The sequence below is a fragment of the Streptomyces sp. NPDC051218 genome (assembly GCF_044455475.1).
GTDB lineage: Bacteria > Actinomycetota > Actinomycetes > Streptomycetales > Streptomycetaceae > Streptomyces.
Genome location: NZ_JBITEU010000002.1, coordinates 1 through 223,963 on the forward strand (window position 1 = coordinate 1; position 223,963 = coordinate 223,963).

The following is a 223,963-nucleotide window of genomic DNA, read 5'->3' on the forward strand; positions in this document are numbered from 1 at the left end:
AACGCCCGGTTACATTCCGAACCCGGAAGCTAAGCCTCACAGCGCCGATGGTACTGCAGGGGGGACCCTGTGGGAGAGTAGGACGCCGCCGAACTTCTTTTATAGCCGTGGTCCCTGGATTTATTGTCCAGGGACCACGGCTTTTTTGTTTTCCGGGTTCATTTTGTCCCTTGGTGTTCCGTCCCTCGGCCACCCCTCTGCACCGCCGGCTGACAACTGACGGTAAGGTCAGGGGGCATCATCGGCTCGTTTCCCACAGGAGGCCCCCGGGTGGAGGTCCAGGAGACTCGCGTCCAGACGGACCGGGTCCTCACCATCCCGAACATCCTCAGCATGGCGCGCCTCGTTGGCGTACCCCTCTTCCTGTGGTTGATCCTCAGGCCGGAGTTCGGCGGGCCCAAGAGTGATCACTGGGCGCTGCTGGTGCTGATGCTGAGCGGCATCAGTGACTATCTCGACGGCAAGCTGGCCCGCCGGTGGAATCAGATCAGCAACCTGGGGCGGCTGCTCGACCCGGCCGCTGACCGGCTCTACATTCTGTCGACACTGGTCGGGCTCACGTGGCGGGAGATTCTTCCGCTGTGGCTGACCGCGGTGCTGCTCCTGCGCGAGCTCGTCCTGCTGGTGATGGTCGGGATCCTCAGGCGGCACGGCTATCCGCCGCCCCAGGTGAACTTCCTGGGCAAGGCCGCCACCTTCAACCTGATGTACGCTTTTCCACTACTGCTCCTGAGCGACGGAAGTGGCTGGATCAGTACTCTCGCTGCTATTTTCGGATGGGCGTTCGCAGGATGGGGTACAAGTCTGTACTGGTGGGCAGGGATCCTCTACGTGGTCCAGGTTCGCCGACTTGTCCGTGCAGACGCCACGGCCGATTGAGCTTGCCGGTCCGGCAGCTGTAAGGCTTGCGGTCCCGTAAGTCGCATACACGGGCCTGTATTGGCGGGCTAAGTCGGCCAGATCGTCGCCTATCGAGGAGGACGCTTCCGACATGAAGGCCGTCGTAATGGCCGGAGGCGAAGGCACACGCCTTCGCCCTATGACCTCGAGCATGCCCAAGCCGCTCCTGCCTGTGGCCAACAGGCCCATCATGGAGCACGTGCTGCGGCTGCTGAAGAGGCATGGGCTCACCGAGACCGTAGTGACAGTCCAATTCCTGGCCTCTCTGGTCAAGAATTACTTCGGCGATGGTGAAGAGCTCGGGATGGAGCTCACCTATGCCAATGAGGAGAAGCCACTCGGCACTGCCGGGAGTGTGAAGAACGCCGAGGAAGCATTGAAGGACGATGCGTTCCTCGTGATCTCCGGTGATGCACTGACTGATTTCGATCTCACCGAGCTGATCAATTTTCATAAGGAGAAGGGCGCGCTGGTCACCGTCTGTCTGACGCGCGTCCCCAATCCGCTGGAATTCGGCATCACCATCGTGGACGAGGAAGGCAAGGTCGAGCGCTTCCTGGAGAAGCCGACCTGGGGGCAGGTCTTCTCGGACACGGTGAACACGGGTATCTATGTCATGGAGCCCGAGGTCTTCGACTACGTCGACGCCGATGTGTCGGTCGACTGGTCCGGCGACGTCTTCCCTCAGCTCATGAAGGAAGGCAAGCCCATCTACGGCTACATCGCCGAGGGCTACTGGGAGGACGTCGGCACGCACGAAAGCTACGTCAAGGCCCAGGCCGACGTGCTGGAACGCAAGGTCGACGTCGAGCTCGACGGCTTCGAGATCTCGCCGGGCGTGTGGGTTGCCGAAGGCGCCGAGGTGCACCCCGACGCCACACTGCGCGGGCCGCTCTACATCGGTGACTACGCCAAGGTCGAGGCGGGCGCCGAAATCCGCGAGCACACGGTGCTGGGATCGAACGTCGTGGTCAAGGCCGGGGCGTTCCTGCACAAGGCTGTCGTGCACGACAACGTCTACATCGGCCAGCACAGCAACCTGCGGGGCTGTGTTGTCGGGCGGAACACCGACATCATGCGGGCCTCCCGGATCGAGGACGGTGCCGTCATCGGCGACGAGTGCCTCGTCGGTGAGGAATCGATCATCCAGGGCAATGTCCGGGTCTACCCGTTCAAGACGATCGAGGCCGGCGCGTTCGTCAACACCTCCGTCATCTGGGAGTCCCGGGGCCAAGCCCATCTCTTCGGTGCGCGCGGCGTCTCCGGGATCCTGAACGTCGAGATCACGCCGGAGCTGGCGGTACGGCTCGCGGGGGCGTACGCGACGACCCTCAAGAAGGGCTCGACCGTCACCACGGCCCGTGATCACTCGCGAGGCGCGCGGGCGCTGAAGCGAGCGGTGATCTCGGCGCTGCAGGCCAGCGCCATCGACGTACGGGACCTGGAGAACGTACCGCTGCCAGTGGCGCGGCAGCAGACGGCTCGGGGCAGTGCCGGCGGGATCATGATCCGGACGACGCCAGGTGTGCCCGACTCCGTCGACATCATGTTCTTCGACGGGCGGGGAGCCGACCTTTCGCAGGGCAGTCAGCGGAAGCTGGACCGGATCTTCGCGCGCCAGGAGTACCGGCGGGCGTTCCCCGGGGAGATCGGAGACCTGCACTTTCCTTCCAGCGTCTTCGACTCCTACACCGGCTCGCTGCTGCGCAACATCGACACCACGGGTGTGGTCGAGTCGGATCTGAAGGTCGTCGTCGACGCCTCCAACGGAAGCGCCGGTCTTGTGCTGCCGAGCCTCCTGGGGCGGCTGGGCGTCGACGCGCTGACGATCAACCCTGGCCTCGACGAGTCGCGTCCCACCGAGACCCACGAAGAGCGCAGGGCGGGCCTCGTGCGGCTGGGCGAGATCGTGGCGTCGTCGCGTGCCGACTTCGGTGTGCGGTTCGACCCGGTGGGTGAGCGGCTTTCGCTCGTCGACGAGAAGGGGCGGATCATCGAGGACGACCGCGCGCTTCTTGTCATGCTCGACCTGGTCGCCGCGGAACGCCGCAGTGGTCGGGTCGCACTGCCGGTCACGACGACGCGCATCGGCGAGCAGGTGGCCGCGTACCACGGGACGCAGGTCGACTGGACGACGACGTCGCCCGACGATCTGACGCGCGTGGGGCGTGACGAGTCGACCATCTTCGGTGGAGATGGCCGGGCCGGGTTCATCATTCCCGAGTTCAGCAGCGTGTTCGACGGTACGGCCGCCTTTGTGCGGCTCATCGGTCTGGTGGCGCGTACGCAGCTCACGCTGAGCCAGATCGACGCGCGTATCCCGCGTGCCCATGTGCTGCGGCGGGACCTCGCGACGCCGTGGGCGGTCAAGGGGCTCGTGATGCGGACCGTGGTGGAGGCCGCGGGGGAGCGTTCGGTGGACACCACCGATGGTGTGCGGGTCGTGGAGTCCGACGGACGGTGGGTGCTGGTGCTGCCCGACCCCGCCGAGGCCGTCACTCATTTGTGGGCGGAAGGACCCGACGACGCTTCCGCCCAGGCGTTGCTCGACGAGTGGTCCGCGGTGGTGGACAGCGCCGGTCGCTGACCGGCGACATGGGCCGGACGGCACCCTTGAGAGGTGCCGTCCGGCACACCGGTGGGGCCATTCGGAGGTAAGGCCCGCGACGTGCGACGATGTGCGGCATGCCGCAGCAGCCCCCCGTTCGGAGCACACCCTCGCGCCCTCGGCGTCCGGACGCGTCCATGTCGCTGCTGACCACGGTCATGGACCACAGCCTGGACGAGGGCTACGCCGAGGCGGCGGCCCGCAAGAAGGCGAAGGGCGCAAGTGGAGTGCCGCGTCCGCTGCGGGCGAAGCTCGGTCTTGCCCTCGGACTTGTGCTCGCGGCCCTGGTGGTGACGGTGGGCGCCGCGCAGGCGCGGATAGCGGCTCCGGTCGTCGCCAAGGAGCGCACGGAGCTCATCGACCGGATCGAGTCGGCGACCTCGGACGCCGACGAGCTCGAAGAGGACGTCGAGACGCTCCGTGACGACGTGGGCGAACGGCAGCGTGAGGCGCTGAAGAAACACGGGGGCAGCCAGGCCGAGTTGGTGTCCCTGCTCTCCGGTGCCACCAAGGCCCATGGGCCCGGTGTGAAGCTGGTGGTGGACGACGCCAAGCAAGCCGATCAGGGCGGGGGAGGGCCGCGCGAGAGCGCGGGATTCTCCGACACCGGACGGGTGCGCGACCGCGACATGCAACGGGTCGTCAACGGCCTGTGGCAGTCCGGCGCCGAGGCCATCGCCATCAACGACCAGCGACTGACGGCACTGTCGGCGATCAGGGCCGCGGGTGACGCGATACTGGTCGACAACAAGCCGCTGGTGCCGCCGTATACGGTGCTTGCCGTGGGGGACGGACAGCGCTTGAGCACGAGATTCCAGAACAGTCGAGACGGTCAGTATCTGCATGCTCTGCAGGAGAACTTCGGCGTCAGGACCAGCATTTCCGTCCAGGATGATGTCCGACTGCCGGCAGCACCGAGTGTGACCGTACGTACAGCAGAGCCGAAGGCAGGAAAGGGCACATCGTGATCGCCGTACTGGGCCTCGTCGTGGGAGTCGTGGCCGGATTGTTGGTCCGGCCCGAGGTTCCGGCGGTGGTCGAGCCGTACCTTCCGATCGCCGTGGTGGCGGCACTCGACGCGGTGTTCGGAGGCCTGCGCGCGATGCTCGACGGCATCTTCGACGACAAGGTCTTCGTGGTGTCGTTCCTCTCGAACGTCGTCGTGGCCGCCCTGATCGTGTTCCTGGGCGACAAGTTGGGCGTGGGCGCCCAGCTCTCCACCGGTGTGGTGGTGGTCCTCGGCATCCGGATCTTCTCGAACGCCGCCGCCATCCGCCGACACATCTTCAGGGCGTGACGCGGATGGGTACGGAAGAGACGCGCGGAGGCGAGAACCGGAGCGGGGAACTGCCCGCGGAGGTCCGGAGCGTGCCCGCGGAACCAGCGGAACCCGGGGGGCCGGGGGAGAACGCGGCGCCCGAGCAGGCCGAGCGGCAGGACGAGCAGCAAGACGAGCAGGCGTCGCACAGCGGTCGTCAGCGGCTGCGGGAGGGGCTGTGGCCGCCTCGCGTCACGCGTCCTCAACTCATCGTGGCCCTGCTGCTGTTCGTGCTGGGGCTCGGTCTCGCCATCCAGGTGCGCTCCAACAACGACAGCAGCGCGCTCCGCGGCGCACGTCAGGAAGATCTCGTACGCATCCTCGATGAACTGGATGACCGTACACAGCGTCTGGAAGGTGAGAAGCAGCGTCTCGAGGACCAGCGCACCGGGTTGGAGAACAGCTCGGACCAGGCCGAGGAGGCTCGCAAGCAGACTGTCGAGAAGGAGCGTCAACTCGGCATTCTCGCGGGCACCGTGGCGGCGCAGGGTCCTGGAATCACGCTGACCATCGATGACAAGAAGGGGTCGGTCGAGGCGGACATGCTGCTCGACGCCATTCAGGAGCTGCGTGCCGCGGGGGCCGAGGCGATCCAGATCAATGATGTACGCGTGGTGGCCAGCACCTATCTGTCGGATACGGACAGTGGTGGTGTCCGGGTGGACGGCCGCACGGTCGGCAAGCCCTACCGGTTCAAGGTCATCGGCAAGCCGCAGGACCTCGAGCCGGCGCTGAACATCCCAGGTGGAGTGGTGCAGACTCTGGAGAAGGAGCAGGCCACCGTCACCGTGTCGCGAGCGGAGAAGATCGTGGTGGACGCCTTGCGAGCGGCGAAGCGGCCTGACTACGCTCGGTCGTCGTCCCAGTGAGGCGGGGGCGCATGGGGGCCGCCGGTCGAGGGCAAGAGGTTGCGGGGGGTCGGCGCACCGTAAGCGTGGTGCGTGGTGGAAACTGTTTGGCGGTTGCGGACGTTGTGAGGATGTCTGTGCTGCCGATGTACGCCGGTGTGTGCAATCAGGGTTCGTCCTGCCCCACGGGCGGGTCTGTTTCGGTCAAGGGGAATCGCCCGTGAAGTTGTTTGCGAAGTTGTTCGGCAAGAGCGCACGTGAGGACAGTGGCAATCCCGCCACCGCCCGGCACCGTGCCCCGCGCCATGGAGATGCCGAGGACCAGGGCGCCGAGCGCCCGATGTTCCGTGACCAGGTCGGTGGGCCAGGCGGTGACATTTCGGGCGCGCAGGGCGCGTCGTCTGTTGACCCTGCCGGTCCGGGCCGCATAGGTTTCGGAGAACCGTCAACCTCAAGTACGGGTGGAGGGTTTACCCCCGATCCGTACGCATCGAATGCCCCCGCGGGGCAGCCGCGGCAGGAGGATCCGTCCATGGCCCTGGTGTGTACGAGGTGCGGGAACCGCAACGCCGAGGCGAGCCGGTTCTGCTCCAACTGCGGCGCGCCGCTGCGGGCCGGGGCCGCGCCGGAGCGTCCGTCCGAGACGACCTCGACGATCTCCATCTCCGGCCTCGAGGCCTACGACGCGGAGGTGACGGGGCAGACCGCCTCGCCCGCCCTCTCGCCGGAGGCCCAGGCCGCCGTTGACGCACTGCCGCTCGGCTCCGCGCTCCTCGTGGTGCGCCGTGGGCCGAACTCGGGCAGCCGCTTCCTCCTGGACGGCGAGCTGACCACGGCGGGGCGCCACCCGCAGAGCGACATCTTCCTGGACGACGTGACCGTCTCGCGCCGCCACGTGGAGTTCCGTCGCCTCGGGGACGGGTCCTTCACCGTCGCCGATGTGGGCAGCCTCAACGGCACGTACGTCAATCGGGAGCGCATCGACTCGGTCGCGCTGTCGAACGGCGACGAGGTGCAGATCGGCAAGTACCGCCTGGTCTTCTACGCGAGCCAGCGGGGCATCGGTATCTGATCCGGCAGGGAAGGTCCATGCTTCAAACACCGAGGGGCGGTGCCGGCAACGGCACCGCCGCCGAGGACCGTCGGCTGATGAGCATCGGCGCGGTGCTGAACGCGCTGCGTGACGAGTTTCCCGAGGTCACGATCTCCAAGATCCGTTTCCTGGAGTCGGAAGGGCTCATCGAGCCGGAGCGCACTCCCTCGGGCTATCGGAAGTTCAGCCCGGAGGACGTCGAGCGGCTCGGTCACGTCCTGAGGATGCAGCGGGACCACTACCTGCCGCTCAAGGTGATCCGGGAGCACCTGGACGCCCTGGAGCGCGGCGAGGGGGTCTCCACGCCCACCCTGGGGCAGCCGCGCGAGCCCGGTGACGCCTGGGGCGCGAGCGACGCCGGGGAGCCCACTGCCGCCCGTGTGGGCCGTGCGGAGCTGCTCGCCGCCGCCGAGATCGACGCGGAGCAGCTCGCCGACTGGGAGACGTACGGGCTCATCGTGCCCCTGCCCGAGGGGGGTTACGACGCGGAGGCCGTGACGGTCGCCGCGCTCGTCGTGGAACTTGGGCGATTCGGTATCGAACCCAGGCATCTGCGCGCCATGAAGTCGGCGGCCGAACGGGAGGCCGGCCTGGTCGACCAGGTCGTCGCGCCGCTGCGCCGGCACCGTAATCCGCAGACCAGAGCCCATGCGGAAGCCCGTACGAAGGAACTGGCCGGGCTGACCGGAAAGCTGCATTCTGCACTGGTGCAGACGGCGCTCGGGGTCCGGTTGCCCTGACTCGGAGGGTGCCCGACTACCCAAACCGGCCGGGCACGTCCTAGGGTTGCTGTGTGAACGAGCTCGACGTCGTAGGTGTCCGGGTGGAAATGCCCTCCAACCAACCGATCGTGCTCCTGCGTGAAGTGGGAGGCGATCGTTACCTCCCCATCTGGATCGGACCAGGTGAGGCGACCGCGATCGCCTTCGCACAGCAGGGGATGGCGCCCGCGCGGCCGCTGACCCACGACCTGTTCAAGGACGTGCTGGAGGCGGTGGGTCAGGAGCTCACCGAGGTGCGCATCACGGACCTCCGAGAAGGGGTCTTCTACGCGGAGCTGGTCTTCGCCAGTGGAGTCGAGGTGAGCGCGCGGCCGTCCGACGCCATAGCGCTCGCGCTGCGCACCGGAACGCCGATCTACGGCAGCGACGGTGTACTCGACGACGCGGGCATCGCCATTCCGGACGAGCAGGAGGACGAGGTGGAGAAGTTCCGCGAGTTCCTCGACCAGATCTCGCCCGAGGACTTCGGTACCAACAGCCAGTAGGCCGTCGCTTCCCGAGGGGCCTGCCGACCATTCGGCTAGCCTTTCCCGGCGATGCGGAACGGCAAACCACTCTTAGGGTGATTATCACTCGGCGTGCCGAGTGTGGCGATCGTTGACGAGCCCCTGGCGACTGCCTACCGTCGTGAAGGCAGGTCAAGGACGGAGGTCGGCGTGAGAAGCAGCGGCGACGGTACGGCGATGGGTGGGCCGTATCCGATGCACAGCAGCACGGCCGGTCACTCTCCCGTGAGGCCGATGGTGGTGCAGGAGAGCGTTCAGGGGAGCGGGGACGCCACGTCCGGACAGTCCGAACAGGAACAGATCGGGTACCGCGGGCCGACCGCGTGCGCGGCAGCCGGCATCACGTATCGACAGCTCGACTACTGGGCCCGTACGGGGCTCGTCGAGCCCAGTGTGCGGGCCGCGGGCGGATCGGGGACCCAGCGGCTCTACAGCTTCCGGGACGTCGTCGTCCTGAAGATCGTGAAGCGCTTCCTCGACACCGGCGTCTCTTTGCAGAACATCCGGACCACCGTCCAGCATCTGCGTGACCGCGGTTTCCGTGACCTGGAGCGGATGACGCTCATGAGCGACGGCGCGACGGTCTACGAGTGCACGTCGCCCGATGAGGTCCACGACCTGCTCCAGGGCGGCCAGGGGGTCTTCGGGATCGCCGTGGGTGTCGTATGGCGGGATGTGGACGCGGCACTCTCGCAGCTGCACGGGGAGCGGATCGACACCGGGGAGACGCTGGTGCGGCAGAACCCCTCCGACGAGCTCGCCAGGCGGCGCAACAGAGCCGTCTGAGCGGGCCGGGCACCGGGAGGTGCGGGGTCGTTGCCGGGGCATTGTCAGTGGCGTAGGGCAGCATCAGAGGTGTGAGAACCGCGCCCACGATTCTGCATCTCGACATGGATGCCTTCTACGCGTCTGCCGAGCAGGCCGCGAAGCCGAGTCTGCGTGGGAAAGCCGTGGTCGTGGGTGGGCTCGGGCCGCGCGGTGTGGTGGCGACGGCGTCGTACGAAGCGCGGAAGTTCGGGGTGCACTCGGCGATGCCCATGGGGCAGGCGCGGCGCCTGGCGCCCAATGCCGCCTATCTGGTGCCACGCTTCGGGCTCTACCGCGAGATCAGCGACCAGGTGATGGCGCTGCTGCGGCAGCTCTCGCCCCTGGTGGAGCCGCTCAGCCTGGATGAGGCCTTCGTCGATCTCGATGCGGGCGGGGTGGCCGACGACCAGGCGTCCGCGCTGGCCGTGGGCGAGCGGCTGCGGGCGGACATCAAGGCGGTGACGGGGCTCGCGGGGTCGGTCGGGCTCGCCGCGTCCAAGATGCTGGCCAAGATCGCCTCGGAGGAGGCCAAGCCGGACGGATTGCGCCTGATAGTGCCGGGGACCGAGCGGGAGTTGCTCGGGCCGATGCCGGTCCGGACCCTGCCCGGTGTCGGCCCGGCCACCGGGGACCATCTGCGGCGGGGCGGGATCACGACCGTGGGGGAGATCGCGGAGGCCGGCGAGGACGAGCTCGTACGGCTCCTCGGGAAGTCGCACGGGAGCGCGCTGTACGCGATGGCGCTCGCGCGCGACGAGCGGCCCGTGGTGGCGGAGCGGGAATCCAAGTCGGTCAGCGTCGAGGACACGTACGACGTGGACATCCATGACCGGGTACGGGTCAGGGGCGAGGTCGCTCGGCTCGCCGACCGGTGTGTGGAGCGGCTGCGGGCCGCGGGGCACTCGGGGCGGACCATCGTCCTGAAGGTGCGGCGATTCGACTTCTCGACGCTGACGCGCTCCGAGACGCTGCGTGGGCCCACGGACGACCCCGGGGTGGTGCGGGAGGCCGCCGCGCGGCTCCTGGAGGCCGTGGACACCACCGGAGGCGTGAGGCTGCTCGGGGTGGGGGTCACGGGGCTCGCGGACTACACGCAGGAGGACCTGTTCGCGCAGGCGCAGGCGCAGGCCGAGGCCGAAGCCGTCCAGGCGCAGGAGACGCAGCGGGAGGCGGAGGAGGAGCGGGCCGGGGAGGCAGCGGCGGAGCCCATGGGGGAGACGGCGGCGGAGCCTGTTGTTCCGGTCGAGCGCCGGTGGGCCGCCGGGCTCGATGTGCGGCACGCCGAGTACGGGCACGGGTGGGTGCAGGGCAGTGGCCTGGGGCGGGTCACGGTGCGCTTCGAGACGCCGGAGTCGTCGGTGCCGGGGCGGGTGCGGACCTTCCGTACGGATGATCCGGCCTTGGAACCCGCGGAGCCCCTGCCCCTGGTGGCGTCTCCTGAGGAGCTGGAGCGGCGGTGATCCCGACCGGTCAGGAGTCTCCCTTGCCCGCGATCTTGCCGAAGTCCTGGTCCGGCGGCTGAGCTGTCTCGGGAGGCGTGATGTCCAGGCCGTAGTGGTGGTAGAGCTGCAGTTCCTGCTCGGGGGAGAGGTGGCGGCCGACGCCGAAGTCCGGGGCGTCCTTGATCAGGGAGCGCTCGAAGGGGATGCGCAGGGTGCCGTCGTCCCTGAGTTCGCTGGGCTCCAGGGGGACGAACGTGTCCCGGCTGAACAGACCCGTGCGTATCGCCGCCCACTCGGGGGCGCCGGTGGCGTCGTCGAGATAGACCTCGTCGATCGTGCCGATCTTGGCCCCGTTCCGGTCGAACGCCTTCCGGCCGATCAGATTGCGCGGATCGATATCGGTCTGCACGGGCCCTCCAACTGGTCGAGGCGTGTCGAAGTTGGGCGTAACTCATCCTCGTTCGTTCGTAATCACTACGAAAGAGCACTTCGGGGCAGGCGGCCACTCGAGGGATCGGCCGTGGCCCTCGCTGGTAGGCTGGCGCTTGGCTGCCGACCCCGTGCGGGAGAGCTCTCCGGTCGAGACACCGGAGGCGCCGAAGGAGCAACTCCTCCCCGGAATCTCTCAGGCCCCTGTACCGCACGGACGAGGTCACTCTGGAAAGTAGGGCGGGCGTCGGGCGGGCACGTTCGAATCCCTTCCTCACCGACGGTGAAAGCCGGTGCGACGCCTCTCACGGGGCACGGACCGGTGAAACTCTCAGGTTGAGATGACAGAGGGGGAGGCCGTCCGGGTACCCGTGCCGTGGTGCCCCTCGCAGGTCGCGTCAGACCAGGAGGCCTCCGCAATGACCGCCACTCCTCGCATCCCGCTCTCCCAGCTCGAACAGGGCATTCCCTTCGAGCAGCGGCACATCGGTCCCGACGTGGAAGCACGGGCCAAGATGCTCGCGCAGGTCGGATACGGCTCGCTCGACGAGCTGACCGCCGCCGCCGTGCCGGATGTGATCAAGAACGCCGAGGCGCTGAACCTGCCCGGGGCGCGTACCGAGGCCGAGGTCCTCGCCGAGCTCAAGTCCCTCGCGGACCGTAACCAAGTCCTTGATTCCATGATCGGGCTCGGTTACTACGGGACCTTCACGCCGCCCGTGATTCTGCGGAACGTCATGGAGAACCCGGCGTGGTACACCGCTTACACGCCGTACCAGCCGGAGATCTCCCAGGGCCGCCTGGAGGCGCTGCTCAACTTCCAGACCGTCGTCGCCGAGCTCACGGGGCTGCCGACCTCCGGCGCCTCGCTGCTCGACGAGGGGACCGCGGCCGCCGAGGCCATGGCCCTTTCGCGGCGCATGGGCAAGGTCAAGGACGGTGTCTTCCTGGTCGACGCGGACGCGCTGCCGCAGACCATCGCCGTCATCCAGACCCGCGCCGAGCCGACCGGTGTCGAGGTCGTCGTCGCCGATCTGAGTGAGGGCATCCCCGCCGAGGTCGCCGAGCGCGGTGTCGTCGGCGTGCTGATCCAGTACCCCGGTGCCTCCGGCGCCGTACGCGAGATAAAGCCCCTCATCGAGCAGGCGCACGAGCTCGGTGCCGTCGTCTCCGTCGCCGCCGACCTGCTGGCCCTGACGCTGCTCACCTCGCCCGGCGAGCTCGGCGCCGACATCGCCGTCGGCACCACTCAGCGCTTCGGTGTCCCGATGGGCTTCGGCGGTCCGCACGCCGGTTACATGGCGGTGCGCGAGAAGTTCGCGCGCAGCCTGCCCGGGCGGCTCGTCGGAGTCTCCGTGGACGCGGACGGCAACAAGGCCTACCGGCTCGCGCTGCAGACCCGTGAGCAGCACATCCGCCGCGAGAAGGCCACCAGCAACATCTGCACCGCTCAGGTGCTGCTCGCCGTGATGGCCGGAATGTACGCGGTCTACCACGGGCCCGAGGGCCTCAAGGCCATCGCGCGGCGAACGCACCGCTACGCGACCGTGCTCGCCGCGGGGCTCACCGCGGGCGGCGTCGAGGTCGTGCACGGCGCGTACTTCGACACCCTGACCGTGCGGGTGCCCGGCAAGGCCGAGCAGCTCGTCGCCGCGGCCCGCGAGGGTGGCGTCAACATCCACCAGATCGACGCCGACCACGTCTCGCTCGCCTGCGACGAGACCACCACGCGCAAGCAACTGACCGCGATCTGGACCGCGTTCGGGGTCGAGGCCGACATCGAGACGCTCGACGCCGAGACCGAGGACACGCTTCCCGCGGGCCTGCTGCGTGCGGACGAGTACCTCACGCACCCGGTCTTCCACCAGTACCGCTCCGAGACCTCGATGTTGCGCTACCTGCGCAAGCTGGCCGACCGTGACTACGCGCTCGACCGTGGCATGATCCCGCTGGGCTCCTGCACCATGAAGCTCAACGCGACCACGGAGATGGAGCCGGTCACCTGGCCCGAGTTCGGGCAGCTGCACCCCTTCGCGCCCGCCCAGCAGGCGCAGGGCTATCTGACGCTCATCCGTGAGCTGGAGGAGCGGCTCGCCGAGGTCACCGGCTACGACAAGGTCTCCCTGCAGCCCAACGCCGGTTCGCAGGGCGAGCTCGCCGGACTGCTCGCCGTGCGCGGCTACCACCGCGCCAACGGCGACGAGCAGCGCACCGTCTGCCTGATCCCGTCCTCCGCGCACGGCACCAACGCGGCGAGCGCCGTGATGGCCGGCATGAAGGTCGTCGTCGTGAAGACCGCCGACGACGGCGAGATCGACGTCGACGACCTGCGCGCCAAGATCGAGAAGCACCGCGACGAGCTGTCCGTGCTGATGATCACCTACCCGTCCACGCACGGTGTCTTCGAGGAGCACGTCGCCGACATCTGCGCCCAGGTGCACGAGGCGGGCGGCCAGGTCTACGTCGACGGGGCGAACCTCAACGCCTTGGTGGGCCTCGCCCAGCCCGGCAAGTTCGGCGGCGACGTCTCGCACCTGAACCTGCACAAGACGTTCTGCATCCCGCACGGCGGCGGTGGCCCCGGCGTCGGCCCGGTCGGTGTGCGTGAGCACCTCGCGCCGTACCTGCCCAACCACCCGCTGCAGCCCGCCGCGGGACCCGAGACGGGCGTCGGTCCGATCTCCGCCGCGCCGTGGGGCTCGGCCGGAATCCTGCCGATCTCCTGGGCGTACGTACGCCTCATGGGCGGCGAGGGCCTCAAGCGCGCCACGCAGGTCGCCGTGCTCTCCGCGAACTACATCGCCAAGCGCCTCGAGCCGCACTACCCGGTGCTCTACACCGGCCCCGGTGGCCTCGTGGCGCACGAGTGCATCATCGATCTGCGCCCGCTCAGCAAGGCGACCGGCGTCAGCGTCGACGACATCGCCAAGCGGCTCATCGACTACGGCTTCCACGCGCCGACCATGTCGTTCCCGGTCGCGGGGACGCTGATGATCGAGCCGACCGAGAGCGAGGACCTGGTCGAGATCGACCGGTTCTGCGAGGCGATGATCAGCATTCGCGCGGAGATCGAGAAGGTGGGCGGCGACTGGCCCGCCGACGACAACCCGCTGCGCAACGCCCCGCACACCGCCGCCGCGCTCGGCGGTGAGTGGGAGCACGCGTACAGCCGTGAGGAAGCCGTCTTCCCGGCGGGTGTGGTGGCCGCGGACAAGTACTGGCCGCCGGTGCGCCGCATCGACCAGGCGTACGGCGACCGGAACCTCGTCTGCTCCTGCCCGCCGCTGGATGCGTACGAGGACTGATATCGGGGCCCTGAACATGCGTGGGGGCCGGTCCGGAGTTGTGTCTCTCCGGGTCGGCCCCTTTGTTGTCCGTGCCGTGCTGCCGTCGGTCAGGCGGCAGTCATGATCTTGTCGGTCCCCAGCGGTCGATGCGGGGCGATGATCTGGCCGTCCGGCAGCAGTTCACCGGTGTCCTCGAAGAGAAGGACGCCGTTGCACAGCAGGCTCCAGCCCTGCTCCGGGTGGCTCGCCATGAGGAGCGCGGCTTCCCGGTCGGCGGAGTCGGCTGTCGGGCACGGTGGTTGGTGCTGGCACATGGAAGGGTTCTTTCGCTGCGGTGTGATGGCTGTGACGTCTGCCTTGCGGCTCGATGCGGTGTTCATGGCCGCCCCCCGTTTAGTCGGTCGGTCCCAGTGTTGCCCTACGGGCGTCAATCCGCAGGGATTTAGCGGCAGCGCTCCTTACTGCTTAATGACGTATCACCCGCCCGGACGGTTCAGCCCAACTGCACTGTCCCTTCGGGTGGTTCGGTGTGGTCATACCGGGCTAGTCCGTATGGGCGCAGGACGCGCCGGGCCCCGCGGCCAGGGCGGCGGCGGGGCACGGGAACGTACGGCGAGGTCAGGCGGGTGAGCCGAGCAGCGGTGCCGGGGTCATGCGATGCGTGAGGACCTTGAGGAGCTCCGCGGCGCGGTGCGGGCGGTGAGCGGCGATGCCCGGGGGCGCGGGTGCAAGGGGCACGAGGATGTCGGTGGGCGCGAGATGGCCGCTCGCGCCGTCCGCGGTGCAGTCACCGTGCAGCCAGAGTGTCAGCATGTAAAGCTCGGGTACGGACAACAGTCGTGGCTGGTACGGCATGGGCATCGCTTCGGCATGACGGAGGGCGCGCTCGGTGGACGCTATGTACGGACCTTCGAAGAAGTGCGAGAAGGTCCACCCGTCAGGGGTCAGCATCGTCTCCGCCGCGGCGACGGCTCGCTCACCGGAGCGGATCAAGAAGCGCCACCCCGTGAGCCGGGTGGGCGAGGCGTCCGTCGGGTTGATCCGGTCAAGTACGTGCACCGGCAAAGGGAGTTCGGGACTCGTGGGCCCCTGCACGGCGCGCAGGGACGGGGTGCGGGCTTCGCGTACGGCCGTGGGTGAACCGAGTGCCGCGAGGACGCTGCGCAGGGCGGGCGCGGGAGCCGGGGGGACTTGCAGCGGCATGATGAGTCGCCTCTCTCATTCGACAGGCACGGTGGAACGAGGACAGGTGCGGACGTCGCTGTCTGCTCCGAAGACAGAGGGGCGGGGGCAGGGGACCGCGAGCGCCAACTCTCTGCCTCGTTCGCGGAGTTTATACGACACGTGTTCAGGCAGTGTTTCGTCTAACCGCACCCGATATTGCCTGCAAGGCGTTATTCGGTCGCCATTTTGCGGGCTTTAACCCGATTCATGACGAGGCCCGGACGTGTGACCTCGGCTCTCTTCGCAGGAGCGGACGGCCGATTCCCATCGGTGTTTTTCACCAGGCTCCGAGGCGATGATTCCCGGGCGCATCTCATGCCTGGTGAATGTGCCGCGCGTACATGGCGTAGAGCGTACTGGGCCGGTGGCATGTGCGGGGCGTTATCGATCACATTGCAGGGCATCATCCACCGAGACACAGCGGCCGGATCATTGGCTGCCCATCCGAGGAGGGGACGCTTCGATGGGGGAGAAGGTCGTAGCAGGATCGTTCGATCTGGCCGACCGGAACCGGTACCGGGCCAAGCTCAAGGAGTGTCTGGCGGGGCTGCGGAGACTGTTGGACGAGGAGCGGTTCGACCGGCCCAAGAACCTCATGGGTGTGGAGATCGAGCTGAATCTCGCGGGGCCGGACGGCATGCCGAGAATGCTGAACGGGGAAGTTCTCGCACGGATCGCGAGCCGGGACTTCCAGACAGAACTCGGAATGTTCAATCTTGAAGTCAATATCGCACCGCACCGATTGGGCGGACGCGTTCTGGACCGACTCGCCGAGGAGCTGCGCACCGGCCTCGCCTATGCCCACCGGAAAGCGAACGAGGTGAACGCCGGCATCGTGATGATCGGCATTCTGCCGACACTCGCACACCACGACCTGGTCTCCGGAAACCTCTCCGACGTCGACCGCTACGCACTGCTCAACGACCAGATCGTGGCCGCGCGCGGCGAGGAGTTCGTCCTGGACATCCAGGGCGTGGAGCGGCTCACCTGCACGTCCGCGTCGATCGCGCCCGAAGCGGCGTGCACGTCCGTGCAGTTGCACCTCCAGGTCACGCCGGGCAGGTTCGCCGACGTGTGGAACGCCGCGCAGGCCGTCGCCGCGGCGCAGGTCGCCGTCGGCGCCAACGCGCCGTTCCTGTTCGGGCGTGAGCTGTGGCGCGAGTCGCGCCCACCGCTGTTCCTGCAGTCCACCGACACCCGGCCGCCCGAACTCAAGGCCCAGGGCGTACGGCCACGGACATGGTTCGGCGAGCGCTGGATCAGCGACGCGTACGAGCTCTTCGAGGAGAACCTGCGCTACTTCCCCGCGCTGCTCCCCCTCATGGACGACGAGGAACCGCTGGAGGTGCTCGACGCCGGACGTGTGCCGCAACTGGGCGAACTCGTCCTGCACAACGGCACCGTGTACCGCTGGAACCGCCCCGTGTACGGCATCGCGGGCGGCGTACCGCACCTGCGGGTGGAGAACCGCGTCCTGCCCGCGGGCCCCACCGTCACCGACGTCATCGCCAACGCCGCCTTCTACTACGGCGTCGTACGCGCCCTCGCCGAGGAGCCGCGGCCCGTGTGGACCCGGCTGCCCTTCGAGGCCGCGGCCGCCAACTTCGACACCGCGTGCCGCGACGGCATCGAGGCCCGTCTGCAGTGGCCGCGGCGCGGTCGCTCCGGCGGGATCGTGGAGGTGCCGGCGGTCGCTCTCGTACGCGACGAGCTGTTGCCGCTGGCCGCGGCCGGGCTCGACGCGTGGGGTGTCGAGTCCGCCGACCGCGACTTCTACCTCGGCGTCATCGAGGAGCGGTGCAGGCGCCGGGTGAACGGGGCGTCCTGGCAGGCGGCGACGTACCACCAGGCCCTGGAGACCGGCCTCGAGCGCGATGCCGCGCTCGCCGCGACGACACGGCGCTACGCCGAGCTGATGCACGCGGGGGACCCGGTGCACACCTGGCCGGTGGGGCTGCCCGAGCCCGCCGTCCTGAGCTGAGGTGACCTGAGCGGAGGCGTGCGGCGACCGGCTCAGCCGTGGCTGCCCGCCTCCATGATGGCCTTGAGGATGACCGCGTGGATCTGCGCCGGGTCGTCGACCTGGTGGCCGGAACCGCCGGTGGCCTCCGCGATCTGCACGACCTCCTCCTTGTCCGCGTTCGGTCCGACCGCGATGGCGATGAGCGGCACCGGCCGCTTGGGGTCGGAGAGGTTCTCCAGCTGCGAGACGAGGTTGCTGCGCGCGATGGAGCCGGGGTCCTGGTTCGCGCCGTCCGTCAGCACCACGAGCGCGTTGAACTTGCCGCTCGCGTAGGTCGACGTGGCTTCCTTGTACGCCGCGAGCGTGGTGTCGTACAGGCCGGTCGCGCCGCCCGGGATGGGGGTCAGGTCGCCGAAGGCCTCCGAGATCCTGTCGCGCTGGGTTCCCTCGCCTTTCCGGTCGCCGAGCCGCTCGGTCGGCACGAGCTTGCGGTAGTCGCGCTCGCCGTCGAGGAGGGTGGCGAACTCCCAGAGGCCGATCTCGTCCTCGTCGGTGAACCCCGCGAGCGCCTGGAGCAGCGAGGACTTGGTGACCTCCATCCGCGTCCGGCCCTGGCCGGGCACGAACTCGCCCATGGAGTCCGAGACGTCGACGACCGTGCTGAGCCGTGCGCTCTGCACGGTGATCGTCCACATGCCGAGCGTCTCCTGGACCTCCTTCTCGGAGGGCGGCTCGCTCGCCTCGTCGTCGTACGGCTGCGGGGTGCGGCCCCCGGCCGCCGTGACGAGTTTCTCCGAGGGGCCCTCGGTGCCGGTCCTGAAGCCGTGCTTCTCCAGGATCGCGCGGCCGCCCTCGTCGCTGAACAGGGTCATGAAGCGCAGGGCGGCCCGGCTCTGGTCCGTGGACAGCTCGTCCTCCTGGACCAGCGTGTACGGGTAGTCGAGGCGCGGCGAGCCGTCCTTCGGATAGAACATGTCCAGGCTGTTCTCCTCGCCCGCCGACGCGTTGTGCTCGAACGCGGCCTGCTCGGAGAGGATCAGCGCGTGGTTGCGCCGCGGGTTGCCCTGCTCGGTGCCGGAGGAGTCGCGGGCCAGGGTGTCCAGGAGCTGGCTGTCGCTGTCGGAGGTGCGTGCGGACAGCGCCTTGGCCATCCCGGCGGCCCGGGTGTCACCGTCCTTGCCGCCCGCCTTCTTCGCCGACGTGCTCAGCTTCGCGAGCGCGAGGAGGCCGGTCGCGCTGCGCGCGGGATCGGCGGCGCCGAGCCGCAGCTTGTCGCCCTTCATCGCCGCGCCGGTCAACTCCGGCCAGCTGTACGTCTTTCTGGGCCACCCCAGGGTCTTGGCGGCTGAGGGGATCATGGCCATGCCCACCGGGGAGGAGGCTATGTTCCCCGCGGGCGACACCTTGTTCTGCTTGCCGCCGAGTCCTGCGCGCTGCACCCACAGTTCGGAGTCCGGCACCCACACGTCGTAGCCGGGATCGCCTTCGCCCGTGCGCAGTTCGTCGGCGACCTTGTACGAATCGCGGGCCGAGACCCGTACGTCGATGCACGCCCCGTCGGACGTGACGTCCTTCTCGCGCGCGTCGTCGGCCGCCGCGCGCAGGGCGGGGGCGATGGCGGGGGCGGCGACGACGTCCAGGCTCACCGTGTCCTGGCAGGAACCGCCGAAGGCCAGCAGGTCGCTGCGGACCGCGACCGCCGTGCCCGCCGCGACCGTCAGGACGAGCGCCGTCGCGATGGCCACGCTGCGGCCGCGGGGCCGTGGCCGAGGGTCGGGTGCGTCCGTCCCGTACTCATCGGGCAAGCTGTGACGTCCCATGGCGGTGGTGCCCCTCCTTGAGCGATGAAGCAAGGAAAGAGGGGGCGGCATGACCGCAATCGGCGTCCGTCCCCCTCGGCCTGTCGCGCACGGTCTTCGTAACTTCTTTCGAGACCCTAGCGGGGCAGGGGTGGGGATGAGGCGGGATTACTCAACTGGAGGCGGAGTGCAAGCGGAGTCCGGGCCGTTGGCCGGTTCTTTTCGGGGCGAGGGGCCATCGCGACGGATCCTGCGGGACGAGACGCTGCTCGTCCTGGCGCTCTCGCTGGGCGCGAGCGGTGTGTCCGCGCTGATCAGCTTTGTCGGATCGGTCACCAAACCGGGTGGTCTCAAGGACCAGGCCGCGACCATGAACGCGTCGGCCGCTCCGGGGCGGCCGTGGCTTGATCTCGCGTGGCAATTGTTCGGAATCACGACCGCGTTGGTGCCGGTTGCGCTGGTCGCGCACTTCTTGATCCGCGAGGGCGCCGGGCTGCGCACGATCGGCTTCGACCGGAGCCGGCCCTGGCCGGACCTGGGGCGTGGGGCGGCGATCGCCGCGGTGATCGGCAGCACCGGGATCGCCTTCTATCTGGCGGCGCGCGGGCTGGGGTTCAACCTGACGGTGGTGCCGGAGGACCTGCCCGACGTGTGGTGGAAGTACCCGGTGCTCGTGCTGTCCGCGGTGCAGAACGCGGTACTCGAAGAAGTGATCGTCGTCGGCTATCTGCTGCGCAGGTGCGGGCAGTTGGGCTGGACGCCGATGGCCGCGCTGGTCGGCAGCTCGGTGCTGCGCGGCTCGTACCACCTCTATCAGGGCATCGGCGGGTTCATCGGGAACATGGCGATGGGGGTCGTCTTCGTGCTCCTGTACCGGCGGTGGGGACGGGTCGGGCCGCTGGTGGTGGCCCATTCGCTGCTGGATATCGGGGCGTTCGTCGGATACGCGCTGCTCGCGGGGAAGGTGGGGTGGCTTCCGACGCCTTAGGCGGGTGGGCGGTGCCGCCGCGGTGGTTCTGTGGGGACGTACGACCGCGTCGTACGTCCCCACAGTTGTACGTCTCCCAGCGGTGTCAGGCGTAGAGGTCGCCCTCGATGACCGTGACCGCACGGCCCGTCAGGAGGGTGCGGTCGCCGCGCACTTCGGTGCGGACGAGGCCGCTGCGGGCCGATGCCTGCAGGCCGGTGAGCTCCGTGCGCCCCAGACGCTGGGACCAGAAGGGGGCGAGAGCGGTGTGGGCGCTGCCGGTCACCGGGTCCTCGTCGATGCCGACGCGCGGGAAGAAGCACCGGGAGACGAAGTCGTGGCCACGGGTGGGGTCTTCGGCGCGTGCGGTGGCGATGATGCCGCGCTCGGAGTGCCGGATCAGGGCCTTGTGGTCCGGGGCCAGGGCGCGCACCGTCTTCTCGTCGGCGAGCTCGACCAGCAGGTCTCCGAGGTTCGCCCCCGCGTCGAACACCGCGAGCGGCTCGGCGCCGAGTGCTTCGGCCACCCCGTCGGGGATCTCGACCGGGGTGAGCGGGGCGGTCGGGAAGTCCATGGTGATGGTGCCGTCGGCGTGCGCGATGGTCGTCAGGACGCCGCTGCGGGTGGCGAACCGTACGGGGCCTTCGGCTGAGCCGGTGACTTGCAGGACGTGGGCGGTGGCGAGCGTGGCGTGGCCGCAGAGGTCCACCTCGGTGGCGGGCGTGAACCACCGCAGCGCCCAGTCGGCTTCGCCGCCCGCGGGGAGGGGGTGGGCGAAGGCGGTCTCGGCGTGGTTGACCTCCGTGGCCACGTTCTGGAGCCAGCTGTCATCGGGGAAGGTGTCGAGGAGGAGGACGCCCGCGGGGTTGCCCGCGAAGGGGCGGTCGGTGAAGGCGTCGACGATGCGGATGCGGTGAGGAGTCGGCATGTCGTCGACGTTAGCGGGCCAATCCCGGGGCGGGACAAGGCCAATTGGGGGTTGGTGGCCTGATTGGCCTCGTGGATTCCGCCTCGCGCTACGACGCGGGGCCGGCGCGTGCTGATGGTGACGGGGGGGGGGCTCGGCTCTGCCGCGGGCGTGGGTTCTGGTGTGAGGGACGTCGGCGTGGGGTGGCGGGCGCCCGTTCGTGCGGCTGGCGGGGTGCGGGTAGATCGGTGCTCGTCGATGAGGGAGCCCGGCGGGGCCGTCGGCCACGTCACCCTGCACGTGACCTGACAGCTTCGGACGGCCTGGGCGTGACGGATGGCTAAAGACTGGCGTCGCGGGCTCGCGCGGCGGCTGCCGCCAGCAGGGGCCAGCCGTAGTCGCCCCCGGTACCCCACGTCCCCGGAACCCATGGGGACCCGCCCGGCTGCGGATGAAGGGTGAGGATCTGGGCTCCGAGTAAGCCCCGCCGACTGGTCGCAGGCATCGATGGAAGGGAGAAGGGCTTGCCAGGCGAGCGGTCCCGATATATCGTTGAGGCATCGCGACTGATCAACGACTACACGGTTGATCCTGACATACGAGGAGTGATTGCGATGCGTTCCCACGGTTATGAACACGAGCACGGACGTGGAAAGTACGGCCCCGGTCACGAGGGGCGAGGCGGTTTCGAGGGGCGGCGCGCGGCGTTCGGTCCCTTTGGGCCCGGCTTCGGAGGCCCCGGTGGGCCCGGCGGCCCCTGGGGTGGCCGAGGTGGCAGGGGCGGTCCGCGAGGCAGGGCGAGGCGCGGTGACGTACGCGCGTCGATCCTTGCCCTTCTGAAGGACCGGCCGATGCACGGCTACGAGATGATCCAGGAGATCGCCGAGCGCAGCGGCGGGGCATGGAAGCCCAGCCCCGGTTCGGTCTACCCGACCCTCCAGCTCCTGGAGGACGAGGGCCTGATCAGCAGCGCGAGCGAGGGCGGCAAGAAGCTCTTCTCGCTCACCGACGCCGGCCGCACCGCGGCCGACGAAGGTCCCGACGCGCCTTGGGAAGAGGCCGGGCGCGGGGTCGACTGGGAGGCCCTGAGTGAGATCCGGCAGGCCGGTTTCGGCCTGATGGAGGCGTTCGGCCAGGTCTGGAAGACCGGCAGCAAGGACCAGCGCGACAAGGCCCTCACGGTCATCAACGACGCCCGTAAGAAGCTGTATCTGATCCTCGCCGATGAGGACTGAGGCCGTGGGGGCAGATGACCCCCGCTGCTCTTGAGGCGCCCCACACTTCATGTGTGGGGCGCCTCTTCGCGTGCGGGGGAGCCCGGGGGGAGGGAGTCCGTCGGAGGGGGGCCGGCCGGAGGGGGCCGGGCGGTGCTCAGGTCACCAGGCCCGCCAGCTTCCGCAGTGACTCGTTCAGCGCGGCCGTCGCCGAGTCCTTCAGCTTGCCCGCCATCAGGGAGACCGCCGCGCCCGTGAACTCCCCCTCTATGCGTACGTTCGTCGCGTCCCCCTCGGGGGAGAGGGTGTAGCGGGTGCCGACCGTGACGCCCATCGGGCCCTTGCCCCTGATCGCGAGGGTGCGCTCGCTCTCCAGCTCCTCGACCGTCCAGTTGACCTCGGCGGGGAAGCCCATCAGCTTCATGTTCTCCGCGAACGTGCCGCCCGTCTCCAGCGTCGTGGGGGCTCCGTTGGGGAAACTCGTGTGCGTGGCGTTCCACTCGCCGTACGAGGAGAAGTCGGTGAGTTGGGCCCAGACCTTTTCGGCGGGCGCCTCGATCCGTGCTTCCGCGCTGACTTCGGCCATGCGACGACCCCTTCTTCTCGTGCGCTGCGGCGGGGCGCAGCTGCGGTGTCGCGGAACGTAGCCGCAGGGCCCGGAACATTCAATACTGATGAACCGTCAGATGTCGTGGTCGTTCCGGCGATGCCGTCCGGAAGCGGGTCGGGTACTGTTGCCCTCCCCGCGACCGACGCGGGACGACGGACCCAGGAGGTGAGCCCCATTACCGCTGTAGCAGGTCGGGTGCTCCCCCTTCACGACCGCGCGGTTCACCCGGCATAGGTGACCGAAGGGAGCCCCACAGGCGTCCCGAAAGGTTTCTCTTCCCATGTCGGCTTCACCTTCGTCACAAGCCACCCCCGCGTCGCCCGCGTCACCGCTCATAACACCCCTCGCCCTCGCTCCTGCCGCCATCGTCGCCAGGCTGCGTGCCGCCGGTTGTGTCTTCGCCGAGGACGAGGCGGAGTTGCTCCTCGACACCGCGCGTGACCCCGCCGAACTCGCCGCGATGGTGGAGCGGCGCGTCATCGGCCGGCCCCTCGAACACGTCCTCGGCTGGGCGGAGTTCCGCGGTCTGCGGATCGCCGTGGACGTGGGCGTCTTCGTGCCCCGGCGGCGCACCGAGTTCCTCGTGCGGGAGGCCGCCGCCCTCGCCCGGCCGGGCGCCGTCGTCGTCGACCTGTGCTGCGGCTCGGGCGCGCTCGGGGCCGCACTCGGGGCGTCCGTCGACCGAATCGAACTGCACGCCGCCGACATCGACCCCGCCGCCGTGCGGTGCGCGCGGCGCAACGTCGCCGGTGTGCGGGGCCGCGTGTACGAGGGTGATCTCTACGAGCCGCTGCCGGACGCACTCAGGGGGCGCGTCGACATACTGCTGGCGAACGTCCCCTACGTACCCACCGAGGAGGTCGGGCTGCTGCCGACGGAAGCCCGTGTCCACGAGGCGCGCGTGGCCCTCGACGGCGGAGCGGACGGCCTCGACGTCCTGCGGCGGGTGACCGCGGACGCCGCGCGCTGGCTGGCTCCCGGCGGCCGGCTGCTGTTCGAGACCAGTGAGCGGCAGGTGCCGTACGCGCTGAAAGCGGTCGCGGACGGTGGTCTCGTCCCGCGGTCGGTGAGCGACGAGGAGCTGTACGCGACGGTCGTCACCGGAACGCGCCCCGCGTAGGCGGGCCGGCGGCGGTCCACGCAGCGCATCAGCCCACCCTGCGTATCACCGCCGCGTCGAAGAGGTCGCACGCCCTGGGGAGCGGGCTTTCGTCGTGGCAGTGCCAGGCTTCCCAGAAGAGATCGGCGGGCAGCGCGTTCTCGGGTGCGTACACCCGGTACACGTACTGCCTTCCGTCGATCGCGGGCAGCGCGACCGTCCAGCACCCGCACTCCATGCCTGAAAGACGAGTGGCCGGTGCGCCGCGGTTGCGTGCCCGGCGCGAATCAAGGCGGCGCGCGCCCCTCGGGGAAGAACAGCCTGATCTCATCCGTAAGGAGGAGAAGCCGCTCATGCGTACCCAACCTGTGTCGGACGCAAAGATGCTTCCCGCCGCCGATGACGCGGCCTTCGGGGGCTGATGGGGTGGAAGATGTGCAAAGCCGTACCCCGCGGGGCGCCGAGCCCGGCCCGACCCGAGCAGAGACCGACTCCCGACTGAGCGCAGCGCTGACGTCGGTGGTGGCCGGCGCGCGCCGGCGTGCCGTGCGGGACGGGGACCGGCAGATCGACACCGCGCATCTGCTGCACTCCCTCCTTGAGACCGACCCCGGTGTGCGGGCCGCGTTCGACGACGGTGCGCAAGTGGTGCGGCTGCTCGGCTATCTCATCCAGCGCAGCATCGGGTACGGCCTGCAGTGGCAGGGGACGGTCGAGGACTCCGGAGCGGTGCCGATGGTGGGGGCGCGGCAGTCCGCGGTCGTGACGGCGAAGGAGACGGGCTGGTCGCCGTCCGCGAGCGCCGCCATGGAGGCGGCCATCGAGCGGGCCGGCCGCCGTGGTGAACCGCGAGCCCTGGGCGTCGACCTGCTCGCGGCGCTCGTCGCCGACCCTGACTGCCGCGCGGTCGAGGTCCTGGGGCGGGCCGGGGCCGACGCGCACATCATCCTCCGGCGGATCGAGGACGACCCGTGCGCCGGGGCGTCCGCCGGTGCGTTCGTCGATCCGTACGCGGGCCCGTACGCCGATCCCTACGCCGATCCTTCCACCGGCCCCTGCGCGGACCCGTACGCCGGGACGTCCGCTGATTGAGACAGGGTCTATCGGGGGTGACGCTCATGACACGTCCTGTCATGATGTGCCGGTGCAAGCGTCTCAGGGGAATCAGGCAGGCTCGCGGCAGAGCCACGGAAGAGGCGTCGGCCTGGGGCTCGCCCTGGGGTCGGCGGTCGCCTTCGGCGGCTCGGGCGTCGCGGCCAAGCCGCTGATCGAGGCGGGCCTCGACCCGCTCCACGTGGTGTGGCTGCGGGTGGCGGGCGCCGCCCTGGTGATGCTGCCGGTCGCCTGGCGCCACCGCGCCCTGCTGCGGAGCAGGCCCGCACTCCTGCTCGGCTTCGGCCTGCTCGCCGTGGCCGGTGTCCAGGCCTGCTACTTCGCGGCGATCTCCCGCATCCCTGTCGGCGTCGCGCTCCTCGTCGAGTATCTGGCGCCCGCGCTCGTACTCGGCTGGGTGCGCTTCGTGCAGCGGCGGCCCGTGACGCGCGCGGCGGCGGTCGGCGTGGTGCTCGCGGTCGGCGGCCTCGCCTGCGTCGTCGAGGTGTGGGCCGGGCTGAGCTTCGACGCGGTGGGCCTGCTGCTCGCGCTGGGCGCCGCGTGCTGCCAGGTCGGCTACTTCGTCCTGTCCGACCAGGGCAGCGACGCGGGCGACGCGGCCCCCGATCCGCTCGGCGTCATCGCGTACGGACTGCTGATCGGCGCCGCCGTGCTGACCGTCGTGGCGCGGCCCTGGGGCATGGACTGGTCGGTGCTCGCCGACAGCGCGTCCATGGACGGCACGGCCGTGCCCGCGTGGGTGCTCATCGGCTGGATCGTGCTCATCGCGACCGTCGTGGCGTACGTCACCGGGGTGCTGTCGGTGCGCCGGCTCTCGCCGCAGGTGGCGGGTGTCGTGGCCTGTCTGGAAGCGGTCATCGCCACCGTGCTCGCCTGGGTCCTGCTGGGTGAACACCTGTCGGCGCCGCAGATCATCGGGGGCGCCGTGGTGCTCGCGGGGGCGTTCATCGCGCAGTCGTCCACGCCCGCCAAGCCCCGGCAGGGGCCGACCGCGGGCGGGGTGCGGGGGCCGGAAGGGCAGTTGTCGTCAACCGGCACTGCCGTCTAGGGTGTTGATCATGCATTCACGCGCGCTCGTTCTTCCGCCCCCGGCCGCCTAGGCGCGGGCACCTCCTGGAACACACCCGGCCGGTGGCCGGGTGGAACGACGCTGCCCGCAGACGAAGCCAGGGATCTTCCTTTCTTTCTGCGGAGAAATCACGTGTCGAACGTGTCAAGTGCACCCAGTGTGTCCGATGCATCCGATGTGTCCACTGCGTCCCCTGCGTCCCCTGCGTCCCCTCTGCCAACGGCCGTCTCGGGACTGTCCGTTGGGCGAGGCCTCCTCTATCTGATCGTCGCCGGTACGGCATGGGGCACCGCGGGAGCTGCCGCCGCACTGGTCTTCGCGGCCGGCGACATGGGGCCGGTCAGCCTCTCCTTCTGGCGCTGCGCGGGCGGCTTCGTGCTGCTGTTCGCCCTCCGTCTGGTGCGCTCGCGCCGCCGGTCGGCCGCTGCCGCCGTCGGCGCGCCGCTGCGGCGCGGGCTGCCGCGCATCGTGGCGACCGGCGTCTCCCTCGCCGTGTTCCAGACCGCCTACTTCGCGGCCGTCGAGTCGACCGGGCTCGCGGTCGGCACGGTGGTCACGATGGGGGCGGGGCCCGTACTCATCGCGCTCGGGGCGCGGTTCACCATGGGGGAGCGGCTCGGAGGCGCCGGTGTCGTGGCGGTGGCCGGGGCCCTTGCCGGGCTCGTGGTGCTCGTCCTCGGCGGTGGGGACGCGAGCGTGCGTCCGGCGGGCGTCGGATGGGGACTGCTCTCGGCCGCCGCGTACGCCGCGATGACGCTGCTCACGCGGTGGTGGGGGCGGGGCGGCGCCGCCGACTCGTCCGATACGACGGTCTGGTCGTTCGCCGTGGTGTCCGTGTGCCTGCTGCCGCTCGCGGCGGTGGAGGGGCTCGTGCCGCACACCGCGGAGCCGGCGCGGATGGGCCTGTACTTGCTGTACATCGTCGTGATCCCGACGGCGGTCGCCTACGCCCTGTACTTCGCGGGCGCCGCCGTCATCCGGTCCGCGACCGTCTCCGTGATCACGCTCCTCGAACCGCTGAGCGCGGCGGTCATCGCGGTCGTGCTGCTGGGTGAGGAGCTCACCGTGTCGACGGTACTCGGCACCCTGCTGATGCTGGCCGCGGTGACGGGCCTCGCGGTCGCGGAGACGATCGGTGCGGGTTCTCGCGGCGCGCGGTTGGAGTGAGCGGCGGGGCTGACGGGCCCCGTTGTCTCGAACCGCGGGCCGGTGAGGGATGATCGCGCCCGCGCGGCGGAGCCGCATGCCTCTCAGCCCCGCGCCCCTTGCGGGGCGCATGCGCGAGGCCGTTCACCGAGAGCTGCCCGAAGTGGTGGATCTACCTCACAGCTCGATCAGGTAGTCGGGCACGTCGACGCCGGGGGCGAGATCGGCCGCGGGGACGAGCGGGTCGTGGCCCTTGCGGAGCGGGACGACGCCGGCCCAGTGGGGGAGGTCGAGGTCCTCGGGGTCGTCGTTCGGGCCGCCGGTGCGCACCTTCGCGGAGACCGCGGAGAGGTCGAGGCTGAGTACGGCGGTCGCCGCGAGCTCCTTCGCGTTCGCGGGGCGGGAGTCGGCGGAGCGGCCCGGCACGACGTGGTCGACGAGCGAGTCGAGGGCGGCGCGCTTCTCCTCGGGGTCCGTGACCTGGTGGGCGGTGCCGTGGATCACCACCGAGCGGTAATTGATCGAGTGGTGGAAGGCCGACCTGGCGAGGACCAGGCCGTCGACGTGGGTGACGGTCAGGCAGACCGCCAGGCCCGGGTCCTCCTCCTGCCGGCGGCCGTCCGACGCCATCCGCAGCGGCCTGGAGCCCGTCGAACCGTGCACGTACAGGCGCTCGCCCACGCGGCCGTACAGCGTCGGCAGGACGACGGGGGCGCCGTCACGCACGAAGCCGAGGTGGCAGACGTAGGCCTCGTCGAGTATCGCGTGCACCAGCTCCTGGTCGTACGCGGCACGGTCCCGCCCGCGGGTGGGGACGGTGAGGTCGGTCGGCGCGTACGAGGCGGTGTCGGTGGCGGTCTCGATGCCGGCCTCGATGCCGGACTCGGATGCGACGCTCATTGCTTACTCCATTGCACTAGTGCATAATCTTGTTTGTGCTAGGAGAGTATCGGATCGAAGGTAAACGCGCAGCTGAGATCGCTGCCAGCGTGGAGCGCGCGGTGGGTGGCGGGGACCTGGAGCCGGGTCAACTCCTGCCACCGTTGCGAGAGTTGGCGGAGCGGCTCGGGGTGAATCCCAATACGGTGGCCGCGGCCTACCGCACGCTGCGCGAACGCGGCGTCATCGAGACGGCGGGACGGCGCGGCAGTCGCGTACGCCCCAAGCCGGCGACGACGGTGCGTGAGCTGATCCGTGTGGATGTGCCGGACGGTGTGCGTGATGTGTCCAATGGCAATCCGGATACGGCGTTGCTGCCTTCGCTGGCAGGGGCGTTCGCGGCGGCCGCAGCCGAGGGTGACCGGCGGCCCGTTCTGTACGGGCAGGAGGCCGTGGACCCCGAAATGACCCGCCACGCGCGCGTGGCCCTCGACGAGGACGGGGTGCCGGACGGTCCTGTCGCCGTCACCTCGGGGTCCCTCGACGCGATCGAGCGTGTGCTGGCGGCCCACCTCAAGCCCGGCGACGCGGTGGCGGTCGAGGATCCCGGCTGGGGCAGCCTGCTCGATCTGATGCCGGTGCTCGGACTGCGTACGGTCCCGGTGGGCGTCGATGACGACGGGCCGTTGCCCGCCGACGTGGAGGAGGCGCTGCGCGGCGGCGCGCGTGCGCTCATCGTCACCGACCGCGCCCAGAACCCGACGGGCGCCGCGATCAGTGCTCCACGCGCGCGTGCGCTGCGAAAAGTCCTCTCCGCGCACAAGGACGTACTGCTCGTCGAGGACGACCACGGCCACGCCATCGTCGATCTGGCGCTGCACCCGCTGGCGGGCGTGACCAGCAACTGGGCCTTCATCCGCTCGACGGCCAAGGCGTACGGCCCTGACCTGCGGCTCGCCCTGCTCACCGGGGACGCGGTCACCGTCGATCGCGTCCAGGGGCGGCAGCGACTGGGCCCCGGGTGGGTCAGTCACATCGTGCAGCGCGCGGTCGTGCGTCTGTGGGCGGAGGGGGCGGTGGACACGGGCGAGGTGGCCGCCTCGTACGCCAGGCGGCGTGACGGCCTGATCACCGCGCTCGCCGAGCGTGGCGTCGCGGCGCACGGGCGCAGCGGCATGAACGTGTGGGTCCCCGTGCCGGAGGAGACCGGGGCGGTCGCCAGACTGCTGCACGCGGGGTGGGCCGTCGCCCCGGGGGCGCGCTTTCGCATGAGCGCGAGGCCCGGGGTGCGGATCACGGTGTCGACGCTGGGGGATCAGGACATCGAGACGGTGGCGGACGCCATCGCGTCCGCCACCGGGCGTGCGCCTGCGCGGCGTTACGAGTGAGTGGGCTCGGCCGTCGGGGCGGCGGGGGCGGCGGGGGCGGCGGGACCGGCTGTCGTGCGGTGGGGCTCCGCCGGTGTGCGGGTGGGGCCGGGCGAGGTGCGTGGGCGGGACTGGGTGAGGGCTGCGCCTGCCAGGACGATGACCGCGCCGACCGGTGTCGACCAGCTCAGGGACTCGCCCAGCACGGCGACGCCCGCCGCGGTGGCGATGACCGGGACGAAGTACGTGACCATCTGGGCCGTCGTCGGACCGACCTCGGAGACCAGGCCGTACTGGATCAGGAAGGCGAGCCCGGTGCCGACGGCACCCAGTGCCACGATGGCGAGGAGCGGCATGACGGGGAAGTGCGTGGGCAGCGACGTGAACAGCGGCGTCACGACGGCGAGTTCGACGGTCGCGACCAGCAGTTGGGCGCCGGTCAGTGAGAGGTTCGAGTGGCCGGTCCTCGCCAGGGTGCGGCGCACGTAGATCCAGCCGAGCGGATAGCTCAGCGAGGCGAGCAGCGCCAGCGACGTGCCGCGGAAGTCGATGCCGCTGAAGCCCTGCCAGGCGCCGAGCACCGTGAGCACGCCGATGAACCCGAGGCCGAGCCCCGCGACCCTGCGCCGCGTCGGCCGGTCCTCGGAGAGCGCGACCATGGAGAGCGCCATGCCCCACAGGGGCGAGGTCGCGTTGCAGATGCCGGCGAGCGTGGACGGGATCGTCAGCTCCGCGTACGCGAAGAGCGAGAACGGCAGGGCGTTGAGCAGCAGCGCGGAGACCGTGAGGTGCGCCCATGTCCGTGCCCCGCGCGGCAGCCGCTCGCGCTTCATCACCAGGACGACCGCGACGACAGCTGTGCCGAACAGCAGGCGCCCCAGGGTGACTTGGAACGGAGCGTACCCCTCGGTGCCGACCTTGATCAGGAGGAAGCTGAAGCCCCAGATCAGCGAGAGGACGCCGAAGCGGAGGCGCCAGCCGAGGGCGCGACGCTTCGGCCGAGCGGATTCAACCGTGGCGGGGGAGGGAGTGGCAGGGGAGGCGGAGGGAGGGGAGGTGGTGACGTGCATGTAGGTCACATTGAGGCCTCCGACCTCGTAGAACAAGCGAAATTAGCTGCCCAGTACCGCGTAGCATCGCTTACATGTTGAACCTCGAGCGACTGCGCACTCTGGACGCCCTGGCCAGGCACGGCTCGGTCAGCGGCGCCGCGGCCGGGCTGCACGTCACCACGTCGGCCGTCTCCCAGCAGATGACCAAACTGGAGCGCGAGGTGGGCCAGCAGCTCCTGGCCAAGAACGGCCGCGGGGTGCGCCTCACCGACGCGGGGAGACTGCTCGCCGAGCACGCCGCCCGCATCCTCTCCCAGGTGGAGCTCGCGCAGTCAGACCTGGAGGAGCAGCGGGGCAAGGCTGTCGGAGAGCTCCGGATCTCCGCGTTCCCCACGGCGATGCGCGGACTGCTGCCCGCCACGCTCACCGCGCTGCGTGCCGGACACCCTGGTCTGCGCGTCCGCTCCCAGGAGATGGAGCCGCAGCCCGCGGTCGCCGCCCTGGTGCGCGGCGACATCGACATGGCGGTCGTCCTCGACTGGTACAACAAGCCGCTGCCGGTGCCCGGAGGCCTGGTCAAGGCGTCCCTCCTGGATGACCCCGCGGACATCGCCCTGCCCGCGGCGCACCCCCTCGCCGACCGCTCCGAGGTGGATCTGGAGGAGTTCGCGGACGACGAGTGGATCGCCTGGGCGGAGGGGGAGTTCTGCCACGAGTGGCTGATGTTCACCCTGCGCGCCAAGGGCATCGAGCCGCGGATCGCACACCGCGCGGAGGAGCACCACACCCAGCTCGCGATGGTGGCCGCGGGTCTCGGCGTGTGCGTGGCCCCCCAGTTGGGGCGCGATCCCATGCCGGCCGGGGTCAGGACGGTCCCGGTGCGCCACCGGGTGCGACGTCATGTGTACGTGGTGTGGCGCGCGGACGCCGACCGCCGCCCTTCGATCAGGGCGGCGGTGGAGGCGCTCCAGGTGGCGGGGGCGGGGCTGCGCTAGCGAAGCGGTGCCGGGTCGGTGGGGTCAGGGGCGGGTCGGCAGAGCCGCGAGCTTCCGGAAGTCCCAGGACGCGATCGCATCGGGGGTGAGCCGGATCCACGCGTGCTTCCCGTCGTACGGCATGGTGTCCATCCCGAAGTACTTCTGGGTGAAAAGGCGCTCAGGGGCGTCGAGTTCGGGGCAGGGCTCTCCCATCCGCGGTGACTCGGCGACGAAGACCGCCGTCCCGGAGAGCTCCACGCCCCGCAACTCCCCGTACTCCACACCCGAGTCGACCACCACGGCGATCCGCTGATCGCCGCGAAGGTCGGACCAGCGCTTGCTGCGGGTGATCGAGAAGAGCCACAAGGACGTGCCGTCCCAGGCGAACCACAGCGCGCTGACGTGCGGCGCGCCGTCGGCGGACACGGTCGCGACCCGGCAGGTGCGCTCCGTGCCGAGGTACGCGTCGAGCTCGTCCGGCGTCATCATGATCCTGCGGCCCCGGCGCTGTGTGGCGGCCATCGGTCCTCCTGCGGCATGGGAAAAGGCGGGCGCGCGACTGGAACTGACCAGCTGGCCCATCGGCCTGACTGACCGTCAGAAAGCTGCGCCCGGAAAGCATGCGGCCTCTTCCACCATGACGCAATGGCGGCTAACCTCCGCGCATCCCGGGCGCCGGTGGCCCCGGCCGAGCCAAGAGACCCGGACAGGGGGAGCGATGCCGTCGTACGAACAGCTCACGGAACTCCTCGACCCCGCCACCACCGCCCTGCTGACCGTCGAATGCCAGCAGGGCGTGGTGGGGACGGAGAGCGCGCTGCCCGAACTCGCCGACGAGGCACGCTCGTCGGGCTGCCTCGCGAACGTCGCGCGGCTCGTCTCCGCCGCCCACCAGGCCGGGGTCCAGGTCCTGCACGCCGTCGCCGAACGGCGGCCCGACGGGCGCGGCGCCAACCGCAACGCCCGCCTCTTCCGGGCCGCGGGGCGGCTGCCCGTGCAGCAGCTCTCCGGGACCCGGGCCGTGCGCATCGCGCCGCCCATCGAAGTGGCCGACGAGGACCTCGTCGTACGGCGGCTGCACGGGCTCTCGCCCCTCGCGGGCACGGACGTCGACCCGCTGCTGCGCAACCTGGGCTGCCGCACCCTCCTGGTGACCGGTGTGTCGGCGAACGTGGCGATACCGAATGCCGTCTTCGACGCCGTGAACCTGGGCTACAACGCTGTCGTGCCCTCGGACGCCATCGCGGGAGTCCCCTCCGACTACGCACCCGCGATGATCCGCAACACCCTCGCACTGGTGGCCACCGTCGCCACCACCGACGAGGTCCTCGGCGCCTGGAAACGACCTAGGCCAGCGTGATCGAGTCGCCGTCCACGGTGATCTCCGCGGCGGGTAGCGGTTTCGGCGCGGGGGACGCCTTCACGCTCCCGTCGGCGATGGAGAACTTGCTGCCGTGGCAAGGGCAGTTGATGGTGCCGCCCTCGACGCTCGTCACCGGACATTGTTTATGGGTGCAGCGGTTCGAGAAGGCCTTGAACTCGCCCTCCGTCGGCTGGGTCACCACCACCCCCTCCTTCTTGAAGATCTTGCCGCCGCCCACCGGGATCTCCGACGTCTTGGCGAGCGCGGCCCCGGCGGCGGCGCCACCGGCGGCCTCGTCGCCCTCCTCGGGTTTCTGCTCCGCGGCCGATTCCGAGCCGTAACCGTCGTCGCTCTCACCGCACGCGGCGAGGGCGGCGGCCAGGCTGACGACGCCCGCCGCGGTGACGACCGAACGGCGGGACGGGGTGGGCAACTGTTCCTTCGAAAGGGTCATGTCCGGTGGTACGAGGCCACGCGCCGCTGTGTTCAAGCCCGCAAGCACTTCTTGCGCGAGCCGAGTTCGGAGCGGCATTAACCTGGGGCGATGCTCACCGAAGTCACCGCGGTCCGCTACGCCACGCCCCTGCGGGAGGGCGGATCGCTCCCCGGCCTCGTCGAGGCCGTCGACGGCCGGGGGACGTATGCGCCGTACGTCATGAAGTTCACCGGGGCCGGTCAGGGCCGCAAGACGCTCGTCGCCGAGGTGATCTGCGGGCAGCTGGCGCGCGGCCTCGGGCTGCGGGTGCCGGGCCTCGCGCAGATCTGGCTCGACCCGGTGCTCGGCCTTGGCGAGCCCGATCAGCAGGTGCAGCAGCTGCTCAAGTCGAGCGGCGGAGTGAACCTCGGGATGGAGTACCTCTCCGGCGCGCTCGGCTTCGACCCGCTCGCGTACGACGTCGGTCCGGCCGCGGCGGGCCGCGTCGTGTGGTTCGACGCGCTCATCAACAACGTGGACCGCTCCTGGCGCAACCCGAACATGCTCATGACCGGCGGTGACCTGTGGCTCATCGACCACGGCGCGAGCATGATCTGGCACCACAACTGGCGCACCGCCGAGACCGCGGCCGCCAAGCCGTACGACGCCTCCGACCACGCCCTCGCCCCCTTCGGGCCCGACATCGCCACGGCCGCCGCGGAGCTCGCCCCGCTCGTCACCCAGGAGCTGCTCGCGGCCGCCGCGGCCGACGTGCCCGACGCGTGGCTGGTCGACGAGCCGGGCTTCGACGACCCCGACGCCGTGCGCCGCGCCTATGTGACGGCACTGCTGGCGCGCGCCGAGACCATCCACGAACGGATCCAGCTGCCGCAGAGCCCGACCGGGCAGCAGCGGAAGGGTGCCACCAAGTGACCGAGCAGCCGACGCCGACCGCGCGGGACGTCTTCGAATACGCCCTGGTGCGCGTCGTGCCGCGCGTGGAGCGCGGCGAGCAGTTCAACGCGGGCGTGGTGGTCTACTGCCGGGCCAAGTCCTTCGTGGCCGCCCGCACGCATCTCGACGAGGGCAAGCTGCGGGCTTTGGACCCGCAAGCCGACCTCGGGGGCATCAGGGCCGCGCTCGGCGCCGTCGAGCGGATCTGCGTGGGCGGCGAAGGCGCTGGTCAGGCCGAGCGGGACGATGCCGGACGGCGTTTTCGGTGGCTGATCGCGCCGCGCTCGACCGTCGTACAGCCGGGGCCGGTGCATACGGGCCTCACCGCGGATCCTGCCGCGGAGGTGGACCGACTCCTCGACCTCCTGGTGAGGTAAAGAATCACAGGCCCCGGTGTGCCGTTGACACCGGGTGCCAGGGCTTCTAGCGTCTCGTTCAGCTGAAGGTACTAAGCGGTCGCTCACCATCGGGGCGTACCGTAGAGCCGCATCCCAAGGGCGAGGAGAACCAGCATGTCCACCACTGAGCAGCGCGTCGCGGTCGTGACCGGAGCAGCGCGAGGCATCGGCGCGGCGACCGCCGTGCGTCTGGCCGCCGAGGGCCGCGCCGTCGCGGTGATCGACCTCGACGAGGCCGCCTGCAAGGACACCGTCACGCAGATCACCGCTGCCGGTGGCAAGGCGATCGCCGTCGGCTGCGACGTGTCCGACGAGGCTCAGGTCGAGGCGGCCATCGCCCGGATCGCCGACGAGCTCGGCGCGCCCACGATCCTCGTGAACAACGCCGGTGTGCTCCGCGACAACCTCCTGTTCAAGATGAGCGCGGACGACTGGGACATGGTCATGAACGTCCACCTGCGCGGTGCGTTCCTGATGTCCCGCGCGATCCAGAAGCACATGGTGGACGCCAAGTTCGGCCGGATCGTGAACCTCTCCTCGTCCTCGGCGCTCGGCAACCGCGGCCAGGTGAACTACGCCGCGGCCAAGGCGGGACTCCAGGGCTTCACCAAGACCCTGGCCAAGGAGCTCGGCAAGTTCGGCGTCACCGCCAACTCCGTGGCCCCGGGCTTCATCGTGACCGAGATGACCAAGGCCACCGCCGACCGTGTCGGCATGGGCTTCGAGGACTTCCAGGCCGCGGCGGCCACGCAGATCCCGGTGCAGCGCGTCGGCCGCCCCGAGGACATCGCCAACGCCATCGCCTTCTTCACGGGCGACGCCGCGGGCTTCGTCTCGGGCCAGGTCATGTACGTGGCCGGCGGCCCGCTCAACTAGTTCTGTTCCGGTAGTTCTGTTCCGGAGGGATGCGGAGATGACAGTGCAGGACAGTGGAAAGGCCGCGCTCATCACGGGCGCGAGCCGCGGCATCGGCTACGGCATCGCGGAGGCGCTCGTCGCCCGAGGTGACCGCGTGTGCATCACCGGACGCAACGAGGACGCGCTGAAGGAGGCCGTCGAGAAGCTCGGCGCCGACCGCGTCATCGGCGTCGCGGGCAAGGCCCACGACGAGGCCCACCAGGCGGTCGCCGTCGAGCGCGCCATGGAGGCCTTCGGACGGGTCGACTTCTTGATCAACAACGCCGGTACGAACCCGGTGTTCGGGCCGATGGCGGAGCTCGACCTCAACGTGGCGCGCAAGGTCTTCGAGACCAACGTGATCTCGGCGCTCGGCTTCGCCCAGCAGACCTGGAAGGCCTGGCAGAGCGAGAACGGCGGCGCGATCGTGAACATCGCCTCCGTCGCGGGCGTCGCCCCCTCCCCGTTCATCGGCGCGTACGGCATGAGCAAGGCCGCCATGGTCAACCTCACCCTGCAGCTCGCGCACGAGTTCGCGCCCAAGGTGCGGGTGAACTCCATCGCGCCCGCCGTGGTCAAGACCAAGTTCGCCCAGGCGCTGTACGAGGGCCGTGAGGAGGAGGCCGCCGCCGCGTATCCCCTGGGGCGGCTCGGCGTGCCCGAGGACATCGGAGGCGCCGCCGCGTTCCTCACGTCGAGCCAGTCCGACTGGATCACGGGACAGACACTCGTGGTCGATGGCGGCATCTTCCTCAATGCGGGCGTCAGCTGACGAAGACCCGGTAATCGCCAGGTACGCCCTTCAAAAGGGACGTACACGCGCATCAAGTGCCCCGTCGGCGCCGCGAGTTGGCCCGGCGGGGCATTGCGATATTGTCTCCCGACCCATGGCATGGCCGATCGAGGAGCGTGCGCGTGTTCAGTGAAGTTCGCCTGGTGGCGGCGGCGGGTCTGCGTGGCCTGGCCGGTATGCCCCGCCGGGGCCTGCGGCCGGCCGCTGCGCTGGTGACGATATCCCTCCTCTCGGGATGCGGAATCTTCTCTTCCGACGAGTCCGACGAGGAACGGAAGATCACCGTCGGCACGATGAGTGCCCCGAGCACCCTCGATCCGGCCGCCGCCTGGGACAGCTCCTGGGAGCTGTACCGCAACGTCTTCCAGACGCTTCTGAGCTTCCCCAGCGGGGCGGCCGAGCCGGAGCCGGACGCGGCCGATTCCTGCAAGTTCACGGATGCCACGAACCAGGTCTTCACCTGCGAGCTCCGGGAGGACCTCAAGTTCGCCAACGGCCACGCGCTGGACGCGAAGGCGGTCAAGTACACCTTCGACCGCATGCGGCGCATCGACGTGGAGGGCGGTCCCGCCGGTCTGCTCGGGTCGCTCGACAAGGTGGAGACGAAGGGCGAGCGCACGGTCACGTTCCGGCTCAAGAAGCCGGACGCCACCTTCCCGTTCGTGCTCTCCACCCCCGCCATGTCGATAGTCGACCCCAGCGAGTACCCGGCGGACAAGCTCCGCGAGGGCACCTCGATCGCGGGCTCGGGCCCGTACGACCTGGAGTCGTACAAGGCCGGTGAGCGGGCGGAACTGGTCAAGAATCCCCATTACGAGGGTGCGGCCGACCGCCAGAACGACGCCGTCACGATCCGCTACTTCAAGAAGTCGGCCACGATGGTCGAAGCCCTGAAGAACAAGCAGATCGACGTCACCTTCCGCGGCCTCGCGGCCGAGGACATCGTCGAGATGCAGGCCAACAAGCACGCGCGCGAGGGAATCCAGCTCGTGGAGGGCTCGGGCACCGAGATCCGGTACCTGGTCTTCAACCCCGATGACCCCTGGGCCAGGAAGAAGCCGGTCCGCCAGGCCTTCGCCCAGGTCATCGACCGCCCGGCCATCGCCCACAAGATCTACCAGGACACCGTCGAGCCGCTGTACTCGATGGTCCCCCAGGGGCTCACCGGGCACGGCACGGGCTTCTTCGACGACTACGGGGACCCCAGCAACTCCAAGGCCGCGAACATCCTGAAGAGCGCCGGCATCAACGAGCCCGTGCCGCTCACCCTCTGGTACACGACCGACCGCTACGGTTCGGCGACCGAGGGAGAGTTCAAGGAGATCAAGCGGCAGCTCGAAGCCTCGGGCCTCTTCAAGATCACGATCAAGGGCCGCCCCTGGACCGAGTTCGACGCGGGCACCAAGAAGCGCGAGTACCCGGTCTTCGGCCGTGGCTGGTTCCCCGACTTCCCCGACGCGGAGAACTTCATCGCGCCGTTCGTCGGCACGAAGAACGTGCTCAACACGCCTTACCCGTCACGGGAGATCACCGACGAGGTGCTGCCGCGCTCGCGCCGTGAGGCCGATCGCGGCGCGGTGGCCGACGATTTCGAGCGGGCCCAGAAGCTTCTCGTCGACGACGCGCGGCTGCTGCCGCTGTGGCAGGGCAAGCAGTTCATCATGGCGAGCGAGGAGATCGCGGGCGGCGAACGGGCCCTGGACCCCTCGGCGATCATGATGATGTGGGAGTTGCAGCGCAAGACCAGCTGGTAGCGGGAGGGCGCGGGCAGCGGGCGCCGGGTCGATTGTCAGTGGCCGCCGGTAGGTTCTGTGGTGAGAAGTGACCGCACACCGGAGGTTGTTGACGTGACCGACATCGCCATGCTGCCCGCGTCCTGGCGCGGAGTCCTCGGCGAGGAGCTGCAGAAGCCCTACTTCAAGGAGCTCACCGAGTTCGTCGAGGAAGAGCGCGAGAAGGGCCCCGTCTACCCTCCACGTGACGAAGTCTTCGCCGCGCTCGACGCCACGCCGTACGACCGGGTCAAGGTCCTCGTCCTCGGTCAGGACCCATATCACGGCGAGGGACAGGGGCACGGCCTCTGCTTCTCCGTGCGCCCCGGCGTGAAGACCCCGCCCTCGCTGCGGAACATCTACAAGGAGATGCGGGAAGAGCTCGGCCACCCCGTGCCCGACAACGGCTATCTGATGCCGTGGGCCCAGCAGGGCGTCCTGCTCCTGAACGCGGTGCTCACGGTCCGTGCCGGAGAGGCCAACTCCCACAAGGGCAAGGGCTGGGAGAAGTTCACCGACGCGGTCATCCGCGCGGTGGCCGCCCGCCCCGACCCCGCCGTCTTCGTCCTGTGGGGCAATTACGCCCAGAAGAAGCTCCCGCTCATCGACGAGGAGCGGCACGTGGTCGTGAAGGGCGCGCACCCTTCGCCGCTGTCCGCGAAGAAGTTCTTCGGCTCGCACCCCTTCACCCAGATCGACGCGGCGGTGGCGGCGCAGGGGCATGCGCCGATCGACTGGCGCATTCCTGACCTGGGCTGAGGTCGGCTGATCGACACTGGACCGCGCCTGACCGTGATTGTCAGTGGGGGCGGATAGCGTCGAGAGCGGTGTGCACGATGGGCGTACGAGCGTGGAGGACCCGGTGGCGGAGCAGCAGGAGCAGGCGGCGGAAGACGCCATGATGACCCGGATCGGGCAGGCGGTCATGCTGCACCACGGGGGCGACCGCGAGGAGGCGCAGGGCCGCTTCCTCGGTCTCTGGTCGGAGATCGGCGAGGAGGGCGACCCGCTGCACCGCTGCACGCTCGCGCACTACATGGCGGACACGCAGGAGGACCCCTCGGACGAACTGGCCTGGGATCTGCGGGCGTTGTCAGCCGCGGACGAGCTCACGGACGAGCGCCTGCACGAACACCGGGGCTCGATCGCGGTCCGCGGCTTCTATCCGTCCCTGCACCTGAACCTCGCCGCGGACTACGCCAAGCTGGGGCGCCCCGAGGCGGCACGCAATCACATCCGGCGGGCGCGGGGGGCGGTCGGGGCGCTGGGGGACGACGGGTACGGGGACGGGGTCCGAGCGGCCATCGGGAGGCTGGAGCTGCAGCTGGGGGAGGGCAGCGAGGTGGAGTGAGGCTGGGGCTGGGGCCGGGCGGAGGCAGGGGCGTGCTCAGTGGGGGTCAATGACCGTAGGCGCCCTGGCAGATGACTGCTTCGGGGCTGCCGGGCTGCCAGCCGCCGTACTGCTTGCCGAGGGCGCAGAGGTCCGCGTTCGTGGGCACCGCGGAGGGCCGAGCGGGTGGTGCGGCGGCCTCGGGCCGGTGGCCCTGGCGGCGCGGGGGCGGGTCCGAGCGCTGCGGGGGGAGCACCGTGGGGCGCTGCGGCGCAGGGACGGTCGGTGCGGTGCCGGTGGCGCGGGGGGCCGGGTCGCGGGGCGGTCCCACGAGCTCCAGTGCCTCGCGGGCGGGGGCTTCCACGATCCGGGGGCGGGAGTCGCCGTCGGCGCGGGGCGCCGGGGGTGGGGCGCTCGCGGCGGACGGCCCTGGCGCGGGCTGCCGCTCGACGCTCACACAGCCGGAGAGGGCGGTGACCGCCACGGAGGCCAGGAGTGTGGCGGCGGTGGCCGTGGTTCGGTGCATTCGCGCAACTCTGCGGGGTGAGGGGTGCTTTCGGCGAGGGAACGGGGGGAAGTTGGCCCGCATGGGTGAGGGTGCCTCTGGCCGGCGGGGGAGCGGAGGGGATTGGGGGGCGGGGGGTTTGGTCTTGTCTGCGGGTTGCCTGTGCTTGGGGCCGCCGCTTCGCGGCGGATCTTCGCCCGCCCACCCGCCCGTTTGCCCGGCAGTATGCTGCTGGGCGGGACTCGTGTTGCGGTAGAGGGGAAAACAGGACAGTGGTGAAGGTCGGCTGTATCGGACTTGGTGACATCGCGCAGAAGGCGTATCTGCCCGTGCTCACCACCCTGCCGGGCGTCGAGCTGCACCTGCAGACGCGCACGCCCGCGACCCTCGCCCGCGTCGCCGGCGTCCACCACATCCCGGACGAGCGCTGCCACACCGACCTGGACGCGCTGCTCGCCCAGGGCCTCGACGCCGCGTTCGTGCACGCCTCGACCGCCGCCCACCCGGAGATCGTGACGCGGCTGCTCGAAGCGGGCGTGGCCACCTACGTGGACAAGCCCCTCGCGTACGAACTCGCCGACTCCGAGCGGCTCGTGCGCCTGGCCGAGGAGCGTTCCGTCAGCCTCGCCGTCGGCTTCAACCGCCGCTTCGCGCCCGGCTACGCGCAGTGCGTCGAGCACCCTCGCGAGCTGATCCTGATGCAGAAGAACCGCGTCGGCCTGCCCGAGGACGTGCGCACGCTCGTCCTCGACGACTTCATCCACGTCGTGGACACGCTGCGCTTCCTCGCGCCGGGGCCGATCGACCACGTCGGCGTGCGCGCCCGCATCCAGGACGGGCTCATGGAGCACGTCGTGCTGCAGCTGGCGGGGGACGGGTTCACCGCGCTCGGCGTGATGAACCGGCTGAGCGGTTCCACCGAGGAGATCCTCGAGGTGTCGGGCCAGGACACCAAGCGGCAGGTGCTCAACCTCGCCGAGGTCATCGACCACAAGGGCCAGCCCAGCGTGCGGCGGCGCGGCGACTGGGTGTCGGTGGCCCGGCAGCGCGGCATCGAGCAGGTGGTGCTCTCGTTCCTCGACGCCGTGCGCGCGGGCAAGGTGCTCAGCGCCCGGGATGCGCTGGCGACCCATGAGCTGTGCGAGCGTGTGGTTCGTGCGGCTCAGGAGCAGGCTGCCTGAGCCGTCCCCTCGCCGACCCCCGCAGGGAACGGGCGCCCTCGGCCGCGCATAGCAGTGCCAGCACACCGAGTGCGGCGTGCACGGGCCAGTCGCCGAGCCTGACGTACGGCGTGACGCCCTGGGCCAGCGGTATGTCGTACGTCGCCGTGGTGCTCGCCGAGGTACCGAGCGGCGCTCCGACCCGCTCGCCCCGCGGCCCGTATACCGCGGAGACGCCGGTGAGCGTGGCGTGCACCATGGGGCGGCCGGTCTCCGCGGCCCGCACCGCCGCGAGCGAGGCGTGCTGCTCGGGCGCCCAGCTGGACTGGAACGTCGAGGTGGACGACTGCGCGAGCAGCAACTGGGCGCCCTCGCGCGTCAGATGTCGGCTCATGTCGGGGAACGCCGATTCGAAGCACACCAGCGGCCCGACCTTCAGGCCGTCCCCCACCTTCATCACCACCGGACGCTCGCCGCGCCTTCGGTCCTCGCCCGCCGCCTTGCCCACGGACGTCGCCCAGCCGAGGAGCGAGCGTGCGGGGACGTACTCGCCGAAGGGGACGAGCCGCATCTTGTCGTAGCGGTCGCCGGTCGGGCCCTCGGGGCCCACGAGGACGGAGCTCTTGAAGATGCCCGTCTTGTCGGAGCGGCGGGCATCCACGTTCACCAGGATGTCGGCGCCGACCTCCCGGGACAGCGTGGCTATTCGCCGGGCGACGTCCGGTCGCTCCGCGAGGTCGTAGCCGACGCTGCTCTCGCCCCAGACGACGAGGTCCAGGTCCCGGCCCGCCAGGCCGCGGGTCAGCTCCTCCTCACGCGCGAACCGCTTGTCGGCGCCGCCGACCCCGTCCATGACCCCCGGCTGTACGACGGCCACGCGCATCCGGCCCGCGGGCTCGGGCGGCGGCGCCCAGGCCCAGGCGGATGTGGTCGCCGCGGCCACCGCCACGAGCCCGGCGGTGGCGGGAACCGCTCTGGCGGCGGCCGTGCGGGAAGGGCGTGACGTGCCGGAAGGGCGTGACGTAGGGGAGGGGCGTGATGTACGAGGCGGGCGTGACGTAAGAGACGTACGGGCCGAGTGCGGGGCACGTGCCGCGACGAGCGCCGCGACGGCGGTGTTCAGGATGACGATCAGGGCGCTGACCAGCCACACTCCGCCCACTGACATCAGGCGCAGGGCGGGCTCGACCTGCCACTGGCTGGAGCCGAGCAGACCCCACGGCCCGCCGAGGCCCTCCCAGGACCTGACCAGCTCGACCATCAGCCAGCCGGACGGCAGAACGACCAGCGCGGCCGCGGTCCGCCCCGGAGTGAGCACCCCGCCCAGGAGGCGCCGCACCAGCCAGCCCCACGGCGCCCACAACAGGCCGAGCAGCGCGGCGATGACGAGGGTGAACACATGGAGGCTCGGCAGCAGCCAGTGATGTACCGCCACCATGAACCCGAGGCCGCCGAGCCAGCCGTCGAGCGCCGCCCTGCGCCCCGTGTCGGCCGAGCGTGCCAGCAGGATCCAGGGCACGAGCGCGACGTAGGCGAACCACCACAGCGCCGGGGCGGGAAAGGCGAGGGCGGGCAGCGCTCCGGCGAGGACGGCGAGAGCGCCGCGCCATCGGGGCGAGGGCGGCGCGAGCAGCCCCGCTGCCGACGCGGCCGAAAGGCGCGGCCACCGCCGGCTCGGGTCGCGCCCCCGGTCGCGCCCGCTGCGGCCGTCGCTGAGTGGATCCATGCAGCGCCTCCCTCTGTCCCCGACGCCGGTCGTGCCTCCAGTGTGCGCGCCGCCGACGATCTAGGACAGTGCGCCCGCCGTGCGTCTTCTCAGCCTGGGGTACGGGCCGTGGGGCGCTCCTGTATCCGGCGCCACTTCTCGTGCACGGTCACCTGACGCAGTCGCCAGCCCTCGTGCGTGCGCAGTGCCGTGAAGGCGTAGCGGCCGCCGCAGATGAAGTCCGGGGCGGACGATCCCGCGCCGCCCGCCTCCCCGTCGACGCCTGCGCCGGCACCCTCGCCCTCCTGCGAGGCGAAGCGCATCGGGTTCACGAAGTCGGCCTGGACCTGCGCGATGTCGCCGATGTCCTGCTCGAGTGTCCCGAACCGGAGCCGCCTGTTGACGATCAGATGCTGGCGCATCGGGAAGAGCTCCATCGTCCCGGCCAGCCATCCGGCCACCTCGTCGGCGCTCGCGTCGATACCGCCCGCCGAGCTGTAGTCGGCGCGTCCGTCCGGGGTGAAGAGCTGCCGGTACGCGTCCCAGTCACCGTCGTCGACGGTCACTGCGTACTCGGTGATGAGGGAATCGATGGCCAACCGGTCCATCACGGTGGCGAGTTCCACGCGCTGCGTCATCGGGTCAGTGTTGGGTACGGAGGGTTCCCAGCCAAGGGGCGTGCAGGAACGTGCCGGAAAGGATGCGGGAACGCGGCGCGTACGGTGCGGTCGGTGGAGGCCGGTTCCATGTCAACAGCCATAAGATTCAAGGCAGTTGGCCGCCTGTTGGGGCGCGGGCGCGGACACTCGGAGCTGGGAGGCCCGGTGAAGAACGAGCAGCGCATCGCGGCGTACAAACAGCAGGGCAACCGCAGGGAACTGACGGGCCGCCAGAAGCGCCGCATCGCGCGGAAGGCGCGTCAGGGCAAGGGCTGAGTATCTGGCCGCCGTCGCGGACGCTCAGGACGGGGGGCGGCTCCCCCGTGGAGCCCCCGGCAGGACACGCGCACACCGACACGGTGGAAACCTGCGCCCGCATGACGCAGTCCACGGCCTGGGCCGCCTATGCCGCCTCGACGACCTCCGCGCGCACGGCGGCGGCCCATTCCGTCACCAACTGTTCGTACTCACGGCGCTGTTCGGCCGAGAGGCGTCCTCCGGCGCGCATCCACAGACTGCGGATCCGCTCGTTCAATTCCGCGGCAGACCGCACGGAACCACGGGGCTGAGGGGTTAAGGGCATGCGTAAAGACTAGGGGATGGCTACGACAATCGAAACTCTCAGCTACCGAACAGATCCTCCAAGTGAGCAGATGCACAAACGGCCGGGCCCGTCACGCGCCGTCACCCGTACGGCGCAGCACCGGGCGGTCCCGGGTCGTGGCTCCTGATATCCAGGGGAAAAGGGACGCGCCGGAAGCCGCGCGCCGTGGGGGATTCATCGCCCTGACGCCGTAGTGGCGGCCGGGGCCCACCGAGTGGAGGACCACTCATGTCCCAGTACATAAGTCTCTCCGTGGACTTCACGCAGGGTCTCAACGACGCCTGGTCGAAGGTCGCGCAGTTCGTGCCGAAGCTGATCGGCTTCCTGGTCGTCCTGGCCATCGGCTGGTTCGTGTCCAAGATGATCGCGCGAGTCCTCGACCGGGTGCTGCGCAAGCTCGGCTCCGAGAGGCTCGCCGAACGTGCGGGCGCCTCGCGGATGTTCGCGAACTCCAAGCACGACACGACGGGGATCGTCTGCAAGGTCGTCTACTTCGCCCTGCTCCTGATCACCCTGCAGATCGCCTTCGGCGTCTTCGGGAGCAACCCGGTCTCCAACATGCTCGACGGCATCGTCGCCTGGATCCCGCGCGCCGTCGTCGCGATCGTCCTGATGGTCGTCGCCATGGCGGTGGCCAACGTCGTGCGCGACATCGTCACCAGCGCCCTGTCCTCGATGTCGTACGGGAAGACCGTCGGCACGATCGTCTGGGCCTGCATCGTCGCCCTCGGCGTGATCGCGGCCCTCGGTCAGGCGGGCATCGCCACGACGGTCACCCAGCCCGTTCTGTACGCGGCGCTCGCCGCCGGTGCGGGAATCCTGATCGTCGGTGTGGGCGGTGGCCTCATCGGCCCGATGCGGCAGCGCTGGGAGCGCTGGCTGAACACCGCGGAGCAGGAGACGGCCAAGGCCCGCGGCAGCGTCAGTGCCTACCAGGCCGGCCGGCAGGACGCGATGACCAACCAGCCGGTCGGGGAGCGCGAGCGCAGTGACATGCGCGGGGACACGCGTGGTGACATGCGCGGTGACACGGGCAGCCACCTGCGAGGTGACACGCGCGACGACATGTAACCGGGTCCAGATCAGGCTGGTCAGACCAGACCAGACCAGACCAGACCAGACCAGACCAGACCAGACCAGACCAGACCCAGCCAGACGAGACCGGATCAGATCAGGCCCCGGAGGACTCCGGCACCAGGTCGTGCCGCCTCACCAGCCAGGAGATGGCGGTGAGGCGGCACACTGCGTAGTCGTGGCCGACCGGCTCCCGCCATCCGTTCTCGGACAGCGCGTCGAGGAACCCCAGGGCGTAGTCCGAGAGGAGCTCCGCGTCCGGCGTCGGCGGCACGAGCCCGGCCCCGCCCATCTCGAGACGGTCCCGCAGCTCTGCTACGTGCTGGTCCACGGCGGCCGTGAAACCGGGTTCGAAGGCGAACTCGGCGAAGCGCGGGGCGTACGAGGCGCTGATGCGGGCGAGGGGCGACATCCCTTCACCGTAGGACGGCCAAACCCTCCTGAAGAGGGTCTTTCGGCATGCCATTGGTCACAGCTCTCACGGCCGGAGTGGACCCCCTCAGCCGCGTCGGCCCGGCCCCGCCTTGGCCGTCCCCCATACCCCGGACGGGCGAATCCGTTCCTGCATCCGGGCCATGATCGTTTTATCTGCCTCCGGAACTGGTGAGGCCTCACAGCCGCACGATCCGTTTCCTCACCAGGAGGTACCCCCATGCGTATGCGCTCGATCCTCGCCGCGACCGCCCTCACCGCTACAGCCGTCCTCGGGGGAGCCGGCGCCGCCGTGGCGGACCCGGGCCCGGACGCCGCCGCCCACGTCGCGAACTCCCCCGGCGTTCTCAGCGGCAACGCCGTCCAGGTCCCCATCGACCTCGGCCTCAACCTCTGCGGCAACACCGTCGACGTCATCGGGCTGCTCAACCCGGCCACCGGCAACAAGTGCAAGACCAACTGACCCGCTCGCACCAAGGCCCCGCCGCTCACGTCAGCGGCGGGGCTTTTCGATCTCCCCCCGGATGACCACGGGAGCAGCAGGGCGGCCCGCTCGGCGGCCGCGAGGCCCCTCCACACGCTCCTGTCGACCCAGCCCCACGACGGGTAGATCCTGAAGGTATGAACGGCATACGCACATCCGCGGTCGCCCGCCTGTCGGTCGCCGCGATGACTGCATGCCTCCTGGGCGCTGGAAGCAGCATGGCTACGGCAGCACCTTCGGCGTTGCCCGCGGCTGAAAAGGCGGGCGCCTGGGGAGACGCGAAGAAGTGGGACGGCGGCCTCACGGTCACCGTTTCCAAGCCGAGTAAGTTCACGCCCGGCGAGTTCTCGATCGGCCACGAGTCCAGCAATCAGGCCGTGAAATGGCGAATCAAGGTGCACAACGGAACAGATGAGGCGTTCCAGGGGGCACTGATGAGCGTGTATGTGAAGTCCGGCAGCGACGGTGTTGTCTGCGAGCAGGTCTTCGACGGGAAGCTTGGTGCGGGAATCACGGGCAGTGTGTCGCCCGGGTCTTCGGGTGCAGCCGACTTTGCGTTCGATGTCCCGCGGAGCCAGCTGAACAAGGTTGACCTGGAGGTGCGACCCGATTTCGACAAGGACGGGAAGCACTGGGCAGGTGAGGTGAAGTAGACCAGCCCGCTGCTCCAGGACGCCGGGCCGGCCCTCAGTGACACCGCGCGACTACCTGCCCGCCAGGTGACATCCGCCGACGTGGACGACGCCGCGGCGGTTGGTCCCGCCCAGACCCTGACCGATCAGACGGTGGCGAGCCGCACGTCAGGCATGCCCGAAAACACCAGGCTCGCCCGCTGCCGACCCCGGTATGTCACAAAACCATGACTACCCGTTCACACCATCTCCACATGCCGCAGGATGCCCCTCACGCACAACATCCCAGGGGGGACCATGCGCACACGCACCACCATCACCGCTCTCGCTGCCGCAGGCTTATTCGCACTCACCGGCTGCGCCGCCGAGGACAGCGGGCCCGACGCCGCGTCGCCGGACACGACGCAGGCCGAGAAGGCCAAGACCGACGACGCCCCCGCCGCGGACACAGACGCGGACCCGGGTGAGGACGTCGGCGCGGACGCGGAGACGGCAACGCTTCCGGACATGGCCGGAAAGGGACTCCAGGCCGCCCAAGACGAGGCGCAGGCCGCGGGGTTCTACTCCCTCACGTCCTCCGACGCCACCGGCGCCGACCGCATGCAGATGTTCGACCGGAGCTGGAAGGTCTGCTCACAGTCCCCCGCTGCCGGTGAGCACCCGACGGACACGACCGTCGACTTCTCCACGGTGAAGCTCAGCGAGGAGTGCTGAGCAACTGAGCGGCCCGGTCTCTCCCGTGAGAGGCCGGGCCTTGGTGCTCATTCAACGAAAGATCTCCCTCTGGCGGGGAAACCGCTGACGCGGAACCCCTCTCAACCCGCCGACTCTCAGCCCGCCGACTCGCCCGCGTGCGGGCTCAGCGCGCCCATGCCGACCAGTACGAACAGCACGATGCCGAGCACGATTCGGTAGTACACGAACGGCATGAAGCTCTTGGTCGTGATGAACTTCATGAACCATGCGATGACCGCGTATCCGACGAGGAAGGCGATGATCGTCGCGAAGATCGTCGGGCCCCAGGAGACGTGCCCGCCCTCGCCCGCGTCCTTGAGCTCGAACGCGCCGGAGGCGAGTACGGCCGGGATGGCGAGCAGGAACGAGTAGCGGGCCGCGGCCTCGCGGGTGTAGCCCATGAGCAGGCCGCCGCTGATGGTGGCGCCGGAGCGGGAGACGCCCGGGATCAGGGCCATCGCCTGGCAGATGCCGAAGATCAGGCCGTCCCTGACGCCCAGTTCCTTGAGGTCCTTGCGCTCCTTGACGGCGCGGTGCTTGGCGCCGGTCTCGTCGCGGGCCGCGAGGCGGTCGGCGATGCCGAGGACGATGCCCATCACGATCAGCGTCGTGGCGATGAGCCGCAGATCGCGGAACGGGCCCTCGATCTGGTCCTTGAACGTGACGCCGAGCACGCCGATCGGGATCGAGCCGACGATGACGAGCCAGCCCATCTGCGCGTCATGGTCCGAGCGCGGCACCTTGCCGAAGAGGGAGCCGAACCACGCGGAGATGATCCGCGCGATGTCCTTGCGGAAGTAGATCAGCACGGCTGCTTCGGTGCCGATCTGGGTGATCGCGGTGAACGCGGCCCCCGGATCGTGCCAACCCGCGAACGCCGCGGTCAGCCGCAGATGCGCGCTGGACGAGATCGGGAGGAACTCGGTCAGTCCCTGGACGAGCCCGAGGATGAAGGATTCAAGCCAAGACATGGAAACTGCGCCGTCCAAGTACGGATCATGGGCTGCGGGTGCGGTCATGTGATGGGGGATACGGGAAGGATGAGAGCGAGGGGTGATCACTCCCTTGCCGTGGGGCAGCGTAGCGTCACTTGGTTACGAGACCGCCGGAGGGACGCCGTCCAGGGGGAGGGGGCGCGGTACCGCCCCCCCCGGTCGGGCCATGTTCCGGAAACCGGCGAGTGTCGCGGCAGTTGGGTGCGGCGGCCGTTTGATCTACCGGTCGCGCAGGTGGTGGCGCTTGAACCACGCCACCACAGCTCCCGCGAGACCCGTCACCGCGATGAAGCCCATGGCGATGAGGAAAACGGGGGACGTCGGCGTCGACGCGCGGGCGCCCGCGATGACGTACGCCGCGGTGTTCGGGATCGACCCCAGGCCGGTGGCGAGCAGGAACGGCAGCCACCCCATACGGGACACCGCCGCGCAGTAGTTGGCCGCGGCGAACGGCACACCGGGGAAGAGGCGCGCCGCCAGCATCGAGCGGAAGCCATGTCTGCTCAGCTGCCCGTCGGCCGCCTTGAGCCAGCGCCCACGGAGCAGTGGGCGCAGAGCGTCCTGCCCCAGCATCCTGCCGAGTCCGAAGGCGATCCCGGACCCGAGGACCGTGCCGGCGAGCGCCGCGGCGAGGCCCGCCTGGGACCCGAACAGGGCGCCCGCCGCCAGATTCAGCAGCGGACGTGGCACGAAGGCTGTGGTGCACAGGCCGTACGCCACGGCGAAGACCAGCACGGCGGCGGCGCCGCCGAGTTGCGCCGGCCAGCCGTCGGACAGAATTCGCTGCGGCTCGAAGAGCAGCACGCACGTCCCGGCGGCGGCGAGCAGCACCACCAGCAGAGACAGCCGCGACCATGGCGAGAGCAACACCCTGGTGCAGCGCTCGGCGATGACCTGCGGGCGGGCAGCGGCAGAGTCGAACATCCGGGGAGACTAACCGACAAATGTGTGTGATCGCCGTATGGTGCGTCTCACGGGCGTCACAGAATTACAGTTCCGGGGTGCCTCCTACGAGCGTGAAAGTCCCGCACAGCGACTTGGCCGACACCGTCATGGAGCGGCTCACCGCGACATACGCGGCGGCGGCCGATCCGACGCGGGCGGCGCAGACCCAGGCGTACTTGAAGAACGTCGCTCCCTTCCTGGGCGTTCCCGCGCCCCTGCGCCGCCAACTGTCCCGCACGGTCGTCGCCGGGCTTCCCCGTCCCGACGAGGCGGACTGCACGGCGATCGCGCTGCGCTGCTGGCAGCTGCCGGAGCGCGAGTACGCCTACTTCGCCGTGGACTTGCTGCGCCGCCACGTGAAGCGCCTCCCCTCGGGCTTCCTGCCGGTCGCCCGCCACCTGGTGACGACGGTGTCCTGGTGGGACACGGTCGACGCGCTCGCCGCGCACGTCGTGGGCGGTCTGGTCGCCGCCGACCCCGAGCTCAGGGCCGAGATGGACGTCTGGATCGAGGACGCGGACCTGTGGGTGGCCCGCACCGCCCTCCTCCACCAGCTGCGTCACAAGGACACCACCGACACCGAACGTCTCTTCGGCTACTGCCTGCGGCAGTCCGGGCACCCTGACTTCTTCATCCGCAAGGCCATCGGCTGGAGCCTGCGCGAATACGCAAAGACCGATCCGGAGGCCGTACGCGACTTCGTCGAGCGGGAGCGCGGACGGCTCGCGCCGCTCTCGGTGCGTGAGGCGCTGAAGAACCTCTGACCGCGGCGGGCCCAAGAAGAAGACTTCATGTGCGGGCCTGGCAAGCGGACTTCATGCTTCCACCCCGCGAAAAGCATTCGACGTACCCCTGCCCGTCGGCAATGATCTGCGACATGTTCCGGTATGCCTTCCTCGCAGCTTCGACCGCGGTCGCGGTCGCTGCGAAGGCTGCCGTCGTCCTCTGCGCCGCACTTCCTGTCGACGGCGCCGCACTTCCTGCCGACGGCGCCCGACGCTGACCCTCCCCGGACACTCCGGCGGACCCCATAGGGGGAGGGTCGGTTCGGCCACCGGGGTCTTCAGCTTCGAGTTCCGGAGAAGGAACCGCCATGTCCAAGACGGCTTACGTCCGCACCAAACCGCACCTCAACATCGGCACGATGGGCCACGTCGACCACGGCAAGACGACCCTGACCGCCGCCATCACCAAGGTCCTCAGCGAGCGCGGCACCGGCACGTTCGTGCCCTTCGACCGCATCGACCGTGCCCCCGAGGAGGCGCAGCGCGGCATCACGATCAACATCGCGCACGTCGAGTACGAGACCGACACCCGGCACTACGCGCACGTGGACATGCCGGGCCACGCCGACTACGTCAAGAACATGGTCACCGGAGCCGCGCAGCTGGACGGGGCGATCCTCGTCGTCTCCGCGCTCGACGGGATCATGCCGCAGACCGCCGAGCACGTCCTGCTCGCCCGCCAGGTGGGCGTCGACCACATCGTCGTCGCGCTCAACAAGGCGGACGCCGGTGACGAGGAGCTCACCGACCTCGTCGAACTGGAGGTGCGCGAGCTGCTCTCCGCGCACGGGTACGGGGGTGACTCCGTCCCGGTCGTACGCGTGTCGGGGCTTAAGGCGCTGGAGGGCGACCCGCGGTGGGCCGCCGCCATCGAGGCGCTGCTCGACGCGGTGGACACCTATGTGCCCATGCCCGAGCGGTATGTCGACGCTCCCTTTCTGCTGCCGGTGGAGAACGTGCTCACCATCACCGGGCGCGGAACCGTCGTCACCGGAGCCGTCGAGCGCGGCACGGTGCGGATCGGTGACCGGGTAGAGGTACTCGGCGCCGCGACGGAGACCGTCGTCACCGGGCTCGAGACCTTCGGCAAGCCCATGGCGTCCGCGCAGGCGGGTGACAACGTGGCGCTGCTCCTGCGCGGCGTGCCACGCGACGCCGTGCGCCGCGGACATGTCGTCGCGGAGCCGGGGAGCGTCAGTCCGAGCCGCCGCTTCACCGCGCAGGTGTACGTCCTGTCGACCAAGGAGGGAGGACGGTCGACGCCGATCGCGACCGGCTACCGGCCGCAGTTCTACCTCCGCACCGCGGACGTGGTCGGCGACGTCGACCTCGGCGAAGCCGCCGTCGCGCGGCCCGGCGACACCGTCACCATGACGGTCGAGCTCGGTCGCGACATGCCCCTGGAGACGGGCCTCGGCTTCGCGATCCGTGAGGGCGGGCGCACCGTCGGGGCGGGCACGGTGACCGAGGTCGGCTGACGTCCGATGCCCGCCTCCCTCGGGGGATCCACCCCCGGGGGAGGCGGGCACAATGGAGCGGTGACTGAGGACGAAAGCGCGGACGAACCCGCGGTTGGACGCGCGGGTGAACGTGCGGTCGTGCGCGCGGGTGAACGTGCGGACGAACCCGCCGATGAGCCCGCGGACGAACGGGCGGACGAGGCCATACCCGTCATCAAGGACGTGGACCACGGCACCGCCAAGCTGATGCCGGACGTGGACCGGCCCCGCGCCTGGCTGCTCACGGTCGACGGGGCGCCTCAGTCGTACGTCGATCTGGACGCGCCCACGTACCTCGAATTCGAGTACGCGCAGCGCCTCGCGCACGTCCTGGACACGGCCGACGACCAGGACCACTCGGAGTCCCCGGGCCGCCCCCTGGACGTGATCCACCTCGGCGGCGGCGCGCTCACCCTGCCCCGCTACGTCGCCGCGACCCGGCCGGGCTCGCGGCAGGACGTGGTGGAGGCGGACCGGGGCCTGCTCGAACTGGTCGCCGAACGGCTGCCGTTGCCGCCGGAGTCCGGGATCACGGTGCACGGCGCCGACGCGCGGCAGTGGCTTGAGGAGGCGGCCCAGGACAGCACCGACGTACTCATCGCCGATGTGTTCGGCGGCTCGCGGACCCCGGCCCATCTCACGTCAGTGGGGTACGCGCGCGCCGCGGATGGCGTACTGCGCGCGGGCGGCCTCTACGCGGCGAACCTCGCCGACGGGGCGCCCTTCGCCTTCCTCCGCTCCCAGCTGGCCACCTTCGCCGAGGTCTTCGAGGAGATCGCACTGATCGCCGAACCGGCCGTGCTGCGGGGCCGCCGCTTCGGCAACGCGGTGCTCGTCGCCTCCCATGAGCCCATCGCGGTGGGGTCCTTGTCCCGACGGACGGCGGCCGACGTCTTCCCGGCGCGCGTCCAGTACGGTCCTGCGCTGCGCCGCTTCATCGGCGACGCGAGACCGGTGCACGACGAGGAGGCGGTCGCCTCACCCGAGCCGCCTGGCGGGGCATTCAGCATCGGCTGAGGGCGTGCCCGGGGCGGGGGCGGGGTGGGCCCGGCGGGCTTACCCGAGGCGTCGGATGGGGGCTTCGGCGTCGGTAGAGGCGGCGGTGGGGTCCACCGTCGGGGCGGTGAGGGGCGTCGGCGCCTTGGTGATCTCCGTGGACGACGTGCGGCGCGTCAGATTGCGTACGTCCGGTACGAACAGCACCAGTGCCGTCACCACGACCACCAGCGCCGCGCAGCCCCACAGCGATGTCGAGCGCCCGAAGGCCAGTTCCGCAGGGCCCGCGAGCGCTGTGGCGAGCGGGACCATAGCGATCGAGCCGAACCAGTCGTACGCGGCGACGCGGGACAGCTTCTCCTCGGGGATCTCCTGGTGCATCGCCGTCATCCAGGAGACGCCGAACACCTCGATCGCGACGCCGCTCACGAACATCACCGCCGCCAGCCCCCACACCGGCAACGGCACCGCGAGCGCCGCCGACGGCGCGGCCAGCGGGAAGACGCAGAGGGTGCCCGCGAGCAGCAGGCGCCGCGGTTTCCAGCGCATCATCAGGAACGCGCCGCCGACCGTACCCGCGCCGAACGCGCCGAGCGCGAGACCCCAGGGCCCCGCCCCACCGAGTTCGTCCCGGGCGACCAGTGGCCCGAAGACCGCCTCGGCCGCGCCGACCACCGCCACCACCACGGAGAACTGCGCCACGATCGCCCACAGCCACGGCCGGCCGATGAACTCCCGCCAGCCGTCCCGGAGATCGGAGAGCAGGCCGCCGCCGGGTTCGCGCGCGGGGATGTGGCTCACGTCGAGGAACGACCGCAGTGCTCCCGCCACCGCGAACGCCGCCGCGTCCACCGCGAGCACCCAGCCGGGCCCGATCGCGGCGACCATCAGGCCGCCGAGCGCCGCGCCGCCGAGTCCCGCGCCCTGCATCGCCATGCGGTACAGCGCGAAGGCGCGGCTCACCTGCTCGCCACTGACGGTCGACATCAGCATGCCTTCGGCGGCCGGCCCGAAGAACGCCTGGCCGGTGCCGCCGAGCGCAGTGAGCAGCATCATCGACCACAGCGGGGGAGTGCCGGAGATGACGAGCACCGCGAAGGCCGCCTGCGATAGGCAGTTGAGGGCGTTGGCGGCGACCATCACATGGTGGCGCGGAAGGCGGTCGGCGACGGCGCCGCCGATCAGCAGGAACAGCACGAGCGGCAGCGTGCGGGCCGCCGCCACCAGCCCGACGTCCCCGCCGTCACCGCCCGAGTCGAGCACCGCGAACGCCGCCGCGATCAGGGCACCGTGGCTGCCCAGGTTGGTCACGATCGCGGCGGCGGTCAGCAGGGTGTAGTTGCGGCCGGCCCAGGAGGGGCGGCGCACGGCGGCGGGATTGGTCACCAGGGGACTATCGCCGCCGGAGCAGCGACTTGCCAAACCGATTCCGCACGGGGCAGTGCCCCTGTGGGCGGCTCAGCGGCTCAGGACTCCTCGCCGTCGCCGTCGCCGTTCAGACGTACCGTGCTCAGGATCTTCTTCACCGTCGCGTCGGGGATCTCGTCCTTCACGCCCTTGGCGCCGTACATCGACCAGGCGACGTACTCACCCTCGGAGTTCTTGAAGGCGAACGTCGTGGCCTTGCCGTCCGAGTCGCATTTGTCGGTCTTGGGGACGCCGGACGTCGTGGAGGTCGCGACGCTTCCCTTGATGCCCGACGCGGTGGTGAACGACTCCACCTTGCCGACCTTGATCTTCTTCTTGTCGGCCTTCTTCTGGCCCGTGTAACCGCCGAAGACCCACCACGCGGAGTCGTTGCGCGCGACGTCCTCGGTGTTCTTGGCGCCGTTCTGGCCCTTCGTGCCGACCGTGCCGAGGGACGTGTCGTCCTTCGTGCCGTCCTTGTCGTCGTCGTACGAGCACCACTTCGGCTTGAAGATCGCGGGCGCGGACATGCCGATGAGCGCGCTGCCGTCGCCCTTCTCGCGGTCCTCGAAGCCGATGAAGGTGCCGGGGGTCTCCACCTCCCAGTCGGCCGGGACGTCGAAGGCGGTGCCCCACTTGGGGTTCACGACGACCTGCCAGCCCTTGATCGTCGGCTTCGGGCCGTTGCCCGTGCCGCGCTCGCTGCCGCCCTCGTCGGTCGGGCTCGGCGTCGGGGACGCGGACTTGGCGGGAGTCTTCTTCTCCGGCTTCCCGTCCGCCTCGTCGTCCTTGTCGCCGCCAAGGACGAGGAAGCCCGTGACACCGGCGGCCACCAGGACGGCGAGCGCCGCGACGATCGCGGTGATCTTCGTCTTGTTTCCGTCCCCGCCCTGACCGCCCTGCTGAGGCGGCATGGGCGGCGGCGTCGGCGCGGCCCACTGCGGCTGCTCGGGCTGCGAGAAGGCGCCCGAGTGCGGTTGCTGCTGCTGGTATCCCGGCTGCTGATACGGGTTCGGCTGCTGGTACCCCGGCTGCTGGTACGGATTGGGATTCTGGTCCTGCGGGTTCTGCTCGCCCCCGGGCGGCTGCTGTCCTGGCCACATGGGCAGTAACCATAGAGGGGCTTGTGGCCTGATGTCATTGCTGCCCTCGTGGGGGCGTCGGCACATCGGGTCACAAGCCACACCGGCGTACTAAACGACTCAGGAACCCGACGCGTCCCCGTTCAGACGCACCGTGCTGAGGATCTTCATGATGGTCGCGTCCGGGACCTCGTCCTTGACGCCCTTGGCGCTGTAGAGGCTCCAGGCGACGTACTCATCCTCGGCGTTCTTGAAGCCGAACGTGATCGCCTTGCCGTCCGAGTCGCACTTGGAACGCTGTGGCGCGTTCTTGGACCGGGCCCACGCGATGCTGCCCTTGATGCCCGACGTGGTGGTGTAGGGCTTCGCCTTCTCGTCGATGTGGAGGCTCTTCTTGTCCGGCTGCGTGTATGGGCCGTAGACCCACCAGCCGACCTGATTCACGGCGACTTCGTCCGTGTCCTTCGCGCCGTTCGCACCCTTGGTACCTGTAGCCGAGAGCGCCTTGTCCTCGTCCCGGCCGTCCTTGTCGTCGTCGGAGGAGCACCACTGCGACTTGTAGTACGCGGGCGCCGACATGGTGACGAGCGGGTCGCCCGTCTTGACGTCCTCGAACGCGACCGAGGAGTCCGGGGACCTGACCTCCCAGCCAGGCGGTACGTCAAATGCAGTGCCCCACTTGGGGTTCACCACGACCTTCCAGCCCTTGACGGTGGGCTTGGGGCCGTTGTCGGTGCCGCGATCGTCGCCGCCTTCCTCCGCCGGGGAGTCTGCCGGACCGGGCTTCCCGGCGGAGGACTTCTGGGGGGCGGCGGAGTCCTTGTCGTCGTCCTTGCCGTCCCCCAGGACGAGGAATCCGGTGACGCCCGCGGCCACTACGACCGCGGCGGCCGCCACGAAGGCGACCACCTTGGTTCTGCCGCCATTGCCGTTCCCTTGCTGCTGGGGAGCCCCCGGCGCCGTCGGCGCGTTACCCCACTGCCCCTGCTGCTGGTGCACGTTGGGCTGTTGGTACCCCGGTTGCTGGTACGGGTTGGGCGCTTGGTACCCCGGCTGCTGGTACGGGTTCTGGTCCTGCGGGTTCTGCTCGCCCCCGGGCGGCTGCTGTCCTGGCCACATGGGGGGCAACGTTAGGGCATCTGCTTTGTCAGGCCCTGCGCAGGTTCCCGGTGTAGACGAATTTACCCTTGATTACCGGAACGTCCGCGTCGATCACGCAGCTCTTATAGCAGACCCAGTGATTTCCCGATGAATTATTGCAACGCCACTTGCTTTTAATGGTCGTCCCCTTGGAGAGGTGACCGGTGACCCTTGTGCCCGACGACGGTCCGCGGTGGACGGCCGTCCTTTTCTTGGTCTTATAGGTGTGGACATACTTGCCACACCCGATAAGGCCTGTGGCTTCGTACGCAGAGGAGCTCGATGCCGGGGCGGCTGACGCGGGACCCGCGAAGGAGAGACTGACCGCGAAGAGTGCTGCGGCAATCGCCCAGGACGGCGATTTCCTATTCAAGATGAGCCCTTCTCTGAGGATATTGTTAAACAGTGAACATGCCTTCGAATGTGACCAGTTGAGGGCATGACTCGCGATAATTTAGTCGGCTGGGTCGAGTGCTGTCAATCAGGATTCAAGAGGGCGAATTGGGTCAAATGGCAAAGGAGTAGTGAGTTCTATTTTCTTCGCGGGTGGGCCGTCGCGGCGCCGCGGTAGTGGCCAAGAACGCTACCCGTGGGTAACATCGCGTCCATGAGCGCTGACCAGATGTCGATAGGCGAGATGCTTGCCGCCACCGTGCCGATGGCCCGGACCCTGAACCTCGAGTTCCGTGAGACCACGCCCGAGAAGGCCGTGGTCGCCCTGCCGGATCAGGCGGACTTCCACAACCACGTCGGCGGGCCGCACGCCGGAGCCATGTTCACGCTGGGGGAGTCGGCGAGCGGCGCGATCGTGCTCGCCGCGTTCGGCGAGCAGCTCTCGCGGGCCGTGCCCCTCGCCGTCCGCGCCGACATCGCGTACAGGAAGCTCGCCATGGGGCCGGTGACCGCCACCGCAACCCTCGGCCGCCCGGCCGCCGAGGTCGTCGCCGAGCTGGACGCGGGCCAGCGTCCCGAGTTCCCGGTGACCATCGCGATCCAGCGCGAGGACGGCGCCGTGACCGGTGAGATGACGGTCGTCTGGACGCTGCGCCCCAATAACTGAGTCGCGTACGGGCGTTCGCTTGCGTACGTTCATTGAACACAGCGGCGTCACGTCGGCCGGACCACGGGGGTTCCGACCGGCGCGGCGCCGTTCTGCGTGATCCCGTCCGGCCGTTCCGGCCGGCTTTCCGTTCAACTCATTGACACGAGTCAGTAGTGGTCATAGTTTCCGGCCGCCAGGGTTGACGTCTTCCAGGGAGTCACCGCATGAGACGCACGGGCCGCACAGGACGCGCAGAACGCGCAGAACGCGCAGAACGCGCAGAACGCGTAGGACGCAAGCGAACCACCCTCGTCGCCGTCGCCGTCGCCGTCGCCGCCGCCGCGGCCCTGCTCACCCCGCACCTCGCGCAGGCCGCCCCGCAGGACGTTTCCCCGAAGGGCGGCGGCACGCTCGTCCGTACGGACGGGGGCTGGCTGCGCGGTGAATCCACCGCCGAGGGGCGGCAGTTCCTCGGTATCCCGTACGCCCAGCAGCCCGTCGGTGACCTCCGTTGGAAGGAGCCACGTCCCGCCAAGTCCTGGCAGGGCGTGCGCGATGCGACCTCCTTCGGTAACCGCTGCGTACAGACCGCGAGTTGGGACCCCGGTTACGAGAACCCCAGCCACACGGAGGACTGCCTCGACCTCAACGTCTACGCACCCAAGGATGTCCCCGCACCCAAGGGGCAGCACAAGCCGCGGCCCGTCCTGGTCTGGCTGCACGGTGGCGGGCTCACCGCGGGCGCGGGCGAGGACATCGTGCCCGACACCTTCGCCCGCCGCACCGGCACGGTCGTCGTGACCGTCAACTACCGCCTCGGCGCCATGGGTTTCCTCGCCGGCAAAGACCTTGACGGTGAGGCATCCGACCGCGCCCCGGGCGACTACGTCTCGGGAAACTACGGCATGCTCGACCAGCAGGCCGCGCTGCGCTGGGTGCGCGCCAACATCGGCTCGTTCGGCGGCGACCGGCAGCGCGTCACCATCGCGGGCGAGTCCGCGGGCGGCCGCTCCGTCTGCACCCAGCTCGCATCGCCCACCGCCAAGGGCCTCTACCGCGCGGGCATCGTGCAGAGCGGCGCCTACGGGGACTGCGCCGCCCGGAAGCACGACGAGGCGCTCGCGCAGGGCGCGGCGTTCGCGAAGAAGGCCGGCTGCCCCGACCCGGCGACCGCCATCGCCTGTCTGCGCAAGAAGCCCGCAGAGGCGATCCTCGCGGCGCAGGGCGGCTTCGACTGGGCGCCGGTGGTGGGCGGCGACTTCCTGCCGGTCCAGCCCGAGGAGGCGTACGAGAACGGCAGCGCATCCCGGGTGCCCGTCCTGAACGGCGCGAACAGCGACGAGGGGACACTTTTCGCCTACGGGCAGTTCGACGGGCAGGGCAAGCCGCTGACCGAGGAGCAGTACCCGGGCGCGCTCACCCGGATGTACGGCGCCGAGCTGGGTGCCAAGGTCCTGAAGCGCTATCCCGCGGCCCGGTACGCCTCACCGACGCACGCGTACGCCGCCGCCCAGGGCGACCAGATGTTCGCCTGCTCGGCACTGCGCATGGACAGGTCGCTCGCCGTCCGCGGCCCCGTCTACGCCTACGAGTTCGCCGACCGCACCTCGCCGCCCTTCGCCTCGATCCGGGACGCGGGCAAGACGTTCGACTTCGGGGCGACCCACGTCAACGAAGTGCAATATCTTTTCAAGCACTTCGGGCTCGCTTCGCCCCTCGACGCGGAACAGCGGGCCCTGGCCCGGCAGATGGTCCAGTACTGGGGCTCCTTCATCCGTGGTGGTGCACCGCGCGCCGACGGTCAGCCCACCGCGCCCGACCAGCGGTCACGGCCGGGTCAGGTGCTCTCGCTGCGGACCGCGTCCGCCGGTGGCAACGCGGTGAGCGGCGCCGGGGCCCGCGAGCACCGGTGCGACCTCTGGGACCGCGAAGGCTCCCGCCCGGCCGACGCCGGCTGAGCGGGTAGGCTGCCCGGCGTGCGCGATCTTGGGGGGAACGCGCACGCCGGGCACACGCACACCAGCACAGGAGGAACCGGCCTTGCACGTCCAGGAATGGCTGGAGACCGTACCGGCCGTCAGTATCTACGCGCTGGTGGGCGTGGTCATCGGACTGGAGAGCCTGGGCATCCCGCTGCCGGGTGAGATCGTCCTCGTCTCCGCCGCGCTGCTCTCCTCGCAGCACGGCGAGCTCAACCCCGTCATCCTGGGGATCTGCGCCACCGCGGGCGCCATCATCGGCGACTCCATCGGGTACGCGATCGGACGCAAGGGCGGCCGACCGCTCCTTGCCTGGCTCGAACGCAAATTCCCCAAGCACTTCAGCGCCGCGAACGTCGGCAGCGCCGAGCAGTCGTTCCAGAAGTGGGGCATGTGGGCGGTCTTCTTCGGCCGCTTCGTCGCCCTGCTGAGGATCTTCGCGGGGCCCCTCGCGGGCGTCCTGCGCATGCCGTACTGGAAGTTCCTCATCGCCAACGTCCTCGGCGGCATCGTCTGGGCGGGCGGCACCACCGCCGTCATCTACTACATCGGTGTCGTCGCGGAGGACTGGCTCAAGCGGTTCTCGTACTTCGGCCTCGCCATCGCCGTGCTGATCGGCGTCGGTTCCATGCTGCTCGTCAAGCGCCGCGCGAAGAAGTCGGCGGCGGCGCGCTCCGAGGCAGCGGCCGAAAACGATGCGCAGAAGGCGGCGGCCGAGCCCGTCCCCGTCCCGGCCGCCGACTGACGTCGTCCGCCGACTGACGTCACTTGGCGTGGGCGTCCCGGTGGGCCTTGGCCAGCTCCACGTACATCGTGCCGTTGAGGGTGATGCCCGCGCGCTCCTCGTCCGTGAGCGCGCGCCGCACCTTGGCGGGCACGCCCGCGACGAGTGAGCCGGGCGGGACGACCATCCCCTGCGGTACGAGGGCCTGCGCCGCGACCAGCGAACCGGCGCCGATCACCGCGCCGTTGAGGACCGTCGCGCCCATGCCGATCAGGCAGTCGTCCTCGACGGTGCAGCCGTGCAGGACGGCGTTGTGGCCGACCGAGACCCGCTCGCCGATGGACATCGGGAAGCCCGGGTCGACGTGCAGGCTGCAGTTGTCCTGGATGTTGCTGTCGGCGCCGACGACGATCGGCCCGCAGTCCGCGCGGAGCACCGCCCCGTACCAGGCGCTCGCGCCCGCGTTCAGCGTCACCTCGCCGATGAGCACGGAGGTGGGCGCGGTGAAGGCGTCCTGATCGATCTTCGGGTCCTTGCCGCCGATCCCGGTGATGAGTGCCTCGTGGCTCATCGGATTTCTCCATTCGTACGTGTCTCGCGCCTGGCGGAACCGTACGGGACGGGGGCGGGTCCACTGCCCTGTGGGGTGAAGATCACAGGGGTACGGGCTCACCGGGGCGCCCGGGGCTGAGTAACGTGAGCGCGTGCCGAAGAACAGGAACACGTTCTCATCCGGGGTCGCCGACTGGCGGCGCCGCGCGACCCAGCGCGCCGTCCACGCGGGCTGGGCCTGGGTGCAGCGGACGGGGGCCGTCACCGCGCAGCGGCCGGGGCGGCTGCGGTTCGGCGCGATCGGACAGGGCACGAAGCTGTCCTTCCCGCAGGGGACCGTCTTCGGCGAGCCGTGGATCCGCATCGGCGACCACTGCATCATCGGCGAGCAGGTCACCCTCACCGCAGGGATGATGCCCGACCTGGACCTCGGGCCCGACCCGATCCTGCGCATCGGCAACGGCGTCGTGCTCGGCCGCGGCAGCCACGTCATCGCCGACACCACCGTGACGATCGGCGACGACTGCTACTTCGGGCCCACGGTGTACGTGACGTCCACGAACCACTCGTACGACGATCCGCAGGTGCCCATCGGCAAGCAGTGGCCGCGCATGGAGCCCGTCGAGATCGGGCCCGGCTGCTGGATCGGCACGAACGCGGTGATCCTGCCGGGGGCGAGGCTGGGGCGCAATGTCGTGGTCGCCGCGGGTGCGGTGGTCAGGGGCTTGGTGCCCGACCACTCCGTGGTGGCTGGAGCGCCTGCCCGCGTGGTGCGCCGCTGGGACCCCGAGGCCGGGTGGCAGCCGCCCTTGCGGACGCCTGCGCCTGTGCCTATTCCTGACGGGGTCACGCCGGAACAGCTGCTTGCTCTGGGGGAGTTGGAGGGGTAGTTCGCTGTCTTCCTCGGCTGCGGGTGCGTTGTGGTTGCTCGCGCAGTTCCCCGCGCCCCTGACGGGCCCGTCTCAGCTCGCCAGCAACACCGTGCCCACCAACGCCAGCCCCGCCCCCGCCGCCTGCACCCCCCGCAGTCGTTCCTTCAGGACCGCCCGTGCCGCTACCGCGGTGATCACCGGGTAGGTCGAGGAGAGCACCGCGGCCAGAGTGATCGGGCCGTTCTGGGCGGCTATCGAGTACGTGCCGTTGGCCGCTACGTCGGCCAGGCCGACGAAGGCCAGAGCCGGAAGTGCCGCCCAGATCAGGCCCATGCCCGTGCCCTCGGGGAGTGCGGCGCCGCCCCGCTTCACGGAGACGAACAGTGCGGCCCCGCCCGCGGTCACGTTCGTCACGCGCTGTACGAACAGGGCGAGGAACAGGCCGGTGAGGTTGCTCGACGCCTCGGAGATGAGGGCGAGGACCGCGCCGAAGCCGAAGGCCGCGAGCAGGGTGAGCAGGACCGCCTGCCGTTGCACGGGGGCGCCACGCAGTTCGGGGCCGCCCGCGAGCACGATGCCCACGATGGCGACGGTCAGCCCGGCGAACTGCGGTACCCCCGGCCGCTCGCCCAGGAAGAGACCCACCGCCACCGGCACGACGACGCCCACGGAGGCGAGCGGCGAGACGACGCTCATCGGGCCGATGGCCAGGGCCTTGTAGAAGGCGAGCATCGCCACCGGGCCGAGCAGGCCCGCCGCCACCGCGAACCACAGCTGCGGTCCCCACTCCGTCCAGCCGCCCGTGGCGACCACGATCACACCGAGGACGATCACGGCGATGGTCTGCGAGGCGACGACGACCGTGAGCGCCGGGATGCGTCGCGTCAGCAGTCCGCCGCCGAAGTCGGCCAACCCGTACAGCAGGCTGGTGGCCAGAGCGAACAGTGCTGTCATCGAAGAACCTCGCAGTACAGTGTGGTGAACCTTTAGGTGCACCACACCGTAGTTCAATATCCTGAACTCTGTCATCCAAAATAATGGACGGAATGTGTCGGATCTCGATCAGCTCACCCAGTCCCTCGCCCGCAACCTCAAGCGCTGGCGCTCGGAACGGGGCTTCACGCTCGACGCGCTCGCGGCCCGCGCGGGCGTCAGCCGCGGCATGATCATCCAGATCGAGCAGGCCAGGACCAATCCCAGCGTCGGCATAACGGTCAAGCTCGCCGACGCCCTCGGCATCAGCATCACCACGCTCCTCGACTACGAACAGGGCTCCCACGTCCGGCTCGTGCCGCCGGAACAGGCGGTGCGGATGTGGTCCACGGAGGCGGGCAGCAGTACGACGCTGCTCGTCGGGACCGAGGAGCGCGGGCCCTTCGAGCTGTGGGCGTGGAAGCTGATGCCCGGCGAGGGCAGTGACTCGGACGCGCACCCGCCGGGCACCATGGAGCTGCTGCACGTGGCCGCGGGTGAACTGACGCTCCTTGTGGACGGCGTGGAGCATCTCGTGCCCGCCGGGTCGGCCGTGTCGTTCGAAGCGAACGTGGCGCACGGTTATCACAACAAGGGTGCCGAGCCGGTCGAGATGACCATGTCGGTGTCGGTGCCCCCGGCGCACGCCTCGTCGTACTGACTCCTGCCGGTTCTTGGCCGACCGGCTCCTGGCAGACCGACTCCTGCCGGAGACTGTTAGCGTGCGGCCATGCGTGCACCCATGGGAGATTTCGACGTCGTCCGCCCCGCGCCCGAGGCCATCGACCTCCTGGTCGCGCCCGTCGCCGAAGCCGTGCGCGGATGGCACGGGACCGTGCCCGCCGAGCAGGTACTCCACGTCGACACCGACCCGCGGTGGGCCGACACCGCCACCTTCGTGGAGCACTACGGCCAGGACATCCTGGAGCAGTCGGCGAACTGTGTCGTCGTCGCGGGCAAGCGCGGCGGCGAGGCCTCGCTCGCCGCATGCCTGGTCCTGTCCACCACCCGCGTCGACGTGAACGGCGCCGTGCGCCGCCAACTCGGCGCCCGCAAGGCCTCGTTCGCCCCGATGGACACGGCGACCGGTGCGACCGGCATGGAGTACGGCGGCATCACCCCGATCGGCTTGCCCGCCGACTGGCCGCTGCTCGTGGACGCCGCCGTCGTCGACCTGCCGTACGTCCTGATCGGCAGCGGCAGCCGCCGGGGCAAGCTCATCGTGCCCGGCAAGGCGTTCGCCGAGCTGCCCAACGCGGTCGTACTCGAAGGGCTCGGCGTCGTCGCCTGACGCGGGCGGGCCTCACGCGCCGTTCACCGGCAGACGCCCTCCGCGCGCAGCCGGGCGATGTCGTCCGCGCCGCGCCCCAGCTCCCCGAGGATCCGCTCGGTGTGCTCGCCCGCCGCCGGCACCGCATCCATGCGCGGCGGGACACCGCTCAGATTCGCGGGCGGCACCAGCGCCTGAACGGGGGCCGGGCTGCCCGGAATCGCGACCTCCCGCCACCGGTCGCGCTCGGTGAGAGCCGGATGGTCGAGGAACTCCGCGACCGAATTGACGCCCGCATTCGCGATGTTGGCGCGGTCGAGCAGCTCCATCGCCTCGTCGCTGCCGAGTTCGGCGAAGCGCGTGGAGATGATCGCGTCGAGTTCGTCGCGGTGCGCGACGCGGTCGGAGCCGGTGGCGAACCGCGGATCGTCGGTCAACTCGGGCCGCCCGACGACCTGCTCGCACAGGGCCGCCCACTCGCGCTCGTTCTGCACGGACAGCAGGACGTCCTTGCCGTCGGACGCGGTGAACGGGCCGTAGGGCGCGACCGTGGCGTGCCGGGCACCGACGCGGGGAGGCTGTGTGCCGCCGTACCGCGTGTAGTAGGCGGGCTGGCTCATCCACTCGGCGAGCGCGTCGAAGAGCGAGACCTCGACGGCCGGTGCGCGTCCGGTGGTCGCCCGGGTGAAGAGCGCGGAGAGGATGCCGCTGTAGGCGTACATGCCGCCCGCGATGTCCGCGACCGAGATCCCCGCCCGCACCGCCTCGTCGGGCGTGCCGGTCAGTGAGAGCAGCCCGGTCTGGCACTGCACGAGCAGGTCGTACGCCTTCCGGCCCGCCCAGGAGCCGCTCGTGCCGTACCCGCTGACGGTGCAGGGGATCAACGAGGAGTAGCGGGCCTGGAGTTCCTCGGCGCCGAGGCCGAGTCGGTCGGCGGCGCCGGGGGCGAGATTCTGCACGAACACGTCGGCGCCTGCGAGGAGTTCGTGCAGGATGGCCCTGCCCTCATCGGACTTGAGGTCCAGGGTGAGGGACTCCTTGGAGCGGTTGAGCCAGACGAAGTAGCTGGCCTGGCCGTGCACCGTGGTGTCGTAGCGGCGGGCGAAGTCGCCGCCGCCCGGACGCTCGACCTTGATCACGCGGGCGCCCAGGTCGGCCAGCTGCCGGGTGGCGAAGGGAGCGGCGACGGCCTGCTCCAGGCTGACGACGGTGATGCCCGCCAGGGGGAGGTGGCCGGCCGGTCGGTGGTGCGTCGTCGCCATGACTGCCCTTCGTTCACGGATGCTGCCTGAGTCTGTACGGTCACACAGGGACCGCGATGTACGGTCACACAGGAACCACGCTTCGCGTTCGATCCCTGGGGAACGACCCAGGGCGGTCCCCGTTCACCTGATGCTCATGAGTGTCCTGGCCATCGGCCGCGCGGTCATCGTGCGCAGTTCAGCCGGGGCCCGCACCGTGCTGTGAGTGCTGCTTCTCAGCGTGCAGACGATCCTTCAATCCCTGGCCTCGGTACACTCCCCGAACGGAGCCGGATCTGTCATGCCCTCGACATCCGCTACCCCCGCTACCCCCGCTACCCCCGCCACATCGGCTACCCCCGCTGACCCGTTGACGTCCTCCGCTCCACCCGTCCCCAGCGCGTACGTCACCTCCATCGCCGACTCCGAGGAGCAGATCCGGGCCGCCCAGCGGCTGCGGTACCGCGTCTTCGGCGAGGAGATGGGGGCCACGCTGCACACCTCCCTGCCCGGACATGACGTCGACGCCTACGACGACCTCGTGGACCACCTGATCGTCACCGACACCGCCACGGGCGAGGTCGTCGGGACCTACCGTCTGCTGCCGCCGGGGCGGGCCGAGAGGTCCTACTCCGACAGCGAGTTCGACCTGCGCGCCCTCGATGGGCTGCGGTCCTCCACCGTCGAGGCGGGCCGCTCCTGCGTGCACCCCGATCACCGCTCCGGAGCGGTGATCAACCTGATGTGGTCGGCACTCGCCCGCTACGTCCTGCTCTCCGGCCACCGCTATCTGGCGGGCTGCGCGTCGGTGCCGCTGGCCGACGGCGGCAAGGCGGCCTCCAGCGCCTGGCTGCTCGGCACGTCCAAGCACGCGTCGCCGCCCGAGCTCAGGGTGCATCCCCGGTGCCCCTGGGTGCCCACCGCGCCGACGGTGGAGCGGCCGGCCTACTCCGATGTGCCGCCGCTGCTGAGGGGGTACCTCCGCCTCGGTGCGTGGATGTGCGGGGCGCCCGCGCACGACCCCGAGTTCGATGTTGCCGACTTCTTCGTCCTCCTCGACATGGACCGGCTCGGCGATCGATACCGCCGCTACTTCCTGGGGGATACGCCATGAGCCCCGCGGCGGCCCCGGCGGAGCTGTGCACCCCGGCCTGCGTCACACGCTCGGAGCCGGAGGTGCCGCCGGCCGAACTGGCCCGGCGGTACGCCGCGTTGGCGTACGAGATCGGCGTCGGTGTCGCCCAGGGGGAGCGGCTCGCCCGGCCCCGCGTGCTACGGGCGCGGGCCCGGGGCATCATGGGCGCGCTTGGCATACGCCTTGAAGTGGAGACGGAGGGGCCGGTGCCGGAGCCGGTGCCGGAGCGGCTGTCCGTGGCCGGCTCCCATCCCGGCACCCTGATCGTCGCCAACCACATCTCCTGGCTCGACGTAGTCAGCCTGCTCGCCGTCGAGCCGGTGACCGTCCTCGCCAAGCGGGAGGTGGGCCAGTGGCCGGTCATCGGGGCGCTCGCCCGGCGGGCCGGGTCGCAGTTCATCGACCGCGACGGGCTGCGCCAACTTCCCCACGCCGTCGCCGATCTGGCGTCGACCCTGCGATCGGGCCGCTCCGTCCTCGTCTTCCCGCAGGCCACGACCTGGTGTTCCGTGGCCGGTGGCCGCTTCCGGCGGGCGACGTTCCAGGCGGCGGCCGACGCGGGCGCTCCCGTGCGGCCGGTCACCATCCGCTACTACCGGCACGGCGCGCGCAGCACCACCGCGGCCTTCCTGGGAGAGGAGACTTTCGGTGCCTCGCTGCACCGCGTGGCCCGCGCCCGTGGCCTGACCGTGCGGGTCACCGCACATGCTCCGCTGCGCGGAACCGACCGTCGAGAGCTGGCCGCCGAGGCTCAAGCGGCGATCGGGGCCAGTGAGTTGCCCGCTCATGTCTGAGCCGCGGAGCGGTGGTCCTCCAAGGAGCCGGCTCAGGTACGGCCGAGCGCCCTTGCCGGGGTGACTTCGCGGACATGGGCCACGCCGTCGAACCACTCCGCGAGGGAGTTGCCGGACAGATGGTGGTCCGCGTCCTCGCGGGCGTCGTAGAAGGGACCGACGATGCGCGTCTTGGCGGGGGCACCGAGCCAGGCGTCGACGGAAGCGGGGTGCTCTGCGCGCAAGTTCAGGAAGTACGCGGGCAGTTCGGCGGCGTCGAGTGCCGCCTCCGCGAAATCGGCGGGTGGTACGGGATAGTCCGTGCCGTGGTGGAAGGTCAGCCCGATGGAGGCGTAGCCGGTGCCGAAGTGTTCGCGCAGGTGGCCGCCCGCGTTGCGGTGTGTCTGGGGAGCGGGCGAGGACACCGTACGGGGGGCACCGACGGCCGTGTGGGCGAGGCCGCCCCAGTAGACGGTCTTCTGCCGGGTGTGCTCGTGCCACCGGATGATGTCGTCGGCGATGGCCCGCTCGTTCTCCGCGAGTCCGGCGCCGTACGGCGGTGACTGCGAGTGCAGCGCGGCCAGTTGGACGGGGTCGTGCGGGTTGCGTTCGTTGTGGGCGCGCATCCAGCGCAGTACGGCGAGGATCTCCCCGGTCCGCAGGAAGGAGCGTGCCTCGGAGAGCAGTGCTTCCGGGGCGCCCGCACCGGTGAGGACGTACGCGTCGAGACCGAGCCGCGCCGGATCGTCCCCTTCGAGTACGAGCGAACGGAACCCCCGCTCCTCGACCAGGAGTCGCAGCATCCGGTGCTGGACGACGGACAGTTCATGGGTGGCGCGGGACCCCACGCCGAGCGCGACGATCTCGGCGTCCGCCGCGGCGTCGGCCAGCGGTCGCAGATCGTCCAACCCAGCTTGTGGATCACTGGCGTTGATGGGGGTGGCGTGCTGGAGCAGCCAGTCGGCTGCCGCTTCTGTGGCTGCTTCTGATGTCCGGTTCATGGGAACAGACTCGTACCTGAAGTTTGGTTGAGGTCAAGCGCGCCCGCGTCAGTCGCGTGTCACGGGAACTCGGGCCCCTCCCCGGCCGACTCCTGAACAGACGCGGGCGCGACGGTCCCGCGCTGTCGCGTTCACGAGTGTCAGGAGAGCGGCGATGAGCGATCGCCCCCAACTGCCCCTGCTCTGCGGTTTCCTCGTGCTGCTCGCGGTGATCTTCGCGGTGTCGTACGGCGTGGGGGCGGCCGTCGGACCGGACGAACCGGGGGTGCAGCGGACCGAGACCGAGACCGAGACCGATCACGGGACCGAGCACGGGGCCGAGCACTCCGGCGGCGGCCGATGAGCGGGCCCGCACTTCGGGAGCAGTCCCCGTAGGCATGCGTGTTCGTGGACCCGGTCCGGCGCGGGCGGCGGAGCGCGAAGCACCGGGGCGGGCGTGACGACGGTCGCCCGGCGGGCGGGCGGGCCCGGTCCGTACCGACACCGGGAACTGACGCTCGTGGCCGAGCGGGCCATGGGTGACGTCGGCCGGGCCGACGTACTGCTGGTGCCCGGCGGCGGCGGTCCCCTCCAGCTGCCACCTGGTCCCCCTTAGGAGTCGGGGCGTTGGGCCGGCCAGTTCCCCGGGGTTGGTGTGCGGTGGCTCACATGCCCGGCGCGGGTGAACGGGCCGGGGTCATCTTGCGTACCCGTCTGTGAACGGAGTGGCGCGAATGCAAGGATGGCCCCGCCATGACTGCTGGGTGGTGTTCTCGCGCGGTACGGGCTGCGGTGTTCGCGGCCGCCTGTGTGCTGCTCGCTGCCCTGGGGCACGTCATGATGTCGGGGACTTCGGTGCCCTGGTGGACGCTGGGCGCCGGAGCCGTCGGAGTCGGCGGTACGGCGTGGCTGCTTGCCGGGCGCGAGCGGGGGCTGCCCCTGGTCGTCTCCCTCGCGGTGGCGGCCCAGGCCGCGCTGCACTCGGGGTTCTCCCTGGCCCAGGCCGCCGCGCAGCCCTCTGACGGGGTGCCGCTCGTGCGGCGGTGGGTGCAGCACATGCTGTGTGCCGCGCCGATGCCCGACGCGGGCGCGACGTCCGCGACGTCCATGCCCGCTGTGCCCGCCATGCTCGCGTCCCCGACGGGCTCCCCCATGGAGCACATGGACCACATGGGCGGCGGCCACCACATGAGCGGCATGTCGCCGACCGGCATGCTCGCCGCCCACCTTCTCGCCGCCCTCCTCTGCGGCCTCTGGCTCGCGCACGGGGAACGCGCGGCCTTCCGTGTCGGCCGTGCCTTCGCCGGCTGGCTCGTCGCTCCGCTGCGAGTGCCTCTCGCGCTGCCGACGCCCGCGCACCGGCCTCGCGTCCGGCCCCAGCGTCACCGTTCGGCGGGCCGGCCGCGGCAGTTCCTTCTCGTGCACGCCATCACTTCTCGGGGTCCGCCCGCCGGGACCGCTGTCGCCTGACAGCTGGTTCCCCGACGCCGTTCCGCGCGCGCCACGTCGCGCGGCCGGACGGCTCGGGCATCGGTCGTACGCACTCTCGCGCGGCCGTACCCCCCTCACCGGACCCGCCGGACGCACGTATGCCCCGTACACCCCACGTACGCGTACGCCGCGTACGCACGGCGGGCCCGGGTCCCGGATTCCCGAGAAGGACACCAGGTGATCATTCCTGCCCTGCCCAGCTCACCCGACGAGTCGATAACGGCCTGGGCGCTCGCCGCCCGCGCCGGAGACCCCGAAGCGGTCGAGCACTTCGTACGCGCCCTGCACCGGGACGTCCGCCGGTACGTGACGTACCTCGGCGGCGACCCGCAGGCCGCCGACGACCTGACGCAGGACACGTTCCTGCGGGCCCTCGGCAGCCTGCACCGTTTCGAAGGGCGCTCGTCCGCCCGTACGTGGCTGCTCTCCATCGCCCGGCGCGCGGTGATCGACAGCCTGCGGCACGCCGCAGCCCGCCCCCGCCTCTGCGACACGGACGACTGGCAGTCCGCCGCGGAGCGGGCCCAGCCGAGGGGCCTGCCCGGCTTCGACGACGGCGTGGTCCTCGCCGACCTGCTCGCGACGCTGCCCGACGAGCGGCGTGAGGCCTTCGTGCTCACCCAGCTCCTCGGACTGCCGTACGCGGAGGCCGCGCTGCTCACCGGCTGCCCGGTGGGCACGGTCCGCTCGCGCGTGGCGCGGGCCCGTATCGCATTGATGGAGCGACTGCGAGAAGCCGAACGCCCGGCGCTCGCGGGCGCCGCGGCCTGACACGCCCCGCGGCCGCCCCACCGAGACACGGGGCGGCCGTGCGGCCCGCTCATGCGGCCGACTCCGCGCCCGCCAACAGCTCGGCGGGCACCGCAGCGTGCCCGCAAGTTCGGCGACGGTTCCGTCATCGACGCCTGGGACGCCTGGGGCTCAACTACCGCCCGGCGTACGTGATCCGTGAACTCCGGCATCTTCTACCCGATCACCGCCATGCCGGACTGGCTGCAGTGGGTGGCGCAGGCGTTTCCCGTCTACTGGCTCGGCCTCGGCATGCGCTCGGCCCTGCTGCCGGGCAGCGCGGCCGGCATCGAGATCGCCGACTCCTGGCGGCACTGGGAGACCGCCGGAGTGCTGGGAGCCTGGGCGGTGCTCGGCCTCCTGGTGGCCCCGATCGTGCTGCGCCGGGTGGCGCGCAGGGAGTCGGGCTCCGGCGTGGCCCGGCGCCGGGAGCGGGCGCTGCGGCGGGTGGGCTGACCCGCTGACCCTCCGCTGTTCCCGCACCCCCGGCGGAGCGCTACAGCATGGGGAGTTCGATCGCCGGGCAGCGGTCCATCACCATCTCCAGGTCGGCGGCCCGGACCCGCTCGTACGCCGCCTCGTCGATGACGCCCAGCTGGAACCAGACCGCCTGCGCCCCGATCGCGACGGCCTCATCGGCGGCCTGCCCCGCGAGGGCGCTGTTGAGGAAGACGTCGACGACGTCGATCTTGAAGGGCACGGCGGAGAGGGACGGATAGCCCTTCTCGCCGTGCACCGTCTCGGCCTTCGGGTGGATCGGGACGACGCGCTTCCCGTACCGCTGCAGGACGCCGGCGACCCCGTACGCCGCTCGTTCCTGGTTCGTGGACAGGCCCACGACCGCCCAGGTGTCTCCGAGCTCCGTGAGGATCTTGCGCACTGTTGCCGGATCGCCGTACACGTCCCGCTCCTTCTGCCGCCGTTGGTCGGATGACTGCGCGATGACGCGTACGCCTGGCGCGTACGCCTGGCGCGTACGCCTGGCGCGTACGCCGGACGCGTGCGTCAGACGTTCACGCCGAAGTCCGACGCGATGCCGCGCAGCCCACTGGCATAACCCTGGCCGACCGCGCGGAATTTCCACTCCGTGCCGTGGCGGTAGAGCTCGCCGAAGACCATGGCGGTCTCGGTCGACGCGTCCTCGGAGAGGTCGTAGCGGGCGATCTCCACGTTGTCGGCCTGGTTGACCACACGGATGAAGGCGTTGCGGACCTGGCCGAAGCTCTGGCCGCGGTTCTCGGCGTCGTGGATGGAGACGGGGAAGACGATCTTCGTGATCTCGGCGGGCACCTGCGCGAGGTTCACCTTCACGGCCTCGTCGTCGCCCTCACCCTCGCCCGTGAGGTTGTCGCCGGTGTGCTCGACCGAACCGTCGGGGCTCTTGAGCTGGTTGTAGAAGATGAAGTGCTGGTCGGAGACGACCTTCCCCGAGTCGTCGCAGAGCAGTGCGCTGGCGTCCAGGTCGTAGTCCGTGCCGGTGGTCGTGCGGACGTCCCAGCCCAGGCCGACCAGGACGGCGGTGAGGCCCGGGGCCTCCTTGCTGAGCGAGACGTTGCCGCCCTTGGCCAGGGAAACTCCCACGATGTCCTCCTGAAGTCCTGAGGTGAAGTGCGTACCGGCCGTGGTCAGGGCCGGACCGTAAAATCTACAGCACTGTAGAAGCAGCCGGGGCGCCGCGTCCCGATGCCCGTCCCGATGCGGCGTCCCAATGCCACATCCCGATACAGCGTCCCGTTACGATGTGGCGCTTTCCGAGTGGTCGTCAAGAGAGCCGTCGAGACGGCCGCTGAGGCAACCGTCGAGCCGGCGCCCTTGGGGTGGGCCCTGGCCGGGGGCTACTCCTCGCGGAACTCCGCGAGTTGGGCCACAAGGCCGCGGACCAGCGCGTCGAGCCCCGAGGTGAAAGCGTCCTCGGCGCGCCCCGCCTTGTCGCCGCCGACGGCACCCTCAAGGGCGGCTGCCAGGACGGGCACCCGTGGCGCGTGCCCCGCCGGGTCGATCATCAGCGGCGGCGCCACGAGGTCGAGCGCCGAGCCGAGGAGGAAGGACTCGACGCTGGTCACCGCCGCGACCAGCCGCTCCCGCGGCCAGCCGCCGCGGGCCAGCGCCGCCACGACCGCCTCGTACATGCTGAGGGTGGCCGGTGAGCTGATGGTCGTGGTGGCCAGCAGGTCGATGGAGTGCGGATGCCTGGCGAAGGCGTCGCGGTACGAACGAGCCCACGCGGCAAGGGCGTCGGGCCACGGCAGCGTGTCGAAGGCGGAGACGTCCATCTCCTCGACGATCAGACGCCGTACGCCCTCGATGACCTCGGCGCGGCCGTCCAGATGGTTGTAGAGCGACGCGGTCTTCACCCCGAGCCGCGCGGCAAGGCGGGGCAGGCTGAACGCGGCGGCCCCCTCGGCGTCGATCAGCGCGAGGGCCTCTCGCGCTATCAGATCCGCGCTGAGCAGCGGTATGCGCGGTCTCCCTCTGCCCATGGCCTGGCAACTCCCGTCTCCGGATGGGGTCTTCACAGCCACCCGGGTGCAGAGTACGGTCCTGCCCAGCCCGGACTAAAGGCTTTAGCTTGCTTGGAGTGCCCGCGTGACCGCACCCACCCCCCGCGCCGCCAAGGGCCTGAGCGGCGGCGCCGTCGGCACCGGAGACCTCGTCTTCTTCGTCGTGGCCGCCGCCGCGCCACTGACCGTGATGGCCGCGGTGGCCCCGCTCGCGATCGGCATGGCGGGCCGGGCGGCGCCCCTCGGCTACCTGATCTCGGGGCTGCTGCTCATCGTCTTCGCGGCGGGATTCACCGCGATGAGCCGCTTCGTCCGCAACGCGGGGGCCTTCTACGCCTACATCGGCCGCGGGCTCGGCCGCCCGGCGGGAGCCGGGGCCGCGTACGTCGCCCTCTTCTCGTACAACGCCATCGAGGCCGGACTCCTCGTGGCCTTCGGCTGGTTCACCGAATCCGGGTTCGAGGATCTGACCGGGGTCCGCGTGGCCTGGTGGGCCTGGGCCATCGCCGGGCTCGTCGCGATCGGTGTGCTCGGCTATCTGAAGGTCACGCTCAGCGCGAAGGTGCTGGGTGTGGCGCTGGTCCTCGAAGTCCTCGTACTCCTGGTCTTCGAGGTGGGGCTCTTCGCGCACGGGGGCGGGCCGCAGGGCCTCGACCTCGGCACGCTCTCGCCGCGACACCTGGGCGAGGAGGGCGTGGGCGGCATGTTCGTGCTCGCCGTCGGAGCCTTCGTCGGGTTCGAGGCGACGGCCATCTACGCGGAGGAGGCGCGGGAGCCGGAGCGCACCGTGCCGCGCGCCACCTACATCGCCGTCGCGTTCCTCGCGCTCTTCTACACCTTCACGGTGTGGATGATCATCAACGCGTACGGTTCCGGCCGCGCCCAGGCCGTCGCCCAGGGGGAGGGCGGCGCCGACATGGTCTTCACCGCGACCGAGCGGTTCGCCGGCGCCTGGGCCGCCGACTCCCTGCACGTCCTGATCATCACCAGCGCCTTCGCCGCGACCCTCGCCTTCCACAACGGCGCCGCCCGCTACTTCTACGCCCTGGGCCGCGAGGGGCTGTTGCCGCGCCGCCTGGGCACCGTGTCCCCGAAGACGCGGGCACCCGCCACGGCGGTCGTGGCACAGTCCGCCATCGCGCTGGCCGTGGTCGCCGTGACCCTCGTCAGCGGCGCCGATCCCTACACCGTCACCTTCCTGTGGAGCAACGGCTCCGGCATCCTCGGCGTGATGCTGATGCAGGCGCTCGCCGCGCTCGCGGTGTACGGCTTCTTCCGGCGCGACCGCAGGGGCATGCCCGCCTGGCGGGTGGTCGCGGCCCCGCTGACGGCCTGCGCGGGCCTCGCGGTACTGATCGTCCTGGTGTGCGCCAACCTCGATCTCCTGACGGGAGCTTCGGGCGGCGTCAACGCCGCGCTCATCGCGCCGCTGCCCGTGCTGTTCGTGGCGGGAGCGGCGCTGGCCCTGCGGATCCGGCGGCGAGAACCGAGGGCGTACGAACGGCTGACGACAGTGGACGCGGAGAGCGTATGACGCAGGAGCGGGACAACATGGCGGACCAGACCTCGACGCGGGTCTTCCTGGGGCGGGTGCGCACCGGAAGCGACGCGCACCCGGACACCACGGCACTCGCCGTGCGCGGCGGACGTGTCATCGCGCTCGGGGACGAGGCCCGCGAGCTCGCCGAAGTGGCGTGCGAGGTCGTCGAGTTGGGGGACGGTCTGCTCCTGTCCGCCTTCGGTGACGGCCACGCCCACCCCCTCTTCGGAGGTCTGGAGAGCTTCGGCCCGCAGATCAAGGACCTCACCTCGGTCGACGCGATCGTCGCGGAGGTCGGCCGGTGGGCCGATGCGCACCCGGACACGGAGTGGATCGTCGGCGCGTCCTACGACCCCGCGCTCGCGCCCGACGGCGAGTTCGACGCCCGGTGGCTGGACGCGGCCAACGCCGAACGGCCCGTCGTACTGCGGGCGTACGACTACCACACGGTGTGGTGCAACTCGGAGGCGCTGCGCCGGGCCGGCGTGCGGGACTCGACGCCGGACCCGCGCCTCGGCTGGATCGTCCGGCGCCCCGACGGCACGCCCATGGGCACCCTGCGCGAGTGGCACGCCTGCGACCTGGTGCTCGACCAGGTGCCCGCACGCGAGGAAGCCGAACTGGTCGAAGCGGTGCGCCGCGCGAGCCTGGCGTACGCGCGAGCGGGCATCACCTGGGTGCAGGACGCCTGGGTCGAGCCGGAGATGGTCGATGCCTATCTCGCGGCGGCCCGGCACGACGCGCTGAGTGTCCGCGTCGACCTGGCCCAGCGCGCCGATCCCGACCGCTGGCGCGAGCAGCGCAAGCAGTTCGACGCGGCACGGGCACGCGTGGCCGCCGAGGGAGGACCGCTGCTGTCCGCGCGCACGGTGAAGTACTTCAGCGACGGTGTGATCGAGGGCGGTACGGCCGCCCTGCTGGACCCCTACCTGGACGCGCCGCACAGCTGCGGGATGCCCGTGTGGGAGCCGGGCGCGCTCGCCGAAGTGGTGTGCGCCTTCGACGCCGACGGCTTCCGGACGCACATCCACGCCATCGGTGACGCGGGCGTACGGGCGGCGCTCGACGCCGTGGAGGCCGCGGCCGGCGCCAACCCGGCCTGGGACCGGCGGCCCGTGATCACCCATGTCCAGCTCGTCGACCCGGCCGACCTGCCGCGCTTCGCCGCACTCGGCGTCATCGCCAACTTCGAGCCCCTGTGGGCGCAGCCCGACCCGCTCCAGACCGATCTGTCGATGCCGCGGATCGGGGCCGGACGCTCCGACCGGCAGTACCCGATGGGGGAGTTGGCGCGCGACGGGGCGCGCATCTCCTTCGGCAGCGACTGGCCCGTCAGCTCGTACGAGCCACTGGAGAGCATCCAAGTCGCCGTCACCAGGCGCACGTTCGACGGCTCGCCCAAGGACGCATGGACCCCGCACCAACGCCTCACCGTGGAGCAGGCGCTCGCCGCCGCCACCAGCGGTGTCGCCCACCAGTCGGGCGCGGACGACCGCCTCGCTCTCGTGCCCGGCGCGCCCGCGGACCTGGTCATGCTCTCCGCCGATCCACGCGCCGTGGACCCGATGGCCATCCGCCACGTACGGGTGCTCGGCACGTGGCTGGGCGGGGTTCCTACCTACCGGGCGGGACAGGAGTGAGGGGCAGGACGATGGCGGTGACCGCGATGCCGTCACGTATCAGCCAGTTGCCCCGGAAGCCCGTCACCTCGCGCCCCGCCACCGTCGGCCCGGGGACGAGGAGCTGTGCGGTGAAGCCGCCGTCCGGGCCAAGGTTCACCCGCGCCTCCTCGAAGCCGAGCCAGCGGCCCGTGAGCGGGAACCACGTCTTGTAGACGGACTCCTTGGCGCTGAAGAGCAGCCGGTCCCACGGAACGTCCGGGCGCCGGATGCCGAGCTCGGCGAGGGCCGCGCGTTCCGTCTCGTCCGAGACCAGCTTCAGGACATCGGGGTCGGAGAGCGGAGCCGCCGGCTCCGCGTCGACGCCGACCGAGACGACCGCCGATGCGCGGGCCACGACGGCGGCGCGGTATCCGGCGCAGTGCGTCATGCTGCCGACGATGCCTTCGGGCCAGTGCGGCGCGCCCTTGGGCCCCGGCAGGATCGGCACGGGCGGCACGCCGAGTTCGGCCAGCGCGGTGCGGGCGCACTGCCGGACCGTGGCGAACTCGCGGCGCCGCTTGTCCACGGCCTTCGCCACGGCCGCCGCCTCCTCGGGGAAGAGGTAGGGATCGGCCGGGTCCTCGCGGGTCTCCACCACGGTGACGGGCGCCGCGGCGAGCAGCGGCCCCAATGCGGCGCTGGGACGGGGGACTTGGCGTACGCGATTCGAGGGTGACGTCACAACGGATCACCGTACCGGGGCCGTGTCCCGGGCGGGGGCCTACCCTGGCGGGATGCACGACGAGTACCGCACAGTGGCCCGCGAGGCCGTGCACGAGACCGAGATCAACCGCTCGCGCTTCCTGTGCGCCCTCGCGCCCGCCGCCACGGAGGAGGAGGCGCAGGACTTCGTCGCGCGCATCCGCAAGGAACACCCGTCCGCTTCGCACAACTGCTTCGCGTACGTCATCGGGGCCGACGCCGGGGTGCAGAAGGCGAGCGACGACGGTGAGCCCGGCGGCACCGCCGGTGTGCCGATGCTCCAGATGCTGCTGCGCCGCGACATGCGGTACGTCGTCGCCGTCGTGACCCGCTACTACGGCGGGGTCAAGCTCGGCGCGGGCGGTCTGATCAGGGCCTACGGAGGAGCGGTCGGCGAGGCGCTCGACGCGGTCGGGACGCTGACCCGCAGGCGCTTCAGGCTCGCCACCGTCACGGTCGACCACCAGCGCGCGGGCAAGGTCCAGAACGATCTGCGCTCGGCGGGGCGCGAGGTGCGTGACGTGCGGTACGGGGACGCGGTGACCATCGAGATCGGCCTTCCGGATGCCGACGTCGAGGCCTTCACCGCCTGGCTGGCGGACGCGACCGCGGGCAGCGCGGTGTTCGAGCTCGGGGGAGAGGCGTACGGGGACGCCTGACGCCTGGCGGGCACGGGGATGCCGGGCGGGTACGGAGGCGTGTGAAGCCGGGCGGGCGGCCGAGCCCAGGCGTGGATGCGTCTGAATGGGTAGAATTCGGGCATGGGAGAGCGGCCTGCGGCGCCGACTGCGCCCGAACTCGTCATAGAGACCGACACCGGCTCCACGGTGATGAGTCCGAGCCGGGACTATCACGTCGGGCGCGATCCGTTGAGCGACATCGTCATCGACGATGCCCGGGTCTCCTGGCACCACGCCGTCCTGCACGCCGACCTCGACCACTGGACGATCGAGGACGAGCACAGCACCAACGGCACGTACGCCGACGGGCAGCGCGTCCAGGAGTGGGATGTCGGACCGGGCAGTGTCCTGCGCTTCGGAAACGTAGCGGACGGCCCCCGCGCGGTACTCGTCGGCCATGAGCCGCCCCCGCCCGCGGCGCCGGCCGCTCCCGAGCGCCCCTCCGCCGTCCGCACCCCTTCGGCCACCGGCACCTTCCGGCAGCCGACGACCGTGCGCCCGCTGCCCGCCCGTACCGTCCGCATCGGACGCGCCGCCGACAACGACCTGGTCATCGACGATCTGGTCGTCTCGCGCCGCCACGCGGAGCTGCGGGTGCTCGCGGACGGCACGTACGAGATCGTCGACCTCGGCAGCCACAACGGCACCTACCTCAACGGCCAGCCGGTCGGCCGCGCCCCGGTCGCGCCCGGGGACATCGTCGGCGTCGGCCACCGCGCGTACTGCCTCGTCGGCGACGAACTCCAGGAGTACGTCGACACCGGCGAGGTCTCGCTCGACGTCCAGGAGCTGACGGTCGCCGTCGACCGGGGCCGCAAGACGCTCCTTGACAAGATCACCTTCCCCGTCGGGGAGAAGTGCCTGCTCGCCGTCGTGGGCCCCAGCGGCGCGGGCAAATCCACGCTTCTCAACGCCCTCACCGGCCTGCGTCCCGCCGACGACGGCACGGTCCTCTACGACGGCCGCGACCTCTACCGCGACTACGCCGAGCTGCGTCAGCGCATCGGGCTCGTGCCGCAGGACGACATCCTGCACGCGCAGCTCACCGTGCGCCGCGCCCTCGGTTACGCCGCCGAACTGCGCTTCCCCCAGGACACCGAGAAGGCGGAACGCCGGGCCAGGGTCGACGAGGTCATTCGCGAACTCGGCCTAGAACAGCGCGTGGACCAGCCCATCCACAGCCTATCCGGCGGCCAGCGCAAGCGCGTGAGCGTCGCCCTCGAACTTCTCACCAAGCCGTCCCTGCTCTTCCTCGACGAGCCGACGTCCGGGCTCGACCCCGGTATGGACCGATCCGTGATGCACATGCTGCGCGGTCTGGCCGACGACGGCCGCACGGTCATCGTCGTCACGCACAGCGTGCTCAGCCTCGACGGCTGCGACCGGCTCCTCGTGCTCGCCGCGGGCGGCAGGATCGCCTACTACGGGCCTCCGCAGGACGCGCTCCCGTTCTTCGGGTTCGAGGAGTGGCCCGAGGCGTTCGAGGCCTTCGAGGGGGACCACGACCGGGACTGGGCCGGGGAGTACCGGCGCTCGCCCTTCCATCAGCAGTACATCGTCAACTCCTCGGCGCAGCCGGCGCTGCCGCAGGGCGCCACGGGCCAGCCCGTCGCGTTCGCTGCTCCGCCCAAGGCACAGAGCTGGGGGTCCCAACTGCGGACGCTGGTGCGGCGGTACGCGGCCGCGCTCGTCGCCGACCGCACGTTCCTGGCCATCATGATCGCGCTGCCGTTCGTGATGGGCGCGATGGCGCGTGCGCTGTCCGGGAGCAAGCTGACGCAGGAGACGGCGATGAACGCGCTGCTGATCCTGTGCGTGGGCGGAGTCCTGACCGGCGCGGCCAACGCCGTGCGGGAACTGGTCAAGGAACGGGTCATCTACCGCCGCGAACGGGCCGTCGGGCTCTCCAGATCGGCGTATCTGATGTCCAAGGTCGTCGTACTGGGAACGATCACCATCCTGCAGGCCGTCGTGCTGACCCTGGTGGCGCTCCTTGGCGTGGACCTGAACGCCCCGGGCGGCAAGGGAGTGCTGCTGCCGCCGCTGGTCGAGATCACGGTGGCGGTGGCGATGCTGGCGTTCACGGCGATGATGCTGGGGCTCCTCGTGTCCGCTCTGGTGCGCAAGGAGGAAGTGACGATGCCGCTGCTCGTGCTGCTGGCCATCGTCCAGGTGGTGTTCTGCGGGGCGCTCCTGAAACTCAACGGGGTGCCAGGGGTGGAGCAGCTGGCGTGGCTCGTGCCCTCCCGGTGGGCGCTGGGCGCGATGGCGGGCACGATCGGCCTCGGCAGGATCGTGCCGGGGGAGCTGACCGCCGATCCGCTGTTCCGTCACTCCGCGGGGATCTGGCTGCTCAACATGGGGATGTTGCTGGCCCTCTCCATCGTCTTCGGATACGTGGTCGCGAGGCTGCTGAGACGGCATGAACCGGCGGTGATGCGGAAGTAGTGGCGGGCGGAGGGCATGGAGGACCAGGAGCAGAAGGCAGCGGATCTGAAGCAGAAGATCGGGAGAGACGAGATGACCACTGCGGCGGACTTCCGCCCCACGCATGTCGTCCCCCGGGACGGGCTGCCCGCCTGGGAGGCGCCGGACGTGAACCGCCCGACGGCGCCGCTGGACGCGCTGCTGCCGGTGCAACTGGTCGACCGGCTCGGCGACTGGGCCCGCGTCGTCTGCGCGAACGACTGGTCGGCCTGGGTCGACGGCCGCCTCCTGATCGCCGTACCCGCCGACCCACCGGCCGCAGGGCACCCTTTGACCCGCACGGCGGACCCGGCCCCGCTCCTGGCGAGAACCGAGGAGGCACTGAGCAGCTACCGCCGGGCGACCGAGGAACTGGCGTCCGGCGCTCTCGACGGCGAGACCTTCCGCAGCCGGACGCGCGGACAGCGGGTCGGCGTGGTCGTGGACGGCGAGTCGATGTGGCTGTACGACGCCGACCACGAGCGCTGGGTCCACTGCGACGGAACCCGCCTGAGCGCGTACGCGGCGGGGGAGGGCCCGAGCGCCGAGGGCGGGACCGCGCCCCCGGGCCCGCCGCAGGCGACGGGCGCCCCCTCCTCCGCCCCCGCGAGCAGCGGGCCGGCCGCGGGCGCGGGGGGCCCGGAGCCGACGCAGGTGGTGGGCGGTGCCACCCCTGCGAGCAGCGGACCGGCCGACGGGACGGGGCCCGCGGAGCCGACGCAGGTGGTGGAAGCTGCCCAGGTCGGGGGCGGCGGCAGCGTTACGGGTCCGCCCGAGCCGAAGGTGGGCGAGGCTGCCCAGGTCCAGGCTGGGGGCGGTGTGGGACCCGCCCGCCGGGTGAGGGGCGTGAGTGGCGGCGGCGATATGGATTCTGGGGGCGCGTCGAGTCCGGCCGCGCCGACGCAGGTGGTGGAAGCTGCCCAGGTCGGGGGCGGCGGCAGCGTTACGGGTCCGCCCGAGCCGAAGGTGGGCGAGGCTGCGCAGGCCCAGGCTGGGGGCGGTGAGGGACCCGCCCGCCGGGTGAGGGGCGTGAGTGGCGGCAGCGATACGGGTTCCGGGGGCGCGTCGAGTCCGGCCGCGCCGACGCGGGTGGTCGGGGCGGGCGGTGGCGGGGCGGGTTCGGGGGGTGCTGTGAGTGGTCCTGAGCCGACGCGGGTGGTGGGAGCTGCCCAGGTGCAGGCAGGCGGTGGTGACGAGCCTGCCCGCTGGGTGCAGGACGCGAGCAGCGGCCATCCGGATTCTGGTCACGTGGCGAGTCCAGCCGAGCCGACGCAGGTGGTCGAGGCAGCCCAGGCCCAGGTTGAGGGCGGTGAGGAGTCCACTCGGCGGGTGCGGGAGATGGGCGGCGGTGGCGGGGCGGATTCGGGGGGTGCTGTGAGGGGTCCCGAGCCGACGCAGGTGGTGGAAGCTGACCAAGTTGCGGGGGATGAGGAGCTCGCGCGTTGGGTGGGGGGCGTGAGTGGCGGCAGCGGTGCGGGTTCTCGGGGCGCGGCGAGTGGGCCTGAGGCGACACAGGTTGTCGAAGTTGGGGGCGGGGTCGGCGCGGGGCGGGGGGAAGCCCCCGACCGCGAAGACTCCCCCGCCCCCGCTTCGTACGCCGAAGAAGCCACCCGGCGTATCCCGCCCGTCACGGGTGATCGCGGGGCCGGCGCTTCGGGGCGGGGGTCGTGATGGGGGTGGCGGGGTCCAGTCATGCGGGGCGGCCCTCCGAGCTGGTGGGGGCGCAGATCGCGGGGTATCGCGTCGAGAGCGAGATCGGGCGTGGCGGCATGGCGGTCGTCTACCGCGCCAAGGACCTGCGGCTCGACCGGACCGTCGCCCTGAAGCTGCTCGCCCCCGAGCTCGCACGCAACGACACCTTCCGGCAGCGCTTCACGCACGAGTCACGCGTCGCCGCCGCGATCGAGCACCCGCACATCGTGCCGGTCTTCGAGGCGGGCGAGACGGACGGCGTGCTCTACATCGCCATGCGGTACGTCCCCGGGCTCGACCTGCGTCACCTGCTCGACGAATCGGGCCCGCTCCCCGTGGGCGCCGCCCTCCGCATCGCCGCCCAGGTCGCCTCCGCGCTCGACGCCGCCCACGACCACGGCCTGGTCCACCGCGACGTCAAACCCGGCAACATCCTCGTGGCCAAGGGCACCGACAGCGACCACCCGGAGCACGTCTACCTCACGGACTTCGGTCTGACGAAGAAATCGCTGTCGCTGACCGGCTTCACGACGGTGGGCCAGTTCGTCGGGACCCTCGACTACGTGGCGCCCGAGCAGATCTCGGGCCGCCCCGTGGACGGCCGGTGCGACGTCTACAGCCTCGCCTGCGTCGTCCACGAGACCATGGCGGGCGGGCCGCCCTTCCAGCGCGACGACGACATGGCGCTGCTCTGGGCCCACCAGTACGACCAGCCGCCCCCGCTGACGGAGAAACGCCCCGAGGCTCCCGCCGCCCTCGACGGAGTGCTCGCGAAGGCGCTGGCCAAGCGCCCCGAGGAACGGTACGGCTCCTGCCTCGAATTCGTGGCCGCACTGCGCGCAGCGGCCACGGGAAGCGCGGAGGGGCACACCCCCACGCGGGTGGACCTGCAGGTAGCGGGCGCTCCCGCGGACCCGGGGGCGCCTCCGGAGCCGCCGGCCTGGGCGCGGCCGGTCTTCCGGCGGCTAGGAGGGGGCCAGGAGGGAGCAGGAGGGGGCTAGGACGGTGAGGAACTGTCCTGCCGCACCTCACCGCGCCGGTGGACCGGACGCGCGAGCAAGCCGCCGATGAAGCCGGCCACCAGACCCCAGGCCACGGCGAGGATCAGCGCCATCCCCAGGTGCGGATGCAGCTTCACCAGGCCGGACAGGCCGCCGCCCAGGTCCCCGATGCCCAGGAGCGAAAGGCCGTAATGGGCGGAGAGGCGAGCGAGCAGACAGACGGCGAGCACGGTGAGGGTCAGCGCCACCGCCATGTGTACGGCGTGCTGCCAGGCCCGCATCCGGGCCGGTGAGCGAGCCGCCATCAGGAACGCGGCCCCCAGGACCAGGACCGCCGCCACGACGAGCAGCCACCACACCCGGCCGTCGTAGTCGGAGAGCGTCCGCAGGCTGAGCGTGGAGTCCTCCGGGGTGCGCAGTACGTCGTCGAGGACCTTCGGCATGGGCAGGCCGAACGGCCCGTCCACGCGTCCCTCCCAGGACGCGCCGAGCCCGATGGTGAAGGCGAGCCAGACGAGGTTGGGCAGCCCGAGCAGCAGCACCGCGAGCGTCTGGGCCGCATGCCCCTTGGTCACCGCCACGACCACGCCGATGACGAACCCCAGCGCGACGTACGCGAGCAGCAGAACCACCATGGCGTGGGCCGCCGGACGCACCGACTCCTGGAAGCGCACCAGGCGGCCCGGCAGCGGGGCCCCGCGCGAGACCAGCAGCGCCACGGCGATGACACCCGCCAGCCACAGCAGCCCGAAGAGGATGGTCAGGGGCACGTCGGTCTCGAAACCGACCTTGGGCGTCGCCCCCAGGACGTCACCGATGTCGGACGCGGTCCCTTCCCCGAGCGAGATCGTGAACCGATGGCGGGCCAGCAGACCGAGGCCGATGAGCAGCAGCACCCACAGCGCAGCGAACCGCCCTGCCCAGCCGGCCAGTTCCCTGGTGTCGGCGACGGCCCGGTGCCGCAGCGGCCTGAGGAATCCGGCGGCGACCACCAGAGCTCCGGCGAGGGTGACCGAGAGGGGGAGCACGGAGAGCCCCGCGTTCGTTTCGGCGATCGCCCCGGCGTCGCCGGAGAGCCCCACGGAGCCGCCGACCGCCATCACCACGACGGCCGCGACGACGCTGGGGAACGCGCCGCCCGGCAGGTCCGCGGCCCCGGCGGCCCACAGGCCGAGCGCGGCGACGACGGCCATGGCCACCAGTGCGGCGAGCACGGCGAGCAAGGCGTGGATCCAGCCGTGGGGCGCCCGACCGGGCGGTTTCTGGTCGCTCACGTTGTCACGCTAAGCAGCGCGGCGGCGCTCCGCCCCTCGGGAGGGCCGACCGCGTCGGCTCGGGGCTCCCGGGGAGCTCGCGCACTCGTGGGAAGCCTGCGCGCTCCCGGGAAGGTTGTGCGTCCCCGGGAAGACGGCGCGCTCCCGGGAAGCGGGACACGCGAGAGGGCCACACAATGGGCGCGTAACGGAAGAAACCGTACGCAGTGGTCACCTACGCAGTGGTCACCCAGGCAGGGAAGAAGTGCTCGTGAGCGCCGAACCGCCGTCGTCAGGACGCCCCACAGGACCCCCGTCCGGCCCCCTCTCGGGCCCTTCGCAGCCCGGCGCGACCCAGGCCGGTTCGACGCCACCGCCCGGCGGGGACCGCGCTTCGGGTCCGCCGAGTGGGCCACCCGGTCCACCCGGCCCGCCCGACCGCCCCGGTCCGCCCGGCGGGGCGAGCCCTGAACCGGGCCCCGGCAAGGGTCCCGAGCCGGACCGCCCCTGGTGGAAGTCGGCGCCGCGCGTGGCGGCCATCTCCCTGGTGATCGTGGCCGCCGTGGCGCTGACGGTCGTCCTCACCCGGCCCGACGGCACCTCGAAATCCGGCGGCGAGGTCGCCCTCCAGCCCGCGGGCAAGCAGGGCCCCGACCCCTTCACCGAGTCGACGGCCCGGGACGACGCCACGCCCGCATCACCGAGCGCCCTGCCGAGCTCATCGGCGTCGGCCAACGTGACACGCGGCGTCGACGGCGCGGCCCCCGGCCTCTACGGCGGGACACGCAAGGTGGGCAGCTGCGACGTGGAGAAGCAGGTCGCCGCCCTCAAGAGGGACCCGGCGAAGAACAAGGCCTTCGCATCCGTACTCGGCATCGACGCCTCCGCGGTCCCTTCGTACCTGCGCGCACTCACCCCCGTACAGCTGCGCCTGGACACCCGCGTCACCAACCACGGCTACCGCGACGGCGCGGCCACCGCTTACCAAGCCGTCCTTCAGGCCGGCACCGCCGTGCTCGTCGACGACCGCGGCGTGCCGCGCGTGCGCTGCGCCTGCGGCAATCCGCTGCTGCCGCCCGTGGCGCAGAAGAGCACCCCGAAGCCGACGGGCGACGCGTGGCCCGGCTACAAGTCCTCGAACGTCGTGGTCGTCGCACCGGCCACCGAGGTCGTGAACACCTTCGTCATGTACGACCCGAAGAGCGGCGACTGGTTCGAACGTGACAAGGGCGACACAGGCGCGGGCGACACGAGGACGCCGCCGCCCGCGAACCTGCCGTCCCCGTCCCCGTCCACGTCCATCTCGCCGTCGGATTCGCCGTCATCGGCGTCCCCCTCGTCCCCGTCCCCCGCTGACTCTCCCTCCTCGGGCGAGCCCTCATCACCGCCCGAGTCGTCCGCGCCGCAGGCGCCTTCCACGGAGCCCGAGCAGGAGCAGTCGCCCGCACCGGAGTCCCCTCAGCCGCCGTCCGCCCCGGTGACAGATTGAGGTTCGTGATCGAGCAGGGGCCGACAGGCGCTAGCGTGGTGGGTGCTGTCGGCGAGGCCCGTGCTGGGGCGGTGCGGGATCCGGGGCACTGGAGGGGAGAGCGAGCATGCGGGCCGGAGCGGCGTCTTGAGAATTCTGCACACGTCCGACTGGCATCTGGGCCGGGCGTTCCACCGCGTGAACATGCTCGGAGCCCAGGCCGACTTCGTCGGCCACCTCGTCGCCACCGCGCGTGAGCGCGAGGTGGACGCCGTCGTCGTGTCCGGGGACGTGTATGACAGGGCGGTGCCGCCGCTCGCCGCCGTGGAGCTCTTCGACGACGCGCTGCACCGGCTCGCGGACCTCGGCGTCCCGACGGTGATGATCTCCGGCAACCACGACTCGGCGCGCCGCCTCGGTGTCGGAGCCGGACTCATCGGCCGCGCGGGCATCCACCTGCGCACCGCGCCCGCCGCCTGCGCCGACCCGGTGGTCCTGGCCGACGGCCACGGGGACGTGGCGTTCTACGGCCTGCCCTATCTCGAACCGGCCCTGGTCAAGGGCGAGTTCGGCGTGGAGCGGGCGGGACACGAGGCGGTGCTCGGCGCCGCCATGGACCGGGTGCGCGCCGACCTGGCCGACCGGACGCCGGGCACCCGCTCCGTCGTCCTCGCCCACGCCTTCGTCACCGGTGGCGAGGCCAGCGACAGCGAGCGGGACATCACCGTCGGCGGGGTGGCCGCCGTGCCCTCGGGCGTCTTCGACGGCGTCGACTATGTGGCGCTCGGCCATCTGCACGGCAGCCAGGCCATCAGCGAGCGTGTGCGCTACTCGGGCTCCCCGCTGCCGTACTCGTTCTCCGAGTCCACGCACCGCAAGAGCATGTGGCTCGTCGACATCGGCGCCGCCGGGGAGATCGGGGCCGAGCGGATCGACTGCCCGGTGCCGCGGCCGCTCGCCCGCATCCGCGGCGACATCGAGACGCTGCTCGCCGACCCGGAGCTCGCACGGCACGAGGAGGCCTGGGTCGAGGCGACGCTCACCGACCCGGTGCGCCCCGACGACCCCATGGCCCGCCTCTGCGAGCGCTTCCCGCACACCCTCAGCCTCGTCTTCGACCCGGAGCGCACCCCCGAGGACCCGGACGTCTCGTACGCCCAGCGTCTGAAGGGCCGCAGTGACCAGCAGATCGCGGAGGACTTCGTGACCCATGTGCGGGGCGCGGGTCCCGATGTGCGCGAACAGGCGGTGCTGCGTGCGGCGTTCGACACCGTCCGCGCCGACGACACGGTGCGCGAGGTGGCCCGATGAGGCTGCACCGGCTGAGGATCACCGCGTTCGGCCCCTTCGGAACCACCCAGGACATCGACTTCGACGACCTCTCCGCCGCCGGGCTCTTTCTGCTGCACGGACCGACCGGCGCGGGCAAGACGTCCGTCCTGGACGCCGTCTGCTACGGCCTGTACGGCTCGGTGCCGGGGCCCCGGCAGGGCAGCGGCCAGGGAGTGACGCTGCGCAGCGATCACGCGGGGCCCGGCGTGCGGACCGAGGTGTGCCTCGAACTCACCGTCGCCGAACGCCGGTTGGAGGTCACCCGGCAGCCGCCGTGGGAGCGCCCGAAGAAGCGCGGCACCGGCACGACGACGGAGAAGGCGCAGAGCTGGCTGCGGGAGTACGACGCCGCTGCCGACGGCGGCGCCGAGTGGAAGGACCTCAGCCGCTCCCACCAGGAGATCGGCGAGGAGATCACGCAGCTGCTCGGTATGAGCAAGGAGCAGTTCTGCCAGGTGGTGCTGTTGCCCCAGGGTGACTTCGCGCGCTTCCTGCGGGCCGACGCGGAGGCCCGCGGCAAGCTGCTCGGGCGGCTCTTCGACACGCGCAGGTTCGCCGCGGTCGAGCAGCGGCTCGCCGAGCAGCGGCGCGACGCCGAGGGCGCGGTGCGGGAGGGTGACGGGGAGCTCCTCGCCGACGCGCACCGGATGCAGCAGGCCGCCGGGAGCGACCTGGAGGACTTGGAGGACCTGGAGGATGCGGGGTCGCCGCTGCCCGGCCTGTCGCCCGGCGATCCGGGGCTCGCCGGGGCCGTCCTTGCCTGGGCCGCCGTCGCCAGGACCAACGCCCGCGAACGGCGCACGATCGCAGGGTGCGCCCTCACGGCGGCCGAGTCCGCGCAGGCCGCCGCCGGGCGCCGACTGGACGACGTACGCGAACTCGACCGGCTGCAGAGGCGGTTCGCGCAGGCGCAGGAGCGGGCCGGCGTCCTTCAGGGGCGCGCCGATGAGCACCGGCGGTTGCAGACGCGGATGGAGCGCGCCCGCAAGGCCGAGACGGTGGCCCCCGCCCTGGGACTGCGCCGGGCCACCGAGGAGGAGCACCGCCGCGCGACCGCCGAGGAGACACGTGCGCGTGGGCGGCTCCCCGCCTCGTTCGCCGACTCCGGCGCCTCGGGGCTCGCCGCCGCCGCGCGCAAGGCCGCGGAGGAACTCGGCGGCCTCGAATCCGCCCGGCGCGCCGAGCGCCGCCTCGCCGAACTCGTCACGGAGCGCGCCTCCTTGGAGCGCGAGGAGCGGGCCGATGACGAGCTGCTTCGCGACGCGGCGGGCTGGCTCGACGGCTGGGACGCGACGCGCACCGCACTCCAGGAGCGCATCGAGTCCGCCCAGGACGCGGCCACCCGCGCCGAGCAGCTGGCAGGCCAACTGGAGCCCACGCAGCGTAGGTTGGACGCGGCCCGGCGCCGCGACCGCCTGACCCAGGAGGCTGCCGCCGCGTACGAACGTGCCCTCGCGGCCCGTGAGCGTGCCACCGAAGTACACGAACGCTGGCTCACCCTGAAGGAGCAGCGCCTCACCGGGATCGCGGCGGAACTGGCCGCGGGCCTGTCCGACGGTGCACCCTGCGCGGTCTGCGGAGCCACCGAACACCCCGCGCCCGCGCCGAAGTCGGCGGGCCACGTCGACCGCGCCACGGAGGAGTCGGCGCTCACCGATTACCGGCGGGCGGAGGAGCTGCGCGCGCAGGAGGAACGGCATCTCGGCGAGGTACGGGAATCGCTGGCGGCGGCCGGCGCGGCGGCGCTGGGGTCGTCCGGCGATTCCTCGGGCGCCGAGGAGCCGGACGCCGCCCCCCAAGGACCATCGGTCGAGCAACTAACCTCCCTGGTCGATGAGTTGCGAGGTGCACACGCCGAGGCGCGCAGTCGGGCATCCGGGTTGCACGCTGCCCGGGAAGCCCTCGCTCAGGCCGATCGTGAACACGACCGCAGGGTCGCCGTGCAGCAGGAGGCCGCCGTCCGGGCAGCGTCCCGCACCACCTTGCGGGACGGCCTCGACCGCGAACAGGCGGTCCTGGACGTCGAGTTGACGCGTGCGCGAGGAGCAAGCGAGAGCGTCGCGGCCCGAGCATCCCAACTGGAGCGGCAGGCCGCGCTCCTGACCGAGGCGTCGGAAGCCGCACGCGTCGCCGACGACACCGCCCAGCGGCTCAAGGACGCCGACGCGCGACTCGCCGACGCTGCCTTCCGCGCCGGGTTCGACACGCCGGGGGCAGCCGCCGACGCCCTGCTCGACGACGCGCGCCACCGCGAGCTCCAGCACCGTATCGACGCATGGCGGAACGAAGAGGCGGCGGTGCGTTCCCTCCTGGCCGAGCCCGACGCCGCGGTCGCGGCCCAGCAGCCGCAGGCCGACCTCCCGGCCGCCCAGGAAGCCGCCGAGCGGGCCGACCGACGGGTCCGCGCGAGCGCGTCCGCGCTCGACGCGGCCACGCGGCGGTGCGCCGAACTCGACCGGCTCTCCGCACGGTCGGCCGCCGGCGCCCGGCGCCTCGCGCCGCTGCGCGCCGAGTACGACCGCGTGGCGCGCCTCGCGGGTCTCGCCGCCGGCACGTCGGCGGACAACGAACGCAAGATGCGCCTGGAGTCCTACGTCCTCGCGGCCCGGCTCGAACAGGTCGCGGCCGCGGCGACCGCACGGCTGCGGCGCATGTCGTCCGGCCGCTACACCCTCGTCCACTCCGACGACCGTACGGGGCGCGGCCGTTCGGGCCTCGGCCTGCACGTGGTCGACGCGTGGACGGGCCGCGAGCGTGACACGTCCACGCTCTCGGGCGGCGAGACCTTCTTCGCCTCGCTAGCCCTGGCACTCGGCCTCGCGGACGTCGTCACCGACGAGGCGGGGGGCGTAAGGCTCGACACGCTCTTCATCGACGAGGGCTTCGGCAGCCTCGACGACCAGACCCTCGACGAGGTCCTGGACGTCCTGGACTCCCTCCGCGAACGGGACCGCAGCGTCGGCATCGTGAGCCACGTCGCTGACCTGCGCCGCCGCGTGCACGCGCAGCTGGAGGTCGAGAAGGGCCGCGCGGGGTCGGTGGTGCGGCAGCGGGGCAGGGCGTAAGGGGGCTGCCGGTGCGAGCGGGTCAGCGGCCCAGGGGGCGCCTTGGTAGAGGTGAGGAGTAGACGATGCTGGTGGTCACCGACCCGAGTGCGCCGATCTTTCCGGCGACCTCCTCCAAGTGGCCCATGGAGCGCGCCGCCACCTTGATCACGAAGCAGTCGTCGCCGGTGACGTGGTGTGCCTCCAGGATCTCGGGGGTCACTTCGACCAGGTCGTGGAACGGCTTGTAGTTGCCGTTCGGGTAGCGCAGGCGCACGAACGCCAGGATGGGCAGGCCGAGACGCTCCGGGTCGACCACGGCCGCGTACCCCTGGATCACGCCCGCCTCCTCCAGGCGGCGGACCCGTTCGGTGACTGCGCTCGGGGACATGGCGACGGCGCGTGCCAGCTCGGCGTAGCTGGCGCGGCCCTCACGCTGGAGGACGTCGAGGATGCGCCAGTCGGTGGCGTCCGTGGAATAACCGGTCATACCTGAGAGGTAACAGGGGAATCCCCGGCCGATCAAGAGGTACGCCGGTGATCGGCTCTTCTGGGGCGGCGGGCTCGCCCGTAGATTTTTAGCCATGCATACGACGACGAACACAGCGCACACCGACGCGGCCACCGCCGTCGGCGCCCCCAACTCCGTCCTGCGGGTGGCCCCGGCCTCCCCGGCTGCTGCCGCCGCCTACTTCGGCGCGAGCCTCGCCTTCCACGCCGACGTGTCCGACGTGGCGTCGGCACTGGCCGCCGGCGGCGACCCCGGCTTCGTCGTGGTCGACTCCCGGTCGACCGCGTCCTGGGGCCAGGGGCACATTCCCGGCGCCGTCCACCTCCCCACCGCCCTCATTCCCGAGCAGGCGGCGCAGCTGCTCGACAAGTCCGTCCCGGTCGTCACGTACTGCTGGGGCCCCGGCTGCAACGGCGCCACCCGCGCGGCTCTCGCCCTCGCCCAACTCGGCTTCCAGGTCAAGGAGATGCTGGGCGGCTTCGAGTACTGGGCCCGTGAGGGCTTCGAGTTCGAGACCTGGGAGGGCAACGAGCGCCGCGCCCCCGACACCCTCACCGCCCCGGCCGACGCGGCGGACTGCGGCTGCTGAGAGGGGGAGAGGCGGGGCGCGGCGCGCGTCAACTCGGGTGTGTGCGCGTGCCTGGAGGGCCGGCGACTAGAGGGCTGACAGCTCGGCCACCAAGTCGTCGAGGCCCAGCGAACCCTGCGACAGCGCCGCCATGTGCCACGCCTTCGCGTCGAAGGCGTCGCCGAGCCGCCGTCGTGCGTTCTCGCGGCCGAGGAGCCACGCCCGCTCGCCCAGCTTGTAGCCGATGGCCTGGCCGGGGATGGAGAGGTAGCGGGTCATCTCGCTCGCCACGTAATCCGTGGGACGGCTGCAGTGCGCGTCGTAGAACTCCTGCGCCAGAGCGGGAGTCCAGCGCTCGCCCGGGTGGAAGGGCGAGTCCGCCGGGATCTCCAGCTCCAGATGCATGCCGATGTCGACGATCACGCGCAGCGCCCGCATCATCTGGGCGTCCAGATAACCGAGCCTGCGCTCGGCGTCCTTGAGGAAGCCGAGCTCGTCCATGAGCCGCTCCGCGTACAGCGCCCAGCCCTCCGCGTTGGCGCTGACGATGCCGATGGTCGCCTGGTAGCGGGAGAGGCTCTCCGCGACGTGCGCCCACTGCGCGAGCTGGAGGTGATGTCCCGGCACGCCCTCGTGGTACCAGGTGGAGACCAGGTCGTAGACGGGGAAGCGGGTGTCGCCCATCGTCGGCAGCCACGTCCGCCCCGGGCGCGAGAAGTCCTCCGACGGGCCCGTGTAGTACGGGGCCGCCGCGCCGCCCGGCGGAGCGATGCGGGACTCCACCTTCCGTACCCGCTCGGCGAGTTCGAAGTGTGTGCCGTCCAGTGCCTCGATCGCCTCGTCCATCAGCTCCTGGAGCCAGACCCGCACCTCCTCGACGCCCTCGATGTGCGTGCCGTGCTCGTCGAGGTGGGCGAGCGCCACCCACGGCGTGGCCGCGCCGGGCAGGATCTTCTCGGCCTCGGTGCGCATCTCGCCCAGCAGCCGGTGGAATTCGGACCAGCCGTACGCGTAGGCCTCGTCGAGGTCCAGGTCGGTGCCGTTGAAGTACCGGGACCAGCGGGCGTAGCGCTCGCGGCCCACCGTGTCGGGGGCGCCCTCGATCGCGGGCGCGTACACGTCCCGCATCCAGTCGCGCAGCGCCACGACGGAGGCGGTGGCGGCGCGGGCCGCCGCATCGAGCTCGGCCCGGAGCGACTCCGGTCCCTCCGCGGCGAACTCCTCGAACCAGCCGCGGCCTCCGTCACCGCCGGGACCCGCCCACTCGCCGAGCTGACCGATGAACACGGCGGTGGGGCGCGGCGCCGCGAACAGCTTGCGCTCAAGGCCGAGTTCGAGCGAAGCGCGATACCCCTCGTACGCGGCCGGCACGGCACGCAGCCGCTCGGCGATCGCCGCCCAGTCCTCGTCCGACTCCATCGGAGTCACGGTGAAGATCTCGCGCACCGCGTGTGGAATCGTATGCAGGTTGCCGACCGCGCGCAGCCCCTCATCGGCCTCGTGCACGGCGAGTTCGGCCGTGAGCCGCTCACGCAGCAGCCGGGCGCACCGGCGTTCGGCGTCGCTGTCGGCGCCTGGCGCGGACTCCGCTTCGTCGAGCCGGGCGAGCGTCGTGCGGGCAAGTTCCGCGACCGCGTCCTGGCCCGCCGGTGAGGTGTCCGGGAGCTTGCTGTGGCTCGCCTTGACACCGAGGTACGTGCCGTTGATGGGATCGAGGGCGATGAGCTCGTCGACGTAGGCGTCGGCGACCTGGCGCGGCAGCGGGCTCCCGCTCCCGTTCTCGCTCGTGTGCGGGATCTTCGTGTCTGACATGCGGCCATCCTCGTACGCGGGACGCGCCCGCGTCATCACGATTGGCCGGAGCTCGCCCCTTGCTCATCGGCTCCCGGGCCCGGCGGAAGGAGCGGGCCGCACTCCCACTGCTGGAAGATCAACCGCGTCTCCACGCGTGCCACTTCGCGCCGCGCCGTGAACTCGTCGAGGACGAGCCGCTGGAGATCCGCCGTGTCGGCCACCGCCACATGCACCAGATAGTCGTCGGGCCCCGCGAGATGAAACACCGACCGGGACTCCGGCAACGCCCTGATCCGCTCGACGAACGGCCCCACCAGCTCCCGCCGGTGCGGCCTGACCTGCACGGACAGCAACGCCTCAAGGCCGCGCCCGAGCTTCGCAGGATCGAGGCGCAGCTGGTGTCCGAGGATCACACCGGAGCGGCGCAGCCGGGAGATACGGTCGAGGCAGGTCGACGGCGCGACACCCACCTGGGCCGCGAGATCGCGGTAGGTGATCCGGGCATCGTTCTGCAACAGCCGCAGGATGCGGAGATCCACCGGGTCGAGTACGACAGAATCAGCCACTTGCCGAACGTAACACGGGGTTCAACTACCGGGCACCGGTCTTTGTTCAGGCTGTCCGGCATGGACACGAACACGGAACCCCGCACCGGATCCGGCCACCCCGCCCGGACCCCGGCGGCGCCCGCACACCGCGCCCTCGCCACCGAGGCCGTGCACGCCGGACGCGACGACCTCGCCGGACTCGGTCTGCACGCCGCACCGATCGACCTGTCCACCACCTACCCCTCGTACGACACCCGGGGCGAGGCGGCGCGCATCGACGCCTTCGCCGCCGACGGAGCCCTGGACGACGGGCCGCCGGTCTACGCCCGCCTCGCGAACCCGACCGTCGCCCGCTTCGAGACGGCTCTGGCCCGGCTCGAAGGAACGGAGAGCGCCGTCGCGTTCGCGAGCGGCATGGCGGCGCTGACGGCGGTCCTGCTCGTACGAGGAGCGGCGGGACTGCGTCATGTCGTCGCGGTCCGCCCGCTGTACGGATGCAGTGACCACCTCCTCACGGCGGGGCTCCTCGGCTCCGAGGTGACCTGGGTCGACCCCGCGGGGATCGCCGACGCCATCCGCCCCGACACGGGCCTGGTCCTCGTCGAGTCGCCCGCCAACCCGACCCTCGCCGAACTCGATCTGCGCGCGGTGGCCCACGCCTGCGGGACGGTACCGCTGCTCGCCGACAACACCTTCGCGACGCCCGTCCTGCAACGCCCTGTCGAGAGCGGCGCGCGGCTCGTGCTGCACAGCGCCACCAAGTACCTGGGCGGCCACGGCGACGTCCTGGGCGGAGTGGTCGCGTGCGACGAGGAGTTCGCGCGGCAGCTGCGGCAGGTCAGGTTCGCCACCGGCGGGGTGCTGCATCCGCTCGCCGGCTATCTGCTGCTGCGGGGCCTTTCCACGCTGCCGGTGCGGGTACGTGCCGCCTCCGCGAACGCGGCGGAGCTCGCGCGGCGCCTGGCCGCCGACCCGCGGGTGAGCCGCGTGCACTATCCGCGGCTGGGTGGCGCCATGGTCGCCTTCGAGGTCGTCGGCGACCCGCACGAGGTGACCGCCGGGGTGCGATTGATCACCCCGGCGGTCAGCCTCGGCAGCGTCGACACGCTCATCCAGCATCCGGCGTCCATCAGCCACCGCGTCGTCGACCCGGCGGACCGGCGGTCGGCGGGCGTGAGCGACAAGCTGCTGCGCCTCTCGGCCGGTCTCGAGGACGTCGAGGACCTGTGGCAGGACCTCGACCACGCCCTCGGGTCCCTGCCGTCGGGCACCCGCGCGGCGGCCGTGGAGCCCCGGGTCAGTGCCGCTGCGCCCGCCCCCGCGGCCGGTCGTACGGCAGTCGCGAACTCACCGGCGTAGCGTCCAGGCGTGCGGTGATGACCAGCGTGCCCTCCTCGATCTGGTAGTCGAGAGGAAGCCCGAGGCCGCGCATCGCGGCGACCATGCCCGTGTTGGACGCCTGCGTCACCGCGTACACGCTCTCGCAGCCCGCCTCGACCGCCATCGACACGAGGCGGCCGAGCAGCTCGGTGCCGATGCCCCGGCGCTGCCAGTCGTCCTCGACGAGCAGCGCGACCTCGGTCTCGTCGCCGTCCCAGAGCAGGTGGCCGATGCCGACGATGCGCCCGGACGCCGTACGCACCGCCAGGGTGCGGCCGAACCGCGGGCTCAGCAGGTGGTTGAGATAGCGGTCGGCGTCCCGCACGGGCCCGTGGTAGCGCATGCCGAGGGTGCGCTGCGAGCAGCGGTCGTGCATGGCCCTGGCCGCGTCGACATCGGCGGTGTCGGCCCGGCGGACGGTGATGGAGTTGCCCTCGGCGAGGGTGAGGACGTCCTGGCTGCGGGGGATGCGCGGGCCGAGCCGGTTGTCGAGCTCGACCAGGGCACGGGCGCGGGCGAACTCGGTGGGCGTGAACGGCAGATACGGCCGCTCCACGGTGATCACTTCGCCGTCGGGGGCCCGCAGCCGGAGCACCGTGCCTTCGCCTTCGAGCCCGCCCTCGACGGGAGCGCCGTCGGCCGCCTTGTCCGCCCGCGGCCCCGACGCGGCACCCTGTGTCTTCGCGGGCAGCGACCGGATGGTGCAGCGGCCCAGCAACTGGCGCAGCGCGAGCGGGAGTTCCGCGGCGTCCAGGGCGGTGCGGGTGGCAAGGCCCAGGATGCGGGTGGGGGCGTCCACCAGGTCGTGGGCGTCCGCCCGCTCGATCCAGGTGCCCGAGCCGCCCGCGTGCGCGACGTCCCGGGTGATGTCGGCCGCGGGCAGGTCGGCGGGGGCGCGCAGCAGGAACTCGTCGACGGTGCCTTCGGCCAGCGGGTGCGCCTGGAGGCTCAGGATGTCGACCTTGCCGCGGGCCAGGACCGTGCACAGGGCGGCGAGCGAGCCCGGCTCGTCCCGCACCGTGGTGCGCATCCGCCACAGCGTCGTCGCCTCCGCGGTCTGCTGCCCGGCGTTCTGCTGCCCGGCGGTGCGCGGCCCGGCGGTCTGCGGCCGGGCGCCGGTATCGTCCGGCGTCGGGGGCGCGTGGTTGTGGCGGCGTGCCCACCATGTGTGGAACCCGACCGTGGCGAGCAGCGCCACGGCCGAGATCACCAGCAGGGCGGGGGCGTCGGGCCCGTGCCCGAGCATGTTCGTCACATCAGACATGTCAGCACTCATACAGTCACTGTGGAGGAAGGGTGTTGCGTGATCACGAACGTTTTGTGACTGATGAGTTAAGACACCTTCTGCCCGTTTAGTTCATCTTTGGTCTTTCATGGCGTCCGGACGTGACATCCCGCTGCCTGTTCGGGGGCGCAATCACTGCTGCCCCACCCGGCCCGGCGTCAGAGCCTTGGCGAACAGCACCGTGCCGTCCTCCTGGCGCAGCCGCACGGTCAGTTCTCCGCTGCCGCCGTCGATGTCGACCTCGCCGAAGTACTGCGGGGTCTCGGCGGGCGAGGTGTTGGCGCGGTTCGGGGCCTTGACGAAGCGCTGCTCGGCGCCGAACGTCCCGTCGAGTTTGAGGGCCTGGAACCCGCCGGCGGCCAGCGGCCCCGACACGAACTCCCAGAACGGCGCGAAGTCCTTGAACGCCGCACGCGAGGGGTCGTAGTGCTGCGCGGACGTGTAGTGCACGTCGGCCGTCAGCCACAGCGTTCCGGTGATCTTGCGGTGCTTGATGTGCCGCAGCAGCTCGGCGATCTGCAGCTCGCGGCCGAGCGGCGCGCCGGGGTCACCTTGCGCCACCGCCTCGAAGTTCGCCGAGCCGTCCGGCACGACGAGGCCCAGCGGCATGTCGGACGCGATGACCTTCCAGGTGGCTCGCGAGCGCGACAACTCCCGCTTCAGCCACTGCAGTTGCCGGGCGCCCAGGATGCCAATGGTGTCGTCGGGCTGCCTGCCGGGCGAGTTGGCGTTGCGGTAGGAGCGCATGTCCAGGACGAACACGTCGAGGAGCGGGCCGTGCCGCAGCACGCGGTACACCCGGCCGTCCTCGTCGCCCGGCGGGAACGTGGAGATGGGGTAGTACTCGCTGAACGCCCGCAGGGAACGCTCGGCGAGGACGTCCACGTTCTTCTCGGTGTAGCGGGGATCGGTCAGGATCTGGCCCGGGTACCAGTTGTTGCGCACCTCGTGGTCGTCCCACTGGACGATCGAGGGCACCTGCGCGTTGAAGCGCCGCACGTTCTCGTCGAGCAGGTTGTAGCGGAAGGCACCGCGGAACTCCGCGAGCGACTCGGCGACCTTCGACTTCTCCTCCGTGGTCACGTTCCGCCACACGCTGCCGTCGGGCAGCGTGACGCTCGGCAGGATGGGCCCGTCGGCGTAGATGTTGTCGCCGCTGCACAGGAAGAAGTCCGGGTCCCTGCGGCGCATCTCGTCGAAGACGCGCCAGCCGCCGCGGTCCGGGTTGATGCCCCACCCCTGGCCCGCGATGTCCCCCGACCACAGGAAGCGCACCCCCTCCTTGCGTCCCTTCGGAGTCGTACGGAACGTTCCGGTGACGGGCTCTCCCGTACGTCTGGGGTCGTCGGGGTCGGCCAGGACCATGCGGTAGTGGATCTGCTCGCCCGCGGGAAGCCCGTGCAGCCGCGTCGTCCCGGTGAAGTCGGTGTCCGGGCCCAGCACCGGACCGTTCCACCGGGTGGGGTTACGGAAGGACTCCGTCGCGGATGTCTCCACGATCATGCGGGCCGGACGGTCGGAACGCACCCACACCAGGCCCGCGTGCGCCGTCACGTCACCGGCCTGCACACCCCACTCGGCCCGCGGACGTCCTGACCGGGCGAACGCCGGAGCGGCCCCGGCGAGGGACGGCACGGCCAGCGCCGCCGGCACGGCGAGCGAGCCGCGCAGCACACTGCGGCGGCGCGGGGACGGGCTCGGCTGAGGGTGTGACATGAATGCGCCTCCAGTGACAGGTCCGACCAGTGTGCAGGGCCACAACTAGCGGTGCGCGGCGGCGCACACGCAAACCACAAGTGAACAACTGCCCATGGGGCAAGGGAACCGGTGTGCGAAAAACCGTGTCGGCCGCCACGTCGCCCACATCCCCGGTCGCAGGTCGCAGGTCGCAGGTCTCGGGTCGCAGCAGACCGGGCCGGACGCCCGATGCCGGAAGATCGTTCGCTGTCTACGCTCTGCGGCAGGGGTGCGCGGCCGAGCGCGCCCGTCCGAAGGGGGAGCCCATGCCGGTCAACGGCCGGAGTCACATCCGTATAGCCCGCCCGTCCCGCGACCTCGCGGCGGCCGAGCGGTTCTGGGTGACGGGCCTCGGCCTGGACGTCGTATGGCGTGCGGAGGGTGGCGGCGCTCCCGGGGAGCACGATCTGCTCATGGCCGGATGGCCGGACGGCTCCTGGCATCTCGAACTCGTCCACGAGGCCGACAAGCCGGTCGAGCCCCGCCCCACGGAGGAAGATCTCCTCGTCATATACCTCGACGAGCCCGTCCCCGACGACCTGGTGGCCCGCCTGGAGGCGCACGGCGGCACGCGCGTGAAGTCGCCCAATCCGTACTGGAACGAGTGGGGCGTCACTGTCGAGGACCCGGACGGCTACCGCCTGGTGCTCTGCACGCGCGCGTGGGCCAACTCCTGAGGCCTACCGCCTGAAACGGTGAGCGGGACCGTCACGCGACGCGTGCAGGCCCCGCCCACCGCTGACTGCTCAGCCCGGAGCCGGTCCCGCGCTCCCGGCGTCCATCGACAGGCCACCCGAGGACTGGAAGTCCTCCCGCGGCTCATCGCCGGGGCGGGCCACTTCCCCTGCGTCGGCGCGCCGGACGAGTTCGGCGAGATGGCCCGGGGCCTCGCCCCCGTCCGTGGGGGACCCTTCCGGGCGCGTCGGCTCCGACCCGGCAGCGGCGGGTCCGGCATCGACGGCCCGGGTCCCGTCCCGCGCCACGGAGAACTGCTGCGCCGCCCCGGCCCCCGGAGCCGCTCCCGCGTCCTCCGCGATCGTGATGTGCACCTTCATGGCTGTTCCCCCGCCTAGTTGAGAACCGCGTACCGGCCTTCGAAGTTCATCTGGGTGCTGCCGATGTTCTTCACCGTCAGCCAGTACGTGACCGCCGTCGCCGAGGCCCGCTCGACCTCGGTCTCCCACTCGATCTGCGGGCTGCCCGTCTGCGGTGTCGTCGGCATGAAATACCAGACGACGTGCCAGTCCTGCGGCCAGCCGAAGGTGAACCACCGCCCGGTCTGCCCGGGGTTGAGTGTTCCGGTGAACTGTGTGCCTACTCGCATCGTTGTTTTCCTCTCACCATCCGAGAACCGCGAACCGGGCCTCGAAGTCGACCTGGTCGGCCACGAGGTTCGTCACGTCGATCCAGTACGTCGCGTAGGTGTCGTTGGCCCGCTCGACCCGGACCCGCCAGCGGATCTGCGGGGCGCCGGGGCGCGGACTCGTCGGGACGACCGTCCACACCACATGCCAGTGGGCGGGCCAGTTGAAGGTGAACCAGCGCCCGGTGCGGTTCCCGGCGAGGGAACCCCGGAACTGGACGCCGACCCAGCTGCTCGTCTGGAGAGCCGCCGGGATGAGCTGGCGCAGGTCGGGCCGCCTGCCGATGCGCTGGGTCGCCGGTCGGCCCGGCGCGTCCTGCTGCGGCGAACCGGTGGCGCGCAGCAGCTGCCGGGCCCGCGAGGGCGACAGCGGGATACGGCGGTTCGCGCGCAGGACACCCTGCGTGCTCGCCAGCGCGCCCACCACGATCGGCGAGGCACTGGACGTACCGCTGAACTGGTCCGTGTACCAGAAGTCCTGGTTCGCGCCCGCCTGAAGGTCGCCGTACCCGGTGGTGGTCACCTCGCGCCCCCAGCCCTGGGCGTCCACGCAGGCCCCGTAGTTGGAGAAGTCGAGCCGGGAGCGGTCCGGGCCGTGCTGGCGGCCGTGAGTGCCCGGCGGCGGCGCACCGGCACCGACGATCACGGCCCCGGCGTCGAGCGCGGTGCGCCGGAAGGGGTTGCGCCACCAGGCGGGGAAGCCTGCCCTCGGCGTGTCGTAGTCGGCGTGGTCCAGGTCCTCGGCGCCGTTGCCCGCGGCCTCGACGACGGTGATGCCCTTGTTGACGGCGTAGCGGATGGCCAGATAGTCGTCGGGCCACCACTCGACGGCGATGTATCCGACCTGGCCCACGCCGGTCGCGTGCGGCCCCGCGCGGTGGATCTCCAGCAGGATGATGTCGCCGGGGCCGAGGCGGTCGGCCGCGTTCCTGATCGCCGTGGCCGTGGGGATGGAGAACGCGGACGCGCTGGTGACCGCGTCCGGCGCGATCCCGGTGATCCCGAACGCGTTGACGTCGCCGCCGATCTCGCCGAGCACCGCGGTGCCGTGATCGGTGTCCGTGCTCCCGGTGCCCGAGACGATGCCGCCCTGGTTGAGCCGTAGGTCCTCGTGGGTGAACCGCCAGCCCCACTCGCAGTCGATCACCCGCACACCGGCGCCGCGCCCGCCCGGCAGGGTCCACGCGTAGCGGGCGTCGACGCCGCCCGGCGCCGCGTCGAGATAACCCTGGCGTGCGGTGAAGTCCGGGGTCACGGGCGGTGCGTCGGCGCCCGTCGGCTGCATGTCGTTGAGCGGCGGCTGCTCGGCCTCCTCGCTCTCCTCCTTCGGTACGACCCTGGGTACGGCGAGCGCGGCGGCGGGTTTGACGTAGGCGCCCTCGACGGCGTCCGACGCGCGCAGCCGCTCGGCCAGCGCGTCCAACTGGTCGGCCGGGGCCTCGACATGGAAGAAGAGCGCCATCCGGTCGAGGATCTCCAGCGTGGCGTCGTCGTCTCCGCCGCCGGGGCCGTCCGCCGTGGCCCCCGCCTGAGTCCTCGCCTGGGCGCGCAGCCTCTCCTGGCCGGCGCCGAACAACGGCTTGATGGTGACGTCCTCCTGGGCCGCCACGGCGTCGAGTCCGCTCACGGAGATGTCCGCCGCGGCGGTGGCGCCGGTCGGGGTGATGCGTACGCCGGCGTCGGCGCGCGTGACGCACACCAGCTCGGCGCGTCCGAAGAGTGGCTCGATTCCTGGAGCCGGGCGGCTGTTCCCCCGGCTGTTCCCCGCACCTGATCGCTGTGGCACAGCTGACTCCTTCACCACGTTACGGAAGGTCCGCCGGTGGTTTCACATAGGCGGCCTCGACTGCCGGGTGGCCGCGCAGGGCCGTGGCGACGGCCTCCGCGTCCACGCCGACGGGGACGGCGACCCGGTGCCATCCGACGAGGGCCGGGTCGTCGGCGCCGGGGTGCAACGCCTCGGCACTGACGCCGAACCGCCGCTCCAGAAGGCTCCGGACGTCCGGGAGTTCCGCGATGCCCGCCGTCGCGGGGCGCGGTGGGGTGCGGAGCTGGATGATGACTTCGGCCTCGGCCACAGGTCTGCCCCCCGGACACCTCCGGCACCGCGTGCGTCCCGCTCGCGGTCACCGGGCCCGGCCGACCCTAATGAGCTGCTGTCACCGGAGCGTCGCAGCGGCGTCACCCCGCCCGCGGTCCCCCTCCGCGAGGAGTCGCACGCCCTCGGTGATGCGGTCGGGAGTGAGGTGGGCGTAGCCGAGCACGAGCCGCACCCCTGAGCCCGCCGCGGAGCCGTAGTCGCTCAGCGGACGCACCCCGACCCCGGCGGCCGACGCCCGCCGCAGGAAGTCCCCCTGCGATCCCGGGCGTTCGGGCAGCCGGGCGATGACGTGCAGTCCGGCCGCGATGCCGGTCACCTCCGCACCGGGAAAGTACGTGCCGAGCGCCGCGACGAGTGCGTCCCTGCGCTCGCGGTAGGCACGCTGACAGCGGCGCAGCTGACGGTCGTAGTCCCCGCGCTCGACGAAGCGCGCGAGCAGCGCCTGGTCGAGCACCGGATTGCCCAGGTCCATCATGCGTTTGCGGGCGACGACCTCGTCGGCCAGCGACCCCGGCACGAGCAGCCAGCCGAGGCGAAGCCCCGGAGCGAGCGACTTGCTGACCGAGCCCGTGTACGCGACGTGCTCGGGGTCGAGCCCCTGGAGCGCGCCCACCGGGGCCCGGTCGTAGCGGAAGTCCCCGTCGTAATCGTCCTCGATGATCAGCCCGTCCACGGACCGTGCCCAGTCGAGGAGTTCGGTGCGCCGGCGTGCCGAGTAGCCGATGCCCAGGGGGAACTGGTGGGAGGGCGTGGTGACGACCGCGCGCAGACCCCGCTGACTCAGCGCGCCGGTGACGACGCCCTCGTCGTCGAGGGGCACCGGCACCGTCGCGACGTCCGCCGAGGCGAACAGCTCGTCGTGCTGCGGGCTTCCAGGGTCCTCGACCCCGATGGCGCGCACCCCTCGGGCGTGGAGCGCGAAGCCGACCAGCGCCATGGCCTGCGCCACCCCGGAGCAGACGACGATCGTCTCCGGGTCCGCGACCACACCCCGGCGGCGTACGAGCAGTTCGGCGAGGGCCGTACGCAGCCGGGGCAGGCCGCGCGGGTCCGGGTACCCGAGCATGTGGTGGGGGAGTTCGGCGAGGACGCCGCGGTGCGCGGCCGCCCACGCGGCGCGCGGGAACAGGGACAGGTCGGGGGTCCCCGCGATGAAGTCCACGCGCGCGTGGACGGCACGCGGCGCCAGGTCGCGTGCGCCCGGTGCGGCCTTCCGCGCCGCACCGCCGACCCAGGTGCCCGCGCCGCGATCGCTGCGCAGATAGCCCTCGGCCGTCAACTGCTCGTACGTCTCGGTCACGAGCCCCCGGGAGACGCCCAGATCGGCGGCGAGCTCACGGCTCGACGGCAGCCGTGTCCCCGCGGCGAGCCGACCGGACCTGACCGCCTCGCGCAGCGCCGACTGAAGGCTGCGTCCCCGGCTGCGGGCGGGGGCGGACGCGGTCGGCAGCAACAGCTCCCAGGCCGCGGACTCTTGACCCGAAACGGATGTCACAGGGACGCGCCTCCTGACGGCGACGGACTACCGGGGCCGGGCACCCGGGAGAGACGGACTTGCCGGGGCCGCCCGGAAAGTGGTCCCCGAACAGGCCGCCCAAGTGGACCTTAAACCGGTCCGCGTCCGTTCCTAACGTCAGGGACATGAACGCGAACCTCACGCGCGGGTCCCTCCTCGCCGCCCTCGCCTGCCTCCTCGTCGGCGGCTCCTTCACCGCCAACAGCCTCCTCGGCGACTACCCGTACGCGGGCGGCCAGTTCCTGCGCTACGGCCTGGCCTGCCTGCTGCTCCTGCCGCTGCTCGGGCGGGGTGGCACCGCGCCGCTGCGCCGCCTGACGCGTCGCCAGTGGGGGCGGCTCGCCGTGCTCGCCGCCGTCGGCATGGTCGGCTTCAACGTGGCGATCCTCGCCGCCGAACGCACGGCGGAACCTGCCGTACCGGGTGTCTTCGTGGGCTGCGCTCCGGTCGTCGTGGCGGTCATCGTGCCTCTTCTTGCGGGGCGGAAGCCGCAACGGGCGGTCTTGTACGGGGCGTTGATCGTGGCGGCGGGAGCGTTCACCGTGCAGGGGTGGGGCCGTACGGACGCGGTCGGCATCCTCTTCTCCGTGGGCGCGCTCGCGGGCGAGGTCGGCTTCGCGGTCCTCGCCGTTCCCGTGCTGCGGCCGCTCGGCCCCAAGCTGCTCTCTGCGACGGTGTGCGGGATCGCCGCCGCCGAGTCGGCCCTCATCGGTGTCGTGGTGGACGGTGGCGACTGGCTGCGGATGCCCGGCACCACCGAGGCAACGGCCCTGCTGTGGCAGTCGGGGGTCGTCACCGTCATCGGGTTCGTCTGCTGGTACTCGGGCATCCAGCGCATCGGCGCCGAGCGCGCCACCCTCTTCTCCGGGCTCATTCCCGTCGCCGCGGCCTTCACCGCACCGCTGGTCGGCACCGGTGCCTACGGTGTCCCGCAGGCTGTGGGGAGCGCGCTCGTCGGCGCCGGGGTGGTCCTCGGCTCCGGCGTGCTACGCGGCCGGCACGCGGCGGCAGGTGTCGAGGACGACGCGCGAGACGAGCGCCGGATCGTCGTTCATCGGGACGTGGCCACAGCCGGGAAGGCGCACCAGACGCGCTGCGGGGACGGCGTGCTTCGCGCGAACGCCCTGGCGGCGCAGCAGGATCCGGTCGCGCGAGCCCCACGCGACGGTGACGGCGACTCCGGGCACGTCGTCGCTGAAGAGCACGTCACGCCCTGCGGCGAGGGTCTGCTCGAACCCGGTGGCCCCACGCAGCGCGAGCGTCTCGGCGACGACGGCCTCGGCTGAACGGCGCCCGGGGTGGGCGTAGATGGTGCTGGTGAGCGCCGCACGCCCGGCCGCGGTCCGCGAGAGCCGTTCGATCAGCGGCAACGGAAGGATCCGCGCCCCGTGCCGCATGGCGAGCAGGGTGTTGAACGCGTACCGCCGCTCCCCGGGCGTCCAGAAACCCGCGGGGGACAGCGCGGTGACCGAGCGCACGAGCTTCTCCCGGCCGAGCTCCAGGGCGAGCAGACCGCCCAGCGAGTTGCCCGCCACGTGCGGACGCTCGATCTCCAGCGCCTCGCACAGCGCGCCGAGCACGGACACCACCGTCGAGATGTCGTACGGCAGCCCGTCGGGCAGGGCGGCGGACTCCCCGAAGCCCGGCAGGTCCACGGCTATCACGTCGTACTCGGCGGCCAATATGCCGAACACCGGGTCCCACGCCTGGCGGTGGTGCCCGATGCCGTGCAGCAGGAGCAGCGGCTCGCCCTCGCCCGCGCGTTCGTAGGCGACGGACAGCGTCCGCGGGCCACCGGGCGATTCGACGCTGAAGGACACTTCTGCGGCCATTCTGCTGCTCCAGACCCCGTCGCGCGGCGACGGTCCTCGGACACCTTAGACACCTTGTCAGCAACAATTACCGCTCAGTAGCCTCGAGTTCAAGGGGGTGGGCGGGGCGGCTGTCCGGCCGGTGTGGGGCGCGACGCACCGAATTCGCCTGGACACCGGCTGGTCCGTCGGCTGGGATGGAGAGGTGGCGACCGACACCGTGACCGACGTCTTCGAAGAGCACCGGCCCGTCCTGATGGGCGTGGCCTACCGCATGCTCGGCCGGGTGGCCGACGCGGAGGACGTCGTGCAGGAGTCCTGGCTGCGCTGGTCGGCGGCCGACCAGTCGCAGGTGCGCGAACCGCGCGCCTACTTGGTGCGTGTCACCACGCGGCTCGCGATCGACCGGCTGCGCCACGTGCAGTCACGCCGCGAGTCCTACGTCGGTCCATGGCTGCCCGAACCCCTGGTCACGGACTACGGGCCGACCGTCCCCGACACCGCCGAGCAAGCCGTGCTCGCCGACTCCGTCTCCATCGCCGTCATGGTCGTCCTGGAGTCACTCTCGCCCCTGGAGCGCGCGGTGTTCGTGCTGCGGGAGGCCTTCGGGTTCCCGTTCTCGGAGATCGCCCTCACGCTGGACCGCGGCGAGCCCGCCGTGCGGCAGCTCGCGTCGCGGGCCCGCAAGCACGTCGACGAGGGCAGGCCGCGCTATGCGGTGGATCCGGACGAGCGCAGGGACCTGACCGAGCGGTTCCTCGCCGCGGCGACCGGCGGCGACCTGGACGGCCTGGTGTCCCTGCTCGCTCCGGGCGTACGCCTCGTCGGCGACAGCGGCGGCAAGGCGAAGGGCCCGCTGCGCGCCATCGAGACGGCCGACAAGGTGGGCCGGTTCCTCGGCGGCGCGGTCCGCAAGGGCGTGCCGCAGGGGGCGGAGCTGGAGGCCCGGTTCCTGGAGGTCAACGGCGCCGGTTCCGTGCTGGTCCTGGTCGACGGCAAACCCGACTCCCTCTTCCAACTGGACGTCTCCGACGGCCGGATCACCAACCTCTACATCATCCGCAACCCGGACAAGCTGGTCGGTCTCGTCTCCTAGGCCGCAGCTGACGGATCCCCGTCACCCCCGTCCTTACAGGGCGGGGGATTTTGTCTTGTTCGCTACGTGCGCGTGACCCGACGCCAACATCGCGTGAATGCTCTGTGGCATCGTCCCTGTGCACGCTGTAACGGATCCAGGATTGGTCTTGACCAAGGGTGGGTGCCGCTCTATCGTCGCAGAGATAGTGCAGGAACCTTTAATAAACAAGGGCGCTAAAAAGCCGCCGGCACACGGCGATTGCGGAGGACAGGGTGGGGACCACGCAGCTGGAAACGGCGCCGGAGCCGAAGTACTGGCACCTCAAGACCGTGCTCAGCCAGGCACTCGACTCCGAGTTCGCCGTCGGCGAGATCCTGCCCAACGAACGTGATCTCGCGGCCCGCTTCGGCGTCGCCCGCGCCACGCTCCGGCAGGCACTGGAGCAGCTCGAACTGGAAGGCAGGCTGCAGCGCCGCCGCGGCGTCGGCACGACCGTCGCCCCGCCGCGGATGGGTGTGGCCGTCGGATCCGCACAAGGCACCTGGCCGGGCGAGGTCGGCGACGCCTGGCAGCCCGCCGACTGCGCACCGGCGGTCCCGCCCGCCGAAGTGGCCCGCATGCTGGCCGCCGACCCCGACGACCAGGTGCACGTCGTGCGGCGCACACGCGTCTCGCACGGCCAGCCCGTGGCCGCCGAACTCCTTTACGTGCCGATGTCATCCGTCACGGAGCTCTCCGCCGTCGACGCCCCCTCCGGACCGGCACGCGCGCGTGCCGTACTGCGCGAGCTGCACCGGCTCGGCCTCGAAGGACAGGACCGCGCCGTGGAGCTCGGCTCGGCCCGCGCGGACGACGCCAAGGCGCTCGACCGGCTGCCCGGAGCCCCGGTCCTCGTCGTGACGACCCGCTTCTTCACCGAGGGACGCACCGCGGCGGTCTCCGTGGCCACGTACCGCGCGGACACCTGCCGCCTCACGTTCGGCGACGCGGGCGGCGTCGAGATCCACCACGGCCCCGAGCGCCAGGCTTCCTGACCCTCGCGTCGGCGCGGCGCCTCAGCGCCGCGCCGTGACTGTCCCCTCCACCGCGAACAGCTGCTCCTCGACGTGGTCGAGGGCGAGGCGCAGCGCGCCCGTGGCGACGGCGGCCTCGCCGAGCATGGAGAGGGCCACCCGCGGCGGCCGCAGGCAGTAGCGGGCCAACTCGCGGCGCAGCGGCTCCAGCACACCATCCAGACCCGCCGCCCAGCCGCCCACGACGACCAGTTCGGGGTCAAGGGCGAGCACCAGCGCCGCCACGTCGTGCACCAGGCGCTGTATGAACCGCTCCACAGCCTGCCGCGCCCGCTCGTCACCCTCACGCGCGTGGGCGAACACTTCCGCCACCGCCTGCTCGTCGAGCGGGTGCAGCGGCTCGTCCGTGGTCGAAAGGAGCGTCTCCGGTGTCACGTCGCGGCCCAGGAGATGCAGGGCGCCGATCTCCCCTGCGGCGCCGCCGTAGCCGCGGTGCAGCCGTCCGCCGATCAGCGCCCCCGCACCCGGGCTGAGCCCCGCGAGGACGAACACCACGTCGTCGGACTCGGCCGCCGCGCCCTTCCAGTGTTCGGCCACGGCCGCCGTGTTCGCGTCGTTCTCCACCAGGACCGGGCACTTGAAGGACCGGCGAAGGCGCTCGCCCAGCGGGAGTCCGGTCCACTCCGGCAGCGCGGTGCCCAGGCGCACCGTACCGTCCGCCTCCACGATGCCGGGGCTGCCGACGCCGACCGCGCGCAGTGAACTGCGGGCGACCCCGCATCGGCGCAGCAGATCGGCGACCGCCGTGCGCAGCCGCTCGATGCGTTCGTCCGCCGACGCCGTCTCGTCCACGTCCTTGGCGGCGGTTCCCAGCACCCGGCCGTCCAGATCCGAGAGGACGGCGGCCACCCGGTGCGGGCCGATCTCCAGGCCGAGCAGATGCCCCGCCTCCGCCCGGAAGCGGAACCTCCGGGCAGGCCGTCCCTGGCGTCTGGCCGCGCCTTCCTCGGCGGCGGTCTCCACCACGAGCCCGGCCTCGATGAGCCCCTCGACCACGCCCTCGACGGTCGGCCTCGAAAGCCCCGTCACCCGGGTGACCTCGGTGAGTGTCGCGAAGTCCGCCGCACGCAGCGCGTGCAGCACCACCGCGGAGTTGATCCGCCGCAGCAGAGAGGGATCCCCGCCGGTCAGCCGCCCCAACGTCCGTCCTCCCAGCTCGTGCGCATGATGGGCGGATCGTACTCGCCGGGGCCGACCGCTGCGAGTGCCGGGCCCACCTGTGGCACGGAGTGCCGATCAGCCGTCGCCCTCACCCCGGTGCCACGAAACCGGATTCGTACGCGGTGATGACCGCCTGCGTCCGGTCGCGGGCCCCCAGCTTCGACAGGACGGAACTCACATGCGACTTGACGGTCTCGGCGCCGACGATCAGCTCCTTCGCGATCTCCGCGTTCGACAGGCCGCGCGTCATGAGGCGCAGGACGTCCGCCTCGCGCTCGGTGAGCGCCGCCCGGTCGAGGGCCGCCCTGGCCGCCGTGTTGCCCGGCCGTCGGCCGTACGCGCCCGCGAGCTGCCGCACCGCCACCGGGAACAGCAGCGAATCGCCCTCCGCGACCAGACGGACGGCGTTCACGATCTCCGCGGGACGGGCGCGCTTGAGCAGGAAACCATCGGCACCCGCGCGCAGCGCCTCGTACACGTACTCGTCGTTCTCGAAGGTCGTCACGACCAGGATCTTCGGCGGGTCCTGCACGGTGCGCAGGACCGCGCGCGTGGCCTCGATGCCGTCGAGGAGCGGCATGCGGACGTCCATGGCGACCACGTCGGGCCGCAGTTGGCGCACGAGCGGAATCACCGCCGCGCCGTCGGCCGCCTCGCCGACGACCTCGATGTCGGGTTGCGCCTCGAGGACGGCGCGGAGGCCCGCGCGTACGAGGGGTTCGTCGTCGACGAGCAGGACGGTGACCGGCATCCGGTCAGCGTAGGTCACCCCAGGGGCAGCTCGACGTGCACCTGCCACTCGCCCCCACGAGGACCCGTGACGGCCCGGCCGCCGAGCAGCGTGGCCCGCTCCCGGATGCCGCGCAGCCCGCTGCCACCACGCCCGGTGACGTCCCCTGCCCGGGGCAGGGCGTTGCGTACGTCGATCTCCAGGGCCGCGTCGTCGACCGTGAGCCGCACCTGTACCGGAACGGGGCCGGAGTGGCGCAGCACGTTCGTCAGGGCCTCCTGGAGCATGCGGTAGGCCTCGCGGGACACCGGTCCCGGCAGCTGGTCCAAGGGACCTGTCACTTCGGTGGCGACCTCGGCCCCCGAAGCGCGCGCGGAGTCGAGGAGTTGGCCGGCGTCGGCGAGCGTGGGGCGGCGGCTCGCGGGCCGCCCGTCCTCCCGCAGCACGCGCAGGACACGCTCCAGGTCCTCCAGAGCCGCACGGCCGGTCTCCTCGATCGCGCCGAGCGCCCGGTCGGTGAACTCAGGGTCGGCCGCGGCCCGCGCCGCGCCCGCCTGGACGACCGCGACGGTCAGCGCGTGCCCGATGGAATCGTGCAGTTCGTGCGCGATGCGGTTGCGTTCGAGAAGCTGCTCGGTGCGCTCCTCCAGGGCGGCGAGCCGCTCCTTGGGGGAGGGCCCGAGCAGACGCCGGGCGGCCGAGGCCATCAGCCGGCCCGCGACCACGGCCAGGGCGAGGAGCAGCAGCACGGGGAGCGGCGCGAGCAGCGCGTTGGTCCAGTTCGGCGCGGGAACGGGCAGGAGCACACCGGGGTCTTCGCCGGGTTCCGACGCCGATCCCAGCAGCGCCAGCATGGTCCCCAGCAACTGCACCGTGCAGAACGTCGCCGCGGCCCCGGCCTCGAGGCGCAGCACGAGCCACACCGCCGTCCTGCCCCGGTCGCGCCAGGACGCGGAAGGAGCCACGGAGACACCGGGATCCTCGTCATCACCCGGCACGCGCGCGTGCTGCCCCGGAAACAGCATCAGCCGGGCCTGCAGCCCCTCCGCCCGGCGCATCGACGGCAGCAGGGCGGCCGCCGCCACCAGCGGGATCGGCTGGACCGCGATCAGCACCCAATCGGCGAAGGAGGGGTCACTGAGCCCGGGATAGATGAACGCGATGATCAACGAGATGGCCGCGCCCATGAGCAGATGCAGCCAGCGCGTGTAGGTCACCGCGCGGATGAGCGGCCGGAGGAAGCGGGGCATCACGCCATCGTGCCAGCGGGGCCGGGCCGAGCGGCTCCCCCGTGAGGGGGAGATCAAGCCCCCGGGCGGGGGAAGCCCTGGCGTACCGCCGGCCGCGAGGCTGAGCCCATGACCAGCATCGACGTCCAAGACCTCACCAAGGAGTACGGCACCACCCGCGCGGTGGACGGGCTGACGTTCAGCGTCCGGCCGGGCAGGGTCACCGGGTTCCTCGGCCCCAACGGAGCGGGCAAGTCCACCACGATGCGGCTCGTCCTCGGCCTCGACCGGCCCACTTCGGGCACGGCGACGGTGGGCGGCCGCCCCTATGCGGCCCTCGACGAACCCCTGCGCCACGTGGGGGCCCTGCTCGACGCCCAGGCCGCACACGGCTCGCGCAGCGCACGCAACCACCTCCTCGCGCTCGCCGCGAGCAACCGCATCCCCGCCCGCCGCGTGGCGGAGGTACTCGAAGAGGCGGGCCTCAACTCCGTGGCGGGGCGCCGGATCAAGACGTTCTCCCTCGGCATGCGTCAGCGCCTGGGCATCGCGGCGGCGCTGCTCGGCGACCCGCGCGTCATCATGCTGGACGAACCGTCCAACGGTCTCGACCCCGAAGGCATCATCTGGATCCGCGAACTCCTTCGCCGCCTCGCCCGCGAGGGCCGGACGGTCCTCGTGTCCAGCCACCTCATGAACGAGACCGCCACGTTCGCCGACCACCTCGTGGTCCTCGGCCGGGGCAAGCTGCTCGCCGACACCTCGATGCCGGACTTCATCGCGGCGCACAGCAGCCCCAGGGTGCGGCTGCGTACCCCGGAGAGCGACCGGCTCCGGGGCCTCCTGGAGGGCAAGGGGTACGCGATGACGGAAGGGGACGACGGCCGCTGGACGGTGGACGGTGCGCAGGCCGACGAGATCGGGTCCATCGCCGCGGGCCATGGCATCCCCCTCCTCGAACTCTCCGACGAGCGGGCCTCCTTGGAGCAGGCCTACCTCGCCCTCACGGCCGACGACACCGAGTTCGCCGCCGCCCCCTCGACGACCCGCCAGGAGGCCTGACCATGTCGACGTCCGCCGTGCTCCGCTCGGAGTGGATCAAGATCAAGTCGGTGCGTGCCAGTCTCGGTTCGCTCATCGCCGTGTTCGTGGCGACCGTCGCCATCACCGTGCTCGCGTTCGCCGCGGTGGGCACGGCGGAGGCGGACAACGCCGACTACGAGCCGCTGTTCGGCGCCTTCTACGCACTCAACTTCGGCCAGATCGCCGCCATCAGCTTCGGTACGACGGCGATGTCGTCCGAGTACCTGAACGGCGCGCTGCGGATCTCGCTCACCGCGGTGCCGCGCAGAGGGCTCTTCTACGGGGCCAAGGTCGCCGTCGTGGGCGCGCTGGCCCTCGGGGTGGGCATCCTCACCAGCTTCGTCGGTTTCCTGACCGGTCAGGCGTTCCTGGGGGAGTACGCCATCGGACTCGGCCATGACGGCGCCCTTCGGGCGTGCGTGGGCGGAGGCGTCTACCTCGCGCTCATGGCGCTGCTCGCCGCGGGCCTGACCATGGTGCTGCGCAGCGGCGTCGCCGTACTGAGCATCCTCATCCCGTTCACTCTGATCGTCTCCTTCGTGGTCGGGGACGTGGCGAGCGGCGTCGCGGGCTTCCTGCCGGACCGGGCGGGACAGCAGGTGCTCCACGAGAACCCGACCGGAACTCTCGGGCCCTGGGCCGGTCTTGCCGTCACCGCGGCGTGGGCGGCCGCCGCGCTGCTCGCGGGCTGGTGGGCGGTGCGGCGGCGCGACGCGTGACGGGTCGTGCGGCAGGTGCCGTGCGGCCCGTGTCCGGATGGTGACGCCCGGGGCCTGACGGCGGGCCAGTTGTCAGTGGCGGCCGCTTTACTGGGTGTCATGAGTACCGCAGAGCATCTCGCCGCGATCGACCTGCTGCGCTCACGGGAGTTCCCCGCGGAGCGCGGCAGGTCGTCGTGCGGCGTCGGCGGTCCGGGTTATCACATCGCCGAGTTACTGACGAGTGGCGACTTCTGGGAGGACGACGGCACGCGGTGGGAGGCGACCTCCGATCAGTACGACGCCGAGCGCGACGGCCTGACGGTCCTGCTCGCCGAGCGCTGGGGAGCGCCCCAGAGGTTCAGCCTGGCGAGCCTCTTCGAGCGGACGCAGGGCGGTGTCCACGCCTTCGAGGACGCGGCCGACGCGGCCGAGGAGATACCGGAGCCGTGGGGTTCGCTGAGCTGCTCGGTGCCGGACCTTCACCTGTGGCGGGTCGACGAGCGGTGGATAGCGCTCGGCGTATCCCAGTGGGACAAGGAGCTGCCGTTCCAGCTCCTCGCCGTGATCACGGAGATCGATCCGCCGTAGCGGGTGCGTCCAGGACCCGGATCAGGGTCACCGCGAGCCAGTCCCGGCCGCCAGACCGAGCTCGTCGCCGTCGCGCGGCGCGAAGTGGCGGGCCACGTCCGCGTCGGTCACCTGGGCGAGTTCGGCCGGGGACCAGTGCGGATCACGGTCCTTGTCGACGACCTGGGCGCGGATTCCCTCGACCAGGTCCGGCGCGGTGATCGCTGCGGCCGACACGCGGTACTCCTGGTCGAGCACCTGCTCCAGGGAGGTGAGGGCGCGGGCCCGGCGCAGGGCGGCGAGGGTGACCTTGAGGGAGGTCGGCGACTTGGAGAGGATGGTCTCGGCGGTCTCCTTGGCCGCGTGGTCACCGGAGGTGTAGAGCCGGTCGACGATCTCCTCCACGGAGTCGGCGGTGCAGCAGGAGTCGATCCACTCTCGCTGGCCGGCGAGTTCGCCCTCGGGCGCGGCGGTGGCGTACTCCGCGACCACCTGGCTCACCTCGGCGTCGGCGAGGGCAGCCGTGAACTCCGCCAGCCGCTCCGACGGCACGTAGTGGTCGGCGAGACCGCACAGGATCGCGTCGCCCGCGCCCACCGCCGACCCGGTCAGCGCGAGGTGGGTACCGAGTTCGCCGGGCGCCCGCGACAGCAGGTAGGTACCGCCGACGTCCGGCACGAAGCCGATCCCTGTCTCCGGCATGGCGATCCGGGAGCGCTCGGTGACGATCCGCACGCTGCCGTGCGCCGAGACGCCGACTCCGCCGCCCATCACGATGCCGTCCATGACGGCCACGTACGGCTTCGGGAAGCGGGCGATACGGGCGTTGAGCCGGTACTCGTCACGCCAGAAGGCCACGGACGCGGCGCCGCCGCCCGCACGGACGTCGTCATGGATGGACCGGATGTCGCCGCCGGCACACAGCCCGCGGGTGCCTGCGCCGGTGAGGACGACGGTCGCGATGGCGTCGTCCCGCTCCCACGCGGTGAGGGCGTCGTCCAGCAGCCGGACCATGGCGTGGTTGAGGGCATTGATGGAGCGGGGGCGGTTGAGGACGAGATGCCCCGCACGGCCGTGCACGCGCAGGAGAACGGGAGCTTCGTCGGAGGCAGCGGTGGGCATGGGGCGGGTGGCTCCTTCGACGGGTGATGCGGGCGTTCGGGTGCGCGCCGGGCGGGGCGCGCACAGATCGAATCTACGGTGTGACGTCGCCGGACGGCGTCGGGGGCCACGGTCAGGGCGTGCGCGTGTGCGTGTGCGTGGACGAGGCCAAGGGCGTGGGGCAGTCGACGAAGGCGCCAAGCAGCCCCCTACTTCCGTAAGGGGCTTCGGCGATCAGTCCGAACCGCTCCCGCGCCCCTGGAACGCCTCCAGAATCCGCTCGGCCGCCAACGTGGCTGTCAACGTGCCCTCCCGTACGCGCTGTTCGAGCTCAGGGGCCAGATCCCGTACGGCGCCGTTACCCCGCAGCCGGTCGAGCAGCTCGTCCCGCACCATCGTCCACGTCCAGTCGACCTGCTGGTCGCGCCGCTTGGCGGCGAGGCGGCCCGTGGAGTCGAGGAGCGTGCGGTGCTGTTCCAGGCGGTCCCACACCTCGTCGAGGCCGCTGGACTCGCGTGCGCTGCAACTGAGCACCGGGGGAGTCCACGCCGCGTCCGCCGGATGCATGAGCCGCAGCGCGCCCGCCAGTTCACGCGCCGCCGAGCGCGCGTCACGTTCGTGCGGGCCGTCCGCCTTGTTGATCGCGAGGACGTCCGCCAGTTCCAAAACGCCCTTCTTGATGCCCTGCAACTGGTCGCCGGTGCGCGCGAGCGACAGGAGCAGGAACGAGTCGACCATGTTCGCCACCGCCGTCTCCGACTGGCCCACGCCCACCGTCTCCACCAGCACGACGTCGTACCCCGCCGCCTCCATCACCACGATCGACTCGCGCGTGGCCTTCGCGACCCCGCCGAGCGTCCCCGCGGTGGGCGATGGACGCACGAACGCCGCCGGGTCCACCGCGAGGCGTTCCATCCGCGTCTTGTCGCCGAGGATGGAGCCCCCCGTCCGGGTCGACGACGGGTCGACGGCGAGGACCGCGACCCGGTGCCCGAGCCCGGTCAGCATCGTGCCGAGCGCGTCGATGAACGTCGACTTGCCCACGCCGGGCACGCCGCTGATGCCGATCCGCCGCGCCCGCCCACTGTGCGGAAGCAGCTGAGTGAGCAACTCCTGCGCCAGCGCGCGGTGTTGGGGCCGGGTCGACTCGACGAGCGTGATGGCGCGCGCGATCTGCGCCCGCTTCCCGTCGAGGACACCCTTGACGTACGCGTCGATGTCGATCCGCGGCGCCGCCATGCTCACAGCTCGTGGCCGAGGTCGGCCGCCAGCCGCTTCACCAGGTCGTACGCGGCGTCCGGGATCACCGTGCCGGGCGGGAAGACGGCAGCGGCGCCCATCTCCAGGAGCGTCGGCACGTCCTGCGGCGGGATCACACCACCCACGACGATCATGATGTCCTCGCGGCCCTCGGCGGCCAGCTCCGCACGCAGCGCCGGTACGAGCGTGAGGTGCCCGGCGGCGAGCGACGAGACGCCGACGATGTGCACGTCCGCCTCCACGGCCTGGCGTGCGACCTCCGCCGGGGTCTGGAAGAGCGGGCCGACGTCGACGTCGAAGCCGAGGTCGGCGAAGGCGGTGGCGATGACCTTCTGGCCGCGGTCGTGGCCGTCCTGGCCCATCTTGGCGACCAGGATGCGCGGCCGGCGCCCCTCGGCCTCCTCGAAGGACGAGACGAGCGTGCGGGTGCGTTCCACGGACGGGGACGAGCCTGCTTCGGTGCGGTACACACCGGAGATCGTACGGATCTGCCCGGCGTGCCGCCCGTACGAGGTCTCCAGGGCGTCCGAGATCTCGCCGACGGTCGCCTTCGCGCGGGCCGCGTCGACCGCGAGCGCGAGGAGGTTGCCCTCCAGGCCCGGACCGGGGTCCCGCTCGGCCGCCGTCGTCAGCGCCCGCAGCGCCTCCTGGCAGGCCGTCTCGTCACGCTCCGCGCGCAGCCGCTCCAGCTTGGCGATCTGCTGACTGCGTACGGAGGAGTTGTCGACCTTGAGGACGTCGATCTGCTCGTCGGTCTCGACGCGGTACTTGTTGACGCCGATGACCGGCTGGCGCCCCGAGTCGATCCGCGCCTGGGTGCGGGCAGCGGCCTCCTCGACGCGCAGCTTCGGAATGCCCGCGTCGATGGCCTGCGCCATGCCGCCGGCCGCCTCGACCTCCTCGATGTGCTGCCAGGCGCGCCGCGCGAGGTCGTGCGTCAGCTTCTCGACGTACGCGCTGCCGCCCCAGGGGTCGATCGTCCGTGTCGTGCCCGACTCCTGCTGGATGAGCAGCTGGGTGTTGCGGGCGATGCGCGCGGAGAAGTCGGTGGGCAGGGCGAGCGCCTCGTCCAGGGCGTTCGTGTGCAGCGACTGGGTGTGGCCCTGGGTCGCCGCCATCGCCTCGACGCACGTACGCGTGACGTTGTTGAACACGTCCTGCGCGGTCAGTGACCAGCCCGAGGTCTGCGAATGAGTGCGCAGGGAGAGGGACTTGGGGTTCTTCGGGTCGAACTGCTTGACCAGCTTCGCCCACAGGAGGCGCGCCGCGCGGAGCTTGGCGACCTCCATGAAGAAGTTCATGCCGATCGCCCAGAAGAAGGAGAGCCGCGGCGCGAACGCGTCGACGTCCAGGCCCGCTTCCTGACCCGCCCGCAGATACTCCACGCCGTCCGCGAGGGTGTACGCGAGCTCCAAGTCGGCCGTCGCGCCCGCCTCTTGGATGTGATAGCCCGAGATGGAGATGGAGTTGTAGCGCGGCATCTTCTGCGAGGTGTACGCGAAGATGTCGGAGATGATCCGCATCGATGGCTTGGGCGGATAGATGTAGGTGTTGCGGACCATGAACTCTTTGAGGATGTCGTTCTGGATGGTCCCGGCCAGCTTCTCCGGCGGTACGCCCTGCTCCTCGGCGGCCACGATGTAGAGCGCGAGTACGGGGAGCACGGCGCCGTTCATCGTCATCGACACCGTCATCTTGTCCAGCGGGATGCCGTCGAAGAGCTGCCGCATGTCGTAGATCGAGTCGATCGCCACGCCCGCCATGCCGACGTCACCGGTGACGCGCGGGTGGTCGCTGTCGTATCCGCGGTGCGTGGGCAGGTCGAAGGCGACCGAGAGGCCCTTCTGCCCGGCCGCGAGGTTGCGGCGGTAGAAGGCGTTGGACTCCTCGGCGGTGGAGAAGCCCGCGTACTGCCGGATCGTCCAGGGCTGGTTGACGTACATCGTCGGGTAGGGGCCGCGCAGGTACGGCGCCACACCCGGATACGTCTCCAGGAAGTCGAGACCTTCGAGGTCGGCGCCCGTGTAGAGCGGCTTGACCGCGATGCCTTCGGGTGTCTCCCACAGGAGGTCGTCGTCGGCCTTGCCGGTGGACTCCTTGACGGCGCTGCGCCACTGGTCCTTGGAGACGGCGGAGGACTCGGAGGCGGCCTCGGACGTCAGGCCGACGCCGGAGAAGTCGGGGATCGCCATTACGCCACTCCCATGTGGTCGAGGGTGGAGGAGAGCACGGACACGGCGTCGCAGCCCGCGAAGACATACGCGTCGACGCCGGGGCGCTCGGCGGGCCGTCCCGCGAGGAACACCCGCTGGGCGCCTGCCGACTTGAGCGCGTCGGCGACCGCGTCGGCCTGCTCCTCGTAGAGCGCGTCGCTGGAACAGAGGCACGCCACCGTGGCGTCGCTGGCCTTGAACGCATCGGCGGCCGTCGTCGCGTCCACCGTCACCGGGTCGTGCACGGCCTCGATGCCGCCCGCCTGGAAGAGGTTCGACGCGAAGGAGGCCCGTGCGGTGTGCGCGGCGGCGGGGCCGAGCGCGGCGATGAACACTCGGGGGCGGGCCCCCGTCGATGCGAGGTGCGCGTCCGAGCGGGCGCGCAGGACCTCGTAGGCCTCGTCGCGGCGCACGCGCGGCAGCCCGCCGGACGCCTCGGCGGGCGGGGCCTCGCGCTCGACCGGACGCTCCGTCAGATTCGGGAACTCGCTGACACCGGTGATCGGTTCACGCCGCTTGGCCAGCTTCTCGCTCCGCTTGGCCCAGGTGGCGGCGAGGCGTTCGCCGATCAGGCCGGAGCGCAGGGCCGCGGCCTGGCCGCCCGCGCGCTCGATCTCCTGGAAGAACTCCCAGCCCGCGTGGGCCAGTTCGTCGGTGAGACGCTCCACGTACCAGGAGCCGCCCGCCGGGTCGATCACGCGGGCGAGGTGCGACTCCTCCAGGAGGATCGTCGAGGTGTTGCGGGCGATGCGGCGCGCGAACGCGTCCGGCAGGCCGAGCGAGTGGTCGAAGGGCAGCACGGTCACCGAGTCGGCGCCGCCGACACCCGCGCCGAGGCAGGCCACCGTCGTGCGCAGCATGTTCACCCACGGGTCGCGGCGCGTCATCATCACCGGCGACGTCACGGCGTGCTGACGCTGCGCGCCCGCGTCCGGGGCGCCGCAGACCTCGGCCACGCGGGCCCAGAGCCGCCGGGCCGCCCGCAGCTTCGCGATGGTCAGGAACTGGTCGGCGGTGGCCGCGTACCGGAACTCCAGCTGGGCGCAGGCCGCTTCGACCGTGAGCCCCGCATCGGTCAGCTCGCGCAGATAGGCGACCGCCGTGGCGAGGGACGCGCCGAGCTCCTGCCCGGCCGAGCCGCCCGCCTCGTGGTACGGCAGGGCGTCGACGGTCAGCGCGCGGAGGTTCGGGTACTCCTGCCCGCACAGCCGGGCCAGTTCGATCGCGGCAGCCGGGTCGAGCCGTTCACCGGTGCGGGCCTCATGGCCGAGGGGATCCGCGCCGAGCGTGCCGCGCGCGGAGTCCTTCGGGATGCCCCGCTCCTCGTACAGGCGGAACAACTCGCGAGCCGCGGGCTCGAATTCGGCGCCCGCGTCCATGGCCACCGGCGCCAGGTCGAGGAAGACGCCCTCCAGGGCGCGCTCGATGCCGGAGACCGGGAGAGCGCCGGGGCCGATGCCGAGCCACAGCGAGGTGACGCCGTTCTCCAGGTCCGCGAGCACGGTCTCGTTCGAGCCCGCGGGGTCCGTGGCCGCATGCCGCTGCCGTACGTCCCAGCCGGCCGCGGCACTGCCCGCGGCGGTGCCGCCCCTGACAAAGGGGGCGAAACCCGGGTAACCGGCGTGAGGCGCGGCTTCGCGGGCGGTGTACAGGGGGCGGGTGCTGAGCCCGTCCTCGAGTGCGGTGGACAGCGCTTCCTCGGCGGCCGGCCCCGATACATCCTTACCCGATTTGCGCAGCACGCCTTCCACCAGGCGCTGCCACTGCTCATGGGTCGCATCAGGGAACTCGGCGGCCAGGGAAAGCCCGTCGTCAGGCAGGACCGTCATGGGCATGATGCTAGGGCGGAACCCCTGGCACTCGGTGCCGTACAGGGCTGTGACCTTGGCCTCTTACGAACTCTCTTGATCTCATACGAGCGGGCGGCTACGGCGGCGCGGGACCCGGCCCCTTCACCGTCCGCTCGGAGTCATTCCAGGCCAGAGGCCCTGAAGACCCCCTCGGCCGTCTCGCGGTCGATGCGTGCCGAGAGCCGACGCAACGCGGTCGCCCCGCACAGGAGCGAGCCGTCGGCGGCAGATGCGCGAGCGCCCGAGGACACGAGCCGCCAGAGCGCCGGGTTGACGACCAGTACCTCGGGGTCGAGGACCACCTCGCCGCCGGACGCGTCCCGCAGGACGAGCCGCGGCGCGATGCCGTCGCGACGACGCACCGCCACGAGGCGGTCGAGGCGCACCGAGCGGACGCGGAACAGACCGCGCGAGACCAGGGTCCTGCTGTGCGCCGCCACACGCGGCGGGGTCAGCACGGCGAACAGCAGCACGCCGAGCCCCAGCCAGAGCAGCGCGCGCCGGACGCCGAGCCCGCCGGTCGCCGCGTCGAGGGCGAGCAGCAGCCCGAACAACAGCGTGGCGCAGGCTGCCGCCGAGCGGGCGTCCCCGGCCCAGGTGAGGTCGTGCGTCCACCGGTCGTGCTCCGTGGGCAGGGGCGTCGTATGGATGCCGGGTGTGCGCCGTTGGATGCCGGATGTGCGCCGTGCGGGGCGCGTCGTACGTCGGGCCATGAGGTGACGCTAGGGGCGCCCCCAGGCCGGACACGCCGCCGCGCCCGACTCTTGACGCACCGCTGACGTGCCGGATGACGTGGCGCCGCGCTCGCGTCAAACCCTCGTCAACGCAAGCCGCCTACCCGTCAACGTCCCATCATGGCGGGGAGGTTGGTCCCTGCTGCCGGGCATAGCGTCGGTGCAGGCCCCCGGGTTCCCGCCCGGCCCCGGGGGCCACCGTCACCGACAGGATCCTCAAGGAGGAACCCCATGGCAGAGCCCCAGTGCGGCGAGGACCCCGAGCCGTCCGAACCCGGCCCGGCCGGACCGCTCTTCGTCCCCGTCCGGCCGGGACCCGCGGGCTGCGTCGCCCGCATGTTCCGCACACCCGTGGGCGGCCGCACCGCGGTCGCCTTCACCACGCCCCAGCGGCTCAGCACCGCTCTCGGTGACCGCCAGGCCTGGATCAGGCTCTCGGAGCCCGCGCTGCGGGCGCTCACCGAACCGCTCGGCGTCAGCGAGGTCACCATCGACCCGCGACTAGCCGCCCACCCCGTCGGCGCCCCTGAGCGGCGTACTCCCGCCTGGCGCGAGTGGGACCCCCAGGCGGTCGGCGCGCTGCGCGTGACGGGGGCCGCGGCCCTGGTCGGGGCCCTGACCACCTGGATCGGCTGAGGGCGCGGACGCGGAAGAGAACGCGGACGCGGAAGAGAACGCCGCCGCGGAACAGAACACGGACGAGGACCAGGCGAAGAGAGAACTGCCATGACCACCCTGCACGAACCCATGACCCCGGACGCCACCGCCGACGACGACCTGTCCGTCTGGCCCGCGTCCACCGCGCGGCTGCCCCACGGCGACCTGGCCGTCGGCGGTGTGCCGCTCACCGACATCGCCGAGCGCTTCGGCACCCCGGCGTACCTCATCGACGAAGCCGACGTACGCACACGCTGCCGGACCTACCTGCACGCCTTCCCCGATGCCGAAGTGCACTACGCCGCCAAGGCGTTCCTGTGCCGCGCGATGGCCCACTGGGTGGCGGAGGAAGGGCTCGGGCTCGACGTCTGTTCCGCCGGCGAGCTGGAGCTCGCCGTCACCACGGGCTTCCCCGCCGAGCGCATCGTGCTGCACGGCAACGCCAAGAGCCCACACGACCTGGATGCCGCCCTGCGGCTCGGCGTGGGGCGCATCGTCATCGACAGTGCCTCCGAGATCGCGCGGCTCGCCGCCGCCGTGCCGCCGGGAAGCCGTCAGAGAGTGATGATCCGGGTGGTGCCCGGTATCGCGGCGGGCGGCCACGCAAAGATCCGCACCGGGACGGACGACCAGAAGTTCGGCCTGTCGATCACCGACGGTTCCGCGCAGCACGCCATCGCCCGCATCCTCGGCCAGCCCGGACTCGAACTGACCGGCCTGCACTGCCACTTGGGCTCGCAGATCACCACCGACAAGCCATTCCTCGCGGCCGTACGACGCCTGGTCGGCCTGATGGCCCGCATCAAGGGGCAGCACGGTGTCGCCCTCCCCGAGCTGGACCTCGGCGGCGGCCACGGCATCGCCTACCGCCCCGGCGAGGCGGCCCTCGACATCACCACCCTCGCCCGCAAGGTACGCGCCGAACTGATCGAGAGCTGCGCGGCGGCCGGGCTCACCGTCCCCAAGCTGCTCATCGAACCCGGACGCGCCATCGCGGGCCCCGCCGGAGTGGTCCTCTACCGCGTGCTCGCCGTCAAGCGGACCGGCGGCCACACCTTCGTCGCCGTCGACGGCGGAATGAGCGACAACCCGCGGCCCGCGCTGTACGGCGTGCGGTACGCGCCGCGCCTGATCGGCCGCCGCTCCACGGTTGCCTCCGCGCCGGTGACGGTCGTCGGCCGGCACTGCGAGGCGGGCGACGTGCTCGCGTCCGGCATCGAACTGCCGGGAGACGTACGGCCGGGAGACATCCTGGGCGTGCCGGTGGCCGGGGCGTACCACCTGTCGATGGCGTCCGGCTACAACCTCGTCGGGCGCCCGCCCGTGGTGGCGGTCGCCGATGGAAACGCGCGGCTTCTGGTGCGGCGCGAGTCCCTCCAGGACTTCCGCAGCAGGGATGTCGGCCTATGAGCGGCACGGATTGACGGGCCGTCACGACCCGAGATAGCGCAGGACGGCGAGCACGCGGCGGCTGTAGCCGGTCGTACCGGTCAGTTCCAGCTTGTCGAAGATCGCGTTGATGTACTTCTCGACGGCACTCTGCGAGACGTGCAGCTGTCCGGCGATCGCCGCGTTCGTGTGCCCCTGCGCCATCTTGCCGAGCACCTCGCGCTCCCGCGGCGTCAGACGCTGGAGCGGGTCGGTGTGGCTGCTGAGGGTCAGCAACTGCCGTACGACCTCCGGGTCGAAGGCGGTCTGACCCGAAGCCACACGCTCCAAGGCATCCAGGAACTCGTCGACTTGGACGACCCGGTCCTTGAGCAGATACCCGACGCCTTCGGTGGCGGTGGTCAACAGCTCGGTGGCATAACGGCGTTCGACGTACTGCGACAGCACGAGGACGCTCGTCCCGGGCCACTCCTTGCGAATCTCCAGCGCGGCCCGCAGCCCCTCGTCGGTGTGCGTGGGCGGCATGCGTACGTCGATCACGGCGGCGTCCGGCGGATCATCGGCCACGGCGGCGAGCAGAGCCTGCGCGTCACCGACCGAGGCCGTGACGGTATGCCCCTCGTCCGCGAGGAGCCGGGCCAGGCCCTCCCGCAGCAGCGTCGAGTCGTCGGCGAGCATTACGCGCATGGCAGCTCCGCGGTGATGAGGGTGGGCCCTCCGGCGGGGCTGTCCACGGTGAGGGTGCCGTCCAGGGCGGCCACGCGCCGGGCGAGCCCGAGCAGACCGCTGCCGGACGGGTCGGCGCCGCCCCGCCCGTCGTCCTCGACGCGCAGCCGCAGCACGGCACTTGTCTGCTCGGCACGGACGGTGACAAGGGTGGCGTGCGAGTGCTTGACGGCGTTCGTGACGGCTTCGGCGGCGACGAAATAGGCCACGGCCTGCGCGATCGGCGGCGGGGCCTGGTGCAGGGCGCAGTCGAGACGTACGGGAATGGCCGCGCGCTCGGCGACCGTCTCCAGGGCGGCGGCGAGCCCGCCCTCGTCGAGCGCGGCGGGGTAGACCCGCCAGGCGACGTCCCGCAGTTCGACGAGGGCCTGCTGGGTCTCCTCGTGCGCCTGGGCGAGGAGCCGCGCCGACTTCTCGGGATCGGAGGCGCGGCGGGCCCTGCCGAGCAGCATGCCGAGGGCGACGATGCGCTGCTGGACACCGTCGTGCAGATCGCGTTCGATGCGGCGCCGTTCGTCGTGCACGGCCTCCACCACCCCGGCGCGGCTGGCGACGAGTTCGCCGATCCTGCGCTCCATGAGCTGACCGTCGTTCGGGCCGAGGAAGCGCCGCGCGTGCCGCTCGTCCGCGAGCGCGACGCCGTACGTCCCCTGCACGCAGAGGTAGAGCAGGAAGAGACCGCCGATCGAGGAGAGCACTAGGGTGCCGGGGGAGCTGATGTCGGCGACGAACCAGCCCCACACAGCAAGCGAGGCATAGCCCGCGCCGAGCAGCGCGCAGGCGAGCACGACACCGCCGAGCAGCCCGACGGCCCAGCGCGAGGCGATGTAGTTCACGGCGGGCAGACCGGTCGGAGGCGTGGCGAGCTCGGTGCCGAAGAAGGCGGCCATGCGCCGCCGCTCCATCTCGGCGAGCCTGCGGGCCCCGCCCACGATCCGCGCCTCGGCGCCCCGCCCCGTGCGCCGCCCGAGCGTGGCGAGCAGCCACACCCCGGCCAGCAGGGCGAAGACCAGCTCGACGAGCCCGGTGAGGGCACCGGCGAGTACGCCGACCGTCACCCTGAGCCAGCGCTTGATGTGCGTACGCATGATCGGTCACGCTAGCCGAGCGGCTGCCGCGCCGGGACTGCGGAAAACCACAATGCTTCCCTGCGGTCCACCGCACACGAGGTTTGTGGCCCCCCTCATATCGCCGGGCGCCCCACTTACCTAGCGTCGAAGGCATGATCCTCACTGCCGCCCACCATGCGTCCGCCGCCGGGAACGAAGCGCCCACCGGCGGCATCGCGGGCTGGGCCACCGACATGATGGACTCGCTCGGCGCCCCCGGCGCCGGATTGGCCATCGCCCTGGAGAACCTCTTCCCGCCGCTGCCCAGCGAGGTGATCCTGCCCCTGGCAGGCTTCGCCGCGAGCCAGGGAAAATTCGGAGTCGTCGAGGCCCTGCTCTGGACCACTGCGGGCTCCGTGATCGGAGCCCTCGCGCTCTACGCGATCGGCGCGCTGCTCGGCAGGGAGCGAACCGTGGCCATCGCGGCCCGTCTCCCGCTCGTGAAGGCGTCCGACATCCAGCGCACGGAGGAGTGGTTCGCACGGCACGGCACGAAGGCGGTCTTCTTCGGGCGGATGATCCCGATCTTCCGCAGCATGATCTCGGTCCCCGCGGGCGTCGAACGGATGCGCCTGCCCGTCTTCCTCGCCCTGACGACCGCGGGCAGCCTCATCTGGAACGCCGCGTTCATCCTGATCGGCCATGCGCTCGGCGCGCGCTGGCACCAGGTCACGGACCTGGTCGGCCTGTACTCCAAGGGCGTCATCGCCGTGGTCGTGCTCGCGGTGCTCGCCTTTGTCGCACTGCGGATCCGCAGGGCACGCAAGGGCGAGCACCGGTCCGCACGCTGACCGGGCCGGACGCTCAGACGCTCAGAGAATGGCGCCCGGGGTGTAGGCGGCGGCCTGCGGGTGCTCCTTGAGCAGCACCTCGATCTGCGCGACGACGGCAGAGACCTGGTCGCTCGCCGCACCGGTGAACGACAGCTTGTCGGCCATGAGGGCGTCCAGCTCGGCGCGGTCCAGCGGAATCCGGGAGTCGGCGGCGAGCTTGTCGAGCAGCTCGTTCCGCTCGGCACCCTGCTCCCGCATCGCGAGCGCCGAGGCGACGGCGTTCTCCTTGATGGCCTCGTGGGCCTCCTCGCGGCCGACGCCGGCCCGCACCGAGGCCATCAGGACCTTGGTGGTGGCGAGGAAGGGGAGGTAGCGGTCCAGCTCACGCGCGACGACGGCGGGGAAGGCGCCGAACTCGTCGAGCACGGTCAGGAAGGTCTCAAGGAGCCCGTCCAGCGCGAAGAACGCGTCCGGCAGGGCGACACGGCGGACGACCGAGCAGGAGACGTCGCCCTCGTTCCACTGGTCGCCCGCCAGCTCGCCGGTCATCGACGCGTAGCCGCGCAGGATGACGGTGAGGCCGTTCACGCGCTCGCAGGAGCGGGTGTTCATCTTGTGCGGCATCGCGGACGAGCCGACCTGGCCCGGCTTGAAGCCCTCGGTGACGAGCTCGTGCCCGGCCATCAGACGGATGGTCTTGGCCAGCGACGAGGGGCCGGATGCGAGCTGCACCAGGGCGGTGACGACCTCGTAGTCCAGGGAGCGGGGGTAGACCTGGCCGACCGAGGTGAACGCGCGGTCGAAGCCGAGGTGGCCTGCGATCCGCTGCTCGAGCTCGGTCAGCTTGTCGGCGTCGCCGCCGAGCAGGTCGAGCATGTCCTGAGCCGTGCCGACGGGGCCCTTGATGCCGCGCAGGGGGTAGCGGCGCAGCAGGTCGTCCACGCGGCGGTACGCGACGAGCAGCTCGTCGGCGGTCGTCGCGAAGCGCTTGCCCAGGGTCGTCGCCTGCGCGGCCACGTTGTGCGAGCGGCCCGCCATGACCAGCTCGGCGTACTCGCCCGACAGCTTCCCGAGGCGCGCGAGCACCGCGACGGTGCGGTCGCGCACGAGCTCCAGGGAGAGGCGGACCTGCAACTGCTCCACGTTCTCGGTCAGGTCGCGCGAGGTCATGCCCTTGTGGACCTGCTCGTGCCCGGCGAGCGCGTTGAACTCCTCGATGCGGGCCTTCACGTCATGGCGCGTGACCTTCTCGCGCTCGGCGATCGAGGCGAGGTCGACGTCGTCGATGACCCGCTCGTAGTCGGCGAGGGCGGCGTCCGGCACCTCGATCCCCAGGTCCTTCTGCGCCCGCAGGACGGCGAGCCAGAGCTGACGCTCCAGCTTGACCTTCTGCTCGGGCGACCAGAGGGTGGCGAGCTCGGCGGAGGCATAACGCCCGGCGAGGACGTTCGGGATACGGGGCTTTGCAGGCGCGACAGTCACGTGTACGGAGTTTACCTGCCGCCCGACCTGCTCTTTGACCGTCCCTACAGTCCGGAAAGGGCAGGTCATTGGAGCATCGTCCAGGCCTGGCGCGGGGCGACCATGAGCCCCCTGCCGCCACGGGGCCTACGCGGTCCAGGGCCTGGTGTGCGGGGTCACGCAGCGACAGGAGGTCGGGTACAGGCTGCTCCGGCCCATACACGGGGTCGACGGGCGCCCCGCCCGGACACTGCGCGGCCACCAGGGCGGCTGCGGCCACGGCCGTCTCGGCGAGGTCTCCGCAGAAATCCGCCGCGGTCGTCGTCGAACGGCCCGGCATCCCAAGTGCCCATGGTCACTCCCGCTTTCGTCGGGTGCCGGGCATCGTCCTGTCCAGCTCCCCGCATCGTGCCATCGAGCACTGACAACGGCCGGTGCCCGGCTGTGCCGCAACTCCCGTTGATCCACCTACGTCTAGGCTTCACCACATGGAGCAGCGCGAGATCATCCAAAGAGTCGTCGGCATCCTGACCGAGGCGATCGAGATGCGCCGACAGGTACGGGAGAACCCGGACGGCGAGGTCGAACCCAGCGGCGCGGTGGGCGCCATGCTGGAGGAGATGCTGCCGCGCATCGAGATCCCCGCCGACGCCACCGCCATAGAGGTCGCCGAGGTGGTGGGCCGGGAACTGAGCCCGGTCATCGAGCAGATCACGTCGGCCTTCGCCTTCTCCTTCGCGCAGTTGGCGGAGGCGCACGACGAAGGCCGCACCGATGTGACGTCGGCGGACGTACTGCAGTCCATCGCTTTGCACTTTGAGGACGAGGTGGAGGAGTAGGCCGCACGACCCGACGGCGCGGGCGGGCCACCCCAGGGCGGCCCACCCGCGCCGCTCTGCGCTGTGATGCCTGATTCGCGGGGGCGGTGCGCACGACGGACCTGGTCGCCGGACCACTGACACTCGTCACCCGCTGGAGCACGACCCGGGCCCCGACGCCGTCGACGGCCCCCCCGAGCGACTACAAGCCTTCGACCAAGCCATGGAAGCCCCACCCAGGGCCTGGCCCGCTTCGCCGACACGGCGAGGGAGAGCACGTAGCCCGAGCCGCGACCACCCGCCGCGCGAGCGACGTGCTTACTCCCGCCGGTCCTCCCAAGGCTGTAGGTCCGGGCGTTTGGCCGGGAGGCCGTCGCCTGAGGAGCGGCCCGTGAGGCGGCGGGCTACCCACGGGGCCAGGTGTTGTCTGGCGAAGCGGATGTCCGCCACGCGGCGCGCGGCCCAGGTCGGCGGGGCCGTGGCCGGTAGCGGGGTCTGCCAGTCGTCCTCGGGGGCGTAGCCGAGGGACTGCCACACCGCTTCGGCGACCCTGCGGTGGCCCTCGGCCGTCAGATGCAGCCGGTCCACGTCCCACATGCGCTGGTCGCCGAGCGCGGCGGATCCGTACAGATCCACGACCATGGCCCCGTGCCGCGCAGCCAACTCGTCGATGTGGACGAAGAGTTCCTCCATGCGCGGGCGAAACCGCTGGAACACGGGACCGCTCCGGCCGGGGCTGCGCATCAGGACGAGCTGCTTGCAGGCGGGGGCGAGGCGCTCGACCGCCTCATCCAGGAGCGCGTGCACACGGACCATGTCGCACTTGGGCCGCAGCGTGTCGTTGAGGCCACCCACCAGGGTGATCACATCGGGCTGCATGGCCGCCGCGACGTCCACCTGCTCGGCCACGATCTGAGCGATGAGCTTCCCGCGCACCGCCAGGTTCGCGTACCGGAAACCGGGGGAGGCGGCAGCCATCCGGGCGGCGAGCAGATCTGCCCAGCCGCGGTAGCTGCCCTCGGGCAGCAGGTCCGACATGCCCTCGGTGAAGGAGTCGCCGACCGCGACGAGACTGGTGTAGTTGGCATTCATCTGCATGGCGGGAGCGATCCTACATGGAGCCTCGACCCTTTGCCGTGGCGGATGCGGCCACGGTGGCGGGCTGGCCGGTCTCCACCGCCGAGGTCGCCCTGTGGTGCGGGCCGCGTGACTTCCCCGTGGCCGCGCAGGTGGTGGCCGGATGCGTGACGAGGAGGAGGGCGAGGCGGAACTCGCCCAGGTCATCGTGGCGCCGGGCGCCCGGGGGCGGGGCATCGGGCGGCGGCTGGTGCGAGGCCCTGCGTTGCTATCGCGGGGCCGGATTCCTGCCGGTCGCCCCTGCTCTGGCCGCGGAGTGGAACGCCCCGCAACCAGTCAGTTACGTATGGCTCCGGCGCGCGGCCGAAAGGGCGTGAGCCAGGTGCCGCCGGTGTCGCCGGTCGGGTCGCTCTGTGAAACGGTGGAAAAGGAGTGAAATGCCGCCCGCGGCACACCAGCGAGAGGGGAAGCGCATGTCATCGAAGCGACGCCGCAAGAAGAAGGCACGCCGTAAGCACGCGGCCAACCACGGCAGCCGTCCCCAGTCCTGACCGCCGCTGACCGCCGCAGACCGGCGCCCGCGCAACCGGTTTCCGCGTGATCTCGTCAACAGCCTTGCCACCTGGGTCAACGGGTGAACAATGGTGCAATGTTGGAGTTGTTGCGAGAAGTCGGCGTAGAACTGCCTGGCGGCGCCGGGCTGTTGAAGTTCGGGATGACACCCGGCGAGGTCCTCGAACTGCTGCCGCCCGACCGGGTCACGTACCACCGCCAGTGCATGGGACTGACCCTGGACCAGTACGCGGAGCTCCGGCACGCGCACGACGCCTGGCTCGGCGGCCTCCTCTTCGAGCCCGAGTGGAGCTTCGACGCCGACCTCGACGGCGTCGTCCTTGGCTTCGGCGGCGGCGGGCCCGGCGTCACGGACCGGCTCGCCCGCGTGGAGATCCAGGCGCGGCCCCGGGCCGGCGGGGCGGAGCACCCGGAGGCGACCCCGGTGGCCTGGGACGACATAGACCTCTTCGGCTATCCCGCCGCGGAGATCGTCGCCGTACTGCCCGGGGCCATCGCATCACCCGGCGGCCCGCCTCCCGAGGAGGTCGCCGTGGACGAACTGGGCCTGCGCCTCTCGCGGGCCAAGCCGGCCGCGGAGCGCTGGGATCGGGTGACTCTTTTCGGGCCGGGTTCCGGCAGTTGGCGTTCTTGCTGCGCGGGCGGGCTCGTCTGTGCGGAGCAGGGGGACGGGCTCGTGGGGATCATGTACTGACGGGGCCCGTGACGACCGGGCGCCGACACATGATCGCGGCCGCGGCCTACCCGCTCTCCCGCCGCCCCCTCCAGTGCGGTGGGCGAACTGGGCCTGCGCCTCTCGCGGGCCAAACCGGCTGCAAAGCGCTGGGAGCGGGTGACTCTTCTCGGGCCGGGATCCGGCAGCTGGGGTGCTTGCTGCGCGGGGCCTCGTGGGGATCATGTACTGACGGCGCCCCTGACCGGGCGCCGACACGTGATCACGGCCGCGGCCTACCCGCTCCCGCCCCGCCCGCTCCCGCCCCCTCCAGCGCGGCCAGGATCCAACTCCTCGACTCCGCCGGGTCGATGACCGCGTCGATCTCCAGCGCGGCCGCGGCGTTCACCGCCTTGCCGTGCTCGTACAACTCCGCGACATGGGTATCGAACACCCGCTGCCTCTCCTCGGGATCGGCGATCGCGGCCAGCTCCTTGCGGTAGCCGAGGCGGACGGCGCCTTCGAGCCCCATCCCCCCGAACTCGCCGCTCGGCCACGCTGCCGTGGCCACGGGTGCGCGCGTGGAGCCGCCCATCATGGCCATCGCGCCGAGCCCGTACGCCTTGCGGAGCACCAGGCTCACCAAGGGGACACGGAGCTGGGCGCCGGTCACGAAGAGCCGCGAGAAGTACCGTACGGTCGCGGTCCGTTCGGCCTCCGGGCCGACCATGAAACCTGGAGTGTCGCAGAGCGAGACGACGGGAAGACCGAAGGCGTCGCACAGCCGCAGGAAGCGGTCCGCCTTGTCCGCCGCGTCGCGGTCGATCGCCCCGCCCAGATGTCCCGGGTTGTTGGCGAGCAGCCCCATCGGCCGGCCCTCCACGCGCACGAGAGCCGTGATGATGCCGACGCCGAAACCGCGCCGCAGTTCCAGGACCGAATCCGTGTCGGCGATCCCCTCGATCGCGGCCCGCACGTCATAGGAACGCCGCCGGTTCTCCGGCACGGTGTGCCGCAGCAGCCGCGGGTTCGCCGCCTCCCAACTGCGCGCGTCCTCGGGGTCGTACGAGAGGTAGGAGAGGTACTGACGAGCGACCCGCACCGCCTCCGCCTCGTCGGCCACCGCGATGTCCACCACGCCGTTCGGCACCTGGACGGAGAGCGGGCCGACCTCCTCGGGGCGGTACACGCCGAGGCCGCCGCCCTCGATCATCGCGGGGCCGCCCATCCCGATGCTCGCCTCCGGCGTCGCGATCACCACGTCGCAGCAGCCGAGCAGAGCCGCGTTGCCCGCGAAGCACCGCCCCGACGCCACACCCACCAGGGGGACTTGACCGCTCAGGCGTCCCATCTGATGGAACGTCGTCACGTCAAGACCGGCGACGGACGTCGTGTCCGTGTCCCCCGGGCGCCCGCCGCCACCCTCCGCGAACAGCACCACGGGCAGCCGCCGTTCCTCGGCCAGCTGGAGCATCCGGTCCGTCTTGCGGTGGTTCTGCAGGCCCTGGGTCCCGGCGAGGACGGTGTAGTCGTACGACATCGCCACGCACCGCACGCCGGCGATCCTGCCCGTGCCGGTGACCATGCCGTCGGCCGGCGTCGAGGCGATCAGGTCGTCCAGGGATCGGCGGCGCCGCTGGGCTGCGATCGCGAGCGCGCCGTACTCCGTGAACGTACCGTCGTCGCACAGGTCCTGGATGTTCTCGCGTGCCGTGCGGCGCCCGATGCGGTGGCGCTTGGCCACGGCTTCGGGGCGGTGCGAGTCCAGGCCGATCGCGTGCCGGGCAAGGGACTCCGCCAGATCGGGGCGGACGGCGTCCGGGTCCATGGCTTCCTCGGTGTGTGCCATGGACCTCTCGCCCACCGCCGACGCGGCCACCGAAACCAGGGGGTGGCCCTCCGCCGCCGTGTCGCCCTCGCGCGCGTGGAGGACGGTCACGGTTCCGGAGGCATCCGCCCGCACGACGTGCTCCATCTTCATCGCTTCGATGACGAGCAACTGCTGCCCCTCCACAACCTGTTCACCCAACGCCACGTCGACGGTGACGACCGCCCCGGTCATGGGGGCGGCGACGGTCGCATCGCCCGCGAGCGCAGGCACCGGGGACGCCTCGTCGGGCAGCAGCTCCGCGATGTGCTCGCCCACGAAGTCCGTGTGCGCGCCGCCCGCCGTGAAACCGGGGTGGGCCAGCAGCGCGCGGAGCAGCGGAATCCCGGTGCGTACGCCCTCGACGGCGAAGTCCGCGAGTGCGCGGGAGGCGCGTTCGCAGACCGCGGCGAAGTCTCCGTTCGGGGCGTGCGTGATGACCTTCGCGAGCAGCGAGTCGTAACGCGCCCCGATTTCCGCTCCGTTGCGCGCCGCTGTGTCCACGCGCACCCCCGGCCCCGTCGGCACGTCGAAGCGGGTGAGCGTGCCCGTGGAGGGCAGCGCGGTGCCGTCGGACGTCAGGGACTCGGCGTTGACGCGTGCCTGGAGCGCGTAGCCGCGCGGCATCGGCGGCGGGCCCGAGAGGCCGAGCGCCGCCAGTGAATCGCCTGCTGCCAGGCGCAGTTGGGCCGCCACGAGATCGACACCCGTCACCTCCTCGGTGACCGTGTGCTCGACCTGGAGGCGGGGGTTGGCCTCGATGAAGTGGAACTCCTCGTCGAGGAGCAGGAACTCGAAGGTGCCGAGGCCGGTGTAACCGCACTCGCGGGCCATCCGGAGGGCCGCGGACACGAGCTCCTCCCGCACGGCAGAGGAAAGGCCGGGCGCCGGAGCGATCTCGACGAGCTTCTGGTGGCGGCGCTGGGCACTGCAGTCGCGCTCCCAGAGGTGGGTCACCTCGCCCGTCGTGTCGCCCAGGATCTGGACCTCGATATGGCGGGCGCCGGACAGCAGTTCCTCCACATACAACTCCCCGCGCCCGAAGCCCTGCAGGGCCTCCGAGCGGCAGCGCTCCCACGCCTCGGCCAGGTCGGCCGGGCGCCGCACGGCCCGTATGCCGCGCCCGCCGCCACCGCCGATGGCCTTCACCATCACCGCGCCCGAAGGGCCCAGCCCCGCAAGGAACTCGGCGGCCCCGGCCAGAGTCGTCGGCCCCTGTGTGCCCGCCAGGACCGGCACGCCGAGCCGGACGGCGAGCGCACGCGCCCGCGCCTTGTCGCCGAACAGGCCGAGCACCTCGGGGGCCGGCCCCACGAACCGCAGCCCGGCCTTCGCGCACCGCCCCGCGAAGTCCGCGTCCTCGCTCAGGAACCCGTAACCGGGGTGCACCAGTTCGCAACCGGAGCGGCGGGCCGCTGCCAGCACCGCGTCCGCGTCCAGATACGCGGCCGGACCCGTGCCCCCCAACGGCTGTGCCTCGTCGGCCAGTTGTACGTGCCGTGCGGCGGCATCGTCATCGGCGTGGACGGCGACCGTGCGCAGACCGGCCTCCGCGGCGGCCCGCAGGACGCGGACGGCGATCTCCCCACGGTTCGCGACGAGCACGGCGGCAGAACCCATGAAGCCCTCCTGAAGTCCTCAAGTCCTCCTGAAGCCTGGCGCCGCCATGCTCATTGACATTGGCGTCAACGTCAATAAGCTCGCCGCGTGGCACGACATCAGCAGCCCTGGGCGACCCGCACCGCCCGCGACCGCAGCGACGCCCCGGCCCGCAGGCGGCTGCTCGACGCCGCCGAGGCCGTGTTCGCGCGCCGCGGGTACGGCGCGGCGACCATCGCCGACATCACGGCGGAGGCGGAGGTCTCCCGGGCGGGCTTCTACGTGTACTTCGCGTCCAAGGAGGAGATCTTCCGCGTCCTCGCGGTGCGCGTACGGGACGCGTTCCTCGCCGCGCAGGACGTGCCGGGCGTCGACCAGGACGACGCCCGTGAGGTCTGCCGGGCCTCGACCGCCGCCTTCATCGCCGCGTACGCCCAACACCTGCCATTGCTGCGGCTGTTGGAGCAGCAGGCGCAGACCGACGACGACGTCCGCGCCCTCTGGGAGGAGACCCAGGAGCGCCCGATCCACCGCTCCGCCCGCTACATCCGGCGGCTCGCGGCGGAGGGCAGGGCGCGGCCGGTCGCGGAGCCGCTCGCCGTGGCCCGTGCGGTCGGCGGCATGAGCATCCAGTTTGCCCGGCTCACGGCGTCCGCCCCGGAAGCGTCGGCCCCTCAGACATACGACGCTGCCGTGCGCGATGTGACCGCCATGTTCCTGCACCTGCTCGGAGTCGACAGCCCACGCCAGTAACTGTGCCCGGGAGCCGCCCCGTGCAATGCCGACGTACAAGGCGCCGGCAGTCGAAGACGGAGCCCAGGGAACGCGCCGCGACGCGGGCTCCCTCGATGTCTACGACCGCGTCAGCGCCGCCAGGTGGTCCCACGCCGCCTGCGCCGTGAACTCGGCCTGCCCGCCCCGCAGCAGCAGCCCCGCCGACCCGAACGCCGGTTCGTCCGCGTGGGCGGTGACGTAGGGGATCGCGATGCAGCGCATGCCCGCCGCGTGGGCGGCCACCGCGCCGGGAGCGGCGTCCTCCAGGACCACGCAGTCGGCCGGGTCCGCGCCGAGGAGCGCGGCGGCGGCCAGGAAGACGTCGGGCGCGGGCTTGCCGTGCTCGACCTCGTCGGCCGAGACGACCGTGGTCAGGTGCGCGTCGAGTCCGGTTCCGGTGAGGATCGCCTCGATGGCGGCGCGGGACGACCCGGAGGCCACGGCCATCGGCACCCCGGCGCCGTGCAGCCGCTCCACGAACTTCCGCATCTCCGGGAAGACGTGCGTGTCGGCGCGTGCCAGATCCAGATAGCGGCGGTCGAGCTCCGGGAGCAGTTCGCCCACCGGTACGTCGATGCCGTACCGGTCCTTCCAGGCGGCGAGGGTCTCCTGGGTGCTGATGCCCACGAACTGCTCGTTCTCGGCCCAGGTGTAGTCGATGCCGTGCTCGGCGAGCAGCCCGCGCTGTGCCGCGAAGTAGTTCGGCTCGCTGTCCACGAGGGTGCCGTCGAGATCGAGGATGACCGAGGTGTGGCCGAAGATGCTCATGCACTCCAGCATGCCAAAGCCGCAGATCATCGCCGCACGGCGCCGGTGGCGGACGGCTCACTTCTGCTCGGCGGACGCCCTGCCGATCGACTCGACGAGCGGCAGCAGGCGGTGCGGCACGCGCTCGCGCAGCGCCATCTCCGTGCGGGTGCGGACCACGCCCGGCATCTGGATCAGCTGCTGGACCACGTCTTCCAGGTGGCCGTTGTCCCGGGCGACCACTCGGGTCAGGAGATCACCGCCACCGGTGATCGAGAAGGCCTCGATGATCTCCGGCACGGCGGCGAGCGCGTCGCCCACCTCGTCCAGATGCCCCTGCGTGACCTCGATGTGCACGAACGCGAGCACCGGATGCCCGAGCGCCGCAGCCGAGAGGGAAGGCCCGGTCCCGGTGATCACCCCATCCCGCTCAAGCCGGTCGAGCCGCGCCTGCAGAGTGCCACGCGCGACACCGAGCACGCGCGCGTACTCACGCACACTGGTGCGGGGCTGCTCCAGGAGGAGCCGCAGAATGCGGGTGTCGAGTTCGTCGACGGCCATGGCGCGCAGTCTCCTGGGGCAAGGGTGTGTGAAGTCGGCGACTGTACCAATGGAGCGCCATCAGGCGCCCTACGCGGTCGTTCATGGACGGCGGGCCAGTCGTACGACCGCGTAGGAGATGCCGAGGATGATGTCGACCAGGGCCCACAGGAAGATGACGAGCCCGACACCGATGGCCGTTCCTGCGGTTTCGGCGTCGTTACAGGTCTGCGCGTCGAGGGTGCCGCAGTCGTCGGGGGCGCCGGAGCTGGAGCCGGCCCCGAAGATCACCCAGAGCAGGAACAGCAGCTGCACCGCGAGGAACGCCCACATGAACCACCGCGAGCGCTTTCGCCCGGGGGCGGGGGTGGGCATCGGTGCCTGGGCGGCCGTCCGCGGAGGAGGTGGGGGCGGGGCCGCGGGAGGTGGCGGAGCGGAAGCGTCCCACTGGGGGTTGCTCCACGGAGCGTGGGGTTTCTTCTGGTCCTTCATGGCGATGCTGCCTTTGGAGCTGTTCCATGCGTCTCTTACTCCATGGTCGCCCCGGTACGCCGCGTCTGCACACGGTGAACGCGTCTGCACGCGGTGAACGACGGGCCTACCGGCCGGTGTCGTCCCGCCGCCTGACCCCCCGCACCGCCTCCACCAGCGCCATGACCCCCCGCTCGGCCTTGGCGCGTGGGCAGCCCACGTTCAGGCGTAGGTGGTTGGGGGAGCCGTATGCCGTGCCGGGCATGATGGCGACCTTCTGGGTCTCGATCAGTTCGCGCTGCAGCGTCTCGTCGTCCACGTTCAGGGTGCGTACGTCGATCCAGGCGAGGTAGCCGGCCTGGGGCGGGGTCCAGTTGAGGGAGGGGAACGCCGTGTTCAGGTGGTCGGCGACCAGCTGGAGGTTGCCGCGGAGGTAGGTGCCCAGGGCGTCGAGCCAGGGGGCGCCCTCTCGGTAGGCGGCGATGTGTCCGACGAGTGACAGCACCGCGGGGGACGAGAGGCCGTCGGCCTCCTTGAGGTCGCGGAGATACGCGTCGCGCGTCTCCGGGTCGCCGATGATGCCGTAACTGCCCGTCAGCGCCGGGATGTTGAAGGACTTCGATGCCGAGGTCAGCACCGCCCAGCGGCCCTCGTGACCGCCGTGCAGGGACCACGGGCGGTGGACGTGCGGCGGGTGGGCGAGGTCCGAGTGGATCTCGTCGCTGATCACCGCGACCCCGTACCGCGCGCACAGAGCCGCCATGCGGTCCAGCTCGGTCCGCGTCCAGACGCGGCCGGTGGGGTTGTGGGGCGAGCACAGCAGCAGAACGGCCGTGTCCGGCAGGGCCAGCAGCCGTTCCAGCTCGGTCCAGTCGTCGAGCGGGCAGCGCATCAGCCGGCGTCCGTGCGCGGCGACGGTCTTGGGGAAGGCGTCGTACGCCGGAGTGTGGACGACGACACCGTCGCCGGGACGTGACCAGAGCCGCAGGAGCCTGCCGACCTGGTAGATCACGGAGGGGCCGTAGACGATCGACTCCGGGTCCACCTCCGTCGCGTGGCGCGTGCCGTACCAGTCGACGATCGCGGACAGGAAGTCGGCCTGGCGCCAGCGGGAGTAGCCGAGGACACCGTGGTCGAGTCGGCCGCGAAGGGCCGAGAGGACGGCGGGCGCGGTCTCGAAGTCCATGTCCGAGATGGTGAAGGGCAGCAGATCGGGGACGCCGAAGCGGTCCTCGACGTAGTCCCACTGCGTGCACCACGTGCCGTGCCGGTCGACGGGCACATCGAAGTCGAAGCCGAAGTCGAAGAGCTCGGGCATCGGTCAGCCCACCCGGACCAGCGACGCGATCGCGTCCTTCACCGACTGCACCTGCGGTCCGATGATGACCTGCACGTTGTGCGCGTCGAGCGTGATGACACCGACCGCGCCCAGCTTCTTCAGGCGGGCCTCGTCGACGCGTCCGGCGTCCTCGACCGTCATGCGCAGGCGGGTGATGCAGTTGTCGAGAGTCTGGATGTTCTCGGCGCCGCCGATCGCCTCCAGGATCGCCACGGCGTCGTACTTCCCGGCGATCAGCTCACGCGGGGCCCCGGCGTCGGCCGCAGCCTCATCAACTTCCTTCTTCTCCTCCTCCTCATCATCATCCGAGGGCACGTCCCGCCCCGGCGTCTTGAGGTCGAAGCGGGTGATGGCCCACCGGAAGAGGAAGTAGTACCCGGCGAACCACACCGCGGCGATGACCGGTATCAGGTACCACTTCGTGGTCGTGCCCTGCAGCACGCCGAAGACGAGCCAGTCGATGACGTTGCCGTCGGTGTTGCCGATGAACACCCCGAGGACGGCCGCGGTCAGGAACCCGAGACCGACGAGCACGGCGTGGACCAGGTACAGCCACGGCGCGATGAACAGGAACAGGAACTCCAGCGGTTCGGTGATGCCGCCGACCACGCACGCGACGACCCCCGAGATCAGCAGCGCCTTGATCTCCGGACGCATCTTCCTGTTCGCGCAGTGGTACATCGCGAGTGCCGCTCCCGGCAGCCCGCCGAGGTAGACCGCCATCTTGCCCTGGGACAGGAAGTGCGTGGCGTTGGTGACCGCGTCACCGGGCGGGTTCGCGCAGTTGAGCTGGGCGTAGAAGAGGTTCAGCGCACCGGAGACATGATCGCCGCAGACCGCGCCCGAGCCGCCGACATCCGTGAAGCGGAACATGGCGACGAGGATGTGGTGCAGCCCGATCGGGCGCAGGAGCACCTCTCCCATGCCGAAGAAGAACGGGCCGAAGACGCCCGCGTGCCCGATCGCGCGCCCCAGATCCGTGATCCAGCCGTTGAACGTCGGCCACACCAGCGGGATCAGCAGACCGAGCAGGCTGAGCGTGAGCGTCGAGATGATCGGCACGAACCGCAGACCGCCGAAGAAGGCGAGTGCGTCGGGCATCCGCTGGGCACGAAAGCGCTGGTGAAGGACGCTGACAACGATGCCAACAGCGACGGCGCCGAGCAGTCCCGTATCGATGGACTGGATGCCGATCACGTCGGCGATGCCGTAGTGGGCGATGGCCTTCTCGTCCTCGAGGTCCACGCCCTTGGCGGTGAGGTAGAAGTTCACCGCCAGGTTCATCGCGGCGTAGCCGACGAAGCCGGAGAACGCCGCGACACCCTTGTCCTCGCGGGCGAGGCCCAGCGGGATGGCTATCGCGAACATCACGGGGAGGAACTTGAAGGCGACGAGGCCGGTGCTCGCCATCCACGTGAAGACGAGATGGAAGCCCTCGCCCTGGAGGAAGGTCAGGTTCTCGGTGACGGCCTCGCTGGAGAGCGAGGAGCCGATGCCCAGCATGATGCCGCAGAACGCGAGCAGGGCCACCGGGAGCATGAACGTCTTGCCGAGGCCCTGGAGGAACTCCCAGAGCGCGGACTTGGTCTTCTGCATGTGTGGGGGTCTTTCGGGCCTGAGCGGAGACGTGCGATGACCGGCCCACGAACGCGGGCCAGGACGGTGGTGGCCGGTCACATGCTGCCCTCAGGGATCGCCTGCTGATCAGCGCGGAAGGTCCACCGATCCACGCCGAAGGTCGATCGATCCGCCCGGACGGATGAGATCACAGCAGATTGGGGGCTGTCCATGGCCGTTGCACAGGGTGTACGTGGCCATGATCCGCCCGTGTTCCTCGCGGCACCGCGGCACCGCGGCACCGCGGCACCGGAGCACCGCGGCACCGCAGCACCGCTCATCTCTCCGCCGAGGAGAGGCCACCGCCGCTGCTCCCCTGACCAGCGGCGGCCGTGCATCACCCCAGGGGTACGTCGAGCCGGGCCTTGCGGTGGCTGAACGTGGCGATGGAGTGCGGGCCGTGGTAATTGCCGACGCCGCTCTCGCCGACGCCGCCGAACGGCAGCTCGGGGACGCGGAGGTGCGCCATCGGAAGGCCGAAGCCGAGACCGCCCGACGACGTCTCCGCGGCGAGGCGCCGCCGGGTCGTCTCGCTCTCGGTGAAGCCGTAGAGGGCGAGCGGCTTGTCACGGTCGTTGATGAACGCGATGGCCTCGTCGAGCCCGTCCACATTCACGATCGGCAGCACGGGACCGAAGATCTCCTCCTGCATCACCGGCTCGTCGGGCTTCACGTCGGTGAGCACGGTCGGCGCGATGTAGACGTCCTCGCGGTCGCTCTGCCCGCCGAACGCCGTCGTCCCGGAACCGAGGAGAGCCGAGACCCGGTCGAAGTGCCGCTCGTTGACGATACGGCCATAGGCTTCCGACGACTTGGGGTCCGCGCCGAACACTCGCTCCACGGCCGTCCGCAGCTCACGGGCGAGCGCGGGCGCGGTCCGCGGGTCGGTCAGGACGTAGTCGGGGGCGACGCATGTCTGGCCCGCGTTGCGGAACTTGGACTCCGCCAGGCGGGTGGCGACGGCGGCCAGGTCGACATCCCGGTCCACGAACACCGGTGACTTGCCGCCGAGTTCGAGCGTGACCGGGGTGAGGTGCTCCGCGGCGGCCCGCATCACGATGCGGCCGACCGTTCCGTTGCCGGTGTAGAAGATGTGGTCGTACCGCTGGGCGAGCAGTGCGGTGGTCTCCGGCACGCCGCCCTCCACGACGGCGACCGCGTCCGTGTCCAGGTACTGGGGGATGAGCCGGGCCACCAGCTCCGAGGTGGCCGGGGTGACTTCACTGGGCTTCAGGACAGCGGTGTTGCCCGCCGCGAGCGCGCCCACCAGGGGAACGAGCAGGAGCTGTACGGGGTAGTTCCACGGGGCGATGATCAGGACGGTGCCCAGCGGTTCGTACTGCGTTCCGGCGGTCGATCCCTCCGGAAGCCCCGCGAGGGCGCCGGGCGCCAGCGGCTGCGGGCTCAGCCACTCCTTCAGATGAGCCAGCGTGTGGTCGATCTCCCGTACGGGGAAGTCGACTTCGGCGGTGTACGCCTCGGTGCGCGGCTTGTGCAGATCGGCGTGGAGGGCGTCCACGATGTCCTCGCGGTGCTCCGTGAACAGGGAGCGCAGCTGGGTGAGCTGCTCCTCGCGCCAGGCCAGGGGACGGGTGCGGCCGGTGGCGAAGGTGGAGCGGAGCTTGGCGACGAGGGCTGCGGGGTCGAGCACTTCGGGGTCGAGCACTTCCGGGTCGAGCACTTCGGGGTGGTGCATGAGGGGTCTCCTCGGGTGGTCTCAGGTGCGGCGGCGGTGATGGGGAGGGGTGATGGGGGGAGGGGGGGGAGCGGCGGTCAGTGGCGCGTCGGCGTGGTGACCGGCGATCCGAGGAGGCCGGTCAGGAGCGCGTCCGTGGCGGGGGCGAAGAGCTCGCGGCCGTCGGCCACGGACTCCAGACCTATGACCAGGGCGATGCAGATGTCGGCGGCCTCGGCGGGCTCCACCGCGGCCGGGGTGCCCGCTTCGGTGAACAGGTCGACGAGCAGGAGCCGCAGCGAGCCGGTGAAGCCGTGGCAGACGTCGCCGAAGACGCGGGCCTTCGCGTCGAGGAGTTCCGCGGAGTGCGGTGAGTCCCCGGCCAGGCGCAGGACCAGGTCGAGCTTGGCGGCGAGGACGCCCCGGACGCGCTCGGAGGTGGAGGTGTCGCCGGCCGCCGCCTCCCGGGCCCGCGCGAGCGCCTCGGCGTGCAGGCGCTCGGCGAGCTTGCGGAAGGCGTCGTCCTTGTTGCGGACGTACTGATAGACCGCTGACCGGGACACGCCCATCGTGGAGGCGATGTCGTCCATCGTGGTGCGCCGTACGCCGTACCGCGTGAGGGAGTCGTAGGTGGCGTCGAGGACCTCGTCGAGCCGGTCGGTGCCCATCGGGGTCAGGCCAGCTTCTTCAACAGCTCGTCGGCCAACGGAGCTGCTGACGCCGGATTCTGACCGGTGATCAGGTCGCGGTCGACGACCACCTTGGGGGCCCACGCCTCGCCCTCCTGGAAGTCGGCGCCCGCCGCGACGAGCCGGTCCTGGAGCAGCCACTTGGCCTTCTGCGCGAAGCCGGACTGCGTCTCCTCGGCATTGGTGAAGCCGGTCAGCTCGTACCCCGCGAACGTATTGGAGCCGTCCTCCTTGGTGGCGGCCAGCAGGGCGGCGGGGCCGTGGCAGACGACGCCGAGGGGCATGCCGATCTCCAGCGCGGCGCTCAGCAGCCTGCCGGACTCGGCGTTGACGGCGAGGTCCTCCATGGGGCCGTGACCGCCGGGGACGAAGACCGCGGCGTACTCCGCGAGGTCGACCTCCTCCAGCTTGACCGGCGAGAGGAATTCGGCGATCTCCGCGAGGGTGGTGGCCGTCTTCTCGGCGCCTTCCTCGCCGCCGTTGAACTCGGGCGCGAGGCTCGCCTGGTCGACGGTCGGCACGACGCCGCCGGGGGTCGCGACGACGATCTCGTGTCCGGCGGCCTTGAACGCCTCGTACGGCGCGACGGCCTCCTCGGCCCAGAAGCCGGTCGGGTGCTGGGTGCCGTCGGCCAGCGTCCAGTGGTCGGCGCCGGTCACGACGAACAGGATCTTGGACATGGTGTCTCTCCGAGGCTGGAATCTCTGACGTTCTGTGCTCAGAGCGTCAGTCGGTGCTGTCCTCGAACGTAGGTGGGGGAGCCCTACGAAATCCAATAGGCTGACCCATATGCGAGATAGGAATTCCGATGGATCGACGGGAATAGCCCCCGGAGCGCTCGACCTGAACCTGCTGCGCACGTTCCTCGCCGTGTACCGGTCGGGTTCCTTCACCGCCGCGGCCCGTCTCCTCGGCCTCTCGCAGCCCACCGTCACCACGCAGATCCGGGCCTTGGAGCGGCAGGTCGACCGGGAGCTGTTCGAGCGACTGCCACGCGGCGTGGCCCCCGCGCCGTACGCGGACGCGCTCGCCGCCCGTGTCGTCGACCCCCTCGACGCCCTGGCCGCGGTCACCGGCCACGGCGGCCCCCTCGACGGCGCCCCTGCGGAGCCCGTCCAGCTGGCGGGCCCCGCCGAGATGCTCTGCCACTGCGCGCTGCCCGCGCTCGCGCCGCTGGTCGAGCAGGGGGTCAGGCTGCGCGTGACGATGGGCCTGACCGACCGGCTCCTTGACGGCCTGCGGGCGGGGCGGCACGACCTGGTGATCGCCACGGCCCGCCCCCGCGGGCGCTCCCTGAGCTCCGTGCCGCTCGCGGACGAGGAGTTCGTCCTGGTCGCGGCCCCCTCGTGGGCCGAGCGGATCGGCGGGGCGGCGCGGATCGCCGCCGATGGCCCCGGGGTGCTGCTCGGCGTACCGCTGGTGTCGTACGCCGATGACCTGCCGATCGCCCGCCGCTACTGGCGGCACGTCTTCGGCAAGCGGCTGACCTGCGAGGCCTCCGTGACGGTCCCGGACCTGCGCGGCGTCCTCGCGGCGGTGACGGCAGGCGCGGGATTCTCCGTGCTGCCCCGCTACCTCTGCCGCGACGCCCTGGCCGCCGGCGCCCTGGTCCTCCTCCACGACCCGGAGGACGCCCCGATCAACACCGGCTTCCTGGTGCGGCGCCCGGGTTCCGCGGACAACCCCCACGTGGCGCTGGTGCACGACCACCTCGTTCGGTCGGCCCGCGCCTGGTAGCCGCCGGGCGCTAGGCGCCGGTGGCCTCCTCGGTGATCCGGTCCCACTGGGCGCCCATGGCCGCGGCGAGCGCCTGGGCGGCCGACAGGGGGCGCACCATCACCATGAACTCGTCGATCAACCCTTCCTCGTTGACGTGGAGGAAGTCGCAGCCGGTGATCTGCCGGTCGCCGACCCGTGCCTCGAAGACGAGCGCGGAGTCACGCCCTCCGGCGTCGTTGATCTCGCGTACGTACCGGAAGTCCTCGAAGACCCGCGTGACGCCGCGCAGGATCGCGGCGGTTGTCGCCTTGCCGGGGTAGGGGCGGAACACGACCGGGCTCGAGAAGACGACGTCCTCGGCCAGGAGCGCCTCGATGGCCGCGTGATCGTCCGCCTCGACGGCCTTGCGGAAAGCCTGCATGCCCAACCTCGCACTCGTCCGTGGATATAGATACTCAATTTGTTGAGTAGGTGCGACGGAGAGTAATCACATCGGTGTACGGTGTCCAGATGTCTCTCAAGTACGCGGTGCTCGCGGCGCTCCTGGAGGGCGAGTCGTCCGGATACGACCTGGCGAAGATCTTCGACGTGTCCGTGTCGAACTTCTGGTCCGCGACGCCCCAGCAGCTCTACCGCGAGCTGGAGCGACTGGCCGCCGACGGCCTGATCGACGCCCGCGTGGTGCAGCAGGAACGCAGGCCGAACAAGCGGATGTTCACGCTCACCGAAGCCGGCCGGCGGGATCTGCACGCGTTCGCCGCCGAGCCACCACGGCCCATCGCCATCCGGGACGAGCTCATGGTCAAGGTGCAGGCCATGGACGGCGCCGACCCGGCGGCCACCCGCACGTCGATCGAGGAGCGCATGGAGTGGGCGCGCGGCAAGCTCGCCCGGTACGAACGGCTGCGCGTCCACCTCCTCGGCGATCGCGACGAGGAGACGTACCTGCGCGAGGCCGAGCGCATCGGCCCCTATCTCACGCTGATGGCGGGCAGATCTCTGGAGGAGTCGAATCTGAGCTGGGGCGAGCGGGTCCTTGAGATCCTCGACCGACGATTCACCTACGCCGACAGGGGCGGGTCTTGAGGAGGAAGACGTGGAAGACGTGGAAGACCTGGACGACATGCTTGAGGCGCGGCCGGAGGGGCCACCGCGAGCGGTGCTCACCGACTTCGGCGGTGTGCTGACCACCAGCGTGCTCGACTCGTTCCGCGCCTACTCCACGCGGGTGGGCGACGATCCGACGCTCATCGAGCGGCTGTTCCGGGAGGACGCGGAGTCGTCGGCGCTCCTGGTGGAGCATGAGTGCGGACGCATGAGCGAGGCCGACTTCGAGCAGGGCATCGCGGGGCGCCTGCGGGAGAAGGGCGTGGAGGTGGAGCCCTCGGGACTCGTCGCCGCGATCGGGGCCGGGATGCGGCCGGACGGGACGATGCTCGCGGCCCTGAGCGAGCTGCGCGCCCGGGGCGTCCCGGTGGCGATCGTGTCGAACGCGCTGGGCGACGACTGCTACCAGGGGTACGACCTGGACGCGCTCGCGGACACCGTCGTCATCTCCAGCGAGATCGGCTCCCGCAAACCGGGCCGCCGTATCTACCGGACGGCCTGCGACCGGCTGGGCGTCGAGCCGTCCGCCTGCGTCATGATCGACGACCTGGAGCACAACCTGCGCGGGGCGGCACGACTCGGCATCCGGCCCCTGCACCACATACACAGCGACGAAACGATGCGGGCCCTGGGGGAGTTGTTCGCCATCGACTCACTCGCCGGACCTGCCGGACCTGCCGCACCTGCGGGACCAGCTTCGACGTGAGCCGGGAGCGCGCCGGCCTCACGGCAGTGAACCGGCGCTCGCTCTGAGGCCGTTGTCCGACGGCGGACCGTACGCCGGGCCCACCGCCGGCCCCTGCATGCCGGACCCGCATGCAGGGGGCCCGCGTCGTGCCCGGCCCGGCGTGAGTTGCCTGCCTCCTTATCCCGCCGCGTACACGTCCTCCACGTAACGCCCCTGTGCGGTCAGCTCGTTCAGCCACTGGTCGGAGTCTGCCGCCGTGGCTCCCGGGGTGCGTTCCCCGTGCAGGGTGCGCAGGGCGTCACGTACGCCCGGGGCCATGCGTGAGCCGTCGCCGCACACGTACACCCGGGCTCCGGCGCTCAGCAGTGCCCACACCTCGTCCGCCTCCGCCGCGATGCGGTGCTGGACGAAGGCCACCCCGCCCACGGGGGCGGCGCTGAAGGCGGGACGCAGCGAGACCGCTCCGGCGGACTCCGCGGCGCGCAGTTCCGCGGCGTGCAGGAAGTCCCCGTCCGGGGCGTCACATCCGAAGTAGCAGAGGGCGGAGGGGAGTTCGGCTCCCTTGGACTTCAGGGCCGTGCGGTCCGCGATCGTGCCGCGGAACGGTGCGAGGCCGGTGCCCGCGGCGACCATGATGACGGGCGCGGAGTCCGCGTGGTCGATGCGGAAGGCCTCGCGGCACGGCTGGACGCGGGCCAGGACGGTGTCGCCCGGCCGCACCCTGTGGAGATGGCCGGAGCCCGTCCCGCGGTACAGCTGCCCGCTGCCGGAGCGGGCCGGCGCCTCCAGGAGGGACACCATCAAGTCGGCGTGGCCGGGGTGCACCGCCGGTGACGAGGACACCGAGTAGTGGCGGGGCCGCAGGGGCGTGAGCACGTCGAGCAGCCGTGGCCACTCCAGAGCCCCGCGCAGAGCCGGGCAGGCCTCGATGAGTTCGAGCAGCGTGCGCCCGTCGGCCGCGCGAGCCTCGGCGTCGTCGACCAGCACGGAAAGGGCCGATCGCTCCGGCGGGCAGGGGTTGGCCGCCGCCAGTACGGCCAGCTGGCCCGCGGTGGGCAGCTCCTGCAACTCGACGTACTGGGAGAGCAGTTGGCGCACCGTCAGTGGCCGGTCCACGGCGAGGCCGTCACGGCGCGGGCGCGTCGCCCGGATGTCGAGAACGGCGTCCAGGTCCACGCCGAGCGCCGCCGCGGCCCGGTCGACGAGCGCGGGATCGTTGACGGGCAGCACGGTGAGGTGGTCGCCGGTGCGATAGGTCGTTCCGTCGGGCAGGGCCAGCCGTACGAAGCGCTTCGTACGGGGATGGCCGGGCGCGGTGAGGTCGTAGGCCTCGGTGACCGTCATCGGGACCAGGCCGTGCCGCGCGGCGAGCGCGTCCAGCGGGCCCCCGGTCACTTCGCGGACCTCGTACGCGTCCGAGGGAGCGGCGGTCTCCGCGACCTCCAGGGCCTCGGGATCGCCGTACCGCTCGAGAAGCGCCCTACGCAGCCGCGCCGTGAACTCCCGTACGGAGCCCCCGAGATCGCCCGAAGCGTCGGCCGCCGCACGCTCCAGGAGCCGGATGCCGCCCAGCTCCGCCAGCCGCTCGTCGAAGCGCGTCGGGACATGCTGATACGTGGCGGCCCAGTTGCGGTCGCCCACACCGAGGACCGCGTACGTGACGTTCTCCGCGATGCCCGAGGGGGCTTCGTCGAGCCAGGAGGCGAACGCCGTGGCATCGTCGGTGGGCCGGCCGTTGTAGGAGGCCGCGGTGATGACGACCGGACGGTCGGCGGGCAGCGCGCCCGCGTACTCGTCCAGCGGCGCGACCTCCGTCTCACAGCCCACCGCGGCTGCCTCGTCGGCGAGTTGGGCGGCGAAGTCCCGGCAGGTGCCGTAGTTGCTGCCGTGCAGGAAGAGCGCGCGGGTGCCGGGCATGACGCGCGAGGGCAGGGCGGTGGCGTCGGGCTCCGCATCGGCCCGGTCGACGCCCGTGCCCGGCAGCCCGGCGTGCACGCGGTCGGCGGCGGTGCGCGGCGTCAGCGTGAGCGTGAAGCCGTCGGGCTTCAGGGTGAGCGTCTCCTTGACGGTGAGCCGGTAGCCGGCGTGGTCGTGCAGCCGGTAGCGGTGGACCAGCATCCCGAGCAGCATCGTCGCCTCGTGCAGCGCGAACTGCCGCCCGATGCAAGCGCGTTCACCGGTCCCGAACGGCTTGAAGGCGTGCGGTGAGCGCGCCGCCTCCGCCTCCGCCGTGAAGCGCGCCGGGTTGAAGAGCTCCGGATTGTCGCCCCACACGGGCTGCCGGTGCAGCATCGGCGTCAGGACGGTGACACCCTGCCCCGCGCGCAGCGGGATGCGGCCGCCGAGGAGCGTGTCCTCGCGGGCGTGCCTGCCGAACGCGGCGGCCGTGGGCCACAGGCGCAGCGCCTCGTTGAGGACCTGACGGGTGTACGTCAGGCGCCCGACGTCGTCGAAGGACGGCTCGGGGTCGGCCGCGTCACCCCACAGGGCGTCGACCTCGCGCCGCACGAGGTCGAGGACGGCCGGATGCTTGGCCAGGTAGTACAGCGCGAACGACATCGCGCCGGATGTCGTCTCGTGCCCCGCGATCAGGAAGGTGATGACCTGGTTGCGGATGTTGGCGGTGTCCAGCTTCGTGCCGTCGCCCGGGTGCGCGGCGCTGAGCATGAGGCCGAGCAGGTCGTCGGCGGATTCCGCCCCCGGCGCGCCGCCCGCCCGCGCGGAGATGACCTCGTCGACCACCTGCGCCAGATAGTCGGCGTCCACCCGGAAGGCCGCGTCCGCAGCCGCGTGGTCACTGCCCGGCGTACGGCTCAGCCGCGTCATGCTCCACTCCAGGCAACGGACCATGGATTCGATGAAGGGATGCGGCTCGGCCCGCTCGAACGACCCGAAGTCGTATCCGAACCCGGCGAGCCCGATGGTGTCCAGGGTCATCCGGGTCATGTCGCCCGGCACGTCCACCGGACGCCCGTCGCGTGCGCCCCGGTCCCACGACTCGATGAGCCGACGGGCGACGCGCACCATCATGGGGTGGTACGTGCGCATCGAACCCAGCGCGAAGGCGGGCATGAGGATGTCGTGCGCGCGAGCCCAGTTGGGCTCGTCGTTGTACGCGGTGAACAGCCCGTCGGCGGTGAACTCGCGTACGTTCTCCAGGGCGGGACCGACGTGCTTGGCGAACCGGGACTCGTCGGCGAGCTCGGTGACCAGGTCGAGATCGCTCACGAACAGCGCGTCACGGCCGTGCAGCCGCCGCCGCACGACGGGCCCGTGGCGGCGGATCAGTTCCATGACCTGCTGCAACGGGGTGGGCCCCGGCCCGGTGGCGGAAATGTCGATCAGAGGTACGCCATCGAGGGCGGAACCGGCGTCGGGGGAGAGCGGTGCGGTGGTGGTGGGGGGCATGGCGTGACAACTGCCTTTCGCCGTACGGAAGTCACTGCTCACCAGCTTGATCGCCGATCCCCGCCGGTCCGCGCCGTACCACTACATGATTGTGTAGTGGAGAACGACGCTCCGCTCTTGACTGCCCCGGAAGGAGCCGCCCCGTGGACTCAGCGGACTCCGTGCTGTGGCGCAACCGCGCCATGCTCCTCTTCAACCGCATCCCGATGCCGGTCGCGGTCTGCGACGCGAGCGGGGCGATCATCCTCGCCAACCCGGCGATGGCGGCGGAATGGGGCGAGACATCCGGAACCCTGCGGGGCCGCAACGTCCTGGAGCTGTTCCGTCCCGACGAGAAGACGCAGGTCCTGCGGATCGCCGAGGCGGTGCGGCTGCGGCACCGCTCGCGCTACCCGGTCGCGGTGCACTGGGCGGCGGCCGACGGGGTGCGCCGTCACGGCGAGCTGACGGCGGAGCCGGTGAGCGACACGGTCGACGAGACCCCCGGCCTCCTGGTGCTGCTCCGTGTCCTGGGCGAGGAACGCGCCCCCGCCGCCGCTCCGGCGCCCGCCGAAACCGCCACCGCGGCGGAGGCCCGGATTCTGGCCCTGCTCGCAGGCGGCGCCACCACGGCTCAGGCCGCCCGCGACATGGGCCTCACCACGGACGGCGTCACCTACCACCTGCGCCGCCTGACCGAGCGCTGGGGCGCGGCGAACCGCACGGAACTGGTGGCGAGGGCGTACGCGTTGGGGGTTCTCGCCCCGGGGGTATGGCCTCCGGTCGCGTGAACCGGGCCCGCCGGGGGAGTGGCTGCTACTGGCGCCCGACGGGAGGGGGCAGGCTCATCAGGTCGGGCTTTCGCTCGACTCCGTCGCGCCGCGGCGGTACTCGGCGTTGATGCGCTGAGCCTCCTCCAGCTGGTCCTCGAGGATGACGATGCGGCAGGCCGCCTCGACCGGGGTCCCCTGGTCCACCAGTTCGCGGGCGCGAGCGGCGATCCGCAGTTGGTAGCGGGAGTAGCGCCGGTGTCCGCCTTCCGAGCGGAGCGGCGTGATCAGTCGGGCCTCGCCGATGGCCCGCAGGAAACCGGGAGTGGTACCGAGCATCTCGGCGGCCCGCCCCATGGTGTAGGCGGGATAGTCGTCGTCGTCCAGACGACCACTGAGTGGGGTATCTGCTGTCATGTCACCTCGTTATGCGAACGCGTCGAGGGGCCTTGGCGCCGTACGGCACCAAGGCCCCGAAGGAAATTCAACACCATCTGTCGGCCCTGATGCTGCGCCGACCTCTTGTTTTCGCCGTCCGGCCCTGCCTGATGGCGTCTGCTTCCCCCGATTTCCCTCTGGGTCCACAGCTGCAAGAGAAAGCCTAATCATGCGATCGCCCAATGTCTACTTTCGCGAGGGTAGATTTTATGCGCTGCTGCGGCGGGTGCATGCGGCGGGTGCATGCGGCGGGTGCATGCGAGCGGGCAACGCGAAGAGGGCCCCGCCGGCACGTGCCGGCGGGGCCCTCTTCGCAGTTCTGGTGTCGCGTGTCGTGTGCCGCGTCTCCCGCTACACGGGAGTGGCGGCGCCGAGCATGGCCGACGCCGTCTGGAGCGGGGTGAGCTCGCGCGGGGCGGCGTCCTCGGATGGGGTGCGGCAGGTGAAGCCGAGCAGCGTCATGGCCCGGGTGACTTCCCCGGCGCTGAAGTCACGACGGTCCTGCCGGGTGATCACCGCGCCCACCTGCTTGATGGGGTAGTGGCGGCGGCCGATGATGACGGAGTCGCCCGTGATGGGCTCGGGCTTGACGCCCTTCATCGTGTCCAGCACCCCGCTCTTGGTGAGGTCGAACGGGAAACGGGCGATGACGCAGCGCATGATGCCTCACAGGTGAGGAGATGGGACGGCTGACAGGGCGAGGCGCTCAACGCGAGAGGGCGAGAACGTCCCGTAGGCGGACCTGGTCCGTGTAGGCGGGGCCTTCGCGGACCGCGATGAGCCGGGCCCGTGTGATCAGGCCCGTGCACTGGTCGTCCTCGTCGCACAGGAACAGATGGCCGGCGTCCGCGCCGGCCATGACCGAAAGGGCCAGCTCTACGGTCATGTCGTCACGGACCTGCGGTCCGCCCGGTGTCTGAACCGGTGTCAAAGGTGCCTCCTGCGGGGGGGGATGGGTGAAACTGACGGTCGCGAAGGCTTCAGGCCGCCGAGGCCGACGGGCCCTGGGCGGGGCGGCGCGGAGCACGGTCGGTGCGCCGGTCCTGGGCGCTGCGGCTGCGGCGGCCCCGGGCCGAGGACGCACCGCCGCGCCGGGGGCGCTCCGCCGCCGGAATGGTGATGGTGACCGGGACGCCCGAAGGAGCCTGGGCGCCGGTGATACGGCTCAACTCCTCGTCACCGGAGCGCACTTGGGCCGTCTGCGGGGTGATGCCCGCGGCAGCCATCAGGCGGCTCATGTCGCGGCGCTGGTTGGGTGTGACCAGGGTGACGACACTGCCGGACTCTCCCGCACGGGCCGTGCGGCCGCCGCGGTGGAGGTAGTCCTTGTGGTCGGTGGGCGGGTCGACGTTCACGACCAGGTCGAGGTTGTCGACGTGGATCCCGCGTGCGGCGACATTGGTCGCCACGAGCACCGTCACATGGCCGGTCTTGAAGTGCGACAGGGTCCGGGTGCGCTGCGGCTGGGACTTGCCGCCGTGCAGGGCCGCGGCGCGCACACCGCTGTTCAGGAGGTGCTCGGTCAGTCGGTCGACGGCGTGCTTGGTGTCCAGGAACATCAGCACCCGGCCTTCGCGGGCCGCGATCTCGGTGGTCGTCTGGTGCTTGTCCGCGCCGTGCACGTGCAGTACGTGGTGCTCCATCGTGGTGACGGCGCCCTGTGAGGGGTCGACGGAGTGGACCACCGGGTCGTTGAGGTAGCGGCGGACCAGCAGGTCGACGTTGCGGTCCAAGGTGGCCGAGAACAGCATCCGCTGGCCCTCGGGGCGGACCTGGTCGAGCAGCGCGGTGACCTGGGGCATGAAGCCCATGTCGGCCATCTGGTCGGCCTCGTCCAGGACGGTGATGCCGACCTGGTTCAGCCGGCAGTCGCCGCGGTCGATGAGGTCCTTGAGGCGTCCGGGCGTGGCGACGACGACCTCCGCGCCGGCGCGCAGCGCACCGGCCTGCTTGCCGATCGACATGCCGCCCACCACGGTGGCGAGTTTCAGCCGCAGGGCGCGGGCGTACGGCGTGAGCGCGTCGGTGACCTGCTGGGCCAGCTCGCGGGTGGGGACGAGGACCAGGGCGAGCGGCTGGCGCGGCTCGGCGCGCTGACCTTCGGTACGGGCAAGCAGCGCGAGTCCGAAGGCGAGGGTCTTGCCCGAGCCGGTGCGGCCACGGCCGAGTACGTCACGGCCTGCGAGGGAGTTGGGCAGCGTCGCCCCCTGGATCGGGAACGGCACGCTCATGCCTTCGCGGCCGAGCGCGGCGAGCAGAGGCGCCGGCATCGCGAGCTCGGCGAACGTCTCGACGGCCGGGAGTGCGGGGGTGACCGTGACCGGCAGGGCGAACTCGCCCTGCGGTGCGGACGGTCGGCGGCTGTAGCCGCCCGAACGGCTCGGCCCGCCGGAGCGGCCGGAGGAGGACGGGGCGCCGAAGCGGCCCCCGCTCCTGCCGGAGCCTGACCCGGAGCCGTAGCCACCGGAGCGGGAGCGGGAAGAGCGGTCGTTCGTGCGTGCGCGGTTCATGTGGAACCTTCCTCGATGCGGCACGTACCAAGGAATTTCCGCGGCGAGAACGCAGCACGGAGAATCGCGAGAACGGGCCGGATGAAAAGCGTGAAGCGAATCCGGCCGGCGGCAGTGCTCTGCGAGGCGGATGCGCGGGAACGAGTGACGTTCCTGACAGGAGCGCGGTGCGCGCGAAACCAGTGAAATTCGTGCGCGCGGCAAACGCGTGGTCCTGGGTGATGTGGTGGTGCGGAAAATGCACGAGCTGGGGCCCGCACCCCAAGGTGCGGGCCCCAGCTGCGAAGTACGCGTGAGCGTCAGGCGGGAACGATGTTCTCGGCCGTCGGGCCCTTCTGGCCCTGGGCGATGTCGAAGTTCACCTTCTGGCCTTCCTGGAGCTCACGGAAGCCCTGGGCGGCGATGTTCGAGTAGTGGGCGAAGACGTCGGGGCCGCCGCCGTCCTGCTCGATGAAGCCGAAGCCCTTTTCCGAGTTGAACCACTTCACGGTGCCAATAGCCATGTCTTATCTCCTTCGGGGCAGTGCCCGGAGTCCGCACTGTGCGGACTCCGCGTCGCCGCGATGATTGCCCCGCCGGAAATGACCGGAAATACAAAAGTGCTCCCACCGGCCGAAAAAGGCGGTGAGGGCACTTGAAGTTTTTTGGGAACCACAACTGCAACTGAGATCGACAGTAGCACGGTGGGGCCGTCTCTGTGTGGTAGAAAATTCCGTTCCGGGTGTCGCGCAAGAAACTCTTAGAGCGCCTCGCGCTGATTTCTCGCACGGCCGGCACACATATTGGATCGCTCCAAACGCAGCAATCAGTCGCCGGGCGCCGGGGTGGGCCCCGCGCCGAGGACCAGGGCGTAGGAGCCGAGCCCGACCAGGCGGCTGCCGGGGACCTGCTCGCGTCCGACGTACAGATCGCCGATGCTGCCGGTTTCCGGGTCGAAGGTGACTTCGGTGAGGGTGCCGATGTCCTCGCCGTACTCGGTGAGGACCCGCTTGCCCAGCAGCCTCTTGTGCGCGCGGGAGTGCGAGCCGCCGCCTCCCGCCTCGGTCGCGGCGGCGGTGCCCGTGTCGACGATCACGGCGTCCGGCCCCATCCCGCGCACCTGTGACCAAGGGACGCTGTCGCCGCCGTTCTTCGCGTCCCGCAGGTACAGCTCCGTGATCCGGCGGGTCCGCGGGTCGATGCCGGCGCCGGCCATCTGCCCGACAGGGCGTGCGTCCTCCGCGCTGATGACCGGGTGCCCCAGGACCTGGCTGAGCAGCATCATCGGTCGTTCCCCTTCCGGAATGCCGTCTCGCCCGCGGTTCGGGTCCGGGTCCGGTCCCATGCCACGGCGAGCGCGGCGAGGTCGTCCACCGCCTGCCCGGCGAGCTGGGCCGGGATCACCAATGTCTCCCCGGTCATGGCCAGTTGACCGGGAGCAGGCAGGAAGGCCCTGCGTTCGTGGCGGCCCATCGCCTCGGTGGTCGCGATCTCGAAGCCGACCACCCGGCCGCTGGGGCCCCCTTCTACGACAGCGTCCAGCACCGTGCCCAACTCGAGGCCCCCGTCGCTCAGTACGCGGGCTCCGCGCACCTGGCCGGTGCCGGCCTCGCCCTTGTCCACCACCGCGTCCCTGGCCTGCAGGACCTCGTCGGAGGGGATCATCACCGCATCCGGTCCCAGCGCGTGAACGCCGGACCAGGGGAGGCTCTGTTTGAGGGGGCCGGACAGCAGCCCGCGGCCCGCCAGCGTGAAACCGGTGATCTGCCCGCCCGAGGCGTCGAAGACGGTGTCCTTGACCTGGGCCACCGCTTCCCCGCCGAGCGTGACCACCGGCCGCTTGGTCAGGTCGGCGGCGAGCATCAACGTGATCATCGAGCCCTCCCGCGTCCCGCGCGGCGGCCACGCCGGACCACGATCGCGCCGCCGCCACGGCGACGGGCCTGGGTCCCGAGGACCGCACCGGCCAGCAGGAGCAGTGCGACAAGCACCGCGGTCAGCCACATCCACCAGATCACAGCCGTCCACCTCCCGTGTCATCCCGCGGTTGTCCGAGTGCCCCGGAATGTGATCCCTATACGGAGGCGCGCGCCTCCTGTACGGAAGAACGCATTTCTCACGGAGAGTCAAGTCACGGGAATGTAACGGGACATGATGGGTAAGAGCCCGTGCACGGCGCACTCTCGCCCGGAGGGTGCCATCTGTCTCGGGAGTGACGACGGTGGCCTCGACGACCAGCAGCCCAGCACCCACGATGCCGCACGTCGAACGACATATCAGCGGCAGTCAGCGCACGGCTGACCTCCGGGCCCTCTCCAAGACGCTCTTCGCCCGCCTCGACGCGGTGGAGGAAGGGACGCCCGAACACTCCTACGTACGCAACTCGTTGGTGGAGCTGAACCTCAACCTCGTGCGGTACGCGGCACATCGGATGCGCCCGCGCGACGAGTCGTACGAGGACGTCGTGCAGGTGGGCACGATCGGTCTGATCAAGGCGATCAACCGCTTCGACCTCCAGCGGGGCGTGGAGTTCACCACCTTCGCGCTGCCGACGATCATGGGCGAGATCAAACGCTTCTTCCGCGACACCACATGGGCCGTACGCGTTCCCCGCAGGCTCCAGGAGCTCCGCCTCGACCTGGTGAAGGCCACCACCGACCTCGAACAGACCAAGGGGCACGCGCCGACCACGGCCGAACTCGCCGAACACCTGGACCTGGACGAGGCCGAGATCAGCGAGGGCCTCACCGCGGCGAACGGCTACACCACGGCCTCCCTGGACCACCCGGCCGACGGCGTCGACTCCGACGACACGCTGGCCGACCACGTGGGCTACCGCGACCCCGGGCTGGCCAAGGTCGAGGATCTGCACAGTCTGAAGCCGCTCATCGCCGCGCTGCCGGAGCGCGAACGCAGGATCCTGGCGATGCGCTTCGCCGCCGACATGACACAGAGCGAGATCGGTGCGGAGCTGGGCATTTCCCAGATGCACGTCTCGCGCATCCTCACCCGGACGCTCGGGCGGCTGCGGGTCGAGCTCCTCGACAAGAGGTAGCCCGCGGCAGGACGCGAGTCGCACCGAGCTGTTTCGGGAGAGGTCACTGGGTTGACCTCGGTACCATGGCTCATGGGGGTGCGATGTCCACTGAGACCCATCGCCTGACCATCACCGAGTCCGCGAGTTGCTCCGACTCCGCGGTACTGCGGGTCAGCGGCGAGCTCGACCAGTCATGCGAGGAGTACTTTCTGCGTACCCTCGGCGCTTCCGTCGAGGCCGGGCACCGGCATCTGGTCCTGGACGTGACGGCGCTGATGTTCTGCGACTCGCGCGGACTCAACTGCCTGCTCGCCGTGCGCTGGCTGCTCGCCCGCCGCGAGGGCAAGCTGCTGCTCGCGGGCGCCGGGCGCCGCCTCTCGGAAATGCTGGTGCTGACCGGCAGCACGGAACTGCTCCCCGTCCACCGCACGGTCGGCCAGGCCCTGCAGTCCCTCCCGGCCGACCAGCGCCCCCAGTGGCCGCCGACGGAGCCGTAGCCCCGCGCCTCGACGGCCCGAGCGGACGACCGCTCAGCGGCGGCCGCGGAACTTGCCCAGCATCCGCTTGGCCTGGGCCCGCTTCCTGGGGTCGGCCGAAGCCTGGCGGACCTGCCGGATCGTGCGCTGTCCCTGAGGGCTCCGGACGAACTGCTTGATGCGGTTGATGACTCCGGGCATGCCGACTCCTAAGACGTGAGAACCGCCGACGTACGACGGGATGCTCGGCGCGTACCCCCGTCCGCGGGACTTAGGCCACGGATGATCCGTTGGCCCTCTCGTGGTACTGCACTCGAACGCACGAGTGGGCCAATGGCTCAGTGAATCCCGTGCCGGTTGAGCCAGCAGGGCTCTGGATGATCTGATGGGTCTGTCGATGGCGCTGCGGATCCCCGCGGCGCCTTTTCCATGTGGGCAGGTCGAGAAGGACGCGGAAGGGGCGGGACAGCCGTGCTGAAGAGGGTGTTCGTGGCGCCGGATCCGGGGCGGGCGCGGTTGCGGTTCGCCGCTCGGGCCGTCATCGGCATCGCGCTCGCGGTGGCCGTGTGCGGTCTTGCCGGACACTCGCTCGTCGCGGCGATCACCGGTGGCCTCGCGGCGCTGCTGGCCCTGTTCACCGTCAGCGACTCGACGGTCCGGGGGCAGGCCCTCACCACGGCTCTGCTGCCCGTCGTCGGGTTTCCCGTCCTCGCTCTCGCCGCGGTGCTGCACGACGTGCCCGTGGCGCGGGACGTCGCCTTCCTCGGCGTGCTGGGCGCGGGCGTGTACGCCCGGCGGTGGGGGCCGCGCGGGCACTCGCTCGGCGTGTTCGCGTTCATGATGTTCTTCGCGACCCAGTTCCTGCACACGGGACCGGGGCAGCTGCCCGAGCTGTTCGCCGCCATCCTGCTGTCGCTGTGCGCCTCGTCGGGCGTACGGTTCGCCCTCTGGTGCTACGAGCGCAGGCTGCCGCCCGTAGCCGTGCCCGCCGTGCCGGGCGGCAGGGGCCTGGCCAGGACGACCACCCGGCAGGCGATCCAGGCGACGCTCGGCGGCGCCTTCGCGCTCGCCGCGGGACAGATCCTGTCGCACGAGCGCTGGTACTGGGCCGTGGGCGCCACCTGGTGGGTGTTCGTGAACACCGCGTCGAGCGGGGAGACGCTGGTGCGCAGCTTCCGGCGTGTGCTCGGCACGGTCATCGGCATCGGCGCGGGCTTCGTCCTCGCGCTCCCGCTGCACGGCGCGCCGGTGCCCTCGGCGGTCCTCGTCGCCGTCTGCGTCTTCGGGATCTTCTACACCGCCGCCGTCTCCTACACCTGGATGATGCTCGCGGTCACTGTCATGGCCGGGGTGCTCTACGGCCTGCTCGGGGTCCTGAACCCGGGGCTGCTCGCCCTGCGGGTCGCGGAGACCGGCGTGGGAGCGCTCGGTGCCGTCCTCGCCGTGCTCCTCGTCCTGCCCGTCACCACGCACGCCACGACGAACGCCTGGATCGAGCGCGCCCTGCGGTGCGTGCACCTCTGCACCGCCGAGGCAGCCGCCCGGCTCGCGGGATCCGCGAGCGCCGACCCGGCGCCGCGCGTCGCCGAGCTGGAGCAGCTCCTCGGCCGGGTGCGGTTCTCGCTCGCGCCCCTGGTGCACCCCTTCAGCCCGCTGCGGGCCCGCAAGGAACGCGCCCGCCAGGTGCTCGCACTGCTCGACGCCTGCGCCCGCGAGGTGCGCGGGCTCGCATCGATCGCCGCGGACCCCGAGGCCTCACACGACGACCGGCTCGCCGCCGCCTGCTGGCGCGTGGAGGCCGCCGTGGAGGCGCTCACCGCGCCGGAGCCCGCGCACGGCCCCGCCGCAGACCCCGTCACCCTGCCGCACCCCTCCGCCGTCGAGCCCGTCCTCGCCCATCTGCACGGTCTGGAGAAGGCGCTCGTCGAACTGGCCGAGCCGCTGCGCAGCCCGACCCGCACCCCCCTGATCGGGGCCTGAGCAGGCGTTTTTCCCTCGGTGTGCGACGCCGGATCGGTCCCGCCGCTCGCTCGCGCCGGCCGATGACTCCGAACGACGACACATGAGGTGGCTCATCGCGTGGTAGACGAACTTCCGCTCCTGGAGGCGCGCGACTGAGAGGGATGCTGACCATGCCGGAGGAATCACCGTCAATCGTGCATGACGTGTCGGTCGCGGCAGCCGTCGGCCGCCACGCGCTGCCGAACCGGCTCTGCACCGCGTTCACCCAGTCCCTCGGCGCGCAGCGTGCGGCCCTGTCCTGGCTGCCCCGGCTCGAGGACTGGCAACTGCTGCACGCCACCGACGAACCCGCCCTGCAGGCCGAGGCAGCGCAGTTCACCCGCGCCGACGGCCCCTCCGTCAGCGCGGCACTGGGGATGCAGCCCGTGTTCGTGCCGGACCTGCGCGACTACCCCTGCCGCACCGGGCCGCCCCTGGCGGAGGAACTGCCGGGCACCCGGCGGGTCCTGGCGCTCCCGCTGCACGACCGCCGGACACCGCTGGGCGTGCTGTGCCTCTACTACACCGAGCACACCGACGTGACCTCCCGCCACATCACCCACGCCCAGCGCGCCGTGAACCTGGCACTCGACGCCCTGCTGCGCTGGCGGCCCGTGCACGACGCGGGCAGCGGCTGCCGGCGCCCCGTGTGGACCACCAGCACGCGCGCCGCACGCTGGGAGCGCATCCACCAGGCGGCCGACTACGTGGCCGCCCGTCAGGAGTGCCCCGTCGCCGAGGGGTTGGCGTGGCTCCAGGAGGTGAGCGCACGCGACGGCCACTCCCTGCTCGACGTGGCCGACACCGTCCTGCAGCCCTCCCTCGCCCACCACGATGGCGAGCCCGAAGGAAGGATCGGCCATGAACCAGCCCGTGGAAGTGCTGCTTGACCGGGTCCAGGAACGCGGCGGATACGCCGAACGGCAGGAGGCCGCCGGAGCGGTGCAGGGCGTCCTCGAAGTCCTGGGGGAGCACCTGGTGGGGGACGACCGCACCGATCTCGCCCGCCTGCTGCCCCGCCAGTGCGGCCCCCTGCTCACCGCGGGGTCACCGGCGAGCGAACCCCTGACGCCCGCGGCCTTCGTCGCGGCGGTCGGCGCACGCGTCGACGTCGACGCGGGGCAGGCACGCCGCGCCGTCACCGCGGTGCTCGCCACCCTCGCGGAAGTCGCCGACGACGCCCTGCTGCGCCGCATCCTCACCCAGCTTCCACCGGGGCACGCCGGCCTCTTCGGCCGTACGGACCCCACATGATCCGCGAGACACACGTGACATGCCGCAACCGGAAGCGGGTCGACCGCTCATGCCGGGGAAGACGCACTCAGAACACTCCCTGAATGGAGGCTCGTGATGGCACGGACAGTTCCGCAGGGCAAGGAGACGAAGGAAGCAGGCGGCGCCGGCGCACCCGGCACACCCCCGCTCGCCGGGTGGGCACGCGCGATGGCCATGCTGCTCGCCTTCGCGGGGACGGTGGTCTTCGCCGTGCTCCTCGCCCGGCTGACGCTGGAACCCTCGGCCGCCTCCGAGCCCCTGACACACAGCAATCTGCGACCGGGCGACTCGATCCAGGACTATCTGGCGCAGCCCGCGTTCCGTGACACCGTCAAGCAGCTCGGCGGCAACATCGTGCTCGGACTGCCGTTCGGCATGCTGCTGCCGGTACTCGTCCCCCGCGCCCGGGGGCTCATACGGGTCATAGCCGCCACGGCGCTGGTGATGCTGCTCGTCGAACTCGCCCAGGGTTTCCTGGTCACCGGGCGGGCCTTCGACATCGACGACGTGCTGCTCAACACCACCGGCGCCGTGCTCGGTTACCTGCTGATCGGCCGCAGGCTCGGCCGTGCCGTGCACCCGCGCCGCAAGCATTGGTGGCACCGCTTCACGAAGCGGGACACCGCCGCCGGCCGGACACCGGCGCAGGACGGAGTCACGCGGTCAGGCGGCCGACGGTCTGCGGGTCGAGGCCGGTGAGGCGGGCGATGCGCGGGGCGGGGATCCCCGCGGCCAGCGCCCGGTGCACCAGGGCCTCCCAGTCCTGGGTCGTCTCCCGGAACTCCAGGAGCTCACTCTCCATGTCCGTGACGGACTGGGGCGCGCACTCCTGCTGCACCCGCAGCGCCTCCTCCTCGCTCAACGGCACCGGAAGACGCTCGGCGTCCTCGGGGATCAAGGCCTCCGCGTCGGCGGGCAGAATCCGGACGAGTTCGGAAGAGGCCGACACGTCGTGCGCCTGGAGCCAGCCGTGGACAGCCGGGGTCTGTGTGCACTCGAGGGCGCCCGCGGCGGCCAGTGCCGTGCCCAGACGGGGGTGCCGTTCGGGAAGCAGGAAGAGGTAAGCGTCATCAGCCATCGGGGGATTCGCCTTCTCGGTCGGACGTCAACGCGTGGTGAGCATGCCCTCGCGCAGGCGGGACAGCGTACGGGAAAGCAGGCGCGAGACATGCATCTGGGAGACGCCGAGGTGCTCGCCGATCTGTGACTGGGTGAGTTCGTCGACGAACCGCAGCCGCAGGATCTGCCGGTCGCGCTCGTCGAGACCGGCGAGCAGCGGCGCCAGTGCGTGGAAGTCCTCCACGAGCTCCATGGCGGGGTCCTCCGCGCCGATGAAGTCGGCGAGGGCCGCCTCACCCTCGTCGGTGTCGCCGTGGACGGCCGCGTCGAGGGACGTGGAGTTGTAGCCGTTGGCGGCCGTACGGGCCTCGATGACCTCGTCATCGGTGAGACCCATCAGCTCGGCGAGTTCGCTGACCCTGGGGGAGCGGCCGAGGCGGGTGCTGAGCTCCTCGGTGGCCTTGGCGAGTTCGACGCGGGCCTCTTGGAGGCGGCGCGGAACGTGCACGGCCCAGGAGGTGTCACGGAAGAACCGCTTGATCTCCCCGACGATGTACGGCACGGCGAACGTGGCGAACTGGACCTCGCGGGAGAGTTCGAACCGGTCGATCGCCTTGATCAGGCCGATCGTGCCGACCTGGACGATGTCCTCCATCTCGTCACCGCGGTGGCGGAAGCGCCCGGCGGCGTACCGGACCAGGGACATGTTCATCTCGATGAGGGTGTTGCGGGCGTACTGGTACTCCGGCGTGCCCTCTTCCAGTGTGGCGAGCCGGGAGAAGAACAGCTGCGACAGGTCACGGGCGTCCTGCGGCCCGACCTCCTGGGGAGAGACGATCTGCGGCAGCTCCGTGGTGCCGGAGTCCTTGGATGTGCCGGTAGCCGCTGTCGCCATGGTCATGGTGGTCCTCCCCGATCCGCCGGCCCTCCGTCGTCCCCCGACCAGCCGGTGGAGCGCACGTACCCGCACGTCCGCGCTTCATGCGCGTCGTTCTGCAACAAGATCCGTTATCTGCCGGGGCGTTACAGGGCCCGCATCGCGGGCATGTGAGCAATTCGGACAGCGGCCATCCCCTATTCGGACAGAGGCCACCCCGTACGAGGAGGGCTCATGAGGACGCACGGGACGCGACTGGACACCGGCCCCCCGGACCTGGACACGGGACCGACGGACGGTGCGGTCTTCGACAAGCGGCCGGAAGCTGTCGCCCACGCGCGGGACTTCGCCCGCGCCTTCGTGGACAGGCTCCGCCCGGCCATGGACCCACAGGACGTGGTGAGCGTCGAACTCACGGTGTCCGAACTCATCACCAACGCCGTACGGCACGCGCGCGGCACTTCGTGCTCCCTGCGTATGGAGGCGCAGCCGGACGCGATAGCGGTGACCGTCGGTGACGCCGACCCGAGGCCGCCGCAGGAGCGCGCGCCCGACCTGGCCGGAGGAACCGGCGGTTTCGGCTGGCCCATGGTCCAGCACATGGCCAGGGCGGTCACCGTGACCAGGGGCCCGAACGGCAAGACCGTCCGCGCCGTCCTGCCCCGCTAGCCGGTAGCCGCTAGCCCTGCCCACAGCAGCGCGCGGCGGACCCCGTGCGAGAGGCGTACGGCATGAGAGCGCACCGGCGGGGCAGAAGAGGTCAATGGACGACCTGTCTCAGCTACTCCAACAGACCATGCGCCGCCGTCATTTGACGCCGCAGGCGATCGCGGACAAGACCGGCATCCGCACCCCACGCATCCGGGCCTTCGCACAGGACGGCGCCGATGGCCCCGTCCGCCCCACCGAAGAGGAACTGGCCGAACTGGCAGGCGCCCTCGCACTGCCCGCCATCAAGGAAGCCGGCCATCCCACGGCCGCGGCCACCTCCCCTTGACCTCGTAGGCCTCGCCCCGGGGACGGTCCACCTGAAGGGGTGATCCCCCGGCCAACAGACGCGCGTCGAACGTCGCGGGGCGTTGGTCTAGACCGACTGCTAGCGTCTGGCGCACGAGCGCTCCCCCGCACAGGACGCTCGGTCGAGAGTCGAGAGGGGAACGCAGTGGTCGGCAGGCACGGCGACAGTCAACGGGCGTACATCGGGTCCTTCACCGCGGCGGGCGGGGCCGGCATCCTCACCGCCGCCGTCGACACGGACAGCGGCGCGCTGACCGTTCTTGGCGCCACGGACACCGTCGCCGACCCCTCCTACCTCGCACTCTCGGCCGCGGGCGACACGCTCTACGCCGTCAGCGAGACGTCCGACGGGGCTGTCGCCGCGTACCGCCTCGAAGGCGACAAGCCCGAGCAGACCGGGCCGCCGGTCGCGGTCGGCGGGGCGGCTCCCACGCATGTGGCCCTGCACGCGGGGCACGTTCTCACCGCCAATTACGGCTCCGGCAGCGTCTCCGCCGTGCCCGTGCGCTCCGACGGCAGTCTCGCGCCCGCCCTCTCCGGCGTCCTGGAACACACCGGCGCGGGACCCCACCCGCAGCGCCAGCAGCGGCCGCACGCCCATCAGGTCCTGCCCGATCCGAGCGGCCGCTGGGTGGTGAGCGTCGACCTCGGCACCGATTCCGTACGCGTCTGCGAGCTCTCCGCGGCGGGCGAGCCGACCCTGCGCCGCGAGATCGCGCTCCGGCCCGGTTCGGGCCCGCGGCATCTCGTGTTCCATCCGCGCGGCGACCACGCGTACGTCGTGAACGAGCTGGCCCCCACCGTCACGATCTGCGCCTGGGACGCCTCCGACGGGGTGCTCAAGCCTCTCGGCGAGGCGGCGCTCCTGCCGGGCCCCACGGACGGCGACGGCGAGGCCTACCCCTCCGGGGTGGTCATCGCCCCCGACGGGCGCTTCCTGTGGACCGCGACCCGCGGCCAGGACGTCATCTCAGTGCTCGCCATCGACGAGTCGGGGACGCGGCCGCGGCTCACCGCCACCGTGCCGTGCGGCGGCCACTGGCCGCGTGACCTGGCCATCGACCCGTCGGGGCGGTTCCTGTACGCGGCCAATGAGCGCTCGGGCGACGTGACCTGGTTCGGCGTGGACCCCGAGACCGGCATTCCGCGGCGCGCGGGCTCGATCGAGGCTCCTGCCGCCTCGTGCGTGATCTTCAACTGACCTTCTTCACCTCGCGTACGCCGATGGGCCCGCCCCCTGCATCAGGGGGCGGGCCCATCGGCGTGACGGCATCAGGTCCGCCGGCGCGGTGCGGTCAGTGGACCGGCGCGCCCGACGGCTGCTGCGGGGCGATCCCGAGCGCCGACGTGTACTTGGAGAGGGCGAGCTTGCCGATCGCGGGGTAGGCGCCGAGCGACTCCGCGACCGAGCAGCCGGCCTCCTTGGCGGCGGCGTCGAGCAGGCTGCCGTCGATCTCGGGACCGATCAGGTACGGGGCGAGCGCCAGCTGCGTGGAGCCGGAGCCGCGCAGCTCATCTGCGGTGTTCGCGATGGCGCCGTCCTGGTCGAGCGCGGCGGCCATCACCGGCACCGCGAGGCGGGCCGCGAGCAGCATGCCGGTGATCCCGGCGGCCTGCACGGCCTCCTCGCCACCGACCGTGGCGAGGACGATGCCGTCCGCCGCGGTGGCCACCGTGAACAGGCGGGCGCGGTCGGCGCGGGCCAGACCGGCCTCCGAAAGGCGCACGTGCAGCCCCTCGGCGAGCAGCGGGTGCGGGCCGAGGACGTCCGTCAGCTCGGCGGGAGCGCGGCTGTCCATCACGGCCTGGCGCACGCGCCGCATCAGCGCGTTGTCGGGGCCCGCGAGGAGAGGCACCACGACGGCGACGGGGCCGTCGGGCTCGGCGACGTCCGCCCCCGCGGCGCGCGCCTGCTCACACCGCGCGGTGCGCTCGGTGGCGGCGCGCGCGAGCACGGAGTGCAGCGAGGGGAACTCCGGGAACGAGGTGGTCGTGGCGTCCTCGGTCCCGTCGAGGTACCCGATGCGGGCGTCGAGGCCGGGCAGCTCGGAGCGGGCGATGCTCACGACCTCTTCGGCGAGGCTGCGCGTGGCGCTGCTGGGTACGCCCGGTACGGCGAGAACGAGCGCGGGCGCGTTCTCGGGAGCCGCCACGGGCTCCGGGCGGCGGTGCCGACCGGGCTGGCGGGGTCGCGGCATTCGTACGGGCAGGCCTGATGCGGGCCCGGTGGGGGAGCTCATGGCCCCGCATGCTACTGGTCTGGGGGGCTTCGCTGTTCGGGGAGGGTGCAGGTGGGCGGTATAAGTCCAGTTTTGTCTTATGAGTTACGTAAAGCTCAACTGTCATATTCCGGTGTGGTCAACTGCCGTCCCGCAGGTGCACGGTGAGCATGCGCGGGTCGAGCGGCAGGCGCAGCCGGTCCGCGGCGATGTCGGCGGCGATGCGCAGGGCGCCGTCCAGTGGGTCACCGGCGGCGGTCGCCAGACGCACGTGCGGCAGGTGTTCCGCCAGCTCCGCGCGCACCGGACGCAGCAGCGCGTCGCCCATCTTGAACAGGCCTCCGGTCAGGGCGGCTTCGGGCCGCTCGCCCTGGCTCGTCGCGTCGGGGGCCGGGCAGACCGCCGCCGCGGCTTCGACGATGTGCCGGGCCGCGTCCCGAAGGATCGCGTCGGCCACCGGGTCGTCGGGGGCGCAGCGTGCCACTTCGGGCGCGAACGAGGCGAGCACCGCGGGCCGGTCCGTACGGGGATAGAGCTGCCCGGGGAGCTGCTGCGCGGGGCCGAAGAGCTCTTCGGCGCGGGCGAGCAGCGCCTTCGAGCCGCCGCGCCTGCCGTCGAACGCCCGCATCGCCGCATCGAGGCCCGCGCGGCCGATCCACGCGCCTCCACCGCTGTCGCCCAGGAGATGCCCCCAGCCGTCGGCGCGGTGCCAGGAGGTCAGATCCGTGCCGATCGCGATCATGCCGGTGCCCGCGGCGACGACCGCGCCGGGGCGCACACCCAGCGCGCCCACGTACGCGGTGACGGCGTCCGCGGCGAGCGCGAGGCGCCGTACACCCAGATCCTCGTGGAGCGCGGCCGGCAGCCGGTCGCGCAGGTCGTCACCGAGGGTCGCCATGCCCGCGGCGCCAACGGCCACAGCGGTCACCCGCCCCTCGCCGCCCGCCCGCGCCAGCAACTCCCTTGCCATGGGCAGCAGTTGCTCCGTGAAGTGCGCGGCGTCGATGCCGCGCGCTCCCGTGCGCACCGGCTCCTTCGAGCTCACCGAGAGCAGGCTGCCCGCACCGCCGTCGAGGCCGCCGATGGCGACCCGCATCCCGGAGCCGCCCGAGTCGACCCCGAGGAAACACGGGGCGTCCGTCATGGAAGCCGCCAGTCCACCGGCTGCCCGCCCTGCTGGACGAGCAGGTCGTTGGCCCGGCTGAAGGGCCGGGAGCCGAAGAAGCCGCGGTCCGCCGACATGGGCGAGGGGTGCGAGGACTCGACCGAGGGCAGCGGGCCGAGCAGCGGCCGCAGATTGCGCGCGTCACGCCCCCACAGGATGGAGACCAGGGGCCGCCCGCGTGCCGCGAGTGCCTTGATGGCCTGCTCGGTGACCTCTTCCCAGCCCTTGCCCCGGTGCGCGGCAGGACGCCCCGGGGCAGTGGTGAGCGCCTTGTTGAGCAGCAGGACGCCCTGCTGCGTCCACGGCGTGAGGTCACCGCTCGACGGCTGCGGGAGCCCCAGGTCGGAGCCCAGCTCGCGGTAGATGTTGATGAGGCTGCCGGGCAGCGGGCGCACCTCGGGCGCGACCGAGAACGACAGACCCACCGCGTGCCCCGGGGTGGGGTAGGGATCCTGGCCGACGATCAGCACCCGCACCTCGTCGAAGGGCTGCTGGAACGCGCGCAGGACGTTCGGCCCGGACGGGAGGTAGGTGCGTCCCGCGGCGATCTCCGAGCGCAGGAAGCCTCCCATCTCGGTGATCTTCCCGGCGACGGGTTCGAGGGCCTTCGCCCAGCCCGCTTCGACGATTTCATGCAAGGGTCGTGGTGCCACGGCGTCACCCTACTGCCGTACAGGGGGCGTCGATCAACCGATGGCCGCCGCCCTGACGCACAGTACGTCGGGCAGGTGGGAGGCCAACTCCCGCCAGCTGTCCCCGTCGTCCGCCGAGGCGTACACCTCGCCGTTGCGGTTGCCGAAGTAGATGCCGGCCGGGTCCTGGCCGTCGCTGCACATCGCGTCGCGCAGCACCGTGCCGTAGTGGTCGCCCGTCGGGAGGCCCGCGCTGAGCGGCTCCCAGCTCTTGCCCGCGTCGGCCGTGCGGTAGACGCGACATCGGTGGTCGGCGGGGACGCGGTCCATGTCGGCGTTGATCGGGAAGACGTACGCCGTGTCCGCGCGGTGCGGGTGGGCGACGGCGGCGAACCCGAAGTCCGAGGGCAGGCCCTCGCCGATGTCCGTCCAGTGCGCGCCCGCGTCGTCGCTGCGGAACACGCCCCAGTGGTTCTGCAGATACAGGCGGTCCGGGTCGGCCGCGTCCCGCGCGACCTTGTGCACGCACTGGCCGAACTCGGGGTTCGGGTCGGGCAGGAAGACCGCCGATACGCCGTTGTTCGCCGGGGCCCAGCTCTTGCCGCCGTCCAGGGTGCGGAACACTCCCGCGGTGGAGACGGCCACCGTCACCGCGTCCGGGTCCCGGGGGTCGGTCAGGACCGTGTGCAGTCCTTCGCCGCCACCGCCCGGCACCCACTTGTCACGCGTGGGGTGCTCCCAGAGAGGGCGCACGAGCTCGAAGGTCTCGCCACGGTCCCGCGATTTGTACAGGGCGGCCGGTTCCGTGCCCGCGTACACCACGTCCGGCTCGGCGGCTGCCGGGTGCAGTTGCCAGACCCGCTCCAGGGAAGCCTCGGTGTCCTTGGGGAACTTGACCGGAGCCTTGGGTGGTTCCGTCCAGGTCCTGCCGAGGTCGTCGGAGTGGAAGACGGACGGGCCGAAATGGGAGCTGTCGCCGCCCACCAGGAGGCGCGGGGAATCGCCACGGGTGTCGATGGCCACAGAGTAGATGGCCTGCGCGTTGAAGTACGGAGTGTCGTCGAACTGCCAGGCGCTCGTGCCGCGCTTGCGGCCGATGAAGAGGCCTTTGCGGGTGCCTACGGTCAGGATGAGCTCGGCCATCGTGGCCACCTCCGGGACGTCGTTGTCTCAGGTATGGCTCAGTCTGCACCTCGGCACTGACAGTCACCCCCGGGCAGGGCGTCGTCGCAGGTCGGCGCGGGTGTGGCGGAGGTGTCGGCCGCCCCGGTAGGGCGTCAGGGCCGGGCCGTGCCGGACAGTTCCGCGGCCACCCGCGCGATCGCTTCCGGGCCGACGCGACAGCACCCCCCGATCAGCCGCGCCCCCGCGTCCCGCAAGGCCGCGACCCGGCCCGCGGTGAAGTGGGCGGGGCCCCGCCACGTCCGGGCGGCCGCGTCCCACGTCTCACCGCTGTTCGGGTACGCCACCACCGGCTTGCCCGTGATCCGCGCGGCGAGGCGTACCGCCGCGTCCGCGTCCTGCGGATCGCAGCAGTTGACGCCGACCGCGAGGATCTCGTCGGCGTCGGCGGCCAGCGCGAAGGCCTCCGCGAGGGGCTGGCCCGCACGTGTGTAGCCGCCGGAGACGGTGTACGAGAGCCAGGCGGGCACCCCCAGGCCGCGCACCGCCCGCAGCAGGGCCCGCGCCTCGTCCGTGTCCGGGACCGTCTCCAGGGCGAGGACGTCCGGCTCCGCGTCCGCGAGGACCTCCAGGCGCGGGCGGTGGAAGCGTTCGAGCTCGGCCACCGTAAGGCCGTACCTGCCCCGGTACTCGGAGCCGTCCGCGAGCATGGCGCCGTACGGCCCCGCGGACGCGGCCACCCACACGTCGCGGCCGGCGTCCGCTCCCGCATCGCGTGCCAACTCCACGCTCAGGCGCAGCAGTTCGGCGGTGCTGACCGCGTCGATGCCGTGCTTCGCGAAGCCCTCGAACGTCGCCTGGTAGCTCGCCGTGGTGGCGATGTCCGCGCCCGCCTCGTAGTACGCCCGGTGCGCCGCGGCGATGGCCTCGGGCCGGTCGGCCAGCAGCCTCGCCGACCACAGGGCGTCGCTCAGGTCGTGCCCGGCGGCCTCCAGCTGGTTGGAGAGGCCGCCGTCGAGCACGAGCGGGCGGCTGGTCAGTGCATCCGCGAGTTTCACACTGCCGACTCTCACACAGCCGACGTCAGTCGAGGCGCGGACAGGGGGAAGTGGCACGCGACCTGGTGTCCCGCGCTGCCCGGGGTGGACACCGGTGGCTCCGTGGTGGCGCAGACCTCCTGGGCCAGCGGGCAGCGCGTACGGAAGCGGCAGCCCGACGGCGGCTTCGCGGCCGACGGTGTCTCGCCCTCCAAGGGGGTGCGTCCCTGGCCCTGCGCCGCCTCCGGGTCCGGCAGGTTGACCGTGTCGAGCAGTCCCCGCGTGTAGGGATGCAGTGGCCGGCCGTACACCTGCTCGGCAGGGCCCGACTCGACCAGCTTGCCCAGGTACATCACGCCGACCGTGTCCGCGAGGTGGCGCACCACCGCCAGATCGTGCGAGATGAACAGATACGTCAGGCCGCGCTCCCGCTGGAGCTCCCGCATCAGGTTCAGGATCTGCGCTTGGACGGAGACGTCGAGCGCGGAGACCGGCTCGTCCGCGACCACCAGGTCGGGGGAGAGGGTCAGCGCCCGTGCCAAGCCGAGGCGTTGACGCTGCCCGCCGGAGAACTCGTGCGGGTAGCGGTGCACGGCGCCGCGCGGCAGGCCGACCGCGTCCAGGAGTTCGGCGGTCAGCTTCTCCTGTTCGGCGCGCGTGCCGACGCCCTGAATGACCAGGGGCTCCCGCAGGATCTCGCCCACCCGCATCCGGGGGTCCATGGCGGCCGTGGAGTCCTGGAACATCAGCTGCACACGCCGTCGGTGCGCCCGCCGCTCGGCCCGCGACATCCGCGCCGGGTCGTGACCCTCGAAGCGCACGTGCCCGGCCGTCGGCTCCTCCAGGCCCGCGACGATCCGGCCGAGCGTGGTCTTGCCGCACCCGGACTCGCCGACCAGGCCGAACGTCTCGCCCTTGCGGATCTCCAGGGACACCCCGCCGACCGCGCTCACCGTGCCCCGGCTGCGCGAGAAGGCGCCGCCCTTGAGGGGGAACTCCTTCACCAGGGCGTCGAGTTCGAGGAGTACGTCATCGGAGACGCGCGGCGCGGGCACGGCCGGCGGGACCACGACATCCTCCTGCGACGCGTTGTCCGGCACCGGATGGAAGCAGGCGAACCGGTGCTCCCCGCCCCGCAGTTCGTCGTCCATGAGCTGCGGCTCCCGCTCCCGGCACTCGTCCGTCGCGAAGGTGCAGCGCGGCGCGAAGCGGCACCCGGTCGGGCGCAGCGCCAGGTTCGGGGGAAGACCCGGGATCGTGTGCAGCGCGGAGCCGGTGTCCGCGGCGCGCTCGGGAAGCGAGGCGAAGAGCGCCTCCGTGTAGCGGTGCCGGGGTCTCGCGAACAGGTCGCGTACGTCTGCCTGTTCGGCGACTGTGCCCGCGTACATCACCGCGACCCGGTCGACCCGGCTCGCGATGACGCCCAGGTCGTGCGTGACCAGGATCATCGCCATGCCGAGGCGCTCGCGCAGGCCGTCGATCAGCTCCAGGATCTGGGCCTGCGTCGTCACGTCGAGGGCGGTGGTCGGCTCGTCCGCGATGAGCAGCTTCGGCTCGCAGACCAGGGCCATGGCGATCGCCACGCGCTGGCGCATGCCGCCCGACAGCTGGTGCGGGTACGCCTTCATGCGCTCGGCGGGCTGCGGCATGCCGACCAGGCGCAGCATCTCCTGGGCCCGCGCCCACGCCTCCTTCCTGCTCAGCTCCGGGCGGTGCAGGACGAGCGGCTCGGCCACCTGCGCGCCGATCGTCATCGTCGGGTTGAGCGAGGTGAGCGGGTCCTGGAAGACCATGCCGATGGTGTTGCCCCGTACGTCCTGGAGGACCGGCGCCGGTGCGGCGGCCAGATCCCGGCCGTCGAACAGGACGCGTCCGCCGGTGACCGCACCGCCGGGCGGCAGGAGCCCGAGGACGCTCAGCGCGGTCATCGTCTTGCCGCAGCCCGACTCGCCCACGATGCCCAGGGCCTCGCCCGGGGCGAGTTCGAGGGAGATCCCGTCGAGGGCGTGGACGGTGCGCTCGCGCGAGGTGATGTCGACGCGCAGGTCCTCGATCCTGAGCAGCGGGCCGGTGTCGCGCGGCGGGTCGGTCTTGGGCAGAGGCTCGGTCATGTGTCGGTTCTCCCTTACTTCCGCAGCCGTACTTCGAACGCGTCCCGCAGCCCGTCACCGATGAAGTTGAACGCGGCGACGACCAGGACGATCGCGATGCCCGGCGGGAAGATCAGCCACCAGTAGCCGTTCTGCGTGTAGGTGATGCCGGCCGAGAGCATCGAGCCCCAGTCGGCCGACGGCGGCGGAATGCTCAGCCCCAGGAAGGCGAGATAGCTGACGTAGAGGATGGCGTCGGCGATCTGGAAGGTGCAATTGACGATGACCGTGCCGATCGCGTTCGGCACGATGTGCTTGAACACGGCTCGCGCGCCGCCGCCGCCCATCATCCGCATCGCCTGTACGTACTCGCGGTCGCGCAGCGAGAGCGCCTCGCCGCGCACCAGGCGGGCGGGGGAGAGCCAGGCGACCGACGCGATGATGAGGATGAGGACGCCCTTGCTGGGCGTGATGATCGCGGCGACCACGACGAGCAGGAACATGGCCGGGATCGCGAGCGCCGCATCCGTGACCCGCATCATGGCCGCGTCGACCCAGCCGCCGAAGTACCCCGCGACCGCGCCGTACACGGTCCCGAAGAGCGTGGCCAACAGGCCTGCGGCCAGCCCGATTTCGAGCGACGTCTGCCCGGCGACCATCAGCCGGCCGACCATGTCGTAGCCGAGGTCGGTGGTGCCCAGGAGGTGGCCGGAGCTGCCCGGTGCGAGGTTGGCCTGGGACAGGTCGGTGTGCGTCTGCCTGGTGGAGTACAGGAGCGGTCCGAGGTAGCTGAAGGCCAGGAGCAGGACCAGGACCACCACGCCCGTCAGGGCGAGCTTGTTGCCGGTGAAGACCTGGAGTGTGCGGCGGGTGAGCGAGGGCGTGGCCTGCGCCGCCGCCTCGTTCCCCGGGGCTGCCCCGGGGGTGACGTCTGCGGTCGCGGTACTCATGCCACGCTCCGGATCCGGGGGTCGAGGACGGCGTAGAGGATGTCGGTGAGCAGCGATCCGACGACGGTGGCGACGCCGACGACGAGTGTCACGCCGAGCAGCACCGGGAAGTCGGAGCCCTGCGCCGCGTTCCAGAACAGGAGCCCCATACCGGGGTAGTTGAACATCGACTCGACGACGAGTGCACCGCTGAAGAGCGTCGGCAGATACAGGCCGAGCAGCGTCGCGAGGGGGATCAGCGCGTTGCGCAGGACGTGCCGGACCATGATCCGGCGGCTCGACTGGCCCTTGGCCATCGCCGTACGGACGTACTCCTCGGTGAGGTTGTCCAGGACCGCCGAGCGCATGTAGCGGCTGAACATCGCCACGATGCCGAACGCCATGGTGACGACCGGGAGCACCAACCCCGTGAAGTCACCGAGCAGTTCACCGACGCTCTCGCCCTGCGGTGCCTCCGCCGGGAGGATCGGGAGCACCTGAGCGAACAGAATGATCATGATGAGGCCGAGGAAGAACACCGGCGTCGCGTAGAGGAGGAAGGCGAGCCCGGTGAGGGCGTAGTCCGACGCCTTGCCGCGCCGCACGGCCTGGAGCAGGCCGAGCGGGACGGCGATGATCACGGCGAGCGCGGTGGAGAGCACCGTCAGGAGCAGTGTCTTCGGCAGGCGCTGCTTGAGCAGGTCGAAGACCGGCGAGTTGAGCTTGAACGACTCGCCGAGGTCGCCGGTGAACAGCCGCTTCAGGTACATCACATACTGCGCGGGAAGCGAACGGTCGTAACCCTGCTGGTGGTTGAAGGTCTCGATCTGCTGCGGTGTGCCTTTGGGGCCGAGGATGGCGCGCGCCGGGCCGCCGGGCAGCATGTGGAGCAGCGTGAAGACGATGATGGAGACCAGGAACAGCACGACCAGCGCCTGAAGGAAGCGCTTGACCAGAAAGCCGGTCACTTGTCGGCTCCCTTCTTCTTGACGTAGTACCAGTCCTGCGGCGCGAAGGTGACCGTCGGGTTCTGGCTGACGCCCCGCAAGTCGTTGCGGATCACCGAGACTTGGTAGGCGGGGTTGGGCATCCACATCACCGGCAGCTGCTCCGCCAGGTACTCGCCGTACTCGTGCACGGCCTTCATGTCGGGGGAGTACTGCACGCCGCGGATGATCCGGTCGGCCTTCTTGTCGCTGTAGTTGCCGAAGTTGGCGGAGGCTCCGGTGGAGAAGAGCTGCTCACCGCTCGGGTTGAGCGGGTAGTACCAGCTGCCGGCCGTCCCGAAGAACGACATGTCCCAGTCGCAGCCCGGGTCCTTCGCCGTGCAGGGGACGGAGTTGCCGAGCACCGAGTTGAGCGGCTGCTGGCGCACAGTGAGGTCGATGCCGCCCTTGGAGAGCGAGGACTTGAGCTCCTGCATCATGTTGGTGGTCTCGGTGGAGCCGGACTGGGAGAGCAGGGTGAGTTCGAGCGGCGCGTTCTTCGCGATGCCCTCGCCGCACTCGTCGGCTCCCGTTCCTGGGCGCGCGCAGCGGGCGGTGCCGTCCACCGTCCTCCAGCCGTGCTCGGTGAGGAGCCGCCGGGCCTTCCGCACGTCGAAGGGGTACTGGTTCTTCTCCATCGCCCTGGACAGGTACTGGCTCTTCGGCGTCACCGGCACCGGACCGAGCGTCGGTGTCGCGCTGCCCTGCCAGATGACGTCACTCATCGCCTTCTGGTCGACGAGATGCTGCATCGCTTGGCGGATGTAGAGCTGGTCCATCATCGGGCCCGCGTGCGTGGAGTTGAAGTTGTAGACGATGTACGTCGCCGCCCAGCCCTCCCAGGGGTCGGTGCGGTAGCCCTTCTCCTCGAACTTCTCCTTCTGCGCCATCACCGACGGAGGGATGTAGCCGTAGTCGACGCCGCCCGAACGCAGCACGTTGTACTCGGAGTCGGCGGTGGTGAAGGGCTTGAAGACGACCTTGTCGAGGTGCGGGCGCTGCGACTTCGGTCCGGTGTACTTCTCGTTCGGGACGATGGTGACCTGACCGCTGTCGCGCCAGCCCGCCAGCTTCCAGGGGCCGTTGACCGTCTTCCAGAGCGGGTCGGAGCCGTAGGAGCCAAGGCTCTTGGCATGCCGGGTGAGCCGCGCGAAGACAGCCTTGGCGCCGGACTTGGTGCGATCGAAGTCGCCGACCCTGCCGCCGTCCGTCTTGGCGTCCCAGGCGTGCTGGGGCATGGCACGCAGCAGAGTGAGCTGGTTGGCGGTGAACCAGTCGGGGTTGTACGCGCGGCTCAGGTGCAGACGCACGGTGTGGTCGTCGACGGTCTCGAACCGCTTGACGTTGTCGGGCATCGTGCCGACCGAGTAGTTGCCCCAGCTCGTCTTGTTGGCCTTGACGAGGTTGAACCAGAACTCGATGTCGCGTGAGGTGACCGGCTTCCCGTCGGACCACGTCACGCCCTCGCGCAGCGGCATGGTCACGGTCCTGTTGCCGTCGCTGAACTTCGGCTTCAGGCCGAGCGTGCTCGGGCCGTGCGTGGTCAGCGCGCCCTTCTCCTGCACGGCGTCGTACACGGGCATGAAGAGCAGCGAGTAGATCCCGTTGTTGTACGAGGCCCCGTAACCGGGGGCTCCGATCGGGAAGATCCAGTTCGGCGTCGCGGCCGGCGGCAGCGCCATCGTCACGGTGCCGCCCTCGACCGGAGTCCCGCCGGTGGGGCCCATGTCGACGCGGCCGCCCTCCTGCGTGCAGCCCGTGAGCGCCGCCGCGAGGACGAGCAGCGCTGCCGCCGCAGACCTGAGTGAGCGCATGGCGATGGGCCTCCAAGGGGTACGGGGCCGGCCCCGTACCGGAGAACGACGAGGCGGCGCCCGAACGCTAGGCCGCACGAGAAAACCAAGTCAATAGCTTCATTCGGCAAGAAGTCTCAAAGTCGGGAGACTCTGGCCAACTTGCTTCGAGGAGACTTAGTGTTCGTCCCGATGTCGAAAGAACTGATCGAAGCAACTGGGGGCGGCATGGCCGGAACACCGCACGGCGAACCGGGGTCGGCGCAGCACATCCTGCACCTGGTCTCCTCGGGCGCCGCCTCCTCCCGGTCCGATCTCGTACGCGAGCTGGGGCTCGCCCCCTCCACCGTGTCGCTGCGCGTGCAGGAACTCGTCACCGCCGGCGTGCTCACGGAATCCGGCGAGGGAGCCTCGCGCGGTGGCCGCCGCCCCCGGCTGCTCCGCGTCCACGCGCAAGGCGGTGTCGCCCTCGCCGCCGACCTCGGCAGCCACCACGCCCGCATCGGCGTCGTCGACCTCGGTGGCACGGTCCTCGACGCCGTCGACCTGCCGCACGACATCACCGCGGGGCCCGAGTCCGCCGTCGACTGGCTCTGCGGACAGGTCGCCGAACTGGGCGCCCGGCAGCGGGAGTCGGGCCGCACCATCCGGGCACTCGGGGTGGCCTTCCCCGGCCCCGTGCAGCCCACGCAGGGCCGTGTCATGAGCCCGTCCCGCATGCCAGGCTGGCACCGCTACCCGCTGCGCGACGTCCTCGCCGAACGCCTCGGCATGCCCGTCACCGTCGACAACGACGCCACGATGATGGCCGTCGGCGAGCACCGCACCGCGCGCCCCGGCCTCGACCACCTGGTCGTCGTCAAGGCGGGCCGCGGCATCGGCAGCGGCGTCATCGTGGCGGGCCGGCCGCACGACGGCGCGGGCGGCTCCGCGGGCGACATCAGTCACGTACGGATCGAGGCGGCGGGCGACCGCCCGTGCAGCTGCGGCAACATCGGCTGCCTGGAGACCGTGGCGAGCGGCGCCGCCCTCATCCGCGAACTCGCCGAGCAGGGCGTCGAGGTGGAGGACACCACCGACCTGCTGCGCCTGGTCGCCGACGGTGACCCGCAGGCCACCACCCTCGTGCGCACCGCGGGACGGCACATCGGCACGGTCCTGTCCGTCGTGGTGAACTTCTTCAACCCCCAGGCCGTCGCCCTCGGCGGCGTACTCGCCACCGCCGAACCGCTCGTCGCCGCCGTACGCGGCGTCCTCTACGAGCGCTGCCTGCCCCTGGCCACCGCGGACCTGGAGATCACCACCACCGTGACGGGGCGCGACGCCGGCCTCCTCGGCGCCGGACTCACCGCCCTGCGCCAGAACCTCCCGACCACTCCGGCACCCCAGGAAGAGAGCGTCCAGGCATGACCACCCCCGCGACGAACCAGCGTCGCCTCCGTATCGGTATCGGCGGCATCGGCATCGAGTCCTCCACCTTCTGCCCGCACCGCTCCACCACGGACGACTTCCGCCAGACCCGCGGCCAGGACCTCCTGGATCGCTACACCTGGACCCGGCCGGACTCGGACCTCGCGTACACGGTCGAATGGGTGCCGCTCCTGCACGCGACCTCGCTGCCCGGCGGCCCGGTCGAGGCCCAGTCGTACCTGATCCTCAAGGACGAACTGGTCACGCGCATAAGGGAAGCGGGCCCCCTGGACGGCCTGGTGTACGACATCCACGGCGCGATGAGCGTCATCGGCCTGACCGACGCCGAAGCCGACCTGACCGAAGCGGTCCGCGCCGCCCTCGACGCCGTCGGCACCCCCGACGGCGGCCGCCCCATGATCTCGACCGCCATGGATCTGCACGGCAACGTCTCACGTCGGTTCGCCGAGCCCATCGACCTGCTCACCGCGCACCGCCTGGCCCCGCACGAGGACGCCTGGGAGACCCGCGAGCGCGCCGCGCGCAATCTCGTACGCTGCCTGCGCGAAGGAACCAGGCCGCACCGCGCCTGGGTCCAGGTGCCGGTGCTCCTGCCCGGCGAGAAGACCAGCACCCGTCTGGAGCCCGCCAAGTCCCTCTACGCCTCGCTCGCCGACATCGAGAAGCTGGACGGCATCCTCGACGCCGCGATGTGGGTCGGCTACGCCTGGGCGGACGAGCCGCGCTGCAAGGCCGCGATCGTCGTCACCGGCGAGGACCCCCAACTGGCCGCCGCCGAGGCCGAGAAGCTCGCCCGCCGCTACTGGGACGCGCGCCGCGACTTCGTCTTCGTCGGGCCGACGGGCAGCGCCGACGAGTGCATCGAGAAGGCGGTCGCGTCGGACCGGCGGCCCTTCCTGATCAGCGACTCCGGCGACAACCCGACGGCGGGCGGCGCCGGTGACCTGGCGTACATGCTGGGCAGGCTCCTGGAGAACGACGCGATCCGCTCCGGGAAGGTCACGGCCGTCCACCCCGGCATCACCGACCCGGTCGCCGTCGCCCGCTGCTTCGAGGCCGGAGTGGGCGCCGACGTCACCCTGAGCGTCGGCGGCAAGGTCGACGCGAACCACGGCGGCCCCCACGAACTCACCGGCACCGTCGTGGCGTTGCAGCGCGCGACCGAGCAGAAGGACCGGGCGGAGGGCGGCGCCTACGACCGTGGCGTCGACATGGCGGCCGTACGGACCGGTGGCGTGACCGTCATCCTGGTCGAGCGCCGTAAGCCCTTCCACACCCTCGCGGACTTCATGGGCCCGGCGGACGGCGGCCTCGGCATCGACCCGCGCACCTTCGACCTGGTGGTCGTCAAGATCGGCTACCTGGAGCCCGAGCTCTACGACATGGCCGCCGACTGGCTCCTCGCCCTCACCCCGGGCGGCGTCGACCAGGACCTGCCACGGCTCGGTCACCATCGGGTGGAGCGCCCGCTCTACCCGTTCGACGAGGACGCGTACGACGACGGGGCGGGCCCCGACCTGACGCCCACGCTGCTGGGCTCGCTCGGCAGGTGAGAAGGGGCTTCACCGGCGGGAACGCTTCTGCGAAGGTGATCCCTCCGAGCCGCGAACCCGTACGGAGGAGCCCCCGTGAAGCGTGCCGCCACCCTGTCCGCCCTGGTCTGTCTGCTCGCCGTCACGGCTGCCGCGCCCGCGTCCCCGGACGCCGGGCGCGGCACGGACCGCCACCACGGCAGCCTCCTGGACTCCGTGCCGGAGTCGGGGGTCCTGAAGGTGTGCACGACCGGCGACTACCGTCCGTTCACGCACCTCGACCCCGCCGACAAGACGTACAGCGGTGTGGACATCAAGATGGCCGAGGACCTGGCCGAAAGCCTCGACGCCAAGCCCGAGTACGTGGCCACGACCTGGGCGAACCTGACCAAGGACGTCGCGGCGGGGCGCTGCGACATCGGGGTCGGCGGTGTCTCCATCACCCTGCCGCGCGCCCGCCAGGTCTACTTCAGCGAGCCCACCCGCGAGGACGGCAAGACGCCGATCGTGCGCTGCGCCGACAAGGAGAAGTTCGGCGAGGGCACGCTCAAGGACATCGACAAGCCGGGCACCACCGTCATCGTCAACCCCGGTGGCACGAACGAGCAGTTCGCGCGCGCGAACATCAAGCAGGCCACGATCAAGCAGCACCCGGAGAACACCACGATCTTCAAGGAGATCATCGCGGGCCGCGCCGACGTGATGATGACGGACGCGAGCGAGACCCGCTACCAGGCCAAGATCCACCCCGAACTGTGCTCCCTGCACCCCGACAAGCCCTTCACCTTCTCCGAGAAGGCATACGCGACTCCGCGCGGGGACGAGGAGTTCAAGGAGTACGTCGACCAGTTCACGCACCTGGCGACGCACGACGGGACGTACGCGGCGTACGAGGCGCAGTGGATGGGGCCGACGGGTTCGTAGGGCGTGTCTCTCAACTCCTCATGGGCGGCGCCGGCCGCTCCTCATGCGTGGTGCCGGCCGCCGTCGGCGGCCAGCACCGCCGCGAGGCCCTCTCGGAGATCCCTGACGAAGAACTCGGGGACTTCCAACGACGCGAAATGGCCGCCGGTTTCAGGTGTCGCCCAGCGCACGATCCGTCGGTACCGCTCCTGCGCCCAGGGGCGCGGACACTTCTCGACGTCGCGGGGATACATGGTGAGTGCTGACGGGACGTCGACCCGGAGTTCGGGGTCCAGCGAGTTGTGGCTCTCGTAGTAGATGCGGGCCGCCGATGCCCCCGTCCGCGTCAGCCAGTACAGGGTGACGTCGTCGAGAATTCTGTCGAGGGAGATCCTCTCGAACGGGCTGTCCTCGGTGTCCGACCACTCGGCGAACTTGTCGAGGATCCAGGCGAGCAGCCCGACCGGTGAGTCGACGAGTGCGTAGCCGATGGTCTGCGGCCGGGTCGCCTGCTGCTTGGCGTACGCCGCGCGGTGGCGCCAGAAATCGCCGGTCTCCTCGGCCCACTGGCGCTCGACCGCCGTCAGCCCGTCCGTCGTCAGACCGGGCGGCCCCTCCGCGAACGTCGTGTGGATGCCGAGAACGTGCGCCGGGAACCTGCCGCCGAGAACGGTGGTGATGACGCCGCCCCAGTCACCGCCGTGCGCCACGAAGGTGCCGTAGCCGAGCCTTCCCATCAGTTCCACCCATGCGGCCGCGATCTTCTCGGTTCCCCACCCGGTGGTGGCCGGCTTGTCGCTGTAGCCGAAGCCGGGCAGTGACGGGACCACGACGTGGAACGCGGGCGCGTCCGCGTCGTCCGGATCCGCCAGTTCATCCACCACGTCGACGAACCGGGCCACGCTGTCCGGCCAGCCGTGTGTCATGAGCAAAGGCGTGGCATCCGCGCGCGGGGACCGGCGGTGCAGGAAGTGGATTCCGAGACCGTCGATGGTCGTACGGAACTGGCCGGTCTCGTCGAGGCGCGCTTCGAACGACCTCCAGTCGTACCCGGTGCGCCAGTAGTTCACGACGTCCACGAGGTCGGCAAGTGGAACACCCTGGGCCCATCGGTGCGGGCCGGGCGGGGCGCCGTGGACCGTCTCGGCCTCCGGCAGCCGTGCCGAGGCCAGCCGTGCGCGCAGGTCGTCGAGGTCGGTGTCGCTTGCGTGGGCTTCGAATGCTTGCACGTCTGCTTGCTCGTCACTGGTGGGGCGGTGCATGAGACCTCCTGGGCATCGTGGAACCGGCCTGGGTCCCGGCTAGGGCACGCCGGAACCGGCTAAGACGGTTCTAGCAGGTCTCGATGTCGGCGTGCAACCGGCTAAGGTGGTTCCATGACTTCCCGGTTCCCCGAATTCCGTCTCGGCAAGGTGCTGGCGACCAGCTTCACGGCGACCCTGACGGAGCGTTGCGGCGACGCCGTGGAACGCATCCCCGTGCCGAGCCGGCTCGTGGACTGGCTGGCGGTGAACGGCCTCGCCGTGGACTCCTGCACCACCGCCCAGCTCGAACGCGCCCGGGAGCTGAGGGAATCGATCCACGCAGCCGCGACGGCGGCCGCGCTCCAGGACCCCCTCCCGGTGTCCGCCGTCGAGGTCATCAACGACCGCAGTACTCAAGGCAGGGCGGCGGCTGTCCTGACGCCCGAGGGCGACCTGCAATGGAGACTGGGCTCGGCTTCCGCCGTGGAGGACGCCCTGGGCGTCATCGCCGCCGACGCGATCGGCGTCATCACCGGCGAACGGGACGGACGGCTGGCCCTGTGCGCGTCGCCCACCTGCCGAGCCGCCTTCTTCGACACCAGCCGAAGCCGCACCCGCAGATGGTGCGAGATGAACACGTGCGGGAACCGTGAGAAGAAGGCGCGCTTCCTCGCCCACAAGCACGAGACCCCAGGACCGGCGAAGTAGGAGCCCTCAGGACCAGGGACGCACGAGACGCGCCCTAGCCGCTCGCAGCGTTCCTGGTCCGGGGTAATCCCTGAGCTCGTCCCCGATGTCGGGCACGGTGGCCCCGCCCTAGCTTCCTGGGCATGGCTTCCTTACGTGAGCGGTGCATCCACAGCCGGCAGGGCGGTCGACTCGCGGGACCCGACTCCGAAGACCTGCGTGGCTTCCTGCGGTCGGACCCCGCACGCACGGTCTGGTCGCCCGGTGACGGCGGCCCCGGGCTGAACGCGGCGGCGCGCAGCCACATCGCGTTCGACGACGACCCGCTGGTTCTCGCGAGCCTGGCGACGATGCTCGCGGACGACGGCGTCATACGGGAGTGATGGGGGAACGGTGACGGCCCCGGGAGGCATCGCCTGCCGGGGCCGCCACCGTCACCGGCGTCATGCCGCGCTCGGCACCCCCGTGACCGTGCGTGGCGGAACGTCGGTGGCCTGCCGGCCGCGTCCCCCGACGCGGCCGGCAGGGGCGGGTGGGACGACCTGCGGCCCGTGCACCCCCGAGCGCGCACGGAACGACAGGCCGTCGGTGACGTGGTGGCGCGTCACCCGTTCTCGGGGAACCCCCGCCGCGGTTCCGGTCACCATGGCTCTCTCGCCTCCGAGTCGTCGTGTCCGTCAGGCCAGCGCGCGCCGCACCAGCGTGCGGAACTGCTCCGAGGGTTCGATGCCGAGCTCCGCGCGCAGCAGCCCGCGGAACGCCTTGAAGTGCCGCACCGCCTCCGCGAGGTTGTTCTCGGCGAGATGCACCGTCACGACCGCACGGTGCGCACTCTCGCGCAGCGGATCGATCCGGGTGCTCTCCAGGGCGGCCTCCAAGGCCGGACCGTACTGCCCGTGCACGACGAGCCGCGCCGAGAGGGCCTCGAGCGCGTGCAGCCGCAGCTGGTGCAGCCGTTCGCGCTCGAACACCACCCAGTCCTGGTGCCAGCCGGGCAGTAACTCACCCATGCCCATCAGCGAGGAGCACGCGGCCCCGGTCCCCTCAGCCGGGGCCGCGAGTGTGTGGTGTGCCAGGGCGGTGAAGTCCTGGATGTCCATCCGGACGCGCCGACTGAGCGCGACCACCCCGGGGCGGGGACCGTCGACGGCCGAACTCGCCGCGTTCAGGCGCCAGATGGCGGTACGGAGACAGGCCCGCGCTCGCTCCTCCGTGACGTCGGGCCATAGCGTCCCCGCGAGCACCGAACGTGTCGCGGGGCCGCGCAGTCCGAGGAGGGCTAGCAGCTGCTGCCCGCTGGCGGACACGTCGACCTGCCCGCCGTCACCCTCGCCGCGGCTGAGGTGAAATCCCCCGAGCAGCCGCAGACGCAGGGCCGGTGGCGCGTCGCCGCGTACCGCCGGAGATTCCGTGACAGCCATCCTCGCACCCCCACTTGTGCACCCATCCCCTGACCAGCCAAGAAACTACGCCGGACAGCGGCAGGGGTGCCTCAGGGAACCGCCCAGGGATAACCCCGGTGGAGCTGGGCTACGGCCCGGGGGCCTACGACGAGGTGCGCCGGTCCTGGGGAGCGAAGTGGTGCGCGAGCCCGATGCGCGAGGTGATGCCGAGCTTCGTATAGGTGTGGCCCAGGTGGTACTCGATGGTCTTGACGCTCAGCGCGAGCGCGGTGGCGATCTGCCGGTTGGTGAAACCCTGCGACGCGAGGCGCGCGACAGCGAGCTCCTGCGGAGTGAGCCCCTCGGCGGCGGAGTCGAGCTCCGCGGGGTCGTGCGCGGGCCGCGGGGGAGCCGCTCGCCCGCACGCGTCCAACTCCCGCTCGCAGCGCGCGAGACAGGGCGCGGCGTCCAGTTCCTTCAGCGTCGTGTACGCGGCCTGGAGCTGGGCCACGGCGACCGAGCGGCGGCCGATCCTGCGGAGGAACGCCCCGTGGTCGAGCTGGACGCGGGCGCGGCCGAACGGCGAGGGAATCTGCGCCGCCTGGTCGTGCGCGCGCAGGAACGACGCCTGGGCGCGGTCCGTCTCCCTGCGCGCCGCGTGCAGGTTGCCGCGCACCCGTGCCGCGGCGGACAGTGCCGCGTGCTGCCCGCGCGCCTGCGCCCGCTCCTCGTAGGGCAGGAGCACCGCCTGTGCCTCGTCGAGGTCGCCGAGCTGGATCAGCGCGTCGACCAGAAGCTCACGCCAGGACACCACGCCCGGTTCGTTCACGCCGTCGTGCGAGGCGAAGTCCAGGAGGGGGCGCAGCGCTTCGACGACGCGCTCCGGTTCCGCGCGGGCCTCGGCGAAGGCTCCGTGTGCCGACGCCGCGTACGCGTAGGCGAGGGCGCTCTCGTCGCAGCCGGGTGCGTCCAGGGCGAGCCGCAGGTGCGCCGACGCACGGTCCCAGGTGCCGCGTGCGGACAGGATCCAGCTGGCGATGGCGTGCGTGACGGGCTTCAGCCATGACTGCTCGGTGTCGTCGGCGATCGACGCGGACGCCTCGGCGTGGATCAGCGCCTCGTCCCAGTCGCCGAGCCGGTGCAGGGTCTGGGCGAGCGCGGAAGCCGACAGGAGCCGCAACGGGACAGTGCCCTTGCGGCAGTTGGCCACAGCACCGAGCAGGTCCGCTCGTGCGCCCAGTAGATCGTCGGACCAGAGCCTCAACTGACCCCGCGCCAACAGTAGATCGATATTCGATGGCGGCACGAGGAGCGGATCGGGCAGGTCACCGGCGAGCTCGATGCCCTCCTTGGCGGACCCACTGAGCCCGAGCGCGAGGAGGTGGTTGAAGCGCAGCATCCGGCTCGGCCCCTGGAGGGTGGAGAGCCGCTGGGCCCGCTCCGCCCACTGCGCGGCGTCGGAGGAACGCCCCCGCATCACCGCGGCGTAGCTCAGCTGCTCCGCCGCCCGTGCGGCCAGCGAGGGGTCGCTCTCGTGGTCGCACTGGTTCCAGGCGTCGACGAGGAGGGTCTGCGCCTGCTCCATGCGGCCCTGGACACGCGCCACATACCCGCGTACGTAGCCACGCAGCGCCGGGTCCGCGCCGGCGGGAAGACCCGCGGCCAGCTCGGCCGACTCGTGCACACGGCCGTCGAGCAGCAGCGCCTCGACGGCCTCGACGGCGAGCCGGTCGCGCTCCGGACCGGTCGTCGCCACCCGCGACGCGTGCCGCAGATGCTGGCCCGCCACCGCCCACTGCCCGGTGGCAGCCTCGCGCCTCGCGCAGGCGGCCAGAGCGGCGGCGAGATGCTCGTCCGGGCCCGTGGCGGCGAGCACACGGTGGCGCAGACTCGCGTAGTCGTCGTCGACCAGGGCGGCGGCCCGCGTGTGCAGATCGGCGCGGTGCGCGGGGCCGATGTCCTGGTAGACGGCGGCATGGACGAGGGGGTGCGGGAAGGCGATCTCCGGCGCGGCCCCCGGGTGCGCCTCCTTCAACAGGCCTGCCTTGACGGCCCGTTCGAGCGCGGGCAGCGGCGCGGTGACGCGCGCGAGCGAGGCGGCCACGCTCAGCGGACAGGACAGCCCGAGCACGCTGACCGCCTGGACGAGCCGCAGCGCTTGGGGCCCGCACTCCGCGAGGTTGGCGAGCACCAGCATGGCGTACGAACGCGGCGCGGGCAGCGGCGTGGTGACGTCCCGCAGGACGTGCGCGGGCACCTGGTCCAGGAGCGCGCGGGCGTGCAGCGGATTGCCGTGCGTGTGGTCCCTCAGGCGCACGGAAGCGGAGTGCGGGAGCCGGTCGCTGCCCATCTGCGCGCTGAGGGAGCCCAGTTCGTCCGGGCTGAGCCCGCGCAGCGGGATGCGCCGGGTACGCACGTCGGCGAGCAGCCTGCGGATGCCCTCCGGCAGCTGGGGCGCCTGTGGGTCCCGGGCCGCCACGATCGCGAGGACCTTGTCGACGCGCAGCCGTCGCAGCGCGAACGTCAGCGCGTTCAGGGAAGCCGAATCGGCCCAGTGGGCGTCGTCGAGCACCAGGATGACGGGGCCCTTGTCCTGCAGCTCGCTCAGCAGGTCGAGCAGCCCGAAGCCGGCCGCGAGCGGCGGCAGGGTGCCGGGCGCCGAGCGGGGCGTACGGACCAGCGACCCCAGGCTGTCGGGCAGCGGGAGCGGGCTCTGCCCGACGAACTGGGCGAGCACCCCGCAGGGCAGCGCGCTCTCGTTCTCCTCGCCGCTCGCCTGGAGCACACAGGCGTCGCCCGCGGTGTCCAGGAACCTGCGCACCAGAGCGGACTTGCCGATGCCGCCGGGCCCGTCGATCAGGACGAGGCGCGGCACGCCGTCGCGCGCGTGGCGGAACTCCTCCTGTAACGCCGCCAGTTCGCGCGTACGACCGGAGAACGCCTCATGGGGCGCCGGTGAGTTGACATGGCCGTTCAGTATGCCGCCGGACGTCATCACCGCCCCCATGAGTCGGCACCCGGTACGGGCGCCATGACTGTGACGGTGACCCGTGACGGGCGCATGGCCCTGAACGTCCACGATGATGCGGAAACCGCTCTCGGGACAAGCCGATTCCCCACTCCCGGAGAGCCAGTTCCCGCGAGGAGGAATCAGGTGTCACAGGAGTCATCACCTGCCGCGCAGGCGCGCTCCCCGGCCTCCGTACACGCGGCGTCCGGCGGTTCGAGCAGCGAGAGCAGCTCGAGCCAGCCGTGGAACGGTGTGCGAGGGCCCGCGATTCCTTCCTCGCGCTCCGCATCCACCACACTGCCGTGCACGCCCGCGGAGGAGCGGAACACCTCGATGACGTAACGCACAACGTCCTCCCTAGGGCCGGTAGGGGCCCCGAACCGTGACACATCGCGACAGCGCCACGGTACGAACGCCGAGCGGGCCCGCGCTTCGGGGAGTCACCTAGGGATGACCCCAGTCCGCAACCCTTGGCCAAGGCTGCTGAAGCAGGTGGGCCCGCGCTGTGGGGCTCAGACCATCCGGTGGTACTGCTGGGGCGTGGCGACATCGCCGCCCAGGTCATTGGCCGCGTGGCGTGCCCACGAGGGGTTGCGCAGGAGCTCGCGGCCCAGAAGCACGGCGTCCGCCTCACCGTTGGCGAGGATCTTCTCGGCCTGCCCGGGGTCGGTGATCAGGCCGACGGCCGCCACGGGGAGCGAGGTCTCGGCCTTCACCCGGGCCGCGAACGGGACCTGGTAGCCGGGGCCCGCCTGGATGCGCGCCCTCGGGGCGTTGCCCCCGGTGGAGACGTCCAGGAGGTCCACGCCGTGGGCGTGCAGTTCCTTCGCGAGCCGCACCGTGTCGTCGGCCGTCCAGCCTTCCCGGTCGTCCTCGGGGTTCTCCGTCAGCCAGTCGGTCGCGGAGATCCGGAAGAAGAGGGGCAGCTCCTCGGGCCACACGGCGCGCACGGCGTCGACGACCTCCAGGGCGAGGCGGGAGCGGTTCTCGAAGGAGCCGCCGTACTCGTCCGTGCGGTGGTTGGAGAACGGCGAGAGGAACTCGCCGATGAGATAACCGTGGGCGCCGTGGATCTCGACCACCTGGAAACCGGCGTCCAGCGCGCGCCGTGCCGCGTCGGCGAACTGGCCGACGACGTCGTGGATCTCTTCCGTGGTGAGTTCGTGCGGCAGGTGGTGGCCCTCGTCGAAGGGCAGCGCGCTGGGTGCGAGCGGCTGCCAGCCGTGCTCCTCCGTGCCGACGGGTCCGCCGCCCTTCCAGGGGCGGTCGGTGGACGCCTTGCGGCCCGCGTGGGCGAGCTGGACACCCGGAGTGGTGCCGTGGGTCTTCAGGAAGCCGGTGATGCGGCGAAGGGCCTCGACCTGCCTGTCGTTCCATATCCCGAGGTCCGCTGGACTGATGCGGCCCTCGGGGCTCACGGCCGTCGCCTCGACGAGGATCAGGCCGGTGCCGCCGGTGGCGCGCGCCGCGTAGTGGGCGAAGTGCCAGTCGTTCGCCACGCCCGCGTTCGGTCCGAACACCTCGGCCGAGTACTGGCACATCGGGGCCATCCACACGCGGTTGGCGACGGTCAGCGATCGGAGGGTGTAGGGCTCGAACAGCGCGCTCACGGCGGACTCCATTCGTCTTCGGCTTCGGTACGGCTCGCACGATAGACCTCGTAGTACGGCGAATGTCAAACTACGATGACTCTCGTACTATGGAGCCTTCGAGAAGACGTGAAGCCCCGATGCGAGCCCCGACGCGAAGCCCGGACGAAGTGGAGCCGTCATGACGACCGCCGCACCCCTCAACAGCCGTGCGCTCGACCATCCGGCGCGTGCGGAGATCCGCATCGAGGGTGTGCTGCACGCGCTGTCGGACCCGATGCGCCTGCGGGTCGTGCGGCAGCTCGCCGGGTGCGAGCCCGGCCTCGACGGACTCTCCTGCTCGCAGATCGACCTGCCCGTCACGAAGTCCACGAGCACCCACCACTTCAGGGTGCTGCGCGAAAGCGGCGTGATCCAGCAGATCTACCGAGGAACGGCAAAGCTGAACGGGCTGCGCCGAGAGGATCTGGACGCGCTGTTCCCGGGGTTGCTGGAGACGGTCCTCACCGCGGCAGCCGCACAAGCGGAGCGAACAGGCGCCCCGTAAGGGGCGCGGGGCTGTGACATATACGGCTCCGCCGCGTGGGCGCGACAAGCCCCCACCGGCCTGCGGTCAAAGTCCCGGCCCGCTCACCGCTCACTGCTCACGCCCCGCGCAGCGCCAAACAGTCCCGCCCAGTCCGGGATCTTCACCGGCCCGCGGCCGAGCCCCGCGCCCAACTCCGCCTCCGCCCGCTCGATCGCCTGCCAGCCCTGCCACTCGACGGGGCGCAGGCCCGCCTCGCGCAGCGCGAGCAGCGGATCCTCGGGCACCCCTTTCCGTACGAGTGCCGGGGCGTCCGCGAGGAGGGAGAGCACTGTCTCCTTGGCGCATGGGCGGTTGGTCCCGATCACGCCCGTCGGCCCCCGCTTGATCCAGCCCGCCACATACTCGCCCGGGGACGCGGCGCCCTCCCGCTGCACCCGCCCCGCCACGTGCGGCACCGTGCCGAGCCCGGGGTCGAACGGCAGCCCGTCGATGGGCACCCCGCGGTAGCCGACCGAGCGCAGGACCAGCTGCCCCGCGATGTCCTCGTACCGCCCGCTGCCCGTCACCCCGCCGAGGCCGTCCGGCAGCGTCCGCTCGAAGCGCACCCCGCCGACGCGCCCCGCCGCCTCCGTCACGGCCACCGGACGCAGGAAGAACCGGAGCCGGATGCTGCGCGGCAGATTCCGCGCGGGGCGCTCGGCCCAGCCGCGCATCACCTCGATGTTGCGGCGGCCCACCGCGGGCAGTCCTGAGGGGTCGGCGTACGCGGGATCGAGCGCCAACTCCGCGGGATCCACGATCACTTCGGTGTCCGGCAGTGAGCCGAGCTCGCGCAGCTCCTTGGTGGTGAAGCGCGCCTGCGAAGGGCCGCGACGCCCCACCATGTGGACCTCGCGCACCCGGCTCCCGGCGAGCACGCCGAGCGCCGGCTGCGGCATGTCGGTGGGCCGCAGTTCGGCCACGCCGCGTGCCAGCATCCGGGCGACGTCCACCGCCACGTTCCCGACGCCGATGACCACGGCGGACTCCACGCCCTCGATGAAACCGTCGGCCGTCGCGTCCGGGTGCGCGCTGTACCAGGACACGAACTCCGTGGCCGAATGGCTCCCCGGCAGATCCTCACCCGGCACGCCCAGCTTGCGGTCCGCCGCCGCGCCCACGCAGTAGACCACCGCGTGGTAGAGGTCGAGCAGCCGCGCGGTGGGCAGGCCGCCGGGACCGATCTCGATGCCGCCCAGGAAGCGGACACGGTCGTGTTCGAGGACCGTACGCAGGTTGTTCTGGAGGGACTTGATCTTCTCGTGGTCGGGCGCGACACCGTAACGGACGAGCCCGTACGGGCAGGGGAGCCGGTCGATGACGTCGACGCGCACCCCGGGCACGAGATCCTGCTGGACGAGGGACTGTGCGGTGTAGACCCCGCTCGGGCCCGATCCGACGACGGCGACCTGCAGCACGGCGGTGCTCCTTCCGCGAGGCGGCCTCGGGGATGACTTCAGCATCGCACCCTTGTGCGTGAACGGGGAGACGCCGTGAGGGGTGCGTTGCTCCGGGCGCCTGCTCCGGGGCCGGGCCCTCGCGCGGGCCCTGCGTGCCGTTCGTGACCTAATGCGATCGCACGGCTACCTTTTGATTGTGCTAGAAAGCCCCTTTCTTGGCGTTTCTGATCACTATCGACCGAATGATCCTTGTCTGCCCTCGTTTCATGTACGCCTGACCTTCGGTGACGGAGTCGCCGTCGACGCGCGGGCCGTGGTGACGGAGGGGCGGATCACCCTGGAGGCCCTGCACGCCGAGGCGCGGCAACCGGGCGACACCTTCTCCCAGGACCCGCCACCCGTACGACGTGCCCGTCCGCCCTGGCCCCGCGGACGACAAGGGCGGCTGATGGCGGCGCAGGAGTATCGCGCGGCCCAGGCCGACGGTCGTGACCCCGTGCTCGCGGTGATGCGGGCGACCGGCCGCAGCCGCCGCAGGTCCCTCAAGCTCATCGCGGCCGCCCGGGACGCGGGCACGCTGCCGCCCCGCCACAACCGCCGTTAGACACCCGTTTGACCCGCGGGCCCGTCGCCGGTTTGGATGCCGCAGGTCAAGGTGAGGTTGTTCGAGCGGCGGCGAGGGGTGGCAGTGACACCGGGCACGGAGGCCAGGCGGTCCCTCGGGCGGCAGTTCGGATGGTTGTGGGCGGCTTATACGGTCAGCGTGTTCGGTACGCGGCTCGCGTTCGACGCGTTCCCCCTCATCGCGATCCTGGCCCTGGACGCCGGTCCGACGGAGGTGTCGGTGCTCGCGGCGGCGGGGTTCGCCGTGGGCGCGGTGGTGGCGGTGCCGCTCGGACCGTGGGTGGAGTTCCGCCGCAAGCGGTCGGTGATGATCGCGATGGACCTGGTCCGGTGCGCGGCGCTGCTCAGCGTCCCCGCCGCGTACGCGCTCGGGCTGCTCGGCTTCGGTCAGCTCCTTGCCGTGGCGGTGGTGGTCGGGGCGGCCGACATCGCCTTCGGCGCGGCGAGCGGCGCCTGCCTCAAGGCGCTCGTACGGCCGGATCAGCTGCTCGTCGCGAACGGCCGCCTGGAGTCCACGAGTTGGACCGCCCTGGTGCTCGGGCCGCCGCTGGGCGGGGCCGCGATCGGACTCTTCGGTCCGGTGATGACGGTGGTCGCCGACGCCGTCAGCTATCTCCTCTCGGCCCTGGGGGTCCGCGCGATCGGCGACAAGGAGCCGCACCCCGTGCGCTCCGGGCCCACCCCCCGCTTCCGGGCGGGCGACCTGCTGCACGGGTGGCGCTACATCCTGGCGGGCCCGGCGCTGCGCCCGCTGTTCTTCAACACGGTCCTGAACAACGGACTGATCATGGCGACCTCGCCGCTGCTGATCGTCCTCATGGTCGGCGAACTGGGCTTCGCGCCCTGGCAGTACGGCCTCGCCTTCGCCGTGCCCTGCGTCGGCGGCCTGATCGGCTCGCGGCTGGCCGGGCCGCTGGTCGAGCGGTTCGGGAGGCACCGCGTCCTGCGCACGGCCGGGACGCTGCGGGCCTGCTGGCTGCTCTGGCTCGCCTTCATCGGCCCCGGCGTCGCCGGGCTCGTACTCGTCATCGTCGTCGAGTTCGGCCTGATCACGTGCTCCGGCGTGTTCAACCCGGTGTTCGCCACCTACCGGCTCGACCACACGCCGGCCGACCGTGTCGCCCGCACCCTGTCCGCGTGGTCGGTCACCAGCAAGCTCTCCATCGCGGCCATGACCGCTCTGTGGGGCCTGCTGGCCGGCCTCACCGGACCGCGCACCGCCGTCGGGATCGCCGGGGTCCTCATCCTCGCCACCCCGCTGCTCCTGCCGCGCCGCGACCACGAGAGGGTCGCCGCAGGCCGGAGCCACACCTGACGTCCCGTACCGTGCCTCACATCTCGCGCATCCGGCCGATCTCCGTCGTCTGCTGGGCGATCACGTCGTTGGCCATCTCCTCGACCTGGATGTTGTTGCCGTCCGAGAGCACGTCCGTGGCCATCGTGACCGCGCCGTTGTGGTGCGTGATCATCAGCTTCAGGAAGAGCTCGTCGAATGTCTTGCCCTTCGCCGCGCTCAGCTGCTTCAACTGCCCCTCGGTGGCCATGCCCGGCATCGTCCCGTGGTCGTGACCGGGCTGCTTCTTCGGGCCGCCGTGGTTCTTCAACCAGCCCTTCATGGCGCCTATTTCGGGACGCTGCGCGGCCGAGATGCGGTCGGCGAGGCGCTTGACCTTCTTGGACTCGGCGCGTTTCGGGGCCAGTTCGGTCATCTTCAGGGCCTGACCGTGGTGCGTGATCATCATCTGCGCGTAGGTGAAGTCCGCCGAGTTGGGGGCGTCGTCGTCGGTTCTCTGCTTGGCCGCGTCCTCGGCGGACATCGTCTCGGCGCTCTCGCCCGGCTTGCCGGGAGCGATCACCGAGGGGCCGGGGGCCGCCTTCTTCCCCGGCTCGGAACCGGCGTCGGAGCCACCTGAGTCGCAGGCACCGAGCGCCAGCACGGCGGCAGTGAGGAACACGGTGACGGCGGGCGTACGGCGGTGGTGCACGGCTGCCTCCTGTGGCGTGCGGGGGAGTTGGGGACCGTCCTAGCACGCTTACGTGCGTTGGTGATCAAAAACTTTCATTACAGATGTGTTGCCACCTGTTGATCTGTGCATGATGAGCACGATACTGCGGGGTGTCCGTGAACCGTTCAACTACGAACGGCGACTAGGGAGGACGCAGTGACCCTGTTGAACAATCCCCGAACACGGCGCAGACGCTTCGGCGTCGGCGCGGCCGCGCTCGGTCTGATCGCCGCGCTGTTCAGCGCGGCGCCCGCCGGAGCGACGCCCGACCCGGGCGACTCGCCGGCCGCGCCCAAGAGCGTGTCGAAGAGCGACGCCGCCGACGCCAGGGCGGCCATCAAGAGCGGCGAGATACCCGCGCCCGACGAGATCGTGCACTCGAAAAACATCAAGCATCTCGCCAACATCCCCAAGGACGCGCTGCCGGGAACCAACTCCGACCTCGCCTTCCAGGGGAAGTACGCCTTCGCGGGCAACTACGACGGATTCCGCATCTTCGACATCAGCAACCCGAAGAAGCCGCGGACCGTCTCCCAAGTCCTGTGCCCCGGCTCGCAGAACGACATCACGGTCTCCGGGGACCTGCTCTTCCTCTCCACCGACTCCTCGCGCAGCGACAGCTCCTGCAACAGCACCACGCAGCCCGCGACCGAGAAGTCCTCGTGGGAGGGCATGAAGGTCTTCGACATCAGCGACAAGCGGAACCCGAGGTACGTCTCCGCCGTCGAGACCGCCTGCGGCTCGCACACGCACACGCTGGTGCCGGAGAAGCGGAACGTCTACGTGTACGTCTCCTCGTACTCGCCGAGCGCCACGTTCCCCGACTGCCAGCCCCCGCACGACGGCATCTCCATCATCAAGGTGCCGCGCAAGGCCCCGCACAAGGCGGCGGTCGTCGACTTCCCCGTGCTCTTCCCGGGTGAGGGCCCTGACGGCGGCGGCAACCCGGGCGGGCCCACCAACCCGGGCGTCTCCAAGACGACCGGCTGCCACGACATCACCGTGCTGCCCTCCAAGGACCTCGCGGCGGGCGCCTGCATGGGCGACGGCATCCTCTTCTCCATCAAGAACCCCGAGAAGCCCAAGGTCATCGACCAGGTCCAGGACAACAAGAACTTCGCGTTCTGGCACTCGGCGACCTTCAACCAGCGGGCCGACAAGGTCGTCTTCACCGACGAGTTGGGCGGCGGTGGCGCCGCCACCTGCGACGAGGCCACGGGCCCGGAGCGCGGCGCCAACGGCATCTACGACATCAAGGGCAAGGGCGACCACCGCAAGCTCGTCTTCAAGAGCTACTACAAGATTCCGCGCCACCAGGCCGCGACCGAGAACTGCGTGGCCCACAACGGCTCGCTGATCCCGGTCAAGGGCAAGGACCTGATGGTCCAGGCGTGGTACCAGGGCGGCGTCTCCGTCTGGGACTTCACCAACTCCTCGAAGCCGAAGGAGATCGGCTACTTCGAGCGCGGTCCCCTCAGCACCGACGCGATCCAGACCGGCGGCTCCTGGTCGGCGTACTACTACAACGGTTACGTCTACTCGAACGACATCGCCAAGGGCTTCGACGTCCTGAAGATCGACGACAAGCGGACGGATCCCGCCGAGCGGGTCCGCGTCCGTGAGCTCAACGTCCAGACCCAGCCGGACTACTTCGACTGAGTGGACCGTTCCGTGGATCGCCGGCCGGACCGCGTCTCCTGCGCGGCCTGATCGGCGACTCGCGCATGTGTCCCGCCGGGCGGCTCCTCGCCCGGCGGGACCCCGAGCTCCCACGCGAGCCCGTACCGCTGGAACAGCTCGGCCCGCAGCGCGCCGGCGGGCATCGGCGCCCCCGGGAGCAGCACCGCGAAGACCGCGCCCATCAGCAGAGCGCGCAGCAGCGGATAGTCGGTGTCCACGTCGGGCGACCCATGCCGTACGACGGTGTCGCGGAGCAGTTCGGCGAGGTGCTGCTGCTCCGGGCAGCGCACGAACCCGTCAGCCTGCAGGATGCCCGCCATGTGCGTGCGCATGAGCAAGGGCTGGTCACGGGCCAGGCCCAGAATCGCGTCGATGGCACGGGCCAGGAGCTCGTCCCCGTCCGTGCTCAGCGGCTCGCGTTCCAGTGCCGACCGGAGCGTGCGATGCATCAGGCGGTGCACCGCGGACTGCAGGAGCTGACGCTTGCCGGGGAAGTAGTAGGACACCAGGCCGCGGGCCGAGCCCGCGCGGTCCGCGATGTCGCCGAGTGTCGTCGCCTCATAGCCGCGTTCGCTCACCAGCTCGACCGTGGCCTGCAGGAGTCGTTCCCTGGACCGCCTTCGCAACTCTTCATTGACCGATGCGCTACGCGGGGACATCCTGTAACTCCTGCGTTGACTGGCTCGCAGCCAGTATACTCAGCGTGGCGCGGGCCGAGACCCACAGTGGTCGACTCGTGTCCGGTACTGCCTGGGGCAGGCAACACCGCGGGGGAGTGTTGCCTGCTCACAGGTGCCGATCGGCCGAACCCTCCTTACAGTGGGCCGGGGGGCCGAGGAGGCGTACTGAGATGGATCAAGAGCAGATTCTGTCCCGGATCGCGTCGATGGTCGACGACGAGCGGACGCTGCGGGAATCACTGGCGTCGGGCGCGATCGACGAGGCCACGGAGCGCGCGAGGCTCGGCGTGCTCGAGCGTGAACTAGACCAGTGCTGGGACCTGCTGCGCCAGCGGCGCGCGAAGGCGGAGTTCGGCGAGAACCCGGACGAGGCGCGGGTGCGGCCGGCTGCCGAGGTCGAGAACTACCGGTCGTGACTTGCGGCTGCTGGCCGCCGCTCGGCAACCCTTGACCTCCCGGACGCGGACTCGGCCCCGGCACTCAGCTCCGGTCGACGAGGCCGAGGACGGGTCGCAGAGCTTCCGGCCGCCGGTCCACGGGCAGAGGGTCGACGAAGTGGACCGTACAGCCGAGCGCGGCGGCGCCGGCGTCCGCGTGCCGGTCGTCGCCGACCATCAGGATGTCCTCCGGAGAGACGCCGAGCTCCTCGCAGGCGAGCGCGAACAGGCGGGCGTCGGGCTTCTGGATCTCGTGCTCGTACGACAGGGCGTACGCGTCGACGTACGCGTCCAGGCCGTGGTCGCGGAAGACGGGCCGCAGATCCCAGCCGATGTTGCTGATCACGGCGACGCCGACACCCCGTTCACGGAGCCCGCCGAGCGCCTCGGCCGCGTCGGGGTAGGGGGCCCAGGCCTCCGGTCGCATATGGCGTTCGTACAGGGCGTCGTGCAGGAGTGGATCGGGCAGCGTGATCTCGCGCGAGAGGGCGGTGAACGCGGCGCGGTGCTGTGCGGCGCTGCGGTCGCGCCGGGCCCACAACTCGGCGAGACGCTCGGGAACGACCTCGGGTCGCGCGCCGCCCGGCAGCGCGCCGGCTCGCTCCAGAGCGGCCACGAGCCGCTCGAACTCGGCGGCAGGAAGCGGTACCTGCGCCTCCTGAAGCACGGCCCGCAGCCAGGCTTCGGTGGACTCGCTACGGAACAGGGTCCCGGAGAAGTCGAAGAGCACGCCCTTGATCGTCATCCAGGGATCCTCCGCGACGCCCGAGCGCCGGTCAAGTGCGCTCGGATGCGGGGGTGTTGGGCGATACCGGGCGTCGTGCGGGGGAGCGGCGGGTCCCGGCTTCGTCAGGGCGTTTCGGTCGGGCGAGTGCCTGGGCGAGTACCCGGGCGGTACGCGTACGTGGCGATCGCGAGGGCGACCGTCAGCGCGCCGAGGAGCCAGCCGCCGACGACGTCCGAGGGCCAGTGGACGCCGTTCCAGATGCGGGTCACGCCGACCCCGACGACGGAGACCACGGCGAGTGCGACTGCCGTGCGCCACGCGGCGGGACCGACGCCGTACACGCGCAGCAGCCACAGGAGGAGGCCGCAGACCACCGTCGCCGTCATGGCGTGCCCCGAGGGGAACGCCGCGAAGTGCGCGGAGTCCACCGGGTCCGGCCACGTCGGGCGCGGCTTGTCGACCGCCGCCTTGAGGCCCTGCTGAACCACCGTGCCCACCGCGCAGGTGACCGCGAGCCACAGGGCGAGCCAGTGCGCCCCGCGGAAGGCGAGCCACAGCACGGCCGTGGTGATCAGGGCGCGCATCGTCCACGGGTCCCACACCCAGTCGGTCAGGATGCGGCTCGCGTGGGTGAGGCCGTCGTTCGCCACGGCCCAGCGGTGCGTGGTGCGCGCGATGTCGCCGTCGACGGTGCCGAGCGGGCCCCACTCCAGCTCGACCAGGATGATCAGCAGGAGCGCGGGGACGCACAGCAGCCCGGCGACGAGCGGGGCGCGGGGCCTTCGCGGTCGGGACGGGCGGGGCGGACCGGGCGGTGAGTCGAGCGGTGCGGCGGGGTGCATGGGGAAATCCTCGTTGATGGACGGTGCCGGAGGCCATCCCGGGGTGCGGTCCCGCGGTGCGAACCTCGGTCCGGGCCGAGGCTCGCACCGGCCTCCGGCGGTGGGTGCTTACCCCGGTGCGTGAGGCTCCGGGGGCCTCGGTGTGAGGGGCGGCGGTGCATCGGATTCTGGTGGTAGGCGGTGTACCCCGTTATGCACAGCTAAGGCAGGCAAGTTTCGAGGGCGGCTATGTACTGGCCTCCGGTGGTGTGCCCCGGCAGCCCGGCAGCCTCAGCCCGAGGCGGTCGCGTGCGGCCCCCGGAGGCGGCGCGCCGTTTACCCCAGTGCGTGCAAACCCGGGACGAACGTCACCAGTAGCGGGACCACCGGGACCAGCGCCGCGGCGGCCGTCAGGCGCAGTCGCCGACCCGCGGTGAGCCGGGGGCGGGCCGCGAGGAGCCTGTGTACTCGCTGCGGTACGTGTGCCTGCGGCGTCGGGCAGGGGCCGAAGACGCCGCGGTCCTCGTTGAGCTCGACCAGCGCCAGGGCGATCGTGAGCCGTCCGAAGCGCCGCGAGGCCACGTCGTCGGCGGCCAACTCGACCAGGCGGTGCATCTCGTCCCGGAACGCGGCGAAGACAGGCACCTGCGGGAACCCCGTGGCCAGCGCGCCCGAGCAGTGCAGGAGCCAGTCGTGCCGTGCCTGCGCGTGCCCCTGCTCATGGGCGAGCACCGCATCCAGCTGACGGCCCTTCAGGCGCTGCAACGCGGCCGTGGTGATGACCAGTTGCGGCGCCGCCCCCGGCAGCCACCAGGCGTCGGGGCGTTCCCCCTCCAGGACGACGAGACGGTCGGCGCCGGGCTCCTCGCCGGGCAACAGTGGTGCGCGCAGGAGGAGTTCGGCGCGTCCCTTGCGGCGCCTCGACCGAGCACGGGCGATCTCCCGGGTCAGCATTGCCGCGGTCCACACCCCGCCGAGGGCCAGCGCCACGGCCGTCGCGGGAGCCCAGGACCCGCCCGCCCCGAGGGCGTACGCCTCGACGACGTCGTGCGGGGCGGGAGCGAAGACATGGCCGCGCACGGCCTGCCACGCGGCGGCGGCACTCAGGGTCATCGACAGCGCGCAGCACATGAGCACGCCCGCCACGACGCACTGCCACGCCCACAGCGCGACCACCGGTTCACGCTCCGGCCAGTCGGCGCGTGCGAGGAGGCGCGGGGCGACGACGGCGGTGAGGGCGCCCAGCAGCAACAGCGCAACGGGGAGCAACATGCGTCAAGACTATGAGGGCGGCGCTGTCGGAGGGTATGGCCTATCGCCTCAAGTGACGCACGCCACGGCCGATCGCGGGTTATCGCCCCCTACGGCGCAGGGGCTCCGCGGCTCGCCAGCTCGGCGGCCTCGCGGCCCGGCGGCTCCCGTGGCCTCTGCGCCTGGGTGCCCCACGAACCCCCTAGAGCGTCAGCAGCATCGCGATCATGGCCATCCCCATCGCCAGCCTGCACGCCATCGCCAGTTCCGTCCGGTCGGCCCACCCCGTGACCGCCCCGCCACCGCCACCGCTACCGCCCCCGTCCGCCGTCGCGAGCGTCGGTACGGGCAAGAGGCGGGCCCCCGACCACAGCACGTACCCGGCGAAGTACAGCAGCAGGACTCCGGTCAGCACCGGAGCGCCACCGCCACCGCCTCCACCGCCGTGGCCCGCGTGCGCGGCGGGTGTCGCGGTCATGGCCACCGCCATGTAGGCCATGGCGCCGGCGCCGACCAGGTGGTGCAGGTGGTGCCGATTAAGGCGGGCGGCCCAGAGCGCGCGCAGCGCAGCCGCGCCGAACACGGCCGCGTACCCCAGCCAGGCCCACCGTGGCGGGGCGAGGACGGCCGCGGGCAGGGCCATCAACGCCATCCCGAACCCCATGAGCGCCTCGCCGCCCGCCGCCCTGCGCTGTGCCTCGACCCTGCTGCGCATCCGCAGCAGGCAGTAGGACCCGGTCGCCGCGCACAGCGCGACGAGCAGCCAGCCGGCCTGCGCCGGTCCGTGCACCGCGCACCTCCCCGATCGACGGTGTCGTCGGGTCGATGCCCTCGCACGGGTCTTCGTATGCGAGCGCACGGGTGTACGCGGGGAGCGCGAAGGGGGCGGAAGGTGCGGGCGAAATGATTTCCGAGTAAAACACTTGCTAATGTTCTAGCCATGAGCAGTAGCAGCACACCGCCACCTCCCCCCGACCCATCCGGCCCATCCGACCCATCCGGCCCATCCGGCCCATCCGGCCCATCCGGTACGTCCAGCCCGTCCCGTTCCTCCAGCCACTCCAACCCCCTCCGCGTCCGTCGCCTCCCGCTCGCCGGTGTGCTGCGTCCGGGCAAGCCGTCCGACATCTGGTTCAAGCCCGCGTCGAGCGTGGTCGTCGCCACCGCGATACCGAATCTGACGCTCCTCGCGCTCGGCCGCCTCGACCTCGTCATGTACACGATGGCGGGCTCGTTCTGCGCCCTCTACACCCACAACCTCCCGTACGCCGCGCGGGGCCGCGCCCTGGCCGGAGTCGTGCTTGGCATGCTCGCCGGCGTCGGCATCGCGATGGTGGCCGCCTCGCTGACCTCGTCGGCGGCGGTGCTCGTGGCGGTCGGCGCGCTGCTCGCCGCCGCTCAGAAGACGCTCTGCGACGCCACCCGCATCGGCCCGCCCGGCCACCTCATCTTCACATTCATCAGCTCCGCCACGCTGTTCGCGCCGCAGGCCATCGAACAGGTCCCCGGCCACCTCGCCCTGACGCTCGGCGCGGGGGCCGTGGCCTGGCTGGTCGGCATGGCCCCCGCCCTGGTCCGCCCGCACGGCCCCGAACGCCGGGCCGCCGCGCGGGCCCTGCGGGCGGCGGCCGCGTACGTCGAGGCCGCGGGCCCCGGCCGTGAGCGCGCCCGCCCCGCTGCGGCAGCGGCCGTCCACGCGGCGTGGCAGTCACTGCTCGCCGCCGGTGCCCGCACCGCGGCACGCCGCGCCCTGGAGCGCCTGGTCATCCGCGCCGAGGAAGCCCTGGCGGCGCCGTCCGCCGCGGACCCCGCGCAGCTGCGTTCCTGGGCGGCAGGTTTGCGCGGCACGGGAGCGGTGCCGCGCCCCGGCGGCGTACGAGATGCTGCGGACGACGAACTCCTAGGGGTAGAGGTGGAGTTGGCGGCTGCGCAGTCGGACAGGGTCTCCCTGTGGCGGCGCATCGGCCCCGGATCACCCCTGCTGCCCATCGCGCTGCGCACGGCGGTCGGCTGCGCGCTCGCGGGTTACGCGTCGCTGGCCCTGGGCGTGGGCCGCCCCTACTGGGCGCTGGTCACGGCGGCGTCCCTCTACCAGGCCAACGTCACGCTCACCTGGAACAGAGGAGTGCAGCGCGTGGTCGGCAACCTCGTCGGAGTACTCGCCTTCGCCGCGATCGCCCCGCTGGCCCACCTCAGCCACGCCGCGCTGATCGTCTGCTGCCTGGCGCTCGCCTTCGGGGCGGAGGCGCTGATCGGCCGCAACTACTGGCTGGGCAGTGTGTGCGTCACGCCGATGGCGCTCCTCGTCACCGAGTTCGCACGGTTCCAGGCGCCCGGAGAGCTGATGCTCGACCGGGTCGTGGACACGCTCGTCGGCGCGCTGCTCGGCGTCGTCGCGGCGATCGCGGTCACCAACCGGCGCGCCGCCGACCACATCGAGCTGGCCATCGACGCCACGGACCGGGCCCGCGCCCAGGCCGAACAGGCCCTGGCGGCCCCGCTCCCCACCCCCGGTACCCTGCGCCCGGCGCGCCGCGGCCTGACCGCCGCGCTCGTGGACCTGCGAACCGCCCGCGACGCGGCGGCGGGCGAATGGTGGCAGCGCGCCCTGCCGGAGCAGCGGGTGCTGGCCGCCGAGCAGGCCGGACACCGTACGCTCGCGGCGACGGTACGAGGCCTGGAGCACGGCGAACGCGTACGGGCGTGATGAGCCGGGTGACGAGAAGGGGCGAGGACAGGAGCACATGAGGAACCACACCGACGGCCCCACGCCAAGGAAAGCCGCGCCCCCGGGGGGCAGCTCCGCGGCGGGCTCCGGCGCGGCCGACGCCCCCCGCGACACCGTCGCCGCCGTCGTGCGGCAGTGGCACGCCGTGCGGCCGGACATCGACACCGGGCCGATGGAGGTCATCGGTCGTATCAACCGGTGCGCGGCCCTGCTGCAGCAGGCCGAGGATGCGCCGTTGCGCCGGGTCGGCCTGACCCGGCCCGAGTTCGATCTGCTCGGGGCGCTGCGCCGCACCGGTCACGAACTGACCCCGGGCGAACTGGCCCGCGAGACGTTCTCCTCGGGCGCCGCCGTCACCAAGCGCCTCAAGCAGTTGCAGGAGCGGGACTTGGTCGACCGGCGCGTGGACACCCGTGACCGCCGTGTCTCGCACGTCGGCCTGACCGACGCCGGCCGCGACCTGGTCGACTCGATCCTGCCCGACCAACTCGCCTACGAGACCGTGGTCCTCGCGGGGCTCGACGAGGACGGCCAGGGCCAACTCAGCGCGCTGCTGGGGGATTTGCTGGGGCAGCTGGAGGGACGGCTCGGGCTGTCGCCCGGGTTCGGGGGGACTCGCCGGGGTGCCGCGGGTGAGGACGCTCTCCCCTGACGGTTCTTGTTACCCCTGTTGACGGTTCCTGTCACAGCCGTCGCCTACGCCCAGGCCTCCGAGTTCGAGCGGTGGGCCCGCGCCGTCGGAGTCGCCGAGGCTGGGACGCGGTCGACAGCCGTCACGCGCCCTCGGTGCGACGCTCCCCGCCCCCTCCGTTCGACCCTCCCCAAGGAGCCTCCGTATGCCCCCCACAGCCGAAGCCGGCGGCGAGCAGGGTCCGCCCGACCCCGCGGCCTCGCCCCTCGACGGCCTCCCCAGCCTCCGCGGCGTGGCCCGCCCCTCCCTCTGGCTGCTTCTCGTCCCCGTCCTTCTCTACGGCGCCGCCCCGTTCGTCGCCAACCGCATCGAGCCGCGCGTCCTGGGCGTCCCTTTCCTCCTGGCCTGGGTCATCGCCGCCACGGTGGTCAGCCCGCTGGTCATCTGGCTCGCCGCCCGGCTCGACCCGGCCTACCGCACGGGCGCCGTCGAACCGCTTCCAGGTGACGATGACGAGGGAGGCCGCCGATGAACGGCTCAGCAGCCGTCGCCACCACCATCTTCGGGCTCGCCATGGTCGCCACCATCGGGATCGGCCTGTGGAGCGCCCGTGGCCGGTCCAAGGGCCTCGCCGAGTGGTCAGTCTCCAGCCGCGGACTCGGCGTCCTGTTCATCTGGCTGCTCATGGCCGGCGAGACGTACACGAGCTTCTCGTTCCTCGGCACGGCGGGCTGGTCGTACTCCTTCGGCGCGCCGATCCTCTACCTCGTCGCCTACCTGACCGTCGGCTTCGCCGTCGCGTACGTCGTCGGGCCCGCCCTGTGGACGTACGCGAGCCGGCACAACCTCATCTCCATCGCGGACATCGCCGAATTCCGGTTCCGCTCACGGCCGGTGGGGATTCTCGTCGCCGTCGTCGCGACCGTCTTCATCGTCCCCTACATCCAGGTGCAGATTCAGGGCATGGGCGTCGTCGTGAACGCGATGACGTACGGCAGTGTCGATCTGAAGGTGGCCGCCGTCATCTCCTTCGTCGTGGCCGAGGTGTTCATCCTCGTGTCCGGGCTGCGCGGTTCGGCGTGGGTCAGCGCGCTCAAGGACATGCTGGTGATCGTCGCCGTCGTGTTCCTCGCCGTGTACATCCCGATGCACTACCTCGGCGGTTTCGGCGACTTCATGCAGCGCATGGTGACCGAGAAGCCCGAGTGGCTGACCTTCCCCGGGCACGAGTCCGGCGGGCGCAACGCCATGTGGTTCCTGAGCACCGTGGTGCTCAACGCCGTGACGATCACCATCTTCCCGACCACCGTCGCGGGCTACCTCAGCGCGAAGAGCCCGAACGCGCTGCGCCGCAACGCGCTGCTCCTGCCCTGGTACCAACTCCTCCTGTTCGTACCGATGGTGGTGGGCGCGACGGCCCTGTTCGTGATGCCGACCCTGGGCAACCCCGACCTGGCGCTCTTCAGCCTCGTCACCGATTCGCTGCCCTCGCCCGTCGTCGCGCTCATCGGCGTCGCGGGGGCGCTGTCGGCGATCGTGCCGATGAGCGTCTTCATGCTCTCCATCGGCACGCTGTGGGGACGCACGGTACTCGGCGGCGGGAACGGAGCCGACCCGCGAGCGCGCCGCCGCCCGCCGGGCAAGGCCGGGGACGCGAACGACATGCGGGCCAAGCGGCTCTCCCAACTGGTCTGCGTCATCGCAGGTCTGATCGCCCTCGGCGGCAGCCTCTTCTACCCCAACACCCTCGTGGAGCTCTCCGTCCTGTCGTACGAGGGTCTGGCGCAGCTGGTGCCTGTCGTGCTCCTCGCCCTGTACTGGCGGCGGTTGACCGCGCGGGCCGCCGTCGCCGGGATGCTCACCGGGCTCGTGGTGATGACCGCGCTGTGGGCCACCGACAACGACCCGTACCACGGGGTGAACGGTGGCATCATCGCCCTCGCGGCCAACATCGCCGTACTGCTCGCGGTCGTCCGGATCGCGCCTGGTCCCGGGCCGGTCGGGGCCCCTGCCGCCAAACCGTCTGCACCGGACGAGAGTTCGGCGGACGCCACTGCGAAGTCCTGAAGGAGCCCCGATGACGGAGAGCGACAGTTTCGAGGTGCCGGGGCTCGACGATCCCGTCGAGATCCGGATCGACCAGTGGGGCGTCCCGCATCTGTACGCCGCGTCCCAGGACGACCTCTTCCTGGCCCAGGGCTTCAACGCGGCCCGTGACCGCCTCTTCCAGCTCGACCTGTGGCGGCGCCGCGGACTCGGTCTGCTCGCCGAGGCGCTGGGGGAGCGGTACGCCGAACACGACCGCGCGGCACGGCTGTTCCTCTACCGCGGCGACATGGCCGAGGAGTGGCGGGCGTACGGCGACGACACGGAGCGGGTGACGACGTCCTTCGTCGACGGCATCAACGCCTACGTGTCGCTGTGCCGCACGGATGCGACCCAACTCCCACCCGAATTCGCCCTCTTGGGGTACGAGCCCGACTACTGGCAGCCGTCCGACGTGGCCCGCATCCGCAGCCACGGCCTCCAGTACAACCTCCGCGACGAAGTCGCCCGAGCGCTCACCCTGCGCGACCACGGCCCCGAGGCGGAGGAGCTGCGCCGCCGTCGCGAGCCCGCCCCGCACGAACTGCGCGTCCCCGAGGGCCTCGACCTGTCCGTCATCCCCGCCGACGTCCTGCGTGTGTATGAGATGGCCACCACGCCCCCGTGGGCTGCGGACGCGGCGCCCCGCCAGGGCCTCGACGGCTCCAACAACTGGGTCATCGCCCCGTCCCGCACCGCCACCGGGCGCCCCCTCCTGGCCAATGACCCGCACCGCGGGATCGCCCTGCCCGCGCTGCGTTACCTCGCGCACCTCTCGGCGCCCGGTATCGACGCCATCGGAGCGGGCGAACCGGCCCTGCCCGGCATCTCCATCGGCCACAACGGCCACGTCGCGTTCGGCCTGACGATCTTCCCGATCGACCAGGATGACCTGTACGTCTACCGCACCAACCCGGCGAACCCGCACGAGTACTGGTACGAGGACCGCTGGGAGCCGATGACACACGTATCGGAATCGATCCCGGTGCGCGACGGCGACGCGGTCCGGGCCGACCTGTGGTTCACCCGCCACGGTCCGGTGATCCGCGAACTCCCGGAGCGCAACGCCGCGTTCGCGGTCCGCGCGGCCTGGCTCGGCCCCGGCATGGCCCCCTACCTGGGCAGCATGGACTACATGCGGGCCGCGACCCCCGACGCGTTCGTGGCGGCGATGGGCCGCTGGGGAGCGCCCGGCGAGAACCAGGTCTACGCGGCCCCCGACGGCACGATCGGCTGGCGCCCCGCCGGACGGGTCCCCGTCCGCCCCGGCTGGGACGGCACGCTCCCGGTACCGGGCGACGGCCGCTACGAATGGGACGGCTTCCTGGACGTCGAGGAACTGCCCTCGGTCCGCGACCCGGCGGAGGGCTGGTTCGCCACGGCCAACCAACTCAACCTGCCGCCGACGTACCCGAATGCGGAGAAGACGGTGACGTACGACTGGTACGCACCGACCCGCCACGACCGCATCACGGAGGAACTGACCGCACACACGGCGTGGACCGTCGAGGACTGCGTACGCCTACAGACGGACTACGTAAGCCTGCCGGCGCGACGGATACAGCGACTGCTCGCGGAGTTGGCGGACGCAGATACCCCGCCCCCTGCCGCGACGCCCTCCGGGGGCCGTCTCCCCGCCGCTCTCGCGATCCTTCGCGCATGGGACGCCCGGCTCACCGTCGACTCGCCCGGTGCCGCCCTCTTCGAGGTCTGGTACCGGCGGCATCTGCGGCCCGCACTCCTGGCGCGGGCCCTTGAGCGGGTCGTGGGCGAGGAGCGGCGGGAGCGGGCGCTGGCGCGGGTTCTGCCCGTTGAGGATGCCGCTGCGGACCCCCGCGTCGATCTGGAGCTCCTCGACCGTGACCCGGATCCCGAACTGCTGCTCTGCACGCTCTCCGCGGCCGTCGACGAACTCGCCGGGCTCCTGGGGGTCGATCCGGACGCCTGGTCGTGGGGCGCCCTCCATCACGCCCACCCGCACCACCCCATCGCCGCCCTGTTCGACGGGCCCGCACCGGAGTGGACATCCGTGGGGCCGGTTCCGCGCGGCGGCAGCGGCGACACCGTCGGCGCCGCCGCCTACGGGGCCGGGTTCCGGCAGACCGCGGGGGCCACCTTCCGGGTCGTCGTGGACGTCGGCTCCTGGGACGACTCCGTGGCGATGAACTCGCCGGGCCAGTCCGGCGTTCCGGGCAGCCCGCACTACGACGACCTGTTCGCGAGCTGGGCCGCCGACGGCTCCTTCCCGCTCCTCTACTCGCGCGAGGCGGTGGAGAAGCACACGCGGCGGACCATCACGCTGCGGCCGCCCGCGGCGACGGCTCAGGCCGCCGACCCGAAGGGCAGGTAGTCCACCTCGTACCCGAAGCAACGGGGGCCGGTCAGCGCGAGGCCTGCCGGAGTGGTCCAGCGCGGATCGCAGCGGGCGGTGAAGACGCTGACACGCAGGCCGTAGCGCAGGCCCTCCGTGGTCACCGGGTCACCGGTCTCGCTGTCCAGGACACAGATCAGGTCGGGCGTGGTCGCCACGGGCGCCCCGTCGCGCGTGGCCATCAAGTGCTCGTTCTGGAAGCCCAGTTCGAGCACCCGGCCCGCCTCGCCCCGCGTCCCTTCGACGCGGGCGTGACCGCGCGCGAAGCCGCCCTCCGTGCGGCGGCTCACGTCGGTCACCTTGCCCGTCAAAAGGGGGACACCGTGCAGCATCGCCCGCGCCGCCGCCACCGGATCGCCGTGCGCGGCGCGCGCCTCGCGTACCACCGCGCCGAGCCGTCCGGCGAGCGTCAGCGTCGCGGGGACAAGACCGTCGGCGAGCTGATCGCCGCGCAGCACCGTGTCGGCGCAGCTGATCTGGCAGCCGAGCTCCACGCACACCGCGCGGGCGATCCGCTCGGCCGCGTGATTGTCGACGGCCTCGACGACGACGGTGTTGCCCTTGTCGTCCGCGAGCGCCATCGGCGAGTTGCTGATCCCGGCGAGTCCGGGCAGCACCATCTGCGCCTCGGGGAAGGCCCGCCCCATCGCGTCCCCGTCCACGAGCGGAAGCCCGGTCTGCGCGGCGCACGCGATCGGCAGCATCGAGTTGACCCCGCCGACCTCCAGCGGCGTGAGATGCGTGGCCCGGCGCCCCAAGTGGCGCTCCAGGGCCCGCAGCGCCGCCAGGTTCTCGCGCCCGCTCGGTACCCGCTCCAGGAGGACGGTGGGCGCGCCCATGCCGGAGATGGGGACCACGGTCGCGTCGGCGGCGACCTCGTCGATACGGGCGACCCGCACCGGACCGTGCGCGCGGATCGCCTCGCGGGCCAGCAGCTTGCCGATGTAGGGGTCGCCGCCCCCACCCGTGCCGAGGATGCCCGCGCCCCGCGCGATGTCGTCGAGGTTGTCGAGCGTGATCTCACGCACGGAACGCCGCCCCCACGCCGGGCACGGTGGCCTTGTGCCCGACGCCGGGCGCGGTGACCTCTCCCAGACGCCCCAGGTCCAGATCGCCGACGGCCTTGACGCGGATGCGCGTCGCGCCGCCGGGCAGATAGGCGAGCGGCACCTCCTCGATGTCGACGACGCGTACGCTGCCGGGCCGCGCCCCGGCATCCAGCGCACGCCCGACGGCCTCCTCGCGAGCCCCGGCGAGCACCGTGTCCCGGTGGCCTTCGGGTACGCGGAAAACCCGGTCGACCTCACCGCCGACCTGCGCGATCGCCGCACCCACCGCGTTGGCCACGTCGAAGTGACCCGGCCTGCGGACATCGGCGAAGCCGGGCAGCACCTGAGGCACGAGGACGGAACCGCCCCCGACAGCGACCACCGGCAGCGCCGCCGCCGACGTCCGCATCCGGTCCACGCCTTCGGCGATCCGCTCGGCGACGCGGTCCAGGGCGCGCCGGGTGAACTCGCGCCCCAGATGGGCGACATGGGAACCGTCCCCGATGTCCGCGCGCCCCGCGGCCACCGCGAGGTCCGTCGCCGTGAGCCGCGTGCCGCCGAACACGAGAGCTTCCTCCCTGAGTCGGTAGCCCACCGACCGGGGCCCCGTCTCACCGTCACGCGACACCAGGGACCCGCCCCCGATGCCGAGCGAAAGGACCTCAGGGATACGGAAGTTGACGCGGATCCCCGCGGCCTCGCTCTCACCCGCGGTCTCGCGCGGAAACCCCCCGGTGAGGACCCCGATGTCGGCCGTGGTGCCGCCCACGTCCACGACCGCGCAGTCACCCAGCCCGGAGAGGAGCGCCGCGCCCCGCATCGAGTTGGTCGGCCCTGAAGCGAACGTCGCGACGGGGTAGGCGCGCGCGAAGTCCACGTCCATCAGCGTTCCGTCGTTCTGCGAGAGAAAGAAAGGCGCCGTGATCGACATCTCGGCCAGCGCCTTGCCGAACGACTCGACGATGACCGTCGCCAGGTCCCGCAGCGACGCGTTGATGATCGTGGCGTTCTCCCGGGCGAGCAGCCCGACCCGCCCGAGATCGTGCGAGAGCGAGAAGTGCACGCCCTCGCCCAGTTCCCGCCGCAGGATCTCGGCGGCGCGCCACTCGTCCGCCTCCGCGACCGGCGAGAACACCGAGGACACGGCGACCGAGGTGAGACCGCGCGCGTGGATGTCGGCGGCCGTCCGCCGCAGCTCGTCCGGGTCGAGCGGTGACAGGGGCCGTCCGTCGAATTCCCTGCCGCCGTGGCAGAGATAGCCGTGGCCGCCGAGAGCCGCCCGCTGCCGCGCCGGCCAGTCCGCCATGGGTGGCAGGGCGGCAGTGGCGGGCAGACCGAGACGTACGGCGGCCACGGGAGTGAGCCGGTCGCCCTCGATGAGCGCGTTGAGGAAGTGCGTGGTGCCGATCATCACCGCGGTGACGGATTCGACGGGCGGTGCGAGGGCCTGGATCGCCGCGGTGACGCCGGAGGTGATGTCGGGGGTGGTCGGTGACTTGGTGGCCGCGAGCACGCGGTCGTCGTGCCCGAGGAGGGCGGCGTCGGTGTTGGTCCCACCGACGTCGATGCCGATACGCATGGTGGTGGAGTCCTTCGTGTGGCGAGGGGCGAGTGATGCGTAGTACGGACGTGGCGCGCGTCGCGATCAACCAGGCGGTGAGACGGCGGATTCCGGGGCGTCTCCGGGTCATCTGACGGCGGCATCGACCTTCGGACGAGGGCCGAGGCGCTCCGGAGCCCTGAATATCGGCCCTTTCGCCATCACACCAAGGATCTCGGCTCATCGCGGCGGCGCCTACCCCACCACTGGGTCGACGCCGATCCGTACGGGCTCAGGACGCACGAAGGCCGGTGCTCGCGGAAAGCGAGCACCGGCCTTCGTGCGTGAACTCTTCGACCGGTTACGGGAACAGCGGCTTCTCCGGGGCCATCGAACGCCCCGCCACCTCCGACGTCATCCGCGCGTGGATCTCCTCCGGCGAGAGGTAGACGTCCGTCTTCTCGAAGTCGGCGAGCGTGGCCGGGCGTTGGGACTGGAACCCGGTGCGTACGTAGTCGTCGCCGGCGAGCGCGTTGAGCCCCCAGTTCGCCGCCGTGCGGAAGCGCGCGGTGACGGTGCGCAGTGCCCCCAGGTGGTAGCCACGCGCGACGATCTGAGCGGGCAGGCCGGACAACTGCACACCCAGCGGCTTCGACACGGCCTGGATGCCGCCCAGGTCCACGACCAGGCCCATGTCCTTGTGCCGGTAGGCGGCCAGGGGCGCGCCCCGCAGCGCGGCGATGACGTTCTTCGCGGCGGCCCAGCCCTGGCGCATCGCGTGCTGAGCGGTCGGCGGGCAGATCGCGTCGTCGCCCTTGGCGAGGTCGGGGACGGCCGCCGCGTCGCCGAGCGCGAACACGCCGTCCATGCCCGGCACCGTCAGCTGCGGGGTGACGACGAGGCGCCCCTTGTTCGTCTCGGAGCCCAGCGTGGCGATGAGCGGGCTCGGCGCGACACCCGCGGTCCAGATCAGCGTCCGGCAGGGCAGCTCGCGCCCGTCGGTGAGGGTGACGGTGTCCTCGGTCACCTTGTCCACCGTCACGCCGAGCGACACCTCGAGGCCACGGCGGCGCACGATGTCCAGGGCCTTTTCCCCGAGCCGGTCGCCCAGTTCGGGCATCAGCTTCGGTGCCACGTCGACCAGATGCCACTTGATCTGCGACGGGTCGAGCCCCGGGTAGCGCTTGACGGCGGCGCTCGTCAGACGGTGCAGATACGCCGCCGTCTCCGTCCCCGCGTATCCGCCACCGACGACCACGAACTGCAGTCGGGACTCACGCTCGGCCCGGTCCGAGCTCGCCGCCGCCAGGTCGAGCTGCGAGATCACGTGGTCGCGGATCCAGGCGGCCTCGGCCAGCGTCTTCACGCCGACGGCGTACCGGTCGACTCCGGGAATGTCGAACTGCCGGGTCACGCTGCCCGGGGTCAGGACGAGGTAGTCGTAGCGCTCCACGACCTCCTCGCCGTTGATCTTGCGTACGATCACGGCCTTCGCGTTCGGGTCCACGCCGATGGCCCCGCCCGGCACGATCGCCGTACGGCGCAGCATGCGGCGCAGCGGGACCGCGACCGACTGCGGGGTCAGCACCCCCGAGGCGACATGGGGGAGCAGGGGCAAGTACAGCTGATGGTCCTGCGGGCTGATGAGCCGCAGTTCGGCGTCCTGCGCCTTGAGCGTCCGCTCCAGCTTGTGCGCGCACTCCATACCGGCGAAACCGCCGCCGATGATCAGAATCCGGGGACGTTGCATACGAGATCGCTCCAGGGTTGGGCGAGGGGTCCGGTCAATCCTCCGACGAGGGGCGCCCCCGCGCACGTCGGGTGCGCCGGGCGAGGAGCCCGAGTACCCCCGAACCGCCGGACGATTGCACCAGAACCGTCGGATCAGCCGCCTGCCCCGGCGAGCCGGAGATAGTCCCACGGATCGTGCGCGTTGAGCACGGTGAACTCGTCCGTACGGGTGGCGATGTCCCGCAGCCGCGCCTGATTGGCGACCCGCAGCTCGCCGTCGACCTGGGCGTCCAGCTGGACGATGTCCATCAGGGGCTGTGAGTGCGGGGCGTCCCGCGCGATCTCACGGTGGTAGAAGTACGCGTCCCCGGCATGCACCAGCCACCGCCCGCGGTCCCGCACCGCCACGGCCGCGTGCCCGGCACTGTGCCCGCCGAGCGGCACGATCAGGAACTCATCGCCGAGCCCGGCCAGTTGGCGGACCCCGGAGAATCCGGCCCACTCCTCGCCCACGTTCTCCTCGTACGTCTCCCAGCGCGGGCCGTGTGCCCAGTGGGCGGGCCGGTAGCGACGGCTAGGGGCCTGTGCCAGGGCCGCGGTCAGCTCGGCGGCCCTGACGTGGACGCGCGCCTCGGGGAAGTCCGGCAGACCACCGCTGTGGTCGACATCCAGGTGGGTGAGCGCGATGTGCCGTACGTCGGATGCCGCGTACCCAAGACGCTCGACCTGGGACAGGGCGGTCTCGGCGAAGTCCAGCTCAGGGGCGGCGAGTTCGGTCCACTCCGGATCGAGCGAGGCGTGGGGAGTGCGCACGTCGTCCCGTCCGAGCCCGCTCTCCACGAGCACGAGACCATCCGTGTCGGTCTCCACCAACAGGCAGTGGCACACGGCGTGCAGCGGCGGCGGTCCGCCGTAGGTGGGCTCGATCTTCATCATGGACCCGCAGTTGAGGTGATGGACCTTCACGCGTTCCTCCCCGTGCTCCGCGCGACGACCGAGCCCACGCGCCGGGCCACGGACGTGATGACCGTGGTGTCGCGCCGCACCTGTGCGAGAAGAAGGGCACCCTGCAACGACGACATCACGAGCTCGGCCAGCTCGGGGGCCTCCTCATCGGCGGCTCCCCACCCCCGCAGCGCCTCCGTGAGCCCCGACAGCCAAGCGTCATAGGTGACCTGGCAGACATCGCTGATGGGCCCCTCGCCCCCGGCCTGCTCCAGTGCGACGGTGGCGACGGGGCAGCCGTCCCGGAAGCCGGACTCGCGCAGTCCTTGCGCGAGCAACTCGCCGACCCCGTGGACGGCGGCCTCCGCCCCGCCGGCCGAGGCCATGACGGAGGCCATGCGCGCGCCCATCTCGCCCCCGGCGAGCGCCACGGCCTCGGCGGCCAACTGCTCCTTGCCCTGCGGAAAGTGGAAGTACAGCGACCCCTTGGGGGCACCACTCTCCGCGAGCACCTGATTGAGGCCCGTCGCGCCATAGCCCTGCCGCTGGAACAGATCGGCGGCGGTGCGCAGGATGCGGGCGCGGGTATCTCCCCGTGTCTTGGTCACCCACGAGACTCTAGACCGACCGGTCTACAGACCACAAGAGGTCAGGGGACAGGGCCCCCGGCCAGCACCACCAGACCCCCAGGTCCCGCCAAATCCCCAGGTCCCACCCGACCCGCCAGGTCCCGTCAGATCCCCGGCCGGTACCGGATGGGATGGTCCGCCGGCACCTCGACGAGGACGATCTTGACGCCGTCGGGGTCCACGATCCACATCTCGACAAGCCCCCAGGGCTCCTTCACCGGCTCCCGCACCACCTCGACGCCCCGCGCGAGCAGCTCCGTGTGCGCCGCCGCCACGTCCGCCACCTGGAGCCAGAGCTGGAGGCCGGGCGCCGGCGGGGTCTGCGACCGGCCGGAGACCTCGAGTTGGCCGCCGCCCAGGAAGTAGACCGTGCCGCGCTCGGGGCCCGTACCGAACTCGCGGTAGACGGCGAGGCCCAGCGCATCGCCGTAGAACGCCCGTGAGCGCTCGGGGTCGGTGGGACGGAGGAGGATCCTGCTGCTCAGTACATGCACCATGCAGCCGCACCTTAGTGGGGGGTTACGCTCGACGGTGCCTCGCCCACGCCGCGCCCGACAGCGGTGGGCCAGAGAGATCGGAGAACCCGCCCCATGGACACCGCCCCGCGCCCCAGCACGAGCGACCTCACCTTCCGGGACGCCACCGACGCGGACGTCGACGCGCTCGTCTCGCTCATCGAGTCGGCCTACCGCGGTGACTCGAGCCGGGCAGGCTGGACCACGGAGGCGGACATCCTTCAGGGGCAGCGGACCGACCCGCAGGGCGTCGTCGATGTCATCAAGTCCCCCGCGAGCAAGCTGCTCTCAGTGGAGCGCGGCGGCGAGATCATCGCCTGTTGCCAGCTCGAACACCGCGGGGAGCACGCCTACTTCGGGATGTTCGCGGTGAGCCCTGCGCTCCAGGGCGCCGGCGTCGGCAAGGTGATCATGGCGGAGGCCGAGCGGACCGTTCAGGAGGCCTGGGGCGTGAAGGAGATGCACATGACCGTGATCTCCGTACGCCACGATCTCATCGCCTGGTACGAGCGGCGCGGCTACCGCCGTACGGGAAAGATGACCCCCTTCCCGTACGGCGACGAGCGGTTCGGCATTCCGCAGCGGGACGACCTGCAGTTCGAGCTGCTCGTCAAGCCCCTCGGTTGAGCCGGGACCCGGTCACGCCGTGAAGCGGCCCGTCCGCTTGATCTCCGGATAGTCCGTGGTCGCCCCGTCCAGCTGCAGCGCGCGCACGAGCCGCAGATCGTCCTGCGTGTTCACGACCCAGCCGATGATCCGCAGGTCCGCTTTTTTGGCACGCTCGACGATCTCCAGGGTCAGCCGCCTGATGTTCAGGACGAGGGTGGTGGCGCCGGCCGCCGTGGCGCGCTCCACGACGTCGGTGCCGTAGCGGCTCGCGACGAGCGCGGTGCGTACGCCAGGGACGAGTCGGGCGATCTCGGCGATCGCCTCGTCGTGGAAGGAGATCACCTCGACGCGGCCGACCAGGTCGCGCCGGTGCATCACCTCGGCGAGGGCGCGGGCGGCGGCCACATCCTTGATCTCGGCCTGCAACGGCGCCTTCACCGCGTCGAGGACCTCTTCGAAGACGGGGATGCGCTCACCGCGCCCCGCGTCGAGCTCCCGCAGCTCGGCCAGGGTCTTCTCGGCGATCGGTCCCTTGCCGTCGGTCGTACGGGCCACGTCGGCGTCGTGCATGACGACGAGGGCGCCGTCCTTGCTCAGATGCAGATCGAGCTCGATGAGATCCAGGCCCGCGGCTTGCGCGGCGATGAAGGACCGAAGGGTGTTCTCGGGTTCGACACCCATGACCCCGCGGTGACCGATGGTGAGGAAGTTCAAGGTTCACTCGCTTCCGTCGACGGCGGCTCGATGACCACGCGGCGAACACAGGGGGTGCCACGCGGCAAGGTCGCAGCCTAACGGCCCGCCTCCACGAAGGAACCGCCCGTACGGGGGCGCCCGGGGGAATCGGAGTCGTCCGCTCTGCTTCCCACGATGCCGAGCAGGAGCCCGGTGATGACGGCGGCGACAAGGACGGCGCGGGTGGTCACAGGTGCACTGCTCCATACGGCGGGGTCGGCTGACCCCGCCCGTCCTACCGGCCGCGGACCCCGCACCGCGAGCCACGTCACCCGTGGGTGGGCGAGTCCTCGGCACGTTGACCGGCAGGAGCCGAGGGGTCCGTTTCCGCCCGCCCGGCGGGCGTGGGCGGTGCCATCTCCGTGAGATCGGCGAGCATCGCCTCCGCGAGCCCGATCTCCGCCTCCAGTCGCCGCCCGCTCCAGCGGAGCGCGATCAGCGGATGTGTCCAGGCCGTCTCACTCTCCGCGCGGGCCAGCGCGTCGCGCACCTCCTTCAGCTCGCCCCGCGTGTGCGCGATGTGCTCGCTCACGAGGGCCCGCAGGTGATCCGGCGCCGCGAGGTGCCCGAGCCAGACCCGCAGGAGCAGCGGGTGCTTCAGGACGGCGGGCCCCGCGTCCCCGGCGCCGCCCGCCCATCCGACCAGCGCCGCACGGCCCTCGGCGGTGATGGCGTACGACCGTTTCGTACGCGGTTCGTCGGGTCCCGAGCGGCGCGAGGTCGCATACCCGAGCGCTTCGAGGCGCCGCAGTTCGGCGTAGATCTGGCTGATGGCGGGGGACCAGTAGAAGTGGCGCAGGGAAGCGTCCGCCCACTTCTTCAGTTCGTACCCCGTGCGCTCGCCGGGGAAGGAGAGCAGGCCGAGCACGGCCCACGCGGTCGGCGGCAGTTCGGTGGGCCGCTGCGGTGAGGTCGGACGGGGGGCTGCCATATGACTGATTGAAGTGAACGTCACATCGTCCGCGCAAGATGTGTGCGGTGGGGAGGGCGTGCGCGGGTATAGGGGGTTCATGAGTGATCTTCCGACGTCGCACATCCGCAGACTGCTCGGCGCCACCGACCGGCTGGCGTTCCACCGTGTGGCAGCGCGCTCCTGGCCTGCGGCGCAGCCCGTGCTGCCGCGCCTGAGCCGCAGTGCCGACCACGGGCTGCTGTGGTTCGGCATCGCCGCGGGGATGTGGGCGTTCGGCGGTGCGCGCGGGAGGCGTGCGGCGGTGCGCGGTGTGGCCTCGCTGGCCCTCGCGTCGGCCACGGTCAACACGCTGGGCAAGAGCGCGGTGCGCCGCTCCCGGCCGGTTCTCGACACGGTGCCGGTCATAAGGCATCTCTCGCAGCAGCCGATCACCAGCTCCTTCCCCTCCGGACACTCCGCTTCGGCCGCGGCCTTCGCCACGGGCGTGGCCCTGGAGTCGCGGGGGATGGGCGCGGCCGTGGCCCCGGTCGCGGCGTCGGTCGCCTTCTCCCGCGTCTACACCGGTGTGCACTACCCCAGCGATGTCCTGGTCGGCGCGGCCCTCGGCGTGGGCGCCGCCTACGCGGTGCGCGGCATGGTGCCCTCCAGGTCACAGCTGCCGCCGCCCGCGCGGCCCCGGACGGACGCGCCCGCGCTGCCGGACGGCGACGGCCTCGTCGTGGTGGTGAACCCCTCCTCCGGGGCCCAGCCCCAGCTCATGGACCCCGTCCGGCAGTTGAAGACGGCCCTGCCCCGCGCCGAAGTCGTCCTCTACGAGGAGGAAGCGGGCCCGCTGCCCAAGGTCCTCGCCGAAGCGGCCAGGGACGCGGCACGGCGCGGCGGGGTCTTCGGCGTGTGCGGGGGAGACGGCACGGTGAACGCCGCCGTGACAGCGGCCCTGCGCTTCGACGTGCCCCTGATGGTGCTGCCCGGCGGGACGTTCAACCACTTCGCCGCCGACCTGGGCGTGGACACCGTCGCGGACGCCTGCATCGCCCTCGCCGAGGGCAGCGCCGTACGGGCCGACGTCGGCCGGGTCAAGCCCCTTGCCGGCGTCGGCCCTGACGGCAGGACCCACTCCGAGCCGGTGTACTTCCTGAACACGTTCAGCCTCGGCGCCTACCCCGAGCTCGTACGCATCAGGGAGGAGTGGTCCCCGAAGATCGGCGGCCCGCCCGCGGCCCTGCTCGGCGTCGCCCAGATCGTGCACACGGGACGGCCGCTGAGCGCGGTGGTGAACGGCAAGGCCCGCTCGATGTGGCTGCTCTTCGCGGGCAACGGCGCCTACCGCAGCACCGGCATCGCCCCCGTGCGCAGGCACGACCTGGCCGACGGGCTGCTCGACGTCCGCATCGCGAGCGGCGGCCGCTTCGCGCGCACCCGCCTCCTTGCCGCGGCGGTGGTCGGCCAGCTGACCAAGACCCGCCTGTACGCCTCCGCGAAGGCCCAGCGACTGGTCATCTCCGGCCTGCCCGAGGGCACACAGATGGCGTACGACGGCGAACTCGCCCCTGCGCCCGCCGCACTGCTCCTCGACAAGCTCCCCGAAGCGCTCACCGTGTACCGGCCCACCCTCGACTGACCGCGCGGCGGCCCCGGAGGCGTTACGCCAAGCGGAGCACTCGGAGTGCGCGCGGGGCCCGCCGCCAGTGTGCTGGCCTTCATGGGCTACCACATAGACAGCCCGCGCGAAGCGGGCAGCACACGACGCGACGTACTGAGCACCGCGGCGGTCCTCATGGCCGGCGGCGCCCTCACGGTGGCGGGACCAGCGCCGCACGCCGCCGCCGAGACCGACGGCGGCTGCGGCATCGGCTACGACGGGGAGTTCGAGGAAGCCCTCGCCGAGGCCGACGAGGCGGTCCCCGAGAACCGCGCGCTCGCCCCGGACAAACCCCGCGGCAAGTTCACTCTGCCGGTCCGCCGGCGCTTCAAGGTCTCCGCCCGCTACGGAGTACGCGGCAACTGGGCCGCCGGCCACCACACCGGCATCGACCTCGCCGTCCCCACGGGCACGCCGGTGCACGCCGTCGGCGCAGGCACCGTGGTCCTCGCCCGCTGGTCGGGTGCGTACGGCAAGGCGGTGACGGTGCGGCTGCGGGACGGGCACTACGCCGTGTACGGGCACTTGTCCCGCATCTCCGTGCGCCAAGGGTCCCGCGTCGGCACCGGCGACCGGCTCGGCAGCAGCGGGGCCACGGGCCGGGCCACGGGGCCCCACCTCCACCTGGAGATCCGGGCCAAGCGCGGCTACGGATCGGACATCAATCCGGTGCGGTATCTCGCGAAGCGGGGCGCCCAGTTGTTGTGAGGGTGTGGGCCAGGTGTGCGGTCCGGGTGGGGACGTCGACCGTGTAGGTGTCGACCGTCATGGCACGCTCGGAGACCTTCAGGACCATGAACCCCACGTCGGAGAAGTTCTGCCAGGCGGCAGGGTGGTCGAAGTGGGCCCTGCCGTCACCGGACTTGGCCGCGGCCCCGCAGACGATCTGACGGGTGCCCGCCGTGCGGGTCGTGGGCTCCAGGATCTGGAGGGTGTGGTCGTGCCCGGACAGGATCAGGTCGGCCCTGCCGCACACCACCTCTTCGTACAGCTCCTTGAGATGGATCCCGCTCGTGTAGTGGCCGATGACGAACCCGTCGTACGAACCGGCGCTCCCGTGCTTCCCGTTGTTCAGGTACGGGTGGTGGCCGAGCACCACCTTCCAGCGGGCCCGGGATGCGGCGAGCGCGGAGTCGAGCCAGGCACGCTGCTCGCGCATGTAGGGGCCGTCCCACCGGTAGTGGCGCGAGGTCTGGGCGACGGTCGACGCGACGGGGTTGGTGTCGAGCGCGAAGAACTCCACCACCGGGTCGCCGCCTGCCGGGTCGTCAAAGGACGGCAGGGCGACGTTGTAGTAGCGGCTCGGCATGTACCAGCGCGGCGATGTGGCCGCGTAGGAGACCTCGCGGTCGCCCCGCGAGGGGTCACCGCCGCTGCCCGGGATCAGACCCGAACAGTCGTGGTTGCCCAGGACCATGAGCCACGGGACGTCGATGCCGGTGTTGGGCGTCTCGAACTTCTCCCGGAACTCGGAGTCGTGGGCGGACTCGGGCCCGTTCTCGTAGATGTTGTCGCCCAGGCCGACGGCCAGCGAGATGCCCTCGTCGCGGCAGACCCGCCGGGCGGCCTCGGTCACGGCGAGCTGCTCCTCGCCGCCGGTGCCCGCGTCCCCGGTGACCAGGGCGGCGAACTCCCCCTGCTGGTTGGGAGCTTCGGGGAAGGGGAACTTGGCGGCACCCTGCGCCGCCGTGGCCTGCCGGGCGCCGTACGGAAGGACGGCGAGGGCGGCCCCGGCCGCGGCGCCGCCCAGCAGCGTGCGCCGGTGCAGCGTGAGCGCCTGCGGCCCCCACGTGGCCTCGATGTCCCGGGCGAGCGACTCGTCGGCCCGCAGCCACTGCTTCTCGGTCAAGTCCGCCCTGGGCGGTATCAGTTCGTCATCGCACACCCGAGGGTTCTCCCATACCGGTGCGGACAGAGGAAGACGATCAGGCGAATTACCGGTGGAGATTACGGTGGGCGGGTCCCACGCGCCACGCACAAGGAGACCGCCGCACATGCCCGATGAGCCCCGCCCCGCGTCCCCCCTGCTCGGCATGAAGGTCGTCGACCTCTCGAAGATCCTCGCCGGTCCCTACGTCACCATGTCCCTCGCCGACCTGGGCGCGGACGTCATCAAGGTCGAGCACCCCGAGGGCGGCGACCCGACCCGGGCCTGGGGCCCGCCCTTCAACGGCCCCGACGCCACGTACTACCTGGCGGCGAATCGCAACAAGCGCTCGGTGACCCTGGACCTCAAGTCCCCCGCGGGGCAGGAGGCCGTCCACCGCATGCTCGCCGACGCCGACGTGATGGTGGAGAACTTCCGCCCCGGCAGCTCCCTGGCCGAGGTCTTCGACTACCGCACCCTCAGCGAGCGCTACCCCCGCCTGGTCCTGCTCCACATATCGGCGTTCGGCGACACGGGTCCGCTGCGCGACGAGCCCGGGTACGACATGGTGGCCCAGGCGAGCGCGGGCCTGATGTCCCTCACGGGCGAGGCGGAAGGCCCGCCCGTCAAGGCCGGGTACGCGATGGGCGACCTGGGCGCCGCGCTCTTCGGCCTCATCGGCGTCACATCGGCCCTCGTCGAACGCGAACGCACGGGACGCGGCCAGTACGTCACCACCTCCCTGTACGAGTCGCAGCTCGCCCTGCACATCAACTGGGCCACCGGCTACTTCGCCACGGGGGAGCGGCCCACCCGCCTCGGGTCCGGCCACCCCAGCCTCGTCCCGTACCAGGCCTACTCCGCATCCGACGGCCACTTCGTGATCGCGGTCGGCAGCGACGGCCTCTTCCGGCGTCTGAGCGAGTCACTCGGCCACCCGCAGTGGGCCGACGACCCGCGCTTCGCCACCAACCGGGCCCGCGTCACGCACCGCAAGGCCCTCAACGCCAAGCTGGAAGCGGTCCTCGTCGACGAGACGGTGGCCCACTGGTGCGCGCTGCTCAAGGCGCGCGGCGTCCCCGTCGCCCCCATCCGCGCCCTCGACGAGGTCTACGCCTGCCCGCAGACCGAGGCGCTCGGCATGGTCCAGAAGGTCGACCACCCCGACGTGGGCCCGCTCCAGCAGGTCGCCTTCCCCGTCAGTTTCCGCGGCGAACGCCCCGCCGTACGCACCGCGCCGCCCACCCTCGGCCTGCACAGCAGGGACGTACTGGCCGAACTCGGCTACGACGACGCGGACATCGACCGGCTGCTCGGCCACCCGGGATGACCCCGCCGAGGCTCAGCCGCCGAGCCGGTGCAGCGCGGCGCCCACCAGCGTCCGTACGCCCGGCAGCAGGACCGAGAGGTCCGGGGCGAACAGAGAGCTGTGGTTACCGGGGACCGCGGTGATCTTCGCGCCGAGTTTCTCACCCGGGGCGGCGTCCCAGACGGCCTGCGGTGTGGAGGCCACGAACCAGAAGTCGTAGGGCACCCCGGTGGGCACGAGGAGCGAGAAGTCCTCGCTGCCCATCGCGGGCCCGAAGTCGAACACACCCTGCGCGCCCAAGAGTTCGCGATGCAGGGCGGCGATCTCCGCGTCCAGCGCCGCGTCGTTGACCGTGGCAGGGAAGCTCGCCCCGGTGTTCACCTCGGGCTCCGTCGGACACCCTGCGGCCAGGCACTCTCCCTCGACGATCCGGCGGACGGCGGACAGGACCCGCTCGCGCACGTGCGCGTCCTGCGTCCGCAGGTTCAGCCCGAGCCGGGCCTCCGAGGGGATGATGTTGGGCCGCTGCCCGGCGTTGAACTGCCCCGTGGTCAGCACCACCGCCTCCGAAGCGGCCACCTCACGCGAGACGACGCTCTGCAGCCGCGTGACGATGTACGCGGCCGTCACCACCGGGTCGACGGTGGCCTCGGGCCGCGAACCGTGGCCGCCGACCCCGGGCACCACGACATGCAGGTCGTCGGCGGCCGACATGATCAGGCCGGGGGTGTGGGAGACCAGGCCCGCGGGGCCGGGGGCGGCATGCTGGCCGAAGACGGCGTCGGGGCGGGGGAAGCGCGTGTGCAGCCCGTCGGAGACCATCGCGCGCGCTCCGTCGCCCCCTTCCTCGGCGGGCTGCCCGATCACCACGAGGGTGCCCGACCAGGCTTCCCGTCCTGCCGCCAGCGCCTCGGCGGCGAACGCCAGCCAGGTGACGTGCATGTCGTGGCCGCAGGCGTGCATGACGCCGTCGACGGTGGAGGCATAGGCGAGGCCCGTGGTCTCCGTGACCGGCAGGGCGTCCATGTCGCCGCGCAGCCACACCACGGGCCCCTCACCGTTCTCCAGGACGCCCACGACGCCGGTGGAGCCGACTCCGTCCGTCACCGCGTACCCGGCGCTCCGCAGCCGCTCGGCGAGAATCCCGGCCGTGCGGTGCTCCTGGAAGGAGAGCTCGGGATGGCGGTGCAGGTCCTGGTACAGCTCCTCGAGGTCACGCGTCTTCAACCCTGAGGTGAGGTCCAGGGCCAGGCTCGCTGCGGTGGCTGCGGTGGGCATGCGGCGGCTCCTTGCGGTCGAGGGGCGAGATCACCCTTTCCGTCACCCTCGCACAGGGCGTGCCGCCCGGTGGTGGGCGCTTCGGAAGGTATCGATCGGCACAAGGTGCAAAAATCGTGTCATAACCCCAGGAGGAGCGTGGTCAGCGTGTCCCGGAACCGCCGCCTGATCCTTGCCTCGCCGGCCGAGGTCTGGAGCCTGCTGTCCGACGGCCACCGGTACGGGGAGTGGGTGACGGGAACCCAGGAGGTGCTGTCCGCGGACCCGCACTGGCCCGCGGTGGGCGCCCGCCTGAAGGTCCGGGTCGGCGCCGGCCCGCTGGTCCTCGACGACACCTGCGTCGTCCGCATCAGCGAACCGGAGCGCCGTCTGCAGCTGGAGGCGAAGGCGGGCCCCTTCGGGGCGGCCCGGATCGCCATGACCCTGGTCCCCTGGGGCGAGCACACCCTCGTCATCCTCGACTGGCACCCCTTGCGGGGCCCCGGCACCCGGATGCACGGCCTCCCCGTGGACTACGTGGTCGGCGTCCGCAACGGCATGATGCTGACGAAGCTGGCCCGTATCGCGGTGGGCGAGCACGGCCGGAACGTCTGAGACGGCGCACCGGGCCCGTGCGCTGGGAATACGACAACTGACCTTTCCTGCGGGAAAGTTGGTGTATTCGGAAGACATGCCAAGTACGCTCCGTGCGACATTGACCACTTGCCGCGCAGCGGCCACGCACGGCACGGGGGTAAGCCGGATGAGCCGGGAACTGGGCTTCGAGGGGCTCATCGAGGACGAGGGCTTCTTCCCCAGGCTGCTCGGCCGCAACGCGCGCGGGCGCGACGAGAAGCTCCTGTACGAGTCCGACCTGCCCGTCGTGCTGCTCACCGGCGGCCCCGGCATGGGCAAGCAGCGACTCCTGGAGCTGCTGCGGGACCGGCTCGGGCGGAAGGTGCCGGTGGCGCACGTGGACTGTGCGGACACCCGGTACGCACAAGAGGCCGCGCGCCGCCCTTCCTGCCGCTCGGAAGCGACGGAGGCGATGTACGACGTCGCCCTGCGGATGAGCGAGTGGCAGGGCCCCGGAGGCCCGCTCCCCACGCCGCGGTTCTTCGCCGGGATGGCGGCGGTGGCGGCCGGAGCGCGGCTGCGGCGGCGCGAACTCGAAGAGGAACTGGAGCGCTACCGTGCGCTGGTGCAGCCGAAGCGAGGGCTCGGCCGGTTCGTCCGTAACCTGCTGACCGGATATCTGTCCGCCCTCGCCGGAGTGGTCGCCCCCGCCGCCGCGCCGCTGGTGGGCGCCGCGCTGACGGAGTTCCTGGCGAAGCTGGAGAGCACCGGAGCCGAACCGGTGCGCGCCACCTACGGCGACTACCCCGCCGCCACCGGAATTGCGCAGGCCGGGCTGCGGTTGCTCGCCCAGGACTTCCAACAGGAGGGCGGCGAGAGGCAGTTCGCGGAAGGCTTCCTCTTCCGGGCCCTGCGCGAGGACCTGGAGTCCGCCTACACCGGCATGGGCGCCGCACTCACCCGGGTCGGCCGCCCCGCCGTACTGCTCCAGCACTCCAACTGGCCGGTGGGCAGAGTGCTGTTGGCGGCTGCGCTCGGCGACCGGGCCGACGGTCACCGTGAGCGCACGGTGCTCGTGGCGAGCGAACGCATGGCGCAGCCGCTGTTCCTGGCCGACGAGCCGCGCACCGAGGACCCTGCCGACTACCGGCCGGACCAGGAAGAGCCGCCTCGCTGGCAACGCCTGCCCGCGCGTGGGCGGTTGGGGCAGGGTGTGCTGCTCCTGCGGATGCCGCTGCTCACCACGGAACACCTGCAAAAGGAGCTGCAACACCACACCGGCGGTGCGCCGCAGGCGGCACACCTGCGCCGGGCACAGAGCGCCGTGCACCGCCTCTCGGGCCGCCGCCCCCGGATGGTGCAGCGTCTCGTCGAGGCGGCAGGAGAGCTGCCCGAGCTGGACAACGACCGGGAACTCCTCGACCAGCCCGCGGGTCTCGACGGGGAGCCGCGCGCGGTGCGCGACGTTCTGCTGGCCGAGCTGGTCCTGAGGCAGCTGCCCGAGCGGCTGCCCGTCGAGCACACCGACCGCTGGCTCGACCTGCTGACCCAGCTGTCGGTCACGCACACCGGCGACTGCGCCCGCGCCCTGCTGCGCAGCCCGCAACTGGAACACATCGCGGGCGGGCTCACCGCGGACGAGGTGGGGCGGCACCTCCTGGAAAGCGGCTGGCCCGCCTGTGAGCGGCACTTCATCGGCGACTTCGGCCTGCGGCAGCTCCTGATGAGCAGGCTGCACGGGCCGCCCGACGCGGGCGCCGAATGGCGCCGCAACCACAGCCTCCTGCACGACCACTACCGCAGCAGGGCCGAGTCGCCCGACCGTGCCTTCGGCAGCACCGCGGCGCACGGCCTCAACCACGATCTGGTCGCCACCGGCCCCGAGCGAGCCGTGCACCACCTGGCCGCCACGTTCCCGGCGGACGGCGTGGGCGCCGAGGAGTGGTGCGACCAACTGCTCGCGCTCGCCCAGGCACCCTCGCCCGGCGGCCACGACGAGCGGCACGCCCGGATGACGGTGGCCCAGGTCGACGGCACCAAGCTGCAGCGCCAGCTGGACGAGCTGCTGCACGCCGTGTGGCTCTGCGAGGAGCGCACGAGACCGCCGGACATCGCGGCGGCGGACCGGATGGCGCAGCTGCTGCGGGAGCTGGCCCGGGAGTACGCGGGGGCCGCGCCGGTGCTCGCGGCGCGGGCCGGTAAGTGGGACCGCAGGGCCCGCAACCGCCAGCCCCTGCAGTCCTGTTCCTGCACGGCCCACATCGGAGAGGGGAGCTGAGGGGATGTTCCGGACCACCGCCGACTGGCTGCACGAGCACCTGTGGAACACGCTGCTGAAGAAGATCTTCACCTGCGCTCTGGCGGCTCTCATCGCCGTCGGGGCGTACGGCCTCGTCTCGAAACTGAACGAGGACGCGGACAACTGCGCCGACGGCGTCACCGAGTCCGGCGGCGAGTGCATAGGCATCAACGGCTCCGGCTACGACTTCGGGGAGCCGGAGATCGCGCCGGTCGCGGCCAGGATCGCCGAGGAGAACCGCCGCATCGACGAACAGCCGCACGTCACCGTGGCGATGATGCTCCCGCTGCAGCCCGACTCGAAGGCCGAGCGGCGTCAGCTGCGCAGCGAACTGCAGGGCGCGTTCCTGGCGCAGTACCGCCTCAACAGGGAGCCCGGAAAGCCGGTGGTGCGCCTTGTCCTTGCCAACCCCGGCAAGGACTACGCCCGGCAGGGAGAAGTGGTGCCCGACCTGGTGCGGATGGCCCGCTCCGACCGGGACAACCTGCGCGCGGTGACCGGGTTCAACCTCTCCCTCGACGAAACCAAGGAGGCCGTGCGCAGCCTCACCGAGCAGCAGGTGCCGGTGCTCGTGGCGCGGGCCTCGGCGAGCACGCTCGCCAACCAGGAGAGCAAGGACGGGACGTACGACTTCAAGGGGCTTGCCCGCATCATCCCCACCAACGAGGAACAGGCGCGGGCGCTGGCCGACTACAACGGCAGCCGCAAGGACCGCCAGACCGTCCTGGTCCGCGACACCCGCCCCGACCCGTACGTCCGTTCACTGGCCCGCGCCTTCCAGGGGCTTCCGGAGGACGGACCCGCGGGCCCGGACGACATGACCTTCACGTCGCCCGGAGTCGCGGACCCGGGGGACGTGGACAACCAGTTCAGACCGACGGTCAACACGATCTGCAACTCGGGTGCGGACACGGTCTACTTCGCGGGTCGCTCCACTCACCTTCGGCTGTTCCTCAAGCGCCTGGCCAAGGAGGCGTGCGAGGACCGGAAGTTCACCGTGGTCTCCGGCTCGGACGCGGCTTCGCTGAACAACCGGATGACGGACGAGGACTGGGCAGAACTGCGCGACAGCTCCGGCAAACCCCGCTTGACGGTGCAGTACGCGGCGCCGGCTCACCCCGAATCCTGGAGCACCGAAATAGGCAAGTGGCAGCAGGGCGAAGAGGACCGGACAGGCAAGAAGCCCCCCGCGTCGAAGGCCCCCGGCTACTTGCACGACCCGCTTGCCGAGCTCGGCCGACTGGAGCAGACGATCACCGCACTGCATTCGGCGGGCCGGGAGATCGGCGACGTACAACTGGGCGACTCCCGCACCATGATGGTGCACGACGGGGTGCGCACCGCGGTCGAGGCGATCCGCGGCGCGAAGCCCACCGGCGCGGCGGTCCCCTCCGCCGAACAGGTGGGCAACCGCTGGGCCACGATGCAGTCGAAGAACCGCGTGGACGGCACGAGCGGCCGCATCTGCCTCACCAAGGCAGGCAACCCGTACGACAAGCCCCTGGCGGTCGTGGCCCTGAAACCCGGCACGAAGGAGGGTCCGGGCACCCTGGACTTCATCGGCCTCGCCTGGCCCACGGGCGAGCCACAGCCGGAGGACTGTGTCGTACGGGGCGGATAAGGGCGGCGGCGCGGCCTCAGCGGATGACGTCGAAGACGTTCTTCTGCAGGCCGTTGGCGTAGGCCTCGTGTTCTACGAGCCGCAGCTTCTGCGTGTCCTTGTCCGTGTCGCTGAACAGGCGCTTGCCCGCGCCGAGCAGCAGCGGGAAGACGAGCAGGTGGTAGCGGTCGATCAGACCCGCGTCCGAGAGGTGCCGGTTCAGGGTGGCACTGCCGTGCATGATGATCGGGCCTCCCTCGGTCTCCTTCAGGGCGGCGACCTCGTCCAGCGAGCGCAGGATCGTCTGCTCGCCCCAGCCGGAGACCAGCTTGTCCTCGGTGAGAGTGCCGGAGACGACGTACTTCGGCATGTCCTTGTACTCGGAGAACTCCTCCATGCCCGGCCAGACCGGGCTGAACGCCTCGTAACTGACCCGGCCGAACAGCATCGCGGTGGCCTCCTGCTGCTCCCGGCCCTTGATCTCGTACGCCTCCGGCAGGAACTCCATGTCCTTGAAGGTCCAGCCGGAGTTCCGGTAGCCGGGCTCGCCGCCCGGGGCCTCCACGACACCGTCGAGGGAGACGAAAGCAGTGCTGATCAACGTACGCATGTCGGGATCTCCTGGTGGGTCTTCACCGGTCGGCGCTTCATCATCGTGGTTACGGGGTTGTTGACCGCCGTACACACGCAAACTCATCGCCGGCCGCGTGAAATGGTGACCACCGGACGCCCCGGGGGTGAGCAGCGGATACGGTGCTCTGGTGACTGATGGGGAGGGGACGGTGCCGGGGACCGCGCTGCTGATTGCGGCAGCGCCGGTCGGCAAGGCCCGCATGGTGGACGCGGCCTCCGTGCTGCCCGTGCTCGCCGCGGTGTCGCCGGCGGTGCTCGCCGGTACCGCGACCGCGAGTGTCGTGGAGCTCGCGGACCCGCTAGATCCGCAGACCGTGCTCACGCGGCTGCGTGCGGCCGCGATGGCGCCGGGGCCCCTGACGGTGTACCTGGTAGGGCAGTTGCACCTCGACCGCCGCCAGCGACTGCAGCACGTGGCGCTCGCGCGGACCACGGCGGCGACGGTCCGCTACACCGGCTTCCCCTGGCACTGGATCGCCCAGGAGCTGCGGCTGCGCCCGCCCGGCAGGACGACCGTCATCGCCGACCTGCACGCCGACACGGAAAGCTGGCAGCAGCTTGCGCAGCGCCCCCTGGACGTGGGGCCGGGCGTCGCGCTGTACGGACGGATCGCGCCGCCGCCGGGCCGGCGTGCCGTCGCGGCGCCCTCGTACATGAAGGCCCTGGCGACGGTGTTGCGCAGCGGGCACCGGCCGCCGCTGCCCGACCTGCACCAACACGTCGCCGCCCAGACGATGGAGGAGAGCGCGTCCGGCATCGTGCTGCTCTCCGCCGACCCCGCCGTCGCCTTCCGCACAGGCGGACTCGGGGGCACCCGGGGAAGCGGGGTGTCAGTGCCCGCCCAGCACGGCCCCACCTCCGGCGCCCCCGGTGCGCCGCCTTCCACGGCGCCGCGGACCGCCGGCGCGGACCCGCATGCGGCGATCACCAAGGCCGTGGAGGCGGGACGGCACGGCGAGGCCGCGGCCATGGCGGCGGCCTGGGAGCAGGAGGCACTGCGTACGTACGGTGCGTCCTCGCCCGAGGTGGTGCACTGGATGGAGGTCCGCGGACATCTGGCGATCTTCGCGAAGGACCCGGGACGCAGCTGCGCGATCTGGCTCGCGGTGGTCTCCACCAGGATCACGGCGGGCCAGGCCCCCGACAACCCTGACGTCGAGGCCGCCGCGGACCTGGCACACCACCAGTGGGAGCAGCTCCGCGACCCGGCCACCGTCCGCGAACTCGGCCCGGCCCTGGTCGCGTTGAGACGCCGCGTGCCGGGCCGTCAGCGCGGCACGGCGAACCTCGTACAGCAGCGCCTCGTGCAGTTCCACACGCAGGTCGGCTGAGGCGCGTACGGCCCTACCGGCTCGTACGGCCCGATGCGCGCGCGGGCGTCCTAGCTCGATGCGCTCCGGGTGCTCGATGCGCCGAACCACCTCGGCAGTTCGCCGAGCAGTTCCTGCTGGTCCTCACCGACCCAGGCCACATGACCATCGGGCCGCAACAGCACGGCGGGCGCGTCCAGTTCGTCGCTGACGTCGACGACGTGATCGACCCGGTCGGCCCACCCTTCGACCGAGAGCCTGCCGGTCTGGTCGAGCAGCAGGCCGCGGCCCTCGTGCATCAGCCCGTAGAGATGCCCCTGCTTCAGCTCCACGTCCCGCATGCGCCGGCCGAGCAGCTCGTGGCCCCCGCCGAAGTCGTAGCTGACGTCGACCGCGGTGATCATCCCGGTCACGTACCGGTTCACCTCCTCGAAGTCCATCAGCCGGGAGAACAGCTCACGCAGCGCGGTCGCCCCCGGGTCGTCCCCGAGCATCGTGATCTGCGCCCGGGTGTTGGCAAGGACGCGGGCACCCACCGGGTGCCGTTCGGCGTGGTAGGTGTCGAGGAGCCCGTCCGGTGCCCAGCCCTCGACCGCCGCGGCCAGCTTCCAGCCGAGGTTGAACGCGTCCTGCACACCGAGGTTGAGCCCCTGGCCGCCGGTCGGCGGGTGGATGTGCGCCGCGTCGCCCGCGAGGAACACCCGGCCGTCCCGGTAGCGCTCGGCCTGCCGGGTGGCATCGCCGAACCGGGAGAGCCAGCGCGGCGAGTGCACGCCGAAGTCGGTGCCCGCGTAGGCCCGCAGCTGGTGCTTGAAGTCGTCGAGCGTCGGCTCGGCCGCGCGGTCCTCGGCCACACCCACGGCGGGCACGACCACACGGCAGATCCCGTCCTCGTTGGGCGGGGCGATGCCGAACCGCAGCTGGGTCTTGTGCACTTCCTTGACGGCGGCGGCGACCGTCTCGGGGTCCGTGGTCACCTCCATCTCGCCGAGCAGGGTCTCGACCTTGGCGGGCTCGCCGGGGAAACCGACGCCGAGCAGCTTGCGCACGGCGCTGCGTCCGCCGTCGCACCCGACGACGTAACGCGCGCGCAGGCGCGTGCCGTCCGCCAGCTCGACGGTCACCCCGCCGCCGTCCTCGTCGTCCTGGCTCAGCCCGACCACTTCGCAGCCGCGCCGGATGTCGGTGCCGAGTTCGACCGCGCGCTCGTTCAACAGCCGCTCGGTGACCGGCTGCGGGGTTGCCACCCCGTACGGGTGCGCCGTGTCCAGCGTGTCCGGCCACGGCTTGATGACACCGCCGAACAGGCCACCGACCTGGAACTTCTCATTGATCGCGAGGAACCGGTCCAACAGGCCGCGCTGGTCCATCACCTCTACGCTGCGTGCGTGCAGGCCCTGTCCGCGGGACTGCGCGGTGGGCTTCTCCGC

216 protein-coding genes, 1 rRNA gene, 3 pseudogenes and 1 riboswitch (1 of these 221 cut by a window edge) are annotated in these 223,963 nt (G+C 71.3%); of the genes and pseudogenes, 111 read left to right on the top strand and 109 right to left on the bottom strand.

The window, feature by feature from the left end:
* The 11 genes from rrf to ACIBCK_RS06390 form a co-directional block, all read left to right on the top strand.
* Nucleotides 1-94, top strand: a 5S ribosomal RNA gene (gene rrf / locus ACIBCK_RS06340); the annotation flags it as partial.
* Nucleotides 95-270: 176 nt separating this feature from the next.
* On the top strand, nt 271-879 hold the full coding sequence (locus tag ACIBCK_RS06345) for a CDP-alcohol phosphatidyltransferase family protein (protein ID WP_367039729.1): 609 nt from the start codon (nt 271-273) through the stop codon (nt 877-879).
* A 112-nt stretch (nt 880-991) separates the two neighbouring features.
* Complete coding sequence (locus ACIBCK_RS06350; protein WP_399387303.1) at nt 992-3,487, top strand: sugar phosphate nucleotidyltransferase; 2,496 nt, start codon at nt 992-994, stop codon at nt 3,485-3,487.
* 89 nt (nt 3,488-3,576) lie between these two features.
* A complete protein-coding gene (locus ACIBCK_RS06355; RefSeq protein ID WP_399387305.1) occupies nt 3,577-4,476 on the top strand; it encodes a DUF881 domain-containing protein in 900 nt (299 codons plus the stop codon).
* The gene (locus ACIBCK_RS06360) at nt 4,473-4,805 is read left to right on the top strand and encodes a small basic family protein (protein ID WP_030794354.1); all 333 of its coding nucleotides are present in this window, start codon (nt 4,473-4,475) and stop codon (nt 4,803-4,805) included. Before ACIBCK_RS06355 ends, ACIBCK_RS06360 begins: the two co-directional genes overlap by 4 nt.
* A 5-nt stretch (nt 4,806-4,810) precedes the next feature.
* The gene (locus ACIBCK_RS06365) at nt 4,811-5,695 is read left to right on the top strand and encodes a DUF881 domain-containing protein (protein ID WP_399388838.1); all 885 of its coding nucleotides are present in this window, start codon (nt 4,811-4,813) and stop codon (nt 5,693-5,695) included.
* Between the two features lie 82 nt (nt 5,696-5,777).
* Entirely contained in the window at nt 5,778-6,746 is a 969-nt protein-coding gene (locus ACIBCK_RS06370) for an FHA domain-containing protein (protein ID WP_399388839.1), read from the top strand.
* A 17-nt stretch (nt 6,747-6,763) separates the two neighbouring features.
* Nucleotides 6,764-7,507, top strand: coding sequence for a MerR family transcriptional regulator (locus ACIBCK_RS06375; protein ID WP_399387307.1), 744 nt, complete (start codon nt 6,764-6,766; stop codon nt 7,505-7,507).
* 53 nt (nt 7,508-7,560) lie between these two features.
* Nucleotides 7,561-8,034: a bifunctional nuclease family protein gene (locus ACIBCK_RS06380; protein WP_006123076.1), complete on the top strand. Its 474-nt coding sequence runs from the start codon at nt 7,561-7,563 to the stop codon at nt 8,032-8,034.
* A gap of 198 nt (nt 8,035-8,232) precedes the next feature.
* Nucleotides 8,233-8,841: a MerR family transcriptional regulator gene (locus tag ACIBCK_RS06385; RefSeq protein ID WP_399388842.1), complete on the top strand. Its 609-nt coding sequence runs from the start codon at nt 8,233-8,235 to the stop codon at nt 8,839-8,841.
* A 71-nt stretch (nt 8,842-8,912) separates the two neighbouring features.
* Complete coding sequence (locus ACIBCK_RS06390; RefSeq protein WP_399387309.1) at nt 8,913-10,322, top strand: DNA polymerase IV; 1,410 nt, start codon at nt 8,913-8,915, stop codon at nt 10,320-10,322.
* 10 nt (nt 10,323-10,332) lie between these two features.
* Here the strand turns inward: ACIBCK_RS06390 and ACIBCK_RS06395 are convergent, their stop codons facing one another.
* Nucleotides 10,333-10,713, bottom strand: coding sequence for a PRC-barrel domain-containing protein (locus ACIBCK_RS06395; RefSeq protein ID WP_399387310.1), 381 nt, complete (start codon nt 10,711-10,713; stop codon nt 10,333-10,335).
* Between the two features lie 144 nt (nt 10,714-10,857).
* Nucleotides 10,858-10,955: riboswitch (glycine riboswitch) on the top strand.
* Between the two features lie 197 nt (nt 10,956-11,152).
* Here ACIBCK_RS06395 and gcvP point away from each other — a divergent pair.
* On the top strand, nt 11,153-14,038 hold the full coding sequence (gcvP, locus tag ACIBCK_RS06400; RefSeq protein ID WP_399387312.1) for an aminomethyl-transferring glycine dehydrogenase: 2,886 nt from the start codon (nt 11,153-11,155) through the stop codon (nt 14,036-14,038).
* 89 nt (nt 14,039-14,127) lie between these two features.
* Here the strand turns inward: gcvP and ACIBCK_RS06405 are convergent, their stop codons facing one another.
* The gene (locus ACIBCK_RS06405) at nt 14,128-14,334 is read right to left on the bottom strand and encodes a DUF5999 family protein (RefSeq protein ID WP_361843540.1); all 207 of its coding nucleotides are present in this window, start codon (nt 14,332-14,334) and stop codon (nt 14,128-14,130) included.
* 304 nt (nt 14,335-14,638) lie between these two features.
* Complete coding sequence (locus tag ACIBCK_RS06410) at nt 14,639-15,223, bottom strand: hypothetical protein (RefSeq protein ID WP_399387314.1); 585 nt, start codon at nt 15,221-15,223, stop codon at nt 14,639-14,641.
* 484 nt (nt 15,224-15,707) lie between these two features.
* Here ACIBCK_RS06410 and ACIBCK_RS06415 point away from each other — a divergent pair, with 484 nt between their 5' ends.
* Nucleotides 15,708-17,225 carry a glutamate--cysteine ligase gene (locus ACIBCK_RS06415; RefSeq protein WP_399387316.1) on the top strand — a complete coding sequence of 506 codons (1,518 nt, stop codon included), beginning with the start codon at nt 15,708-15,710 and terminating at the stop codon, nt 17,223-17,225.
* Nucleotides 17,226-17,257: 32 nt separating this feature from the next.
* Here ACIBCK_RS06415 and ACIBCK_RS06420 read toward each other — a convergent pair whose 3' ends face one another.
* The gene (locus tag ACIBCK_RS06420; RefSeq protein WP_399387318.1) at nt 17,258-19,027 is read right to left on the bottom strand and encodes a substrate-binding and VWA domain-containing protein; all 1,770 of its coding nucleotides are present in this window, start codon (nt 19,025-19,027) and stop codon (nt 17,258-17,260) included.
* A gap of 166 nt (nt 19,028-19,193) precedes the next feature.
* Here ACIBCK_RS06420 and ACIBCK_RS06425 point away from each other — a divergent pair, with 166 nt between their 5' ends.
* Nucleotides 19,194-19,994, top strand: coding sequence for a CPBP family intramembrane glutamic endopeptidase (locus ACIBCK_RS06425; protein ID WP_399387320.1), 801 nt, complete (start codon nt 19,194-19,196; stop codon nt 19,992-19,994).
* Between the two features lie 85 nt (nt 19,995-20,079).
* Here ACIBCK_RS06425 and ACIBCK_RS06430 read toward each other — a convergent pair whose 3' ends face one another.
* Entirely contained in the window at nt 20,080-20,901 is an 822-nt protein-coding gene (locus ACIBCK_RS06430; protein WP_399387322.1) for a PhzF family phenazine biosynthesis protein, read from the bottom strand.
* Nucleotides 20,902-21,494: 593 nt separating this feature from the next.
* On the opposite strand from ACIBCK_RS06430, the gene ACIBCK_RS06435 reads away from it, so the two are divergent.
* Nucleotides 21,495-22,115, top strand: a complete 621-nt coding sequence (locus ACIBCK_RS06435; protein WP_399387323.1) for a PadR family transcriptional regulator — start codon at nt 21,495-21,497, stop codon at nt 22,113-22,115.
* 136 nt (nt 22,116-22,251) lie between these two features.
* Here the strand turns inward: ACIBCK_RS06435 and ACIBCK_RS06440 are convergent, their stop codons facing one another.
* Complete coding sequence (locus ACIBCK_RS06440; protein WP_399387325.1) at nt 22,252-22,680, bottom strand: SRPBCC family protein; 429 nt, start codon at nt 22,678-22,680, stop codon at nt 22,252-22,254.
* 304 nt (nt 22,681-22,984) lie between these two features.
* Here ACIBCK_RS06440 and ACIBCK_RS06445 point away from each other — a divergent pair, with 304 nt between their 5' ends.
* Nucleotides 22,985-23,824: a putative protein N(5)-glutamine methyltransferase gene (locus ACIBCK_RS06445; RefSeq protein WP_399387327.1), complete on the top strand. Its 840-nt coding sequence runs from the start codon at nt 22,985-22,987 to the stop codon at nt 23,822-23,824.
* Between the two features lie 28 nt (nt 23,825-23,852).
* On the opposite strand, the gene ACIBCK_RS06450 is transcribed toward ACIBCK_RS06445, so the two are convergent.
* Nucleotides 23,853-24,041 carry a hypothetical protein gene (locus tag ACIBCK_RS06450; protein ID WP_367039686.1) on the bottom strand — a complete coding sequence of 63 codons (189 nt, stop codon included), beginning with the start codon at nt 24,039-24,041 and terminating at the stop codon, nt 23,853-23,855.
* A gap of 197 nt (nt 24,042-24,238) precedes the next feature.
* Between ACIBCK_RS06450 and ACIBCK_RS06455 the strand changes: the two genes are divergently transcribed.
* The 3 genes from ACIBCK_RS06455 to ACIBCK_RS06465 all read left to right on the top strand — a co-directional run bounded on the left by ACIBCK_RS06455 (nt 24,239) and on the right by ACIBCK_RS06465 (nt 27,152).
* Nucleotides 24,239-24,895 (top strand): Clp protease N-terminal domain-containing protein, encoded by a 657-nt coding sequence (locus ACIBCK_RS06455; RefSeq protein WP_399387329.1) that lies wholly within the window; start codon nt 24,239-24,241, stop codon nt 24,893-24,895.
* Nucleotides 24,896-24,941: 46 nt separating this feature from the next.
* Entirely contained in the window at nt 24,942-25,964 is a 1,023-nt protein-coding gene (locus ACIBCK_RS06460) for an EamA family transporter (RefSeq protein WP_399387331.1), read from the top strand.
* Between the two features lie 234 nt (nt 25,965-26,198).
* On the top strand, nt 26,199-27,152 hold the full coding sequence (locus tag ACIBCK_RS06465; protein ID WP_399388844.1) for a DMT family transporter: 954 nt from the start codon (nt 26,199-26,201) through the stop codon (nt 27,150-27,152).
* Nucleotides 27,153-27,308: 156 nt separating this feature from the next.
* Here ACIBCK_RS06465 and ACIBCK_RS06470 read toward each other — a convergent pair whose 3' ends face one another.
* Nucleotides 27,309-28,031, bottom strand: a complete 723-nt coding sequence (locus tag ACIBCK_RS06470) for a pyridoxamine 5'-phosphate oxidase family protein (protein ID WP_399387332.1) — start codon at nt 28,029-28,031, stop codon at nt 27,309-27,311.
* A gap of 35 nt (nt 28,032-28,066) precedes the next feature.
* On the opposite strand from ACIBCK_RS06470, the gene ACIBCK_RS06475 reads away from it, so the two are divergent.
* Entirely contained in the window at nt 28,067-29,398 is a 1,332-nt protein-coding gene (locus ACIBCK_RS06475; protein ID WP_399387334.1) for an aminotransferase class I/II-fold pyridoxal phosphate-dependent enzyme, read from the top strand.
* Here ACIBCK_RS06475 and ACIBCK_RS06480 read toward each other — a convergent pair.
* Entirely contained in the window at nt 29,389-30,447 is a 1,059-nt protein-coding gene (locus tag ACIBCK_RS06480) for a DMT family transporter (protein ID WP_399387336.1), read from the bottom strand. The genes ACIBCK_RS06475 and ACIBCK_RS06480 overlap by 10 nt on opposite strands.
* A gap of 74 nt (nt 30,448-30,521) precedes the next feature.
* Here ACIBCK_RS06480 and ACIBCK_RS06485 point away from each other — a divergent pair, with 74 nt between their 5' ends.
* Nucleotides 30,522-31,424 (top strand): LysR family transcriptional regulator, encoded by a 903-nt coding sequence (locus ACIBCK_RS06485; protein WP_399387337.1) that lies wholly within the window; start codon nt 30,522-30,524, stop codon nt 31,422-31,424.
* Nucleotides 31,425-31,448: 24 nt separating this feature from the next.
* Here the strand turns inward: ACIBCK_RS06485 and ACIBCK_RS06490 are convergent, their stop codons facing one another.
* On the bottom strand, nt 31,449-31,928 hold the full coding sequence (locus ACIBCK_RS06490; RefSeq protein ID WP_399387338.1) for a pyridoxamine 5'-phosphate oxidase family protein: 480 nt from the start codon (nt 31,926-31,928) through the stop codon (nt 31,449-31,451).
* Between the two features lie 196 nt (nt 31,929-32,124).
* Here ACIBCK_RS06490 and ACIBCK_RS06495 point away from each other — a divergent pair, with 196 nt between their 5' ends.
* The gene (locus ACIBCK_RS06495; protein WP_399387340.1) at nt 32,125-32,766 is read left to right on the top strand and encodes a cysteine hydrolase; all 642 of its coding nucleotides are present in this window, start codon (nt 32,125-32,127) and stop codon (nt 32,764-32,766) included.
* On the opposite strand, the gene ACIBCK_RS06500 is transcribed toward ACIBCK_RS06495, so the two are convergent.
* Complete coding sequence (locus tag ACIBCK_RS06500; RefSeq protein ID WP_399387342.1) at nt 32,753-33,223, bottom strand: Rieske (2Fe-2S) protein; 471 nt, start codon at nt 33,221-33,223, stop codon at nt 32,753-32,755. The genes ACIBCK_RS06495 and ACIBCK_RS06500 overlap by 14 nt on opposite strands.
* Before the next feature lie 90 nt (nt 33,224-33,313).
* Between ACIBCK_RS06500 and ACIBCK_RS06505 the strand changes: the two genes are divergently transcribed.
* From ACIBCK_RS06505 to ACIBCK_RS06535, 7 genes are all read left to right on the top strand, one after another.
* Nucleotides 33,314-34,117 carry a HipA family kinase gene (locus ACIBCK_RS06505; RefSeq protein WP_399387344.1) on the top strand — a complete coding sequence of 268 codons (804 nt, stop codon included), beginning with the start codon at nt 33,314-33,316 and terminating at the stop codon, nt 34,115-34,117.
* Nucleotides 34,114-34,515 (top strand): DUF3037 domain-containing protein, encoded by a 402-nt coding sequence (locus ACIBCK_RS06510; protein WP_399387345.1) that lies wholly within the window; start codon nt 34,114-34,116, stop codon nt 34,513-34,515. The genes ACIBCK_RS06505 and ACIBCK_RS06510 overlap by 4 nt, the downstream gene beginning before the upstream one ends.
* 135 nt (nt 34,516-34,650) lie before the next feature.
* Nucleotides 34,651-35,412, top strand: a complete 762-nt coding sequence (gene fabG / locus ACIBCK_RS06515) for a 3-oxoacyl-ACP reductase FabG (protein ID WP_399387347.1) — start codon at nt 34,651-34,653, stop codon at nt 35,410-35,412.
* 37 nt (nt 35,413-35,449) lie between these two features.
* The gene (locus ACIBCK_RS06520) at nt 35,450-36,205 is read left to right on the top strand and encodes an SDR family oxidoreductase (protein WP_249591259.1); all 756 of its coding nucleotides are present in this window, start codon (nt 35,450-35,452) and stop codon (nt 36,203-36,205) included.
* Nucleotides 36,206-36,402: 197 nt separating this feature from the next.
* Nucleotides 36,403-37,980 (top strand): ABC transporter substrate-binding protein, encoded by a 1,578-nt coding sequence (locus ACIBCK_RS06525; RefSeq protein ID WP_399388845.1) that lies wholly within the window; start codon nt 36,403-36,405, stop codon nt 37,978-37,980.
* A gap of 93 nt (nt 37,981-38,073) precedes the next feature.
* The gene (gene ung, locus ACIBCK_RS06530) at nt 38,074-38,757 is read left to right on the top strand and encodes a uracil-DNA glycosylase (protein ID WP_399387349.1); all 684 of its coding nucleotides are present in this window, start codon (nt 38,074-38,076) and stop codon (nt 38,755-38,757) included.
* Between the two features lie 103 nt (nt 38,758-38,860).
* A complete protein-coding gene (locus ACIBCK_RS06535; protein ID WP_399388847.1) occupies nt 38,861-39,349 on the top strand; it encodes a hypothetical protein in 489 nt (162 codons plus the stop codon).
* Nucleotides 39,350-39,395: 46 nt separating this feature from the next.
* Here ACIBCK_RS06535 and ACIBCK_RS06540 read toward each other — a convergent pair whose 3' ends face one another.
* Nucleotides 39,396-39,854 carry a hypothetical protein gene (locus ACIBCK_RS06540; protein WP_399387351.1) on the bottom strand — a complete coding sequence of 153 codons (459 nt, stop codon included), beginning with the start codon at nt 39,852-39,854 and terminating at the stop codon, nt 39,396-39,398.
* Nucleotides 39,855-40,108: 254 nt separating this feature from the next.
* On the opposite strand from ACIBCK_RS06540, the gene ACIBCK_RS06545 reads away from it, so the two are divergent.
* Entirely contained in the window at nt 40,109-41,014 is a 906-nt protein-coding gene (locus ACIBCK_RS06545; RefSeq protein ID WP_399388849.1) for a Gfo/Idh/MocA family protein, read from the top strand.
* On the opposite strand, the gene lnt is transcribed toward ACIBCK_RS06545, so the two are convergent.
* The 3 genes from lnt to ACIBCK_RS06560 form a co-directional block, all read right to left on the bottom strand.
* Entirely contained in the window at nt 40,938-42,719 is a 1,782-nt protein-coding gene (lnt, locus tag ACIBCK_RS06550) for an apolipoprotein N-acyltransferase (protein ID WP_399387352.1), read from the bottom strand. The genes ACIBCK_RS06545 and lnt overlap by 77 nt on opposite strands.
* A gap of 89 nt (nt 42,720-42,808) precedes the next feature.
* Nucleotides 42,809-43,336, bottom strand: coding sequence for a nuclear transport factor 2 family protein (locus ACIBCK_RS06555; protein WP_399387354.1), 528 nt, complete (start codon nt 43,334-43,336; stop codon nt 42,809-42,811).
* Nucleotides 43,337-43,760: 424 nt separating this feature from the next.
* The gene (locus ACIBCK_RS06560) at nt 43,761-43,940 is read right to left on the bottom strand and encodes a hypothetical protein (protein ID WP_367039651.1); all 180 of its coding nucleotides are present in this window, start codon (nt 43,938-43,940) and stop codon (nt 43,761-43,763) included.
* A 249-nt stretch (nt 43,941-44,189) separates the two neighbouring features.
* On the opposite strand from ACIBCK_RS06560, the gene ACIBCK_RS06565 reads away from it, so the two are divergent.
* A complete protein-coding gene (locus ACIBCK_RS06565; protein ID WP_399387356.1) occupies nt 44,190-45,032 on the top strand; it encodes a hypothetical protein in 843 nt (280 codons plus the stop codon).
* Between the two features lie 100 nt (nt 45,033-45,132).
* Here ACIBCK_RS06565 and ACIBCK_RS06570 read toward each other — a convergent pair whose 3' ends face one another.
* Complete coding sequence (locus ACIBCK_RS06570; protein ID WP_399387358.1) at nt 45,133-45,447, bottom strand: DUF6401 family natural product biosynthesis protein; 315 nt, start codon at nt 45,445-45,447, stop codon at nt 45,133-45,135.
* 240 nt (nt 45,448-45,687) lie between these two features.
* On the opposite strand from ACIBCK_RS06570, the gene ACIBCK_RS06575 reads away from it, so the two are divergent.
* The 3 genes from ACIBCK_RS06575 (at nt 45,688) to ACIBCK_RS06585 (ending at nt 47,297) form a co-directional block, all read left to right on the top strand.
* Nucleotides 45,688-45,930: a chaplin gene (locus tag ACIBCK_RS06575; RefSeq protein ID WP_399387360.1), complete on the top strand. Its 243-nt coding sequence runs from the start codon at nt 45,688-45,690 to the stop codon at nt 45,928-45,930.
* 158 nt (nt 45,931-46,088) lie between these two features.
* A complete protein-coding gene (locus ACIBCK_RS06580; RefSeq protein ID WP_399387362.1) occupies nt 46,089-46,604 on the top strand; it encodes a hypothetical protein in 516 nt (171 codons plus the stop codon).
* A 276-nt stretch (nt 46,605-46,880) separates the two neighbouring features.
* Nucleotides 46,881-47,297: a hypothetical protein gene (locus tag ACIBCK_RS06585; protein WP_399387363.1), complete on the top strand. Its 417-nt coding sequence runs from the start codon at nt 46,881-46,883 to the stop codon at nt 47,295-47,297.
* 116 nt (nt 47,298-47,413) lie between these two features.
* On the opposite strand, the gene ACIBCK_RS06590 is transcribed toward ACIBCK_RS06585, so the two are convergent.
* The gene (locus tag ACIBCK_RS06590; RefSeq protein WP_399387365.1) at nt 47,414-48,289 is read right to left on the bottom strand and encodes an undecaprenyl-diphosphate phosphatase; all 876 of its coding nucleotides are present in this window, start codon (nt 48,287-48,289) and stop codon (nt 47,414-47,416) included.
* A gap of 243 nt (nt 48,290-48,532) precedes the next feature.
* Nucleotides 48,533-49,237: a TVP38/TMEM64 family protein gene (locus ACIBCK_RS06595; RefSeq protein ID WP_399387367.1), complete on the bottom strand. Its 705-nt coding sequence runs from the start codon at nt 49,235-49,237 to the stop codon at nt 48,533-48,535.
* Between the two features lie 128 nt (nt 49,238-49,365).
* Between ACIBCK_RS06595 and ACIBCK_RS06600 the strand changes: the two genes are divergently transcribed.
* From ACIBCK_RS06600 to ACIBCK_RS06610, 3 genes are all read left to right on the top strand, one after another.
* Entirely contained in the window at nt 49,366-50,022 is a 657-nt protein-coding gene (locus ACIBCK_RS06600) for a DNA alkylation repair protein (protein WP_399388850.1), read from the top strand.
* A gap of 329 nt (nt 50,023-50,351) precedes the next feature.
* Nucleotides 50,352-51,521, top strand: a complete 1,170-nt coding sequence (gene tuf, locus ACIBCK_RS06605; RefSeq protein WP_399387368.1) for an elongation factor Tu — start codon at nt 50,352-50,354, stop codon at nt 51,519-51,521.
* Nucleotides 51,522-51,749: 228 nt separating this feature from the next.
* Nucleotides 51,750-52,559 carry a spermidine synthase gene (locus ACIBCK_RS06610; protein ID WP_399388852.1) on the top strand — a complete coding sequence of 270 codons (810 nt, stop codon included), beginning with the start codon at nt 51,750-51,752 and terminating at the stop codon, nt 52,557-52,559.
* Nucleotides 52,560-52,598: 39 nt separating this feature from the next.
* On the opposite strand, the gene ACIBCK_RS06615 is transcribed toward ACIBCK_RS06610, so the two are convergent.
* The 3 genes from ACIBCK_RS06615 to ACIBCK_RS06625 all read right to left on the bottom strand — a co-directional run bounded on the left by ACIBCK_RS06615 (nt 52,599) and on the right by ACIBCK_RS06625 (nt 56,146).
* Nucleotides 52,599-53,927, bottom strand: coding sequence for an MFS transporter (locus ACIBCK_RS06615; RefSeq protein WP_399388854.1), 1,329 nt, complete (start codon nt 53,925-53,927; stop codon nt 52,599-52,601).
* A 77-nt stretch (nt 53,928-54,004) separates the two neighbouring features.
* Nucleotides 54,005-55,048, bottom strand: a complete 1,044-nt coding sequence (locus tag ACIBCK_RS06620) for a hypothetical protein (RefSeq protein WP_399387370.1) — start codon at nt 55,046-55,048, stop codon at nt 54,005-54,007.
* 99 nt (nt 55,049-55,147) lie between these two features.
* Nucleotides 55,148-56,146 carry a hypothetical protein gene (locus tag ACIBCK_RS06625; protein ID WP_399387371.1) on the bottom strand — a complete coding sequence of 333 codons (999 nt, stop codon included), beginning with the start codon at nt 56,144-56,146 and terminating at the stop codon, nt 55,148-55,150.
* Between the two features lie 643 nt (nt 56,147-56,789).
* Between ACIBCK_RS06625 and ACIBCK_RS06630 the strand changes: the two genes are divergently transcribed.
* From ACIBCK_RS06630 to ACIBCK_RS06640, 3 genes are all read left to right on the top strand, one after another.
* Complete coding sequence (locus ACIBCK_RS06630; RefSeq protein WP_399388856.1) at nt 56,790-57,227, top strand: DUF4442 domain-containing protein; 438 nt, start codon at nt 56,790-56,792, stop codon at nt 57,225-57,227.
* Between the two features lie 206 nt (nt 57,228-57,433).
* A complete protein-coding gene (locus ACIBCK_RS06635) occupies nt 57,434-59,167 on the top strand; it encodes a carboxylesterase/lipase family protein (protein ID WP_399387373.1) in 1,734 nt (577 codons plus the stop codon).
* 82 nt (nt 59,168-59,249) lie between these two features.
* A complete protein-coding gene (locus ACIBCK_RS06640) occupies nt 59,250-59,933 on the top strand; it encodes a DedA family protein (RefSeq protein ID WP_399387375.1) in 684 nt (227 codons plus the stop codon).
* Nucleotides 59,934-59,952: 19 nt separating this feature from the next.
* On the opposite strand, the gene ACIBCK_RS06645 is transcribed toward ACIBCK_RS06640, so the two are convergent.
* Entirely contained in the window at nt 59,953-60,483 is a 531-nt protein-coding gene (locus ACIBCK_RS06645) for a gamma carbonic anhydrase family protein (RefSeq protein ID WP_399387377.1), read from the bottom strand.
* 133 nt (nt 60,484-60,616) lie between these two features.
* Between ACIBCK_RS06645 and ACIBCK_RS06650 the strand changes: the two genes are divergently transcribed.
* Nucleotides 60,617-61,354 (top strand): acyltransferase, encoded by a 738-nt coding sequence (locus tag ACIBCK_RS06650; protein WP_399387379.1) that lies wholly within the window; start codon nt 60,617-60,619, stop codon nt 61,352-61,354.
* Between the two features lie 72 nt (nt 61,355-61,426).
* Here ACIBCK_RS06650 and ACIBCK_RS06655 read toward each other — a convergent pair whose 3' ends face one another.
* Nucleotides 61,427-62,290 (bottom strand): EamA family transporter, encoded by an 864-nt coding sequence (locus ACIBCK_RS06655; protein ID WP_399387381.1) that lies wholly within the window; start codon nt 62,288-62,290, stop codon nt 61,427-61,429.
* A 94-nt stretch (nt 62,291-62,384) separates the two neighbouring features.
* On the opposite strand from ACIBCK_RS06655, the gene ACIBCK_RS06660 reads away from it, so the two are divergent.
* Entirely contained in the window at nt 62,385-62,969 is a 585-nt protein-coding gene (locus ACIBCK_RS06660) for an XRE family transcriptional regulator (RefSeq protein ID WP_399387383.1), read from the top strand.
* A 69-nt stretch (nt 62,970-63,038) separates the two neighbouring features.
* Nucleotides 63,039-63,599 (top strand): YbaK/EbsC family protein, encoded by a 561-nt coding sequence (locus ACIBCK_RS06665; RefSeq protein WP_399387384.1) that lies wholly within the window; start codon nt 63,039-63,041, stop codon nt 63,597-63,599.
* A gap of 23 nt (nt 63,600-63,622) precedes the next feature.
* Here ACIBCK_RS06665 and ACIBCK_RS06670 read toward each other — a convergent pair whose 3' ends face one another.
* On the bottom strand, nt 63,623-64,840 hold the full coding sequence (locus ACIBCK_RS06670) for a CaiB/BaiF CoA transferase family protein (protein ID WP_399387386.1): 1,218 nt from the start codon (nt 64,838-64,840) through the stop codon (nt 63,623-63,625).
* Nucleotides 64,841-65,120: 280 nt separating this feature from the next.
* Between ACIBCK_RS06670 and ACIBCK_RS06675 the strand changes: the two genes are divergently transcribed.
* Nucleotides 65,121-65,933: a GNAT family N-acetyltransferase gene (locus tag ACIBCK_RS06675; protein ID WP_399387387.1), complete on the top strand. Its 813-nt coding sequence runs from the start codon at nt 65,121-65,123 to the stop codon at nt 65,931-65,933.
* Nucleotides 65,930-66,748 carry a lysophospholipid acyltransferase family protein gene (locus ACIBCK_RS06680; RefSeq protein WP_399387389.1) on the top strand — a complete coding sequence of 273 codons (819 nt, stop codon included), beginning with the start codon at nt 65,930-65,932 and terminating at the stop codon, nt 66,746-66,748. The genes ACIBCK_RS06675 and ACIBCK_RS06680 overlap by 4 nt, the downstream gene beginning before the upstream one ends.
* A gap of 32 nt (nt 66,749-66,780) precedes the next feature.
* Here ACIBCK_RS06680 and ACIBCK_RS06685 read toward each other — a convergent pair whose 3' ends face one another.
* Nucleotides 66,781-67,728, bottom strand: coding sequence for an erythromycin esterase family protein (locus tag ACIBCK_RS06685; protein WP_399387391.1), 948 nt, complete (start codon nt 67,726-67,728; stop codon nt 66,781-66,783).
* 154 nt (nt 67,729-67,882) lie between these two features.
* Between ACIBCK_RS06685 and ACIBCK_RS06690 the strand changes: the two genes are divergently transcribed.
* The 5 genes and pseudogenes from ACIBCK_RS06690 to ACIBCK_RS06710 all read left to right on the top strand — a co-directional run.
* Nucleotides 67,883-68,071 carry a hypothetical protein gene (locus ACIBCK_RS06690; protein WP_399387392.1) on the top strand — a complete coding sequence of 63 codons (189 nt, stop codon included), beginning with the start codon at nt 67,883-67,885 and terminating at the stop codon, nt 68,069-68,071.
* A 93-nt stretch (nt 68,072-68,164) separates the two neighbouring features.
* Nucleotides 68,165-68,323, top strand: coding sequence for a hypothetical protein (locus ACIBCK_RS06695; protein WP_399387395.1), 159 nt, complete (start codon nt 68,165-68,167; stop codon nt 68,321-68,323).
* A gap of 137 nt (nt 68,324-68,460) precedes the next feature.
* On the top strand, nt 68,461-69,177 hold the full coding sequence (locus ACIBCK_RS06700; RefSeq protein ID WP_399387397.1) for a hypothetical protein: 717 nt from the start codon (nt 68,461-68,463) through the stop codon (nt 69,175-69,177).
* 198 nt (nt 69,178-69,375) lie between these two features.
* Nucleotides 69,376-69,969 (top strand): sigma-70 family RNA polymerase sigma factor, encoded by a 594-nt coding sequence (locus ACIBCK_RS06705; RefSeq protein ID WP_399387399.1) that lies wholly within the window; start codon nt 69,376-69,378, stop codon nt 69,967-69,969.
* Between the two features lie 183 nt (nt 69,970-70,152).
* Nucleotides 70,153-70,443, top strand: a pseudogene (locus ACIBCK_RS06710) (ABC transporter permease); the annotation flags it as partial.
* A 40-nt stretch (nt 70,444-70,483) separates the two neighbouring features.
* Here the strand turns inward: ACIBCK_RS06710 and ACIBCK_RS06715 are convergent.
* The 3 genes from ACIBCK_RS06715 to ACIBCK_RS06725 all read right to left on the bottom strand — a co-directional run bounded on the left by ACIBCK_RS06715 (nt 70,484) and on the right by ACIBCK_RS06725 (nt 72,467).
* Nucleotides 70,484-70,888 carry a CoA-binding protein gene (locus tag ACIBCK_RS06715; protein ID WP_399387400.1) on the bottom strand — a complete coding sequence of 135 codons (405 nt, stop codon included), beginning with the start codon at nt 70,886-70,888 and terminating at the stop codon, nt 70,484-70,486.
* Between the two features lie 104 nt (nt 70,889-70,992).
* A complete protein-coding gene (locus ACIBCK_RS06720; RefSeq protein WP_365822217.1) occupies nt 70,993-71,568 on the bottom strand; it encodes a TerD family protein in 576 nt (191 codons plus the stop codon).
* A 254-nt stretch (nt 71,569-71,822) separates the two neighbouring features.
* Nucleotides 71,823-72,467 (bottom strand): TetR/AcrR family transcriptional regulator, encoded by a 645-nt coding sequence (locus ACIBCK_RS06725; RefSeq protein WP_399387402.1) that lies wholly within the window; start codon nt 72,465-72,467, stop codon nt 71,823-71,825.
* A gap of 106 nt (nt 72,468-72,573) precedes the next feature.
* On the opposite strand from ACIBCK_RS06725, the gene ACIBCK_RS06730 reads away from it, so the two are divergent.
* Nucleotides 72,574-74,022 (top strand): APC family permease, encoded by a 1,449-nt coding sequence (locus ACIBCK_RS06730; RefSeq protein ID WP_399387404.1) that lies wholly within the window; start codon nt 72,574-72,576, stop codon nt 74,020-74,022.
* Nucleotides 74,019-75,668 (top strand): amidohydrolase, encoded by a 1,650-nt coding sequence (locus tag ACIBCK_RS06735; RefSeq protein WP_399387406.1) that lies wholly within the window; start codon nt 74,019-74,021, stop codon nt 75,666-75,668. Before ACIBCK_RS06730 ends, ACIBCK_RS06735 begins: the two co-directional genes overlap by 4 nt.
* On the opposite strand, the gene ACIBCK_RS06740 is transcribed toward ACIBCK_RS06735, so the two are convergent.
* Nucleotides 75,643-76,320 carry a 4'-phosphopantetheinyl transferase gene (locus ACIBCK_RS06740; RefSeq protein WP_399388858.1) on the bottom strand — a complete coding sequence of 226 codons (678 nt, stop codon included), beginning with the start codon at nt 76,318-76,320 and terminating at the stop codon, nt 75,643-75,645. The genes ACIBCK_RS06735 and ACIBCK_RS06740 overlap by 26 nt on opposite strands.
* Nucleotides 76,321-76,423: 103 nt before the next feature.
* Between ACIBCK_RS06740 and ACIBCK_RS06745 the strand changes: the two genes are divergently transcribed.
* From ACIBCK_RS06745 to ACIBCK_RS06760, 4 genes are all read left to right on the top strand, one after another.
* Complete coding sequence (locus ACIBCK_RS06745; protein WP_399387409.1) at nt 76,424-77,050, top strand: YigZ family protein; 627 nt, start codon at nt 76,424-76,426, stop codon at nt 77,048-77,050.
* 102 nt (nt 77,051-77,152) lie between these two features.
* Nucleotides 77,153-79,519 (top strand): FHA domain-containing protein, encoded by a 2,367-nt coding sequence (locus ACIBCK_RS06750; protein ID WP_399387411.1) that lies wholly within the window; start codon nt 77,153-77,155, stop codon nt 79,517-79,519.
* A gap of 15 nt (nt 79,520-79,534) precedes the next feature.
* Nucleotides 79,535-81,208, top strand: coding sequence for a hypothetical protein (locus ACIBCK_RS06755; protein ID WP_399387413.1), 1,674 nt, complete (start codon nt 79,535-79,537; stop codon nt 81,206-81,208).
* Nucleotides 81,208-82,230, top strand: coding sequence for a serine/threonine-protein kinase (locus tag ACIBCK_RS06760; RefSeq protein WP_399387415.1), 1,023 nt, complete (start codon nt 81,208-81,210; stop codon nt 82,228-82,230). Before ACIBCK_RS06755 ends, ACIBCK_RS06760 begins: the two co-directional genes overlap by 1 nt.
* Here the strand turns inward: ACIBCK_RS06760 and ACIBCK_RS06765 are convergent.
* Entirely contained in the window at nt 82,227-83,504 is a 1,278-nt protein-coding gene (locus tag ACIBCK_RS06765) for a streptophobe family protein (RefSeq protein ID WP_399387416.1), read from the bottom strand. The two genes, ACIBCK_RS06760 and ACIBCK_RS06765, sit on opposite strands and share 4 nt — an antisense overlap.
* 250 nt (nt 83,505-83,754) lie before the next feature.
* Between ACIBCK_RS06765 and ACIBCK_RS06770 the strand changes: the two genes are divergently transcribed.
* The 3 genes from ACIBCK_RS06770 (at nt 83,755) to ACIBCK_RS06780 (ending at nt 89,348) form a co-directional block, all read left to right on the top strand.
* Nucleotides 83,755-84,972, top strand: a complete 1,218-nt coding sequence (locus ACIBCK_RS06770; protein WP_399387418.1) for a DUF6777 domain-containing protein — start codon at nt 83,755-83,757, stop codon at nt 84,970-84,972.
* A 126-nt stretch (nt 84,973-85,098) separates the two neighbouring features.
* Complete coding sequence (locus ACIBCK_RS06775) at nt 85,099-86,262, top strand: exonuclease SbcCD subunit D (RefSeq protein WP_399387420.1); 1,164 nt, start codon at nt 85,099-85,101, stop codon at nt 86,260-86,262.
* Nucleotides 86,259-89,348 (top strand): AAA family ATPase, encoded by a 3,090-nt coding sequence (locus ACIBCK_RS06780; protein ID WP_399387421.1) that lies wholly within the window; start codon nt 86,259-86,261, stop codon nt 89,346-89,348. The genes ACIBCK_RS06775 and ACIBCK_RS06780 overlap by 4 nt, the downstream gene beginning before the upstream one ends.
* A 22-nt stretch (nt 89,349-89,370) precedes the next feature.
* On the opposite strand, the gene ACIBCK_RS06785 is transcribed toward ACIBCK_RS06780, so the two are convergent.
* Nucleotides 89,371-89,817 (bottom strand): Lrp/AsnC family transcriptional regulator, encoded by a 447-nt coding sequence (locus tag ACIBCK_RS06785; RefSeq protein WP_363206589.1) that lies wholly within the window; start codon nt 89,815-89,817, stop codon nt 89,371-89,373.
* 94 nt (nt 89,818-89,911) lie between these two features.
* Between ACIBCK_RS06785 and ACIBCK_RS06790 the strand changes: the two genes are divergently transcribed.
* A complete protein-coding gene (locus tag ACIBCK_RS06790; RefSeq protein WP_399387424.1) occupies nt 89,912-90,427 on the top strand; it encodes a rhodanese-like domain-containing protein in 516 nt (171 codons plus the stop codon).
* A gap of 66 nt (nt 90,428-90,493) precedes the next feature.
* Here ACIBCK_RS06790 and ACIBCK_RS06795 read toward each other — a convergent pair whose 3' ends face one another.
* Together ACIBCK_RS06795 and ACIBCK_RS06800 are read right to left on the bottom strand one after the other, a co-directional pair.
* Nucleotides 90,494-92,218 carry a DUF885 domain-containing protein gene (locus ACIBCK_RS06795; RefSeq protein ID WP_399387426.1) on the bottom strand — a complete coding sequence of 575 codons (1,725 nt, stop codon included), beginning with the start codon at nt 92,216-92,218 and terminating at the stop codon, nt 90,494-90,496.
* A 35-nt stretch (nt 92,219-92,253) separates the two neighbouring features.
* The gene (locus ACIBCK_RS06800; protein ID WP_399387428.1) at nt 92,254-92,766 is read right to left on the bottom strand and encodes an Lrp/AsnC family transcriptional regulator; all 513 of its coding nucleotides are present in this window, start codon (nt 92,764-92,766) and stop codon (nt 92,254-92,256) included.
* A 60-nt stretch (nt 92,767-92,826) separates the two neighbouring features.
* On the opposite strand from ACIBCK_RS06800, the gene ACIBCK_RS06805 reads away from it, so the two are divergent.
* On the top strand, nt 92,827-94,107 hold the full coding sequence (locus ACIBCK_RS06805) for a trans-sulfuration enzyme family protein (protein ID WP_399387429.1): 1,281 nt from the start codon (nt 92,827-92,829) through the stop codon (nt 94,105-94,107).
* Here ACIBCK_RS06805 and ACIBCK_RS06810 read toward each other — a convergent pair.
* Both ACIBCK_RS06810 and ACIBCK_RS06815 read right to left on the bottom strand, forming a co-directional pair.
* Nucleotides 94,046-95,392 carry a GNAT family N-acetyltransferase gene (locus ACIBCK_RS06810; protein ID WP_399387431.1) on the bottom strand — a complete coding sequence of 449 codons (1,347 nt, stop codon included), beginning with the start codon at nt 95,390-95,392 and terminating at the stop codon, nt 94,046-94,048. The two genes, ACIBCK_RS06805 and ACIBCK_RS06810, sit on opposite strands and share 62 nt — an antisense overlap.
* 153 nt (nt 95,393-95,545) lie before the next feature.
* Nucleotides 95,546-97,129, bottom strand: coding sequence for an alkaline phosphatase D family protein (locus ACIBCK_RS06815; RefSeq protein WP_399387432.1), 1,584 nt, complete (start codon nt 97,127-97,129; stop codon nt 95,546-95,548).
* A gap of 287 nt (nt 97,130-97,416) precedes the next feature.
* Between ACIBCK_RS06815 and ACIBCK_RS06820 the strand changes: the two genes are divergently transcribed.
* Nucleotides 97,417-97,827, top strand: a complete 411-nt coding sequence (locus ACIBCK_RS06820; protein WP_399387434.1) for a VOC family protein — start codon at nt 97,417-97,419, stop codon at nt 97,825-97,827.
* Between the two features lie 69 nt (nt 97,828-97,896).
* Here ACIBCK_RS06820 and ACIBCK_RS06825 read toward each other — a convergent pair whose 3' ends face one another.
* The 5 genes from ACIBCK_RS06825 to ACIBCK_RS06845 all read right to left on the bottom strand — a co-directional run bounded on the left by ACIBCK_RS06825 (nt 97,897) and on the right by ACIBCK_RS06845 (nt 102,109).
* Nucleotides 97,897-98,205 carry a hypothetical protein gene (locus ACIBCK_RS06825; RefSeq protein WP_399387435.1) on the bottom strand — a complete coding sequence of 103 codons (309 nt, stop codon included), beginning with the start codon at nt 98,203-98,205 and terminating at the stop codon, nt 97,897-97,899.
* 14 nt (nt 98,206-98,219) lie between these two features.
* Nucleotides 98,220-98,474 carry a hypothetical protein gene (locus ACIBCK_RS06830; protein ID WP_160503574.1) on the bottom strand — a complete coding sequence of 85 codons (255 nt, stop codon included), beginning with the start codon at nt 98,472-98,474 and terminating at the stop codon, nt 98,220-98,222.
* A 13-nt stretch (nt 98,475-98,487) separates the two neighbouring features.
* Nucleotides 98,488-100,299: a S8 family peptidase gene (locus tag ACIBCK_RS06835; RefSeq protein WP_399387437.1), complete on the bottom strand. Its 1,812-nt coding sequence runs from the start codon at nt 100,297-100,299 to the stop codon at nt 98,488-98,490.
* Between the two features lie 19 nt (nt 100,300-100,318).
* The gene (locus tag ACIBCK_RS06840; RefSeq protein WP_399387439.1) at nt 100,319-100,591 is read right to left on the bottom strand and encodes a hypothetical protein; all 273 of its coding nucleotides are present in this window, start codon (nt 100,589-100,591) and stop codon (nt 100,319-100,321) included.
* Between the two features lie 81 nt (nt 100,592-100,672).
* Nucleotides 100,673-102,109, bottom strand: a complete 1,437-nt coding sequence (locus tag ACIBCK_RS06845) for a PLP-dependent aminotransferase family protein (protein ID WP_399387441.1) — start codon at nt 102,107-102,109, stop codon at nt 100,673-100,675.
* Nucleotides 102,110-102,255: 146 nt separating this feature from the next.
* On the opposite strand from ACIBCK_RS06845, the pseudogene ACIBCK_RS06850 reads away from it, so the two are divergent.
* Nucleotides 102,256-103,092 (top strand): annotated as a pseudogene (locus tag ACIBCK_RS06850) (DMT family transporter); the annotation flags it as partial.
* Between the two features lie 24 nt (nt 103,093-103,116).
* Here ACIBCK_RS06850 and ACIBCK_RS06855 read toward each other — a convergent pair.
* Nucleotides 103,117-103,962, bottom strand: coding sequence for an alpha/beta fold hydrolase (locus tag ACIBCK_RS06855; RefSeq protein WP_399387443.1), 846 nt, complete (start codon nt 103,960-103,962; stop codon nt 103,117-103,119).
* A gap of 184 nt (nt 103,963-104,146) precedes the next feature.
* On the opposite strand from ACIBCK_RS06855, the gene sigJ reads away from it, so the two are divergent.
* Both sigJ and ACIBCK_RS06865 read left to right on the top strand, forming a co-directional pair.
* On the top strand, nt 104,147-105,037 hold the full coding sequence (gene sigJ, locus ACIBCK_RS06860; RefSeq protein WP_399387445.1) for an RNA polymerase sigma factor SigJ: 891 nt from the start codon (nt 104,147-104,149) through the stop codon (nt 105,035-105,037).
* 254 nt (nt 105,038-105,291) lie between these two features.
* On the top strand, nt 105,292-106,053 hold the full coding sequence (locus ACIBCK_RS06865; RefSeq protein WP_399387447.1) for a GntR family transcriptional regulator: 762 nt from the start codon (nt 105,292-105,294) through the stop codon (nt 106,051-106,053).
* A 21-nt stretch (nt 106,054-106,074) separates the two neighbouring features.
* On the opposite strand, the gene ACIBCK_RS06870 is transcribed toward ACIBCK_RS06865, so the two are convergent.
* The 3 genes from ACIBCK_RS06870 to ACIBCK_RS06880 all read right to left on the bottom strand — a co-directional run bounded on the left by ACIBCK_RS06870 (nt 106,075) and on the right by ACIBCK_RS06880 (nt 109,233).
* Nucleotides 106,075-107,232, bottom strand: coding sequence for an ROK family transcriptional regulator (locus ACIBCK_RS06870; protein WP_399387449.1), 1,158 nt, complete (start codon nt 107,230-107,232; stop codon nt 106,075-106,077).
* A gap of 109 nt (nt 107,233-107,341) precedes the next feature.
* Entirely contained in the window at nt 107,342-108,004 is a 663-nt protein-coding gene (locus tag ACIBCK_RS06875; RefSeq protein ID WP_399387451.1) for a response regulator, read from the bottom strand.
* A 14-nt stretch (nt 108,005-108,018) separates the two neighbouring features.
* Nucleotides 108,019-109,233 carry a sensor histidine kinase gene (locus tag ACIBCK_RS06880; RefSeq protein ID WP_399387452.1) on the bottom strand — a complete coding sequence of 405 codons (1,215 nt, stop codon included), beginning with the start codon at nt 109,231-109,233 and terminating at the stop codon, nt 108,019-108,021.
* 108 nt (nt 109,234-109,341) lie between these two features.
* On the opposite strand from ACIBCK_RS06880, the gene ACIBCK_RS06885 reads away from it, so the two are divergent.
* From ACIBCK_RS06885 to ACIBCK_RS06895, 3 genes are all read left to right on the top strand, one after another.
* Nucleotides 109,342-110,274 (top strand): ABC transporter ATP-binding protein, encoded by a 933-nt coding sequence (locus ACIBCK_RS06885; RefSeq protein WP_399387454.1) that lies wholly within the window; start codon nt 109,342-109,344, stop codon nt 110,272-110,274.
* Between the two features lie 2 nt (nt 110,275-110,276).
* Entirely contained in the window at nt 110,277-111,014 is a 738-nt protein-coding gene (locus tag ACIBCK_RS06890) for an ABC transporter permease (RefSeq protein WP_399387456.1), read from the top strand.
* Nucleotides 111,015-111,113: 99 nt separating this feature from the next.
* The gene (locus ACIBCK_RS06895) at nt 111,114-111,584 is read left to right on the top strand and encodes a hypothetical protein (RefSeq protein ID WP_399387458.1); all 471 of its coding nucleotides are present in this window, start codon (nt 111,114-111,116) and stop codon (nt 111,582-111,584) included.
* Between the two features lie 27 nt (nt 111,585-111,611).
* Here ACIBCK_RS06895 and ACIBCK_RS06900 read toward each other — a convergent pair whose 3' ends face one another.
* The 5 genes from ACIBCK_RS06900 to ACIBCK_RS06920 form a co-directional block, all read right to left on the bottom strand.
* Nucleotides 111,612-112,685: an enoyl-CoA hydratase/isomerase family protein gene (locus ACIBCK_RS06900; RefSeq protein WP_399387460.1), complete on the bottom strand. Its 1,074-nt coding sequence runs from the start codon at nt 112,683-112,685 to the stop codon at nt 111,612-111,614.
* Nucleotides 112,686-112,898: 213 nt separating this feature from the next.
* Nucleotides 112,899-113,903 carry a methylmalonyl Co-A mutase-associated GTPase MeaB gene (gene meaB / locus ACIBCK_RS06905; protein ID WP_399387462.1) on the bottom strand — a complete coding sequence of 335 codons (1,005 nt, stop codon included), beginning with the start codon at nt 113,901-113,903 and terminating at the stop codon, nt 112,899-112,901.
* Nucleotides 113,904-113,905: 2 nt separating this feature from the next.
* Nucleotides 113,906-116,116: a methylmalonyl-CoA mutase gene (gene scpA, locus ACIBCK_RS06910; RefSeq protein ID WP_399387464.1), complete on the bottom strand. Its 2,211-nt coding sequence runs from the start codon at nt 116,114-116,116 to the stop codon at nt 113,906-113,908.
* The gene (gene mutA / locus ACIBCK_RS06915) at nt 116,116-117,966 is read right to left on the bottom strand and encodes a methylmalonyl-CoA mutase small subunit (RefSeq protein WP_399387466.1); all 1,851 of its coding nucleotides are present in this window, start codon (nt 117,964-117,966) and stop codon (nt 116,116-116,118) included. The genes scpA and mutA overlap by 1 nt, the downstream gene beginning before the upstream one ends.
* Nucleotides 117,967-118,106: 140 nt before the next feature.
* Nucleotides 118,107-118,700: a hypothetical protein gene (locus ACIBCK_RS06920; protein ID WP_399387469.1), complete on the bottom strand. Its 594-nt coding sequence runs from the start codon at nt 118,698-118,700 to the stop codon at nt 118,107-118,109.
* Between the two features lie 252 nt (nt 118,701-118,952).
* Between ACIBCK_RS06920 and ACIBCK_RS06925 the strand changes: the two genes are divergently transcribed.
* Together ACIBCK_RS06925 and lysA are read left to right on the top strand one after the other, a co-directional pair.
* The gene (locus ACIBCK_RS06925) at nt 118,953-119,357 is read left to right on the top strand and encodes an SAV_915 family protein (RefSeq protein ID WP_399387470.1); all 405 of its coding nucleotides are present in this window, start codon (nt 118,953-118,955) and stop codon (nt 119,355-119,357) included.
* 90 nt (nt 119,358-119,447) lie between these two features.
* Complete coding sequence (gene lysA / locus ACIBCK_RS06930; protein WP_399387472.1) at nt 119,448-120,788, top strand: diaminopimelate decarboxylase; 1,341 nt, start codon at nt 119,448-119,450, stop codon at nt 120,786-120,788.
* A gap of 21 nt (nt 120,789-120,809) precedes the next feature.
* On the opposite strand, the gene ACIBCK_RS06935 is transcribed toward lysA, so the two are convergent.
* Complete coding sequence (locus ACIBCK_RS06935; protein ID WP_399388860.1) at nt 120,810-121,445, bottom strand: response regulator; 636 nt, start codon at nt 121,443-121,445, stop codon at nt 120,810-120,812.
* Entirely contained in the window at nt 121,445-122,581 is a 1,137-nt protein-coding gene (locus ACIBCK_RS06940; RefSeq protein WP_399387474.1) for a sensor histidine kinase, read from the bottom strand. Before ACIBCK_RS06940 ends, ACIBCK_RS06935 begins: the two co-directional genes overlap by 1 nt.
* Before the next feature lie 134 nt (nt 122,582-122,715).
* On the opposite strand from ACIBCK_RS06940, the gene ACIBCK_RS06945 reads away from it, so the two are divergent.
* Nucleotides 122,716-123,393, top strand: coding sequence for a DedA family protein (locus tag ACIBCK_RS06945; protein WP_399387476.1), 678 nt, complete (start codon nt 122,716-122,718; stop codon nt 123,391-123,393).
* A gap of 21 nt (nt 123,394-123,414) precedes the next feature.
* On the opposite strand, the gene purB is transcribed toward ACIBCK_RS06945, so the two are convergent.
* A complete protein-coding gene (purB, locus tag ACIBCK_RS06950; protein ID WP_399387478.1) occupies nt 123,415-124,857 on the bottom strand; it encodes an adenylosuccinate lyase in 1,443 nt (480 codons plus the stop codon).
* Nucleotides 124,858-124,984: 127 nt separating this feature from the next.
* A pseudogene (locus ACIBCK_RS06955) lies at nt 124,985-125,189 on the bottom strand (DUF4259 domain-containing protein); the annotation flags it as partial.
* Between the two features lie 135 nt (nt 125,190-125,324).
* On the opposite strand from ACIBCK_RS06955, the gene ACIBCK_RS06960 reads away from it, so the two are divergent.
* Nucleotides 125,325-125,675: a hypothetical protein gene (locus ACIBCK_RS06960; protein WP_363206557.1), complete on the top strand. Its 351-nt coding sequence runs from the start codon at nt 125,325-125,327 to the stop codon at nt 125,673-125,675.
* 297 nt (nt 125,676-125,972) lie between these two features.
* Here the strand turns inward: ACIBCK_RS06960 and ACIBCK_RS06965 are convergent, their stop codons facing one another.
* Nucleotides 125,973-126,752 carry an SGNH/GDSL hydrolase family protein gene (locus ACIBCK_RS06965; RefSeq protein ID WP_399387481.1) on the bottom strand — a complete coding sequence of 260 codons (780 nt, stop codon included), beginning with the start codon at nt 126,750-126,752 and terminating at the stop codon, nt 125,973-125,975.
* 142 nt (nt 126,753-126,894) lie between these two features.
* On the opposite strand from ACIBCK_RS06965, the gene ACIBCK_RS06970 reads away from it, so the two are divergent.
* Both ACIBCK_RS06970 and ACIBCK_RS06975 read left to right on the top strand, forming a co-directional pair.
* Entirely contained in the window at nt 126,895-127,167 is a 273-nt protein-coding gene (locus ACIBCK_RS06970; protein ID WP_399387482.1) for a GNAT family N-acetyltransferase, read from the top strand.
* Between the two features lie 213 nt (nt 127,168-127,380).
* Nucleotides 127,381-127,998, top strand: a complete 618-nt coding sequence (locus tag ACIBCK_RS06975; RefSeq protein WP_399387484.1) for a hypothetical protein — start codon at nt 127,381-127,383, stop codon at nt 127,996-127,998.
* 241 nt (nt 127,999-128,239) lie between these two features.
* Here ACIBCK_RS06975 and ACIBCK_RS06980 read toward each other — a convergent pair whose 3' ends face one another.
* A complete protein-coding gene (locus ACIBCK_RS06980) occupies nt 128,240-131,443 on the bottom strand; it encodes a carboxyl transferase domain-containing protein (protein ID WP_399387486.1) in 3,204 nt (1,067 codons plus the stop codon).
* Nucleotides 131,444-131,530: 87 nt separating this feature from the next.
* On the opposite strand from ACIBCK_RS06980, the gene ACIBCK_RS06985 reads away from it, so the two are divergent.
* Entirely contained in the window at nt 131,531-132,175 is a 645-nt protein-coding gene (locus ACIBCK_RS06985; protein WP_399387487.1) for a TetR/AcrR family transcriptional regulator, read from the top strand.
* A gap of 99 nt (nt 132,176-132,274) precedes the next feature.
* Here the strand turns inward: ACIBCK_RS06985 and ACIBCK_RS06990 are convergent, their stop codons facing one another.
* From ACIBCK_RS06990 to ACIBCK_RS07025, 8 genes are all read right to left on the bottom strand, one after another.
* A complete protein-coding gene (locus tag ACIBCK_RS06990) occupies nt 132,275-132,964 on the bottom strand; it encodes an HAD family hydrolase (protein WP_399387489.1) in 690 nt (229 codons plus the stop codon).
* 57 nt (nt 132,965-133,021) lie between these two features.
* Complete coding sequence (locus tag ACIBCK_RS06995; RefSeq protein ID WP_399387490.1) at nt 133,022-133,504, bottom strand: Lrp/AsnC family transcriptional regulator; 483 nt, start codon at nt 133,502-133,504, stop codon at nt 133,022-133,024.
* A gap of 81 nt (nt 133,505-133,585) precedes the next feature.
* On the bottom strand, nt 133,586-133,858 hold the full coding sequence (locus ACIBCK_RS07000) for a hypothetical protein (protein WP_399387493.1): 273 nt from the start codon (nt 133,856-133,858) through the stop codon (nt 133,586-133,588).
* 223 nt (nt 133,859-134,081) lie between these two features.
* Nucleotides 134,082-135,272 (bottom strand): MalY/PatB family protein, encoded by a 1,191-nt coding sequence (locus ACIBCK_RS07005; RefSeq protein WP_399387496.1) that lies wholly within the window; start codon nt 135,270-135,272, stop codon nt 134,082-134,084.
* Between the two features lie 3 nt (nt 135,273-135,275).
* Nucleotides 135,276-136,889, bottom strand: a complete 1,614-nt coding sequence (gene malX / locus ACIBCK_RS07010; RefSeq protein ID WP_399387498.1) for a maltose/glucose-specific PTS transporter subunit IIBC — start codon at nt 136,887-136,889, stop codon at nt 135,276-135,278.
* Between the two features lie 358 nt (nt 136,890-137,247).
* The gene (locus ACIBCK_RS07015; protein WP_399387499.1) at nt 137,248-138,606 is read right to left on the bottom strand and encodes an aldehyde dehydrogenase family protein; all 1,359 of its coding nucleotides are present in this window, start codon (nt 138,604-138,606) and stop codon (nt 137,248-137,250) included.
* A 77-nt stretch (nt 138,607-138,683) separates the two neighbouring features.
* Nucleotides 138,684-139,253, bottom strand: coding sequence for a TetR/AcrR family transcriptional regulator (locus ACIBCK_RS07020; RefSeq protein ID WP_399387500.1), 570 nt, complete (start codon nt 139,251-139,253; stop codon nt 138,684-138,686).
* A 5-nt stretch (nt 139,254-139,258) separates the two neighbouring features.
* Complete coding sequence (locus tag ACIBCK_RS07025) at nt 139,259-139,954, bottom strand: type 1 glutamine amidotransferase domain-containing protein (RefSeq protein ID WP_399387501.1); 696 nt, start codon at nt 139,952-139,954, stop codon at nt 139,259-139,261.
* Nucleotides 139,955-140,063: 109 nt separating this feature from the next.
* Between ACIBCK_RS07025 and ACIBCK_RS07030 the strand changes: the two genes are divergently transcribed.
* A complete protein-coding gene (locus ACIBCK_RS07030; protein WP_399387503.1) occupies nt 140,064-141,011 on the top strand; it encodes a LysR family transcriptional regulator in 948 nt (315 codons plus the stop codon).
* A 10-nt stretch (nt 141,012-141,021) separates the two neighbouring features.
* Here ACIBCK_RS07030 and ACIBCK_RS07035 read toward each other — a convergent pair whose 3' ends face one another.
* Entirely contained in the window at nt 141,022-141,414 is a 393-nt protein-coding gene (locus ACIBCK_RS07035) for a nuclear transport factor 2 family protein (protein ID WP_399387504.1), read from the bottom strand.
* Nucleotides 141,415-141,503: 89 nt separating this feature from the next.
* On the opposite strand from ACIBCK_RS07035, the gene ACIBCK_RS07040 reads away from it, so the two are divergent.
* Both ACIBCK_RS07040 and ACIBCK_RS07045 read left to right on the top strand, forming a co-directional pair.
* Entirely contained in the window at nt 141,504-142,079 is a 576-nt protein-coding gene (locus tag ACIBCK_RS07040) for a PadR family transcriptional regulator (protein WP_399387506.1), read from the top strand.
* A 10-nt stretch (nt 142,080-142,089) separates the two neighbouring features.
* On the top strand, nt 142,090-142,806 hold the full coding sequence (locus tag ACIBCK_RS07045; protein WP_399387508.1) for an HAD family hydrolase: 717 nt from the start codon (nt 142,090-142,092) through the stop codon (nt 142,804-142,806).
* 159 nt (nt 142,807-142,965) lie between these two features.
* Here the strand turns inward: ACIBCK_RS07045 and ACIBCK_RS07050 are convergent, their stop codons facing one another.
* The gene (locus ACIBCK_RS07050) at nt 142,966-146,196 is read right to left on the bottom strand and encodes a bifunctional cytochrome P450/NADPH--P450 reductase (RefSeq protein WP_399387509.1); all 3,231 of its coding nucleotides are present in this window, start codon (nt 146,194-146,196) and stop codon (nt 142,966-142,968) included.
* 182 nt (nt 146,197-146,378) lie between these two features.
* Here ACIBCK_RS07050 and ACIBCK_RS07055 point away from each other — a divergent pair, with 182 nt between their 5' ends.
* On the top strand, nt 146,379-146,966 hold the full coding sequence (locus tag ACIBCK_RS07055) for a PAS domain-containing protein (RefSeq protein ID WP_399388861.1): 588 nt from the start codon (nt 146,379-146,381) through the stop codon (nt 146,964-146,966).
* Nucleotides 146,967-147,023: 57 nt separating this feature from the next.
* Here ACIBCK_RS07055 and ACIBCK_RS07060 read toward each other — a convergent pair whose 3' ends face one another.
* From ACIBCK_RS07060 to ACIBCK_RS07090, 7 genes are all read right to left on the bottom strand, one after another.
* A complete protein-coding gene (locus ACIBCK_RS07060; protein ID WP_367039466.1) occupies nt 147,024-147,362 on the bottom strand; it encodes a MerR family transcriptional regulator in 339 nt (112 codons plus the stop codon).
* A 372-nt stretch (nt 147,363-147,734) separates the two neighbouring features.
* Nucleotides 147,735-148,043: an SCO5918 family protein gene (locus ACIBCK_RS07065; RefSeq protein WP_399387510.1), complete on the bottom strand. Its 309-nt coding sequence runs from the start codon at nt 148,041-148,043 to the stop codon at nt 147,735-147,737.
* A 46-nt stretch (nt 148,044-148,089) separates the two neighbouring features.
* On the bottom strand, nt 148,090-148,269 hold the full coding sequence (locus tag ACIBCK_RS07070) for a hypothetical protein (protein ID WP_399387512.1): 180 nt from the start codon (nt 148,267-148,269) through the stop codon (nt 148,090-148,092).
* 94 nt (nt 148,270-148,363) lie between these two features.
* The gene (locus ACIBCK_RS07075; RefSeq protein ID WP_399387513.1) at nt 148,364-149,893 is read right to left on the bottom strand and encodes a DEAD/DEAH box helicase; all 1,530 of its coding nucleotides are present in this window, start codon (nt 149,891-149,893) and stop codon (nt 148,364-148,366) included.
* Between the two features lie 299 nt (nt 149,894-150,192).
* Nucleotides 150,193-150,396 (bottom strand): cold-shock protein, encoded by a 204-nt coding sequence (locus ACIBCK_RS07080; RefSeq protein WP_361840963.1) that lies wholly within the window; start codon nt 150,394-150,396, stop codon nt 150,193-150,195.
* Between the two features lie 302 nt (nt 150,397-150,698).
* Nucleotides 150,699-151,157 carry a PRC-barrel domain-containing protein gene (locus ACIBCK_RS07085; RefSeq protein WP_399387516.1) on the bottom strand — a complete coding sequence of 153 codons (459 nt, stop codon included), beginning with the start codon at nt 151,155-151,157 and terminating at the stop codon, nt 150,699-150,701.
* The gene (locus tag ACIBCK_RS07090) at nt 151,154-151,747 is read right to left on the bottom strand and encodes a PRC-barrel domain-containing protein (RefSeq protein WP_399387518.1); all 594 of its coding nucleotides are present in this window, start codon (nt 151,745-151,747) and stop codon (nt 151,154-151,156) included. Before ACIBCK_RS07090 ends, ACIBCK_RS07085 begins: the two co-directional genes overlap by 4 nt.
* Nucleotides 151,748-152,126: 379 nt before the next feature.
* On the opposite strand from ACIBCK_RS07090, the gene ACIBCK_RS07095 reads away from it, so the two are divergent.
* Together ACIBCK_RS07095 and ACIBCK_RS07100 are read left to right on the top strand one after the other, a co-directional pair.
* A complete protein-coding gene (locus tag ACIBCK_RS07095) occupies nt 152,127-152,927 on the top strand; it encodes an RNA polymerase sigma factor SigF (protein ID WP_399388863.1) in 801 nt (266 codons plus the stop codon).
* Nucleotides 152,928-153,010: 83 nt separating this feature from the next.
* Nucleotides 153,011-153,406 carry an STAS domain-containing protein gene (locus ACIBCK_RS07100; RefSeq protein WP_399387520.1) on the top strand — a complete coding sequence of 132 codons (396 nt, stop codon included), beginning with the start codon at nt 153,011-153,013 and terminating at the stop codon, nt 153,404-153,406.
* A 33-nt stretch (nt 153,407-153,439) separates the two neighbouring features.
* Here the strand turns inward: ACIBCK_RS07100 and ACIBCK_RS07105 are convergent, their stop codons facing one another.
* Nucleotides 153,440-153,586, bottom strand: a complete 147-nt coding sequence (locus tag ACIBCK_RS07105) for a hypothetical protein (RefSeq protein WP_399387522.1) — start codon at nt 153,584-153,586, stop codon at nt 153,440-153,442.
* 270 nt (nt 153,587-153,856) lie between these two features.
* Between ACIBCK_RS07105 and ACIBCK_RS07110 the strand changes: the two genes are divergently transcribed.
* From ACIBCK_RS07110 to ACIBCK_RS07125, 4 genes are all read left to right on the top strand, one after another.
* Entirely contained in the window at nt 153,857-155,365 is a 1,509-nt protein-coding gene (locus tag ACIBCK_RS07110; protein WP_399387524.1) for an FUSC family protein, read from the top strand.
* 176 nt (nt 155,366-155,541) lie between these two features.
* A complete protein-coding gene (locus ACIBCK_RS07115) occupies nt 155,542-156,276 on the top strand; it encodes a GAF domain-containing protein (protein ID WP_399387525.1) in 735 nt (244 codons plus the stop codon).
* The gene (locus tag ACIBCK_RS07120; protein ID WP_399387527.1) at nt 156,248-156,640 is read left to right on the top strand and encodes a DUF2267 domain-containing protein; all 393 of its coding nucleotides are present in this window, start codon (nt 156,248-156,250) and stop codon (nt 156,638-156,640) included. Before ACIBCK_RS07115 ends, ACIBCK_RS07120 begins: the two co-directional genes overlap by 29 nt.
* Before the next feature lie 96 nt (nt 156,641-156,736).
* The gene (locus ACIBCK_RS07125; protein WP_399387529.1) at nt 156,737-157,360 is read left to right on the top strand and encodes a VanZ family protein; all 624 of its coding nucleotides are present in this window, start codon (nt 156,737-156,739) and stop codon (nt 157,358-157,360) included.
* Here ACIBCK_RS07125 and ACIBCK_RS07130 read toward each other — a convergent pair.
* A complete protein-coding gene (locus ACIBCK_RS07130; protein ID WP_367039438.1) occupies nt 157,317-157,739 on the bottom strand; it encodes a DUF6003 family protein in 423 nt (140 codons plus the stop codon). The two genes, ACIBCK_RS07125 and ACIBCK_RS07130, sit on opposite strands and share 44 nt — an antisense overlap.
* A 27-nt stretch (nt 157,740-157,766) precedes the next feature.
* A complete protein-coding gene (locus tag ACIBCK_RS07135; protein WP_399387531.1) occupies nt 157,767-158,621 on the bottom strand; it encodes an RNA polymerase sigma factor SigF in 855 nt (284 codons plus the stop codon).
* 210 nt (nt 158,622-158,831) lie between these two features.
* Here ACIBCK_RS07135 and ACIBCK_RS07140 point away from each other — a divergent pair, with 210 nt between their 5' ends.
* The 3 genes from ACIBCK_RS07140 to ACIBCK_RS07150 all read left to right on the top strand — a co-directional run bounded on the left by ACIBCK_RS07140 (nt 158,832) and on the right by ACIBCK_RS07150 (nt 160,815).
* Nucleotides 158,832-159,266: an ATP-binding protein gene (locus ACIBCK_RS07140; RefSeq protein ID WP_399387532.1), complete on the top strand. Its 435-nt coding sequence runs from the start codon at nt 158,832-158,834 to the stop codon at nt 159,264-159,266.
* A 94-nt stretch (nt 159,267-159,360) separates the two neighbouring features.
* Complete coding sequence (locus ACIBCK_RS07145; RefSeq protein ID WP_399387534.1) at nt 159,361-159,594, top strand: XRE family transcriptional regulator; 234 nt, start codon at nt 159,361-159,363, stop codon at nt 159,592-159,594.
* A gap of 165 nt (nt 159,595-159,759) precedes the next feature.
* A complete protein-coding gene (locus ACIBCK_RS07150; RefSeq protein WP_399387535.1) occupies nt 159,760-160,815 on the top strand; it encodes a lactonase family protein in 1,056 nt (351 codons plus the stop codon).
* A gap of 94 nt (nt 160,816-160,909) precedes the next feature.
* Here ACIBCK_RS07150 and ACIBCK_RS07155 read toward each other — a convergent pair whose 3' ends face one another.
* The 9 genes from ACIBCK_RS07155 to ACIBCK_RS07195 form a co-directional block, all read right to left on the bottom strand.
* Nucleotides 160,910-161,854 carry a sirohydrochlorin chelatase gene (locus tag ACIBCK_RS07155; RefSeq protein WP_399387536.1) on the bottom strand — a complete coding sequence of 315 codons (945 nt, stop codon included), beginning with the start codon at nt 161,852-161,854 and terminating at the stop codon, nt 160,910-160,912.
* 118 nt (nt 161,855-161,972) lie between these two features.
* Entirely contained in the window at nt 161,973-162,977 is a 1,005-nt protein-coding gene (locus ACIBCK_RS07160) for an N-acetylglucosamine kinase (RefSeq protein WP_399387537.1), read from the bottom strand.
* A complete protein-coding gene (locus ACIBCK_RS07165; protein WP_399387539.1) occupies nt 162,974-163,651 on the bottom strand; it encodes a uracil-DNA glycosylase in 678 nt (225 codons plus the stop codon). Before ACIBCK_RS07165 ends, ACIBCK_RS07160 begins: the two co-directional genes overlap by 4 nt.
* A gap of 33 nt (nt 163,652-163,684) precedes the next feature.
* Nucleotides 163,685-164,773: a WD40/YVTN/BNR-like repeat-containing protein gene (locus ACIBCK_RS07170; RefSeq protein ID WP_399387541.1), complete on the bottom strand. Its 1,089-nt coding sequence runs from the start codon at nt 164,771-164,773 to the stop codon at nt 163,685-163,687.
* 134 nt (nt 164,774-164,907) lie between these two features.
* Nucleotides 164,908-165,810: a homocysteine S-methyltransferase gene (gene mmuM, locus ACIBCK_RS07175; protein WP_399387542.1), complete on the bottom strand. Its 903-nt coding sequence runs from the start codon at nt 165,808-165,810 to the stop codon at nt 164,908-164,910.
* An 11-nt stretch (nt 165,811-165,821) separates the two neighbouring features.
* Nucleotides 165,822-167,900 (bottom strand): dipeptide ABC transporter ATP-binding protein, encoded by a 2,079-nt coding sequence (locus tag ACIBCK_RS07180; RefSeq protein WP_399387544.1) that lies wholly within the window; start codon nt 167,898-167,900, stop codon nt 165,822-165,824.
* Nucleotides 167,901-167,914: 14 nt separating this feature from the next.
* Nucleotides 167,915-168,829, bottom strand: coding sequence for an ABC transporter permease (locus tag ACIBCK_RS07185; protein ID WP_399387545.1), 915 nt, complete (start codon nt 168,827-168,829; stop codon nt 167,915-167,917).
* Nucleotides 168,826-169,776 carry an ABC transporter permease gene (locus tag ACIBCK_RS07190; RefSeq protein WP_399387547.1) on the bottom strand — a complete coding sequence of 317 codons (951 nt, stop codon included), beginning with the start codon at nt 169,774-169,776 and terminating at the stop codon, nt 168,826-168,828. Before ACIBCK_RS07190 ends, ACIBCK_RS07185 begins: the two co-directional genes overlap by 4 nt.
* Complete coding sequence (locus ACIBCK_RS07195; RefSeq protein ID WP_399387548.1) at nt 169,773-171,608, bottom strand: peptide ABC transporter substrate-binding protein; 1,836 nt, start codon at nt 171,606-171,608, stop codon at nt 169,773-169,775. The genes ACIBCK_RS07190 and ACIBCK_RS07195 overlap by 4 nt, the downstream gene beginning before the upstream one ends.
* 171 nt (nt 171,609-171,779) lie before the next feature.
* Here ACIBCK_RS07195 and ACIBCK_RS07200 point away from each other — a divergent pair, with 171 nt between their 5' ends.
* The 3 genes from ACIBCK_RS07200 (at nt 171,780) to ACIBCK_RS07210 (ending at nt 175,474) form a co-directional block, all read left to right on the top strand.
* The gene (locus ACIBCK_RS07200; RefSeq protein WP_399387550.1) at nt 171,780-172,997 is read left to right on the top strand and encodes an ROK family protein; all 1,218 of its coding nucleotides are present in this window, start codon (nt 171,780-171,782) and stop codon (nt 172,995-172,997) included.
* A complete protein-coding gene (locus tag ACIBCK_RS07205; RefSeq protein WP_399387552.1) occupies nt 172,994-174,571 on the top strand; it encodes a M81 family metallopeptidase in 1,578 nt (525 codons plus the stop codon). Before ACIBCK_RS07200 ends, ACIBCK_RS07205 begins: the two co-directional genes overlap by 4 nt.
* A 75-nt stretch (nt 174,572-174,646) precedes the next feature.
* The gene (locus ACIBCK_RS07210) at nt 174,647-175,474 is read left to right on the top strand and encodes a transporter substrate-binding domain-containing protein (protein WP_399387554.1); all 828 of its coding nucleotides are present in this window, start codon (nt 174,647-174,649) and stop codon (nt 175,472-175,474) included.
* Between the two features lie 41 nt (nt 175,475-175,515).
* Here ACIBCK_RS07210 and ACIBCK_RS07215 read toward each other — a convergent pair whose 3' ends face one another.
* Nucleotides 175,516-176,715, bottom strand: a complete 1,200-nt coding sequence (locus ACIBCK_RS07215; protein WP_399387555.1) for an epoxide hydrolase family protein — start codon at nt 176,713-176,715, stop codon at nt 175,516-175,518.
* Between the two features lie 114 nt (nt 176,716-176,829).
* Here ACIBCK_RS07215 and ACIBCK_RS07220 point away from each other — a divergent pair, with 114 nt between their 5' ends.
* Nucleotides 176,830-177,405, top strand: coding sequence for a CGNR zinc finger domain-containing protein (locus tag ACIBCK_RS07220; RefSeq protein WP_399387557.1), 576 nt, complete (start codon nt 176,830-176,832; stop codon nt 177,403-177,405).
* Nucleotides 177,406-177,527: 122 nt separating this feature from the next.
* Complete coding sequence (locus ACIBCK_RS07225) at nt 177,528-177,767, top strand: hypothetical protein (protein ID WP_399387558.1); 240 nt, start codon at nt 177,528-177,530, stop codon at nt 177,765-177,767.
* A gap of 294 nt (nt 177,768-178,061) precedes the next feature.
* Here ACIBCK_RS07225 and ACIBCK_RS07230 read toward each other — a convergent pair whose 3' ends face one another.
* The 4 genes from ACIBCK_RS07230 to ACIBCK_RS07245 form a co-directional block, all read right to left on the bottom strand.
* Entirely contained in the window at nt 178,062-178,805 is a 744-nt protein-coding gene (locus tag ACIBCK_RS07230; protein WP_399387560.1) for a BTAD domain-containing putative transcriptional regulator, read from the bottom strand.
* A gap of 124 nt (nt 178,806-178,929) precedes the next feature.
* On the bottom strand, nt 178,930-181,773 hold the full coding sequence (locus ACIBCK_RS07235; RefSeq protein ID WP_399387563.1) for an AAA family ATPase: 2,844 nt from the start codon (nt 181,771-181,773) through the stop codon (nt 178,930-178,932).
* Between the two features lie 143 nt (nt 181,774-181,916).
* Nucleotides 181,917-182,123 (bottom strand): hypothetical protein, encoded by a 207-nt coding sequence (locus ACIBCK_RS07240; RefSeq protein ID WP_399387565.1) that lies wholly within the window; start codon nt 182,121-182,123, stop codon nt 181,917-181,919.
* Nucleotides 182,124-182,288: 165 nt separating this feature from the next.
* On the bottom strand, nt 182,289-183,386 hold the full coding sequence (locus ACIBCK_RS07245) for an NADH:flavin oxidoreductase/NADH oxidase (protein WP_399387567.1): 1,098 nt from the start codon (nt 183,384-183,386) through the stop codon (nt 182,289-182,291).
* 160 nt (nt 183,387-183,546) lie between these two features.
* Between ACIBCK_RS07245 and ACIBCK_RS07250 the strand changes: the two genes are divergently transcribed.
* Complete coding sequence (locus ACIBCK_RS07250; protein ID WP_399387569.1) at nt 183,547-183,912, top strand: ArsR/SmtB family transcription factor; 366 nt, start codon at nt 183,547-183,549, stop codon at nt 183,910-183,912.
* A gap of 83 nt (nt 183,913-183,995) precedes the next feature.
* Here the strand turns inward: ACIBCK_RS07250 and ACIBCK_RS07255 are convergent, their stop codons facing one another.
* Complete coding sequence (locus ACIBCK_RS07255; protein ID WP_399387571.1) at nt 183,996-185,351, bottom strand: FAD-dependent oxidoreductase; 1,356 nt, start codon at nt 185,349-185,351, stop codon at nt 183,996-183,998.
* Between the two features lie 178 nt (nt 185,352-185,529).
* Between ACIBCK_RS07255 and ACIBCK_RS07260 the strand changes: the two genes are divergently transcribed.
* Together ACIBCK_RS07260 and ACIBCK_RS07265 are read left to right on the top strand one after the other, a co-directional pair.
* Complete coding sequence (locus tag ACIBCK_RS07260; RefSeq protein WP_399387572.1) at nt 185,530-185,937, top strand: DUF6214 family protein; 408 nt, start codon at nt 185,530-185,532, stop codon at nt 185,935-185,937.
* Nucleotides 185,938-186,015: 78 nt separating this feature from the next.
* Nucleotides 186,016-187,272, top strand: a complete 1,257-nt coding sequence (locus ACIBCK_RS07265; protein WP_399387574.1) for an MFS transporter — start codon at nt 186,016-186,018, stop codon at nt 187,270-187,272.
* 16 nt (nt 187,273-187,288) lie between these two features.
* Here ACIBCK_RS07265 and ACIBCK_RS07270 read toward each other — a convergent pair whose 3' ends face one another.
* Complete coding sequence (locus ACIBCK_RS07270) at nt 187,289-187,942, bottom strand: DUF305 domain-containing protein (protein ID WP_399387576.1); 654 nt, start codon at nt 187,940-187,942, stop codon at nt 187,289-187,291.
* Between the two features lie 177 nt (nt 187,943-188,119).
* Between ACIBCK_RS07270 and ACIBCK_RS07275 the strand changes: the two genes are divergently transcribed.
* On the top strand, nt 188,120-189,622 hold the full coding sequence (locus tag ACIBCK_RS07275; RefSeq protein ID WP_399387578.1) for an LVIVD repeat-containing protein: 1,503 nt from the start codon (nt 188,120-188,122) through the stop codon (nt 189,620-189,622).
* Here ACIBCK_RS07275 and ACIBCK_RS07280 read toward each other — a convergent pair.
* Entirely contained in the window at nt 189,610-190,302 is a 693-nt protein-coding gene (locus ACIBCK_RS07280; protein ID WP_399387580.1) for a TetR/AcrR family transcriptional regulator, read from the bottom strand. The two genes, ACIBCK_RS07275 and ACIBCK_RS07280, sit on opposite strands and share 13 nt — an antisense overlap.
* A 191-nt stretch (nt 190,303-190,493) precedes the next feature.
* Here ACIBCK_RS07280 and ACIBCK_RS07285 point away from each other — a divergent pair, with 191 nt between their 5' ends.
* On the top strand, nt 190,494-190,739 hold the full coding sequence (locus tag ACIBCK_RS07285; protein WP_367039390.1) for a DUF2630 family protein: 246 nt from the start codon (nt 190,494-190,496) through the stop codon (nt 190,737-190,739).
* A gap of 64 nt (nt 190,740-190,803) precedes the next feature.
* Here the strand turns inward: ACIBCK_RS07285 and ACIBCK_RS07290 are convergent, their stop codons facing one another.
* The 4 genes from ACIBCK_RS07290 to ACIBCK_RS07305 form a co-directional block, all read right to left on the bottom strand.
* Nucleotides 190,804-191,505 (bottom strand): HAD family hydrolase, encoded by a 702-nt coding sequence (locus ACIBCK_RS07290; protein ID WP_399387582.1) that lies wholly within the window; start codon nt 191,503-191,505, stop codon nt 190,804-190,806.
* A gap of 104 nt (nt 191,506-191,609) precedes the next feature.
* A complete protein-coding gene (locus ACIBCK_RS07295) occupies nt 191,610-192,329 on the bottom strand; it encodes a phosphatase PAP2 family protein (RefSeq protein WP_399387584.1) in 720 nt (239 codons plus the stop codon).
* A 315-nt stretch (nt 192,330-192,644) separates the two neighbouring features.
* Nucleotides 192,645-193,580, bottom strand: coding sequence for a M56 family metallopeptidase (locus ACIBCK_RS07300; RefSeq protein ID WP_399387586.1), 936 nt, complete (start codon nt 193,578-193,580; stop codon nt 192,645-192,647).
* A gap of 181 nt (nt 193,581-193,761) precedes the next feature.
* The gene (locus tag ACIBCK_RS07305) at nt 193,762-194,349 is read right to left on the bottom strand and encodes a DUF5134 domain-containing protein (protein WP_399387588.1); all 588 of its coding nucleotides are present in this window, start codon (nt 194,347-194,349) and stop codon (nt 193,762-193,764) included.
* Nucleotides 194,350-194,658: 309 nt separating this feature from the next.
* Between ACIBCK_RS07305 and ACIBCK_RS07310 the strand changes: the two genes are divergently transcribed.
* The 5 genes from ACIBCK_RS07310 (at nt 194,659) to ACIBCK_RS07330 (ending at nt 201,353) form a co-directional block, all read left to right on the top strand.
* Nucleotides 194,659-196,266 (top strand): FUSC family protein, encoded by a 1,608-nt coding sequence (locus ACIBCK_RS07310; protein ID WP_399387590.1) that lies wholly within the window; start codon nt 194,659-194,661, stop codon nt 196,264-196,266.
* 37 nt (nt 196,267-196,303) lie between these two features.
* Complete coding sequence (locus ACIBCK_RS07315) at nt 196,304-196,939, top strand: MarR family winged helix-turn-helix transcriptional regulator (protein ID WP_399387592.1); 636 nt, start codon at nt 196,304-196,306, stop codon at nt 196,937-196,939.
* Between the two features lie 184 nt (nt 196,940-197,123).
* Nucleotides 197,124-197,450, top strand: coding sequence for a DUF3311 domain-containing protein (locus ACIBCK_RS07320; RefSeq protein ID WP_399387594.1), 327 nt, complete (start codon nt 197,124-197,126; stop codon nt 197,448-197,450).
* Nucleotides 197,447-198,985, top strand: coding sequence for a sodium:solute symporter (locus ACIBCK_RS07325; RefSeq protein ID WP_399387596.1), 1,539 nt, complete (start codon nt 197,447-197,449; stop codon nt 198,983-198,985). The genes ACIBCK_RS07320 and ACIBCK_RS07325 overlap by 4 nt, the downstream gene beginning before the upstream one ends.
* Nucleotides 198,986-198,995: 10 nt before the next feature.
* Nucleotides 198,996-201,353 (top strand): penicillin acylase family protein, encoded by a 2,358-nt coding sequence (locus tag ACIBCK_RS07330; protein ID WP_399387598.1) that lies wholly within the window; start codon nt 198,996-198,998, stop codon nt 201,351-201,353.
* On the opposite strand, the gene ACIBCK_RS07335 is transcribed toward ACIBCK_RS07330, so the two are convergent.
* From ACIBCK_RS07335 to ACIBCK_RS07360, 6 genes are all read right to left on the bottom strand, one after another.
* Nucleotides 201,326-202,402 carry a DUF917 domain-containing protein gene (locus ACIBCK_RS07335; RefSeq protein ID WP_399387599.1) on the bottom strand — a complete coding sequence of 359 codons (1,077 nt, stop codon included), beginning with the start codon at nt 202,400-202,402 and terminating at the stop codon, nt 201,326-201,328. The two genes, ACIBCK_RS07330 and ACIBCK_RS07335, sit on opposite strands and share 28 nt — an antisense overlap.
* Entirely contained in the window at nt 202,395-204,002 is a 1,608-nt protein-coding gene (locus tag ACIBCK_RS07340; RefSeq protein WP_399387601.1) for a hydantoinase/oxoprolinase N-terminal domain-containing protein, read from the bottom strand. Before ACIBCK_RS07340 ends, ACIBCK_RS07335 begins: the two co-directional genes overlap by 8 nt.
* Before the next feature lie 322 nt (nt 204,003-204,324).
* Complete coding sequence (locus tag ACIBCK_RS07345) at nt 204,325-205,713, bottom strand: NAD(P)/FAD-dependent oxidoreductase (protein WP_399387603.1); 1,389 nt, start codon at nt 205,711-205,713, stop codon at nt 204,325-204,327.
* A 134-nt stretch (nt 205,714-205,847) separates the two neighbouring features.
* Nucleotides 205,848-206,660, bottom strand: a complete 813-nt coding sequence (locus ACIBCK_RS07350; protein ID WP_399387605.1) for an MBL fold metallo-hydrolase — start codon at nt 206,658-206,660, stop codon at nt 205,848-205,850.
* Nucleotides 206,657-207,247: a TetR/AcrR family transcriptional regulator gene (locus tag ACIBCK_RS07355; protein WP_399387606.1), complete on the bottom strand. Its 591-nt coding sequence runs from the start codon at nt 207,245-207,247 to the stop codon at nt 206,657-206,659. Before ACIBCK_RS07355 ends, ACIBCK_RS07350 begins: the two co-directional genes overlap by 4 nt.
* A 125-nt stretch (nt 207,248-207,372) precedes the next feature.
* On the bottom strand, nt 207,373-207,765 hold the full coding sequence (locus tag ACIBCK_RS07360) for a VOC family protein (RefSeq protein WP_399387608.1): 393 nt from the start codon (nt 207,763-207,765) through the stop codon (nt 207,373-207,375).
* Nucleotides 207,766-207,858: 93 nt separating this feature from the next.
* Between ACIBCK_RS07360 and ACIBCK_RS07365 the strand changes: the two genes are divergently transcribed.
* On the top strand, nt 207,859-208,410 hold the full coding sequence (locus tag ACIBCK_RS07365; RefSeq protein WP_399387610.1) for a GNAT family N-acetyltransferase: 552 nt from the start codon (nt 207,859-207,861) through the stop codon (nt 208,408-208,410).
* A 12-nt stretch (nt 208,411-208,422) separates the two neighbouring features.
* On the opposite strand, the gene ACIBCK_RS07370 is transcribed toward ACIBCK_RS07365, so the two are convergent.
* From ACIBCK_RS07370 to ACIBCK_RS07380, 3 genes are all read right to left on the bottom strand, one after another.
* A complete protein-coding gene (locus tag ACIBCK_RS07370) occupies nt 208,423-209,106 on the bottom strand; it encodes a glycerophosphodiester phosphodiesterase (RefSeq protein WP_399387612.1) in 684 nt (227 codons plus the stop codon).
* A gap of 77 nt (nt 209,107-209,183) precedes the next feature.
* Nucleotides 209,184-209,318 carry a hypothetical protein gene (locus ACIBCK_RS07375; protein ID WP_399387615.1) on the bottom strand — a complete coding sequence of 45 codons (135 nt, stop codon included), beginning with the start codon at nt 209,316-209,318 and terminating at the stop codon, nt 209,184-209,186.
* 77 nt (nt 209,319-209,395) lie between these two features.
* Nucleotides 209,396-210,058: a helix-turn-helix transcriptional regulator gene (locus ACIBCK_RS07380; RefSeq protein WP_399387617.1), complete on the bottom strand. Its 663-nt coding sequence runs from the start codon at nt 210,056-210,058 to the stop codon at nt 209,396-209,398.
* Between the two features lie 79 nt (nt 210,059-210,137).
* Between ACIBCK_RS07380 and ACIBCK_RS07385 the strand changes: the two genes are divergently transcribed.
* On the top strand, nt 210,138-211,661 hold the full coding sequence (locus ACIBCK_RS07385; protein ID WP_399387618.1) for a bifunctional phosphatase PAP2/diacylglycerol kinase family protein: 1,524 nt from the start codon (nt 210,138-210,140) through the stop codon (nt 211,659-211,661).
* Nucleotides 211,662-211,742: 81 nt separating this feature from the next.
* Nucleotides 211,743-212,390, top strand: coding sequence for a M23 family metallopeptidase (locus ACIBCK_RS07390; RefSeq protein WP_399387619.1), 648 nt, complete (start codon nt 211,743-211,745; stop codon nt 212,388-212,390).
* On the opposite strand, the gene ACIBCK_RS07395 is transcribed toward ACIBCK_RS07390, so the two are convergent.
* Entirely contained in the window at nt 212,344-213,567 is a 1,224-nt protein-coding gene (locus ACIBCK_RS07395) for a metallophosphoesterase (protein ID WP_399387621.1), read from the bottom strand. The genes ACIBCK_RS07390 and ACIBCK_RS07395 overlap by 47 nt on opposite strands.
* A gap of 109 nt (nt 213,568-213,676) precedes the next feature.
* Between ACIBCK_RS07395 and ACIBCK_RS07400 the strand changes: the two genes are divergently transcribed.
* Nucleotides 213,677-214,879, top strand: coding sequence for a CaiB/BaiF CoA transferase family protein (locus ACIBCK_RS07400; RefSeq protein WP_399387623.1), 1,203 nt, complete (start codon nt 213,677-213,679; stop codon nt 214,877-214,879).
* A gap of 12 nt (nt 214,880-214,891) precedes the next feature.
* On the opposite strand, the gene ACIBCK_RS07405 is transcribed toward ACIBCK_RS07400, so the two are convergent.
* Nucleotides 214,892-216,136 carry an amidohydrolase gene (locus tag ACIBCK_RS07405; protein WP_399387625.1) on the bottom strand — a complete coding sequence of 415 codons (1,245 nt, stop codon included), beginning with the start codon at nt 216,134-216,136 and terminating at the stop codon, nt 214,892-214,894.
* Between the two features lie 147 nt (nt 216,137-216,283).
* Between ACIBCK_RS07405 and ACIBCK_RS07410 the strand changes: the two genes are divergently transcribed.
* From ACIBCK_RS07410 to ACIBCK_RS07420, 3 genes are all read left to right on the top strand, one after another.
* Nucleotides 216,284-216,730, top strand: a complete 447-nt coding sequence (locus ACIBCK_RS07410) for an SRPBCC family protein (protein WP_399387626.1) — start codon at nt 216,284-216,286, stop codon at nt 216,728-216,730.
* A 148-nt stretch (nt 216,731-216,878) separates the two neighbouring features.
* Nucleotides 216,879-218,969 (top strand): hypothetical protein, encoded by a 2,091-nt coding sequence (locus tag ACIBCK_RS07415; protein ID WP_399387628.1) that lies wholly within the window; start codon nt 216,879-216,881, stop codon nt 218,967-218,969.
* A 4-nt stretch (nt 218,970-218,973) separates the two neighbouring features.
* On the top strand, nt 218,974-220,611 hold the full coding sequence (locus tag ACIBCK_RS07420) for an ABC transporter substrate-binding protein (RefSeq protein ID WP_399387630.1): 1,638 nt from the start codon (nt 218,974-218,976) through the stop codon (nt 220,609-220,611).
* Between the two features lie 16 nt (nt 220,612-220,627).
* Here ACIBCK_RS07420 and ACIBCK_RS07425 read toward each other — a convergent pair whose 3' ends face one another.
* Nucleotides 220,628-221,200 carry a dihydrofolate reductase family protein gene (locus tag ACIBCK_RS07425; RefSeq protein ID WP_399387632.1) on the bottom strand — a complete coding sequence of 191 codons (573 nt, stop codon included), beginning with the start codon at nt 221,198-221,200 and terminating at the stop codon, nt 220,628-220,630.
* Nucleotides 221,201-221,372: 172 nt separating this feature from the next.
* On the opposite strand from ACIBCK_RS07425, the gene ACIBCK_RS07430 reads away from it, so the two are divergent.
* Nucleotides 221,373-222,554 (top strand): hypothetical protein, encoded by a 1,182-nt coding sequence (locus ACIBCK_RS07430; RefSeq protein WP_399388866.1) that lies wholly within the window; start codon nt 221,373-221,375, stop codon nt 222,552-222,554.
* A gap of 50 nt (nt 222,555-222,604) precedes the next feature.
* Here ACIBCK_RS07430 and rox read toward each other — a convergent pair whose 3' ends face one another.
* On the bottom strand, nt 222,605-223,963 hold the 3' portion of the coding sequence (gene rox / locus ACIBCK_RS07435) for a rifampin monooxygenase (RefSeq protein ID WP_399388868.1). The gene runs 96 nt beyond the window's last position; the window shows 1,359 of its 1,455 coding nt (coding positions 97-1,455); its start codon lies off the right edge, out of view; the stop codon is at nt 222,605-222,607.

Coding starts and splice junctions, on each gene's coding strand:
- ACIBCK_RS07015 (WP_399387499.1), bottom strand. CDS start 138,606: ATGCACCACCCCGAAGTGCTCGACCCGGAAGTGCTCGACCCCGAAGTG.
- ACIBCK_RS07295 (WP_399387584.1), bottom strand. CDS start 192,329: ATGCACCCCGCCGCACCGCTCGACTCACCGCCCGGTCCGCCCCGCCCG.
- ACIBCK_RS06940 (WP_399387474.1), bottom strand. CDS start 122,581: ATGCGTACGCACATCAAGCGCTGGCTCAGGGTGACGGTCGGCGTACTC.
- ACIBCK_RS07180 (WP_399387544.1), bottom strand. CDS start 167,900: ATGACCGAGCCTCTGCCCAAGACCGACCCGCCGCGCGACACCGGCCCG.
- ACIBCK_RS06960 (WP_363206557.1), top strand. CDS start 125,325: ATGGAGCAGCGCGAGATCATCCAAAGAGTCGTCGGCATCCTGACCGAG.
- ACIBCK_RS07315 (WP_399387592.1), top strand. CDS start 196,304: ATGAGGAACCACACCGACGGCCCCACGCCAAGGAAAGCCGCGCCCCCG.
- ACIBCK_RS06810 (WP_399387431.1), bottom strand. CDS start 95,392: ATGTCTGATGTGACGAACATGCTCGGGCACGGGCCCGACGCCCCCGCC.
- scpA (WP_399387464.1), bottom strand. CDS start 116,116: ATGGCGATCCCCGACTTCTCCGGCGTCGGCCTGACGTCCGAGGCCGCC.
- ACIBCK_RS06990 (WP_399387489.1), bottom strand. CDS start 132,964: ATGAGCATCTTCGGCCACACCTCGGTCATCCTCGATCTCGACGGCACC.
- ACIBCK_RS06505 (WP_399387344.1), top strand. CDS start 33,314: ATGCTCACCGAAGTCACCGCGGTCCGCTACGCCACGCCCCTGCGGGAG.
- fabG (WP_399387347.1), top strand. CDS start 34,651: ATGTCCACCACTGAGCAGCGCGTCGCGGTCGTGACCGGAGCAGCGCGA.
- ACIBCK_RS06645 (WP_399387377.1), bottom strand. CDS start 60,483: ATGAGCCACGAGGCACTCATCACCGGGATCGGCGGCAAGGACCCGAAG.
- ACIBCK_RS07145 (WP_399387534.1), top strand. CDS start 159,361: ATGGACGACCTGTCTCAGCTACTCCAACAGACCATGCGCCGCCGTCAT.
- ACIBCK_RS06745 (WP_399387409.1), top strand. CDS start 76,424: ATGCACGACGAGTACCGCACAGTGGCCCGCGAGGCCGTGCACGAGACC.
- ACIBCK_RS07415 (WP_399387628.1), top strand. CDS start 216,879: ATGAGCCGGGAACTGGGCTTCGAGGGGCTCATCGAGGACGAGGGCTTC.
- ACIBCK_RS07105 (WP_399387522.1), bottom strand. CDS start 153,586: ATGCCCGGAGTCATCAACCGCATCAAGCAGTTCGTCCGGAGCCCTCAG.
- ACIBCK_RS06895 (WP_399387458.1), top strand. CDS start 111,114: ATGAGTACCGCAGAGCATCTCGCCGCGATCGACCTGCTGCGCTCACGG.
- ACIBCK_RS06700 (WP_399387397.1), top strand. CDS start 68,461: ATGACTGCTGGGTGGTGTTCTCGCGCGGTACGGGCTGCGGTGTTCGCG.
- ACIBCK_RS06885 (WP_399387454.1), top strand. CDS start 109,342: ATGACCAGCATCGACGTCCAAGACCTCACCAAGGAGTACGGCACCACC.
- ACIBCK_RS06875 (WP_399387451.1), bottom strand. CDS start 108,004: ATGCCGGTCACCGTCCTGCTCGTCGACGACGAACCCCTCGTACGCGCG.
- ACIBCK_RS07425 (WP_399387632.1), bottom strand. CDS start 221,200: ATGCGTACGTTGATCAGCACTGCTTTCGTCTCCCTCGACGGTGTCGTG.
- ACIBCK_RS06830 (WP_160503574.1), bottom strand. CDS start 98,474: ATGCGAGTAGGCACACAGTTCACCGGAACACTCAACCCCGGGCAGACC.
- ACIBCK_RS06760 (WP_399387415.1), top strand. CDS start 81,208: ATGGGGGTGGCGGGGTCCAGTCATGCGGGGCGGCCCTCCGAGCTGGTG.
- ACIBCK_RS07360 (WP_399387608.1), bottom strand. CDS start 207,765: ATGGTGCATGTACTGAGCAGCAGGATCCTCCTCCGTCCCACCGACCCC.
- ACIBCK_RS06450 (WP_367039686.1), bottom strand. CDS start 24,041: ATGGAGTGCGGGTGCTGGACGGTCGCGCTGCCCGCGATCGACGGAAGG.
- ACIBCK_RS06555 (WP_399387354.1), bottom strand. CDS start 43,336: ATGACGCAGCGCGTGGAACTCGCCACCGTGATGGACCGGTTGGCCATC.
- ACIBCK_RS06665 (WP_399387384.1), top strand. CDS start 63,039: ATGCGTGCACCCATGGGAGATTTCGACGTCGTCCGCCCCGCGCCCGAG.
- ACIBCK_RS07345 (WP_399387603.1), bottom strand. CDS start 205,713: ATGCAACGTCCCCGGATTCTGATCATCGGCGGCGGTTTCGCCGGTATG.
- ACIBCK_RS07005 (WP_399387496.1), bottom strand. CDS start 135,272: ATGCCCGAGCTCTTCGACTTCGGCTTCGACTTCGATGTGCCCGTCGAC.
- ACIBCK_RS06485 (WP_399387337.1), top strand. CDS start 30,522: ATGTTGAACCTCGAGCGACTGCGCACTCTGGACGCCCTGGCCAGGCAC.
- ACIBCK_RS06480 (WP_399387336.1), bottom strand. CDS start 30,447: ATGCACGTCACCACCTCCCCTCCCTCCGCCTCCCCTGCCACTCCCTCC.
- ACIBCK_RS07400 (WP_399387623.1), top strand. CDS start 213,677: ATGCCCGATGAGCCCCGCCCCGCGTCCCCCCTGCTCGGCATGAAGGTC.
- ACIBCK_RS06690 (WP_399387392.1), top strand. CDS start 67,883: ATGAGCGATCGCCCCCAACTGCCCCTGCTCTGCGGTTTCCTCGTGCTG.
- ACIBCK_RS07000 (WP_399387493.1), bottom strand. CDS start 133,858: ATGCCCACCCCCGCCCCCGGGCGAAAGCGCTCGCGGTGGTTCATGTGG.
- ACIBCK_RS06945 (WP_399387476.1), top strand. CDS start 122,716: ATGATCCTCACTGCCGCCCACCATGCGTCCGCCGCCGGGAACGAAGCG.
- ACIBCK_RS06920 (WP_399387469.1), bottom strand. CDS start 118,700: ATGGCCCGACGTACGACGCGCCCCGCACGGCGCACATCCGGCATCCAA.
- ACIBCK_RS06580 (WP_399387362.1), top strand. CDS start 46,089: ATGAACGGCATACGCACATCCGCGGTCGCCCGCCTGTCGGTCGCCGCG.
- ACIBCK_RS07365 (WP_399387610.1), top strand. CDS start 207,859: ATGGACACCGCCCCGCGCCCCAGCACGAGCGACCTCACCTTCCGGGAC.
- ACIBCK_RS06590 (WP_399387365.1), bottom strand. CDS start 48,289: ATGTCTTGGCTTGAATCCTTCATCCTCGGGCTCGTCCAGGGACTGACC.
- ACIBCK_RS06540 (WP_399387351.1), bottom strand. CDS start 39,854: ATGCACCGAACCACGGCCACCGCCGCCACACTCCTGGCCTCCGTGGCG.
- ACIBCK_RS06675 (WP_399387387.1), top strand. CDS start 65,121: ATGCCCTCGACATCCGCTACCCCCGCTACCCCCGCTACCCCCGCCACA.
- ACIBCK_RS06520 (WP_249591259.1), top strand. CDS start 35,450: ATGACAGTGCAGGACAGTGGAAAGGCCGCGCTCATCACGGGCGCGAGC.
- ACIBCK_RS06495 (WP_399387340.1), top strand. CDS start 32,125: ATGCCGTCGTACGAACAGCTCACGGAACTCCTCGACCCCGCCACCACC.
- ACIBCK_RS06630 (WP_399388856.1), top strand. CDS start 56,790: ATGTCGATAGGCGAGATGCTTGCCGCCACCGTGCCGATGGCCCGGACC.
- ACIBCK_RS06855 (WP_399387443.1), bottom strand. CDS start 103,962: ATGGCCGCAGAAGTGTCCTTCAGCGTCGAATCGCCCGGTGGCCCGCGG.
- ACIBCK_RS07020 (WP_399387500.1), bottom strand. CDS start 139,253: ATGGGCACCGACCGGCTCGACGAGGTCCTCGACGCCACCTACGACTCC.
- ACIBCK_RS07065 (WP_399387510.1), bottom strand. CDS start 148,043: ATGCGCTGCGTCATCGCCCGTTTCCCGTTCGACCTCACCAAGAGCGGG.
- ACIBCK_RS07080 (WP_361840963.1), bottom strand. CDS start 150,396: ATGGCTATTGGCACCGTGAAGTGGTTCAACTCGGAAAAGGGCTTCGGC.
- meaB (WP_399387462.1), bottom strand. CDS start 113,903: ATGGCGGCGCCGCGGATCGACATCGACGCGTACGTCAAGGGTGTCCTC.
- lysA (WP_399387472.1), top strand. CDS start 119,448: ATGACCACCCTGCACGAACCCATGACCCCGGACGCCACCGCCGACGAC.
- ACIBCK_RS07385 (WP_399387618.1), top strand. CDS start 210,138: ATGAGTGATCTTCCGACGTCGCACATCCGCAGACTGCTCGGCGCCACC.
- ACIBCK_RS06980 (WP_399387486.1), bottom strand. CDS start 131,443: ATGGGTTCTGCCGCCGTGCTCGTCGCGAACCGTGGGGAGATCGCCGTC.
- ACIBCK_RS06565 (WP_399387356.1), top strand. CDS start 44,190: ATGTCCCAGTACATAAGTCTCTCCGTGGACTTCACGCAGGGTCTCAAC.
- ACIBCK_RS06790 (WP_399387424.1), top strand. CDS start 89,912: ATGCATACGACGACGAACACAGCGCACACCGACGCGGCCACCGCCGTC.
- ACIBCK_RS06625 (WP_399387371.1), bottom strand. CDS start 56,146: ATGTGGCCAGGACAGCAGCCGCCCGGGGGCGAGCAGAACCCGCAGGAC.
- ACIBCK_RS07170 (WP_399387541.1), bottom strand. CDS start 164,773: ATGGCCGAGCTCATCCTGACCGTAGGCACCCGCAAAGGCCTCTTCATC.
- ACIBCK_RS06755 (WP_399387413.1), top strand. CDS start 79,535: ATGGAGGACCAGGAGCAGAAGGCAGCGGATCTGAAGCAGAAGATCGGG.
- ACIBCK_RS07135 (WP_399387531.1), bottom strand. CDS start 158,621: ATGACCATGGCGACAGCGGCTACCGGCACATCCAAGGACTCCGGCACC.
- ACIBCK_RS06795 (WP_399387426.1), bottom strand. CDS start 92,218: ATGTCAGACACGAAGATCCCGCACACGAGCGAGAACGGGAGCGGGAGC.
- ACIBCK_RS06420 (WP_399387318.1), bottom strand. CDS start 19,027: ATGGGACGTCACAGCTTGCCCGATGAGTACGGGACGGACGCACCCGAC.
- ACIBCK_RS07340 (WP_399387601.1), bottom strand. CDS start 204,002: ATGCGTATCGGCATCGACGTCGGTGGGACCAACACCGACGCCGCCCTC.
- ACIBCK_RS07220 (WP_399387557.1), top strand. CDS start 176,830: ATGACTTCCCGGTTCCCCGAATTCCGTCTCGGCAAGGTGCTGGCGACC.
- ACIBCK_RS07380 (WP_399387617.1), bottom strand. CDS start 210,058: ATGGCAGCCCCCCGTCCGACCTCACCGCAGCGGCCCACCGAACTGCCG.
- ACIBCK_RS07025 (WP_399387501.1), bottom strand. CDS start 139,954: ATGTCCAAGATCCTGTTCGTCGTGACCGGCGCCGACCACTGGACGCTG.
- ACIBCK_RS07390 (WP_399387619.1), top strand. CDS start 211,743: ATGGGCTACCACATAGACAGCCCGCGCGAAGCGGGCAGCACACGACGC.
- ACIBCK_RS07205 (WP_399387552.1), top strand. CDS start 172,994: ATGACCACCCCCGCGACGAACCAGCGTCGCCTCCGTATCGGTATCGGC.
- ACIBCK_RS06435 (WP_399387323.1), top strand. CDS start 21,495: ATGCGTTCCCACGGTTATGAACACGAGCACGGACGTGGAAAGTACGGC.
- ACIBCK_RS07215 (WP_399387555.1), bottom strand. CDS start 176,715: ATGCACCGCCCCACCAGTGACGAGCAAGCAGACGTGCAAGCATTCGAA.
- ACIBCK_RS06970 (WP_399387482.1), top strand. CDS start 126,895: ATGCGTGACGAGGAGGAGGGCGAGGCGGAACTCGCCCAGGTCATCGTG.
- ACIBCK_RS07085 (WP_399387516.1), bottom strand. CDS start 151,157: ATGATGCTGCTCAGCCAGGTCCTGGGGCACCCGGTCATCAGCGCGGAG.
- ACIBCK_RS06735 (WP_399387406.1), top strand. CDS start 74,019: ATGACGCAGGAGCGGGACAACATGGCGGACCAGACCTCGACGCGGGTC.
- ACIBCK_RS07280 (WP_399387580.1), bottom strand. CDS start 190,302: ATGTCCCCGCGTAGCGCATCGGTCAATGAAGAGTTGCGAAGGCGGTCC.
- malX (WP_399387498.1), bottom strand. CDS start 136,889: ATGCAGAAGACCAAGTCCGCGCTCTGGGAGTTCCTCCAGGGCCTCGGC.
- ACIBCK_RS07030 (WP_399387503.1), top strand. CDS start 140,064: ATGCGAGATAGGAATTCCGATGGATCGACGGGAATAGCCCCCGGAGCG.
- ACIBCK_RS06350 (WP_399387303.1), top strand. CDS start 992: ATGAAGGCCGTCGTAATGGCCGGAGGCGAAGGCACACGCCTTCGCCCT.
- ACIBCK_RS07040 (WP_399387506.1), top strand. CDS start 141,504: ATGTCTCTCAAGTACGCGGTGCTCGCGGCGCTCCTGGAGGGCGAGTCG.
- ACIBCK_RS07155 (WP_399387536.1), bottom strand. CDS start 161,854: ATGAGCTCCCCCACCGGGCCCGCATCAGGCCTGCCCGTACGAATGCCG.
- ACIBCK_RS07120 (WP_399387527.1), top strand. CDS start 156,248: ATGAACCAGCCCGTGGAAGTGCTGCTTGACCGGGTCCAGGAACGCGGC.
- ACIBCK_RS07325 (WP_399387596.1), top strand. CDS start 197,447: ATGAACGGCTCAGCAGCCGTCGCCACCACCATCTTCGGGCTCGCCATG.
- ACIBCK_RS06780 (WP_399387421.1), top strand. CDS start 86,259: ATGAGGCTGCACCGGCTGAGGATCACCGCGTTCGGCCCCTTCGGAACC.
- ACIBCK_RS06680 (WP_399387389.1), top strand. CDS start 65,930: ATGAGCCCCGCGGCGGCCCCGGCGGAGCTGTGCACCCCGGCCTGCGTC.
- ACIBCK_RS07055 (WP_399388861.1), top strand. CDS start 146,379: ATGCTCCTCTTCAACCGCATCCCGATGCCGGTCGCGGTCTGCGACGCG.
- ACIBCK_RS06490 (WP_399387338.1), bottom strand. CDS start 31,928: ATGGCCGCCACACAGCGCCGGGGCCGCAGGATCATGATGACGCCGGAC.
- ACIBCK_RS06825 (WP_399387435.1), bottom strand. CDS start 98,205: ATGAAGGTGCACATCACGATCGCGGAGGACGCGGGAGCGGCTCCGGGG.
- ACIBCK_RS07285 (WP_367039390.1), top strand. CDS start 190,494: ATGGATCAAGAGCAGATTCTGTCCCGGATCGCGTCGATGGTCGACGAC.
- ACIBCK_RS06965 (WP_399387481.1), bottom strand. CDS start 126,752: ATGCAGATGAATGCCAACTACACCAGTCTCGTCGCGGTCGGCGACTCC.
- ACIBCK_RS06445 (WP_399387327.1), top strand. CDS start 22,985: ATGTCGGCTTCACCTTCGTCACAAGCCACCCCCGCGTCGCCCGCGTCA.
- ACIBCK_RS06560 (WP_367039651.1), bottom strand. CDS start 43,940: ATGCCCTTAACCCCTCAGCCCCGTGGTTCCGTGCGGTCTGCCGCGGAA.
- ACIBCK_RS06415 (WP_399387316.1), top strand. CDS start 15,708: ATGGGGGAGAAGGTCGTAGCAGGATCGTTCGATCTGGCCGACCGGAAC.
- ACIBCK_RS06820 (WP_399387434.1), top strand. CDS start 97,417: ATGCCGGTCAACGGCCGGAGTCACATCCGTATAGCCCGCCCGTCCCGC.
- ACIBCK_RS06585 (WP_399387363.1), top strand. CDS start 46,881: ATGCGCACACGCACCACCATCACCGCTCTCGCTGCCGCAGGCTTATTC.
- ACIBCK_RS06685 (WP_399387391.1), bottom strand. CDS start 67,728: ATGAACCGGACATCAGAAGCAGCCACAGAAGCGGCAGCCGACTGGCTG.
- ACIBCK_RS06575 (WP_399387360.1), top strand. CDS start 45,688: ATGCGTATGCGCTCGATCCTCGCCGCGACCGCCCTCACCGCTACAGCC.
- ACIBCK_RS07235 (WP_399387563.1), bottom strand. CDS start 181,773: ATGGGGGCGGTGATGACGTCCGGCGGCATACTGAACGGCCATGTCAAC.
- ACIBCK_RS06405 (WP_361843540.1), bottom strand. CDS start 14,334: ATGTGCCAGCACCAACCACCGTGCCCGACAGCCGACTCCGCCGACCGG.
- ACIBCK_RS06355 (WP_399387305.1), top strand. CDS start 3,577: ATGTGCGGCATGCCGCAGCAGCCCCCCGTTCGGAGCACACCCTCGCGC.
- ACIBCK_RS06635 (WP_399387373.1), top strand. CDS start 57,434: ATGAGACGCACGGGCCGCACAGGACGCGCAGAACGCGCAGAACGCGCA.
- ACIBCK_RS06750 (WP_399387411.1), top strand. CDS start 77,153: ATGGGAGAGCGGCCTGCGGCGCCGACTGCGCCCGAACTCGTCATAGAG.
- ACIBCK_RS07050 (WP_399387509.1), bottom strand. CDS start 146,196: ATGCCCCCCACCACCACCGCACCGCTCTCCCCCGACGCCGGTTCCGCC.
- ACIBCK_RS06975 (WP_399387484.1), top strand. CDS start 127,381: ATGTTGGAGTTGTTGCGAGAAGTCGGCGTAGAACTGCCTGGCGGCGCC.
- ACIBCK_RS07060 (WP_367039466.1), bottom strand. CDS start 147,362: ATGACAGCAGATACCCCACTCAGTGGTCGTCTGGACGACGACGACTAT.
- ACIBCK_RS07200 (WP_399387550.1), top strand. CDS start 171,780: ATGTCGAAAGAACTGATCGAAGCAACTGGGGGCGGCATGGCCGGAACA.
- ACIBCK_RS06670 (WP_399387386.1), bottom strand. CDS start 64,840: ATGGCGACGACGCACCACCGACCGGCCGGCCACCTCCCCCTGGCGGGC.
- ACIBCK_RS07230 (WP_399387560.1), bottom strand. CDS start 178,805: ATGGCTGTCACGGAATCTCCGGCGGTACGCGGCGACGCGCCACCGGCC.
- ACIBCK_RS07140 (WP_399387532.1), top strand. CDS start 158,832: ATGAGGACGCACGGGACGCGACTGGACACCGGCCCCCCGGACCTGGAC.
- ACIBCK_RS06815 (WP_399387432.1), bottom strand. CDS start 97,129: ATGTCACACCCTCAGCCGAGCCCGTCCCCGCGCCGCCGCAGTGTGCTG.
- ACIBCK_RS07090 (WP_399387518.1), bottom strand. CDS start 151,747: ATGATCACGTTGATGCTCGCCGCCGACCTGACCAAGCGGCCGGTGGTC.
- lnt (WP_399387352.1), bottom strand. CDS start 42,719: ATGGATCCACTCAGCGACGGCCGCAGCGGGCGCGACCGGGGGCGCGAC.
- ACIBCK_RS06925 (WP_399387470.1), top strand. CDS start 118,953: ATGGCAGAGCCCCAGTGCGGCGAGGACCCCGAGCCGTCCGAACCCGGC.
- ACIBCK_RS06500 (WP_399387342.1), bottom strand. CDS start 33,223: ATGACCCTTTCGAAGGAACAGTTGCCCACCCCGTCCCGCCGTTCGGTC.
- ACIBCK_RS06890 (WP_399387456.1), top strand. CDS start 110,277: ATGTCGACGTCCGCCGTGCTCCGCTCGGAGTGGATCAAGATCAAGTCG.
- ACIBCK_RS06880 (WP_399387452.1), bottom strand. CDS start 109,233: ATGCCCCGCTTCCTCCGGCCGCTCATCCGCGCGGTGACCTACACGCGC.
- ACIBCK_RS06935 (WP_399388860.1), bottom strand. CDS start 121,445: ATGCTCGCCGACGACTCGACGCTGCTGCGGGAGGGCCTGGCCCGGCTC.
- ACIBCK_RS06900 (WP_399387460.1), bottom strand. CDS start 112,685: ATGCCCACCGCTGCCTCCGACGAAGCTCCCGTTCTCCTGCGCGTGCAC.
- ACIBCK_RS06410 (WP_399387314.1), bottom strand. CDS start 15,223: ATGCCGCTGCAAGTCCCCCCGGCTCCCGCGCCCGCCCTGCGCAGCGTC.
- ACIBCK_RS06430 (WP_399387322.1), bottom strand. CDS start 20,901: ATGCCGACTCCTCACCGCATCCGCATCGTCGACGCCTTCACCGACCGC.
- ACIBCK_RS07290 (WP_399387582.1), bottom strand. CDS start 191,505: ATGACGATCAAGGGCGTGCTCTTCGACTTCTCCGGGACCCTGTTCCGT.
- mutA (WP_399387466.1), bottom strand. CDS start 117,966: ATGACGGTCCTGCCTGACGACGGGCTTTCCCTGGCCGCCGAGTTCCCT.
- ACIBCK_RS06620 (WP_399387370.1), bottom strand. CDS start 55,048: ATGTGGCCAGGACAGCAGCCGCCCGGGGGCGAGCAGAACCCGCAGGAC.
- ACIBCK_RS07035 (WP_399387504.1), bottom strand. CDS start 141,414: ATGCAGGCTTTCCGCAAGGCCGTCGAGGCGGACGATCACGCGGCCATC.
- tuf (WP_399387368.1), top strand. CDS start 50,352: ATGTCCAAGACGGCTTACGTCCGCACCAAACCGCACCTCAACATCGGC.
- ACIBCK_RS06995 (WP_399387490.1), bottom strand. CDS start 133,504: ATGGCCGTCGACGAACTCGACACCCGCATTCTGCGGCTCCTCCTGGAG.
- ACIBCK_RS06385 (WP_399388842.1), top strand. CDS start 8,233: ATGGGTGGGCCGTATCCGATGCACAGCAGCACGGCCGGTCACTCTCCC.
- ACIBCK_RS07185 (WP_399387545.1), bottom strand. CDS start 168,829: ATGAGTACCGCGACCGCAGACGTCACCCCCGGGGCAGCCCCGGGGAAC.
- ACIBCK_RS06440 (WP_399387325.1), bottom strand. CDS start 22,680: ATGGCCGAAGTCAGCGCGGAAGCACGGATCGAGGCGCCCGCCGAAAAG.
- ACIBCK_RS06655 (WP_399387381.1), bottom strand. CDS start 62,290: ATGACAGCACTGTTCGCTCTGGCCACCAGCCTGCTGTACGGGTTGGCC.
- ACIBCK_RS06525 (WP_399388845.1), top strand. CDS start 36,403: ATGCCCCGCCGGGGCCTGCGGCCGGCCGCTGCGCTGGTGACGATATCC.
- ACIBCK_RS06570 (WP_399387358.1), bottom strand. CDS start 45,447: ATGTCGCCCCTCGCCCGCATCAGCGCCTCGTACGCCCCGCGCTTCGCC.
- ACIBCK_RS07300 (WP_399387586.1), bottom strand. CDS start 193,580: ATGTTGCTCCCCGTTGCGCTGTTGCTGCTGGGCGCCCTCACCGCCGTC.
- ACIBCK_RS07130 (WP_367039438.1), bottom strand. CDS start 157,739: ATGGCTGATGACGCTTACCTCTTCCTGCTTCCCGAACGGCACCCCCGT.
- gcvP (WP_399387312.1), top strand. CDS start 11,153: ATGACCGCCACTCCTCGCATCCCGCTCTCCCAGCTCGAACAGGGCATT.
- ACIBCK_RS07160 (WP_399387537.1), bottom strand. CDS start 162,977: ATGACGGACGCCCCGTGTTTCCTCGGGGTCGACTCGGGCGGCTCCGGG.
- ACIBCK_RS07225 (WP_399387558.1), top strand. CDS start 177,528: ATGGCTTCCTTACGTGAGCGGTGCATCCACAGCCGGCAGGGCGGTCGA.
- ACIBCK_RS06470 (WP_399387332.1), bottom strand. CDS start 28,031: ATGAGCGTCGCATCCGAGTCCGGCATCGAGGCCGGCATCGAGACCGCC.
- ACIBCK_RS07075 (WP_399387513.1), bottom strand. CDS start 149,893: ATGAACCGCGCACGCACGAACGACCGCTCTTCCCGCTCCCGCTCCGGT.
- ACIBCK_RS07250 (WP_399387569.1), top strand. CDS start 183,547: ATGACGACCGCCGCACCCCTCAACAGCCGTGCGCTCGACCATCCGGCG.
- ACIBCK_RS07320 (WP_399387594.1), top strand. CDS start 197,124: ATGCCCCCCACAGCCGAAGCCGGCGGCGAGCAGGGTCCGCCCGACCCC.
- ACIBCK_RS06375 (WP_399387307.1), top strand. CDS start 6,764: ATGCTTCAAACACCGAGGGGCGGTGCCGGCAACGGCACCGCCGCCGAG.
- ACIBCK_RS06805 (WP_399387429.1), top strand. CDS start 92,827: ATGGACACGAACACGGAACCCCGCACCGGATCCGGCCACCCCGCCCGG.
- ACIBCK_RS06365 (WP_399388838.1), top strand. CDS start 4,811: ATGGGTACGGAAGAGACGCGCGGAGGCGAGAACCGGAGCGGGGAACTG.
- ACIBCK_RS06785 (WP_363206589.1), bottom strand. CDS start 89,817: ATGACCGGTTATTCCACGGACGCCACCGACTGGCGCATCCTCGACGTC.
- ACIBCK_RS06725 (WP_399387402.1), bottom strand. CDS start 72,467: ATGGGCAGAGGGAGACCGCGCATACCGCTGCTCAGCGCGGATCTGATA.
- ACIBCK_RS07095 (WP_399388863.1), top strand. CDS start 152,127: ATGCCGCACGTCGAACGACATATCAGCGGCAGTCAGCGCACGGCTGAC.
- ACIBCK_RS07195 (WP_399387548.1), bottom strand. CDS start 171,608: ATGCGCTCACTCAGGTCTGCGGCGGCAGCGCTGCTCGTCCTCGCGGCG.
- ACIBCK_RS06595 (WP_399387367.1), bottom strand. CDS start 49,237: ATGTTCGACTCTGCCGCTGCCCGCCCGCAGGTCATCGCCGAGCGCTGC.
- ACIBCK_RS07330 (WP_399387598.1), top strand. CDS start 198,996: ATGACGGAGAGCGACAGTTTCGAGGTGCCGGGGCTCGACGATCCCGTC.
- ACIBCK_RS07125 (WP_399387529.1), top strand. CDS start 156,737: ATGGCACGGACAGTTCCGCAGGGCAAGGAGACGAAGGAAGCAGGCGGC.
- ACIBCK_RS07420 (WP_399387630.1), top strand. CDS start 218,974: ATGTTCCGGACCACCGCCGACTGGCTGCACGAGCACCTGTGGAACACG.
- ACIBCK_RS07100 (WP_399387520.1), top strand. CDS start 153,011: ATGTCCACTGAGACCCATCGCCTGACCATCACCGAGTCCGCGAGTTGC.
- ACIBCK_RS07070 (WP_399387512.1), bottom strand. CDS start 148,269: ATGACCGTAGAGCTGGCCCTTTCGGTCATGGCCGGCGCGGACGCCGGC.
- ACIBCK_RS06610 (WP_399388852.1), top strand. CDS start 51,750: ATGCCGGACGTGGACCGGCCCCGCGCCTGGCTGCTCACGGTCGACGGG.
- ACIBCK_RS07405 (WP_399387625.1), bottom strand. CDS start 216,136: ATGCCCACCGCAGCCACCGCAGCGAGCCTGGCCCTGGACCTCACCTCA.
- ACIBCK_RS06600 (WP_399388850.1), top strand. CDS start 49,366: ATGGAGCGGCTCACCGCGACATACGCGGCGGCGGCCGATCCGACGCGG.